The following is a 230,686-nucleotide window of genomic DNA, read 5'->3' on the forward strand; positions in this document are numbered from 1 at the left end:
ACATCCGAACGCACCATCAGCTGCACGCCGGCTGACAGGAACACGTCCTCGTGGGCGAACCCGTGGTGCACGCGATAGGCGATGGCGCGGTCGTTGTACAGGCTGGCGAACACTTCCTTGACCTTGCGCACCACATCGTCCGCGCCGGTCACGTTGAGGAAAGTTTCCTGTTGGCCGGCGAAGCTGGCATCGGGCAGGTCTTCGGCGGTGGCGGAGGAACGTACGGCCACGGCGATGTCGGTGGCTTCGGCATCTGCACACAGTTTTGCGTAGGCCGTGCGGATATCGGCATCCAGTTCGGGCTGCAGCGGGGCATCGATCACCCAACCGCGGATCTCGGCGCCGGCGCGGGTTAGGGCGGGAACGTCCTCCACATCGACCGTGGCCAGCTTGTCGTAGATGCGCGCATGCAGGTCGTTGTGGGCGATGAAGGCCTTGAACGCGTCCGCGGTGGTGGCGAAGCCGCCGGGCACCGAGACGCCCAGCCCTGCCAGTTCACCGATCATCTCGCCGAGCGAGGAATTCTTGCCGCCCACCTGGGTGAGATCGGACAGGCGCAGGTCTTGCAGCCAGAGGACGTTCGGGGTCGAGGCGGGGGCGGTCAAGGCAGGCTCCGTGGGGCTCAGGCAGCGCAGGCGCGCAGAAGTCCGTTATTTTACATCCCCTGCCTAGAGCGATGACTACGATTGCATATGGATGCTGTCCGCCCCGTGTTCTACGTGTCCGACGGTACCGGCATCACCGCCGAAACCATCGGCCACAGCCTGCTGACCCAGTTCAGTGGAGTGCGTTTCCAGACCGACCGCTTGCCGTTCGTGGACAGTCCGGACAAAGCACGCGCCGCAGCAGAGGAAATCCGCCAGGCCGGTGCGGAACACGGCACCCGCCCCATCGTGGTCAATTCCTGCGTGGACAGCGCCTTGACCGCGCTGCTCGCCGAAAGTGGAGCGCTGATGCTGGACGTGTTCGAGCCGTTCATCGAGCCACTGGAACGCGAACTGGGCGAGTCGCGCCAGCAGCGGGTCGGGCAGGCGCACGGCATCGTCGATTTCGAGGCCTACCACCGCCGCATCAACGCGATGAACTACGCGTTGACCCACGACGACGGCATCAGCATGAACTACGACGAGGCCGACTTGATCCTGGTTGGCGTGTCGCGCGCGGGCAAGACGCCGACCTGCGTGTACCTGGCGCTGCACCACGGCATCCGCGCGGCGAACTATCCGCTCACGCCGGATGACCTTGAAGAAGAGCGGTTGCCGGCCAAGTTGCGGCAATACCGCAACAAGCTGTTCGGCTTGACCATCGATCCGATCCGCCTGCACCAGATCCGCGAGGAGCGGCGGGCGAATTCGCGTTACGCGCAGTTGGATACCTGCAAACGGGAAGTGGCACAGGCGGAAGCGATGCTGCGGCGCGAGGGCATCGAGATGCTCAGCACCACGCATGCGTCGATCGAGGAGATATCCAGCAGGGTCCTTGAGCATCTCGGCATCAATCGCGAGATGTATTGAGCGACCGCTGGAACCCCTACGCTAGGCCTGATTCCGCGATCCGTCAATCCTGCCGCGATGCGGCGCGCGCGTGTAGGATCAAGGCCATGAGCCACGTGCTTGCCCGTCGCCTTCCACTGCCGAAACTGAGCCGTTTCAGCTGGCTGATGGGCCTGTATGCCGAAAACCATGTGCGTCTGCAGCGCCTGTTCGAGCCGGCGGATCTCGCATGCGGCACGTATGTGTCCAGCATCGGCGACGGACTTGATCTGCAGATGGTAGTGCTGGAACACCACGCCTACACGGTCGAATTGCGTCTGAGCTATGGGCTGGTCGATCCACAGACCGGCTTGCATGATCCTTCCGCCAACCTGCGCCTGTACCGCGATGCGCGCCAGGTCGAAGCCACGCATTGCTACGCGGGGCGTCGCTGGCAGGACGTGATCGGCATGTTCCCGCCGCCGGAGCGCATCCTCGACCACCGCCTGCGGATGAACACGTTCCTCGGCAAATGGCTGCAATACTTGGCCGAGCAAGGGCATGGCGTGGCGACGTTGCAACCGGTGTCCCCGGAAAAAATCGAAACAGCCGCTTGACGCTTCGGGAAACGTCCCTCAAAATGCGTGTCTTTCCAGCCCAGTGGGGCCATAGCTCAGCTGGGAGAGCGCCTGCATGGCATGCAGGAGGTCGGCGGTTCGATCCCGCCTGGCTCCACCACTTGGTTGGATCGTCCGCAAGGACACGCTAGTAAAAATTTTCGGTTTTGTCCCCATCGTCTAGAGGCCTAGGACATTACCCTTTCACGGTAGCGACCGGGGTTCGAATCCCCGTGGGGACGCCATCCGAAACCGAAAAGCCATCAACCGCCGCAAGGCGGTTTTTTGTTGCTCGCGATACGTGCTGGCGCCTGCTTCAGAACCAGAAGCGCAGGCCTGCAACCCAATGCGTGTCGTGCACGGGTTCACCTGCGATGCGTGCGTAATCCGCCGTGTTGCCGAAGCGGTAGCTGCGTTCGATCCCGATGTAAGGCGCGAATTCGCGGCGGATTTCATAGCGCAGGCGCAGTCCGGCTTCCACATCGCCAAGACCAGCGCCGATTCCGCGAGCGGCGTCGTTGCGCCCATACGCCGTGGCCTCGACGCGCGGCTGCAGGATCAGCTTGTTGGTCAGCAGCAATTCGTATTCGGCTTCGGCCTTCAGCGCGGTCTGCCCACCTTCGCCGAGGTAGGCGGTGGCTTGTACCTCGAACTTGTATGGCGCCAAGCCTTCTACGCCGATGGCGAGCCAGTCCTGCCCATCGTGTCCCGTATCGTGGCGTACACCGGCGACCACATCCCACCAGGCATTGACCGGTTTGCCCCACAAAGCTTCGATGTCGGCTTTGGTGCCGTGGTCTTTTTCGCGATGGCCTTCGCTGCGCAGCCACAGCCGGCCGCGATCATGGCCGAACCACGCGCTGCCTTCCCAGACCAGCGTGTCGCCCTGCTGCCATTCCAGCCGATCCGCGATCAGCATCCACACGAATGGGTCGTCGTCCATGTGCGCGGACTTGTCGTGGCCGTGCAGGTCCGGGAACGCGGCGGCGCGGTCAGCATCGGTGAGGGCAGGGGGGCGATAGTCGCCTGCGTTGCTTTCGCGCGCCTGTTGATCGCGATCTTGTGCGTGTTCGTCCGTCGTGGTGCCCGGTAGCGGTTGCGCCATCGCCGGGTGGTGTTGGTGCTGCGAATGATCCTGCGCGAATGCAGTCTGCACGCACAGCAACAGGCTGATGGCGAATGCGTTGCGCATCACTCCTCCACCCGCACTTCGCGCATCATCCCGGCTTCCATGTGCATCAGCATGTGGCAGTGGAAGGCCCAGCGGCCGAGTGCGTCCGCGGTGACGCGGAAACTGCGCTTGGTACCTGGCGGGATGCTGATGGTGTGCTTGCGCACCAGGAAGTCGCCGTTCTCGCTTTCCAGGTCGCTCCACATGCCGTGCAGGTGCACCGGGTGTTCCATCATCGTGTCGTTGACCAGGGTGAAGCGCACGCGTTCGCCGTACTTCAGTCGCACCGGTTCGGCATCGGAAAATCTGATGCCGTCGAAGCCCCAGGTGAAGCGCTCCATGTGGCCGGTGAGGTGCAGCTCGATCTCGCGCGAAGGCGTGCGCGTGTCTGCGGGCTTCTGCAAGCTGTGCAAGTCCGCATAGCGCAGCACTCGGCGGCCGTTGTCACGCAGGCCGATACCGGGGTCGTCCAATCGCGGCGTCGGCGACATGGTTTGCATGTCAACGAATGGATTGCAGGTTTCGCTGGCAGGGTGCGCTTGCATCGCGGTGCCGTGCGACATGCCTGCCATGCTGGCGCCGCAGCCGCCTTCCATACCCATTGATGCGCCGCAACTCATTTCGCCAGACGCCATCGCATGACCGCCATGTCCCATGTCGTCCATCGTCAGCAGTGCGCGTTTGTCGAGCGCGGGGAGGGCGCGCGCATGCCCATCCGCGGGGCGAGGGTGATGCGTGCATGCCCGCTGCGATCCATCGCCTGCGCGAAGACAACATAGGCTTCATCGCGATCCGGTTGCACGATCACGTCGAAGGTTTCCGCTGGCGCGATGCGGAATTCATCCACTTCGACTGGCTGGATGTTCTGCCCGTCGGCAGCGACCACGGTGAGTTTCAAGCCGGGGATGCGCACATCGAAGAAGGTCATCGCCGCGCCGTTGACGAAGCGCAGACGGATGCGTTCGCCCGGTGCGAACAGGCCGGTCCAGTCGTCATCGGCGCGGCGGCCATTGGCTAGGTAGGTGTACGTGTTGCCGTTGACGTCGGCCAGATCGGTCGGGCTCATCCGCATCGCGCCCCAGGAATTGCGGTCGGCGAGTGCCGCGTAGAATCCTTGTGCGCGTGCGTCGCGGAGGAAATCGCCAACAGTGCGTTTGTAGAGGTTGTCGTAATCGCTGCGTTTCTTCAGCCGCGCAAACAGGCGATGCGGATCCATGTCGGTCCAGTCGGACAGCATCACCACATAGTCGCGGTCGTAGGCGAACGGTTCGGGTTCGATCGGATCGATGATCAACGCGCCGTACACGCCAGCCTGTTCCTGCAGGCTGGAATGGCTGTGGTACCAGTAGGTGCCGCTTTGGTGCACGCGGAAACGGTAGAGATAGTCGCCGCCGGGATCGATGCCGTGGAAGCTAAGGCCTGGCACGCCATCCATGTTGGCCGGCAACAGGATGCCGTGCCAGTGGATGGCACTCACTTCCGGCAAGGTGTTGCGCACACGCAGTGTCACCATGTCGCCTTCGCGCCAGCGCAGGATCGGGCCGGGCAGGGAACCGTTGACGGTGACCGCCTGTGCATCACGTCCCGTGATGTTGACCGGCGTGCGGCCGATGCTGAGGTCGAATGCGTTGCCGGCAATCACACCGGTTTGTCTTGGTGCTTCCAATGCCCAAACCGGTTCGCGCCACAGGCCAAGACTCGCCGTCGCACCGCCCAGTGCCATGCTACGCAACAGCTGGCGCCGCGAGGTAACAAGACCGGGTTGCTTGTCGGGCGTTACCTTGTTCATGGTTTCAATTCGACGCCAAGCAAGCTTTCGATGATCGGGCAGTTGTCCAGTGATCCATGGCCCGAGCAGTGGCTGACCAGGTTCGCCAACGTTGCGCGCATCGCCTCTAGGTTGCGCATCTTGTGTTCGATGTCCGCCAATCGGTGCTGCGCCAGTGCACGTACTTCCGCGCGATCCGCGTCTTCGCTCGCGCTGAGTCGCAGCAGATCCTGGATCTCCTGCAAGCTGAAACCGAGATCCTTTGCCCGACGGATGAAACGCAGCCGCGAGATGTCCTGCTCGCCGTATTGCCTGTAGCCCGATGCACGCCGCTGCGGGGGTGGCAGCAGGCCCTGGCGCTCGTAGTAGCGCACGGTATCGATGGCGACCCCGGTGTGCTGGGCGAGTTGTCCGATTTGCATGGAGGGAGTCTCGGGAAGTCGGTTCGGCAAGTCTGGAGTCTCGAGTCTAGTCCAGAGTCAAGTGTTTCAGTTCAGCCGTTTCCGAGAGCCGAAGGCGGCGTTTCCCGACAGAACTCGCTCGTAATCCGGCAGATAGTTGGCCCGGAGTATTCACATTGGAGCGGCGATGCGATTCCTGGTCTTGCTGATTTGCCTATTCCCTGGACTGGCGAATTCCGGAAGCTTGTACCGTTGTGTAAGTCATAGCGGCCATGTCAGCTACCAGTCTGCCAGCTGCCCGATGGGCCAACGGACGGATCGCACCATCGATTTCATGCCAGAGCCTGATTCGACCGCGCCCAAGCCGTTTTCTGCTGGCGAACGGTCGTCAAAGAACTCTCGGGATTCGCGCAACATCCATTCACGCCAAAGCTACGGCAGGATCAACAAACCGAAGCAGAGTCCATGCGCACGCGCCAAAACCAAGCGAGAACAGCAATTGCAACGACTCGGTTTCAAACGCACCTTCGATGACCTGAGCAGGAACGACGCGGTAGTGCGGGCGGTGTGCAATGGCTACTGAGACAGTGCCTGCACGTTCTATTATTTACATAATATACATTATGCGAAATTAAGGATTAACCAGTCTGGCCCGAGTATCCGACATCCGGGCGGCTCTCCCACCCGGATGTCGGATCAATCCGCTGACTCAGCGACGCTCCCCGCGTCCCAGCCACCACGCCATCGCGCTACCGCTGAGCAGCCAGCCGATGACCTGTTCCAGCAAGTTGCCGATGGTGAAGTCCATTGGGAACTGATACCAGTTCCAGTACGGCACGCTGATCGCGAGCCAGGCGAACAGACCGAGCGTGCCGGCGATCAGCACGCGCTTGCCGAAACCGAATGCGCCCAGCGCGAGTACCCAGGCAGCGATGATCGCGGCCAGCGTGTCCGAGCCGAACTGCTTGATGAGCGCCGGGGTCATGGATTCATTCACCGGATTGCCGCCGGGCTGGTAGATGACGAAGGCGTACGGCTGGCCTTTCGCGGATTCGGCGAAGGCTTTCATCTTGGCTTCGTCCTGCCAGTCCTCCTTGGGCGGACTGGGGTACATGTACACGCCGGCACCTTGCGTGGTCGGTCCAAGCGCGGCGATCGCACTGGCCTGTTCGGCCGGTACGTTCATGCCCATCTCGCCGATCGGCAACATCATGTGCGAGACCGCGCCCCACATGAACATCACCAGCCCTCCGATGATGCCTGCTATCAGGATTCGCATCGTCATTCCCTCCCCCTGCGGCCGGATTGCCGCTGGCGGAGCATGCGCTCGTGTCGGGCGGCTTGCCAACGGGGTGGATCAGTACGCCGGTCGCAGCATCGCCGCGAGTTTCGCGCCGGCCCAGACCAGCACGACGCCGCCGGCCAGGGTACCGCCGAGGTAACCCAGCAGCAGCTCGCTGCGTTGCGAGCGTGCCATCAGCAGGCATTCCAGCATCAGCGCCGAATACGTGGTCAGCGCGCCGAGCACGCCGACGATGAGGAAGGCGCGCCAGTACAGCGCATGCGGGCCGCGGCCTTCCAGCCAGATGGCGAGGAAGCCGACCGCGAACGAACCAATCAGGTTGGCCGCCAGCGTGCCGTACGGGATGCCTTCGCCGAACCGACGCAGCAGTGCGCCGCCCAGCCAGAAACGCCCGGCTGCGCCGAGTGCTCCGCCCAGCATCACCAACACCAATTGTTGCCACCACAGGTTCATGCCCCGCCCCTGCCCTTGCGCGCCTGTTCGCGCGCCGCGCGCAAGGCATCGAGCTTTTCCTTGAGTTTCAGTTCCATTCCGCGCGGCACCGGTTCGTAATACACGCGCTCGCCCATCGCGTCCGGGAAGCCGGTCTGATCCAGCGCGATGCCGCCGTCGGCATCGTGGTCGTATTGGTACTCCTTGCCGTACCCGAGCGACTTCATCAATTTCGTCGGCGCGTTGCGGATGTGCAGCGGCACGTCCTGCGTGCCATGGGCATCGACATCGGCGCGCGCCATGTTGTAGGCCCGATAGGCGGCGTTGGATTTCGCAGTGCTGGCGAGGTAGATGGTGAGTTGTGCGAGCGCGAGTTCGCCTTCGGGCGAGCCCAGGCGGTCGTATGCATTCCACGCCTCGATCGCCATCTGCAGCGCGCGCGGATCGGCCAGGCCGATGTCTTCCACCGCCATCCGGGTCAGGCGGCGTGCCAGGTGGGCAGGATCAGCGCCGCCATCCAGCATTCGCGCCAGCCAATACAGCGCGGCATCCGGGTTGGAGCTGCGCACGCATTTGTGCAGGGCGCTGATCTGGTCGTAGAACTGGTCGCCGCCCTTGTCGAAGCGACGGGTGCGATCGGCCAGCACCTGGTGCAGGGTGGCCTCGCTGATCTCGCCGCCTTCGCCTTCCGCGATGTCTGCGGCGATTTCAAGCAAGGTCAGCCCACGGCGCACATCGCCGTCAGCGGCGCCGGCGATTTCGCGCAAGGCGTCGTCGGACACCGTCAAGCTGCGTGCGCCAAGCCCGCGTTCGCCGTCGTCCAATGCATGCCGCAGCGCGATCATGATGTCATCGGCGGAAACTGCTTCCAGCACGTGCACGCGGCAACGCGACAGCAATGCGGAATTCAATTCGAACGAGGGGTTCTCGGTGGTGGCACCCACGAAAATGATCGTGCCGCGTTCGATGTGCGGCAGGAAAGCATCCTGCTGCGCCTTGTTGAAGCGATGCACCTCATCGACGAACAGCACGGTGCGCCGGCCCGCTTCGAAACGCGCCTGCGCCTCGGCCAACACTTCGCGCACCTGCGGCAGGCCGGACAGCACGGCCGAAATGGCCACGAATTCGGCATCGGCATAGCGCGCCAGCAACAACGCCAGGGTGGTCTTGCCGCAACCGGGCGGCCCCCACAGGATCATCGAATGGACATGCCCGCCTTCCACCGCGCGCCGCAGCGCGGACCTCGGAGCCAGCAGCCGGCGTTGCCCGACCATGTCCTCCAGCGTGCGCGGACGCATGCGCTCGGCGAGCGGACGCATCCCTTCGTTGGCAACGCTCAGGAGATACTGGGTTCGCTTGTTTTTAGTCGATGCCGGCACCTGGACATTCTAGCCCGCGTGCCCATGCGGCTCAGCCTTCGATTAGGGCGTACTGCGGATCCAGCCAGCGTTTGCTTTCGCGGTCGTACAGCGCCTGCAGGGTCACAGCCACCCGTTCCTCGCCATCGAAGCGGGCCACGCCATCGCCCTGCACCACTAGCCGCACGCCGTCGTCGCCGACCACGCGCGCGTCGGCCAGCGAGAAATCGACCTGGTTGGAGGCGTACTCCTCGCCCAATGCGCGATTCATCTGCGCCTGCAAGCCACGCAGCGGCAGGTTGTCCGCCGATTGCGTCGATACCTGCGTCGCGCCCAGCACGATGCTCGGGTTGAGCACGGTTTGCTCGGTGGTGTCGTACAGCGCCTCGAAGCGGATTGGCAACCAGGCCTCGTCCTTGCCCAGGCGAAGGTTGGCTTCGCCATTCAACGCGATGTCGCGCAGGCTCACCCGTTCGCTGCGCATGTCGCCCAACCGGAGTTGCACGTCGTAGCCATCGAAGCGGGATTGCAATGCACCGATCAGCGCCGCGGCAGTGGCCGCATCGATGGCCTGCTGCGCGCGCGCGTCCTCGCTCAAGCCGGCGTTGCCGGCGACCGTTGCGACACCCTTGCCTTCCACCAGTAACGGCTTGTCGCTGGTATGGCCGGCAGTGGCGCCCATGGCGATGGCGGCGAGCAGCAATGCGATCCCGAGGCGGTTCATGGCGTTGATCCCGTTGAGCGTGGGATCACTTTCGCGCCCTGCGCGTGGAGCCTTCGTGAGAGAAAGCGCCGCAGCCTGAATCAACGCGAACCGATGCTCCTCACCCGCCGATCACATCCACGCCCTTGGCCGGCACGTAGACGAAGGTGCCCTTGGCGAAGCTCGGGTTGCGCTTCCAGCCGCTGAAGGAAATCTTCGTGCGCTGGCCCAGTGCATCGACGTATTCCATCTGCGAAAGACCTGCCTTGCTGAAGCCGAGTTTGGCGGTCTTGAACGGCGCCTCGGCCTGTTTCGGGGTCAGCTGCAGCCATTCGATGCCAGCGGTGACGCCCACCTCCTTAACGCTGAAATCCTGATCCAGTTTGGCCGGGTTCAACAGGATCGCCAGCGGACTATTGGCTTCTTCCGCGCCCTGCGGACGCTTGCTGGCCTGCTGCAGGTCAGGGTCGTAAACCCATACGTTCTTGCCATCGGCCACGATCAGCTGCGGATACGGCTTCACGTATTCCCAGCGAAACAGGCGTGGCGCAGACACTGCCACACGGCCGGTCGAACTTTCCTTCTGCTTGCCGCGCGCATCGAACACCTGCTGGGTGAACTGCCCGTCCAGGCCTTTCAGGTTCTTGGTGAAAGTGTTGAGCTGGTCGCGTGCGCCCGCATTGGTGGCACCGGAGGCCAGCAGCAGTGCGGTGGTCAGGATGGATGCGGTGAATTTCATGGGGCTTCTCCTGCAGCGTTGCGATGCAGTGTGTGCGACGAAAGCTGAATGCGGCTGCACGATGGCCGCGCCTGCCTGAACAAAAGATCAGGGGCGCGGCGGTGGCGGTGCCAGCACGGTACGGTCGCCGTTGTGTTCTGGCGTGCTGACGATGCCGGCCGCTTCCATCGCCTCGACCAGCCGCGCGGCGCGGTTGTAGCCGATCTTCAGCCGGCGCTGCACGCCGGAAATCGAGGCACGGCGGGTTTCGGTGACGATCTGCACGGCCTGGTCGTACAGTGGATCGGCTTCCGGATCGTCGCTGGACGTAGCCTCCGGTAGACCGGTCGCGCCGACGCTGCTGCCGTCGTACATCGTCTGCGCTTCTTCCAGGACGCCTTCGATGTAGTCCGGCCCTCCTCCGCTCTGCTTGAGGTGTTCGACCACGCGATGCACTTCCTCGTCGCTGACGAAGGCGCCGTGCACGCGTTCCGGCATTGCGGTGCCTGGCGGCAGGTACAGCATGTCGCCGTGGCCCAGCAGGGTTTCCGCGCCGCTCTGGTCGAGGATGGTGCGGCTGTCGATCTTGCTGCTGACCTGGAACGCAATGCGGGTCGGAATATTGGCCTTGATCAAGCCGGTGATGACATCGACCGATGGCCGCTGCGTGGCAAGAATCAGGTGGATGCCGGCCGCGCGCGCCTTCTGCGCCAGGCGCGCGATGAGTTCTTCGACCTTCTTGCCGACGATCATCATCATGTCGGCGAATTCGTCGATGAAGATGACGATGAACGGCAGCGTTTCCAGCTGGCGCGGCGCTTCGTCCAGTTCCGGGTTCGGCTTGAACAGCGGATCCATCATCGGCTGGCCGGCCTCGATGGCATCACGCACCTTCTTGTTGAAGCCGGCCAGGTTGCGCACGCCCACCGCGCTCATCAGCTTGTAGCGGCGCTCCATCTCCGCCACGCACCAGCGAAGACCATTCGCGGCTTCCTTCATGTCGGTGACGACGGGCGCGAGCAGATGCGGGATGCCCTGGTAGACGGACAGTTCCAGCATCTTCGGATCGATCATCAGCATCCGCAGATCCTTCGCGGAGGCCTTGTACAGCAGGCTCAACACCATCGCGTTGACCGCAACGGACTTGCCCGAACCGGTGGTACCGGCCACCAGCAAATGCGGCATGCGCGCAAGATCCGCCACCGTGGGCCGGCCGGCGATGTCCTTGCCCAGCGCCAGGGTCAGGTGGCTGGCGGACTTGTCGTATTCCTTGGAGCGCAGCAGTTCGCTGAGATAGATCATCTCGCGATGGGTGTTCGGCGTTTCCAGGCCGATCACCGACTTGCCGGGGATGACGTCGACCACGCGCACCGATTTCACGCTCAGGCCGCGCGCGATGTCCTTGTCCAGCGAGGAAATCTGGCTGACTTTTACGCCGGGCGCGGGCTGCACCTCGAAGCGGGTGATCACCGGCCCCGGATAGGCGCCGACCACTTCGGCATCGATGCGGAAATCCTTGAGCTTGAATTCGATCTGCCGCGACAGCGTCTCAAGCGTCTGTTCGTCGTAACCCTTGGGCTGCGGCTTGGGATCGTCGAGCAACGCCAGTGGCGGGATGCCGGAGCTGTCGCCGCCATGGAACAGCGGGATCTGGGTCTCGCGCTTGGCGCGGTCGCTCTTTTCCACCACCGGCGCGGCCGGCGGTTCGATCTTGACGGGCGTGCGCTTCGCACGCAGTTCGGTATCGACCTTGCGCGCTTCCACGCGTTCCTCGCGCAGCGCTCGGGTTTCCTGCCACTCGGTGGCCTGTTGGCTGCCACGGCGGAACAATTTCATCACCGCGGCAGGCGCGGCGAGCACCCATGCACCGATCCGATCCATGACCGCCAGCCACGACAACCCCGTCGCCAGCGTCACCGAAATCAGGAACAGGCTGAGCAGGAACAGGTTGGCGCCGAGTCCGCCAAACAGCATATGCAGCGATTTGCCAACCAATTGCCCCAGCAGCCCGCCACTACCCGCGGACAGATCGTTGGAACCGGCGACGCGCAGGAACAGCAAGCCGCAGCTGGACACCAGGAAGCCGACGATGCCGACCAGCCGCAAGGCCGGGCCCAGGTCGGCTTCGCCATCGCCATCGGTATCCATGCCGAACAGCGCGATCCAGGCGATCGCGCCCAGTACCAGCGGCAGCAGGAAGGCCACGTAGCCGGTCAGCATCAGCAACACGTCAGCGATCCACGCGCCGACGCGGCCACAGGCGTTGTGGATCGGCGCGGTGATGCTGCCGGAATGCGAGAACCCGGGATCCGCCGGCGAATAGGTCACCAGGCAGGCGAGCAGGAACAGCAGCAGCGGCGCGACCGCGATCAACGCAAGGTCACGCCACAGGCGCTGGCGGCGCGGGCTCATCGCGGGTTTGCTGGCCGCGTTCTTCGATGTGGCCTTGCGGCCAGCCTTGCCCACTTCAGGAGCCGTACGTGCCACCTGCGATCAGACCTCAGGAAATTCCCCTAGTGGTTTGATATTACGACATTTGTGCCATATGGCACAGCAGCAGCGCCGGATCACGCGGGCGACAGTGTTGCAGCCATCGCGCCTTGTGTTGGGCCGATCCCGTCGCCAAGCTATGGGGCTACCGCGGCATATCGCCCCAAGACCGACGACTCCATGACCCCGACCAAGCACACCCGTTTGTTGATCCTCGGCTCCGGCCCTGCCGGCTGGACCGCCGCCGTCTATGCCGCGCGCGCGAACCTCAAGCCCGTCGTGGTCACCGGCATGGCCATGGGCGGCCAGCTGATGACCACCACTGAGGTCGACAACTGGCCGGGCGACGCCCACGGCCTGATGGGTCCGGACCTGATGACGCGCATGCAGGCGCATGCCGAACGCTTCGAGACCGAGACGGTCTTCGACCACATCCACACCGCCGACCTCTCGCAGCGCCCGTTCCGGCTCAAGGGCGATTCCGGCGATTACACCGCCGATGCGCTGATCATCGCCACCGGTGCGACTGCCAAGTACCTGGGCATTCCCTCGGAAGAAACCTTCAAGGGCCGCGGTGTGTCCGCCTGCGCCACCTGCGATGGCTTCTTCTACAAGGACCAGGACGTGGCGGTGATCGGCGGCGGCAATACCGCGGTCGAGGAAGCGCTGTACCTGTCCAACATCGCCCGCAAGGTCTACCTGGTGCATCGCCGCGACACCCTGCGCGCGGAGAAGATCATGCAGGACAAGCTGTTCGCAAAGATCGAAGCCGGCAAGATCGAGCCGGTCTGGCACCACACCGTGGACGAAGTGCTGGGCAACGATGCCGGTGTCACCGGCATGCGCCTGAAGTCGGTGCTGGACGGCAGCACCCGCGAGATCCCGGTGCACGGCTTCTTCGTCGCCATAGGCCACAGCCCGAACACCTCCTTGTTCGACGGGCAGCTGGCGATGAAGAACGGCTACCTGACCATCACCACCGGCCTGGAAGGCAATGCCACCCAGACCTCGGTACCCGGCGTGTTCGCCGCGGGCGACGTGGCCGACCAGGTCTATCGCCAGGCGATCACCAGCGCTGGCTTCGGCTGCATGGCCGCGCTTGATGCCGAGAAGTTCCTGGACGAAGGCCACTGATGCCGACGGCGCGCATCCACCGCGCGCTGTCCGAAATCCCCGCTTCGAACTGGGATGCGCTGCACGACGGGCGCAATCCTTTCGTTGCGCATGCCTTCCTGTTCGGTCTTGAAACCACCGGATGCTTGCGCGAGGACTGGGGCTGGACGCCTTGTCATGTCGGTCTGTGGGAGGGCGATGCGCTAATCGCCGCAGCGCCGGGTTATTTGAAGACCAACTCGCATGGCGAATTCGTGTTCGACCACGCCTGGGCGCATGCCTACGCGCAGCACGGACTGGATTACTTTCCAAAGTGGCTGGGCGCGGTGCCCTACTCGCCCGTGACCGGGCCGCGCTTGCTTGGTCACGATGAGGCGACTAAGCGCGCATTGCGGGAAACCATCGAAGATTTCATCCGCCAATCCGCATTGTCGTCCGCGCACATCAATTTCGATGACGAAGCTGACGACTCCGCTTTCGATGACCGCTGGCTGTTGCGCGAGGACATCCAGTACCACTGGCGCAACGATGCTGGCTGGCGGGATTTCGACGGGTTCCTTGCGGCAATGAACCACAAGCATCGCAAGAACATCCGCCAGGAGCGGCGCAAGGTGCGCGATGCCGGGATTACCTTTCGCATCGTGCATGGCTTCGATGCCAGCGATGACGATCTGGTCGCGATGCACGGCTTCTACCTGCAAACCTTCGCCGAATACGGCAATTCGCCTGCGCTGACGCTGGATTTCATCCGCCACCTGGCGCGCACCATGCCGCGGCAATTGGTCATCGTGCTGGCTGAACGCGATGGTCGGGCCATCGCTGGCGCGCTGTGCCTGCGAGGCGGCGACACGCTGTATGGCCGTTATTGGGGCGCGGCGGAGCTGCACCCAGGCCTGCATTTCGAGACTTGCTACTACCAGGGCATCGAATACTGCCTGCGCCAAGGGTTGGCCCGCTTCGAACCCGGCGCGCAGGGCCGCCACAAGATCGACCGCGGTTTCCTGCCCAGCATCGTGCGCAGCCGGCACCTCATCGAAGATCCACGCTTCGCCCGCGCTATCGGTGAGTGGTGCGCCGAGGAACGCCGAGAGGTACGCGGCCATTTGCGGCAGCTGCAGACGCACTCGCCATTCCGGGTGGACGCGGCATGAGCCTGCACATTGTCCAGCTGGATCACGATCCGCAAGCGCCCTTCCCGCCGGTCGAACTCGCGCTTGTCGAACCGGATGGCTTGCTGGCCTACGGTGGCGACCTGTCGCCAACTCGTTTCCTCAATGCCTATCGCGGCGGCATCTTCCCGTGGTTCTCCGAAGGCGAGCCGATCCTGTGGTGGAGCCCGTCGCGGCGCGCGGTGTTCCGTACCGATGGGGTTCGCCTGCCCAGCCGCCTGCGCCGCAAACTGCGCGGTAGTGACTGGGTCGTGCGCGCGGACACCGCGTTCGCGCAGGTTGTCGCCGGTTGCGCCGCGCCGCGTGCCGGCCAATCCGGCGGCACCTGGATCACCGCCGACATGCAGACCGCGTACAACGCACTGCACGCGCTAGGTCACGCGCACAGCATCGAGGTGTTCGATGGCGAGCAGCTGATCGGTGGCGTGTTCGGGTTGTCGTTCGGCCATATGTTCTGTGGCGACAGCATGTATTCGGCCGAATCCGGCGCGTCGAGTCTGGCGTTGGCAGCGCTGGCCATGCGCCTGCGCGACTGGGGCTGGCCGATCATCGATGCGCAGGTACCGAATGCGCATACCCGCAGCCTGGGTGTGGAAACCTGGCGGCGGGAGGATTACCTGCAGGCGCTGGCGGCGGTCAGGGACGCGCCGGCATTGCCCGGGAATTGGACCGGGCGCTTCGGCGATCTTGCGACCACTGCAGTGGTCGCTTCACTGCCGGCTTAACGGGATTTTTGCAAGCCCCGCCCCCACGTGTCAGAATGCCGGGCTTCGGGTCGCGGTCGCGGCCCCGGCTTCATGCCAAGCAACTCCACGCTTCAGACCAGGAATACCAGCCACAGTGGCAAAAGACGACGTCATCGAATTTGAAGGCACGATCTCCGAGACCCTTCCGAACACCATGTTCCGGGTCAAGTTGGAGAACGGCCACGAGATCATCGCGCACATCTCCGGGCGCATGCGCAAGAACTACATCCGCATCCTGACCGGCGACAAGGTCAAGGTCGAGATGACCCCTTACGATCTCACCAAGGGCCGTATCACCTACCGCATGAAGTAAGTGGTTTGCGGCATCAAGAAAAAGGCGGCCATTGGCCGCCTTTTTCGTTATGTCCATCGCCGATGGCGAGGTCACCGGGTATCCGCTACGCGACTCGAAATGTCGCTGCGCGAATACCCGCCGCCCACGCCATCCCGTGGCTTACTCGACGACCGCCGGCAGCAACTTCTCCGGCTCGGCCTGCACGTCCAGCGCCAGTTCGCCATCGATCACGTCCAGGCTGACGCGGCCACCATTGACCAGCTTGCCGAACAACAGTTCGTCGGCCAGCGGGCGCTTGACCTTGTCCTGGATCAGGCGGCCCATTGGACGCGCACCCATCAGCGGGTCGAAGCCGTGCTGGGCCAGCCAGTCGCGTGCGGCCGGGGTGGCCGACAGCGAAACCTGCTTCTCGTGCAACAGCACTTCCAGCTCGATCAGGAACTTGTCCACCACGCGCAGGATGTGGTCGAAGCCCAGCGCCTGGAACTGCACCACCGCATCCAGCCGGTTGCGGAATTCCGGGGTGAAGCCGCGACGGATCGCTTCCATCGAATCGGTGCTGTGGTCCTGGCGGGTGAAACCGATCGTGCGCCGCGCGGCCTGGGTCGCGCCGGCATTGGTGGTCATCACCAGGATCACGTTGCGGAAGTTCGCCTCGCGGCCGTTGGTATCGGTCAGCACGCCGCGATCCATGACCTGCAGCAGGATGTTGAAGATGTCCGGATGCGCCTTCTCGATTTCGTCCAGCAGCAGCACGCAGTGCGGCGTCTTGACGATTTTCTCGGTCAGCAGGCCGCCCTGGTCGAAGCCGACATAGCCCGGCGGCGCACCGATCAGGCGGCTCACCGAATGCGGTTCCATGTATTCGGACATGTCGAAGCGCACCAGCTCGATGCCGAGCTGCATCGCCAGTTGCTTGGTGACCTCGGTCTTGCCGACGCCGGTGGGGCCGGCGAACAGGAAGTTGCCGATCGGCTTGTCCGGGTTGCCCAGGCCGCTGCGCGCCAGCTTGATCGCGGAGGTGAGGCTGGTGATCGCCTCGTCCTGGCCGAAGATCACCATCTTCAGGTTGCGGTCGAGGTGCTGCAGCACGTCCTTGTCGGAGCTGCTGACCTGCTTGGCCGGGATCCGCGCCATCTTGGCGACGATGGTCTCGATTTCCTCGACGTCGATCAGGCTCTTGCGCGCCTCCACCGGCAGCAGGCGCTGGCGTGCGCCGGCCTCGTCGATCACGTCGATCGCCTTGTCCGGCAGCAGGCGATCGCCGATGTGCTTCACCGAAAGATCCACCGCGGCCTTGATCGCTTCGTCGGCGTAGTTCACGCCGTGGTGCGCTTCGTACTTGGGTTTCAGTCCTTGCAGGATCTCGATGGCCTCGCCCACCGTCGGTTCGACGATGTCGATCTTCTGGAAGCGCCGCGCCAACGCGCGGTCCTTCTCGAAGATGCCGCGGTATTCCTGGAAGGTGGTCGAACCGATGCAGCGCAGTTCGCCATTGGCCAGCATCGGCTTGATCAGGTTGCTGGCGTCCATGGTGCCGCCCGAGGCGGAACCGGCACCGATGATGGTGTGGATCTCGTCGATGAACAGGATCGCGTGCGGCAGCTTCTTCAGCGCCGCCAGCACGCCCTTCAGGCGCTTCTCGAAATCGCCGCGGTACTTGGTGCCCGCGACCAATGCGCCCAGATCCAGCGAATAGATCACCGCCTCGGACAGCACCTCCGGCACGTCGCCTTCGACGATGCGCTTGGCCAGCCCTTCCGCCAGCGCGGTCTTGCCCACGCCGGCTTCGCCCACGTACAGCGGGTTGTTCTTGCGCCGGCGGCACAGCACCTGGATGGTGCGCTCCACTTCCTCGGCGCGGCCGACCAGCGGGTCGATCTTGCCGGCGATGGCGGCTTCATTGAGATTGCTGGCGAATTCGGTCAGCGGGTCGCCCTTGCCCTCGCCTTCGCCGCCTTCCGGCTTGGCTTCGCCTTCTTGCGGCTGCGTGGATTCGTCCTCGCCGCTGCGGGCGATGCCGTGCGACATGTAATTGACTACGTCAAGCCGGTGCACATCCTGCTGGTTGAGGAAGTACACGGCATGCGAATCCTTTTCGCCGAAGATCGCCACCAGTACGTTGGCGCCGGTGACCTCCTTTTTGCCGGACGATTGCACGTGGTAGACAGCGCGCTGCAGCACGCGCTGGAAGCCCAGCGTGGGCTGGGTGTCGCGCCCGTCGTCTTCGGCCAGTTTGTTGACCGAGACTTCGATGGCGTCTTCAAGCTCGCCGCGCAGGCGCGGGAAATCGGCACCGACGGCCTTGAGCACGGCTTCTGCCGATGGGTTGTCGAGTAACGCGAGCAGCAGGTGCTCGACGGTCATGAACTCGTGGCGTGCTTCGCGGGCGCGCTTGTAGCACTGGCCGATGCTGTGCTCGAGATCCTTGCTGAACATGGGGGCGGGAACCTCCGAAAAGACTGTTCAAGATGTGGGGTGGAAAACACCCCAGCACAAGTCCTTCTACGCCTTCTCCATCGTGCACAACAGTGGGTGCTGGTTCAGCCTTGCATATTCGTTCACCTGCGCCACCTTGGACTCGGCGATCTCGCGGGTGAACACCCCGCACACCCCGCGTCCGCGGGTATGCACATGCAGCATGATCTGGGTGGCGCTTTCCAGGTTCAACGGGAAAAAGCGCATCAGCACGTCGATCACGAAGTCCATCGGCGTGTAGTCGTCGTTCAGCAGCAGCACGGAGAACAGCGGCGGACGCGCGGTTTCCGGGCGGCTGGGGGCAACGACGACGCCGTGTTCGTGCTCGTGTTGCGGTTTGTCGGGTTTCTGCGGCATGGGTGAATTATACGAAGGTGCTGCGCGTGGACGGCATCGATGCCAACAGGGACAATGCGGGCATGAACCTCGGAACCCAAGCGCCATGAGCTATCGCGAAGGCCGTTTCTGGCAACCGGACGTGACCGTGGCCACCGTGGTGGTGCGCGACGGCCGCCTGCTGTGCGTGGAGGAGCGCGCCAACGGTCGCCTGGTGATCAACCAGCCGGCCGGCCACCTGGAACCCGACGAGAGCCTGCTGGAAGCCGCGGCACGCGAGACCCGCGAGGAAACCGGCTGGAACGTGCGCATCACCCATGTGGTCGGCGCCTACCAGTGGAAGGCGGAAGAGACCGGCCGGCATTACATGCGCTTTGCCTTCGCCGCTGAGCCAATCGACGAGATTCCCGGCGCCAAACTGGACGAAGGTATCGTCCGCGCCCTGTGGCTGACGCCGCAGGAATTGCAGGCCGAAGCCGCGCGGCATCGCAGCCCGCTGGTGTGGCGCACCGTGGCGGACTTCCTTGGCGGCAGCCGGCACCCGCTGTCGTTGGTGCAGCAGTTGGAATGAACGGCGGCAAGATCGTGGTTGGCGTGTCGGGCGGGGTGGATTCGTCGGTCACCGCCCTGCTCCTGCGCGATGCCGGCGCGGACGTCATCGGCGTGTTCATGCAGAACTGGGCCGACGACGATTCCGGCGATTGCCGTGCGGAGGACGACCGCCGCGATGCCGTCGCCGTCTGCGGCAAGCTGGGCCTGCCGATCCGCTTCCGCGATTTTTCCCGCGAATACTGGGACGGTGTGTTCCAGCATTTCCTGTCCGAGTACGCTGTCGGCCGCACGCCGAACCCGGACGTGCTGTGCAACCGCGAGATCAAGTTCAAGCATTTCCTCGATGCCGCGCACGAACTCGGCGCAGGCAGCATCGCCACCGGCCATTACGCCCGCGTCGATTGTGTGGATGGCCGGTACCGCTTGTTGCGGGCGAAGGATCGCAGCAAGGATCAGAGTTATTTCCTGCACCAGCTCGGGCAGCGGCAACTGGCGGCGACCCGTTTCCCGTTGGGCGAGCTGTACAAGGACGAAGTGCGAAAGATCGCGACCGAGCATGGCCTTGCGACCGCCGAGAAGAAGGATTCCACCGGCATCTGCTTCATCGGCGAGCGCGATTTCCGCGAGTTCCTGTCACGTTACCTGCCGGCGAAAACGGGCGAGATCCGGGCACCGGACGGTGATCGCATCGGCGAGCATCCGGGCGTGTTCTATTTCACCCTCGGCCAGCGAGAAGGCCTGAACATCGGCGGCGTGCGCGGCCGGCCACAAGCACCGTGGTTCGTGGTCGGCAAGGACATCGAGCGCAACATCCTCTACGTCGACCAGGGGCATGACAGCTCGTGGTTGCAATCGACCACGCTGCGCAGCGAACCTGCGCACTGGATCGCCGGGCAACCGCATGCAAAGCGTTTCACCTGCACCGCGCAGACGCGCTACCGACAGCCGGAAGAAGCTTGCGAAGTCGAAGTGCAGGACGATGGCTGCCTGCAGGTCGCGTTTTCACGCCCGCAACGTGCGGTCACGCCGGGGCAATCGCTGGTGCTGTACGACGGCGATGTCTGCCTCGGCGGCGCCATCATCCTTTCGACCGATGCGCCCCTGGCCGGTCAAGCCAATGCAAGGAACAACGCCGCATGAGTGGCATGGAAGATCGTGTGCTCGCCCTCGGCGGGATGTTGCAGGCGCTGGCGCAGGTGCGCCGGATCGCCGACACCGGCCAATCGGAATCGACCCGGGTGCAGGTCGCGCTGGACAGCGTGTTCCGCATCGACGCGCCGGATACCGGAGCGGTGTACGGCGACATCGCGTCAGTGCGCGGAGGCCTGCGTCTGCTGCGCGACTACTTGGCCAATACCAATCGCGACGAGGCGCTGGGCAAGCTCGGACTGTCGGTGTTGAACCTGGAGCACCGTTTCAGCAGCGAGGCCGCAGTTGCAGCGAAAGTAGGCGCCGGCATCGAAAGCCTTTCTGCGCAGGCAGAGAGGCTTGGTAGCACACATCCGGACGTGGTCGCGGGCTTGGGCAGCCTGTACGCGGATACGGTGAGCACCCTGCGCCCACGGGTGATGGTGCAAGGCAATCCGCATTACCTGGGCCAGGCGGGGGTGGTGGCCGAGATACGTGCGTTGCTATTGGCAGCATTGCGATCTGCCGTTCTTTGGCGGCAATCGGGCGGCAGCCTGTGGGATTTCCTGTTCCGTCGGCGGGAAATGGCGGCGGCGATCGATTCGATGTTGGGCTGAGTCACGTCGAAGGGCAATCGAAAGCCTTCGAACATGCAAGAAAACGCCTGGCAACGTCGGGTGTTTTCGTTGCAGCGAATAACGCGTTTCAGCGATCGGACAACAATCCGCGGCGACGGAACCACCATTCGACCGGCCAAGTAACGAGGGGCGGAATCGCCGCGAGCAGCGCGACCAGCAAGGCCCACATCGGCCAGCGCAGTCGCGTCGCGACCATCATGGTGGCGACCACGTAGGCAAGGAAGGCCAGGCCGTGCAAACGGCCGAACAACCACACGCCGACGTCGGTGGTCTCGGTCACGTATTTCAGGAACATGCCCAGCAGCAGGCCAGTCCAGGTCAGGGCTTCGATCAAGGCCATCGTAGCGAACAGCTTGCCGGTCTTGTTCATCGGTTGCAGGGGCGTCATCAGGACCTGTCTTCGTGGCGGTTTCAACCGGTCAACGCAACAGCCTGTCGGTAACGCTCAATTGGCGTCTCAAAGTTCAGCGTCTTGCGTGGCCGTTCGTTCAAGCGCCTAGCCACTTCATCGAGCTGGGTCTGGGTGAAGCCTGACACGTCGATTCCCTTCGGGAAGTACTGCCGCAGCAGGCCGTTGGTGTTCTCGTTCGACCCGCGCTGCCAAGGGCTCTGCGGATCGCAGAAGTAGACCTGGATGTCCGTGGCCAAGGTGAAGCGACGATGGTCGGCCAGCTCCTTGCCGCGATCCCACGTGAGCGACTGGTACAGCTGGTTCGGCAGCTGGCGCGCATGTTCGATCAGCGCGTCAACCACCGTCCTCGTGTCCTTACGATCGACCTTCACCAGCATCACGTAGCGCGTGCTGCGCTCAACCAGCGTGGCGATCTGGCTGTTGCCGCTGCCGAACAGCAAGTCGCCTTCCCAGTGCCCGGGAACGGCCCGATCCTCGACGTCGGCGGGCCGCTCGCGGATCGACACGGTGTCGCAGATTCGGCCGTGGTCTGCCGTCTTCTGGGTGTGGTGGCGGGAACGACGCATCGCCCGCGTCCGCCGCAGGTGCTCCAGGAGCTCTTTCTTCAGCGCGCCGCGCGACTGGATGAAGAGCGTGCGGTAGATCGTCTCGTGGGACACCTGGCAGGCCGCATCATTGGGGTAGGTGCGCATCAGCCAACCGGCGATCTGCTGGGGTGACCACTGCTGTTGCAGCTTGTCAGCCACCCGTTTCGCCAGCGCAGGATGCAGCGCCAGCTTACAAGTCTTCGGACGATGCGCCCGGTCCCACGCCGCCTGATCGGCGTGGCTGGCGCGGTACCGCTCGGCGCCGCCATTACGCAGGATCTCGCGGCTGATCGTCGACGGAGCCCGGCCAAGCGTCGTTGCAATCGAGCGGATCGAATGCCCAGCCACCAGCGCCCGCGACACATCTTCGCGCTCGGCTAGGGTTAAGGCGCGGACCGACCGGCAGCGAGCCGGCGGGCGGATACCACCAGTCGCAGCAAGAATCCCGCGCACCGACGTGTGGTGTCTGTCGAACAGCCTAGCGATCTGGTGGAGTGACTCGCCCTTCTGCCAGCGGTCCCACATCAGGCCCTTCTGGGTATCGGTGTATTGAATCCGGGTTCTTCGCTTCAACCGCAACACTCCCGCTGCCTGGGCAGCTAGCCATGTGTTGCATTGATCGTATGAAACCGCCGTGCAATGCGTTCATGGGTTGCAACGGCTGAATAAAACGCCCGGCATCGCCGGGCGTTTTCGTTCCGACGACGGATCGATCAGGCGGCGACGCCGTCGGCGACCTGCTTGTAATCCTCGATCTGGTCGAAGTTCATGTAGCGGTAGATCTCCGCGCCCTGCTCGTTGATCACGCCGATGTCGGCCATGTATTCGGCCTTGGTCGGGATCCGGCCCAGCCGCGAGCAGATCGCCGCCAGTTCCGCCGAGCCCAGGTAGACGTTGGAGTTGCGGCCAAGTCGGTTGGGGAAGTTGCGGGTGCTGGTGGAGAACACGGTAGCGCCTTCGCGTACCTGTGCCTGGTTGCCCATGCACAGCGAGCAGCCGGGCATTTCCATGCGCGCGCCGGCGCTGCCGAAGGTGCCGTAATGGCCTTCCTTGGTCAGTTCCGATGCGTCCATCTTGGTCGGCGGTGCCACCCACAGCCGCGTGGGAATGTCGCGCTTGCCTTCCAGCAGCTTCGCGGCGGCGCGGAAGTGGCCGATATTGGTCATGCACGAGCCGATGAACACTTCGTCGATCTTGGCACCGGCCACATCGGACAGGGTCTTCACATCGTCCGGGTCGTTCGGGCAGGCCAGGATGGGCTCATGCACGTCGGCCAGGTCGATCTCGATGACCGCGGCGTATTCGGCATCGGCATCGCCTTCCAGCAACTGCGGGTCGGCCAGCCAGGCTTCCATCTTCTCGATGCGCCGCTGCAGCGAACGCGGGTCGGCATAGCCTTCGGCAATCATCCACTTCAGCAGGGTGATGTTGCTGGTCAGGTATTCGATGATCGGTGCCTTGTCCAGCTTCACCGTGCAGCCGGCGGCGGAGCGTTCGGCCGATGCGTCGGACAGCTCGAACGCCTGCTCCACCTTCAGCTGCGGCAGGCCTTCGATCTCCAGGATCCGACCGGAGAAGATGTTCTTCTTGCCCTGCTTGGCCACGGTCAGCAGGCCCTGCTTGATCGCGTACAGCGGAATCGCGTTGACCAGGTCGCGCAGGGTCACGCCGGGCTGCATCTCGCCCTTGAAGCGCACCAGCACCGATTCCGGCATGTCCAGCGGCATCACGCCGGTCGCGGCGGCGAATGCGACCAGACCGGAGCCGGCCGGGAAGCTGATGCCCACCGGGAAACGGGTGTGCGAATCTCCACCGGTGCCCACGGTATCCGGCAGCAGCATGCGGTTGAGCCAGCTGTGGATCACGCCATCGCCCGGACGCAGCGAAATGCCACCGCGCGTGGAAATGAATTCCGGCAAGGTGTGGTGGGTTTTCACGTCCACCGGCTTCGGATAGGCGGCGGTGTGGCAGAAGCTCTGCATCACCAGGTCCGCGCTGAAGCCGAGGCAAGCCAAGTCCTTCAACTCGTCGCGGGTCATCGGGCCGGTGGTGTCCTGCGAACCCACCGAGGTCATCTTCGGTTCGCAGTAGGTGCCGGGACGCACGCCCTGCCCTTCGGCCAGGCCGCAGGCGCGGCCGACCATCTTCTGCGCCAGCGAGTAGCCCTTGCCGGTATCGGCCGGGTTCTGCGGCTGGCGGAACAGGGTCGATGCCGGCAAGCCGAGCGCTTCGCGCGCCTTGGCGGTCAGACCACGGCCGACGATCAGCGGGATGCGGCCGCCGGCGCGGACTTCATCGAACAGCACATCGGACTTGACCTGGAATTCGGCGATCACCTCGCCGTTCTTCAGCGCCTTGCCCTCGTACGGACGCAGTTCGACCACATCGCCCATGTCCATCTGCGAGACGTCGAGTTCGATCGGCAGCGCGCCGGCATCTTCCATGGTGTTGTAGAAGATCGGGGCGATCTTGCTGCCCAGGCACACGCCGCCGAAGCGCTTGTTGGGGATGTACGGAATGTCCTCGCCGGTCCACCACAGCACGGAATTGGTGGCGGATTTGCGGCTGGAACCGGTGCCGACCACGTCGCCGACGTAAGCGACCAAGTGCCCCTGGTTCTTGAGATCGGCGATCTGCTGGATCGGGCCGCGCTTGCCGTCTTCTTCAGGCACGAAGGCTGCGCCTTCGCGCTTGTTCTTCAGCATCGCCAGCGCGTGCATCGGGATGTCCGGACGGGTGGTGGCGTCCGGTGCCGGCGACAGGTCGTCGGTATTGGTTTCGCCCGGCACCTTGAACACGGTGATGGTCAGGCTTTCCGGCACTTCCGGCTTGCTGGTGAACCATTCGGCATCGGCCCAGCTCTGCAGCACGGCTTGGGCATTCACGTTGCCCTGCTTCGCCTTGGCCTGCACATCGTGGAAGGCATCGAACATCAGCAGGGTGTGCTTGAGCGCATCGGCGGCGACGGTGCCGACTTCGGCATCGTCCAGCAGCTCGATCAGCGGATGGATGTTGTAGCCGCCCAGCATGGTGCCCAGCAGCTCGGTGGCGCGGGCGCGGCTGATCAGCGCGTTGCGCTCAGTGCCGTGGGCAACGGCGGCAAGGTACGAAGCCTTCACCTTCGCCGCGTCGTCCACGCCGGCGGGCACGCGGTTGCTGATGAGGTCGAGCAGGAAGGTTTCCTCGCCCGGCGGCGGATCTTTCAGCAGTTCGATCAGGTCGGCGGTCTGCTGCGCGGTCAGCGGCAGCGGCGGGATGCCGAGGGCGGCGCGCTCGGCGGCGTGTTGGCGGTAGGCATGCAACATGGGGGAGTCTCCGGGAGAAAACGTGGAACTTGGTCAGAAATCGGGGTCAGGCCTTGGGCACGATCAGCTTCAGGCCCTTGAAGTAGTCGCGATGGAAGGCGGTGTCGTAGGTGATCAGCGCGTCGCATTGCAGCAGTGCGTGTGCGCCGACCAAGAAATCGGTGGTGGGACGGGTGTCGCCGCCACGTTGGCGCTGGCGGCGCTGCATCTCGCCGGCGCGCAGCGCGGATTTGGATTCGAGCACGCTGTAATGCACGCCCATTTCCTCCAGCGCGCCCAGCGCTTCGGCACCGTTGCGCAGGGAGGCGCAGACGATGGCTAGTGCGGCATCGCAGACCACCACACGGCCGCTGCCCAGCGCCTGGCGCAGGCAGGCTTCGGCAGCGTCGGCACGCGGGCCGTCGGTCAGCAGTTCGACCAGCACCGGGGCATCGACGGCGATCATCGGCTCAAGCCTTGTCGCCGCCGGCGGTGGCGTCCAACGCGAACTTGCCGCGCACGCGGGAAATCGCATCGTCCACGTGCTTGCTCAGCACGATGCGGCTGCCGTCCAGCTCCACCTTGAGCACGCTGCCCTTGGTCAGTCCCAGCGCATCGCGCACGGCCTTGGGCAAGGTGATCTGGCCGCGTTCGGCAACGGTGGCTTCCATCGGTACGCCCTCTTGAGTATGCAAGAATTATACATACTTCATCCGGCATACCCCAATTCGTCCAACCGTCACCGCGGCGTGCAGCGGCTGCCCTTAGACTTCAGGGTTTCCCCACGCGCCGCCGCCACCGCAGGAGCCCCTCATGGCCGATTCGTTCTCCACCCGCGCCCGCCTCGACGTCAACGGCAAGTCCTACACCTATTCCAGCCTTGCCAAGCTAGGCGAGCGCTTCGACCTGGCAAAGCTGCCCTACTCCATGAAAATCCTGCTGGAGAACCTGCTGCGCCACGAGGACGGCGGGATGACGGTAGGCCCGGAGCACATCGAGGCCGTCGCCACTTGGGATGCCAAGGCCGAACCCGCCACCGAGATCGCCTTCATGCCGGCACGCGTGGTGCTGCAGGACTTCACCGGCGTGCCCTGCGTGGTCGACCTGGCGGCGATGCGCGATGCCGTGGTCAAGCTGGGCGGCAAGGCCAGCCAGATCAATCCGCTGATTCCCTCGGAACTGGTCATCGACCATTCGGTGCAGGTGGATGTGTTCGGTCGCCCGGATGCGCTGGACCTCAACGGCAAGATCGAGTTCGAGCGTAACGCAGAGCGCTACAGCTTCCTGCGCTGGGGCCAGAAGGCATTCGGCAACTTCAAGGTGGTGCCGCCGAATACCGGCATCGTCCACCAGGTGAACCTGGAGAACCTCGCACGCGTGGTCATGGAACGCAGTGTCGATGGCGAACTGTGGGCGTTTCCGGACACCGTATTCGGCACCGACAGCCACACCACCATGATCAACGGCATCGGCGTGTTGGGCTGGGGCGTGGGTGGCATCGAGGCCGAAGCCGCGATGCTCGGCCAGCCGTCGTCCATGCTGATTCCGCAAGTGGTCGGCTTCAAGCTCACCGGCAAGCTGCCGGAAGGCACCACGGCCACCGACCTGGTGCTCACCGTCACCCAGATGCTGCGCAAGCACGGCGTGGTCGGCAAGTTCGTGGAGTTCTTCGGCGAAGGCCTGCAGCACCTGCCGCTGGCCGACCGCGCCACCATCGCCAACATGGCACCCGAATATGGCGCCACCTGCGGCATCTTCCCGATCGATGCCGAAGCCCTCACCTACCTGCGCCTGTCCGGCCGCAGCGAGGAGCAGATCGCGCTGGTCGAGGCCTATGCCAAGGCGCAGGGCCTGTGGCACGACGCCGATTCCCCGCACGCCACCTACTCCGCCACACTGGAACTGGACCTGGGCAATGTGCAGCCCTCGCTCGCCGGCCCCAAGCGCCCGCAGGATCGCGTGCTGCTGTCCGGCATGAAGGCCAACTTCAACGAGAACCTGGGCCCGATGACCGCCAGCCGCGCTGCCGTGGGCTGCGCGATCAACAAGCTGGACAGCGAGGGCGGCGACCAGGAACAGGCCAATCGATTGGCGGCCAAGCCGATCTCGAAGATCAGCCTGGAAGACGGCGAACACCACCTGACCGATGGCTCGGTGGTGATCGCCGCCATCACCTCCTGCACCAATACCTCCAACCCGGCGGTGATGCTGGGCGCTGGCCTGCTGGCACGCAACGCGGCGGCCAAGGGGTTGAAGGCGGCACCGTGGGTGAAGACTTCGCTCGGGCCGGGCTCGCTGGTGGTCACCGATTACCTGAAGAAAGCCGGCGTGTTGGCTGATCTCGAAAAACTCGGTTTCTACGTGGTCGGCTACGGCTGCACGACTTGCATCGGCAATTCGGGCCCGCTGCCGCAGGCGGTGAGCAAGGGCATCGCCGAGAACGATCTGGTGGTCGCCTCGGTACTGTCCGGAAACCGCAACTTCGAAGGCCGCGTGCATCCCGAAGTGAAGATGAACTACCTGGCCAGCCCGCCGCTGGTGGTGGCCTACGCGATTGCCGGCACCATCGACATCGACCTGGTCAACGAACCGCTCGGTCAGGATCAGGCCGGCAACGACGTCTACCTGCGCGACATTTGGCCGAGCAACAAGGAAATCGGCGACACCATCGCCGCCACCGTGGGCCCGGAGCTGTTCAAGCAGAACTACGCCGATGTGTTCAAGGGCGATTCGCGCTGGAACCAGATTGCCTCGCCGGAAGGTGAGTCATTCGAGTGGGATGCCGCTTCGACCTACATCAAGAACCCGCCCTACTTCGACGGCATGACCATGCAGGTCGGCGGCATCGACGATATCGACGGCATGCGCGTGCTCGGCCTGTTCGGCGATTCGATCACCACCGACCACATCAGCCCGGCCGGCAATATCAAGCAGGACTCGCCTGCCGGCCGCTTCCTGGTCTCGCGCGGCGTGCAGCCGGCCGACTTCAACAGCTACGGCAGCCGTCGCGGCAACGACGACGTGATGGTGCGCGGCACCTTCGCCAATATCCGCATCAAGAACCTGATGTTCAGCGGCGAGGAAGGCGGCAACACGCTGTATTTCGCACCGGGCAGCAGCACCGGCGAGAAGCTGGCGATCTACGATGCCGCGATGAAGTACAACGCCGACGGCGTGCCGCTGATCGTGCTGGCCGGCAAGGAATACGGCACCGGTTCCAGCCGCGACTGGGCGGCCAAGGGCACCAATCTGCTCGGCGTGAAGGCGGTGATCGCCGAGAGCTTCGAGCGCATCCACCGCAGCAACCTGGTGGGCATGGGCGTGCTGCCGTTGCAGTTTCTCAATGGGCAGAATGCGGCCGCGCTGGGGCTGGACGGTTCGGAAGTGTTCGAGATCGCGGGGCTACAGGACGGCGCCGGCAAGATCGCCAAGGTCAGCGCCCGCAAGGCCGATGGCACGGCGACCACGTTCGATGCCAAGGTGCTGCTGCTGACGCCGAAGGAAGTCGAATACTTCCGCAATGGCGGCCTGCTGCAGTACGTGCTGCGGCAGTTGGCCAGCCGCAAGACGGCTTGACGGTCGATGCTGGATCAAACGGAAGGCGGCGAAAGCCGCCTTTCGTGTTTGCGGCTCAGAGATTCGGCGTCCAGCTGGCGTTGAGCAGCTTCCACTCCCCGTCCACCAGCCGCCAACCGGTTTCCACCTGGTAGACCTGCCCGCTGTCCGGCAACAGGCCGCCGGATCCACCGGTGGCGAGCACGCTGAAGCGCGCGATGGCATCGTTGTTGCCGCGCAGTTCCACGTCGACCGGGCCGACTTTCGCCGCGACATCGCGATGGCGCAGGAAAACCGCAGCCGCAAGTTGACGTACGCCGCGCCGATCCATGCCCTCGTTGCCGATGAAATCATCGGCCAGCAATGCGTCGATATCGCCGGCATCGCGCGCATCGATGGCGGTTTGCATCGCCTCGACCTGCTTGCGCACGGCCTGTTCCGGATCGTTTCGTCCGCAACCACCGAGCAGCAACGAAGCTGTGATCACGATGATTGCGGCAGAACGCTGAAACCCGCGAAATTGCTGCATTGCGGCATACCTCCTTTCTTGCCGAATCGCCTTGTCACTGATTGGAGCCTATGCTGAAATCGACTGCAATCCATACGCCGGCGAATATGACGGCGTTCACTCGCAGGGGAGCAGTGCATGAGTTCCGAACGTCCTTGGTTGGCCCACTACCCCGCTGGCGTGCCGGCCGAAATCGACATGGACGAGTTCGCCGCGATCACCGATGTCTTCGATGCGGCACTGCTCAAGTACCGCGACAATCCCGCCTTCTCCAACATGGGCAAGACGATCAGCTATGCCGACCTGGAGCGCTTGAGCCGCGATTTCGCCGGCTACCTGCTCGGCGAGCTGAAATTGAAGAAAGGTGATCGCGTCGCGATCATGATGCCGAACTGCCTGCAATACCCGGTCGCGGTGCTTGGCGTGCTGCGCGCCGGCCTGACCGTGGTCAACACCAATCCGATGTATACCGCGCGCGAGCTGAAGCACCAGCTCGTCGACTCCGGCGCCACCGTGCTGGTGGTGCTCGACAATTTCGGCAACGTCGCGCAGGAAGTGCTGGCGCAGGTGCCGGGCGTGCGTGCGGTGACCACCGGCCTCGGCGACATGCTCGGTTTCCCGAAGGGCATGATCGTCAACTTCGTGCTCAAGCACGTGAAGAAGATGGTGCCCGATTACGACATCCCCGGTGCCGTGCGTTTCCGCGACACCCTCACCCTGGGCCGCATGCACCAATTGCCCGAGGTGAAGAATGCGGCGGAAGACCTTGCCTTCCTGCAATACACCGGCGGCACCACAGGCGTATCCAAGGGCGCGATGCTCACCCACCGCAACCTGGTCGCCAACATGCAGCAGGCGGCGGCGTGGGTGGGCACGAACATCCGGCTTGGCAATGAGCTGATCGTCACCGCGTTGCCGCTGTACCACATCTTCGCATTGACGGCGAACTGCCTGGTGTTCATGAAGTTCGGCGCGCACAACCACTTGATCACCAACCCGCGCGACATGCCCGGCTTCGTCAAGGAGCTGAAGGCGATCCCGTTCACCGCGATCACCGGCGTCAACACGCTGTTCAACGGTTTGCTCAACACTCCGGGTTTTTCCGACATCGATTTTTCCAAGCTGCACCTGACCCTGGGCGGCGGCATGGCCGTGCAACGCGCGGTGGCCGACAAGTGGAAGCAGGTCACTGGTACCACCTTGGCCGAGGCCTATGGCTTGACCGAGACCTCACCCGCAGTCTGCATCAATCCGCTTGACCTGGCGGCTTATAACGGTTCGATCGGCTTGCCGATTTCTTCCACCGATGTCTGCATCAAGGACGACGACGGCAACCTGCTGGGGATCGGCGAGATCGGCGAATTGTGCGTCAAGGGGCCGCAGGTCATGCGCGGCTACTGGCAACGTCCGGAAGAAACCGCGAAGGTCATCGATGCCGATGGCTGGTTGCATACCGGCGACGTGGCGCGGATGGATGAGCAGGGTTATTTCTACATCGTCGACCGCAAGAAGGACATGATCCTAGTGTCCGGCTTCAACGTGTATCCGAACGAGGTCGAGGACGTGATCGCGATGATGCCTGGCGTGTTGGAAGTGGCCGCGATCGGCGTGCCGGACGAGAAGTCCGGCGAAGCGGTGAAAGTCTTCATCGTCAAGAAGGACACGGCCCTTACCGTTGATGCGGTGAAGGCGTTCTGCCGTGAAAACCTCACAGGTTACAAGCAGCCGAAGTTCGTCGAGTTCCGCGATGAGTTGCCGAAGAGCAATGTCGGCAAGATCCTGCGCAAGGAATTGCGGGAGCCGCCCAAGGGCTGAGTCCTTGCCCCCGTAACGGCAAACGAAGCCCCGAGCGGCCATCCGGGGCTATTTTGCTTGCACTTCGCCGTTTTTAGGCGCATAGAGGCCGCACGGGCCTCCTCTCTCGACATCCCCCTGACCCCTGCCGGCCAGGCCCGGGCTGGCATTACTTGTCGGAGCGATCATGTCCACCCTGGAAAAGCTGAACCCCGTCCCGCGTTACTCCACACTGCGCATTACCGAAAGCGCGGATGCAAGCGTGCATTGGTGCCACATGCATGCCGATTTGGCCGACAACCCGGGACGGGCCTGTTTCAAGCCGGCGTTGGTGAACGAGATCATCCAGTACCAATGGTCGCTCGCCGATCGCATGCGCCGTGCGCGCGGCGAGGACGGCGCTGGCCTGCAACATGTCGTGCTGGCTTCGGACTGCGATGCCTTCAACCTGGGCGGTGATCTCCAGTATTTCTGCGACTCGATCAGGCGCCAGGATCGCCATGCCCTGCTCACCTACGCGCGCCAGTGTGTGCGTGGCGTGCATGCGTTCCATACTGGGTTGGATGCCGGCGCGCACAGCATCGCCTTGGTGCAGGGTGATGCGCTCGGTGGCGGGTTCGAAGCGGCGCTCAGCTGCCACACCATCGTGGCGGAGGAAGGCGTGGGCATGGGTTTGCCCGAGGTACTGTTCGACCTGTTCCCCGGCATGGGCGCCTACTCGTTCCTGTGCAAGCGCATCGCCCCGCACCAGGCGGAACGCATGATGCTGTCCGGCGACGTACTCAGCAGCGACGAGTTGTACAAGATGGGGCTGGTCGACATGCTGGTGCCTCGCGGACAGGGCGTGCAGGCCGTCGAAGACGTGATCCGGGCCAATCGCCGGATTCCGCATGCGCGTGCCGCCATGCACCGGGTGCGCGCGATGTCGCAGCCGGTCACCTTGGAGGAAATGATGGCGATCACCGAAGTCTGGGTGGACACCGCCATGCAGCTCGGCGAGAAATCGATGCGTACGATGGAACGTCTCGTCCGTGCACAGTACAAGCGCCATGGAACGCCTGCCGCCGTATCGGCCTGACGATCACGTCGATGCGTCTTCGCCTCGCGCGGGCTGCCACGTCCCGCGCGCCGCTAGCGCTTGTTCGCCTTGGCGCTGGCGTTCGACAAGCGTGGCCACATACTGCCGCCAGTGGCGCGCCAGTTCGAAGCCATTGGTCTTCATGATTTCACCGGCCTGGGCCGCGACCTGAATCAGTCCCAGGTTGCCGGCGATACCCTTGAGCGCATGTGCTTGGTCGCGGAACTCTTCCCATTCGTCGTTTTCGCCGGCCCGGCGCATCCGTGCCAGCGCGACCCGCGCGTCGGCGACGCACTGGCCGACGAAATCTGCCTCGAACGCCGAGCCCATGCCCAGCGCGGACAACTCGTCCAGCACCTCCGGGTCGAGGATGCCGGAGGCGATCACGCTGGGCGGGTTGCGTGGTTCCTCGAGTTTCCCCAGCGTGCCGCCGGAGGCGATCTCCGCGATCGCATCCAGCAGTTTCGATACCGCGAACGGTTTGGGAATATAAGCGCGGGCGCCGGCATTGGTGCAGGCGAGCACGGACTCCGGGGTGGCGTCCGCGCTGAGCACAACGATCGGAGTACGATCGCGCGAGCCGGCTTCCATCACCCGCAATTGGCGCAGCAAATCGATGCCGCTCAGCCTCGGCATGTGCAGGTCGACGATAGCCAGGTCGAAACTGTCCGCGGCCAATGCATCCAGCGCGACTTCGCCATCATCGACCATCAGGATGCGGTGCCCTGCCTTCTGCAGCACGCCCTGCAACACCATGCGGTTGGCGGCATGGTCGTCGGCAATCAGCACGTGCAGCGGCCTGACTCGGGCGCGGTGACGGAGGAAGGGATCGGCGAACGCGATCACATTGTCGCCTGCCCCGCCACGCGCGGCCGATCGCGGCGCTTGCGCGCTGGCAACGGCTGAATCCGCGGTGGCGATGGGTATTTCGAAGGGCAATTCGACCCAGAAGCGACTGCCGATGTTCTCGCTGCTTTCGAAGCCGATCGAACCGCCCATCGCCTCGGTCAGGCCTTTGGCAATGGTGGTGCCCAGCCCGGTGCCGCCGTGCTTGCGCGACAGGCTGTTGTCGGCTTGTTCGAACGCTTCGAACAGTTTCGCGCGTGCCGAAGCGGGTATCCCGATGCCGGTGTCCGATACGGTGAAGCGCAGGCGTTGCCGCGTGGCGCTCGCCGAGTCGGCAAGCGCAACCTGCAGCCGCACTTCGCCCGAAGGCGTGAACTTGATCGCGTTGCTGAGCAGGTTCAACAGCACCTGGCGCAGATGGCCAGGATCGCCGCGCAGGCGGGTGGAAACGTCGCTCGAGATGTCGATGACATAGTCCAGCTGGCGTGCACGCGCATCCGGCTTCAGGATCAGCTCAATCTCGTCAAGCAGGCCGCGCAGCTCGAATTCCTCAAGCTTGACCTTGAGCTTGCCGGCCTCGATCGCCGAGATGTCGAGCACGTCCTCCACCAGCGCCAGCAGCGAACGCGCGGCGGCCTGGATCGTCTCCAGGTAGCCACGCTGTTCGGAATCCAGCCGGGTGCTGGCCAGCAACTCCGACATGCCGGACAAGCCATTGAGCGGCGTGCGGAATTCGTGGCTCATGTTGGCCAGGAAAAGGCTCTTGGCCTGGTTCGCGCGCCGTGCATCGCCGATCGCCGTGGTCAGTGCCTTGAGCAGCGAGGCGAAGTACAACGGTACTGCGACCAGCCCCACCAGCAAACCCCACGACAGATACGGATTATCCAGCCAGTACGGCGTGCTGCGCATCATCAACAGGAACGACAGGGTGGCGAGCCCGGTGGCCGCGAACAGGTACTGCGTGCCGTAACGCATGCCGTTGCCGATCGTCACCCACAGGTACACGGCGTACAGCGGAGATGCGGTTTCCCCCTGCAGATGCATGACGCCGCCCATCGCCGCATAGTCCGCGAGCATGCCGATCCAACGGCGCAGGCTGGAGGGCGCGGGCGACAGCAGGATCGCGACCAGCAGGCCGACCGAAAGCACCCATTCGCCGACCAGGATCCACCAGGTGGCGACCAAGGCAGTGCTGCCACCACCGCGGACTTCCCAGCCCAGGTAGGCGGCGAACAAGCTGGTGATCGCGATGCGCACGAAGACTTGCGCATGCTCGCTGTCCGCACGTCCGTGCAGGCGCGACTGCATCCAGTGCAGTCCCGCACGCATGGTTCAGTGCATCTCCGGCTGTGGCACGACCTGGGAATAGCGTTCGCAGATTTCGTGCAGGCGCGGCAGGTTGTCCATCAATGCGCGTACACAGCGCGGATCCAGCATCTTGCCGCTCTGGCTCTCGATGAATTCCAGGGCTTCGTCGATGCTCCATGCCCGCTTGTAGGGGCGCGGCGAGATCAACGCATCGAAGATGTCGGCCACGGTCACGATCCGCGCCTCGATCGGGATATTGTCGCCCGCCAGGCGATCCGGATAGCCGGTGCCGTCGTAGCGTTCGTGGTGATGCCGGGCGATGGTCGCCCCGACCTGGATGAAACGGTTGTGGCTGTCTTGCAGGAGCTCATAGCCGATGCCGGGATGCAGCTGCATGCGCTTGCGTTCGCCCTCGTCCAGCGGGCCAGGCTTCATCAGCAGTGAATCGGGAATCGCGATCTTGCCGATGTCGTGCAGCGGGGCGGCCAGTTCGATGGTGCGTACCTGCTCCTCCGGCAACCCCATTCCTTCGGCGACCAGCCCGGCGACATGGGCCATTCGCTCGAGATAGGCGCTGGTACCCGTGTCGCGCAGTTCGATCGCACGCGCCAGGCGCGACAGCGTTTCGCGCTCGCGTTCCTCGACTTCATGCATGCTGGCCAGCAACCGCTGCTCCAGCGACAGCGCACGTTGCTTCACGGATTCGGATTGCTGGCGCAGTTGCAGCAGGTTGCGGCAGCGCGCACGCAATTCGCGCGGGCGGATGGGCTTGACCAGGAAATCGATCACCCCGGCATCGAGCGCAGCCTGTCGTACCGGCTCGTCACCAACCACGGTGACCAGCACGATCGGCACATCGCGGTTGCGCAGCGGCTTGCGGAACGCCCTGGCCAGTTCCAGCCCGTCCATGCCCGGCATCCGGTAATCCAGCAACAGGAGATCCGGCAGGTGCTCGTTGCACCATTCGAGCGCGGCGTCCGGTTCGCTGAAATCGTGTACCGCCAACTGCGGACTGATGTCCTGCACGATATGACGCAGCATCGTGCGCGCAGAGGCTTGATCATCGACGATCACGATGTCCATGCAGTGCCCCTTCGTGGCTGAATACGGGATCGCCGTGTGATGGCATCGTCCCCGTAAATTGTTCACATGGCAAGTGATGCAAAAATCATGCCGCCTGCGCATACGCAGGTGTATCGGCGTGGACACGGAAGGACGTAGCGGATCTTCGAGCGATCCGAACCCGCTTCACCCGTGTGTTTGCTCGGGGCGCATGTACGGGAACAGCAGCACGTCACGAATCGAGGACGAACCGGTCAGCAGCATCACCAGCCGGTCGATGCCCACGCCCAGCCCGCCGGTGGGCGGCAGGCCCACTTCGAGCGCACGGATGTAATCGGCGTCGTAGTGCATGGCTTCGTCGTCGCCGCCCTCCTTCGCCTCGACCTGGGCGCGGAAGCGCGCCGCCTGGTCTTCCGGATCGTTGAGCTCGGAGAACCCGTTCGCCAGCTCCTTGCCGCCGATGAACAATTCGAAGCGGTCGGTGATGCCGGGTTCGCTGTCGGACTCGCGCGCCAGCGGGCTGACTTCCACTGGGTAATGGGTGATGAAGGTGGGCTGGATCAGGCCGGTTTCCACCGTCTTCTCGAAGATTTCCAGCAGCAGCTTGCCCCAGCCATAGCCCGGCTTCACGTGCACGCCCAGGCGTGCGCAATGCGCGGCCAGCGCATCGCGGTCGCGGGAGTCGGCAACGGAAATCTCCGGGTTGAGTTCGCGCACCGCCTCTTCCAGCTTCCAGCGACGGAACGCGGGGGCGATGTCGATGCTGTTGCCGTCCCACTCGAACACGGTCTTGCCCATGGCTTCCACGGCGACATCGCGGATCATGCCTTCGGTCAGGTCCATTACCTCGATGTACGAGGCATAGGCTTCGTACAGTTCGAGCATGGTGAATTCCGGGTTGTGGCGGGTACTCACGCCTTCGTTGCGGAAGTTGCGGTTGATCTCGTAGACGCGCTCCAGGCCACCCACGGTCAGCCGCTTGAGATACAGCTCCGGTGCCACGCGCAGGAACAGATCGAGATCCAGCGCGTTGTGGTGGGTGGTGAACGGCTTGGCGGTGGCGCCACCGGCGATGTAATGCATCATCGGCGTTTCCACTTCCAGGAAGCGGCGCGCGTCCAGCCAGCGGCGGATGCCGGAGACGATGCGCGAACGCGCGATGAACACTTCACGCGCCTCAGGCGTAACGATCAAATCGACATAGCGCTGGCGATAGCGTTGTTCCACGTCGGCCAAGCCATGGAACTTGTCAGGTAGCGGGCGCAGCGATTTCACCAGCAGGCGCAACGAATCCGCCTTGACCGACAGTTCGCCGGTCTTGGTGCGCATCAGCCCGCCTTCGGCGGCGACGATGTCGCCGATGTCCCAACCCTTGAACGCGTCGTAGGTCTCGCCCAGCGCCGTGCTCTGCATGAACAGCTGGATGCGCCCGCTCATGTCCTGCACGGTGGCGAACGCGGCCTTGCCCATCACCCGCTTGGCCAACAGGCGGCCGGCGATGGCGACGCGGCGGCCGGTGGCTTCCAGCGCCTCGCCGGTCCATGCCTCGGCGTCCGCGTAATCGTCCTGCAGGTCGCTGGCGTAATCGGCGCGACGGAAGTCGTTGGGGAAGGCGATGCCCTGCCCGCGCAGCGCGGTGAGCTTGGCGCGGCGCTCGGCGATCAGGTGGTTTTCGTCGGCGTGCGGAGCGGTGTTGGTGTCGGTCATTGGGATGCTTCGTCGAATGTGGGGTGGGCGATGCGGATGTTGACGCGGCTCAGGCCGCGTCGATCCGTTTCGACCCGGCCTCCAGCCCGGACTTCAGGCTGGCTTCCACGAATTCGTCGAGGTCGCCGTCCAGCACCTTCTGCGTATCGCTGCGTTCGATGCCGGTGCGCAGGTCCTTGATCCGGCTCTGGTCCAGCACGTAGTTGCGGATCTGGCTGCCCCAGCCGATGTCGGACTTGGTCGCTTCCAGCGCGTCCTTCTCCGCATTGCGCTTCTGGATCTCGAGCTCGTAGAGCTTGGCCGCCAGCATCTTCATCGCGTTGTCGCGGTTCTGGTGCTGGCTGCGCCCGGTCTGGCAGGCGACCACGGTATTGGTCGGGATGTGGGTGATGCGCACCGCCGATTCAGTCTTGTTGACGTGCTGGCCACCGGCGCCGGACGAACGGTACACGTCGGTGCGTAGGTCGGCGGGATTGATGTCGATCTCGATGTCGTCGTCCACTTCCGGCGACACGAACACGCTGGTGAAGCTGGTGTGGCGACGGTTGTCGGAGTCGAACGGCGACTTGCGCACCAGCCGGTGCACGCCGATCTCGGTCTTCAGCCAGCCGTAGGCGTAATCACCTTCGACGCGCACGGTGGCGGACTTGATGCCGGCCACGTCGCCGCCGCTGACTTCCATCAGCTCGGTCTTCCAGCCGCGCGATTCCGCCCAGCGCAGGTACATGCGCAGCAGGATCTCGGCCCAGTCCTGCGCCTCGGTGCCGCCGGCACCAGCCTGGATATCGACGAAGGCATTCGCCGAATCCATCTTGCCGGAGAACATGCGTTGGAATTCGAGCTGTTCAACGCCCTTCTCGAAACGGTCGACGTCGTCCACCACCGCCAGTGCGGTGTCTTCGTCGTCTTCCATCTCGGCGAGTTCCAGCAGCTCGTTGCCGCCGGCCAAGCCTTCCTTCAGCTCGCGCAGGCCGTTGACGGTCTTGTCGAGCATGGAACGCTCGCGCCCCAGTGCCTGCGCCCGTTCCGGGTCGTTCCAGATGTCCGGGTTCTCGAGTTCACGTTCTACTTCTTCCAGGCGTTCGCGCTTGGCGTCGTAGTCAAAGAAACCCCCTCAGCGCATCCAGCCGACCGATGAGGTCAGCGATGCGCTGGCGGATGGGATTGAGTTCGATCATGGGGCTCAAGTACTGCAAAATGGTCGCGGATTTTAACAGCTTGCCGGCACTGCGCCCGCAAATCGGCGGCAATGCCTGTCGATGGCCCAACGCAGGAGACGACCATGCCGCGGTTCAAGATCGGCGACCACGTGACCTGGAACTCCGAGGCGGGTCGGGTCAGCGGCCATGTCGTGAAGTTCCACACCCGCGATTTCGACTACAAGGGGCATACCCATCACGCCTCGCCCGACAGGCCGCAGTACGAGATCAAGATCGACAAAACCGATCATGTCGCGGCCCACTACGGCGAGGCACTGACTCGACTGGCCGACTGAGGCGGTCACGCCGCCCCAGCCGGCCTGCGATCATTTGACCTCGAACTCGCCCACCAGCACGGATTCGTCCTTGCCGGACAGGCGCAAGGTCACGGTCTGGTCCTGCTGCTTGGGCGTGGCCCAGCCGGTGCTCAGTCGCAACGTCAGCGTGGTGGCGCCGGTGACAATCTGCTGGCGGTCGCCGAAGAAATGCGCCTGCACCTTGTACTTGCCGGGCTTGGCGTGATGCAGCACGAATTCCTCGGGGCCGTAGCCGCCGGTGAAGTCGTCGGAGATCAGCCCGCCCTGGTAGGTCAGCGTGTGCGAGTAATAGCATTTCTCGCCATTCGGGTCGGTGACCCACAGGTCCATGTCGCTGTTGTCGCTGTCCCACGACAGGGCCACGCGCAAGTCAAGCGGCATGTTCTTCAGCAGGCGCGCATCGATGAAGCCGGTGTCCAGCGGCTTCGGGCTGGTGGCGATCACCTGGTTCATCTCGTTCAGCGCCACCAGTTCGATTTCCGCGAAACGGCCATCCCACTGCCCCGCCACCACGTTGTACAGGTGGCGGATCGCTTCCTGCCGTTCATCGCTGGCGGCCAGCGCCAGGCCGAGGTCGCGATGGCTCTGCGGCTCCTCGTCGGCCATCGCCAGCACCTGCCGGAACACCTGCACCGCACGCGCGTATTCCTTCGCCTGCATCAGCCGATACCCCAGCACGCGCAGCACGTGGCGATTCTCCAGCTGCAGTTCGGCCAGGTTGGACAGCACGCGCAGGGCGAGGCCGCGCTGGCCGCGCTGCAGCAGCAGGTCGGCCACGTCGAGGTAGAACGCGGTGCTGTCGGCGTGGCTGTCGCGTTCGTCGAGGTAAAGGGTGTAGAGCTGGTCCGCGGATGCGTCGCGCAGGCGTCGCGCGTATGGAGAATCCGGCTCCCAGGGCTGCAGGCGGATCACCGCGCCGCCTGCGGATTCCGGGCCGGCCGCACTGCCTACAACCGTCACCGAATCCAGTGTCGAGGCATTACCAGCGGCCGCGGACGCAGATGCTGAACTTGGGGTATCGACAGCGCGCGGAATATCGAGGACAACCGGCGGCTCCGCCGGTGCCGGCGGCGGAGCCATCGCACGGGATTCATCGCGTTCACGCTCGGCGACAGCGGCAGCAACGGCCACCTTCTGCTTCGCGTCTTCGACCGTTGGCTTGCCCTTCGGGAACTCGTGCTCCCACCAGGCGGCGCGCTCGGCGAATGCCTGCGCGACGTTGTCCAGCCGTTCGCTGCGCGAGGCTTCGCGCGTGCGCAGTTGCTCGATGCGGATCGCCGTCAACTGCGTTTGCAGCGCGGGCGGCGCGGGAATGTCGTAACGGACATAGTCCGCCGGATCGTCCAGCACCAGCAGTGAACTGCCGGCGGTGACCAGGCCGAAGGCATTGCCAAGGCGGGCGATCGCGGCCTGGTTGCGCTCCGGCTCGGCGGACAGCGCTTGCATGCGCCACGCGGCCCACGCCTGCGACACCTGCTCACGCGCTTCGTCGGTGGACGATACCGGCACGTCGACCGTGTGGCGCCCCGCGGCGTCTTCCAGCGTGATCGAGAGCCTGCCCGTCGGTTCACGCAGGCGCCCGGCCACGCGCAGCAGGCCATCGTCGATCCAGCGCGACTGTGCCACCACGTCCTCCACACCGGCGCCGTCCAACGCCAGCACGTGCGCGCCGTCTTCCAGCAGCGCACGCGTTGCAGCAGCCAATCCGTCGCGGCCCTGCCAGGCCACCAGGCGGCCGCCGCGGCTTTCGGCCAGCGCGGACAAGCGCGTGGCATCCGCATCACTGGTGGAGGCCAGCGCATACAGGCGCTGCCCCGGAAGCATGCCGGGCAGCGCGGTCCCGCCGTAGTTCTGCATACCGTCGCTGACCAGCAAGACTTCCGATGCGCTGCGTTCCGGCGTCCAGTCGGCAAGATCGGTCGCGCCGTCGTACACCACCGAGGCCAAAGCCTTGCGCAACTCCGCCCATGCGCCGGCGCGCACCTGGAACGCGCCGGCGTTCACGCCCACGTCGCGCAGCAGGCGCAGGTGGACGCGACCCTCGCCCATCGCCTTGAAGTAGCGATCCAGCAATTCCAGTTCGCCCGCGTGGTCGCGCTTGTGGCCCGATGCCGAGGCATCCCACAGCAACATGACGTCATGCGGGATCGCGCGTGGTTTCGATGTCGATGCCACCGGCACCTCGGCCAGCACGTAATGCGCATCGGCCTGGACGCCGGCATACACCTGCGTCGAAGTCGTGACCGCGAAGCGCAACGCCAAGCCGTGCCGCGCATCGATGCCGGCACGCGGAATGTCGACGGCGAACCCGTCCCCTTCGCGCTTGAGCGCAGCCTTCGCGAACGCCCCCAGCAACTCCGGCGGCTTGCGCCCGCGCACATGCAACGCGAAGCCCGGGGCCTCGGCCAGCAATTGCAGCGGAAGCTGCAGGCGCCAGGCATCGCCGTCGCGACGCATGGCCTCATCGATCACCAGCCGCACCTGGCGGGTGCCGCGCGCCGGGATCGGGTAGATGCGCAGGCGGAAATGGTTGCCGGCCACCTGCTCCAGCAGCGCCGGATCGACATTGCGGCGCTCGATGCTCTCGAACACCTGCCGTCCGCGTTCCTTCGGCACCGGCACCGCGTCGCGCATCGTGCCGTCGATGTCCAGCGCAAAGCCGGTGACCTGCTGGCCAGCCTGCAACGGGAACTCGAGGCTGCCCTCGAGCTGACGATCGTTCGGATTGCGCAGGGTCAGCAGCAGCGTGGTGCGGGCAATGCTGCCGATGGCCTCGACATCGACCGCCGCCCGTTCCAGCCGGACCGGCGTTTTCGCGTCGGGCGCGGCGACCAGCGGCCGTGGCCGCAGCGTCACGTCTGGGTGCGCGCGTTGCGCGGCAGTGTCCACGCTCAAGCCGAACGCAGCCGTCACCGCTGCCAGCATCAGCAGGCGTTTCATCATGTGCATTTCCCCAAGAAAGAATTGGTTGGCATCCCCGCCAACGTGCGACCAGCGTGAACGGGGTTGCATGCCAGGCGCAAGCCTAGCCAGAACGTTGCCGCAAACCGGCGCGATGGGTTCGGCTGCACGGCAGGCGGCTGCCGTCCTTCATGTGCACGCGGGCATCGCCGGTGTCCAGTGGCTCGATCGAGGCCACGTGGTCGAGGTTGACGATGTAGCTGCGCTGGATGCGCACGAAGCGTTCCGGATCGAGCTTGGCCTCGACGCCGGCGATGGTGCTGCGCAGCGGGTAGTCGTGGCCGCGCACGTGCAGGTTCACGTAATTGCCGGAGGCCTGCAGCCATTCGATGTCGTTGGCCGCGACCAGGAATTCGCGGCCGAGCTTGCGGACGAGGAAACGCTCAGGCCGGTCCAGCGGCTCCACGGGTAGCCCCTCGTCGGGAGCCGAAAGCAGGCTGGCCTCGCCCTGCAGGCGGCGCATGACGAAGCGGTAGCCCTCGATGGTCAGCACCACGCCTGCGTATGAGCGCACGTCCTTGAGGTATTCGTAGCCGAATTCCCATAGCCACGGGCTGAAGTCGTAATCCAGGCCCTGGCTGGCGTAGACCGCCTTGCGGATCGCCACCATGCCGGCGACATGCAACGCCGACCAGGCGACGCTGCCCAGCAGGTGCAGCGGCAGCATCCGTTTCCAATTGTCCAGGTGCAGCGGCCAGCGGCGGGTGAACCAGACCATGGCCGGCACCAGGGCCAGCGCCATCAGCGCACTGCTCGCCTCCCACACCGGCGGTTGCCAGACGGCGAAACCGAGGTCCAGCCGGCGTACGTCCATGTTGGCAGTCAGGCTGTTGCCGATCGCGCTGACCAGGTAGCTGAGGACCCAGAACCCGACTTCGACGCTGCGCCGCCACGGCTGGTAACGCTGGTAGAAGGTCGGCTCGGGGGAATCCATCGGCGCATTGTAAGAGCGGCACCCGTCCAACCCGTCCCGGCTCGTCCCTGCGGTCCGCGTCCTGTCACCAAACCGCGTCAAACGGTCACTTCAGGCTGGCAGCAACATCGCCTCGCGCGAACGCTGGCCGCAGTTTTCCATCGGACGACCGCCATGCATCGCCGCCACGACCTCGACTGGGTGCGCATCCTCGCCTTCGCCCTGCTCGTCCCCTACCACGTGGGCATGTACTACGTGAGCTGGGACTGGCACGTCAAAAGCCCGCAACTGGTGCCCGCGCTGGAACCGCTAATGATCCTCAGCGCGCCCTGGCGGTTGTCCCTGCTGTTCCTGGTGTCGGGGGTGGCGACCGCGTTCCTGAAGGCGAAGCTGCCGGCCGGCTTCCTGCGCCAGCGGTCGTGGCGGTTGTTGTTGCCGCTGCTCTTCGGCATGTACGTGGTGGTGCCGCCGCAGGCCTATCTGGAACTGATCGAAAAGGTCCCTGGCGGCTATCACGCGGGCTACCTTGGCTTCATGGGCCAATACCTGCAAGGCGGCGACATCCATTGCATGGCACCGCATGACTGCGTCGATGGCCCAACCTGGAACCACCTGTGGTTCGTCGCCTATCTGTGGGTCTACACACTCGCGCTGTGTGGCTGCCGCCTGCTGCCGCAATCGTGGCGCGACAAGACCGCTCGCTTGGTGCGCCTCTCCAGCAGTGGGCCGGGACTGCTGTGGTGGCCGATGCTGTGGCTGATCGCCGCGCGCGTGCTGGTCTACCCACACTTCCCTTCCACCCACGACCTCACCGACGACGCCTACAACCACCTGCAATACGGCCTGATGTTCGCCCTCGGTTACCTGTTGGCGAAGGTGGAAGCGCCCTGGGAGCAGCTGCGGCACCATCGGCATTGGATGCTGGGCATCGCGCTTGCCAGCTACGTCGCGATGATCGCCGGCTATCTGCAGTTCGATGACCTCGACCACATCCCGGCCGGCCCGCTCGCCGTCCTGCACGCGCTGTGGGGGGCGATGGAATGGTCGGCGATCGCCGCCATCCTCGGTTATGCGCGGGCATGGAATCCGAAGGACAGCCCGTTGCTGCGCTATCTCACGGCCGCGATATTTCCCTTCTACATCCTCCACCAGACCGTGATCGTGGTGCTTGCGCACAACCTGAAGCCGCTGCGCATCGTGCCCGCCATCGAGGGGCCATTACTGATCGTGGCCACGTTCGCCCTGTGCCTGCTCGGCTACGAGGTCATCCGTCGCATCGGCTGGCTGCGCCCGCTGTTCGGACTCAAGCGGGCGTCGAATCCGTCGCCGCTTCCCGATGCACGACCACTAGCTGGATAGCATCGCCACCGCGGTAATCGTCCGGGGCGAGGCGATAGGCGATGCGCACCCGCGACGGCGGCGCATTGCCCTCCCAGCCACCGAAGTGGATGGCGTTCAGCCGCTTCGATCCCGCGCCAAGTTCCAGTTTCAGATGGCGCTCGCCGACGATGCGCCAGCCCAGCACCACGAATTCGCCGTCGAACAACGGTTCGGGATACGCCTGTCCCCAATGGCCGCCATCGCGCAGGGCGATGGCGGTATCGATGGCGAACTCATGCGCATCGAGTTCGCCATCGCTCCACAGCTCGGCCTGCAGCAAGGCGGGGTCGAGCATCGCCGCCGCCGCGACACGTACCGCGGTTTCGAATGCCGGCAGGTTTGCTCGATCCAATGTGAGGCCAGCGGCCATCGCGTGTCCGCCGAAGCGCACGATCAGCCCCGGATGCGTCGTATCCACTGCCGCCAGCAGGTCGCGGATATGCAGGCCGGCGATCGAGCGCGCCGAGCCGCGCAGTTCATCGCTGCCCGGCTGCGCGGGGGCGAACACGAACGCCGGGCGATGCGCGCGTTGCGCAAGCCTTGATGCGACCAGCCCGATCACGCCCGCATGCCAAGCCTCGTCGTGCAGCACCAGCACCGGCGGCGCGGCGTCGAGCGTCGGCAACAGCCGCGCCAGCACCGCCTCGGCGTCGTCGGTGGTCTGTTGCTGCAACTCGCGGCGATCGCGATTGATTGCATCCAGCGTGCCGGCCAATTCGCGCGCGCGTACGGGGTTATCCTCGAGCAGGCATTCGATGCCCAACGCCATGTCCTCCAACCGCCCGGCCGCATTGATGCGCGGCCCGATGGCAAAGCCGATGTCGCTGGTTGTCAGCGTCGCTTCGCGGCGCGTGGCTACCTCGACCAGTGCACGCAAGCCCGCGCAGCCATGCCCTGCGCGCAAGCGCCGCAAGCCCGCGCCGGCCAGCGCGCGGTTGCAGGCATCCAGCGGCACCAGATCGGCGACCGTACCCACCGCGACCAGGTCGAGCAGGCTGGAAAGATCGGGCTCGCCTGCCGCGAAAGCACCTGCATCGCGCAGGTGCCGGCGCAAGGCCAGCAACAGGTAGAACATCACGCCCACGCCGGCCAAGGCGCGGCTTCCGAAGGCGTGGTTCGGCAGGTTCGGATTCACGATGGCATCGGCGGCGGGCAAGGTTTCGCCGGGCAGGTGGTGGTCGGTAACCAGCACCTGCCAGCCACGCGCCTTCGCCGCGGCGATGCCGGCATGGCAAGCGATGCCGTGGTCCACCGTGACCAACAACTCCGGCTGCAATGTCGCGAGTTCGTCGATCAAGCCCGGCGTCAGGCCGTAGCCATGCACCGCGCGATTGGGCACCGCATAGGCGACATCCGTCGCCCCGAGCATCCGCAACCCGCGCACGCCTACCGCGCAGGCGGTGGCGCCATCGCAATCGAAGTCGGCGACGACCACGATGCGGCGTTGCCGCGCGATCGCCTCCTGCAACAGCGCGACGCCCGCTTCGATGCCGGGCATCTCATCCGGCGCCGGCAGGTCGGCCAGTCGCGGCATCGCCTGCGCCGGATTGCCTGCGCCGCGGGCGGCATGCAGGCGTCGCAACAGTGGCGGGTACTCCGCCGGCCAGTCGCCGGCGGTGCCCGGCTCGCGACGGCGGATGCGCGGTGCCGCGTTCACGACTGGAAGGCCTGCGGCTTGCGCCAGAAGCGCCAGCGCTGGTTCGCGCGCAAGGTGAACACCTGCCCATCGGCGAAATCGAGCACGACGTCGCGCCGCGCTGCCGAGCTCGCGGCAGGCGACAGCCAGCGCTCGACCGTCGCGCGCGCATCGCGTGCGTCGCGCAAGTCGACCAGTGCATCGTCGATTTCGGTGTTCGTGCAGGCAGCGAGCGGCATGGCATCGAGCTTGCCGATGCGGGCGATGCCGTGCAGCAGGACATCGTCCGAATACAAGGTCGGGCGATCGCTGGCGATGCTGTCGGGCAACAGCCCGCCGCCCCAGAACCACAGCGAATTGATCGGCGGCTTGCCGGCCGCGATGCGCTCGGCATTGCGCGGATGGTTGTGCAGCGTCACCTGCGCCTCGCTGGACAACACGCGCCAGCGTCGTGCTTCCGGGGCGTCGGGGATGTGTTCGAACACATCGTCGCCCAACGCATCGTCCGGCGAAGTGAACGCCGGCAGCTTCGCCTCGCGCGGCAAACGCAGGTACCAGCGCGAGGGCGTCGGCGCGTCGAGGATGAAGCCGGCGTCGCCGAACAACGAGCGCAGCGCGGGCAGGAAGGCATCGACGTCGGCCTGTTCGATGCCCAGCGCGTCGCCGATGCCGAGCAGGCGCGCACCATTGATGTCGGGACGGATATACGCCGGATCCGCGCGCAGCCAGGCATTCAGGCGCGCATCGCCCTCATCGGTATCCACGACACGCGTCAGCGCCGCATCGCTCCAGCGGTTCGGCAACAGACGGAAGTGGCGCGACAACTGCGCCTGCCTGCCCGCGTCATGCGCGGCGCGATCCGCCTTGCCCAGCGCCTTCGCCAAGTCCGCCGGCAATGGGAGGCCGGCGGACTTCGCGGTGGAGGGCAACAGCAGCGTCAGCCGCGCCACGACTCAGCCCAGGTACTTGACCGAGACGATCTCGTATTCGCGGGTGCCGGCCGGGGCATCGATGCTGATGCTGTCGCCCTCGTGCTTGCCGATCATCGCGCGCGCCACCGGCGAGGAAATCGCGATCAGGCCCTGCTTGATGTCGGCTTCGAGGTCGCCGACGATCTGGTAGGTACGCTCTTCATCGGTGTCGACGTCGGCCAGCTGCACGGTGGCGCCGAACACGATGCGGTCGCCGGCGGTGAGGGTGGCGATATCGATCACCTGCGCATGCGACAGCTCGCCCTCGAGGTGCTTGATGCGGCCCTCGATGAAGCCCTGCTGTTCGCGCGCGGCGTGGTATTCGGCGTTTTCCTTGAGGTCGCCGTGCGCACGCGCTTCGGCGATCGCGGCGATCACCGCCGGGCGCTTCACCGACTTCAGTTCCTCGAGTTCCGCGCGCAGGCGCAGCGCGCCCTTGGCGGTGATGGGGGCACGGCTCATGCAAGTTCCTTGTGCAGTTCCTGCAGCGAGAGCACGTCGCCCTTGCCGCGATAGTCCAGCGAATGCAGCAAGGCGTTCGCACCGGACACGGTGGTGGAGTACGTGACGCGCTGCTGCAGGGCCTCGCGCCGGATCGAGAAGGAGTCGGCGATCGCCGCGCGCCCTTCGGTGGTGTTGACGATGTAGCAGATCTCGCCGTTCTTGATCAGATCGACGATGTGCGGGCGGCCTTCGATGACCTTGTTGACGCGCTCGCAGGCGACGCCATTGGCGGCAAGGTAGTCCGCAGTGCCGCTGGTGGCGACGATGCTGAAGCCGCGCTCCAGCATGTACTTCGCCACCGGCAGGACGCGCGCCTTGTCCGGATCGCGCACGGAGATGAAGGCCTTGCCCGGTTGCGGCGTCTTGATGTTCGCGGCTTCCTCGGCACGCGCGAAGGCGGCTTCGAACGAGCGGCCCACGCCCATGACTTCACCGGTGGAACGCATTTCCGGGCCGAGGATCGGATCCACGCCCTGGAACTTGGCGAATGGGAACACCGCTTCCTTGACCGAGTAATAGTCCGGCACGATTTCCCTGGTCGCGCCCTGCTCCGCAAGCGTCTTGCCGGCCATGCAACGCGCGGCGATCTTGGCCAACGGCTGGCCGATCGCCTTGGACACGAACGGCACGGTGCGCGAGGCGCGCGGGTTCACTTCGAGCAGGAAGATGGTGTCATCGCCCGCTTCGTTGGTCTGCACCGCGAACTGGGTGTTCATCAGGCCGACCACGTTCAGCGCCTTCGCCAGTTGCACGACTTGTTCACGCAGGCGTGCCTGGGTATCCGCGGACAGCGAGTACGGCGGCAGCGAGCAGGACGAATCGCCGGAATGCACGCCGGCTTCCTCGATGTGCTGCATGACGCCACCGACCAGCACGTTGCCCTGGCTGTCGGCGATCACGTCGATATCCACTTCCACTGCGTTGTCGAGGAAGCGGTCCAGCAGTACCGGCGAATCATGACTGACCTTCACCGCCTCGCGCATGTAACGCGCAAGGTCGGCATCGGCATGCACCACTTCCATCGCGCGGCCGCCCAGCACGTAGCTCGGGCGCACCACCAGCGGGTAGCCGATTTCGCGCGCGTGCGACAGCGCTTCCTCGTCGCTGCGCGCGGTGCGGTTCGGCGGCTGCAGCAGACCAAGATCATTGACCAATTGCTGGAAGCGTTCGCGGTCTTCGGCCAGGTCGATGGAATCCGGCGAGGTGCCGATGATCGGCACGCCATTGGCTTCCAGCGCCTTCGCCAGCTTCAGCGGTGTTTGCCCACCGTACTGCACGATCACCCCGCGTGGCTTCTCCAGCTCGACGATCTCCAGCACGTCTTCCAGCGTCAGCGGCTCGAAGTACAGGCGGTCGGAGGTGTCGTAATCGGTCGAAACGGTTTCCGGGTTGCAGTTGACCATGATGGTCTCGTACCCGTCTTCGCGCAGCGCCAGCGCGGCATGCACGCAGCAGTAATCGAACTCGATGCCCTGGCCGATGCGGTTCGGGCCGCCGCCGAGCACCATGATCTTCTGGCGATCGGTTGGCTGTGCTTCGCATTCGTCCTCGTAGGTCGAATACAGGTAGGCAGTGGTCGTCGCAAATTCGGCGGCACAGCTGTCCACGCGCTTGTACACCGGGCGCACATTGAACGCCTTGCGCAATGCGCGCACGGCGGATTCGTTGGTGCCGGTGAGTGCGGCGATACGCGCATCGGAGAAGCCCTTGCGCTTCAGCGCACGCAGGCGCTTGGCGTCAAGCCCATCCAGCCCGCGATGGACGATATCCACTTCGGCATCGATCAACTCCTCGATCTGGTCGAGGAACCACGGATCGACGAACGACAACGCGTGAACGTCTTCGACCGACATGCCGGCGCGGAAGGCATCGCCAAGATGGAACATGCGTTCCGGGCCCGGCTCCTTCAACTCGCGACGCAGACTGGCCAGATCGCCTTCATCGGTCAGATCCAGGCCGGTCGGATCGAGACCGGTCTTGCCGGTTTCCAACCCACGCAGTGCCTTCTGCAGCGACTCCTGGAAGCTGCGACCGATCGCCATCACCTCGCCCACCGACTTCATCTGGGTGGTCAGGCGCGCATCGGCGGCGGGGAATTTCTCGAAAGCGAAACGCGGAATCTTGGTGACCACGTAATCGATGGCCGGCTCGAACGATGCCGGGGTCTTGCCGCCGGTGATCTCGTTCTTGAGTTCGTCCAAGGTGTAGCCGACCGCGAGTTTGGCGGCGACTTTCGCAATCGGGAAACCTGTGGCTTTTGACGCCAATGCAGACGAGCGCGACACGCGCGGATTCATTTCGATGACGACGACGCGACCGTTCTGCGCATTGATGCCGAACTGCACATTGCTGCCACCGGTATCCACGCCGATCTTTCGCAACACCGCGATGCTGGCATCACGCAGGCGCTGGTATTCCTTGTCGGTCAGGGTCTGCGCCGGGGCGACGGTGATGCTGTCGCCGGTGTGCACGCCCATCGCGTCGAAGTTCTCGATGCTGCACACGATGATGCAGTTGTCCGCAGTGTCGCGGACCACTTCCATCTCGAATTCCTTCCAGCCCAATACCGATTCCTCGACCAGCACTTCGGTGGTCGGCGACAGTTCCAGTCCGCGATTGACGATCTCGATCAACTCTTCGCGGTTGTAGGCGATGCCGCCACCGCTGCCGCCCAGGGTGAAACTGGGGCGGATGATGGTCGGGTAGCCGACGCGGGTCTGGATATCGAGCGCTTCCTCCAGCGTGTGCGCGACTTCGGCCTTCGGGCATTCCAGCCCGATCTCCTTCATCGCCACGCGGAACAGCTCGCGGTCCTCGGCCATGCGGATGGCTTCGCGCTTGGCACCGATCAGCTCGACGCCGTACTTTTCCAGCACGCCGTTGTCGGCCAGGTCCAGCGCGCAGTTCAGCGCGGTCTGCCCGCCCATGGTCGGCAACAGTGCGTCGGGCTTTTCCTTGGCGATGATCTTCTCGACCGTCTGCCAGTTGATCGGCTCGATGTAGACGGCATCGGCCATCTCCGGGTCGGTCATGATCGTCGCCGGATTGCTGTTAACCAGCACCACGCGATAGCCCTCGTCGCGCAGTGCCTTGCAGGCCTGTGCGCCGGAATAGTCGAATTCGCAGGCCTGGCCGATGACGATCGGGCCGGCGCCGATGATCAGGATGGTCTTGAGGTCGGTGCGCTTAGGCATTGTTGTGCTTCTCCATGAGCGCAATGAACTTGTCGAACAGCGGTGCCACGTCGTGCGGGCCGGGCGAGGCTTCCGGATGGCCCTGGAAGCTGAAGGCCGGCGCATCGGTCAGTTCGATGCCCTGGTTGCTGCCGTCGAACAGCGAGCGATGCGTCACGCGGGCATTTGCCGGCAGCGTGGCTTCGTCGATGCAGAAGCCGTGGTTCTGCGAGGTGATCATGACTCGGCCGGAATCGATGTCGATCACCGGATGGTTCGCGCCATGGTGGCCGTGCGGCATCTTCATGGTCTGCGCGCCGACCGCGAGGCCGAGCAGCTGGTGGCCGAGGCAGATGCCGTAGGTCGGGATCTTCGTGGCCACGAATTCGCGGATCGCGGCGATCGCGTAATCGCAGGGCGCCGGATCGCCGGGGCCATTGGACAGGAACACGCCATCCGGCTGCATCGCCAGCACGTCGGCCGCAGGAGTTTGCGCCGGCACCACGTGCACGTCGCAGCCGCGTTCGGCCAGCATGCGCAGGATGTTGGCCTTGGCACCAAAGTCGTAGGCGACGACCTTGAACTTCGGTTCGGCACGGACGAATTCGTTGCGGTCGAGATCGAGCTGACCTTCCTGCCACTGGTAGGCAGATGTGGTGCTGACGACCTTGGCCAGGTCCATGCCCTTCAGGCCGGGGAATTTGCGCGCGGCTTCGATCGCCTTGTCGGCATCCAGCACCTCGTTCGGTGCGGAACCAGCCAGCAAGGCGCCGTTCTGCGCGCCCTTGTCTCGCAGGATGCGGGTGAGCTTGCGGGTATCGATATCGGCGATGGCGACGATGCCGCGCTGCTGCAGCCACTCCGGCAGCGCCATCTGGCTGCGCCAGTTGCTGGGCCGGCGTGGCACGTCGCGCACGATCAGGCCGGCGGCCCAGGCCTGCGCGGCTTCATCGTCCCGGTCGGTGCAGCCGGTGTTGCCGATATGCGGATAAGTCAGCGTGACCAACTGCCGTGCGTACGACGGGTCGGTGAGGATTTCCTGGTAGCCGGTCATGGCGGTGTTGAACACCACCTCACCTACGGAGAGGCCGGCTGCGCCCACGGAAATGCCCTCGAAGACAGTACCGTCTTCAAGCGCGAGGATGGCGGGTATGTTCAAGTGCGTCGCCCTGCAGAAAGTTGCACAAAAGACAGGTTGCAAAAAAGCGCCGAAGCGGCGGGGCCGGTCCGGAACTGGGGTGTGTAGGCGAGCGAGAATTGTACGGATTTGCGCCGGCTGGCGCCAGTCTCAGAGCAGGTCTGCGACCCGGTAACGGCCCGGTGGGCGACTGGTGATGGTGCGGGCGACGTGCAACGCGCCGCGGGCGAAGATGTCGCGGTTGGTGGCGCGATGGATCAGTTCGAGGCGCTCACCGGTGGTCGCGAACTGCACCATGTGCTCGCCGACGATGTCGCCGGCGCGGATCGAGGCGTAATGCGGGCTTGCGCCGCCCTCGCCCGCTGCCATGCCCAAGGTCAATGCGGTGCCGGAGGGGGCGTCCAACTTGCGGGTGTGGTGCGCCTCGACGATGTCGCAATCCCAGCCCGGCAAGGCGCGCGCGGCGCGCTCGACCAGGTCGTGCAGCACTGCCACGCCGAGGCTGAAATTGCTGGCCCAGATCAGCGGAATCTTGGTGGCAGCTGCTTCCAGTGAGGCGAGTTGCGCGTCCGACAGTCCGGTGGTGCCTGAAACCAGCGGCTTGCCGCGGGCCATGCACAGGCCAAGGATCGCGTCGAAGCCTCCCGGCAGGCTGAAATCGATGGCGACATCGAATTCCGGCACACCCGCGAGTTCGGACGAAGCAAATTGCGGGATGCCGTCGATCACCCGTGGCCCGACCGTGCGGGACACGGCGGCGACCACGCTGCGACCGGAGTTTTCATCGCACAGTCGTTGCAAGGCCTGGCCCATGCGGCCGTTGGCACCGTGGATCAGCAGTCGGGGGGTGTTTCGCTCATGGTCGCAGGCTAGCCGCACGTGTCTGTGTCGACAAGCAGCACGTGTAAGACGTGGCGGCGCCTCAGCCTTGGTTCGCGGCTTGCTGAAGGCGCCCGGCAACCTGGTACATCGCATCCTCGAACGGCGTTTCGCCGTCGCGCAGCGAAACCTTGCCCAGTTTGGCCATTGCCGCCAGCTCCTCCGCGGAGGCCACCAGCACACGGATGCCACGGCGATTGACCAGCAACAGGCGCCCGGAGATCGGGCTGACCCAGGAGACTTTCGCGGGCTCGATCCTGTCGGCCGACGTCGCCAGCTGGATCCAGCTGCCGACCTGCAATTTGCGCATCCGCTCCAGCCCTGAAGGATCGAAATCCAGCCTGTCCGTGCCTGCTACCACTTCAAGCAGCGGTTCCGGCTCGGTCGATGCGACTGGCTCGGGGGCGACCTGCTGTTCGGGCAGATGCGTCGTGTTGTCTGCCGCGCGTTCACCGCCCGCCATGCGCACCAACGCGTCCTGCAAGGAATCGATAGCGGCGTCGGCGGCTCCACCGAGGCAGCCAGAGCTCGACAGGATTGCCTCGAATCCCTTGCGTGGCAGCGCGGGAATTTCCGCAGCCGGAGTACGCAGTTCCGCATGATCGAAGGCCAACAGCAGGTCATCGACTGCCTGCACGGCTTCCTCATAGCGTGGCGAACCGTGTCCGTCCCGCAGCATCACCTGGATTAGGTGGTGGGAAGCATAGCCTGAGAGGAATTCATTCATCACCGCTGGCAACTCGCGTTCGCCACGATGCTGGGCCAGTAGTGCATTGGTGGCACTGCGCGCGTGCTCCAGGCGCTCGCGCCCGCGCTGGGCTTCCGCCGCGCGCTTCTCCGCCAGTTCGAAGCGTTTGCGGTGTTGCGCCATGTAGGAACGCAACTCCTGCTCCAGGGTTTCGAAGATGGCGACGTCTTCGTTGAACTCGCTCACCAGTCGATCGATGGTGCTATCCACATGCCCCAGCAGTTCCCGTTCCTGCGGCGCCTCGCCATGGTTGCCTTCACAGGCTTCAGCAACGGTATTGAGCAGCTTGCGCGCCGGATGCTCCTTGAACAGGAACATGCGTCGATCCTGTACCGCCACTTTGACGTAGGGCACCAGCATGCGGCCGATCTTGCGACGTATGTCGGCATCGTATTGCGGGCCATCGAGCAACACGTCGAACAGCAACGCAACCAGATCCACCGCATCCTCGTCGAGGCCATCCAGATGCAGGTTGTCGCTTTTGACCCCAAGCTTGCGGGCACCGCCCAGTACCTCGCTGCGCAGTTGTTCAGCCAGCGATTGCCGGGAATCGCGTTTGGTCGGTTCGAATTGCGTGGGCATGTCGCGCTGCATCAGCGACAGGATCGACATCAGTTCGTTGGAACTCAGGGTTTGGGCTGGTCCGGTTCCGCCCTGATTCCCGAGAATGGCCCCCTGGCTGGAGCGCCACCCCTGCAGGAGGCCCAGAAGATTTGCGAATACTGCCTGGTCGGCCGGTGACGGCGGCTGCGACATCGTTTGTGCGGCGCCATCGTCACCTTGTTCGACATGCGCAGGCGGCTTCGGTGCTTCTGCCCTGGCTGTGGCGCGTAGTTGGGGCAGCACCCCCGCGGATACCAGCAGAGTATTGCTGCGCTCATAGCTCTGGCTCAGCGCCGTCGCCAGTTCGCGTTCAAAAAACTTGAACACGACGATGCGCACGCCAGCGTCGAGTTCGACACCTTCCAGCGACCGGCGCAGCAGGCTCGCGATATAGACCGGATTCAACGGATTGTCGAGGCCATCCAGCGATTCGCGGCCAGTCAGGTATGCCAGTCGCTTGCCGAGCAATTCCAGCCCGGGTGCATGCATGCGGGTCAGGCTGTCGGCAAGCTGCTCATTCGCGAGTTGCTCCTCGAGGGCATCCTCGCTGATCAGGGCCAGCCTGTTGCCGGCGATATCCGATGCCGCACTGCGTGGATCGCGCAAGGCCCGGAAACCAGCAATCAGTCCTTGCTCGAAACGCTGCCCGATCTGGCTGCGGGCACGGCGCAGGTCGCGCAGCGCATTCAGCCCGAAGTCGTCCTGGCCGGATTCGCTGCGCTGGAACAGATAATCGTCGACTCGCCCGAGTGTGGCATCCAGGGCCGGCTTCAACTTTTCGAGCGCAATTTTCTGCAAAGCATCAAGCAGCAACGTCGGGTCTTGCCAACGTTGACCAATGGGATCGATGGGGGAGTCGGATGACATCAAGGTGCCTGAACACAATTGACCGCACCTTACACACTAGGTCACTTTCTGTCACAGGTTGTTGACATGCGTCATGTTTTGACGCGCAAAGGCGGGCTGCAAACGTATGCAAGCCAGCCCTACGACACCATTCGATCCCAGAATCCCTTCACTCCGTCCAGGAAGGTCGCGGACTTCGGCGAATGCCGGCGCGCGTCTTCGCCGCCGAAGGTGGATTCGAACTGCTCCAGCAGCGTGCGCTGTTCGGCGGTCAGGTTGACCGGGGTTTCCACCTCGACCTTGCAATACAGGTCGCCCGGGTGGCGGCTGCGCACGGATTTCACCCCGCGGTCGCGCAGGCGGAACACCTTCCCGCTCTGGGTTTCGGCGGGGATGCGCAGTTCGACCTCGCCGCCCAGGGTGGGCACGCGGACGGTGTCGCCGAGCGCCGCCTGCGAGATGCGGATCGGCACTTCGCAGTGCAGGTCGTCGCCGTCGCGGGCGAAGATCGCATGCGGGCGCACCCGCACTTCGACATACAGGTCGCCCGCTGGCGTGCCGGCCGGGCCGGCTTCGCCCTCGCCAGCCAAGCGGATGCGGTCGCCGTTGTCGACGCCGGCCGGAATCTTCACCGACAGGGTCTTGTCTTCTTCCACGCGGCCGGCGCCATCGCATTCCTGGCAGGGATTGGCGATGGTCTTGCCGCTGCCGCCGCAATGCGGGCATGCCGCCTGCATCGCGAACGGACCGCGCTGCATGCGCACCTGGCCGCGTCCATGGCAGGTGCTGCAGGTGTCGATCTTGCCATCCGCAGAACCGCTGCCCTTGCAGGGCTCGCATTCCGCCAATGTCGGGATTTCGATGCGTTTCTCGATGCCAGCGACGGCGTCCTCGAGGTCGAGCTCCATCACGTAGCCGACATCCGCGCCACGGCGCGGGGCCTGGCGCCCGCCGCCGCCACCGAAGATGTTGCCGAAGATGTCGCCGAAGATGTCGCCCACGTCGTGGAAGCCGGGGCCGGCGTTGCCGCCGCCCATGCCGTGCTCGAACGCGGAATGGCCGTGCTGGTCGTACAAGCGGCGCTTGCCGCCGTCGCTCAGCACTTCATAGGCTTCTTTGCACTCCTTGAACGCGGCTTCAGCGGCCTTGTCGCCGGGGTTGCGGTCCGGGTGGTGCTTCATCGCCGCGCGGCGATAGGCCTTCTTCAGGTCTTCATCGGTGGCAGTGCGGGCCACGCCCAGCACTTCGTAGTAGTCGCGCTTGCTCATTCGTACTCAACATCCCTCATGGCAACGGGCAGACCACTGGCCTGCCCGTTGCGTTGACCGCATCGCTGCCGCGATCAGGCCTTGTTGTTGTCGTCGTCCTTGACCTCGGTGAACTCGGCATCGACCACGTCGTCGCTGCCGCCCGGGGCCGGGCCGGCACCGGCGTCGCCGCCCGCCTGTTGCTGGCCAGCGGCGGCCACAGCCGCGAACAGCGCCTGGCCGGCCTCTTCCAGCGCCTTGGCCTTGGCCTCGATCTGGCCCTTGTCGTCGCCCTTGATCGCGGATTCCAGCTCGGCGATCGCACCTTCGGCACGACCGATCAGGTCGCCCGGCACTTTGTCGCCGTTGTCCTTGATCGCGGTGCGGGTGGCGTGGATCAGGCCGTCCGCCTGGTTGCGCGCAGTGACCAGCTCGTGGAAGCGCTTGTCTTCCTCGCGGTTGGCCTCGGCGTCCTGCACCATGCGCTGGATCTCGTCATCCGACAGGCCGGAACCGGCCTTGATCTCGACCTTCTGTTCCTTGCCGGTCTTCTTGTCCTTGGCATTGACGTGGAGGATGCCGTTGGCGTCGATGTCGAAGCTCACTTCCACCTGCGGCATGCCGCGCGGCGCCGGCTCGATGCCGGTCAGGTCGAACTTGGCCAGCGACTTGTTGTAACGGGCCTGCTCGCGCTCGCCCTGCAGCACATGCACGGTGACCGCGGTCTGGTTGTCCTCGGCGGTACTGAAGGTCTGCGAGGCCTTGGTCGGGATGGTGGTGTTCTTCTCGATGATCTTGGTGAACACGCCGCCCATGGTCTCGATGCCCAAGCTCAGCGGGGTCACGTCGAGCAGCAGCACGTCCTTGACGTCGCCCTGCAGCACGCCGCCCTGGATCGCCGCGCCAACCGCCACGGCTTCATCCGGGTTCACGTCCTTCTTCGGCTCCTTGCCGAAGAACTCGGTGACCGCCTGTTGCACCTTCGGCATGCGGGTCTGGCCGCCGACCAGGATCACGTCGCTGATGTCGCTGGCGCGCAGGCCGGCATCGTTCAGCGCGATGCGGCAGGGTTCGATCGTCTTCTTGACCAGGTCATCGACCAGGGCTTCCAGCTTGGCGCGGGTCAGCTTGATGTTGAGGTGCTTCGGACCAGAAGCGTCCGCGGTCACGTACGGCAGGTTGACCTCGGTGCTCATCGCGGTAGACAGCTCGATCTTGGCGCGCTCGGCCGCATCCTTCAGGCGCTGCAACGCCAGCGGATCCTTGCGCAGGTCGATGCCCTGCTCCTTGTTGAACTCGTCGACGAGGTAATCAATGACGCGCTTGTCGAAGTCTTCGCCGCCCAGGAAGGTATCGCCATTGGTGGCCAGCACTTCGAACTGCTTCTCGCCGTCGATGTTGGCGATTTCGATGATCGAGACGTCGAAGGTGCCGCCGCCGAGGTCGTACACCGCGATCTTGCGATCCTTGCTGTCGCCCTTGTCCAGGCCATAGGCCAGCGCGGCCGCGGTCGGCTCGTTGATGATGCGCTTCACTTCAAGGCCGGCGATCTTGCCCGCGTCCTTGGTCGCCTGGCGCTGCGAATCGTTGAAGTAGGCCGGTACGGTGATGACCGCTTCGGTGACCGGCTCGCCCAGGTAGGCTTCGGCGGTCTTCTTCATCTTCTCCAGCACCTTGGCGGAGACTTCCTGCGGCGCCAGCTTCTTGCCGTCGGTCAATGCGACCCAGGCATCGCCATTGTCGTGCGAGGTGATCGCATACGGCACCAGGCCGATGTCCTTCTGCACTTCGGCGTCGGTGAACTTGCGGCCGATCAGGCGCTTCACCGCGTAGAAGGTGTTCTTGGGGTTGGTGACGGCCTGGCGCTTGGCAGACGCGCCGACCAGCACTTCGCCGTCCTTGGTCCAGGCGACGATGGACGGCGTGGTGCGGTCGCCCTCGCTGTTTTCGATGACCTTGGCCTTGCCGCCTTCCATGATGGCGACGCAGGAATTGGTGGTGCCGAGGTCGATGCCGATGATCTTAGCCATGTGTGTTCCCTCTGGAATCTTTGAATGTCTGGGGCGCTACGCGCCGATGACCGTGATGTGGGGTTTTCGCGGGCGGCTTCAAGGGCCGCGCGAAGGATTCGTTCAGTCTTGTTTCGCGACCACGACCAGCGCCGGCCGCAGCAGGCGTTCGTTGAGCAGGTAGCCCTTCTGGAAGGTCTGCGCGACCGCGCCCGGCGGCACGCCCTCGGCATCGATCATGCTCATCGCCTGGTGCTTTTCCGGGTCGAACGCGTCGCCAGCGGCGGGCGCGACTTCGGTCAGGCCGTTCTTGCCGGCGATGATGTGGAGCTGGCGCAGGGTCAACTCCAACCCGGCCCGCAACGGATCATCCGCGGTGGCGTTGGCAAGACCCGCCTCCATGCTGTCGAACAGCGGCAGCAGGTCGCCGAGCAGGCGCTCGTTGGCGAATTTGCGGGCCATTTCGACATCGCGCGCCAGGCGCTTGCGCTGGTTCTCGAGATCGGCGCGCTCGATCAGCGATTGCGCCTTCAGCTGCTCGAGTTCGGCGCGCAGCACCTCGGTTTCGTCGATTTGCGGCGTATCGGTGGCCGCTTCGTTTGCTTCCTGCATGGGGTCTTGGGTCATGGTTGCGGGCTGTTTTGCGGCACCGTGCCGCGTCCAACTAGGGCTATGGGGCCGCCTGCCTAAGGATTCAAGCGTCCGGCGACAGGGCCGCGCCCAAGACCGCCGCGGTGGCCTCCACCACCGGGATCACCCGCTCGTAGGCCATACGGCTGGGCCCGATGACGCCCAGCACGCCCAGCATCCGCCCACCGCTGCCGTAAGGCGCGGTCACCAGCGACATGCCTTCCAGCGGCGCCAGCCCGGTTTCATCGCCAATGAATACGCGCATGCCCGGCGCTTTCGCCGTGCGTTCCAGCAATTGCAGCAGTTCGCGTTTCTCCGCAAAGGCCTCGAACAGGGCGCGCAGGCGTTCCAGGTCGTTGATGTCCTGCAGGCCCATCAGCTTGGTTTGCCCCGCGACCAGCATGTCGTCCCTGCCCGGCGCGAAGGCCTGTTCGGCCAGGTCCATCGAATCCGCCAGCAACCGCTCCATCTCGCCGCGCGCATTGCGCAGGTCGCGCAACAAGGCGGCGCGGATATGCGCCAACGGCTGCCCGGCGAAATGGCTGTTGAGGTAATTCGCCGCCTGCTCCAGCTCGGCGGGATCGAAGGCGCGGCGCACCTGCACCATGCGGTTTTGTACCTCGCCATCGGCGAACACCAGGATCGCCAGCACCTTTTGCGGTTCCAGTGCCACGAACTCGATCTGGCGGAAGGCGAAACTCTCCCGCCCCGGCACGCTGACCATGCCGGCGAAATGGGTCATCGCCGACAGCAATTCCGATGTACTACCCAGCAACGCCTGCGTGCCCGCGCCGGCCGGCAGTTCGCTGCGCATGCGGCTCAGCTCGCCTTCCGGCAAGGGCTTGACCTGCAGCAGCGCGTCCACGAACAAGCGATAGCCTTGCGCGGTCGGGATGCGTCCGGCCGAGCTGTGCGGCGCGGCCAGCAGGCCGGCGTCCTCCATCGAGGACAGGATGTTGCGGATCGTAGCCGGGCTGACGTCCAGCCCGGAATGCCGGGCCAGGGTCTGCGAACCCACCGGCTCGCCGTCGCGGATATGCCGCGACACCAGCGTGCGCAGCAATTGCCGCGCGCGTGGGTCGTTGCTGATGTCGGTGCCCGGGCGTGCCATGCCGATGTTGTAAGCGCCGCCCCGGCCACGCGCAAGCACGGCATGCCGTCGGTCGTCGCGGCCGGCTACCGGAGTGATGCGGTGAACAGGCACAATGCGCGCCGATGCTGAACCGCCTGTCCATCCGCGATTTCGCCGTGGTCGCCCATGCCGAGCTGGCATTCGGCGCGGGCCTGACTGTCATTTCCGGCGAAACCGGCGCCGGCAAGTCGCTGTTGGTGGATGCGCTGGGTTTCCTGTGCGGCGCGCGCGCGGACGCCGGCGCGGTCAGGCAGGGCGCCGAACGCGCTGAACTGGAAGCCGAATTCGCACTGGCCGACAGCCCTGCTGCGCAGGATTGGCTGCGCGAGGCCGAAATGCTTGATGAAGGCCCGGACGATGGCGACGCCTGCCAGCTGCGCCGCACCCTGCGTGCCGATGGCGGCTCCCGCGCCTGGATCAACGGCCGCGCGGCGACGATGGGCCAGCTTGCCGATCTGGCCGCATTGCTGGTGGAAATCCATGGCCAGCACGAACAACAGGCGCTGCTGTCGCGCACGACGCAGATGTCTCTCTTGGATGCCTATGCGCGGCATCCGGATTTGCTGGCGTCCGTGCGCGAATCTGCGCTGCGCTGGCGCACGCTGCGCGCCGAACGCGACGCATTGCTTGCGCGCGGCGACGTGGGCGAGCGCAAGGCCTGGCTGGCCCACCAGTTGGACGAACTGCAGGCGGAAACGCTGGAGCCCGAGGCCTTGGCGGAACTGGATGCCAGCCATCGCCGGCATGCGCATGCGGCATCGCTGATCGCCGCCTGCGAATCTGCGTTGGAACGGCTGGGCGGCGACCACGCCCTCGGCTCGCAGCTGCAACACCTGCGTTCCGGCTTGCAGCGCGAAGCGGGCAACGAGCCGCGCCTCAACGAAGTGGATGCGATGCTGGATTCCGCGGCGATCCAGCTGGATGAGGCACTCGTCCTGCTCGAGCGCATCCGCGACGACCTCGACCTCGATCCTGATGTCTTGCAGCAGATTGAACAGCGCTTGGTGCGCGTGCAAGACCTGGCGCGCAAGCACCGCGTCGCACCGGACAAGCTCGCCGCGCATCGCGACGTATTGGCGGCCGAACTGGAATCGCTGGCCGATGCCGATGTGCGGCTGCAAAGCCTGGACCGCGACATCGCCGGCGCGCAATCGGACTGGCAAGCAGGCGCCAAGCGCCTCACCGCGTCGCGCCGCAAGGCCGGCGATGCGCTCGCGAAGGCCATCGAAAGCCTGATCGGCGAACTCGGGATGGGCGGTGGCCGTTTCGAGGTGGCGCTGGACGCCATCGCCGACCCGCAATCGCCGGATGCCAATGGCGCGGAACGCGCGGATTTCCTGGTCTCCGCGAACGCCGGCCAGTTGCCGCGGCCATTGCGAAAGGTCGCGTCCGGCGGCGAGTTGTCGCGTATCTCGCTGGCGATCGAAGTCGTCACCCTGGGCCTGGATGCGGTGCCGACGATGGTGTTCGACGAAGTCGATTCCGGCATCGGCGGCGCAGTCGCAGCCGCAGTCGGCGCCAAGCTGCGCGCGCTGGGCGATACCCGCCAGGTGCTGTGCGTGACCCACCAGCCGCAAGTCGCTGCGGCCGGCCATGCGCAATACCGCGTCAGCAAGGCCGCGCAGGACGGCATCACCCAGTCGTCGGTGGCGGTGCTGGATGCGAAGGGGCGGATCGATGAGATCGCGCGGATGCTGGGCGGTGCGGAAGTGACCAAGGAAGCGCAGGCCGCGGCGAAGCGGCTGCTGCAGCACTAGCGTTTCTTGCGGACGTACAGCACCAGTGCGTGGTCCTCGATCACGTACCCGTGCTGGGCGGCGATCTTGTGTTGCAGGGCCTCGATCTCGTCGCTGTGGAACTCGATCACCTTGCCGCTGTCGACATCGACCATGTGGTCGTGATGCTCGCCGCGGTCGAGTTCGTACACCGCATGTCCGCCTTCGAAATTGTGCTTGAGCACCAAGCCGGCGGATTCGAATTGGGTCAGCACGCGGTAGATGGTGGCCAGGCCGATTTCCTCGCCCTCGCCCAACAGGTGCTTGTAGATGTCCTCGGCAGTCATGTGCCGCGGGCGGGTCTGCTCCAGCAACTCCAGGATCCGCATCCGCGGATGGGTCACCTTCAGTCCTGCCTTGCGTAGATCCTGCGATTCCATCGGTGCTCCATGCATGGAACGGCACGTGAACGCAGGCCTGAGAGGTGGCTGCCGGTGCCGTGCTGCGAGGGCTTCAGTGTATCATCGGCGCTTCGTTCACTGCCCTTTCCCGCCGATGCGCAAGCTGCTTCCTCTCCTCCTCGCGATCCTGTTCGCCAGCGGCTGCGGCGTGCTGTACCGGCAACCGATCTACCAGGGCAACCTGCTGGACAAGACTGCGGTGGATCAGTTGCAGGAAGGCATGGACAAGCGTCAGGTGATGACCTTGCTGGGCACGCCGTCGATCCGCGACCCGTTCCATCATGACCGTTGGGATTACGTCGCCACCCGCCGCACCGGCCGCAGTGGCCCCACCGTGGTCAAGAACATGACTCTGTATTTCCAGGGCGATGCATTATCCAGGTGGGAAGGCGAATATTTCCCCGAGGAAGATTCTGAACTGGCCAAGACCATGTCCAAGTTCGGCAACTTGGCGAAGGACAAGGACAAGAAGGGCGGCCGCCGCCGCTAAGGCTTGCTTCCCCTGGCGCGTTCGGCACGCAGCCGGCGCGCCTGCTTCGGATCCAGTTGCAGGCTGCGCAACAGTTCGATGCGGTCGCCATCGTGCAGCGCGGTCGTCAGCGCCGCAGCTTGTCCGAAGACGGCCAAGCCGACGAATTCCGCGTCTAGTCCCCAGCCGACGGCCTGCAACGCATCGTCCACGTTCATGCCTGTCGCCAGTTCGACGGCCGTTTCCTCGTGGCGCTGCGGCCACGCGCGGAGCAATTCGACCCGCATCACGCGGGACGCCCGGCCCGATCCGCTTCGCGCACGAAATCGTCCACCATGCGGTCGGCGAGTCCCTGCATGCCCATGGCAAGCGCGGGCCCGAGTAGGCGGTTCTGCGGTTCGAAGTCGAGTTTCAGGGTCACCTTGCAGGCGGATTCATCCAGTGCATGGAATTGCCAGTGGCCCAGTAGGCGCTTGAACGGGCCGTCACGCAGGATCATGTCGATGTGATGCGGTGGCGACAGCGTGTTCTCGGTGGTGAACCAGGTGTGGAAACCACCGATGCCGAGATCCAGTCGTGCAACCACCCGATCCTCGCCCTGCTCCAGCACCTCGGCTTCCCGGCACCAGTCGAAACGGCGTGGGTAGGCGGCGATATCGTTCACCAGCGCGAACATGCGCGCGACGGAATGTTCGACCAGGGCACTGCGGACGATTTCTGGCATCGGGTTTCCATGGCAGTCCGTGTCGCTGCCGACCCGGAATGCATCTTTTCGGCGACAATGCGCACGATGAACAAGAAGGCCGGCAAGGATAAGCCAAACGGCGGCACCATCGCCCTGAACAAGCGGGCCCGCCACGAATACCATTTCGAAGACAGGTTCGAGGCCGGCCTGGCCCTGCAAGGCTGGGAGCTGAAGGCGATCCGCGCCGGGCGCGCGAATATCGTGGATGCCTACGCGGTGGTGCTGGAAGGCGAGATCTTCCTGGTGGGCTCGCAGATCACTCCGTTGATCCAGGCGTCTACCCACGTGGTCGCCAACGACCGCCGCACCCGCAAGCTGCTGCTGCACCGGCGCGAGATCGACGTGCTGGTCGGCCGCGTGCAGCGCGACGGCTTCACCCTGATCCCGACCGCGCTGTACTGGAAGGGCAACAAGGTGAAGATGGAGCTGGCGCTGGCACGTGGCAAGCAGAGCCACGACAAGCGCGAGGCGAGCAAGGAGCGCGACTGGAACCGCGAGAAGCAGCGCGTGATGCGCCGGCACAACAAGGACGCGTGAGCATCCCAGCATCACCGGAATGCTCCCCATGATTCGCTGATGCGAGCCATGCCCCCCACATCAAGTTGCCATCCCCATACGCGCCTGTGGCGCGAATCGCCCCCGAGTCGGGGGCTGAAAGCGCGGCTCTTGCGCAGCGGAGTCAGCCTGTCGTCGTTGCGGGTTCGACCGGTTCGCCCAGCTTGAAGTGGAAGGCGGCACCTTGCCCCGCTGCGCCACTAGCCCGGATCCAGCCGCCGTGGCGTTCGATGATCCGCTTCACCGAGGCCAGGCCGATGCCGTGGCCGGGGAACTGATCCTGGCTGTGCAGGCGCTGGAACGGACGGAACAGCTTGTCGGCATAGGTGGCGTCGAAACCGGCGCCGTTGTCGCGCACGAAGTAGACGGGTTGCCCGTCCGCATCCGCTTCCATGCCGACTTCAACTTGCGGATCCGCTACGTTGCGGGTGAATTTCCATGCATTGCCCATCAGGTTGTCGAGCAATGTCATCAGCAAGGTGCGGTCACCGCATGCGCGCATGCCTGGCTGCACATGCAATCCGACGTTGCGGTTCGGCTCCGTGTCGGCCAGGCCGGCACCGACCTCCTCGGCCAGCGCACTGAAATCGATGTCCGTTACGACGAGTCCACTGCGGCCGATGCGCGAGAGCTTCAGCAGGGCGTCGATCAGTTCGGCCATGCGTGCGGTCGCCTTGCGTACGCGCAGCAGGTAATCGCGGCCGGTCTCGTCGAGTGCCTGGGCGTGGCGTTCGCCAAGGATGCGACTGAAGCCTTCCATCGCCCGCAATGGCGCGCGCAGGTCGTGCGAGACGCTGTAAGCGAACGATTCCAGTTCCTGGTTCGCTTCGCTCAACTCGCGCGTACGCGCCGCGACGCGCACCTCAAGCGTGCGGTTGAGGGCTTGCACCGCCGCCTCGGCACGCACCCTCTCGGTAACATCATCCACCTGCACCAGGCGCACCACGCCTGTGCCCGGGTCTCTCGGAATGGGGGCGAAAACAAGTTGCACGTGGCGCAGTTCGCCGTCCCGCCAGTGCAGCGTGCGCGTGGTGCGCACCACGCCATCCTGCTCATCGAGCACGGCATTCATCTGGGCGGTGCGCAACGGGGTCTCATTGGTGTTGTCGAGCAGGTCGGCGAATGGCTGCCCGATGAGTTCGTCCGCATCACGGCCGACGATGGTGGCGAACGATGGATTGCTTTCGACGACATTGCCTCGCTCATCCAGTAGCGCCTTGCCGATCCCCGAATAGCGCATGGAATTGCGGAAGCGTTGTTCGCTGCGTCGGAACGATTCGGTCATGTCCAGCGCGATGCGCTGCGCGCGCGCTTCGGTCGAGGCCAGCATCCATGCCAACGCGAACAACAGCAGGGAGGCGCAGATACCGGCCACCAGCAGCTTGTTGACCGTGGCAAGCTGCGGCGCCGCGGCCTGTTCCGGCCCGGAAAAGAAATCGAAACGCCAGCGGCGGCCGTAGAACGACAACGGCAGGCTGTGGGTGAACGTGTTGACCTTGCCGATATCCGGGTCTTCGTAGAGCACGACCTGCGCCGGATCGGTGACATCCACCACGCGCATGCGCTCGCTGCTTTTCGCGGGGGCGACCGCCACGCGCAGCATGTCGTCGACATGGATCGGCGCGTACACCCAGCCCTTCATCGCGCGTCGCCGCTGTACCGGATTGTCCGGCGGCAGCGTGGTGTCGTACACAGGTGCGTACAGCAGCAGCCCCGGGCTCATGCGTCCGCCATCCTGTACCAGATGCACCATGCCGCTCATCCGGGTCTGCCCGCTGTCCATGGCCGCGCGCATCGCCGCCTGGCGCACGGGCTCGGAATACATGTCGTAGCCCAGCGCCAGCAGGTTCTCGTGCGTGTGCGGTTCCAGGTAGATGATCGGCCCGTACTGCGGACGCACGCCATGCGGATGCACGCTGAGCCTGCCATTGCCGCTGTCGCGGATCAGCAATTGCAGCCGGGCCAGCTTCGCCGGATCGGCGTAGGCCGCGAATCCCAGCCCGGTCAGCGATGGAAACCGGCTGGGCAACGCCAGGCCATCGGCATAGCTGCGCCAATGTTCTGGCGACGGCCATTTCAACGCAGCAAAGAGCGATGCGCCGCCACGCAGAGTGATCTCGAAACTGGTCAGACGCAGCTGCACCAGCGACGCCAGTTTGCCGACGGTGCTGTGGAACTGCGATTCGGCCAGCTCCAACTCGCGGTTGCGCGCGTTGCTCCATGCGCTGAACACCAGTCCCAACGACACCAGCAACACCAGCACGGCGAACGGATAACCGAAGCGCCAGCGCAGGCCAGCCAGGGCCGTGCGGTTATCGATGGAATTCAGGGCGACCCTGTCCTGCTCTTGCGTCATCGTCGAAGGATAACCGCTGCCTGAGTCCCGGCTTCCAATCATGCCTTGCGGCCTTGTGAAAGCTGTGTCGCCCCCTATACTGGCTTGGTCGGTGAGATCGACGTTCCCGGGGGTGCACTGGCTTCGACGGGGGTCGCGAAATCGTCTGGCGCATGCCGAGGGGGTAGCTTTCCTCGTTAATCCAGCTGCAAAAACCCAGACGCCAACGACGACGTCTACGCTCTCGCCGCTTAAGGCGTAAGCCCCGAACCCACTTGTGCCCGTGCTCGTGGATGTAGGGTCATTATCACGGAACCGGCCCTGGCGGCGACCCGCCAACCAGCGGCTTAACCAAAGCGGGTGTGGATGACGGTGTGCCTCGCACGTTGTGTTGCCGTCATCCGAGATCGAACAACGAGCTAAGCATGTAGTGCCGGGCATGGAGTGCCTTCGGACGCGGGTTCGATTCCCGCCACCTCCACCAATGCAAACGGGCCGCCCAAGGGCGGCCCGTTTTTTTGTGGCGCCGTTGGAGATCAGCCCTGCAGCGGCAGCAGGCGGATCTCCACGCGGCGATTCAGGGAGCGACCCGAATCGGTGTCGTTGCTGGCGACCGGATAACGCTCGCCCATGCCCACGATCTCGAAGCGCTCGCGCACCACGCCCTGCCCGATCAGGTAACTGGCCACGGCATTCGCGCGACGCTCGGACAACGTCTGGTTGGCGGCGTCGGAACCGACGCTGTCGGTATGGCCGCTGACTTCGACGATGGTCTGGTTGTAGTCCTTCAGCGTGCTGGCGATGGTGTTCAACGCCGGGTAGAACTGCGGCTTCAGGTCGTACTTGGCGAAGTCGAAGGTCACGCCGTCAGGCAGGTTGAGTTTGATCACGTCGCCGTCGCGGGTGACGTCGATGCCGGTGCCCGCGGTTTCGCGGCGCAGTTCGGCTTCCTGCTTGTCCTGATAGGCGCCGATGCCGCCACCGGCCAGTGCGCCGATGCCGGCGCCGACCATCGCGCGCTGGCGACGTTCGACGGCATCGTCACCGCTCAACAGACCCGCTGCGGCACCGATCGCGGCACCGATCAGGGCGCCACGCTTGGTACGGTTCGGATCATTCGGATCATTGGTCTGGCCGGTGTAGGTGGCGCAGCCCGCGGTGAACGCGGCGAGTGTTGCGGCAAGCGCGGCAAGCTTGAGGCTGGAATTCATTGCACGACTCCTCGTTCGTGGATGTGTTCAGGCGAGTCCTGAAGACGGACGACAAGGTAGGCGTGTGCATGTGGCCCGAATGTGAACGGGGCGAAGCTTCGTTAAGCCGCGGTTGCGTCTTCAAGCAAGGCCGCCGCGGCCGCCGCATCCAGCGGAGAATCCCAGTTGCCCATCATCGCCAGATAGAGCAGCTTGTCGAACTCCGCGCCGAAGCGCCGGATCACGCCTTCCGGATCCGGGATCAGGCGCGCATCGGAAATGATGCCGAAGTGCACCTGGCCGCGATAACTGAGGATGGACAGGCCCAGTCCGATCGAACCGGTCTGCGGCACCCAGAACATCATGTCGCGCAGGGTGCAGCCGGCCATATACAGCGGCTGCTGCGGGCCCGGGACATTGGTGGCCACGGCGCTCGCCTTGCGGCTGAACATCTCCAGGGCGAGTTCCTGCACCGGTGGTGGTGCGATGCCGAGTGCCGCCAAAAGGCCATATGCAACAATGGCTTGCCTTGAATTTTTCAAGCGATTCATGCAGTCGGCCACGCGCTCCAGGCGACGCAGCGGATTGTCTTCGCCAACCGGCAGTTCCAGGAACACCAAGCCGAAATGGTTGCCCAGCTTGCGGGCATGCTCCAGCGGACGGAGGTTGACGGGCACCGTGGCGCGCAGGGTCATGCCGTCCAGGTTTTCGCCGCGCTCTAGCATGTAGCCGCGCAGTGCGCCGGCCGCGGCGGCCATCAGCACATCGTTGACCGTGCAATCGCAGGCGCGGCCAACGGCTTTCACTTCCTCGAGATCGAGCGGTTCGGCCCAGGCGACGCGCTTGCTAACGCCAAGCCGCCCGCGCAGCAGCGATGGCGGATCGTCCGGCAATGCCAGCGCGGTCACCAGCTCGCGGGCGATCTCGCCGCCCTCCTTCGCGATCAAGCCGGCCAGCGTGGGATCACGGTACATCGCCATCCCCTGCTCGAACGCCTTGCCGCCAAGCTTCATGTAGCGCTCCATCGCACCCACCCGGCGCGCGACGGATGCTCCGTCCTGCTTCAACCAGGCTTTGTCGAGCCGGCTGGCTTTGGACGAATCGCGGTTGGTATCGGTCAGCGACAACAGCACCTGCACCAGCGCGATGCCGTCGGCATAGCAATGGTGGATGCGTGCGACCAGCGCAGAACCACCCTGGTAGCGTTCGACCAGATGGAATTGCCATAGCGGCTTGGTCGGATCCAGCGGACTGGAGGCGAGTTGGCTGGCGAAACGCTCCAGCGCCTTCTTTTCCGCGGCGGGACTGCCTTTGCCCGGCAAACCGGACAGGCGCACATGCCAGTCCAGGTCGAAATGTTCGTCCTCCACCCATTGCGCCCCGGTCGCACCTTCCACCGGCTTCTGCTTGAACCGCGAATAGGCCAGGAAGCGTTGCTGGATCACCTTCTTCAGCTGCGCAAGCGACATCGGCTCGGCGAACATCAACACGCCGGTGATCATCATCGGGTTGGTCGGGCGTTCCATCCGCAGCCACGCGGTGTCCACCCGCGACATCGGTTCGCGCTTCAGGCGCCGCTTGCCCTGACTTTCGGCGGAACGCTTCAAGCGCGGTTTCGACGTAGCCATCTGACCTCCCGGGATTCAGGCGAGTGAATCACGTGCGGCCGCGTACGGTCAACGCGGGACTCAGCCGCCCATGTATTCGCGCGGAATGCGTTCGTTGAGGCCCGTCAGGATTTCGTAGGGGATGGTGCCGGCCAGCTGGGCCAGGTCTTCGGTACGAATGGCTTCGTCGCCCTGGCGGCCGACCAGCACGACCTCGTCCTCGTTGTAGGCGCTGCCGGCCGGGCCCAGGTCGACCATGAACTGATCCATGCACACGCGCCCGACCAGCGGCCGCCGTTGCCCGCGAATCAATACCTGCCCGCGTGAGGACAATGCGCGCGGGAAGCCGTCGCCATAGCCGATCGGGATGGTGACCACGCGGGTGTCGCGGGGGCCGTCCAGGTGGCGCCATAGCTGACCGTGTTGCCTGCCAGCACGACCTTGAAGTACACGACTTGCGAGACCAGCGACAACGCCGGCCGCAGGTTGATGGTCGGTTCCGATGCCGGATCCGGCAACACGCCGTACAGGACAATGCCTGGTCGCACCATGTCTAGCCAGGTCTGAGGGAAATGCAGCACGCCGCCGGAATTGGCCAAGTGGCGTAACGGCATCGGCGCACCGATGCGCTCGAAGTGCGCGCAAGCTTCCTCGAAACGCGCGAGTTGCTGCAGCGTCATCGACGATGCAGGATCGTCCGCGCAGGCTAGGTGCGAGTAGATGCCCTTGAGCACGCACCAGTCCGATGCCGCGGCTGCTTCGATGAACGGGCCGCACGAATAACTGTGCACGCCGATCCGCTCCATCCCGGTGTCGATCTTGAGATGGATGATGGCTTTGCGACCCAGCGATTCGGCCGCGGCCTCGACCTGGCGCAGCTTGTCCAGCGAGGACACGGTGATTTCAAGGTCATGCACGATGAACTGCGCGACCTGCGGGCCGAAGATGCCGCCCAACACCAGGATCGGCTTGCTGATGCCGGCCTTGCGCAGGGCGATGCCCTCTTCCACGAAGGCCACGCCGAGTTGGTCGACACCCTCCGCTTCAAGATGTCGGGCCACCTGCACCAGCCCGTGGCCATAGGCATTGGCCTTGACGATGCCCATTACCGGCACGCGCACCTGCGCGCGGATCGCCTGCAGGTTGTGCGATAGCGCATCCAGGTCGACGCGGATGCGGGAAGGCCGATGGCTGACGGGATCGCTCATCCGTGTATTCGAGCATGCCGATGGCGCGCTGCCTACCCGCGTGTTACCTCACGCCATCGCGTCGGGGCGGCCCATGCGGTCGCGGATGCGGCGCGCCCACGTTTCGGGCGTCTGTGGCTTGACGAAGATGACCAGCACTGCCGGGTAACGTTCGCGCAAGCGATCTTCCATCCGCTCGATCGCCTGCTCGATGTCCGGGGTGGACAGGTCGTCGCGGAATTCGGCGCTGAGTGCGACCGACATTTGCTCCGGTCCCAGGTAGGTGGTGAGTACGCCATTGGCGTGGACGATGGCGGGATCTTCCGCTGCAACGGCGAGCAGTTCATCCACCAGTTGCGGATCCGCAGCCTCACCGACCAGCAGGTCGCGCGAACGCGACCCCAGCGCATAGGCGGCGAACGCCAGCAACAGGCCGATCAGCAGCGAGGCCACGCCATCCAGTTCGGGCATGTCCAGCCACTGCGAGAGCGCCAAACCGATGGTGGCGATGACAAGGCCGATGATCGCAGCGGAGTCCTCGATCAGCACCGCCAGCAGGCTCAGGTCCTTGTTGGTCCACAACGCCTGCCACGGACGCTGGCCCGGGCGCAGGCTGGCGTGGAACTGGCGGAAGCCGATCCGCCACGACAACCCCTCGAACAGCAGCGAGAACCCCAGCACCACGTAATTCACCAGCGGCTTCTGCACGTGCTCCGGCGCGAGGATATGGGTGACGCCCTGGTAGATCGACACCAGCGCGCCCAAGGCGAACACCATGATCGCGACCACGAAGGTCCAGAAATACAGTTCCCGCCCGTAGCCGAACGGGTGCAGCTTGTCCGGACGCCGCGCGGCGCGGCGCTTGCCGTACAGCAACAACACCTGGTTGATCGTGTCCACCAGCGAATGCACGCCTTCGCTGGCCATCGACGCGCTGCCGGTAATCGCGGCAGCGACGAACTTGGTGGCCGCGATCGCTGCGTTGCCCGCCAGTGCCGCAAGAATGGCCTTGTTGTTTCCCGCCATGGAGGTGCCCCCCTGCGTGGCTGGCCCGGACCTGAAGCTGGAGGCTACTCGAAACTGCCCACCGAATCGTGCGCCAAGTTGTCGAAGCGGGTGTACTCGCCGAAGAACTTCAGCTTGAAGCTGCCGGTCGGGCCGTTACGCTGCTTGCCGATGATGATTTCGGCCAGGCCCTTGTCCGGTGAATTTTCCTTGTTGTAGTAATCGTCGCGGTAGATGAACACGATCATGTCCGCGTCCTGCTCGATCGCGCCGGATTCGCGCAGGTCGGCCATCACCGGGCGCTTGTCGGCGCGCTGTTCCAGCGAGCGGTTGAGCTGCGAGAGCGCGATCACCGGCACATTCAGTTCCTTCGCCAATGCCTTCAGCGAACGCGAGATCTCCGAGATCTCGGTCGCGCGGTTCTCGTTGTTGCCGGGTACCGCCATCAGCTGCAGGTAGTCGATCACGATCAGGCCGAGGTCGTGCTCGCGCTTCAGCCGGCGCGACTTCGCGCGCAGGATGTCCGGCGACAGCGCCGGAGTGTCATCGATGAACACTTTCACATCGCGCATCAGCTGGATCGCGCTGGAGACGCGGCTCCAGTCCTCGTCCTCCAGTTGACCTGTGCGCAGGCGGGTGGCGTTGACCCGGCCGACCGAGGAAATCATGCGCAGGGCGAGCTGGCTGGCCGACATTTCCATCGAGAACACCGCCACCGCCTTCTTCGACTTCAGCGCGGCGTATTCGGCGATGTTCAGCGCGAAGGTGGTCTTGCCCATCGCCGGGCGCGCGGCCAGCACCACCAGGTCGGTGGGCTGTAGGCCGGCGGTCATCTCGTCGAATTCGTTGTAGCCGCTGGGCAGGCCGGTGACGCCGCCGCCGTTGGCGTTGCGGGTCTGCAGCACGTCGAAGGCCTCGATCAGCGCCTTGCGCACCGGGGTGAAGTCCTGCTTGCCGCGTGCGCCGGCTTCGGCGATGGCGAACACTTCCTGTTCGGCCTTGGCCAGCAGTTCGGCGGAATCGCGCCCCTCTGGCTGGAAGCCGTCGTTGACGATGCCGGTGCCGACATCGATCAACTGCCGCAGCACCGCCTTGTCGCGGACGATCTCGGCATAGGCCTTGATGTTGGCGGCAGATGGCGTGGTGCTGGCCAGCTCGACCAAGTAGGCGCCGCCGGCTACCTGTTCGCCCAGCCCCTGCGAATCGAACCATTCGCCCAGGGTCACCGCATCGAATGGCCGGTTCTTCTCCGCCAATTCGCGGATCGCGCGGTAGATCAGCTGGTGGTCGCGACGGTAGAAATCGGCATCGTTGAGTTGGTCGGCGATGCGGTCGAAGGCATTCGGATCCAGCATCAGGCCGCCGAGCACGGCTTGTTCTGCATCCACGGACTGCGGTGGCACCCGCAACTGTTCGATCTTGGCGTCGTACTGGTCGCGACGCTGCTGCGGTCGTGCGGTCATCGGAACGGCGAATCCCCTGTACGGCCCGTCGTGGCGGGCCGGTTGTTGTTCTTGTGCGTGGGCATCCATCGTAGTCGTGTCCGCCGGCAAGCGTTGCAGATAACGCTGTGGATAACCGGTGGGCATCTCACGGGCTGCGACGCGCGCCGAGCAGGCTTGCCCGGATCGCCTTGGGACACGCCGCAAGTACGTCCATGTAGGCTAATCGGCGACATCCATGTCGCCGATTGTCCCTGCGCTCGACCCGGGCAAGCCTGCTCGACGCTTCGCAATGCATCGTAAACAAAACGGGCGCCATGCGGCGCCCGTTCGGTACTGCGGGACAGAACGCGCTTACGCGGCGTCCGGCACCACGACCACCTTGACGGTGGATTCGACGTCGGCGTGCAGGTGCACGATGACTTCGTGCTCGCCGGTATGGCGCAGCGGGCCTTCGCCCATCACCACTTCCGACTTGCCGACTTCAACGCCGAGCTGCTTGGTGATGGCCTCGGCGATTTCGCGCGGGCCCACCGAGCCGTACAGCTTGCCTTCGGTTGAGGCGTTGGCGCTGATGGTCACACTGGCATCGGCCAGCTTGGCCTGACGCGCATTGGCGCCGTCCAGCGAGGCCTGAGCCTTGGCTTCGTAATCGGCGCGCTTGGCTTCGAACTCGGCCAGGTTGGCGGCGGTGGCCGGCACGGCCTTGCCCTGCGGGACCAGGAAGTTGCGGCCGTAGCCCGGCTTCACGCTGACCTTGTCGCCAAGGTTGCCGAGGTTCACGACTTTCTGCAGGAGGATCAGTTGCATGGTATTGCTCCGTATTCGTTAGCGACGCGAAACGCCGCAACGGTTGCTGTCCGAATTGGACGGATGGTTCGATCAGGTTGACGCACAGCCTGCGAAGGTGTGGCTAGGAGCGGGAGGGCGCGCGCACCGCAGTTGACGTCTGTCAATGAGGATGCGCGCGACCGACCAGCGACAACGCCACGCCGAGCAGGCGAAGCGTCAGACGTTGTGGTTGTCGGTGTATGGGATCAGGGCCAGGAAGCGCGCGCGCTTGACGGCCGACTGCAGCTGGCGCTGGTACTTCGACTTGGTGCCGGTGATGCGGCTCGGCACGATCTTGCCGGTCTCGGTCAGGTACTGGCGCAGGGTGTTGAGATCCTTGTAGTCGATCTCGGTCACGCCTTCGGCGGTGAACTTGCAGAACTTGCGGCGACGGAAGAACTTGGACATGTGGGTGCTCCTTAGGCGGCTTCGGCGGCGGATTCGGTGTCGCCAGTGCCAACCGCACTGTCGCTCTCGTCGTCACGGCGGCGGCGGTCGCCACGCTCCGGCTTGTCGGCCTTCTCGTCCTTGTTCTTCATGATCAGGGACTGTTCGGTCACCGCGTCGTCGCGGCGCATCACCAGGTGGCGCAGCACGGCGTCGTTGAAGCGGAAGCCATCGACCAGTTCGTCGAGGACAGCCTGCTCGGCTTCCACGTTCATCAGCACGTAGTGGGCCTTCACCAGGTTCTGGATCGGGTACGCCAGCTGGCGGCGGCCCCAGTCTTCCAGGCGGTGGATGGTGCCGTTGCCGGCTTCGATCGAGCTCTTGTAGCGCTCGATCATGGCGGGCACCTGCTCGCTCTGGTCCGGATGGACCAGGAACACGATTTCGTAATGACGCATTGTTGTTTCCTTGTGGATATCAACCGGCTGGACGCCGGCATGGGATAGCCCTCGGCCACCTGTTCCGCGATGCGGTCGGGCGCGTTCGAGCAAGAACTCCCGCGAACGGGAGCCCGATAGTATGGAGGATCAATGACTTGGGCGCAAATCCGGCGCCCCGGCGGATCAGGCGGCCTTGTCGGCGTCCGTGGTGAAGCTCTCGCCGCAGCCGCACTCGCCGGCCACGTTCGGGTTGCGGAACACGAACTGCTCGTTCAGGCCCTGCTTGATGAAGTCGATCTGGGTGCCATCCACCAGCGCCAGGCTGTCGGCATCCACGTAGATGCCGATGCCGTCGGCATCGAACACGGTGTCTGCCGGGCTCATGCCGCGAGCCATGTCTATCTTGTAGCCCCAACCGGAACAGCCGGTGCGGGACACGCCGAAGCGCAGGCCCAGGGCGGTTTCGTCGGCATCCAGATAGGTCTGGATACGGCTGCGGGCGGAATCGGTGAGGGTGATGGCCATTCGGGGATTGTAGCTCCGGTAAACTTCCCCTTCTATTTCGATGCTGCAACGCAGGATTTCAAGATGACGACGATGTCGGTGGCCCAGGTGCTGGCCGGGCACGCGCCCGAGGGCGGACAAGTGACCGTGAAGGGCTGGGTGCGCACTCGCCGCGATTCCAAGGCCGGCCTGAGCTTCGTCAACGTCAGCGACGGTTCCTGCTTCGCGCCGATCCAGGTGGTGGCGCCGGACACCCTGCCCAACTACGAGTCCGAGGTGAAGCACCTCACCACCAGCTGCGCGGTGATCTGCACCGGCACACTGGTGAAATCGCAGGGGCAAGGCCAGAGTTTCGAACTCCAGGCGTCGAACATCGAAGTCACCGGCTGGGTCGAGGACCCCCTCACCTACCCGATGCAGCCCAAGCAGCATTCGCTGGAATACCTGCGCGAATTCGCCCACCTGCGCCCGCGCACCAACCTGTTCGGTGCGGTCACCCGCATCCGCCACTGCCTTGCGCAAGCGGTACACCGCTTCTTCCATGAGCGCGAATTCTTCTGGATTTCCACGCCGATCATCACCACCTCCGATGCCGAGGGCGCCGGCCAGATGTTCCGCGTGTCGACGCTGGACATGGCCAACCTGCCACGCGGCAAGGATGGCCAGGTGGATTTCAGCCGCGATTTCTTCGGCAAGGAAACCTTCCTGACCGTGTCCGGCCAGCTCAATGTCGAGGCCTATTGCCTGGCGCTGAGCAAGGTCTACACCTTCGGGCCAACCTTCCGCGCCGAGAACAGCAACACCACCCGCCACCTGGCCGAGTTCTGGATGATCGAGCCGGAGATCGCGTTCGCCGATCTGAATGACGATGCCGACCTGGCCGAGGCGTTTCTGAAGTACCTGTTCCGCGCCGTGCTTGACGAACGCGGCGACGACATGGCCTTCATCGCCGAACGCGTGCAGAAGGACGCGGTCACCCGCCTGGAAGGCTTCATCAACGCGCCGTTCGAACGCATCGACTACAGCGAGGCGATCAAGCTGCTGCAAGCCAGCGGCAAGAAGTTCGAATTCCCGGTGGAATGGGGCCTGGACCTGCAGACCGAACACGAGCGCTGGCTGACCGAGGAACACGTGGGTCGCCCGGTGGTGGTCATGAACTACCCGGAGCAGATCAAGGCCTTCTACATGCGCCTGAACGACGACGGCAGGACCGTGGCCGCGATGGACGTGCTGGCGCCGGGCATCGGCGAGATCATCGGCGGCAGCCAGCGCGAGGAACGCCTGGACATCCTCGACGCGCGCATGGCGCAGTTCGGCCTGGATACCGAACACTACAGCTGGTACCGCGATTTCCGTCGCTACGGCACCGTGCCGCACGCCGGCTTCGGCCTGGGCTTCGAGCGACTGGTGGTGTACGTCTGCGGGCTGGCCAATATCCGCGACGCCATCGCCTATCCGCGCGCGCCGGGCAGCGCGGAATTCTGACGATGGATGCCGACTTCATCTTGTTCCTCGCACTGACCGCCTTCGCCACCGCGATCGCCGGTGCAACCGCATTCGTGATCTTCTGGCCGCTGGCGCTGGTACACATCCGCGACCGCCACCCTCAGATCACCGCGCAACTCGGCGAAGGCGCGTTCCTCAAGCCGCGTGCGCTGTGGTGGCTGCTGCATGGCGATTACCGCGCCACGCCGGATCGCAATCTTTCTGGCTTGGCCACGCCGTCGCGCGTTTCGCTGCTGGTGATCCTCGGCGGCATCGCGATGGGTGGCGTGTTGTGGATCATCGGACAGGCATTGTCATGAGCAACGCAAGCAACTCAAGCAACGAAAGCTGGTGGCTGGCCACGCTCGGCCGCACCATCGTCTGGGCCCGCCTGCGCGAACGCGAAGCCGGCACCGCCGAGGTCTTTGACAGCGACGGTAATACTCTGTCCTACGACAGCGTCGACACCGCACGCGCGACCTTGATGGATGCCGAGTTCGTCGAATTCGACGGCCTGGACGAGGATGATGCGCTGGAGCGCGGATTCTCGCTGGCCGAAGTTGTGCCGCCAAAGGCGCCGCACGACGACGCCTTGCGCGGACTGATGATGCAGCAGCTCGGCAGGCGCGCCCGATGAAACTCGATCTCGCTGGCAAGCACGCGCTGGTCTGCGGTGGCTCGGAAGGCATCGGCCGCGCCGTTGCCATCGAATTGGCGCAACTCGGTGCCGACGTCACCCTGCTCGCGCGCCGTGAAGATGCGTTGCGCGAAGCGGTCGCCGCGTTGCCGACAAACGACACGCAGCGCCATGGCTACCTCGTCGCCGACGTATCGCAGGCGCAGGCGCTTAACGCTGCCGTGGCCGCACTGGTAGCGACAAAGCCGGTACATATCCTGATCAACAACACCGGCGGCCCGCCTGGTGGTGCCGCGCATACGGCTGGTATCGAGGCTTATCTCGATGCCTTCAACAAGCACCTGATCGCCAACCACACCTTGCTGCAGGCGGTGCTGCCGGGCATGCGCGCCGCGCACTGGGGCCGCATCGTCAACGTGATCTCGACCTCGGTGTACGAACCGATCCCGAACCTGGGCGTGTCCAACACGATCCGTGGCGCGGTGGCGAGCTGGGCCAAGACGCTGTCGCGCGAACTCGGCAGCGACGGCATTACGGTCAACAACGTGCTGCCCGGTTACACCCGTACCCAGCGGCTGGACCAGATCCTGGCCGATCGCAGCAAGGCGAGCGGCAAGTCGCAGAGCGAGATCGCCAGCACCATGCTGTCCAGCGTGCCGGCAGGCCGTTTCGCCGAGGCCGGCGAGATCGGCGGCGTCATCGCCTTCCTGTGCACGGACGCCGCGGCCTACGTCAACGGCCAATCGCTGGCGGTCGATGGCGGCCGCATGCAATCGATCTGAAGTAATCGGTGTTCCGGAGCTTTCGCTCTAAACTAGGCGGATGCAACGCGACCCGCACTGGATCGATGGCAAGCCGGCGATGCCCGCCAACGGGCAATGGCTGGACGTGTTCGACCCCGCCACGCGCGCGGTGGCTTCGCAGGTTGCCGATGGCGATGCACGCGATGTCGATAACGCCGTCGCTGCGGCGCAGGCCGCGTTCCCAGGATGGTCCTCGCTGCCGAACAGCGGCCGCGCACGCTGGATGGAACGACTGGCGGATGCGCTGGAAACGCGCATCGACGAATTCGCCCGTGCCGAGGCCATCGATGCCGGCAAACCGCTCGCACTGGCGCGCGACATCGAAATCCCGCGTGCGATCAGCAACCTGCGCTTCTTCGCGCATGCGGCTACCCAGTTCGCCAGCGAATCGCACCATGGCGAAGCCGGCCTGAACTATACCCTGCGCCTGCCGTTGGGCGTTGTCGGCTGTATCAGCCCATGGAACCTGCCGCTGTACCTGTTCACCTGGAAGATCGCGCCAGCACTCGCCGCGGGTAACACCGTGGTCGCCAAGCCGTCCGAAGTCACCCCGCGCACGGCGACGATGCTGGCTGCGTTGGCAGCAGAGATCGGTTTCCCGGCCGGTGTATTGAATGTCGTCAATGGTCTTGGCCCGAAGGTGGGCGAAGCCATCGTGCAACACCCGGCTACCAAGGCGGTCAGCTTCACCGGCAGCAGCACGGTGGGCCGCCGCATCGCCGGCATCACTGGGCCGATGCTGAAGAAGACCTCACTGGAACTCGGTGGCAAGAACGCCACGCTGGTCTTTGCGGATAGCGATTGGCGCAAACAGCTGGACATGCTGGTGCGCAGCGCCTTCCAGAACAGCGGGCAGATCTGCCTGTGCGGCTCGCGCCTGCTGGTCGAGCGCAGCATTTACGCTGAGTTCCGCGATGCGTTTGTCGAGCGCGTGCAGGCGCTACACATCGGCGATCCGTTGCAGGACGGCGCGCAGATCGGCCCATTGGTCTCGCAAGCGCAGTACGACAAAGTACTGGCCTGCATCGAACGCGCCCGCGCCGAAGGTGGCCGCGTGTTGTGTGGCGGCCAGGCATTGGATCGTTCCGGCTGGTTCATCGCGCCCACCGTGATTGATGGCCTTGGCCCGCAATGCGCGACCAACCGCGAAGAAATTTTCGGCCCGGTGGTCACATTGCAAGCCTTCGATGGTGACGATGATGCCCTGCTGCTCGCCAACGCCAGCGACTACGGCCTGACCGCCTCGATCTTCACCAACGATCTGTCCCGCGCCCACCGCCTGGCTGCAAGCCTGCGAGTGGGCATGGTCTGGATCAACACCTGGCTGATGCGCGACTTGCGCACGCCGTTCGGCGGCAGTGGTGCATCTGGTCTCGGCCGCGAAGGCGGCATGGAGGCGATGCGCTTCTTCACCGAGCCGCGCAACGTCGGCATCGCCCTCTGATACGGATGCACGGATGAACCGACTCGACAACCTCCTCGACAACAACCGCGCCTGGGCCGAACGCATCTCGCGCGAAGATCCCGGCTTCTTCGAGCGCCTGTCGAAACAACAGGCACCGAAATACCTGTGGATCGGCTGTTCGGATTCGCGGGTACCGGCCAACCAGGTGGTGGACCTGACGCCGGGCGAGGTGTTCGTCCATCGCAACATCGCCAATGTCGTCGTACATACCGACCTCAACTGCCTGTCGGTGATCCAGTTCGCGGTGGACTTGCTCAAGGTCGAACACATTTTGGTGGTCGGCCACTATGGCTGCGGCGGCGTGCATGCGGCGCTGACCAATGCGCGCGTGGGCCTGGCCGACAACTGGATCCGCCACGTCGGCGATGTCTCGGCCAAGCATGCGATGTTGCTGGAAGAAGCCGGCGACGAGTCCCTGCAGCACGACCGCCTGTGCGAGCTCAACGCGCTGGAACAGGTGGCGAACGTTTGCCAGACCACCATCGTGCGCGATGCCTGGGCGCGCGGGCAGACGCTGTCCGTGCACGGTTGGGTATACACGCTGCGCGACGGCCGCGTGCACGACCTCGGCCTGAACGTGTCCGCGCCCGAACAGCTGGAACCGCAGTACACCACCGCGCTGGCTGCGATCGGCATGGACAAGGAAGACCGTTGATGAGCGATGCCATCCACGCCGATGCCGCCCCCAAGGCCGTTGGCAGCTATCCACATGCGCGCCGCGTCGGCAACACGCTGTACCTGTCCGGCATCGGCCCACGCAGCCCGGCCGACAACACGATTCCCGGCAATGAATATTTCGCCGATGGCCGCCTGCGCAAATACGACATCGAAGCACAGACCCATGCCGTGTTCGCTAACGTGCGCGCAGTGCTGGATGCCAGCGGCGCGTGTTGGGACGACCTGGTGGACGTGACCGTCTACCTCACCGACATGACGCGCGACTTCAAGGCCTACAACGCGATCTGGGCCGAGCATTTCCCCGATGCCGCCAGCGCGCCCTGTCGCACCACCCTGGGCATCACCGCCCTGCCCACGCCCATCGCGATCGAGCTGAAGTGCGTCGCGCAGCTGAAGGACTAAACCCATGCCCCTGCCCGGACCGATCAACTTGCAGGCCTGGATCGACGAACACCGCCACCTGCTGAAGCCGCCGGTTGGCAACAAGTGCATCGTCGATGACGAGTACATCGTGATGATCGTCGGCGGCCCGAACGCGCGCACCGATTACCACTACGAGGACGGCCCGGAGTGGTTCTACCAGCTCGAGGGCGAGATGGTGCTGCGCATCCAGGAAGATGGCGCCGCGCGTGACATCCCGATCCGCGCCGGCGAAACCTTCTACCTGCCGCCGCATGTGCCGCATTCGCCGCAGCGCATGCCGGGCAGCGTGGGCCTGGTGATCGAGCGCAAGCGCCTGCCGCACGAGGACGATGCGTTGATGTGGTTCTGCGTCAGCTGCAACCACAAGCTGTACGAGGAATCTTTCCACCTGGTCGACATCGAACAGGACTTCTTCCGCGTGTTCGAGCGCTTCTACCGCGACAACGCACTACGCACCTGCACGCAATGCGGCACGTTGAACCCGCGGCCGACGCGCTACGAGATGGACGCGCAGTCGCAGGCGGACATCACCTGACATGCTCAAGATCGACACCCACGCCCATTACCTGCCGCGCGACTGGCCCGACCTTGCCGCGAAGTACGGCGACGCCCGCTTCCCGGTGATCCACCACGGCGACGACGGCCGCCACCGCATCTACAAGGACGGCAAGTTCTTTCGCGAGATCTGGCCGAAGACCTGGGATCCGCAGATCCGCATCGACGACTACTCCGGCTTCGGCGTGCAGGTGCAGGTGCTGAGCACGGTACCGGTGATGTTCAGCGAATGGGCCAAGCCGCACCACGCGCTGGAACTGCACAAGGCGCTGAACGACCACATGGCGCAAACCTGCCGCGACTACCCGCGCCACTACGCGGGGATCGGCACGGTGCCACTGCAAAGCCCGCAGCTGGCGATCCGCGAACTGGAACGCTGCATGGACGAGCTTGGCCTGCAGGGCGTGCAGATCGGATCGCACCTCAACGGCCCGAACGACACGCACTGGAACCTGGACGCGCCGGAACTGTTCGAGTTCTTCCAGGCCGCCAGCGACCTGGGCGCGGCGATCCTGGTGCATCCCTGGGACATGATGGGCACCGACACCATGCCCAAGTACTGGCTGCCGTGGCTGGTCGGGATGCCGGCGGAACAATCGCGCGCGGCCTGCTGCCTGGTGTTCGGCGGCGTGCTGGAACGGCTGCCGAAACTGCGCGTTTGCATGGCCCACGGCGGCGGCAGCTTCCCCTACACCATCGGCCGCATCGAGCACGGTTTCAACATGCGCCCGGATCTTGTCGCCACCGACAATTTCCGCAATCCGCGCGAGTACCTGAAACGTTTGTATTTCGATTCCTGGGTAGCGGATGACGCCGCGCTGCGTTACCTGCTGGAAGTGTGCGGCACAGAACGCGTGATGCTGGGCACCGACTATCCCTTCCCGCTCGGCGAACAGGTGCCCGGTGAAGGCATCGAACGCCTGGCGCTGGACGAAACGCAACGCGCACGCATCTACCACGGCACCGCGCTGGAATGGCTCGGCCTGCCCGCATCGAGGTTTGCATGACCGAACTTTTTTCCGACGCGTACGCGCAGTCGTGTGACGCCGCCGATCCGTTGCGCGCGTTCCGCGACGAGTTCTACCTGCCGCTGCACGACGGCAAGCCGCAGGCTTACTTCGTCGGCAATTCGCTGGGCCTGCAGCCGAAGGGCGCCCGCGCGCATGTCGAGGAAGTGCTGGACAAGTGGGCGACCGAAGCCGTGGAAGGCCACTTCACCGGTCAGGCGCAGTGGATGCCCTACCACGAGCTGGTGCGCGATCCGCTGGCGCGTGTGGTTGGCGCGCTACCGTCCGAAGTGGTGGCGATGAATTCGCTGACCGCCAACCTGCACCTGATGATGGTCAGCTTCTACCAGCCGACCATCGAACGCACCGCGATCCTGGTCGAGGCCGGCAGCTTCCCGTCGGATCGCTACGCGGTGGAATCGCAACTCAAGTATCGCGGCTTGCCGCCGCAGCACACGTTGATCGAAGTCGAACCCGACCAACCCGACGGCACGTTCTCGATGCAAGCGATCGAACGTGCGATCAACGAGAACAGCAAGCGGTTGGCGATGATCCTGTGGCCGGGCGTGCAGTACCGCACCGGCCAGGCCTTCGACCTCAAGGAAATCGCGCGGCTTGGCCATGCGGCCGGCGCCATCGTCGGTTTCGACCTGGCCCATGCCGTCGGCAACCTGCCCTTGCAATTGCATGACAGCGGCGCCGACTTCGCCGTGTGGTGCCACTACAAATACATGAATTCCGGCCCGGGTGCGGTCGCAGGCTGCTTCGTCCATGAGCGCCATGCGCGCACCGCGCGCCCGCGCTTCGCCGGCTGGTGGGGCAACAACAAAGACGTGCGCTTCAAGATGGGCCCGCAGTTCGACCCCACGCCCGGCGCGGATGGCTGGCAGTTGTCGAACCCGCCGATCCTTGGCCTTGCACCGCTGCGCGCGTCGTTGGAATTGTACGACCGCGCGACGATGCCAGCGCTGCGTGCGAAGTCGGAGCAATTGACCGGCTACCTCGAGCAGCTGATCGATGCCGACCTACGCGAGGAGCTGCAGGTGGTCACCCCGCGCGACGTCGCGCAACGCGGCTGCCAGCTCTCGATCCGCGTCATCGGCGGTCGCGAGCGCGGCCGCGAGCTGTTCGATTTCCTCGCATCGCGCGGCGTGCTCGGCGACTGGCGCGAACCCGACGTGATCCGCATCTCGCCGGTGCCACTGTACAACACGCACGCTGATGTCCTGCGTTTCGCCAGCACCGTACAGGAGTGGCGCAATGCAAGGTAATGCGCGCCAATTGAGCGTTGTTGGCGGCGGCCTGGCCGGCGCTCTGCTCGCCACCCTGCTCGCCCAGCGCGGCTGGTCGGTGGACGTGTTCGAGCGTCGCGGCGACCCACGCGTGCATGGCTATGCCGGTGGCCGTTCGATCAACCTGGCGTTGGCCGAACGCGGTCTGCACGCACTGCGCCAGGCCGGCGCCGATGGCGAAGTGATGAAGCAGGCGGTGATGATGCGCGGCCGCTACGTGCATCCGCTGCATGGCGAACCCGGCCTGCAACGCTACGGTCGCGACGATTCCGAGGTGATCTGGTCGATCAATCGTGGCGAACTGAATATCGTGCTGCTCGACATCGCCGAATCGCATGGTGCGCGCCTGCACTTCGACCACGGACTGGAGCGCGTCGATTTCGATGCTGGCCTTGCCGTGTTTCGCCACCACGAGATCGAGGTCGTGCGCCCGTTCCACGCATTGATCGGTGCCGATGGCGCCGGTTCCACCCTGCGCGGCCAGATCGCGAAGGTGCAGCCGTTGAACGAACGCACCGAATGGCTGGATCACGGCTACAAGGAACTCGAGATCCCGCCGGCGACCGACGGCGACTTCCGCATCGAACCCAATGCCTTGCACATCTGGCCACGCGGTCATTACATGTGCATCGCCCTGCCCAACGACGAACGTACCTTCACGGTCACCCTGTTCATGCCGCATACCGGCGAGTACCCGAGTTTCGAACAGGTGCAGGACGCCGACGATGCACAGGCGCTGTTCGAACGTGATTTCCCCGATACCCTGCCGCTGATTCCGGAACTCCGCCAGGACTACGATGCCAATCCGGTCGGCACGCTCGGCACGCTCTACCTCGACCGCTGGCACCTCGATGGCCGTGCGGTGCTGATCGGCGATGCCGCCCATGCGATGGTGCCGTTCCACGGCCAGGGCATGAACTGCGCGTTCGAGGATTGCGTGGCGCTGGCCGACCATCTGGAGGCGAACCCGTCCCTGGCTGATGCCTTCGCCGCGTTCGAAGCCCAGCGCAAGCCGGATGCCGAAGCGATCCAGCAGATGGCGCTGGAAAACTACATCGAAATGCGCGACAAGGTCGACGACGCCAGCTTCCTGCTGCAGCGCCAGCTGGAGCTGGCCCTGCAGGAACGTCATCCTGGCCGCTTCGTGCCGCATTACGCGATGGTCAGCTTCATGCGCGTCCCCTACTCCATGGCCCTGCAGCGCAGCGAGGTGCAGCGCGAAATACTGATCGACGCCACGCGCGGGAAGGATTCGCTCGATGGGATCGATTGGGACGCCGTGGATGCCGAAGTGCTCGCGCAGCTGGAACTACTGTAGCGGCGGCATGCGGGCGACGGCGAGACCGTCGGGTGATCGCGCAGCGGCATTTCGAGCCGCGAAGCGAATGGCCACCGCTGCCTTCGTCGCATCGTGAAATCGCTCCTACAATGCCCGCATGACCGCCAGCTTCCTGTTCTACGACCTCGAGACCTTCGGCGCCAACCCGCGCCGCAGCCGCATCGCCCAGTTCGCGGCGATCCGCACCGACGAGGCATTGAACGAAATCGACGAGCCGATCTCGTTCTTCGTGCAGCCGGCCGACGACCTGCTGCCCTCGCCCATCGCCACCCTGATCACCGGCATCGCCCCGCAGGACGCGCTGCGCGAGGGCGTCAACGAAGCGGTCGCCTTCGCCCGCATCATGGATGAAATGGCGCGGCCGGAGACCTGTAGCGCCGGCTACAACTCGCTGCGTTTCGACGACGAGTTCGTCCGCTACGGCCTGTACCGCAATTTCCACGACGCCTACGAACGCGAATGGAAGGCCGGCAACTCGCGTTGGGATCTGCTGGACGCATTGCGCCTGATGCACGCCTTGCGCCCGGAAGGCATCGCCTGGCGCCAGCGCGAGGATGGGAACGGCACCAGCTTCAAGCTGGAGCACTTGGCCGAGGACAATGGACTGCGCATCGGCGATGCGCATGAAGCCTTGAGCGACGTACGCGCGACCATCGGCCTTGCCCGCCTGTTCCGCCAGCATCAGCCGCGCCTGTGGGAGTACGCGCTGCGCCTGCGCAACAAGCGTTATGCCGCATCGCTGCTGGATACCACCGACATGACACCGCTGCTGCATGTCTCGCAGCGCTATCCTGCCTCGCGCCTGTGCGCGGCGCCGGTGATCCCGCTGGCGCGGCATCCGCAGATCGATTCACGGGTGATCGTGTTCGACCTCGACAGCGAGCCGGATGCTTTGCTCGAGCTGGATGCCGGCGCCATCGTCGAACGTTTGTACATCAGGCAAGCCGACCTGCCGGAAGGCGATGCACGCGTCCCGCTGAAGGAAGTGCATGTCAACAAATGCCCCGCGCTGGTTGCCTGGGATCACCTGCGTGAGGCGGATTTTGCCCGGCTGGGCATCGATCCGGACGTGGTGCAGAAACGCGCCGCGCGCATCCGCGCGTTCGCTCCCGCGATCGCCGAAAAGGTACGGCGCGTCTTCGCGCGCGAACGCCCCGCGGAAACCGTGGATGTCGATGCCGCGCTGTACGACGGTTTCATCGGCGACAGCGACAAGCGCCTGTTCGCGCAGGTGCGCGGCACACCGCCGCATCTGCTGACCAAGGCGCAATACGCCTTCCGGGACGAACGCCTGCCCGAACTGCTGTTCCGCTACCGCGCCCGCAACTGGCCGGACAGCCTGCTGCCGGCCGAACGCGAACTCTGGAACGCGTACCGGCGCGAGCGGCTGGACGTGGACAGCAGTTTGTCGGAATCGACATTCACGGAGTTCAACGACGAGATCGCGCAGCTGCGGATCGAGCATGCGACGGATGGCAACAAGCTGGTATTGCTGGATCGACTGCAGGATTGGGGGCGCGAAATAGACACCAGCCTGCGTTGAAGTTTGTACTTGCCGAGTCCATGTCGATTGCGCACGATATCGGCATCCCAGAGACAGGCGCTCCGATGACGCAAAAGACGAAATGGCTGCTGGCCGGCATCGGCGTATTGCTCCTTGCAATGTTCGCGTTCGCCGCTGCTGGCCCCTACCTGGCGATCAACGGCATTCGCGATGTGGTGGCGAACGGAGAATATGGCGGGCTTCCACGCTACGTCGACTTCGACAAGCTCCGCGAAAGCATCAGGCCGCAGATTCAGCAACGGATCGCGGGAAGCATCGTCGGGCGCATGGGCCGAAGCGATGCATCCAGCATGGTATCGGGGGTCACGGCGGTCATCTCCGAGCCTGCGATCGACGCGATGGTGTCCCCGATTGGAATCGCGACCTTGCTGCGCAGCACGGCCCTCGTAAAACAAGTCAGCGGCAAGGCGGTTCCTGGCAAACGCTTGGAAACATATGATCCGCTCAAAGGTGCCCGGACAGGCTTTGAATCAGCATCCGTATTCACGGCGACCGTCGCGAGTGCGGAGGGCAAGCCCATGGTGTTCGAATTCACGCGCAACGGCCTTTCCTGGAAACTGACCGGTATCCGCTTGCCGGATTGAGCGGCTTACGTACCTGCGTTGGCCACGCCATGCGGCACGTGGCCAGCGGCGACATGGCGGCGCGCCGAATCGATGTTGTGCGGCGAGTCGTCGAAGAAGATGTCGGCGCCGAACGCCTCCAGGAACGGGCCCTTGTCGCGGCCACCTAGGAACAGGGCTTCGTCCAGCCGCACCTCCCACTCGCGCAGGGTGCGGATCACGCGTTCATGCGCGGGTGCGGAGCGCGCGGTGACCAGTGCGGTACGGATCGGTGCATCATCGCGGGCCGGGTAAGCGGCCTGCAGGTCGTGCAAGGCGGCCAGGAAGCCGCGGAACGGCCCGCCCGAAAGCGGCTCGCGCGCGCGTTCGCGCTCGTGGCGGCCGAATGCCTCCACGCCCTGCTCGCGCGAGACGCGTTCGCTCTCGTCGCTGAAGATCACCGCGTCGCCGTCGAAAGCGATGCGCAACTGGTGATGGCGCGATTCGCCGGCACGCGCCGGCAGGATGGTGGCGGCGGCAACGCCGGCCTCCAGCGCATTGCGCACGGACTCCGGATTCGCCGACAGGAACAGCTGCGCGCCGAACGGCTTGATGTAGGGCCAGACCGGGGCGCCTGCGGTGAACGTGGCGCGGCGGATGTCCAAGCCGTGGTGCTGGATCGAATTGAACACGCGCAGGCCGGTATCGGAGGAATTGCGCGACAGCAGGATCACTTCGACCCGCGGCGCATCGGTGGGCACGCCCTGGTTGAGCGCGAGCAGCTTGCGCGCCAACGGGAAGGCGATGCCCGGCTCCAGCAAGTCGTCCTCGTGCCTGCGCTGGTGCTCGGCAAACGCTGCGATGCCTTCGCGCTCGAACACGGCATGGCTGTCCTCCATGTGGAACAACGCACGGGTGGTGATGGCGATGGTGAGGATGGCGACGGGTTCGGACATGCGCGCATTGTCCACGATCCCGGTCGCGCGCATTGCGACCACCCGGTGCGGAGTCAGGAGGTGAATTGTTCCGCGAGGATGCGTTCCTCGAGGTTGTGCTCCGGATCGAACAACAGGGTCACGCTACGCTCGCGCTGTTCGCGCACCAGCACTTCGACCACGTCGCGCACCTCATGCGAATCGGCGGTCGCACTCACCGGGCGCTTGTGCGGATCCAGCACGCGGAAACGCACTTCGGTCCCGGACTTGAGCACCGCTCCGCGCCAGCGTCGCGGGCGGAACGGGGCGATCGGAGTGAGTGCCATCACGTTGGCACCCAGGGGCAGGATCGGCCCGCTGGCGGAGAAGTTGTAGGCAGTGCTGCCAGCCGGGGTGGCGACCATCACGCCATCGCAGATCAGTTCGTCCAGCCGCAGCTGTCCGTTGAGTTCGATGCCGACATGCGCCGCCTGCCGGGTCTGTCGCAACAGCGAGACCTCGTTGTAGGCAAGCGATCCGACCGTAGCACCGGACTCGGTCTGCGCGAGCATTTCAAGCGGGTGCAGCACCGCCGGTTCGGCACTGGCGATGCGCTGCTCTAGGTCTTCGACGCGATGATGGTTCATCAGGAAGCCGACCGTGCCCAGCTTCATGCCGTACACCGGCTTGCCGAGTGCGCCATGCCGGTGCAGGGTCTGCAGCATGAAGCCGTCGCCGCCCAAGGCGACGATCACGTCGGCGTCCTGTGGCGCGACCGTGCCATGCACGGCCGTCAACGCCATCAACGCGGCTTGTGCCTCATCCGCGGGGCTGGCCAACAATGCAAGTCGGGGCATGCTCATGGCCTGAGCATACCCCGAACCCGTCGCCGCTTTCCCCTGCAGGAAAGGGCGATTTCCATCATCCGCGCGAGGCGAGCTGCGCCAGGCGTTGCACCGCCACCGAAGCGGTCGGATAGTCCAACGCCTTCTGCGCGGCGAGCTCGGTCAGCATCGACAGGGTGAAGCGCAGCGTGGAATCGTCGCGCTCCAGCCAGGCTGTGACCTTGGCATCGGCATCCTTGCCCGGCATCGCCAACACCTGGTTGGTCAGGGTGCGCATCTGTGAGGAAAGCTCATCGCGCAACACGCCGCGCGCCACCGCATGCCAGCGGCCATCGACCTTCAGCGCTTCGATTTGTTCGCGCAGCCACGGCTCGCGCAGCGCATCGGCCAGGCGGAAATAGACCTTGGCGACTTCCACCGCGCGCAGCTTGCGCTCGCGCGCGAGCTCGATGATGTTCGGGCTGGCTTCCAGGTAAGGCAGGGCCGCGAGCTGGTCGGCCAACGCCGCCGGCACGCCCTTTTCGCGCCAATCCTTGCGGGTGGCCTCGTAGGTCGGACGCTGCGAGGGCGGCAAGATGCCTTCGCCAGCGCGGATGTCGCGGAAACCGTCGTGGTAGCGCTCCACCGCGGCGGTGATCGCGGGTACCGCGCCTGCACGCGACAGCAGCCAGCGGGTGAAACCGCGCTGCAGTTCCCAGATCACCTGCAAGGCGTCGATCTGCACCGATTCGGCGACCTTGCCGTCCAACGCGTCGATCTGGGTCCACAGCTCGCGCGCGTCCAGCGTTTCGCGGGTGATGGTGTAGGCGCGGGCGATCTCACCGATGCTGCGGCCGCTGTCTTCCTGCATGCGCATCAGGAAGGTGGCGCCCATGCGGTTGATGGTGGAGTTGGTGACCGCGGTGGCGATGATTTCGCGCTTCAGGCGGTGGTGCTGCATCGCCTTGGCGTACTTGGCCTGCAGCGGCTGCGGGAAGTAGCGCTCCAGCTCCTTCGACAGGTACGGGTCTTCCGGCACGTCGGAGGCCAGCAGCTGCGGATACGCGACCAGCTTGGAATACGACAGCAGCACAGACAGTTCAGGACGCGTCAGGCCCATGCCGCGCAGCTTGCGTTCGGCGACTTCGGCATCGGTCGGCAGGAACTCGATCTGCCGATCCAGCAAGCCTTGCGATTCAAGCGTGCTGATGAAGTGCATCTTCGAACCCAACCGACTCGCGCTCATGCGCTCCATCAGGGTCAGGGTCTGGTTCTGCCGGTAATTGTCGTTGAGCACCAGGTCGGCGACCTCGTTGGTCATCGACGCCAGCAGCTTGTTGCGTTCCGGCAGGGTCAGCTTCTTCTTCTGCACTTCGCCATTGAGCAGGATCTTGATGTTCACCTCGTGGTCGGAGGTGTCCACGCCGGCGGAGTTGTCGATGAAGTCGGTATTGAGCAGCACGCCATGCTGGGCCGCTTCGATGCGGCCCAGCTGGGTGAGCCCCAGGTTGCCGCCCTCGCCCACCACCTTGCAACGCAGCTGGCTGCCGTCCACGCGCAATGCGTTGTTGGCGCGATCACCGACGTCCGCATTGGTTTCGCGGCTGGACTTCACATAGGTGCCGATTCCGCCGTTCCACAGCAGGTCGACCGGCGACTTCAGGATCGCGCTCATCAGGTCGGCCGGGCTCATCGAGGCCACGTCGGCATCGATGCCCAGCGCAGCCTTGGCTTCGGCCGACAGCGGGATCGACTTCGCACCACGCGGCCACACGCCGCCACCCTTGCTGATCAGCGCCTTGTTGTAATCCTCCCAGTTCGAGCGCTCCAGCTTGAACATCCGCGCGCGCTCCTTGAAGGACACGGCCGCATCCGGATTCGGATCGATGAAGATGTGGCGATGGTCGAACGCGGCCAGCAGGCGGATGTGCTTGCTCAGCAGCATGCCGTTGCCGAACACGTCGCCCGACATGTCGCCGATGCCGACGCAGGTGAAATCTTCCTTCTGCGAATTGCGGCCCATCGCGCGGAAATGGCGCTTGACCGATTCCCAGGCACCACGCGCGGTGATGCCCATGCCCTTGTGGTCGTAACCGACCGAACCGCCGGAGGCGAACGCATCGTCCAGCCAGAAGCCATGCGCCTGGGCGATGCCGTTGGCGATGTCGGAGAACGTCGCGGTGCCCTTGTCGGCGGCGACCACCAGGTAGGGATCGTCGCCGTCATGGCGCACCACGCCGGCAGGCGGCAAGAGCTTGCCGTCCGCCGCCAGGTTGTCGGTGATGTCCAGCAGGCCGTTGATGAAGCGCTTGTAGCAGGCCACGCCTTCCTTGAACCAGGCGTCGCGATCAACCGAGGCGTCCGGCAACTGCTTCGCGTAGAAGCCGCCCTTGCTGCCCACCGGCACGATCACCGTGTTCTTCACCATCTGCGCCTTGACCAGGCCCAGCACTTCGGTGCGGAAGTCTTCGCGACGATCCGACCAGCGCAGACCACCACGCGCCACCGGGCCGAAGCGCAGGTGGATGCCTTCCACGCGCGGGCCACAGACCCAGATTTCGCGATACGGACGCGGCTTCGGCAGGTCCGGCACCAGCGAAGAATCCAGCTTGTAGCTGACGTAGTCGGCCGGGCCGCCGTCCTTGCGCAAGCCGTCCTTGTAGTCGATGTAGTAGCTGGTGCGCAGGGTGGCATCGATCACGCCGATGAAGCTGCGCAGGATGCGGTCTTCGTCCAGGCTGGAGACGCGATCCATCAGGCCGATCAATGCGTTCCGCGTCGCCTCGACCTGCTGCTCGCGCTTGCCGTTGCGCGCGCCGATCACGGTCTGCAATGCAGCCAATGCGGCTTCATCCGCGCCGGCCAACGCCTTCAGCTGCGCGCCGAAGCGGCTCATGCCGCGCTTGATCTCGGCATCGCTTTCCTTGCCGGTGCAGGGATCGAAGCGCGCCTCGAACAGTTCCACCAGCAGGCGCGACAGCAGCGGATAACGGGCCAGCGTGGCTTCCATGTAGGCCTGCGAGAACGGCACCCCGATCTGCAGCAGGTACTTGCAGTAGCTGCGCAACATCGCAACCTGCTTCCACGACAGGCCGGCCGCTAGGATCAGGCGGTTGAAGCCGTCGTTTTCGGCATCGCCGCGCCACAGGCGGGCGAAGGCCTCCTCGAAGTTTTCGTCGATCGCATCGACGTCCAGTTCGCCCTGCAGCGATTCGACTTCGAAATCCTGGATGAAGGACACGCCGTCGGCGGCATCGACCTTGTACGGATGTTCCGAGAGCACCCGAAGGCCCATGTTCTCCATCATCGGCAGCGCATCGGACAACGGGATGTCGTCCAGCTGGCGATACAGTTTGAAGCGCAGCCCGCCGTCCTTGCGGCGCGAGCGATACAGCGACAGGCGCAGGTCGTCCGGGCCGGTCAGCGCCGCCAGATGGTCGACGTCCGCCGCCGCGATCGCCGGGCTGACCTCCTCGATGTAGCCGGCGGGCAACGCACGGCCGTAGTGATTGGCCAGTTTCAGGCCGGCTTCCTCGCCATGGCGCGAGACCAGCTGCTCGCGCAATTCGTCGCGCCAGTCGCGGACGATCTCCGCCAGCTTGTCTTCCAGCGCGGGCATGTCGACTTCGACCGGCTCGCCGGCCTTGGCCGGGCGCACGATCATGTGCATCTGCGCCAGCGGCGATTCGCCGATCTGCACGGTGGTATCGATGTGCTCACCGTGCAGGGCGCGCTTGAGCATGTTCTCGACGCGATGGCGCAACTGCGTGCTCATGCGGTCGCGCGGCACGTAGACCAGCGCGGAGAAATAGCGGCCGTAGCGGTCGCGGCGCAGGAACAGCTTGCTGCGCACGCGCTCCTGCAGGCCCAGGATGCCCATGGTGGTGCGGGACAGTTCTTCCTCGCTGGACTGGAACAGCTCGTCGCGCGGCAGGGTTTCCAGGATATGGCGCAGCGCCTTGCCGCTGTGGCTGGTCGGGTTGAGGCCCGACTGGCGCATCACGTATTCGTGGCGCTCGCGCACCAGCGGGATTTCCCACGGGCGGCGGTTGTAGGCGCTGGAGGTGTACAGGCCGAGGAAGCGCTGCTCGGCGACCGGCTTGCCGGCCTTGTCGAAGCTGAGCACGCCGATGTAGTCCATGTAACCCGGGCGGTGCACTGTGGCGCGCGCATTGGTCTTGGTCAGGATCAGCGCATCCACCGAACCGCTTTGCGGCATGTAGTGCGCCGCCAGCGAAGCCAGCGCACGCGGCTTGCCCGCATCCTTGCCGCGCAACAGGCCCAGACCGCTGCTTTCGTCGGCCACCAGCATTTCCGCCTTGCCTTGCTTGACCACCTTGTATTCGCGGTAGCCGAGGAAGGTGAAATGGTCGTTGGCGGCCCAGCGCAGGAATTCCTGCGCCTCGCGCTTGCCTTCGTCGGAGACCGGCATGCGCCGTTCGGTCATGCCATCGGCGACCGCAAGCATCTTCGCGTGCATCGGTTCCCAGTCGACCACCATCGCGCGCACGTCTTCCAACACCTTGTCGATGGCGGACTTGATCGCGGCCATCGCGGCCTGCGGCTGGCGGTCGATCTCCAGGTGGATGAAGGATTCCAACGCGCCCTCGCCCACGTTGGTGAGCTTGCCGGCCTTGTCGCGGGTGATCGCCATCACCGGGTGGCCCAGCACGTGCACGCCGATGCCCTGCTCGGCCAGCGCCATGGTCACCGAATCGACCAGGAACGGCATGTCGTCGTTCACCACCTGCACCACGGTGTGCGCGGATTCCCAGCCGTGTTCCTTCAGGGTCGGGTTGAACAGGCGCACATTGGCTTTGCCACGTTTGCGCGCACGCGCGAAATCGAGGATGTCCGCAGCCAGCGCGGCCCAGCCGTCGGCACCGTGCTGCGCGGCCTCGTCGGCGCTCATGCGCTGGTAGAAGGCGTTGGCGAAGGCCTGCGCCTCGGCCTGCTTCGCCTTCGGCAGGCGCTTGGCCAGGGCGGCCAGGATCGGTTTGATGGAAGCGGAATCGCTGTTGTCGGCTTTGCTGTTCATTGCGAGGGTTGCCTTGATGGACGAAAGCCGCGCATGCGCGGCGACGTTGTTCCTGGATCACAGGCCACGCGCTGCGGCCTTCTCGGATGTCACTGCCTGCGCGGATCAGCGCAGGCCGGTTTCATGTCGGGCGATCACAAGCCTCTGGATTTCACTGGTGCCTTCGTAGATTTCGGTGATCTTGGCGTCGCGGAAATAACGCTCGATCGGCATTTCCTTGGAATAGCCCATGCCGCCGTGGATCTGCAGCGCCTGGTGGGTGATCCACATCGCGGCCTCGGAGGCGGTGAGCTTGGCGACCGCGGCTTCGGTGGTGAAGCGCTTGCCCTGCCCCTTCAGCCAGGCCGCGCGCAAGGTCAGCAGCAGCGAGGCGTCGAGCTTGCACTTCATGTCGGCGATCTTGGCCTGGGTCATCTGGAACGCGCCGATCGGCTGCCCGAATGCCTTGCGCTCCTTCACGTAGGCCAGCGTGGCCTCGTAGGCGGCGCGGGCAAGGCCGATGGCCTGGCTGGCGATGCCGATGCGCCCGGCATCCAGCACGCTCATCGCGATCTTGAAGCCGTGGCCTTCATCGCCCAGCACTTCGTCGGGCTGGACCACGTAATCGGTGAATTCGATCTCGCAGGTGGCGCTGGCGCGGATGCCGAGCTTCGGCTCGGTCTTGCCGCGATGGAAGCCCGCGCGGTCGGTATCGATCATGAACGCGGTGATGCCGCGCGCGCCCTTGTCCGGATCGGTCATGGCGAACAGCACGATGTACTTGGCCACCGGGCCGGAGGTGATCCAGCTCTTCTTGCCGTTGACGATGAAGCTGCCGTCCGCCTGCTTGCTGGCCTTGCAGCGCATCGCGGTGGCATCGGAGCCGGATTGCGGCTCGGTCAGCGCGAACGCGCCGATCTCGCGGCCTTCGGCGATGGCGCGCACGTACAACTGTTTCTGCGCCTCGGTGCCGAAGGTCAGGATGCCGTTGCAGAACAGCGAGTTGTTTACCGACACGATCGTGCTGTGGGCAGCGTCGGCGGCGGCGATTTCCACCATCGCCAGCACATAGCTGATCGGGTCCATGCCGGCGCCGCCGTATTCGGCCGGCACTTCGATGCCCATCAGGCCGTTCTCGCCGAGGGTGCGGATGTTGGCCAGCGGGAATTCGCCGGTCTGGTCGTGGTGCTCGGCGCTGGGCGCGATTTTCTCCTGCGCGATGCGCCGGGCCACGTCCTGGATCATCAGCTGCTCTTCGGTGAACCCAAAATCCACGGCCTGCTCCACTCGATTGCAAAGGATTGCAATTGTAGCCCCGAGCTTGCGCAAACCCCACCCCGCGGGCGCCGCCGACTTGACCTGCAGCAAGCAACGGCGGACACTTATCGTTGAATCGCGATGGAAAGATATATATGGATCTGGAAGGCTGGTCGTCACGACTGAAGGTGTTCGCGGACGCGACCCGCGTACGCCTGCTCGCCCTGCTCGAGGGCGAGGAACTGACCGTGGCCGAATTGTCCGCGATCACCCAGCTCGCGCAACCGCGCGTGTCCACGCATCTGGCCAAGTTGAAGGAGGCCGGCATCGTCCGCGACCGTCGCGCCGGGGTGTCCGCCTACTACCGCTTCGATGATGCCGCACTGGATCCGGCGCAACGTGCCCTGTGGCAGTCGATCAGCGCCGGCAGCGATGACCCATTGCTGCGCCAGGATGCCGAACGCGTGCCCGCCGTGCTGGCGATGCGCGCCGCCGACCAGAACTGGGCGGACAGCGTGGCCGGCGACATGGAGCGCCATTACTCGCCGGGCCGCACCTGGGAAGCGCTGGCACGCACCGCCCTGCCGCTGCTGGAGCCGGGCGATGTGCTCGATATCGCCTCCGGCGATGGCGTGCTGGCCGAACTTCTCGCCCCGCATTCCAATCGCTACGTCTGCATCGATTCCAGCCAGCGCGTGGTCGCCGCCGCCGCCGAACGCCTGCGCCGCTTCACCAATGTCGAAGTCCGCGAAGGCGACATGCACGCGCTGCCGTTCAAGGACGGCAGCTTCGACCTGGTGGTGCTGATGCACGCGCTGACCTATGCCGACAAACCCGCGCAGGCCGTGGCCGAAGCCGCGCGCGTGCTGCGCAAGGGCGGTCGCCTGTTGCTGTCCAGCCTGGCCAAGCACGAGCACCGCAATGCGGTGGAAGCCTACGGACACCAGAACCTCGGCTTCACCGAAAAGGAACTGCGCAAGTTCGCCGACAAGGCCGGGCTGAGCATCGCCAGCAGCGAAACCGTGACCCGCGAGAAACGCCCGCCGCATTTCGAGGTGATCTCGCTGATCGGGGTCAAGCCGTGAGCCTGCCGTGGAAACATCCGCAACGTGTCGCAGCGCTGGAAGCCGCGCTGGCACAACGCATCCTGATCATCGACGGTGCGATGGGCACCATGATCCAGCGCCACGAACTGCAGGAAGCCGACTATCGCGGCGAACGCTTTGCCGAAGGCTACGACGCCCTGTTCGCCACCGACGGCCATGCGCATGGCCCCGGCTGCGGTTGCGAGAGCCACGACCAGCGTGGCAACAACGATCTGCTCAGCCTGACCCGCCCCGAGATTATCCGAGACATCCATCGTCAGTATCTGGAAGCGGGCGCGGACTTGCTCGAAACCAATACCTTCAATTCCACCAGCATCTCGCTGGCCGATTACCGCCTGCAGCACCTGGTGCGCGAACTCAATCGCGAAGGTGCGGCGCTGGCGCGTGCCGAATGCGATGCCATCGAGTTGCGCGATCCGTCGAAGCCGCGTTTCGTGATCGGCGTACTCGGCCCGACCTCGCGCACCGCATCGCTCAGCCCCGACGTGAATCGTCCCGGCTTCCGCGCGATCAGCTTCGACGAGTTGGCCGAGGCCTACCGCGAAGCCGCACGTGGCCTGATCGAAGGCGGCGCCGATATCCTGATGGTCGAAACCGTATTCGACACGCTCAACGCCAAGGCCGCGCTGTTCGCCATCGACGATGTGTTCGAGGAGATCGGTGCGCGCCTGCCGGTGATGATCTCCGGCACGATCACCGATGCCTCCGGCCGTACCTTGTCTGGCCAGACCGCCGAAGCCTTCTGGTATTCGCTGCGCCATGCGCAACCAATGGCGATCGGCCTGAACTGCGCGCTGGGTGCGAAAGACCTGCGCCAGCATATCGACGTACTCGCCCAGGTTGCGGATACCAACGTCAGCTGCCACCCGAACGCCGGCCTGCCGAATGCCTTCGGTGGCTACGACGAAACCCCGGAAGACATGGCTGGCGTGCTGCGTGAATTCGCCGATAGCGGCCTGCTTAACCTGGTGGGTGGCTGCTGCGGCACCTCGCCCGAACACATCGCGGCCATTGCGCACGCCGTGGCCGGCATCGCGCCGCGCCCGATTCCGAAGTTGGCCGACGCCGCATGAGTCTCGCCCGCAACACCCGGCTCAGCGGTCTGGAACCGCTGCAGATCACCCCGGAGTCCAACTTCGTCAACGTCGGCGAGCGCACCAATGTCACCGGCAGCGCACAGTTCAAGAAACTGATCCTGGAAGGCCGGCTGGACGAAGCGGTGGTAGTCGCACGCCAGCAGGTCGAGAACGGCGCGCAGGTCATCGACGTCAACATGGACGAGGGCTTGCTCGATTCCGAAAAGGCGATGGTCGAGTACCTCAACCTGATCGCCGCCGAGCCCGACATCGCTCGCATTCCGGTGATGGTGGATTCATCGAAGTGGAGCGTGATCGAGGCTGGTCTGAAGTGCCTGCAGGGCAAGGGCATCGTCAACTCGATCTCGATGAAGGAAGGCGAGGCTGAATTCTTGCGCCAGGCGCGGCTGGTGCGTCGCTATGGCGCCGCCGTGGTGGTCATGGCCTTCGACGAACAGGGTCAAGCCGATACCGTCGAGCGCAAGGTCGAGATCAGTTCACGTGCCTACAAGCTGCTCACCGAAGAGATCGGTTTCCCGCCCGAGGACATCATCTTCGATCCCAACGTATTCGCGATCGCCACCGGCATCGAGGAGCACGATGGCTATGCGGTGGCCTTCATCGAAGCCGCTCGCGAATTGAAGCGGCGCTTCCCGCACAGCCACATTTCCGGTGGTGTGTCGAACGTCAGCTTCAGCTTCCGCGGCAACGAGCCGGTGCGGCAGGCCATCCACGTGGTGTTCCTGTACCACGCGATCCGCGCCGGCATGGACATGGGCATCGTCAACGCCGGCGCCCTGCCCCTGTATGACGATCTTGATCCCGAACTGCGCGAGCGCGTCGAGGATGTGGTGCTCAACCGCCGCAGCGACGGCACCGAACGCCTGCTGGAGATCGCCGACAGGTTCAAGGGCAAGAAAGGCGAGAAGAAGACCGAAGACCTGCGCTGGCGCGACAAGCCGGTGCGCGAGCGCCTGAGCCATGCGCTGGTGCACGGCATCGACGCCTATATCGAAGCCGATACCGAGGAAGCGCGCCTGCAATCCACGCGCCCGCTGGACGTGATCGAAGGCCCGCTGATGGATGGCATGAACGTGGTCGGCGACCTGTTCGGTGCCGGCAAGATGTTCTTGCCACAAGTGGTGAAGTCCGCCCGCGTGATGAAGAAGGCGGTGGCCTGGCTGCTGCCTTTCATCGAAGCGGAAAAGCTACGCACTGGCGATTCCGGCAAGAACAACGGCAAGATCGTGATGGCCACGGTCAAGGGCGATGTGCACGACATCGGCAAAAATATTGTTGGCGTGGTCTTGGCCTGCAACAACTTCGAGGTGATCGACCTCGGCGTGATGGTACCGGCGCAGAAGATCCTCGATACCGCGCGTGAAGTCGGCGCCGATATCGTCGGCCTGTCCGGGCTGATCACGCCTTCGCTGGAAGAAATGAGCCACGTGGCGCGCGAAATGCAGCGCCAGGGCTTCACCATGCCCTTGCTGATCGGCGGTGCGACCACCTCACGCGCGCATACCGCGCTGAAGATCGACCCGCATTACAAGTCGCCGACGATCTGGGTGAAGGATGCCTCGCGCGCGGTGGGCGTAGCGCAGTCGCTGGTCTCGCCGGAGTTGCGCGGTGGTTTCGTGGATGCAGCAGCCAACGACTATGCGGAAATCCGCCAGCGACATCGCAATCGCGGCGATGCCAAGCGGCTGGTCTCGCTGGAAAAGGCGCGTGCGCAACGCTTCAACGGCGACTGGACGAACTACACGCCGCCAGCGCCGAAGCAACCCGGTCAGCATGTATTCGACGACTACCCACTGGCCGAACTGATCCCGCTGATCGACTGGACGCCGTTCTTCAACACATGGGAACTGGCCGGCCGCTATCCGGCAATCCTCAACGACGCCATCGTCGGCGCACAGGCGCGCGAACTGTTCGCGGACGCAAAGGCGATGCTCAAGCGCATCGTGGACGAGAAGTGGTTACGGGCGAAGGCGGTCATCGGCCTGTTCCCGGCGCAGGCCGTCGGTGACGACGTGATCGTCGATGTGGACGGCACTCCCACCACGCTGCACTTCCTGCGCCAGCAAGTGGACAAGCCGGTCGAGCGCCCAGATTTCTGCCTGGCCGATTTCATCGCGCCCAACGATGCCGGCAAGCAGGACTGGATCGGCGCGTTCGCGGTGACCGCAGGACTTGGTATCGACGAACACGTCGCTCGTTTCGAGGCCGACCACGACGATTACAACGCGATCCTGCTGAAGGCGCTGGCCGACCGTCTGGCCGAAACCCTGGCCGAACGCATGCACCAGCGCGTGCGCACCGAATTCTGGGGCTATGCGGAGGACGAGTCGCTGGATGTCGACGCCATCATCGACGAGCAGTACCGAGGCATTCGTCCCGCTCCCGGTTACCCGGCCTGCCCCGAGCACAGCGAAAAGGCGACGCTGTTCCGCATGCTGGACGCCGGGAACAATGCAGGCATGGCGCTGACCGAAAGCTTCGCGATGACCCCGGCATCGTCCGTGTCAGGCTGGTATTTCAGCCATCCACAGAGCCAGTATTTCGTGCTCGGGCGGGTATCGAAGGAACAGGTCGAGGACTACGCGCGACGCAAGGGTGTCAGCCTTGCGCAGGCCGAGCGCTGGCTGGCGGCCAATCTGGATTACGATCCGGAATGAGCCGCGGCCGCGGCGCCGCATCGAACGCATGACGCACTCCAACCACCTGCCTGTGCCGATGTTGCGGCTGGCGAGTTTCTACTTCGCCTACTACGCCGTGCTGGGCGCGTTTACCCCGTACTGGAGCTTGTACCTGCAGTCGCAGGGGATGGGCATCGCCGCGATCAGCGTGCTGATGAGCTTGTGGTACGCAACGCGAATCGTGGCCCCGAGCACGTGGACGATGCTCGCTTCGCGCTCGTCCCGCCCGATCCGTTGGCTGCACCTGGGCTGCGCGTTGACCGTGATCTGCTTCGCTGGCTTCTTGATGCCATGGAAGTTCGCCGGCTTGTTCGCGGTGATGTGCGCGTTCTGCTTCTTCTACAACGCGGTGATGCCGCAGTTCGAGTCAATCACGCAGTCGCACCTGCACGGGCGTACCGACCTGTACGGCCTGATCCGGGTCTGGGGCTCGATCGGTTTCATCCTGGTCGTCGCGGGCTTCGGCGTGCTGATCGATGCGTTCGGCGCGGCCTGGTTGCCTTGGATGATGCTGTCGTTGTTCGTGGTACTGCTGGTCTCCGCCTTCAATAACCAGTATGCGGAGCCGCCGCCAACGATTGAACATGGCGACGAGGCGGGTTTCCGCGCGCGCTTGCGCAGGCCGGAGGTGAGCGCCTTCTTCGCCGCCGCATTCCTGATCCAGGTGTCGTTCGGCCCTTACTACACGTTCTTCTCGATCTACCTGGGCGAGCACGGTTATTCGCCCTCCGTGCAGGGCGTGTTGTGGAGCATCGGCGTGTTGGTCGAGATCGGCCTGCTGTTCCTGTCGCAACGGATCTTCCGTCGCTGGGGCGCGCGTCGCCTGCTGGTGTTCTCCCTTGGAATCACCGTGCTGCGCTGGTGGGTGACCGCGGCATGGCCGGATTCGTTGCCGGTGATGGTGGCGGCGCAAGCCACCCATGCCTTCAGTTTCGCGGCGTTCTTCGCGGCGGCGATGCTGTTGTTGGCCGAATATTTCCCGGGTCGCCACAACGGTCATGGCCAAGGCGTGTTCTACGGTTTGTCGTCGGGCGTGGGCGGTGTGATCGGGGCGCTACTGGCCGGCCAGTTGTGGCGCTTCAGCGGGCAGACCGCGTTCGCGGTGTCGGGGTTCATCGCGCTCGCGGCCTGTAGCGTGGCTTGGTACTGGTTGCTGCGCAAACCCCGCGTAGCACTGGCAGCGGCCTGAACGGCTACCAGGCCAGATCGTCCGGCACCTGATACTGCGGATCGGAATACGGATCGTCCTGTGTCGGCGCATCCGGGTCGACCTTGAGCGCAACAGCGGGGGCGAAGATCGCCTCGGCCTGCGCCAGCACATCAATTTTGACCAATAGATAGCGGCCGTCCTGCTGTACCACGCCGAGTTCACCGGCGTTGAGCGCTTTCAGCTGTTCGGCAGTGACGTGGATACGCTTGATCTTGCCGCCGTACTCGAAGTGGCGGACGTGGTCGGCTTCGGCAGCATTCAACGACTTGTCGACCAGAAAATCCTTCAATTTCGCCTTGGCCTCGCGACGCAGGCGGGCTTCTTCCTGCTTCAGCCGTTCGGCCTCGATGCGCTCGTCTTTTTCCTTCTGCGCGCGGATCGCATAGGCCTTGGCCAGGTCGATGTCCTCGCGAGAGCGCTGCTTGTGCGGCGCAGGCCTGTTGCCGGACTTGCGCGCGTCCTGCGCAGGCTTGCCGCCGGATTTTTTCGCGCCATGCACATGCGCGGGTTTGCCGCCCTGTCCGCCTGGCCTCGAAGGCTGCGGTTTGCGCGGTTCCGGCTTGGGGGCACTGAAGCCGAGCCCCAGCAACTGGTCTTTCAGGGAATTGATCATGGAATGGCGTGGATCAGTAATGCGGGGGTGGCGGTTCGCTGGCGGCATCGCCGGTGATCGGGCTGGCGGCCATCGCGCTGCGCAATTGTCGCAATTCTTCCACCGCACGATGCAACAGCAAGGCGTTGCGGGCTTCGCCGTCGCGGGCGGCTGCCAGCGCGTCGCTGAGTTCCTGCAGCGCCTGTTCCTGGAAGGCGATGCGCATTTCCAGGTCGATCATGCGTTGTTCGAGGTCGCTCATCGCTCAGTTCTTCCGCAACGACCGACCACGGCCGATGCCGTAATACGCCAGTCCCGCCGCTTCGACATCGGCGGGTTCATAAAGGTTGCGACCATCGAACACCACGCCATCGGCCAGCGCGGCTTTCAGGCGCGTGAAGTCCGGGCTGCGGAACTGTTTCCATTCTGTGACCACAACCAGTGCATCGGCACCACGCAGCGCGTCGCTGTCGGAATCACACAGGGTGAAATTGCTGCGCTCGCCGAAGATGCGACGGGTTTCATCCATCGCCTCCGGATCGTAAGCCTGCACCTTGGCACCGGCCTCCCATAGCTGCTGCAACAGGCGGCGGCTGGAAGCTTCGCGCATGTCATCGGTATTCGGCTTGAACGCCAAGCCCCACAGCGCGATGGTCTTGCCACGCAGACCGGCGGCACTGCCGTAATGGCGTTCCATCAGTTCGAACAAGTGGCCTTTCTGCGCATCGTTCACTGCTTCCACCGCGTCCAGCAGGCGCGGCTGCACGCCGTACTGTTGCGCGGTCTTGGCCAAGGCCTGCACGTCCTTGGGGAAACAGGAACCGCCGTAGCCAGCACCCGGATAGATGAAATGCCAGCCGATGCGCGGGTCCGAACCGATGCCCTTGCGCACCATTTCCACGTCTGCACCGACCTGTTCGGCGATGTTGGCGATCTCGTTCATGAAGCTGATCTTGGTCGCCAGCATCGCGTTGGCGGCGTACTTGGTCAGTTCCGCGGAACGCACGTCCATGCTGACGATGCGGTCGTGGTTGCGGTTGAACGGCGCGTACAGCCGCTTCAGCTTCTCGACCGCGGCCGGGTTGTCGGCGCCGATCACGATGCGATCCGGGCGCATGCAGTCCTCGACCGCCGCACCTTCCTTCAGGAATTCGGGGTTCGATACCACGTCGAACGCGATGTTCGCGCCACGCCTATCCAGCACTTCGGCGATTGCCGCGCGTACTTTGTCGGCGGTACCGACCGGCACGGTGGATTTGTCGACGATCACTGCGGGTTCCTGCACGAACTGGCCGATGGTGCGGGCGACCGCAAGGACGTATTTCAGGTCGGCGCTGCCATCCTCGTCCGGTGGGGTGCCGACCGCGATGAAGATGATGTCGCCATGGGCAATGCCCGCAGCGGCATCGGTGGTGAAACACAGGCGGCCGGCGGCGTGGTTGGCCTTGACCATCGGGGTCAGGCCCGGCTCGTAGATCGGGATGATCCCGTTGTTCAAGCCTTCGACCTTGGCCGCGTCGATGTCGACGCAGACTACGTCATGGCCGACTTCCGCCAGGCAGGTGCCGGTGACCAGGCCGACGTAACCGGTGCCGAAGATGCAGACGCGCATGCGATGGATTCCAGAAGGGAGTGCGGGACAAAAGCAAAGGGCGCACCCGCAAGGATGCGCCCCGCCAGTGTCGCTCGGATTACTTCTTCGCGCCCGGCTTGATGATGTCCAGCAGTTCGACTTCGAACACCAGCACCTGGTTCGGGCCGATCATCGGCGGCGCCTGCTCGCCATAGGCCAGCTTGGCCGGGATCCAGAACTTGTACTTGGAGCCCACCGGCATCAGCTGGATGCCTTCCTGCCAGCCCGGGATCACGCCTTCCAGCGGCATCACCGCCGGTTCGCCGCGGTCATAGGAGCTGTCGAAGGTCTTGCCGTCCAGCAAGGTGCCCTTGTAGTGCACCTTCACCCCGTCCTTGGCACCCGGCTTGGCGCCGGTGCCGGCGGTCACGACCTGGTACTGCAGGCCGGAGGCGGTGGTGGTGATGCCCGGCTTCTTGCCGTTCTCAGCCAGGAACTTGTTGCCGTTGTCCAGGTTGTTCTTGGCGTCCGCCATCATCTTGGCGATCTGCTTGGCCTGCATCTTCTGGCCGAAGCCATCGAAGATGGTCTTGGCCTGCTCTTCGGTCAGCAGCACTTTCTCGCCCGCGATCTGCGTGCGCATGGCCTTGACCACGGTATCGAGGTTCACCTCATCCTTGATCTCGGTGAGCTGCTTGCCCATCGCCATGCCGATCGTGTAGCTGATCTGCTCCTTCTCGGTAGGCAGGCCCGGATAAGTCGCCTTGCCGTCGGCGGCGACGTCCTTGCCGGCTTCGGCAGGCTTGGCGGCATCGGCGGGTTTCTGCGCGTTCTTGTCGCAGGCGCCAAGCACAAGCATGGTGGCGATGGCAAGGACGGTGGCACGGACGGCAGGCTTCATTGGTTCGGGACTCCGGGATGCGTGGGAATGCGGGGGAATTTGCGCCTGCTTACAGGACGCCAAGCAGTTCGACATCGAAAGTGAGGGTAGAGTTCGGAGGGATGTCACCGCCCATGCCCTTTTCACCGTAGGCAAGGTTGGCGGGGATCCAGAAGCGGTACTTGCCGCCCGTCGGCATCAGGCCCACGCCTTCGGTCCAGCCGGCGATGACCTGGTTCAGGCCGAACTCGGCCGGCTGGCCGCGCTCGTAGGAACTGTCGAACACGGTGCCGTCCAGCAGTTTGCCTTCGTAGTTCACCCGCACCTTTTCGCCGGGTTTGGCACGCGGGCCATTGCCCTGGCGCAGCACCATGTACTGCAGGCCGCTGGGGGTGGTGAACACGCCCTTGACCGTCTTGTTCTTGGCCAGGAACGCCTCACCCGCCTTCAGGTTGGCTTCCGATTGCGCCGAGGCCGCCGCTTGTTTGGCGGCTTGCAGGCGCGCCGAGAACGCGGTGCGGATCGCATTGGCATCGGCTTGACTGAGCAACGGGTTGCCGGCCGGATCGGAGGCGGCCTTGAAGCCGGCCAGGAACATCGGCATGTCGAATTCGCCCTTGATCTCGGCCAGCGAACGACCGATGTCGGAACCGACCAGCAGGCCGACCTTGCTGCGATCCACGGCGGTGGCAGGCTTGCTGCCGCTCTTGCGCGCATTGATGCTGGCTATCAGCGCCTGCCCGACCTGTTTGCTGGCCGCTTCGTCTAGCAACGGTTTCCCTTTGGCCATGGCGTTGTCAATGGCGTGCTGGAACGCGGCCATGTCCATGTCCGGCACCGCGGGGGCGACCGAATGTGCCACATCCATGCCGATCATGTAGCCGACCTTGTCGCGGTCGCTGGCGGGGGCGGTTTGCGCATTGACGACGCCGGCGGCGAAAAGACCGATCAACAACACGCAGACGGCGCGCAGGGATGCGCTCGGGGAAAGGGACATCAGGGGCTCCTGGGTTTTTGCCACCGTAGCCTAGGCGGCTGCGGCTGAACGCACTATTGTCGGCTGCCGCCGCGGCAACGGCAATCCTTGGCTCAGCGCGCGGTTTTCGCCGGGGGAGCCGGTACGGCCAAGGCGGTTTCGATGGCGGCAACCAAGTCTTTGTCATCGGGTTTCGTGCGGGTACCGAAACTGGTGACGGTGCGTCCGTCGCGGGCGATCAGGTATTTGTGGAAATTCCACTTCGGCGCTTCACCCGTAGCGACCAGCAAATCCTTGTACAACGGCGTGGCCTCATCACCCTTGACGTGAACCTTCTCGAACATCGGGAATTTCACCCCATAGGTCAGCGTGCAGAATTCCTGGATCTGCTTTTCATCGGTGAATTCCTGCTCGCGGAAATCGCCCGAGGGGAAACCCAACACGGCGAAACCCTTGCCTTTGTATTTGGCCTGCAGCGCTTCCAATCCCTCGAATTGCGGAGTGAAACCACATTTGCTGGCGGTATTGACCACCAGCAGCACCTTGCCTGCGTAAGCCTGCTGCAGGTTGATCGGCGTCTTCCCTGCCAGCGGCCGGAAACTGCGATCCAGCAGCCCGCCCTTCGCGCCAACTACCGCCAGCGGGAACAGCAAGGCCAAGGCAAACAGCAGGCGGCGCGGGTGATTCATGGATTTCTTCAGCCGATGGGAGCTTGTGCCGGCGAGTATGCCTTTAGTTGGGGTAGCCAGTGCTTGACGGGGCGAAAACTAGTGTTATAGTTCCCTACAACACCGAACACCCAGAGCAGGACGTTCACCATGAACCGCAAGCTCCACAACACCGTCATGGCCATGATCGCAAGCAGCAGCTTGTTCGTACTTGGCCTGCTGATCGCCTCACCGGCAATCTCGCCTGCCCCAGCCACCGTCGTGGCTGCGGCTTCCTTCGATGCCGATCATGCCGTCGCCGCCGAAGTCGTCGATGGCGAGGTCGAAGCCATCAAGGACGCTCCACGCCGGCACGTCCGCCGCGCTCGCCAGCAATCCGTGGCGATGCCGTTCTTTTCCTTCGCACCCCGGGGCTGAGCCATGACCGCAGTCGAATGGAGCGATGGCGCTCCCATCTACCGCCAGCTGAAGGAACGCGTCGTGGCCATGCTGCTCGACGGCGTCCTCAAGCCCGGCGATGCGCTGCCTTCGGTCCGCCAGGTGGCGGCCGAATACCAGCTCAACCCAATCACCGTCTCGCGCGCCTACCAGGAGCTCGCGGACGACCAACTCGTCGAAAAACGCAGGGGACTTGGCATGTACGTGACCGAAGGCGCACCCGCTCGCTTGAAGACCAGCGAGCGCGACCGCTTCCTGACCGAGGAATGGCCGCTGGTGCTGGAACGCATCCAGCGACTGGGTCTGGATCCACAGGAACTGTTCGATCCGAAGGGCAAGTGGGGTGCCAAATGAGCGCGTCCATGACCAGCAACAACGTGGTCAGCGCCCGCGGCCTGCGCAAGGGCTACAAGAACAAGCTGGCGCTGAACGGCACCGATTTCGATATCCCGGTCGGCCGCATCATGGGCCTGATCGGCCCCAACGGCGCCGGGAAAACCACTGCGCTGAAGGCGATCCTTGGCCTGATCCCGTTCGACGGCGACCTCAAGGTGCTGGGCAAGGATCCACGCACCCAGCGCGATGAACTGATGAACGACGTCTGCTTCATCGCCGACGTGGCCGTGCTGCCGCGCTGGATGAAGGTGAAGGAAGCCATCGAGTTCGTCGCCGGCGTGCATCCGCGCTTCGACGAAGCCAAGTGCAAGCGGTTCCTCGAAGGTACCCAGCTCAAGCCGGACCTGCGCGTGCGCGAGATGTCCAAGGGCATGATCGTGCAGCTGCACCTGGCGCTGGTGATGGCGATCGACGCCAAGCTGCTGGTGCTGGACGAACCCACCCTCGGCCTGGACATCCTCTACCGCAAGCAGTTCTACCAGCGCCTGCTGGAGGACTACTTCGACGAGGAAAAAACCATCCTGGTCACCACCCACCAGGTCGAGGAGATCGAACACATCCTGACCGACGTGATGTTCATCCGCGACGGCAAGATCGTGCTCAATGCGCCGATGGATGCAGTGGGCGAGCGCTACACCGAGGTGCTGGTCAACGCGGACAAGCTGGATGCCGCGCGCGGCCTGAAGCCCATCGATGAACGTGCCCTGCCGTTCGGCAAGACCGTGATGCTGTTCGACGGCGTCGATGCCGGCCAGTTGGCCCAGTTGGGTGAAACCCGCAACCCGGGCCTGGCCGATCTGTTCGTCGCCACCATGAAGGGAACCTACGCATGAACACCTCTGCTCAAGTGATGACGATGGACGAGGAACGCCCACGTGCGGCGCGCCCCGCCCCGCATGCCACGCACAAGTTCAAGCTGCTGCTCAAGCGCGAATTCTGGGAGCACAAGGGCGGCTTCTTCTGGGCGCCGATCTGGGCGGGCGCGATCTCGCTGCTACTGACCCTGATGGCGCTGATCGTCGGCGAAGTCGCCGCGCGCCGCGCGGTGGCCTCCGGGAAGATGAGCTTCGACGGCGACGTCAATATCAACGGCCTCGACCTCAGCGCGCTGACGTCGAAGATGGACGCCACCGACCTGCAGAAACTCGCCGGCGGCATCGACATCAGCACCGTGATGTCCTCGGTGTGGCCGCTGATCGTGCTTGCCTTCGTGGTGTTCTTCTACTGCCTGGGCAGCCTGTACGACGAGCGCAAGGATCGCAGCGTGTTGTTCTGGAAGTCGCTGCCGGTCTCCGACCGCGACACCGTGCTGTCCAAGGCCGCGAGCGCGCTGCTGGTGGCGCCGGCGATCGCGATCGGCGTGGCGATCCTGTGCATGTTCGGCTTCCTGTTGCTGGTCAGTGCCTTCGTGCTGCTGCACAACGGCAACCCGATCGAGCTGGTCTGGGGCCCGGGCAACCCGCTGCAGCTGGCCGGCTCGATGATCGCCGCGATCCCGGTGTACGCGCTGTGGGCGCTGCCCACAGTCGGCTGGTTGCTGTTGTGTTCCGCCTGGTCGAAGAGCAAGCCGTTCCTGTGGGCGATCATGCTGCCCGTGTTCGCCGGCATCTTCATCAGCTGGTTCGACATCATGAACGTGTTCAACCTGGAAAGCGGCTGGTTCTGGCAGAACATTGTCGCCCGCGGCCTGCTCAGCGCGGTGCCGGGCACCTGGTTCGACGTGGTCGACATCAACAACGCGCACATCACCAGTTCCGAAGCCGCGCGCCAGATCGAGTCGGTCCACCAGCTGTTGTCGCTGAAGACCACCTACTCCGTGCTGCTGACCCCGCAGCTGTGGATCGGCGCACTGGCCGGCGCAGCGATGATCTACGGCGCGATCCGCCTGCGCCGCTGGCGGGACGAGGGCTGAGGCCCTCGTTCCAACCCACACTCGAAGGGATGAATCCATGAATCGCATCCGCATTCTCAGCATCGCCCTGCTCGCCTGCACACCGCTGTTCACCGCGCAGGCCACGGACAAGCCAACCGGCATCGGCAGCGAAATCCGCCAGGAAATGGCCGAAGCACGCAAGGAGGTCCGCATCGACCTGGCCAAGGCCAAGCGCGAACTGGAGACCGAAAACCTGCGTGTGGACAACAGCCTGCAGTTCGGCAGCAACAATTCCAAGCGCACCACGAAGGATCTGCCGCAGGCGGAAATCACCCCGCAGGGCGATTTCCTGATCGCGGGCAAGCAGCAGGCCATCGATGCTGGCCAGCGCCGGCAACTGCTGGTCTATCGCGGCCGGGTGATCGAGGTCGCCAAGACCGGCATCGACATCGGCCAGCGCAGTGCGGAAGCCGCGCTGGATGCGATCGGCAATGGCTCCTTGATGGGCCTGATGTTCGGCGCGATGACCGGTAGCCTGGAGCGTCGCGTCGAACGCATCGTCAAGCAGGAAATCGAACCCGCGGTGCGTAGCATCTGCCGGCAACTGCCGGCGCTGAGGGCCTCGCAACAAAGCCTGGCGTCGAGCCTGCCGCAGTTCCGCCCGTATGCCACCCTCGAAGCGGACGACGTCGCCGATTGCGAGAAAGACGTCCGCAACGAATTCGCCTTGCGCTGATCCCGGAGAAACCGCAATGAAGCAGATCCACAGCCTCGCCCTTGCCCTGTTCGTCAGCGCCCCGTTGCTGGCCTGCAGCGAGCCGCCGGCACCGCCTGCGCCACCCGCCGCCCCCGCTCCGCCGGTGGCGATGCAGGACTCGCCGAAGGGCTTCATTGGTCGCCAGGTGGAGAAGGCCATCAGCCAGGCGCGCGAGGAATTGCGCACGCAGAACATCAGCATCAGCGATGGCATCAACATCAACGTCAACGGCCACGAGATCAAGCGCAACGAAGGTTTGCCGAAGGCCGAGATCACCCCGCAGGGCGACCTGTTGATCGAAGGCAAGACCGTGGCGATCACCGCCGAGCAGCGCCAGCAGCTGCTGACCTATCGCGGGCAGATCACGGGGATTGCCGAAGCCGGCATGGCGATCGGCGTGCAGGGCGCAGACATCGCCGGTGAAGCGCTGAGCGGCGCGGTCGGCGCGATCTTCGGCGGCAAGGATAGTGAAAAGGAATTCGAGCAGCGCATGCAGGCGCAGGGCAACAAGATCGAGGCCGAAGCGGTGAAGCTGTGCGCCTACCTGCCCGCCATGCTGTCGCAGCAACAGGCGCTGGCGGCCGCGCTGCCGGCGTTCAAGCCCTATGCGAACATGACCCAGGCCGACATCGAGGACTGCGGCAAGAAGGGCAAGAACAACGGCGTTGCCGTGACCAGCAGCTGACTCGGAGCATGGCGATGAAACTGCCCGCAACCCTCGTCCTGGCCACTGCCTTGGCGGCGACCGCTTCCGCGCAGGCAGCGGACGACCCCACGCTCAACCTGGCGTTCCAGGATCACGTCGCCTTCGTCGCCACGTTCGCCATGCCGGCCCTGTTCGAAAAATGCGAACTGGCCGGCACAGGCTACCTGCAGAAAGCCGCGCCGCTGTACTTTCGTTACGTGAACACGCACCAGGACCAGATCGAGCGCGGGCGCATGCTCACGCTCGCCGAACTCGGCCCGGACGACACCCTGCGCGGCTACCGCGAACGCACCATCGCCAAACGTCTGGGCGTGCTGGACACCGGCACCGCAGAGCAGAAAGCGAAGACCTGCAATGGCGCGCTGGCCTTCCTGGGCGGCATGAACGTCCCCGGGGAGTGGCCGCCGCGCGATTGACGCCGGCCGCTTCCCTCAACCGCTTCCCCCGCCAGCGCCGCCCTTGATCCCGCCTTTCGTCAATTCGGCCGGATCCAGCAAGCGGCGCAGCGTTTTTTCCGGCAGGCCGCTGTCTTCCAGCGCGATCTCGAAGACGGGGCGATTCTCCGCATACGCGCGCTTGGCGATCTTCGCGGCCTTCTCGTAGCCGATCACCGGATTCAGCGCGGTGACCAGGATCGGGTTGCGGTCCAGCGCTTCGGCCACGCGCGCCTTACGCACTTGCACGCCGGCAATCGCCTTGTCGGCCAGAGCGATCATCGCGTTCGACAACAGGTCGATGGCCTCGTCGATATCGCAGGCGATCAACGGCAGCATCACGTTGAGCTGGAAATTGCCGCTCTGCCCGGCAATCGAGATCGCCTGATGCAGGCCCATCACCTGCGCACAGACCATGCACAGCGCTTCGGGAATCACCGGATTGACCTTGCCCGGCATGATCGAGCTGCCCGGCTGCAGCGCAGGCAATTCGATTTCGCCCAGCCCAGCCAGCGGGCCGGAATTCATCCAGCGCAGGTCATTGCCGATCTTCATCAGTGCCACGGCCAGCGCGTTCAACTGGCCCGACAGTTCGACCAGATCGTCCTGTGCGGCCAGCCCCTCGAACTTGTCCGCTGCCGATTCGAACTTCGCGCCGCTGGCAGTCGATAGCGCCTTGGCCATGCGTGCGCCGAACTTCGGATGCGCATTGATCCCGGTGCCAATGGCGGTACCGCCAATGGGCAAGCGTCGCACGCGCTTGAGGCTGTCTTCGATTCGCGCCTGCGCGGACGCCAATTGCGCCGACCACGCACCGAATTCCTGGGCGAAGGTGAGCGGCATCGCGTCCATCAGATGCGTGCGGCCGGTCTTGACGGTCTTGCCGATGGCTTTGGCACGCTTGTCGATGGTCTTGCGCAGATGGGTCAGCGCCGGCAGCAGCTCGCCTTTCGCACCAAGCACCGCCATTACCCGCAGAGAAGTCGGGATCACGTCGTTGCTGCTCTGGCCGAGGTTGACGTGGTCGTTGGGGTGGATCGACAGCTTCGAGGCACGCGCGGCCACGTGCGCGATCACCTCGTTGGCATTCATGTTGCTGGAGGTGCCGGAACCGGTCTGGTAGCGGTCGATCGGAAACTGATCGGCATGCGCACCGCCGGCAATCGCGGTAGCAGCTTCCATGACGGCATCGGCGCGTGCGCGATCCAACAGCCCCAAGTGGCCGTTCACCACCGCGGCAGCGGCCTTGACCAGCGCCAGCGCACGCACGAAGGCCCCCGGCATCGGCCGCCCGGAGAGATGGAAATTGTCCAGCGCCCGCTGGGTCTGCGCGCCCCACAGCGCGTCGGCCGGCACCTTCAGTTCGCCCATGCTGTCGTGTTCGACCCGGAACCCGCCACGCTTCGCCATCGTCCGCTCCTTGCGCTTTGTCGGGAGCTTATACCCGCCACGGTTTAGAATTGGTGTCCCCACCGCCTGCCCTGGTCGCCATGTCCGACGCCCTCACCGCCCTGTCCCCGCTCGATGGCCGCTATGCCGGCAAGGTCGATGCCCTGCGCCCGATCTTCTCCGAGTACGGCCTGATCAAGGCGCGCGTCAAGGTGGAGGTGGAATGGTTGCTCGCACTCGCCAACGATCCCGGCATCGTCGAACTGAAGTCGTTCTCCGAGGCCGCCGCCGCGCGCCTGCGTGCGCTGGCCGACGGCTTCTCGGTCGAGGACGCCGCGCGGGTGAAGGCCATCGAGGCCACCACCAACCACGACGTCAAGGCGGTCGAATACCTGATCAAGGAACGCCTGAAGGACGATGCCGAACTCGGCCCGGCGCTGGAATTCGTGCATTTCGCCTGCACCAGCGAGGACATCAACAACCTCAGCTACGCGCTGATGCTCAACGAAGCGCGGCTTTCGGTGCTGCTGCCGAAGCTGGACGCGCTGATCCAGAAGCTGCGCGCGATGGCGCACGACTATGCAGCGTTGCCGATGCTCTCGCGCACCCACGGCCAGACCGCCTCGCCGACCACGGTGGGCAAGGAACTGGCGAACGTGGTCGCCCGACTGCAGCGCCAAGGCGAAGTGCTGGCCGGCCTGCCGATGCCGGGCAAGATCAATGGCGCGGTGGGCAACTACAACGCGCATGTCGCTTCCTACCCGGACATCGACTGGCCGGTGTTCTCCAAGCACTTCGTCGAATCGCTGGGCCTGGATTGGCAACCGTACACGACGCAGATCGAGCCGCATGACGGCGTCGCCGAACTGTGCGACGTGTCCAAGCGCATCGACACCATCGCGATCGATCTGTGCCGCGACATCTGGGGCTACATCTCGCAGGGCTATTTCAAGCAGGCGGTGAAGGCCGGTGAAGTGGGCAGCAGCACCATGCCGCACAAGGTCAACCCGATCGATTTCGAGAACGCGGAAGGCAACTTCGGCATCGCCAGCGCGTTGTTCGAGCATTTCTCGATCAAGCTGCCGGTCAGCCGCTGGCAGCGCGACCTCACCGACTCCACCGTGCTGCGCGCACTCGGCACCGCCTTCGGCCACATGCTGATCGGCTTCGATGCCCTGCAGCGCGGCTTGAACAAGTTGAGCGTGAATCCGGAACGCCTGGCTGCCGACCTCGATGCCAGCTGGGAAGTGCTGGCCGAAGCCGTGCAGACCGTCATGCGCCGCCATGGTCTGCCGAATCCGTACGAACAGCTGAAGGCGCTGACGCGAGGCCAGGGCATCACCGAAGCCTCGATGCGCGAATTCATCGCAACGCTCGATCTTCCTGCCGCCGACAAGCAGCGCTTGCTCGCGATGACGCCGGGGAGCTACACCGGACTGGCCGAGCAGCTGGCGCGGGAGATCTGAGCATGCGGCTTCGCGCCTCGATCCCGCTGCTCGCAGCCTGCGGCATGCTGGTGGCCTGCGCCGCGCCGAAGTCCATCGACACCGCAACTGTCGCGACACTTGCAACCATCGCGCCAACCGCCTGCGCCGAAGACGCCAGCTGGAGCGATCCGACTTCACCGCGGAAGGTGTTCGGCACTACCTGGTTCGTCGGCACCTGTTCGATCAGCGCGATCCTGATCACCTCGCCCGAGGGCCACATCCTGATCGATGCGGCGACGGAACAAGCTGCGCCTTCCATCGAGGCCAATATTCGCGCCGCCGGTTTCCGCGTCGAAGACATCAAGACCATCCTGGTCACCCACGAGCACAACGATCATGTCGGTGGCGTTGCCCAGCTGCAACGCGACAGCGGCGCAAGAGTCCTTGCACGCACGGCGGCAGCCGACGCATTGAAGACGGGCCGCAGCGACCGCCGCGATCCGCAATTCGAAACCATCGAATCGTTCCCGCCGGTCGCCAACGTAGGCGTACTGGTCGATGGCGACGAGGTGACGCTGGGTACGTTGCGGATGCATCACCTGCCGAATACCGGCCACACCGCCGGCGGTTCCGGCTGGGCGTGGCGCAGTTGCGAGGGCACGACCTGTCGCGACATCGTGTTTCCCGACAGCAACAGCGCGATTTCCGACAAGACATTCCGTTACAGCGACCATCCCGAACACGTCGCGGCCTTCCGCCGCAGCATGGCGCTGATCGCGGCGCAGCCTTGCGACATCCTGATCACCACGCATGTGCAATCGAGCGACCTGTTGCAGCGCCTGGACGGCAAGCGACCGTTGGTCGATGCCGGTGCCTGCAAGGCGTACGCCGCGCAAGGCCTTGCGAACCTCGAGACACGATTGGCCAAGGAAGCCGCCGGAGAACTTCCATGATCGAGATCGATGCCGGCAACGGCCCGCACCCGCTGGGCATGTCGCCGAAAAAATTCCTTGCCGAGTATTGGCAGAAGAAGCCGCTGCTGATCCGCAATGCCTTCCCCGGCTTCGTCTCGCCGGTGCAGCCGGAAGACCTGGCCGGGTTGGCCTGCGAGGACGGCGTGCTGGCGCGGTTGATCGAACACGACCGCGCCAACGACGGCTGGCGCGTGCGCCACGGGCCGTTCGCCGAGAACGACTTCCCCGGTATGCCCGACCACGACTGGACATTGCTGGTGCAGGACATGGACAAATGGGATGCGGACATCCGCGCCCTGCTGGCCAGTTTCAGCTTCCTGCCACGCTGGCGGATCGACGACATCATGATCAGCTTCGCCGCGACCGGCGGTTCGGTGGGCGCGCACGTGGATCAGTACGACGTGTTCCTGCTGCAGGCGCAGGGCAAGCGGCGCTGGCAGATCGACGCTGGCAAGCATCCGCCGCTCGGCTTCCGCGACGATGTCGAGCTCAAGCTACTGCGCGAATTCACTCCCAGCCACGATTGGGTGCTGGAACCTGGCGACATGCTCTACCTGCCGCCCGGCGTGCCGCACAACGGCGTGGCGGTCGATGCCTGCCTGACGTTCTCGCTGGGCATGCGTGCACCGAGTGCGGCGGAACTGCTGGGCGATTTCGTCGACACCCTGGCCGCCGATGCGCCGGAGGAATTGCGCTTCGGCGACGCCGACCTCACCCCGGCGAAGGACACGAACGAAATCGACGCCGCCGCGATGGCGCGCGTGGTGGAAGCGCTGAACCTGCTGCGCATGAACGATGCGGACAAGCTCGGCGATTGGTTCGGCAGCTTCATCACCACCTATCGCAGTGCGGTGGAACCGGCCGCCGGCGAAGCGCAACGGCCACGCATCGAGATCGAATGGGACCTGGCGCATGGCGCGGCCCTGCAACGCCACCCGTGGTCGCGCATGGCCTGGCGCAAGGCTGCCAAGGGTGCACGTTTGTATGTCGGCGGCCGCATGCTCGCGCTGCCCGTGCGCGACGCGCAACGGCTGGCCGCTGCCGAAGCGGTGGACGGCGCGTTGTACGACGGCCTGAGCCAAGCCGGACGCGATGCCGTGTTCGAACTGCTCGATGCCGGCCACTATCGCTTGTCGCTGCCCGACGAGGACGAGTGAGCCGCGACGATCCCGCGTTGCAACCGTTTCGCGTGCAGCTGGTGGATTTCACCACTGCGCTGGCGGAACTGCGCGCGGTACGCGACGAGGTCTTCGTCGGTGAACAGGGCGTGCCGGTCGAACTCGAACATGACGCGCTCGACCCGCTGTGTACGCACGCCCTCGCCCGTCTGCTCGACGGCACGCCCATCGGTACCGCACGGCTCACCCCGGAGCGCCATATCGGCCGCATGGCGGTACGCGCGCCGTGGCGCGGCCGTGGAGTTGGCGACGCCCTGCTGCAGGCGCTGGTCGAAGAAGCCCGCAAGCGCGGCTGGCCGGAGGTGCGGCTGAATTCGCAGGCATCGGCGATCGGCTTCTACGACCGCCACGGCTTCCGGCCCGAGGGCGAACGCTTCATGGAAGCCGGCATCGAGCACCAGACGATGTCGCGCACCTTGTCCGGGCCGCAACGCATCGACACGCGTGAAGCCGCCATCAAGTCGGCCATCCGCGCCATCGACGGTGCCCGCCGCAAGGTCTGGATCCGCAGCTTCGACCTGGAATCCTGGCTGTATGCCGATGCCGGCGTGTTGCAAGCCTTGCGCCACTTCGCCACCGGCGGACGCGGCAATGAGGTCTGTGTGCTCCTGCACGAGGCCGCCGCCCCGCAACGCGCGCATGCGCCGCTGCTGGCGCTGGCACAACGCCTGTCCAGCATTTTCCAATTCCGCGAACTGGTCGATCCGGTGGATCGCAACGACCCGGCCGCGTTCATCGCCGCCGACGGTGGCGGCTATTACCTGCGCAACCTCGGCCAGCGCATCGAAGGCGAGGCGGAACGCCATGCGCCGGCGCGTGTGCGGCAACTGCGCTCGGGCTTCGACGATGCCTGGGAGCGATCGCGTCCGGTCAGCGAGTACCGTGCACTGGGAATCTGAACCCGCTTTTCCATAAACGTCCGGCGAATGGACGTGATGCAGCGCGCAACCGCCTGCGGCTATAATTCCGACTCTTTCGCCCGCCCATTCAGCGGGCACTGGCTGGAAAGTAATTTCCATCCGGATCAACCACTTATCTCCAGGTCGCCCACGACGCCATGGTAGACAGTCTCCTGAAGCAGTTCGCCCAGTCCTCGCAACTCGGCGCGAACGGCGCCTATATCGAAGACCTGTACGAGCAATACCTGGTCGCGCCCGACAGCGTCGGCCCGAAGTGGAAGCAGTATTTCGATGGTCTGAAGGGCCGCGAAGCCGGCGACGTGCCGCATTCGGTGGTGATCGACCAGATCGCCGAAGCCGGCAAGCAGGCCGCGCGCGGCGTGGTCGCCAGCGGCGGTCCCGGCGATGAACGCGAACGCTCGGTCGGCAAGCTGATCACCGCCTATCGCTCGCGCGGCCACCTGGCCGCCAACCTCGACCCACTGGGCATGACCGTGAAGCCGGATGCACCGGACCTGGCGCTGGGTTTTCACCGCCTGTCCGAAAGCGATGCCGGCAGCGAGTTCAGCACCGGCGGCGTGGCCGGCCGCGATCGCATGAAGCTGGGCGAATTGCTCACCCTGCTCAAGGCGACCTATGCCGGCAGCGTCGGTGCCGAGTTCATGCACATCACCGACGCCGAGCAGCGCCGCTGGATGTACGAGCACCTGGAAGCCGCCGCCGGCAACTATCGGCGCACCGCCCAAGACAAGAAGCGCATTCTCGAACGGTTGACCGCCGCCGAAGGACTGGAGCGTTACCTGCACACCAAGTATGTCGGCCAGAAGCGCTTCTCGCTGGAAGGCGGCGACAGCCTGATCCCGCTGCTGGACGTGATGATCCAGCGCGCCGGCGGCGACGGCGTCAAGGACATGGTGATCGGCATGGCCCACCGCGGCCGCCTCAATGTGCTGGTCAACACCCTGGGCAAGCCGCCGCGCAAGCTGTTCGACGAATTCGAAGGCAAGTTCGAGCACGCCCGCGAAGGCGATCACGCGCACACCGGCGATGTGAAGTACCACATGGGCTTCTCCGCCGACATCGCCACGCCCGGCGGCCCGGTGCACCTGGCGTTGGCATTCAATCCGTCGCACCTTGAGATCGTCGATCCGGTGGTCGCAGGCAGCGTGCGTTCGCGCCAGCAGCGCCGTGGCGACGAGCAGCGCAAGCAGGTCATCCCGATCCTGCTGCACGGCGACGCCGCGTTCGCCGGCCAGGGCGTTGTGATGGAACTGTTCCAGATGTCGCAGGCACGCGGCTTCCGCGTCGGCGGCACCGTCCACATCGTGATCAACAACCAGGTCGGCTTCACCACCAGCGCCGCCGAAGACGCGCGCTCGACCCTGTACTGCACCGACGTGGCGAAGATGATCGGTGCGCCGATCCTGCACGTGAATGGCGACGACCCGGAAGCGGTGGCCTTCGTGGCCGAGATGGCCTACGACTTCCGCCAGCGCTTCGGCAAGGACGTGGTCATCGACCTGGTCTGCTACCGCCGCCACGGCCATAACGAAGCCGACGAGCCGGCGGCGACCCAGCCGGTGATGTACAAGAAAATCCGTTCGATGAAGACCACGCGCGAGCTGTACGCCGCGCAGCTCGCAGCGGAAACCACCATCGCCGAAGCCGATGCACAGGCGTTGGTCGACGGCTACCGCAACAAGCTGGATGCCGGCGAAGTCACCACCGAGGTGGTGAAGGTGAAGGCGGACGAATTCACCGTGGACTGGTCGAAGTACCTGGCCGGCAAGTTGTCCGACCCGGTCGACACCAAGGTGCCGCGCAAGACACTGGATGCGCTGGCCAAGCAGATCAACACCATCCCGGACACGGTCACCCTGCACCCGCGCGTGGCCAAGATCTACGACGACCGCCGCAAGATGGCCGCCGGCGAGCAACCGGGCGACTGGGGCTTCGCCGAGAACCTGGCCTACGCCACGCTGGTGAAGGAAGGCTATCGGATGCGCCTGGTCGGCCAGGATTCCGGCCGCGGCACGTTCTTCCATCGCCACGCGATCCTGCACGACCAGGCCACCGACAGCTATTACCTGCCGCTGCGCGAACTGGTGAAGAACCCGGAAGACGTCACCATCATCGACTCGCTGCTCAGCGAGGAAGCGGTGATGGCCTTCGAATACGGCTATTCCACCGCCGATCCGATGACCCTGGATATCTGGGAAGCGCAGTTCGGCGATTTCGCCAACGGCGCGCAGGTCGTCATCGACCAGTTCCTGGCCGCCGGCGAAGCCAAGTGGGATCGCCTGTGCGGGCTCTCGCTGTTCCTGCCACACGGTTACGAAGGCCAAGGCCCGGAACACAGCTCCGCGCGCCTGGAGCGCTTCCTGCAGCTGTGCGCGCTGGACAACATGATCGTCTGCGCGCCGACCACGCCCGCGCAGGATTTCCACATGATCCGCCGGCAGATGCGCATGAGCACGCGCAAGCCGCTGGTGGTGATGACGCCGAAGTCGCTGCTGCGCCACAAGCTGGCGGTGTCCACCCTGGACGAACTGGCAAATGGCGAATTCCAGCGGCTTATCCCGGACAGCACCGCCACCGTGGCTGCGAAGAAGGTGCGCCGCGTGGTGCTGTGCTCCGGCAAGGTCTATTACGACCTGCTCGACGAAGCGCAGAAGCAAGGCGTCACCGATGTCGCCATCGTCCGCGTCGAACAGCTGTATCCGTTCCCGCGTCCGGAACTGGTCGCCGAACTCAAGCGTTTCGCCGCCGCCACTGAAGTCGTCTGGTGCCAGGAAGAGCCGCAGAACCAGGGCGCGTGGTACCAGATCCAGCACCACCTGCGCGCCTGCCTGCAGCCGAAGCAGTCGCTCAGCTATGCCGGCCGCGCCCGTTCGCCCTCGCCCGCCGCCGGCCACCTGGCCGAGCACGTGCAGGAGCAGAACGCGCTGGTCGCCGATGCGCTGGTCAATCCCATTGCCGGCGACATCGTCGTCGACTGATCCCCTTCACTGCTCCATTTTTTGCATTCCCGACAGGACGCCCTCATGGCCATCGAAGTCAAAGTCCCGGTTCTCCCGGAATCCGTTTCCGACGCCACCATCGCCAGCTGGCACAAGAAGGCCGGCGACGCGGTCAAGCGCGACGAGAACCTGCTTGACCTGGAAACCGACAAGGTGGTGCTGGAAGTGCCCTCGCCGGTCGATGGCGTGCTGAAGGAGATCAAGTTCGCCGAAGGCGCGACGGTCACCAGCCAGCAGGTCATTGCGGTGATCGAGGAAGGCGCGGTTGCCGCTGCTCCGGCCGCTGCAGCAGCGCCGGCGCCTGCCGCTGCCGCACCGGTGGCCCCGGCACCGGCCAAGGCCGCCGCCCCGGCACCGGCCGCTGTCGCCGGCGAACTGCCGCCGGGTGCGCGTTTCGCGGCCGCCACCAGCGGCGTGGATCCCGCCGACGTGGCCGGCACCGGTCGTCGCGGCATGGTCACCAAGGAAGACATCGTCAACTACGCCAGCGGCAAGACCGCCGGCGTCGGCGGCGGCGCGCGTCCGGAAGAACGCGTGCCGATGACCCGCATGCGCACCCGCATCGCCGAACGCCTGATGCAGTCGAAGAATTCCATCGCCATGCTGACCTCGTTCAACGAAGTCAACCTGGGCAAGGTGATGGCCATGCGCAAGGAGCTGGGCGAAGCCTTCGAGAAGGCCAACGGCATCAAGCTCGGCTTCATGAGTTTCTTCGCCAAGGCTGCCGCGAATGCGCTGCAGCGCCACCCGATCGTCAACGCCTCGGTCGACGGCAACGACGTGATCTACCACGGCTATGCCGACATCTCGATTGCGGTGTCCACCGACAAGGGCCTGGTCACGCCGGTGCTGCGCAATGTCGAGCGCATGGGCTTCGCCGACATCGAGGGCCAGATCGCCGAGTACGCGAAGAAGGCACGTGACGGAAAGCTCGGCCTGGACGACCTGCAGGGCGGCACCTTCACCATCACCAACGGCGGCACCTTCGGTTCGCTGATGTCCACGCCGATCGTCAATCCGCCGCAGAGCGCGATCCTGGGCATGCACGCGATCAAGGAACGCGCCATCGTCGAGAACGGCCAGGTGATCGCCGCGCCGATGATGTACATCGCGCTCTCCTACGACCACCGCATCATCGACGGCAAGGACGCGGTGCTGTTCCTGGTCGACATCAAGAACCAGCTCGAAAACCCGAGCCGCATGCTGCTGGGCATGTGATCCGTTTCGCTCCCTCTCCCGCGTGCGGGAGAGGGCTGGGGTGAGGGCACGTTCGCCGCGCCGCATCCCGCCACCCTCATCCGGCGCGTTGCGCCACCTTCTCCCGCCAGCGGGAAAAGGGACAAGCAGGAAACGCACATGAGCGAAGTACAGAATTTCGATGTCGTCGTCATCGGTGCCGGCCCGGCCGGTTACCACGCCGCCATCCGCGCCGCGCAGCTGGGCCTGAAGACCGCCTGCATCGACGCCGGGCTGGGCAAGGACGGCAAGCCGGCACTCGGCGGCACCTGCCTGCGCGTGGGCTGCGTGCCGTCCAAGGCGCTGCTGGATTCCAGCCGCCAGTTCTGGAACATGGGCCACATCTTCGACCAGCACGGCATCAGCTTCAGCAAGCCGGCGATCGACGTGAAGACGATGGTCGCGCGCAAGGACGGCATCGTGAAGCAATTCACCGGCGGCGTCGCCATGCTGTTCAAGGCCAACAAGATCGCCACGTTCTACGGCTATGGCCAGCTGCAGCCGGGCAACATCGTCAAGGTCAAGCAGCACGACGGTAGCGAAGTCGAACTGCACGGCACCAATGTGATCATCGCCGCGGGTTCGGACTCGATCGAACTGCCGTTCGCCAAGTTCGGCGAACACATCATCGACAACGTCGGTGCGCTGGACCTGGAAGCCATCCCGAAGCGCCTGGGCGTGATCGGTGCCGGCGTGATCGGCCTGGAGCTGGGCAGCGTGTGGAAGCGCCTGGGCTCCGACGTCACCATCCTCGAAGGCATGCCCGATTTCCTGGCCGCCGCCGACAAGGAAGTGGCCAAGGTCGCCGCCCGCGAGTTCAAGAAGCAGGGCCTGGACATCAAGCTGGGCTGCAAGGTCAGCAACACCGAGGTGAAGAAGGACGGCGTGCACGTCTTCTACACCGATGAAAAGGGTGCCGAGCAGGAACTCGTGGTCGACAAGCTGCTGGTCTCCGTGGGCCGCCGCGCCGCGACCAAGGGGCTATTGGCAGATGGCACCGGCGTGAAGCTCAACGAACGCGGCCAGGTCGAGGTGGATGAGCATTGCCACACCGGCGTGGATGGCGTGTGGGCGGTCGGCGACTGCGTGCGCGGGCCGATGCTCGCCCACAAGGGCTTCGAGGAAGGCATCGCGGTGGCCGAACTGATCGCTGGCCTGCCCGGCCACGTCAATCTCGATACCGTGCCGTGGGTGATCTACACCGAGCCGGAAATCGCCTGGGTCGGCAAGACCGAGGAACAGCTGAAGGCCGAGGGCATCGCCTACAAGTCCGGCAGCTTCCCGTTCGCGGCGGTTGCGCGCGCGGTGGCGATGGCCGAGCCGATCGGCTTCGTCAAGGTGCTGGCCGATGCCGAGACCGATCGCATCCTGGGCATGCACCTGGTCGGCCCGAACGTCTCTGAACTGGTGCACGAAGGCGTGCTGGCGATGGAGTTCAGCGGCAGCGCCGATGACCTCGCGCGTATCTGCCACGCGCATCCCAGCCTGTCCGAAGCCGTGCACGATGCGGCGATGGCGGTCGGCAAGCGGTCGATCCACAAGGCGAACTGAGGTTCGCCTTGATCGATGCGAACGGCGCCTGCGGGCGCCGTTGTCGTCTTTGCGATCTGTGCAATTCCTGCGATGCCGCCATAATCCACGCATGAGCCAAGTCATTCGACACAACCCGCCATGGACGGTGATTGCACCGATCGCGGGCATGCTGGTGCTGTTGCTGGCCGTGCTGGTACCAGGCATTCCCGCGATGCAGGCATTGCTGGTCGCCGGCCTGTTCGGCAGCGTGATCGCCGCCGTCCACCATGCCGAAGTGATCGCGCACAAGGTGGGAGAACCGTACGGCACGCTGGTGTTGGCACTCGCGGTCACTGCCATCGAGGTGGCGCTGATCGTCTCGATGATGCTGAGCGGCGGTGCGGCGACGGCCGGACTACCGCGCGACACCGTGTTCGCCGCCGTGATGTTGATCCTCAACGGCATCGTGGGCCTGAGCCTGCTTGCAGGCAGCCGTCGGCACCGCATCCAGCGCTACCAGATCGACGGCGTGACCGCCGCGCTGGTGACCCTCAGCGCCATCGTCATCCTGACCCTGGTGCTGCCCAACTACACCACCACCAGTAGTGGCCCGACCTACACATCGACCCAGCTGACCTTCATCGCGGTGGTGACCCTGATCCTGTTCGGCGCGTTCACCCTGTTCCAGACGGTGCGCCATCGCGACTATTTCCTGCCGGTCGATGACGGCGATGCCGCTACCGACGACCACGTGGCCCCACCTACCGGCAAGGAGACGCTGGCCAGCGTCGCCCTGTTGCTGATCGCGCTGGTGGCGGTGGTGTTGAGCGCGAAGCTGCTGGCGCCCGCCATGGAAGCGGCGCTGGAGCGCTTCGGCGCGCCGCGGGCGGTGGTCGGCATCATCATCGCCGCCATCGTCTTGCTGCCGGAGGGCGTTGCGGCGGTACGCGCCGCGATCGGCAATCGCGTGCAGACCAGCCTCAACCTGGCCATGGGTTCGGCCATCGCGAGCATCGGCCTGACGATTCCCACCGTGACCGTGGTGGCACTGGTGATGGGATGGCCGCTCGCCCTGGGGCTGGATGACAAGTCCACGGTCCTGCTGTTGCTGACCTTGTTCGTGTCGTCGATTTCGCTGCGGACAGGACGCACCAACCTGCAAATCGGCATCGTCCACGTCGTGCTGCTGGGCGCCTACCTTTTCCTGAGCTTCGTCCCATGAAGACAATTTGCGTCTATTGCGGCTCCAATGCCGGCATCGATCCCGCCTACGCGGCACAGGCGAGAGCACTCGGCGCGCGCTTCGCCGCGGACGGCATCGCACTGGTTTATGGCGGCGGCAATGTCGGGCTGATGGGCATCGTCGCCGATGCCGTGCTCGCGGGCGGCGGCGAGGTGATCGGCGTGATCCCGCAGCAGCTGGTCGATTGGGAAGTCGCGCACAAGGGCGTGACCCGGCTCGAAGTGGTGGATTCCATGCACACGCGCAAGGCGCAGATGTTCGAACTGGCCGACGGCTTCGTCGCCCTGCCCGGCGGTTTCGGCACACTGGACGAGATGTTCGAGATGCTGACCTGGCGCCAGCTCGGCCTGGGCAAGAAGCCTTGCGCATTTCTGGACGTGGGCGATTTCTGGCAGCCGCTGATGGCGATGCTGGACACCATGGTCGCGCAACGTTTCCTGCACCCGGAACAACGCGACGACATGTGGCACGGCCACGACATCGACACCCTGCTCGGCTGGATGCGCGCGTATCAACCGGCGCAAGCGGACAAGTGGATGGACGAAAAACGCCGCAGCCAGTTGAACCTGACGCCGGGGGACATGTGAGCGTTCCCGATCAATTTCGCGCTTTCCGCATCCACAACGATGCCGATGGCTATCGCAGCGGGATCGAAACGATTTCGCTGGACGACTTGAACCCAGGCGAGGTGGTCATCAAGACCGCGTATTCCTCGGTGAACTACAAGGATGCGCTTGCCGGCACCGGCCAAGGCAAGATCCTGCGCCAGTTTCCACTGGTGGGCGGCATCGATGTCGCCGGCCACGTCGTGGCTTCGACCGATCCCGCGTTCAAGGAAGGCGATGCGGTGCTGGTCACCGGCAGCGGCCTGTCGGAAACCCGCGATGGCGGCTACGGCGAGTACGCGCGGCTGGAATCGAAGTGGGTAGTCGCCCTGCCCGCCGGGCTGTCATTGCGTGAATCGATGATCCTGGGCACGGCCGGCTTCACCGCAGCACTCGCGCTGTTGCGCATGAGCGAGAACCGGCAGACGCCCGACCTGGGCCCGCTTGTTGTGACCGGCGCAACCGGCGGCGTGGGTTCATTGGCGGTCGCGATCTTCCACAAGGCCGGTTTCGCAGTGCATGCGGTCAGCGGCAAGCCCGAGCACGCGGATTACCTCAAGTCGCTGGGTGCCAGCGAAGTGCTGGGCCGCGATGCGCTTTCCACCGCCGCACCGATGGCGACCGCGCGCTTCGGCGGCGGCCTGGACAACGTCGGCGGGTCGATCCTGGCCAGCCTGCTGGCGCAGACCGCGCCTTACGGCAACGTGGCCACGGCAGGGCTTGCGGCATCGGCCGAACTGAACGCCACGGTGATGCCCTTCATCATCCGTGGCGTGTCCTTGCTGGGCGTGGCGTCGGCCGGCACCGCGCGCGACATCCGCGACGAGGTGTGGCGGCGGCTGGCCAGCAATTGGAAGCCGTCCAACCTGGACGCGATCTGCACGCGCGAAGCCACGCTGGAAGGGCTGCCGGAGATCTTCACCATGATGTTGGCCGGCGGTTCGCTGGGGCGCAGCGTGGTACGCCTCTAACCCTGCTTCGCAAAACTCGCCCGACCCGCTTGCGGGCATGCTGTCGGTCGCTACAATCGGCTGGCATACACGGGGAAACCAAATGGCACGCATCCTGATCGTCGACGATTCGCCTTCCCAGCTGATGGGCATCCGCCGCATCGTCGAAAAACTCGGCCACGACGCACTGACCGCCGAGGACGGCGCTGCCGGCGTGGATGCCGCCAAGCGCGAAATCCCCGACCTGATCCTGATGGACGTGGTGATGCCGAACCTAAATGGTTTCCAGGCCACCCGTTCGATCACCCGCGAAGCCACCACCAAGCACATCCCGGTGATCCTGGTGACCACCAAGGACCAGGACACGGATCGTATGTGGGGACTGCGCCAGGGCGCGAAGGCCTATATCACCAAGCCGTTCAGCGAGTCCGAATTGTCGGAGCTGATTGCGCAGTACCTGAGTGGCGGCACCAGCGCCGCCTGACCCTGACTCCCTGGCCGCAGCCTAGCCGCGCCGCCAGTCGTCGCCGAAGGCGTCGCGCATACGCGCGTAGGCCTCATGTTGGGCTTCGGTCTGTGCCTTCGGCGCCAGGATTTCCAGTTCGACGATCTGGTCGCCTGACGGCGCGCCGCCGGCGTTCGGCAGTCCACGTCCGCGCAGGCGCAACTTGCGGCCGACTTCGGAATCCGCCGGGATCTTCAGGTCGACCGGGCCACCCAGGGTCGGCACGCTGATCGTCGCGCCCAGCGCCGCTTCCCACGGTGCGACCGGCAACACATGGATCACGTTGCGGCCATCGACCTCGAACTGCGGGTTCGCCGCGTATTCGATCTCAAGCAGCAGGTCGCCACCGCCATTGCCCTGCTTCGCCAGGCGGATCGACTGTCCGGGCTTGATGCCCTTCGGCACGCGGATATCCAGCGTCTTGCCGTTGATCGCGACCCGCACGCTGCCGCCGTTGTAGACCGCGTCCAGCGGCACCGCGAAGCGCGCCCGCGTATCGCCGGGCGGTTGCGGCCGGCGCGGGCCCGCACCGCCACGCCCGCGGCCACGACCAAACATTTCCTCGAAGAAATCCGAGAACCCGCCGCCCGCACCGCCGCCGGCGAAGATTTCGTCGAAATCGAAATCCGGCTGCCCGCCCGGGCCTCCATGGAACCCGCCCGGCGGTGGCCGCACTTCGTCGCCGGGGCGGTAACCACCGGCGCGCAGCTGGTCATAGGCCTGGCGCTTGGCCGGATCGCGCAACGCCTCGTAGGCTTCGTTGACCGCCTTGAATTTCTCCTCGGCGCCCGCTTCCTTGCTCACGTCCGGGTGGTATTTGCGCGCCAGTCGGCGATAGGCGGTCTTGATCTCGCCATCGCCTGCTGTCGGCTCAACGCCCAGGATGCCGTAGTAGTCCTTGAATTCCATGCTTGCTCCGCGTCGCCAGTTTCGGCGCTGACAGATTATCCGATGACCGTGCGCACAAGGTTTAGACTGCGCGAATCCCCACAGAAATAAGGCAATCGCGATGTCGATTCAACCCGGCGAACGCATCCCGGAAGCGATCCTGCAGTACATCCACGACGGCGTGGAGAAGATCGACACCACCACCTTGTTCGAAGGCAACAAACTTGTGCTGTTCGCGGTGCCTGGCGCGTTCACCCCGACCTGCTCGGAGCGGCACCTGCCGGGCTTCGTCGAACACTACGACGAATTCCAGAACAAGGGCATCGGCGTGGCCTGCATGGCGGTCAACGATCCGTTCGTGATGCAGGCCTGGGGCGAAAGCCAGCACGTGCCGCAGGGCCTGCGCATGCTGTCCGACGGCAATGGCGAGTTCACCCGCCTGCTTGGCCTGGAGATGGATGCCAGCGCCTTCGGCATGGGGTCGCGCAGCAAGCGCTTCGCGCTGTATGCGGAAGACGGCATCGTCAAGCAGGTCTTCGTCGAGGCGCCGGGCGAGTTCCGCGTATCGTCGGCGGAACACGTGCTGTCGCAGTTGCAGTAAGCAGGCGACGCAAAAGAAAACGGGCGGCCACATGGGCCGCCCGTTTCGTTTCAGAGGGCCGAAGGATCAGGCCTGATCGGAGGCCTGCGGCTGTTCGGATGCCGCGACAACGACGGCGCCGTCCTCGTCTTCGTCCAGCGAGGCATCCAACCGCTCGATCGCCTGCAAGGTTTCGTCCGCCGCCAGCCGCATCAGGGTCACGCCCTGGGTATTGCGGCCGACCTGGGCGATATCCGACGCCGGCGTGCGCACCAGGGTGCCGCCATCGGAAATCAGCAACACGTCGTGGTGGTCGCTGAGCTGGATCGCACCGACCAACTGACCATTGCGCTCGGTGGTCTTGAGCGCGATCACGCCTTGGGTGCCGCGTCCCTTGACCGGGAATTCCGTCACGCCGGTGCGTTTGCCGAAGCCGCGCTCGCTGGCGGTGAGGATGTCGCCCTCGCCCTCGATCACGATCAGGCTGCGCACCTGCTCACCGGTCGCCAGCTTCATGCCACGCACGCCGGTGGCGGTTCGGCCCATCGAACGCACGCTGCCTTCGTCGAAGCGCACCGCCTTGCCATTGCTGGCGAACAGCATGATGTCGCACTCGCCATCGGTCAGCGCCGCGCCGATCAGCGCATCGCCCTCGTCCAGGTTGATCGCGATCTTGCCGCGCGCCAGGCGGTAGGCGAATTCGGTCAGAGCGGTCTTCTTCACCGTGCCGTTGCCGGTGGCGAAGAACACGTACTTGCCGTCTTCGTACTCGCGTACCGGCAGCACCGCCTGCACCTTCTCGCCTTCGGTCAGCGGGATCCAGTTGATGATCGGGCGACCACGCGCGTTCGGGCCGGCGTCCGGCAGCTGATACACCGGCAGCCAGAACACGCGGCCGGCGCTGGTGAACGTCAACAAGGTGTCGTGGGTATTCACCAGCCACAACTGGTCGATGAAGTCCTCGTCCTTGGTCGATGCCGCATTGCGGCCCTTGCCGCCACGACGCTGCGCGCGATAGGCGGTGGCCGGCTGGCGCTTGGCATAACCGGAGTGCGAGAGCGTCACCACCACGTCTTCCGGCGCGATCAGGTCGAGGATGTCGAGGTCTTCTTCCGATGCACGGATTTCGCTGCGGCGTGCATCGCCGAATTCTTCCTTGACGCTGCGCAACTCGTCGCGGATCACGTCGAGCAGCACCGAAGGTTCTTCGAGGATGCGGATCAGGCCGCGGATTTCCTCCAGCAGTGCCTTGTATTCCTCGGTCAGCTTGTCCTGCTCCAACCCGGTCAGGCGATGCAGGCGCATTTCCAGAATCTGCTGCGCTTGCGTCTCGGTGAGCTGGTAGAAGCCGTCAATCAGGCCTACGCCCTGCGGCAGGTCTTCCGGACGCGAGGCATCCGCGCCCGAGGCCGCCAGCAAGGCGCCGACCAAGCCGGCTTCCCAGGTTCGCGCCAGCATGCGTTCGCGCGCTTCGTTGGGATTCGCCGAGGTCTTGATCAGTTCGATCATCTCGTCGATGTTCGCCAGCGCGACGGTCAGGCCTTCCAGGATATGCGCGCGATTGCGTGCCTTGCGCAGCTCGAAGATCGTGCGGCGCGTCACCACTTCACGGCGGTGGCGGACGAAGGCTTCCAGGATCTCCTTCAGGTTCAGCAGCTTCGGGCGGCCATCGACCAGCGCCACCATGTTGATGCCGAACACCGATTCCATCTGGGTCTGCGAATAGAGGTTGTTGAGCACGACCTCGGCGGATTCGCCGCGCTTGACCTCGATGTAGATGCGCATGCCGTCCTTGTCGGACTCGTCGCGCAGCTCGCTGATGCCTTCCAGCTTCTTCTCTTTCACCAGCTCGGCGATCTTCTCGATCAGCCGCGCCTTGTTGACCTGGTACGGGATCTCGGTGACGGCGATCGCCTCGCGGCCGTTATCGGCGACCTCGATCTCGGCACGCGCACGCATGCGCACGCGGCCGCGGCCGGTGCGGTAGGCCAGGTGGATGCCGCCCACGCCGTTGATGATGCCTGCAGTGGGGAAATCCGGGCCGGGGATGTGCTCCATCAGGCCGTCGATGTCGATTTGCGGATCGTCGATCAGGGCCAGCAGCGCGTTCACCACCTCATTGAGGTTGTGCGGCGGGATGTTGGTAGCCATGCCCACCGCGATGCCTGCGGAACCGTTCACCAGCAGGTTCGGGAACCGGGTCGGCATGACCGTCGGTTCCAGTTCCTTTTCGTCGTAATTGGGCTGGAAATCGACGGTGTCCTTGTCGATGTCTGCCATCAGCTGGTCGGTGAGGCGCGACATGCGCGCTTCGGTGTAACGCATCGCCGCGGCGGAGTCGCCATCGACCGAACCGAAGTTGCCCTGCCCGTCCACCAGCAAGTAGCGCAGCGAGAACGGCTGCGCCATGCGCACCAGGGTGTCGTACACCGACTGGTCGCCATGCGGGTGGTATTTACCGATCACGTCACCGACGATACGCGCGGACTTGTAGTACGGCTTGTTGCTGTGCGCGCCGAGTTCGTTCATCGCGTACAGCACGCGGCGGTGCACCGGCTTCAGGCCATCGCGGACATCCGGGAGTGCGCGCCCCACGATCACGCTCATCGCGTAATCGAGGTAGCTGCGGCGCATCTCGTCTTCCAGGTTGACGGGGATGATTTCCTTGGCGAGATCGGCCATCAGGTGTCCATTTCGATGCGGTATTCGGTGCCCGCGAACGTCCTGCGGAAGACATTCCGCGACGGGCTTTTCGAGGGGGTTTCAGCAACGTGAAATTGTAGCATTTCCGGCATGTTTCCGCACCGTCGATTTCGACGGAGAAACAAGGAGTTACGCGTTGTTTTCAGGCTCGCGAAGCCGGCCATGGCGGGCATTCGCTTCGCGGCTCGAAATGCCGCTGCGCGAACACCCGCCATGGCCAGCTTCGCTATCGGCGTATTACGCGGGGAACGCGGCGCGCATCCGCGCCGCATCGGGGCGTTCGACCACGCCCTTTTCGGTCACGATGGCATCGATCAAGTCGTGCGGGGTGACGTCGAACACCGGGTTCCAGGCGCGCACGCCATCGGCGACGGTGCGTTCGCCACGGAAGGCGAGCAGTTCGGCGGAATCGCGTTCCTCGATTTCGATCAGGTCGCCGCTGGCCGTCGCCATGTCCACCGTGGACGACGGCGCCACCACCATGAACTTCAACCCATGGTGCTTCACGGCGATGGCGAGTTGGTACGTGCCGATCTTGTTGGCGGTGTCGCCATTGGCGCAGATGCGGTCGGCGCCAACCACCACCCACTGCAATTGCCCCGACTTCATCAGGTGCGAGGCAGCGGCATCGGCAATCAGGGTGGCGTCGATGCCATCCTGTTGCAGTTCCCACACGGTCAAGCGCGCACCCTGGTTCCACGGCCGGGTTTCGCCAGCGAACACGCGCTGAATGCGTCCCACTGCCACGCCCGCGCGGATCACACCTAGCGCGGTGCCAAAGCCGGCCGTGGCCAGCGAGCCGGTATTGCAGTGGGTCAGCACGCCGCTACCGGGTGCGATCAGGCCAGCGCCCAGCGCGCCCATGTGGCGGTTGGCGGCGAGGTCTTCGGTCTCGATGGCGCGCGCTTCGCGTGCGATGACATCGCGCCAGTCGGGGCCGGCCTCGCCCAGTACGCGGCGCATCCGCGCCAACGCCCAGGCCAGGTTCACCGCAGTGGGCCGTGCCGCGTTCAGGCGCTGCATCGCCGGCTCCAGCTTGTGCACGGCTTCCGCGCCATCGGGTGCGTCGATGGAATGCGACGCCAGCACCACGCCCCAGGCGGCGGCGATACCGATCGCCGGCGCACCGCGCACGGTCAGCGCATGGATCGCGGCGGCGACATCGTCGCTGCTGCGGCAGGCCACGTACTCGACGACGAAGGGCAACTTGCGTTGATCCAGCAATTCCAGAGCCTCACCCGTCCAGCGGATCGGGCGGACGTGGTCGTAACGGTCGAAGTCGATGGGCGTGTTCATCCGTGCATTATCCGCCATCGCCGCGTTTCCATCGAAAGAAAACCGGCGCCACATGGGCGCCGGCGATGATTCCTTGCGGGAGCGATTGCTTAGTACGTGCGAAATTCCGCGCGGCAGCCATCCGAGACCCAGATGCCATTGCGGCCATAACCCCAGGTGCGCCCCTGGATGCAGGCGGATTTCGACAACTGACGCACCAGCTGCACTCCTGAGCGGGTATTGGCCGCACATTCACGGGTACGGCCGTCATTGGATTCGCAGCGGAATATTTGCCCGCCGTAGCCATAACCGGAATTCCCCCAGTTACCACCGTAGTTGCCGCGGTTGACGGTGAATTCGGCGCGACAGCCCTGCGACACCCACACGCTGCCGGAATCCGAGCCCCAGGTGCGGCCTTCGATGCAGGCCGAGCGCGACAGTTGGCGCGTCAATTGCGCCCGCCCACGGCCATTGATCGCGCAACGATTGGTACGACCATCATTGGATTCGCACCGCACGGTCGAACCGTAGCCATTGCCGTGACCGTTGCCTTGGTTGCCGTAATAGCCGTCGTTGTAGCCACCGCCATAACCGGTGACGCGGAAGTCGGCGCGGCAGCCATCCGACACCCAGATGCCGCCACGGCGGGAGCCCCAGGTACGGCCTTCGATGCAAGCGCTGCGCGATAACTGGCGCTCGATCATCGCCCGTCCGCCATTGGTTGGACATTCACGGGTGCGTCCGTCGTTCGATTCGCAGCGGACGATGTCGCCGCCATAACCGTAATTATTGTTCCCGTAGTACTGGGCGGCAGCCGGCGCAGCTGCGGATGCGGCAAGCGCGGCGACGGCGGTGACGATGAAAGCTCGCATGATGTTGGCTCCTCTCCCTCGGCCCGGGCGGGCCGTACTCAAGGCCTACTGTAGGCGGCGCGCATTAACGAAGGGAAAAGAATCCTGATCGGCGTCGATGTTAGATGGCGCGTATTCAGCCAGTGGAAATCGCCGGTTCAGGCCCGTCCGAAATCGAAGGCCAGCACCTCCGCAATGCGCGGCGTTTCCAGCATCGCCATCAGCAGCCGATCCATGCCAAGCGCGACGCCCGCGCAACCCGGCATGCCGGCTTCGAGTGCGGCCAGCAGGTGCACGTCGGTCGGCGGCACATCATCGTTCCTGCTGCGGCGCACATCGCCATCGCGGGCGAAGCGCACGCCCTGCTCCGCCGCATCCAGCAACTCGTGATAGCCATTGGCCAATTCGATAGAGCCGAGATACAGCTCGAAGCGTTCGGCGACCGCGTGGCCATCGCCATCGTCGCGCAGCTTGGCCAAGGCGCATTGCGATGCCGGATAGTCGATCACCGCGAGCAGTTCGTTGGTTGCGAACGCAGGCTGCAAGCGATGCGTCATCAGCAGGTCGAGCCAATCGTCGCGTGTCAGGCCGGCAGGGTCGATCGCCACATCGCCCAATGCCAAGCGCAATTCGTCCTCACTGGCGGTGAACGGATCGATGCCGAGCGCATCGCGATACAGGTTGCGGTACGTCACCACCCGCAACGCGGCATGGCGCTCGGCCAGCGACAACGCTGCGCGTACCAGCTCAGCGGCCTCATCGATCAACCGGTGCAATCCCCAGCCGATCCGATACCACTCCAGCATGGTGAATTCGGGGTTGTGGCGGCCGCCGGCTTCGCCGTCGCGGAATACCCGGCCGAGTTCGTAACAATCTCCGATGCCGGCCGCCAGCAACCGCTTCAATGCGAATTCCGGCGAGGTGCGCAACCAGCGCGTGCGCGGTGCGCCATCGGTGCGGCCGGAGAATTGCAGATGGAACGAGGCGATGTTCGGATCGGTATTACCGGCCATCGACATGACCGGCGTTTCGACTTCCAGCACGCCGCGTGCGTGGAAGAACTCGCGTGCCAGGCGATTGACCCACGCGCGCAGGCGCAGCGCATCGCGCGTGGCCGATGGCGTCCACGACGCGTCTGCATCGAGGCCATCGCGCCAGCCCGGGCCGGAGTTGAACCGGGTCATGCGTGTTCGGCCAGGAACGCGAGCAGCGCCGCCTCGTCCCAGATCTCGATGCCGAGTTCCTGCGCTTTCGCCAGTTTGCTGCCGGCGGCTTCGCCGGCGACCACAAGCGAGGTCTTCTTCGACACGCTGCCGGCGACCTTGGCACCAAGGGCTTCGAGCTTCGCGCCGGCTTCGTCGCGGCTCATCGCCGACAGCCCGCCGGTCAGCACCACGGTCTTGCCGTCCATCGGCCCCGCGGTCTGTTCGCTGCGTTCCGGCAAGCGTGCGCCCAACGCCGCCTGCGCCTGTGCGCTGCGCAGCAGCAGGGCGGCATTGGCTTCGTCGTCCAGCCAGGCCACCAAGGCATTGGCACTGTCGGCCGGCAGGCCGGCGGTCACCAGGTTGTGCGCGGGCGCGTCGAGCATGGCCTGCGCGTCGGCGAAGGCCATGCCGAGTTGCGCCGCACGCACCGGAGTCACCTTGGGGATTTCCAGATCGGCCAGCAGCGCCGCCAGATCCAGCGCATCGCCCAGCTTCGGATTCGGCGCATGCGTATCGCCGATGCGCACGCCGCGTTCCAGCAGGCGGTCGATGACCTGCTGGTTGCCCGGTTGGTCGAGGAAATGCCCGATCGCACGCGCCACTTCGCCACCGATGTCCGGCACGCGCTTGAACAGCGGCCACGGTAGATGGCGGATCAGCGCGAGGTTGCCGAACCACTGCGCCAGCGCCTTGGCCGTGCTCTCGCCGACATGCTCGATGCCGAGCGCGTACAGGAAGCGCGCCAGCGTGGTGTCGCGGCTGGCGTCGATGGCGGTGATCAGGTTGTCCGCCCACTTGGTCGCCACCTTGCCGGCCTTGACGGTCTCCGGGGTGGAGCCGTCGCGCTCATCCGCTCTCCGCTTCATTTCGAGCAGATCGTCGACGCCGAGGCGATACAGATCCGACACATCGCGCAGCCCGCCGAACTCGGCCAGCGATTCGATGTAACGCTCGCCCAATCCATCGATGTCCATCGCGCGCCGCGATGCGAAATGGAACACGGACTGCACCAACTGCGCCGGGCAACTCAGTTCACCCGAGCAGCGCCAGACCGCCGCGCCTTCCTCGCGCACCACTTCCGAATCGCAGACCGGGCAGCGCATGGGCATCGTCCATGGGTGCGTGCCCGGTGGACGCTGTTCCAGCACGACCTGCACCACTTCCGGGATCACGTCGCCGGCGCGGCGCACGATCACCGTGTCGCCAGCGCGCACATCCAACCGGGCCACGTGATCCGCGTTGTGCAGGGTGGCGCGAGTGACGGTGACGCCTCCGACATGCACCGGCCGCATCAATGCCCACGGCGTGACCGCACCGGTGCGACCGACATTGACCTCGATGGATTCCAGCACCGTCGCCTGTTCCTGCGCCGGGAACTTGTGGGCGATGGCCCAGCGTGGCGCACGTGAAACGAAGCCCATCTCGCGCTGGCCGGCGATGTCGTCCAGCTTGTAGACCACGCCGTCGATGTCGAAGGCCAATCCGTCGCGTGCCTCGCCGATGCGCTGGTAATAATCCAGCAAGCCATCCAGGTCATGCACCACGGTGGCGAGGTCGCTGACCGGGAAGCCCCACTCGCGCAACTTCGCAAGCGTGGCCGAATGCGTGGGCGGCAGCGCGCCGCCCTCCACCTGGCCGATGCCATAGGCGAAGAAGCTCAGCGGGCGTTGCGCAGTCTGCTGCGCATCGATCTGCCGCAACGAGCCGGCTGCGCCGTTGCGCGGATTCGCCAGCACCTTGCTGCCGTGCAAACGGGCGTGTTCGTTCCAGCGTTCGAAGTCGGCGCGCGCCATGTAGACCTCGCCGCGCACCTCCAGCACCCGTGGCCAACCCTCGCCCGTGAGCTGCGCGGGAATCACCTTGATCGTGCGCAGGTTGGCGGTCACGTCCTCGCCGGTGGCGCCATCGCCGCGCGTCGCGCCCTGCACGAACGCACCGTCCTCGTAGCGCAGGCTGATCGCCAGGCCATCCAGCTTGGGTTCGGCGGAGAACACCAGGTCATCGCGATCCAGCCGTTCACGGATACGGCGGACGAAATCGGCCACCTCCTCGTCGCTGAAGGCGTTGCCCAGCGACAGCATCGGTACCGCATGCTCGACCGAGGCGAAACGCCCGGATGGCGCAGCACCGACCCGGCGCGTGGGCGAATCCGCCGTGGCCAGTTGCGGATGCTCGCGTTCCAGCGCTTCCAGCTCGCGCACCAATGCGTCGTACTGCGCGTCGGTGATGTCCGGCGCATCCAGCTGGTGGTAACGCCGGTTGGCGTCTTCGATCCGGCGCCGGAGTTCGGCGATGCGGGTGGCAATGTCGGTCATGGCTGCGATTGTCGCCTGCCCGACCGTTCGCCCCAAGCCCTCAGCGAGGGCGCGGGCTTACCAACGTGTCGGCTTACTCAGCGGCGGCGCCGAATGCTGGCGGTCGTAGGCACGCAGTTCGTCGCGGATGTGCTGGATGCGCTGGCGGCCGAGCGCATTGCGCTCCTCGTCCAGCACCACGCCATCCAGAAGATCCGCCATGCGCTGCGCGGCCGGCTCCATGGTTTCCCACGCGTCGAGCGCGGCCACTGGTGCCGGCAACGTGAGGAAGAAGGCGATCGCCGGGGTTTCGATCTCGGCGATGCGCGACATCTCGAAACTGCCCGGCTTGATGATGTTGGCGACGCTGAAGATCGGCCCCATCTCGGGCTTGCCGTCGACCATGCGGTGGAACACGTCCATGTGGCCGAAGGTCAGGCCGGCTTTTTCCGCCGCGACCACGATGTCCTGGCCGCGCAACTTGTTGCCAGCCTTGGCCGCAACATACAGCGAGACGATGCGGTCGAACTGCTCGGAGACGCGCTTGCCCAGGTCGCTCTGCGCGGGGCTGCCGTCCAATTCCAGTTCTTCCTGTTGTGCGGGCGCTTCGCCCCAGCTGTCGGCGAGCTGTTCGCCCAGCGAGGGCTCGACGCGGCCATCGGCACCGACGGAGGGCTCGCGCTGCACGCGCCGCCCCTGCCCGGACTTGCGGCCGCGGCCGAAGAAGATGATCGCGCCGAACAGCAGCGACAGCGCCACCGCGATACCGATACGCAACAGGACCGTGTCCGACATCAGCTACGTCTCCTCAGGTTGTTAGGCCGCACCGGCAAGACGCGCGGCTTCGGCCAGGTCGACGGATACCAAGCGCGACACGCCCGGTTCGCGCATCGTCACGCCCGAGAGCTGCTGCGCGGCTTCCATCGTGGCCTTGTTGTGGGTCACGAACAGGAACTGTACCTGCTCGCTCATCTCGCTGACCATCGCGGTGAAACGGCCGACGTTGGCTTCGTCGAGCGGCGCGTCCACTTCGTCCAGCAGGCAGAACGGCGCGGGATTCAGCCGGAAGATCGCGAACACCAGCGCCACCGCGGTCATCGCCTTCTCGCCACCGGACAACAGCGAGATGTTGGACACGCGCTTGCCCGGCGGGCGCGCCATGATGGTCACGCCGGTATCCAGCATGTCCTCGCCGGTCAGTTCCAGGTAGGCATGGCCGCCGCCGAACAGGCGCGGATACAGCTCCTGCACGCCGGAATTGACCCGGTCGAAGGTGTCCTTGAAGCGGCCGCGGGTTTCCTTGTCGATCTTGCGGATCGCATCTTCCAGCGTATCCAGCGCGGAGGTGAGGTCGGCGTCCTGCGCGTCGAGGTACTCCTTGCGCTGCGCGGCTTCGGCATGCTCGGCGATGGCGGCCAGGTTGACGGGTTCGAGGCGACGCAGCTTGGCATCGAATTCGACCACGGCCCGTTCCCACTGCGACGCGTCCGCATCCTCGGCCAGGGTGTTGATCACCTCGTCCATCACGAAGCCGGCTTCGACCACGGCGGACGAGAACTGCTCGGCCTTCAGTGCCAGCGCCTGTTGATCCAGTTTGCGCTGGCCGATGGCTTCGCGCTGTTCCAGCGATTGCGCATCGCGCTGCTGGCGGGTCTGTTCGAACGTGCGCAGTTCGTGATCAACGCTTTCCAGTGCGGAGCGCGCGGCGGCGAGGTCGCGTTCGGTGCGCACGCGCTCGCTGAGGGCGAGTTGGCGTTCGTCTTCCAGCACCTTGACCGGCGCGTCGCCGTCGGCGAGCTGCGCGGCCAGGTCGCCCAGGCGCGTATCCAACTGCCCGCGCTGGCCACCCATGCGATCCAGCGCCTGCGCCAGCGCGACGATCTGCGCACGCTGCGATTCCACGATCAGCGCCAGCGCATGCGCGGTATCGCGGGATTCGCGTGCGACGTTGCGGGCGGTGTCGCGGGCCTCGGTCAGGCTGCGGCGTTCGCTGTCCAGCTGCTGGCGCGTGGTTTCGAGGTCGCCCATCGCGGTGATGGCGTCCTCCACGCGCTGGCGTGCTTCGCGAGCCTGGTCGTTGCCGCTTTCCAGCGTGGCTGCGAGTTGGCCCAGGTCGGCGTCGATGCGTTCGATGCGGTTGCGCGCCGACTCCAGCTTGCCCTGCTGGCTCTGCAACTGGCCGGCCAATTCGGAGACGCCGCGATGCGCCAGGTACAGCGCGCGCTGCGCGTCCTCGCGCTGCTGTTCGGCCGCCAACATCTGGTCGCGCAACCGGGTCAGGTCGCTTTCCAGTTCGCGTTCGCGGGCGACATGCGCCTCGATGTCCGCGCGCAGCGATTGGATCTCTTTCTCGCGCAGCAAGGCGCCCTGCTTGGCGGCACCGGAGCGCAGCACACGCACCCAGCCTTCGCCCAAGCGTTCGCCGGCGCGGGTGATGACGGACTCGCCATCGCCGAGTCGCGCTTGCAGGCTGCGCGCATCGGCCAGCGATTCTGCAGCGTGCAGGCGCGACAGCAGGCGACGAATCGCGCGCGGGCCTTGCACTTTCGCTGCGAGCGAGGTCGCGGCGTATTGCTCGTTGTCGGCCGCAGCGGAGACCAGCGCCAGCCGGCCTTCGCCGAGCTCGCCCAATGCATCGACCAGTTGCTCCGGCGCATCGACGATGACCGCTTCGATCAGCTGGCCGAGTGCGGCTTCCACCGCGTTTTCCCAGCCGGTTTCGACCGTGATGCGTTCGCCAACGCGGGCCGCGCTGTCGAGGCCTTGCGCCTGCAACCACTGCGTGGCCGCGCCCTGCTCCTGCCCGAGTGCCGCGTGCTGCAGGGTTTCCAGCGAAGACAGGCGGCCGCGTGCGGCCTGCGCCTGCTTGCGCAGTTCGGCGAGTTCCGACTGCTGGCCGCGTTGCTGTTCCTGCAACGATGCCAGCGACTGCTTGCGGGTTTCGACCTCGTCGCCCAGCGTGTCCAGCGAGGTTTTCTGCTCCTCGTGCTGGATCTGCAGGCCTTCGAAGGCATCGGCCAGCGCGATCACGTCCAGCGCGGCGCGTTCCAGGCTCAGCTGTTCGCGGCGACGGTCGGCGTCGAGGATCTGCCTGTCGAGATGTTCGATACGGGTGCGTTCCACGTCGCCGGCGCGCGCGGCTTCGGCGGAGGCGCGGCTGTGCGCGTCCCAGCGCTGCTGCCAGTCGGCCAGTTTCGTCTCGGCATCGCGCCAGGCGTTTTGCCGCTCGTCGTCGTCGATCTGCAGTTGTTCGAGTTTCGGTTCGGCTTCGGCCACCGATTCGCGCAGCACATCGAGCTTCTGCTGGTCGCCGCTGATATGCGTGCCGAGTTCGGCCAGTGCGGTCTGCGCTTCCTCGCGGGCGCGCTGCAGGCGGGTGGACAGTTCCTGTTGGTGGGCAATCTGCTGCTCGACACGGGCCAGCGTGCTGCCAACCTGGTAGACCGCGGCCTGCGCGGCATTCAACGCATCGCTGGTGGTTTCGCGGCGGACGCGGCCGGTTTCAAGCTCGCGCTCGGCTTCGCGTTGTTCGGCGATCAGTTGTTCAAGGCGGGTTTCTTCCTGCGCCAGTTTCTCGCGCAGGCGCTGCAGCTTGCCGTCCAGTGCGCGGAATTCCAGCGCCTTCCATTCGGCATCCTTGACCCGGCGCTCGGCCTGGATCGCGGTGTACTGCTCGGCCTGTTTCGCTTGCCGCGCGAGATGCTGCAGCTGCTTGCCGACTTCCTCGCGCAGGTCGTTGAGGCGGTCGAGGTTTTCGCGGGTGTGGCGGATGCGGGTTTCGGTTTCCTTGCGGCGTTCCTTGTACTTGGAGATGCCGGCGGCCTCTTCCAGGTAGACGCGCAATTCCTCGGGCTTGGCATCGATGACCTGGCTGATCATGCCCTGCTCGATGATCGAGTAGCTGCGCGGGCCAAGGCCGGTGCCGAGGAACAAGTCGGTGATGTCGCGGCGACGGCATTTGCCGCCATTGAGGTAGTAGCTGCTCTGGCCATCGCGACTGACCTGGCGCTTGACCGAGATCTCGTTGAACGCCGCGTATTCGCCAGTGATGGTGTGGTCGCTGTTGTCGAAGATCAGTTCGACCGTGGCCTGGCTGACCGGCTTGCGCGCCGAGCTGCCGGAGAAGATCACGTCGGTCAGCGAATCGCCGCGCAGGCGGCTGGCGGCGGACTCGCCCATCACCCAGCGGATGGCGTCGATGATGTTGGACTTGCCGCAACCGTTCGGCCCGACCACGCCGGTCATGTTGGTCGGCAGGTGCAGCGTGGTCGGATCGACGAAGGACTTGAAACCGGACAGCTTGATGGTGGAAAGGCGCATGCGGCGTTGGCAACCGAAGCTGCGGCAGGGCCGCAGGCTAAATAGAGATCAGATTAAACAAATCCCCTAAATAATTGTTTTTATTAGGGGCGTTAAGCTGTTCAACACAGCCCGATTGGCGAGTATAACGAGGCTAGACGGCCTCGTCCGGGGTGCGCGCACGGATCGACAGCGCATGGATATCGGTCTGCATCATCTCGCCCAATGCCGCGTACACAAGCCGATGGCGGGCCAGCGGCAACTTGCCGGCAAAGGCTTCGCTGACGATGTCCACGCCGAAATGTCCCTGCCCGCCGCGCGCACCGGCGTGACCGGCGTGCTTGTGGCTGTCGTCGGCCACCTCGAGCGAAACCGGGTTCAATGCTTCAGTCAGCAGGCTGCGGATACGCTCGACCCGCTGCGGGTTCAGGCGCGGAATATCGGCCTCCGTCCAATCGCTGCTCACGGCAGCACCCGCTTGAAGGGGCGGACATCAACGCGCACATAGACGCCGGCCGCAACATAAGGATCGGAATCGGCCCAGCTACGCGCGTCTTCCAGCGAGGCGAACTCGGCGATCACGATGCTGCCGGAGAAGCCCGCCGGGCCCGGGTCTTCGGCATCGATCGCCGGGCATGGGCCTGCCAGCAATAGGCGGCCCTCATCGCGCAAGGCCGTCAACCGGGCCAGGTGTTCGGCACGTGCGGCCAAGCGTTTGGCCAATACATCTGGGCCGTCGAAGCCCTCGATCGCGTACCACATGGGTTTGACACTCCGTGAACCGTTGCAGGCATTGTAGGCGGCCGCAGTGGACAGCCGCGCCGGCAGCCCGTACCCTTTGCCTATCGCTTTCGGCCTGATCCTGCGGCCCCGCGCGACTTCCGGCTCCCCACGCCGCACCGCGCCCGCCGATCAGACCTGTCCCGCCACCCGTTACCGACGCGACCTGCAACCGGCGCGTGCGCATCGGCATGGCGAATGCAACATGCAGCACCACCCGGCCGCTTGCGGTCATAGCGACATGCGTGGCCCGGAGGGGGCCGCCAACCGATGACATCTGAAACGAGCAACGGCCAAACAGCCGACGCAACGCCCAATCCGAACGCGCGTCCGCAGCAGCAGGAAATCGCGCTGGCGACCGTGCTTGGCCAGCCGGTGCTGGAAATCCCGAAAGACCTGTACATCCCGCCGGATGCGCTGGAAGTCATCCTCGACGCCTTCGAAGGCCCGCTCGACCTGCTGCTATACCTGATCCGCCGGCAGAACCTGGACATCCTCGACATCCCGGTGGCGGAAATCACCCGTCAGTACGTCGACTACATCCAGGCCATGCACCAGATGCGCTTCGAGCTGGCCGCCGAATACCTGGTGATGGCCGCGATCCTGGCCGAGATCAAGTCGCGCATGCTGCTGCCGCGGCCGCCGAGCGAAGAAGGCCTGGAGGACGATCCACGCGCCGACCTGGTCCGCCGCCTGCAGGAATACGAGCGTTTCAAGCAGGCCGCCGAGGACATCGACGCCCTGCCCCGGCAGGATCGCGATACCACCCCGGTCAACGCCTTCGTGCCGGATCGTGCCGAAATCCGCCTGCCGCCGCCGGTCGACCTCAAGGAAATGCTGCTGGCCCTGCACGACGTGTTCAAGCGCGCCGAGCTGTTCACCCAGCACGCGATCAAGCGCGATGCGCTCAGCGTCCGCCAGCGCATGGGCGAACTGCTGGAACGCATGGCCGATGGTGCCTTCCATCGCTTCGAGTCGCTGTTCACCGTGGAGGAAGGCAAGCTCGGCGTGGTGGTGACCTTCCTCGGCCTGCTGACCCTGGCCAAGGAGCAACTGGTCGATATCGTCCAGGAAGCGCCGCTGGCGCCGATTTACGTGAAGTCCCTCGCTTCGGCTGAGGACGCCCCGGCCACGCTGGAACTGTCGAGCGAATTCGACGATGACGGCGCGGCGAACGATTCCAACGAATGAACCACATGGATCAAACCCTCGTTACCCGCATCGTCGAAGCCGCCCTGCTTGCGGCCAACCAGCCACTGACCGTCGTGCAACTGCACGCACTGTTCCCGCTGGATGAACCCGCACCGGAGGGCAGCGTGGAAACCGCGCTGACCGATCTGCAAACCGCCTGCGCCGACCGTGGCGTGGAACTGGTGGAGCTGGCCTCCGGCTGGCGCTTCCAGGTCAAGGCCGATGTGCACCCGTGGGTCGCGCGGCTGTGGACCGAACGCCAGACCAAGTACACCCGCGCCACCCTGGAAACGCTGGCGCTGATCGCCTACCGGCAGCCGATCACCCGCGGCGAGATCGAGCAGGTGCGCGGCGTGACGGTGAACAGCAACATCATCAAGGCACTGGAAGAGCGCGAATGGATCCGCGTGGTCGGTCATCGCGACGTACCCGGCAAGCCGGAACTGCTGGCGACGACCAAGACCTTCCTCGACTACTTCGGCCTGAAGCGGCTGGATGAACTGCCGCCGCTGTCCGAATTGAAGGACATCGGCGAACTGGAACCGCAGCTGCCGTTCACCCCCGCAGTACCGGCGGGGATCGCCAGCGAAATGGTGCCAGGGATCATTTCCGGTGAAGGTGCCGATACTGAAGAGAGCAATCAGGAAATGGTCCCTGACACCATTTCCCCCACTCCAACCGAAGCCGATGCCGACAATTCCGTCGCGGACATCGCGCACGAAGACAACAACGACAGAGACGACGCCACGGCATCGTCGGAGCAAAACCCATGAGCAAGAACGAACAAGAATCCACCCGCCGTCCGCTGAGCCTGAAAGCGAAGACCGCGCCTGTCGCTGAAGCACCGCGCATCGAGGAACGCCTGCACAAGGTGCTGGCGCAGGCCGGCCTGGGCTCGCGCCGCGCGCTGGAGCAGCGCATCGCCGATGGCCTGATCAAGGTCAACGGCGAAACCGCGCGCACCGGCATGAGCGTCACCGGCGGCGACAAGATCGAGATCGACGGCAAGACGTTTGTCGCAAGCGCCTTGACCGACCCCTCCCGCGTGCTGATGTACAACAAGCCGGAAGGCGAAGTGACCAGCCGCGAAGACACCGAGGGCCGCCCGACCATCTTCGACGCCCTGCCCTCGCTGAAGGGCGCGCGCTGGATCGCGATCGGCCGCCTCGACATCAACACCACCGGCCTGCTGCTGCTCACCACCGACGGCGAGCTGGCCAACGCGATGATGCATCCGAGTTTCGAAGTCGCCCGCGAATACGTCTGTCGCGTGCGCGCGCCGGAAGGCGAAGACGTGGTCAGCGACAAGATCGTCGATCGCCTCGCCCGCGGCGTGGCACTGGACGACGGTCCGGCCAAGTTCGACGAGATCGAGCGCATCGGCGGCACCGATTCGCACGACTGGTTCCGCGTACTGCTGAAGGAAGGCCGCAACCGCGAAGTGCGCCGCCTGTGGGAATCGCAGGGTTGCCAGGTCAGCCGCCTGAAGCGCGTCCGCTACGGCGACGTGCGCCTGCCGCAGCCGCTGCTGCGCGGCCAGTCGCAGGAATTGCCTCAGGCCGAAGTCGAGGCGCTGCGCAAGACGCTGGGCCTGGAAGACGGCACGCCTTCCGCATTGACGCTGATGCCGGTGCTCGGCCAGCGCAAGGCCAGCAAGACCGTGGTCACCGGCAATGCACGCAGCCACGGCTACGTGGGCGGCCACAGTACCGCCGACGAAGGCCGCGAACTGCGCCGCTTCGACAACATGCGCGAGGATCGCGGCCGCGGTCGCGGTGGTCCGCGCAAGCCCGGTGGCCTGACCGTCAGTGGCGAAGCCGCGGCCAAGCAGGCGCACAAGACCTTCAAGCCCAAGGGTGGCCCGCGCCCGCAGGGCCAGCGCATGCGCCCGGGCGAACAACGCGGCGAAAATCCGACCGAGATGCGCACCTGGTACGTGCCGGATGGCGTGGATACCGGCCCCAGCGGCCATCGCAATCCGGATGGCCCGCGCGGCCCACGCAAGCCGTATGGCAACAATCCTGGCGGAAACCGGCCAGCCGGCGGCCGTGGCCCGGGCGGTCCGCGCCCAGGCAGTCCGTATGGCGGCGGTGACAACCGTGGCCCGCGCCCGCAAGGTGAGCGTGGTCCCGGTGGCCCGCGTCGCGAGGGTGCCGGCGAAGGCCGTCCGCAACGTTCGGCCAAGCCTTACGGGCATCCCGGCAATGCACCGAGCTTCCCGTCCGACCACGCCAATCCGGGCGGCTTCAACCCGTATGCGGATCGCCCACGCGGCCCGCGCCCGGGTGGACCGCGTCCCGGTGGCAACCGACCGAACAACAATGGCAATGGCCCGCGTGGCCCCAAGCCGGGTGGCAACCGCGGCCCGCGTGGTGGCGGTGGCGGACACCACGGCGGCAATCGCTGAGCCGCATCGCACATGACGCACTGGATTGGGCACCTTCGGGTGCCCTTTCCATTTACGGCAGTGGCAGCAGGCGCGCTGATCGATTGATCTTATAAATGGAACAATACGATATCAATTCACCCACTAGATACATCGGTGGACGTAATTTAACGTGCATACCCATGAACCCGGCAGTCCGCCGGCGTGAGTTTGGAGAGCACCATGAAGAAGGTCTTGAACGTTTCCAGCGCCCCGGCCGGCATTGGGTCGGCGACGGCTTTCCGGTGCACGGCATGTTCGGCTACAGCGGCCCGGACGTCCCCACCCGCAGCCCGTTCCTTTTGCTGGACTATGCGGCACCCACCAGTTTCGAGCCCACCACCCATCGCCGCGGCGTCGGCCAGCATCCGCATCGCGGTTTCGAGACCGTCACCATCGTCTATGACGGCGAAGTCGAGCATAGCGATTCCACCGGCCAAGGCGGCGTGATCGGCCGCGGCGACGTGCAGTGGATGACCGCCGGCAGCGGCATCCTCCACGAGGAATTCCATTCGACCGAATTCGCCAAGCGCGGCGGCCCGTTCGAGATGGTGCAGCTGTGGGTCAACTTGCCGGCCAAGGACAAGATGGCGGCACCGGGTTACCAGGGCATCACCGATGCGCAAATCCCCTCGGTGCCACTGGCGCACGATGCCGGGCGCGTGCGGGTGATCGCCGGCAATTTCGAAGGCTTCGAAGGCCCCGCCAACACCTTCAGCCCGATGAATGTCTGGGATCTGCGGCTTGATGCCGGCAAGACCATCGAGCTGCCGCAACCGGATGGCTGGACCGCACAGGTCGTGGTGCTGGCCGGAACGGTGATGGTCAACGGCGAGACCTTGCTGCGCGAAAAGCAGATGGCGACGCTCTCCACCGAGGGCAACAACATCGTCATCGAGGCCAATAGTGACGCCAAGCTGCTGCTGCTGGCCGGCGAACCGATCGACGAGCCGGTGGTCGGCTACGGGCCGTTCGTGATGAACAGCCAGCAGCAGATCGTCGAAGCCATCGCCGATTTCAACGGCGGCAAGTTCGGCCGCATGGCCAGTTAAAGCAAACGCCACAAGACCTTGCCCCTGCGGTGGGGTCTTGTGCTGTACTTCAACACGTTCGCCAACGCAGGAAGTGCCGCATGGCAATCCCGATCGTCCACGCCAGCATCGGCACCACGCCTTACACCGTCGAGCTGCAAGACGACCTCGGCCACCACTGGCTGGGCGATGAGCCTGAAGACGCGGGCGGCGCCAATGCCGGCCCCAGCCCCGGACGTCTGCTGCTGTCGGCACTCGGCACCTGCACTGCGGTGACGGTGACGATGTACGCACAACGCAAACAGTGGCCTTTGACCGGCGTGCGCATCGAATTGGCCCTCAATCCCGACGGTACCGCTGCGGCGGGCACCGATATCCGCCGCACCATCGAACTACTGGGCGATCTGGACGATACCCAGCGCAAGCGCCTGCTGATGGCGGCCAACGCCTGCCCGATCCACAAGATACTGACCGGCGAAGTGCGCATCGATAGCGCATTGACCGCGACCACAACCGCATGACCGGCATCGCCGGCACGATGCACGACTGAAACAGGAAGACAGGCAATGGCAGCGGTCATCACTTCCACCCCTACTCACTACACCCACACGATCACCGTCAACGGCCACCAGCTCATCGCGGACGAACCCGAACGACTGGGTGGCAAGAACGCCGGCCCCGCGCCCTTCGACCTCTACCTGGCCTCGCTGGCCGCCTGCACCGCGATCACCTTGCGCATGTATGCCGAGCGCAAGGGCTGGGACTTGGGCACGTTTCGCGCCGTGCTGCGCCTGAGCTTCGGTGAAGACGGCAAGCCGCACGTGCATCGCAGCCTGCATGCGGACGGCCCGTTGGACGATGCGCAATGGGCGCGCCTGCTCGAAGTCGTCGCCAACACCCCGGTAACCAAGGCAATGCGCGATGGTGCGCTGATCACCAGCGAACGCGGCACAGGCCCCTGAAGGAGATCGCATGACCCGTATCCTCGGTATTTCCGGCAGCCTGCGCGCTGGCTCGTTCAACACCGCGCTGCTGCGCGCCGCGCAGCAAGTGGCGGGCGACGACATCGACCTCGAGATCGCCACCCTGCACGGCATTCCGCTGTACGACGGCGATGCCGAAGCGCGCGACGGCGAACCCGATGCCGTGGCCGCGCTCAAGCGCAAGGTCATGGCGGCCGATGGCGTGCTGCTATCCACGCCCGAATACAACAACGGCATGCCCGGCGTGTTCAAGAACGGCATCGACTGGCTGTCGCGCAGCTCGCCTGTCGGCAATATTCCCAGCGTGTTCGGTGGTCGTCCGTTCGCCCTGATCGGCGCATCGCCTGGCGGCTTCGGCACCATCCTGGCGCAGAACCATTGGCTGCCCGTGCTGAAGACGCTGGGCGTGCAGCTCTGGGCCGGCAACCGGTTGATGGTCTCGCGCGCAGGCGGCGTGTTCGACACGAACGGCGAGCTGGTCGACACCAGGGTGCGTGACCAGCTCGCCGACTTCCTGCAAGGCTTCGCGGGCTTCGCCTCGAAGTAGAACCACGCGCTATTGGTCGAAGCGCAACTCCAGGCTCCAGGTCCGCTGGTTGTAGGGATGGAAATTCCAGTAAGTGCGGTTGCTCAGGTTGTCCACGCCGAGTGCCGCACTCCATCGCGCATCGTGCCGGTAACGCAGGCGTGCATCTGCCACCAGGAACGGGCTGGTGCCGGTGTAGGCATCACTGTGCGTATCGCTGTTGTCCAGCGTGTTGAACTGCTGGCCGCTGTAACGCAGGCCGCCAGTAAGATCCCAGCGCTCGCCTGCATGCCAGGTCGCCAACAGATTGGCGCGCCAGCGCGGCACCCGCGGCTGCCAGCGGCCAATGCTGGCCGGGAAGTTGGCGTTCTCGCGGATGATGGAATCGGCGAAAGTCACGCTGGCGTCGAGATCAAGTTCATCGCGCAGCACGCCGGCGAAGCGGCCCGCCACTTCAATGCCGCTGGTACGGATGGCTCCCACGTTCTGGATATTGGTCACGCTGGGGGTCACCGTCGCATTGGTCTGTGAATACAACGCATCGCGCGTGCGTTCGTGAAAGAGCGTCGCACGCAAGTTGCCGCCCCGCACATTGCCGACCCAGGACAGTTCCGAAGTGGTCGTGCGCTCCGGCTTCAAGCCGGGATCGTTGTTGACCACCGCATCGGACGCGATCGAACCCTGGTACAGCTCGCTGACCGTGGGATAACGGATTGCGCGTCCAGCCGCCAGCTTCAGCGCCCACGCGTCGTTGGCCACGTATTCGATGGCACCCTTCGGCGACAGCGAGTTTTCACGCCGTTGCGGGAAAGCGAATTCGCGCACGGCGTTCGCCAACAGGCCATCGCGTGCCGTCCACTGTTCGCCGCGTAGCCCGAGCACGCTGTTCCAGCGTGGCGACCAATGCCGGCTATGTTGCACGAAGGCACTGCGCAACCCGGTACGGCCGGCGAAGGCGGAGAATCGCGATTGCGGCGCGCCATGCAGCCAGTCGGTCGTCGAAGACACTTCGGTGCGAAGCTGGTAACGATCATGCTGGATACCGAATTCCAGCGTATCGCGCGGGCCCGGCCGCCACGTCGCACTGGCGTTGGCACTGGTCCAGCCCGTGCCATCGCCATTGGCAATACGTCCTGCTCCGCCATCTCGCGCCATCGGCAAGGCGAGCGTGGGCGAACGCACGCCATCGCGCGCGTAGTCGTAGCGGCTGAAGTCCAGTGCGTAATCCCAGCGCCCGCCACGATTGCGGCGCAGCGAAAGCCCCTGCATCGCATGGCGCAACTCCGCACGTTGCATGGAAAGCGCCGTGGGTGAAACGACATAACGCCTGCCGTCGATCAACACTGGCCCGCTGTAGATGGAAGCACCAGCGGCATCACGCAAATAACTCTGCGCATCGCGGTCGGCATTGTTGCGCCATACGCCCAGCAGCAAACTCAGGCGGGTATCGGGCGCGATGTCCCAGGCAAGTTTCAGCTTGGCGAGATCCTGCACCGTATCGGTCTGCCCACTGGCGCCGAGCAGGTACCAAGGCTGTCCTTTCGGATTATCCCCGGCCACCGCGCCGGTGACTGCAACGCCCGTGCCCGCGGTGCCCGCGGACGCCAGGACATTGGCGAATGCGATCGGATGCGCGGAACTGTCGAGCCGGTTGAGCGATAGCCAGGCCGCGAATTTTCCCCAGCGATTGCCGATGGAAATTTGCGCACCACGCGCGGTATCGTCGGCTTCGTCGCGATCCAGATCGAATTCGCCATGGCTGTACGACAGCGCGGCGTGCGCCTCGAAGCGCTCCGGCATGCGGGTAACGTAATCGACGACCGCACCAACCGAATTTCCCGGATACGCGGCGGAAAACGGGCCATACAACACATCCACGCGCTCGATTTCCGCCGGCGAGACAAACCCCCAGCGCGGGGTAAACGAAGCGCCATTGCCCAACAGGTTGGAAAGCAGGATGCCGTCCGCATACACAAGCGAACGTGCACTGTTGCCGGTGCCCGATGCGCGCGTGGCGAGCACGGCATGGTCGTAGTCGCCGATGAAGCGCTTGCGCACCAGCAGGCTGGGGAAATACTTCAACGCATCCTCGGCATCGGTGGCGTTGATCTTCTCGCGTACGACATCGCCACTGATGCCTTCGACGGTGGCTGGAATGTGCACGGGCAAGCTGGTGGGCTGCGTGCCGCGTACCAGCACCTGGTCGAGCGTACGGATCGTATCGGCCGGATCGCCTTCGCCAGCATGGGCGCAAGACAGGGGAATCAGGGCCGCAGCAATGGCCGCGGCCACGCGCGATGCACGCGGCATCGCGATCGGGAAAATCGTCATTAGGAACTCCTGGAAATCGCGGTGACGCCCGGCGCTGCCGGACGCAGGTCAGAGGGCGATGACGGAGTTCGAAGGCGGCCCGCGCGACCCAAGGCCGGAAGGATGCAGCCACGCGCGGACAGGCGCGCCATGCTGCAACGGCAAGGCAACTGGCGCGAATGCCAGCAAACCCAATACCAAGGCAACGATGGCCGCAGTCAACGTGCCCAGCAATGGGCAATAAGCGCAATCCGCGCCCATTTTGCCGTCATCGGGCACGGGCGCATCCGGCTGGGTGGGTGCGAATGGCAACTTGACCACCTTCAGGCCAGCCATGGTGCACATCTGCGTCCACGCACCGTCGGCATCGCCCTGCCCGGCCTGGGCAAGACGCCCAAACGTCGGCAACAGTGCCAGCAGCAAGATCGCCGCCAGCGCCAGCAGGTTCATCCGGGATTGGAAGCTGCGGTTTCGCATTCGCCGCGAATTCTAAGCGATGCGCACGTCATGATCTTGATGCGGATCAATCCTCGAGACGAAACCTGTCGCCATCGAGCAACGCCGGGAATTTCGCGCGCCACTCTACCAACGGCGCGGCCTGCAACAGCATGGTCGACACCAGCTCCTCGTCGGTCGCCTCACTCAGCGGATGGCCAAGGAAATCGATGACCGCGCTGTCGCCACTGTAGTGCAGGCCGTTGCCGTCGGTACCAACGCGGTTCACGCCCGCCACGTAGCAGAGATTCTCGATGGCGCGGGCGCGTAGCAGGGTCTTCCATGGATAGCTGCGCACCGCCGGCCAATTGGCCACGTACAACGCAAGATCGTAATTCGGCAGTCCATCGCGCGCGGCATCGATGAAATTGCGCGAGAACACCGGGAAGCGCAGGTCGTAGCAGACTTGCAGCAGGATGTTCCAACCCTTCCATTCGACCACGACGCGCTCGTCGCCCGCCGCATAACGTTCGTGCTCCTTCGCGAAGGAAAACAGATGGCGCTTGTCGTAATGGCTGAGCCCGCCGTCCGGCGTGGCGAACAACATCCGGTTGAACACGCCCTGCTCCGTGCGCAGCTGCACACTACCGGTCACCGCGGCATCGAGCTTCACGGCCTGTTCGCGAATCCACGCGACCGTCGGCCCGTCCATGGTCTCGGCATTGCCGATGGCATCGTTGGAGAAACCGCTGGTGAAGGTTTCCGGCAACACGACGAGGTCGGTGGTGCCGTGCAACGGCGCGATCAGATGCCCGTAATGCTCGCGATTGCCGGCCGGATCGTGCCAGCGGGTGTCGCCCTGGACGATGGACACGCGCAGGTTGTGGAGGACGTGGCTCATAGCTTCTGCAACCGTTCGATCGCGGCATCGAGCGTGGCTTCGTTCTTGGCGAAGCACAGCCGCGCCAGGCGTTGGCCGGCCGGCGGAGTTTCGTAGAACGGCGACAGCGGGATCGCGGTGACGCCATGCTCGATGGTCAGCCAGCGACAGAATTCGACGTCGTCGAGATCGCTGATCGCGCTGTAATCGACCAGCTGGAAATAGCCACCCGGCACCGGCAGCGGCTTCAGCTTGGTGGTCAGGAGTTGTTCGCGGAAGCGGTCGCGCTTGGCTTCGTAGAACGCGCTCAATTCCTCGTAATGTTCTGGTTCCTGCTCGATCATCTCGGCGAAGGCGTGCTGCGCCGGGTTGAAAGTGCAGAAGGTGTTGTACTGGTGCACCTTGCGGAATTCGGCGGACAGCACCGGCGGCGCGATGCAGTAGCCGACCTTCCAGCCGGTGCAGTGATAGGTCTTGCCGAAGCTGGAAATCACGAACGCACGCTCGCGCAGCTCCGGATAACGCAGCGCCGATTCGTGGTGCGCGCCATCGAACACGATGTGCTCGTAGACCTCATCGCTGAGCAGGATGATGTCGGTGCCGTCGAGGATCGCGGTCAGCTCGCGCATGTCGGCTTCCGACAACATCGCCCCGGACGGGTTATGCGGGCTGTTGATCATCAACATCCGCGTCTTGGGCGTGATCGCTGCGCGCACCGCATTCCAGTCCGGGGCGAAGGTCACCGGATCCAGCGCCACGTGCACGGCTTTCGCACCGGCAAGATCGATCGCCGGTTCGTAGCAGTCGTAGCAAGGGTCGAGGACGATGACTTCCTCGCCCGCACGCACCACCGCGTGGATGGCATCGAAGATCGCCTCCGATGCGCCACTGGTGACAGTGACTTCGCTATCCGCATTCGGCCGCCAGCCGTAGCAGCGCTCGGTCTTGCCAGCGATGGCCTGCCGCAGCGCCGGGATGCCGGTCATCATCGAATACTGGTTGTGGCCGGCGCGCATCGCCCGGTCCAGCGCGTCGATCAAGCGTTCCGGCACCGGGAAATCCGGGAAGCCCTGGCCCAGGTTGACCGCGCCGTGTTCGGCGGCCAGCTGCGACATCACGGTGAAGATGGTGGTGCCGACCTTCGGCAATTTGGTGGCGATCTGCATCGATGCGGGACTCGTGGGGATGTGCCGAGTTTACGGAATCCGGCAGGGCTGGCATGTGACCGTTGGCCATGCCGGTAGAATCCACCGCGCATGTCCGACGAACCTATCGAAGCCAGCCCCCTGCTCGCCGTACGCGGGCTGACGTTTTCCCGCGACGAGACGCCGATCTTCGGCCCGCTGGATTTTTCCGTGGACGCGAACGAAGCCTTGCTGGTGCAGGGCGGCAACGGCGCCGGCAAGACCACCTTGCTGCGCGTGCTGGCCGGGCTGTTGCGTGCGGACGCCGGCCAGATGCAGATCGACGGTCTGCCCGCACGGGCCGAGTCGCGGGCACGACACATCGCCTATCTCGGCCATTTGCCCGGACTGAAGGCCGATCTCAGCGCATTGGACAACCTCGACTTCCTCTGCGGCCTGCATGGTCGACGCAAGGCGCAGACGCCGGAGGCGGCGATGGGCATCGTCGGCCTGGGTGGTTTCGAGGACGCGGCGGTGCGTACGCTGTCGGCCGGCCAGAAAAAGCGGCTCGGGCTGGCGCGACTGTGGTTGTCGCCCGCGCCGCTGTGGCTGCTGGACGAGCCCTACGCCAACCTCGACCTGGACGGCATCAACCTGGTCAACCGCATGGTGCAGGCGCACCTGCGCAGCGGCGGTGCGGCCCTGATCACTACCCACGGCGCTTATGCGGCGCCGCCGGTGCGAACGCGGCTACTCGAGCTTGGAACGGCCGCATGATGCTGCAAGCCGCCAACGCGTTGATCCGCCGCGACCTGCAACTGCTGTGGGCACGACGCGGCGATGCATTGCAGCCGGCGCTGTTCGCCCTGCTGACCGTGGTGTTGTTCGCGCTGGCGCTGGGTGGCGATGCACGCTCGCTGGCGCCGGTCGCGAGTGCCGTGCTGTGGCTGGCAGTCCTGCTGGCCGGCCTGCTGTCGCTGGACAGCCTGTTCCGCGGCGATGCCGAGGATGGTTCGCTGGAGCAATGGATGCTGGCGCCAGTGCCGTTGTGGTGGCTGGTGCTGGTGCGCACCGCGATGCACTGGGTGACCACTGCCTTGCCGGTGATCGTTGCAGTGCCGGTGCTGGGCGAGTTGCTGCATCTACCGCGCGCGCAATTGCCGGTACTGATGATCAGCCTGCTGCTGGGCACGCCGATTCTGAGCCTACTGGGCGCGGTGGTGGCCGCACTGACCGTGGGCATGCGCCGCGCCGGCGTGTTGGTCGCCCTGCTCGCGTTGCCCCTGTACGTGCCGGTGCTGGTGTTCGGTGCCGGTGCCGTGGCGGCATCGGCACAGGGGCTGGATGCCGTCGGTGCCTTGCTGTTGCTGGGTGCCGGGCTGGTGCTGTCGCTGCTGTTCGCGCCGATCGTGACGGCGGCGGCACTGCGCATCGCCCACAATTGAGTTGGATCAAGGCATTCGCATCGACACGGGGCGATCATGCTTGCGTGCAGCCATGCGCTTTCGATTCTTCCCCCTTACAGGAGCAACATGATGATGACCCGTTCCATTTTCGCCGTCAGCGCGCTGGCCCTGGCGCTTGCTGCCTGCAGCAAGTCCCCGGCACCGGAAGCACCTGCGGCGGCGCCCGCGGAGACTGCCACGGCGGCAGCCCCGGCAACCACGACCGCTGCTGAGGCCGCACCCGCCCCCGAAGCGGCCCCGGCACCCGAACCTGCACCTGCGGCCGGCACCATGCCCGCCACGGTGACCGATTGCGCGACGACGATCGAAGCCAACGATTCGATGAAGTACAACGCCGATTCGATCACGGTGCCCGCCAGCTGCACGCAGTTCACCATCAACCTCAAGCATGTCGGCAAGATGCCGATCACCGCGATGGGCCATAACGTGGTGATCGCCAAGCAGGCCGACATGGCCAGGATCGCGGCCGACGGCATGTCGGTTTCGCCCGAACACATCAAGGCAGGCGACGCACGCGTGATCGCGCACACCAGGATGATCGGAGGCGGCGAATCCGCGTCGGTCAGCTTCGATGTCGCCAAGATCAAGGGTGATGGCCCGTACGAGTTCTTCTGCAGCTTCCCGGGCCACCTGGCCTTGATGAAGGGCAGCATTGCGGTGCAGTGAGTCATCGACGCCTCGCCCTGGATGGGATACACATCCATCCAGGGCGCTCGATGCAGGCGGCGCTCAGACTCACCCGCGTACGCTTGCCCGCATTGCGTTCTAGACACTTGGTTGCCCGTGAAGTCTCCGTCATCCAACCGGCGCTACCCAATCCGTGCCGAAGCCTCGGATCGGGCCGAACTGCGGATCGAGAAATTCATCCAGGCCGCCACCGCGGTCTTCCTGGAAAAGGGTTACCGCAACGCACGCCTGAATGATGTGGTGGCGCGTTCGGGCGGCTCGCTGTCGACGCTCTACGGCGTTTTCGGCGACAAGCAGGGCCTCGCGCTCGAGATCATGCAGCGCAGCATCGTCAGCTTTGGCGAAGGCCTCGAGTTGTTGTACCAGTCCGAACTCCCGCCCGAGCAAGCCCTGCAACAAGCGGCCGCGCGCATGATCGATGAAATCCTGTCGCCGGGCCGGATCGTGGCGCATCGCATCGCGGTGGGCGAAGGCCTGTGCGTACCGGAACTGCGCGACTGGTTCATGGAGCACGGCGTGGCCCCGGCCGAACACCTGCTGACCCTGTATTTCCAGCGCGAGAAAGACAACGGGCGGCTGGTCCTGGATCACCCTGCGGTGGTCGCCAACCGTTTCTACATGATGGTATTCGGCAGCGTGATCCTGCGTTCGGTCATGGGCATCATCGGGCAGGAACATGCGGAACAGGCCAAACTGGATGCGCGTGAAGCCGTGTCCATCTTCATCGACGGTGTGTTGCCCCGGCCATGAAGTGTTGCGTCGCGGCTTGACCCGGCAGGCGAATGCGCGCATGTTCTGACGTAATACTTGTTACACGCCTGCGACGGGGAGTCAGGGCCAGTCAGGCGCAAGGGAGTGGAAGATGCGGCGCATCTTGCTTTGTCTGGTCTTTATCCTTGCTGGTGCCGTGATGCTTGGCGCGAGTTGGCTGGCGCCGGTCATGGCCCAAAGCGCGGACAGCAGATCCAGCCACGTCAAGTTGCCACCCACCCATTTCGGCAACCCGGATGGCACCGCGCACGGCTTCGCCGACGCACCCGGTTTCGCCTTCGCCAGCGTGGCGAGCAACCCGTTGCAACCGACGGCGAAACCGGTCGGTGAGGCCGTCTGTACCGCCTGCCACACCAAGGAACAACAGAATTTCGCCCATAGCATCCATGCACTCGGCATGCAGGTGGCGCACCAGGCCAACCCGGAAACACCCACCTGCGAAGCCTGCCACGGACCAGGTTCGGCGCATGCGCAGAATCCCTCGGTCAAGGGCAACATCATCGCCTTCACCCACGACGGCGGTACGCCCGTCGCCGCCCAGACCGCCAGTTGCTTGGGCTGCCATGCCGGCGGCCCGCGCGACAGCTGGATGGGCTCCGTGCATCAACGCAACGAGTTGTCCTGCAGCGACTGCCACAACCCGATGACGCGCCTCGCTGCCGAAGGCCTGACCGCCAAACAGTCGGTGAACGAAACCTGCGCAACTTGCCACAAGGACATCCGCCAGCAGTTCAACCGCCGCTCGCACATGCCATTGCCGGAAGGCGCGGTGACCTGCGTGGATTGCCACAACCCGCACGGCACCTTGAATGCCTCGCTGCTGAAGACCGATACGGTCAATGAAACCTGCTACCAGTGCCATGCCGAGAAGCGTGGACCGATGCTGTTCGAACATGCGCCGGTGCGCGAAAGCTGCTTGAACTGCCACACCCCGCATGGTTCCAACCAGCATGCGCTGCTGGTGGCGCCGGTGCCGATGCTCTGCCAGCAATGCCATTCGCACACGCGCCATCCGAACGACATGTTCACCGAAGGTGCGTTGGCCAACGGCACGGCGCCGGATGAACGCTTGATGGGACGCGGCTGCCTGACCTGCCATGCCCAGATCCACGGTTCCAACAACCCGTCCGGACCACGACTCCACAAGTAGCGGAGGGAGCATGACCGCCCTGATGCCACGCCCGACCCGCCCGCTGCGCCTGGCCGCATTGGCGGCCGCATTGTCGATCGCAGCCACTGCACACGCGCAAGACAGCGGGCTGGGTATCGACCTGCAATTCGGCAACGCCCTCGACACCAACGGCATGGGCAGCTTCGGCTGCGAGAAGGACGGCATGAGTTGGCTGCATGCCGGCTCGCGTCGCACGCCGACTGGCTTCCTGTCTCCATGCGCGGTCGATTGGCCCACGTTCAAGCCCACCAGCGGCGATGAGTGGAGCTACGAAGGCAGTGTTGGCCTAGGCTACATGTCGCTCAGCGGAGACGCCGCCGCCACCCAATGGCGGCGCTTCAACGACTTCGACAACGGCGTGCTGTTCGACGGACGCCTGCGCATGCAACGCACGGTGGACGGCAGCTATTTCGATTTCCGCGCCAGCCGCATCAATGAGCACAACCAGTTCTACCGTGCCGTGTTCGGCCGCGCCGGCAAGTACCGCGTGCAGGCGTTCATCCGCAGCACGCCGAACGTGACCAGCGGCAATGCGCGCTCGATCTGGGACGGCGTGGGCGGCCAGCACCTCACCTTGAAGGACGGCCTCACCCCGGCTGCCAGCACTCCTACGGAAGTTGCGGCGGTCTCCGCCGCGCAGCCGGAAAGCATCCTGCGTGTGGTGCGCGACAAGCAGGGACTGGGCATCACCTACTTCGTCAACCAGCGCTGGTCGGCATATTTCAATGCCAGCCACGAGAAGCGCGAAGGCGCGCGTCCGTTCGGCGGCCCGTTCTTCTTCAACTATCCCTTCCCGGCCAACGGCGGCATCTACGAGATCCCGCGCCCGATCGACGACAGCACCGTCAACATCAACGGTGGCGCACGTTTCGTTGGCAACCTGTGGCGGATGGACTTCAGCTACAGCGGTTCGTTCTTCCGCAATTCGTTCAACGGCTTCGATTACGAAGTGCCATTCGGCCTGTACCCGGTGGTACCGGGCACGACAACGCCGGCATTGACCAAGGGCGAGTTTTCCTACGAACCCGACAACACCTCCCACCAGCTGCGCGCCACGTTGACCCGCAAGCTGCCGTGGAACGGCCAGTTCACGGTGAATACCTCGCTGGGCACTACGCGCCAGGACGACAACCTGCTGGCGCCGATGAACTGCCAGGGGCAATTCGGCATCACGATGCCGGTACCCGGGTTCCTGTTCGATTGCGCCGACTGGAACACCACCGACGCGCTTTCGCGCACGACCGCCGATCTCAGGATCAATACCCAGCGCCTGGATGCGCGGGCCGTGTTCCAGCCCAGCAACGCGGTCACCGTGCGTGCGCAGGCAAAGTACTACCGCGAGGACTATGCCGGCACCTACTTCGCCTACAACCCGCTGACCGGACAATGGGGTTACATCGCCGAAAACGGCGCGCAAGGCAGCGTGGTGCCGGGCGAGGTCGGCATCTGGGATGGCGTCTCTGCGGTGACCCGTGTCCGCAACTTGCCGCTGGACAAGGAAACGCGCGAGATCTCGATGGGCGCGGACTGGCGGCCGGACAACCGCAACACGCTCGGTGCTTCGTTCACCCATACGGCGATCAAGCGCGCACATCGGGAAGTCGCCACCACCCGCGACAACAGCCTGGGGCTGACCTGGAACAACCGCGCGCTCGATTGGCTGACCCTGCGAGCCAACTACTTGTACCTGGATCGCAGTGGCAGCGATTACTACTACGACCCCTACGAGTTCACCTTCTCCACCGATCTTCCCGGCTTCGTCGAACCCGCCGCCGGCTTGTCGCCGCATACGGTCGCCGCACTGCGCAAGTACGACGTGGCCAGCCGCACCCAGCACAAGCTGGATCTGATGGCCACTTTCGTGCTGCCGCGCGAGATGACGGTGTATGCCTCGCTGCGCGCAGACCGCAACGATTACGACGCAGAAATCGGGCGGCAAAAGTACAACACCCTGGGCGCCAGCCTGCAGTGGGAATGGCAACCGAACACCTCGACCACCGCCAGCGCCTGGTATGGCTATGACCGTTCCGAACTCGGCTTCGCCAACGTCAACGACGCGGCGGGTTCCGACCCGGCACTCGGCGGTGTCACCTATCCCGAAGCGAACCGCTGGTGGATGAACGACAACCAGCGCAACAACTATGCCGGCGCCAACCTCAGGCAAGCGATCGGCCGCACCATGCTCGATGCGGCGTGGAACCTCACCGATTCGCGCGGCATCACCAGCTACCGTTTCAACAGCCCGGGCGCACTGGTCAGCCCCGCCCTCGCGGCGACGGCGAACGGCCGCTTCCCGTCGATGACCTATCGCACCAACACGCTCTCGCTGGGCCTGACCATTCCGGTCAACCAGCGCGTGCGGATGCGCGTGTTCGATACCTATGAACGCGGCCGCATCTCCGATTGGCACTACCTGGGCTTCGACGACACTCAGGTGTTCGACCATCGCGTCTACACCGACGGCGGCCCGGGCGATTACCGCGTCAACATGGTCGGCATGACCGTGGAGGTGGCGCTATGAAACGCCTTCGCTCCGGGGTGTTCACCGCCACGGCATTCGCACTTGCCGCGGGCGTGCTTGCGGGCGTGGCGCTGGCGCAGGATCCGACACCAGCAACCGCCGCCACCGATGCGCCAACCGATGCCAGCGCAGCACCCACTGCCGCCCCGGCATTCCGCGACCTGCGCCGCATCCGCCCGATCCAGGGCGATGCCGCCGCCGGCCTAGCCAAGTCCGAGCTCTGCGCCGCCTGCCACGGCGCCAACGGCGTGGCGATCGCGCCGATCTTTCCCAACCTGGCCGGCCAGCACGCGGACTACCTGTACTGGGAACTGATGGAATACCACAGCGGCGCGATGCCGGATTCGCCGATGGCGCCGCTTGCGGCAAGCCTGAGCGAAGCCGACATGCGCGATCTGGCGCTGTACTACGCCAGCCTTCCAACAGGCCGTATCCCCGCGGAAGAAGGTGCCGCACCACCGGATCCCGCGCTGATGGCGCGTGGGAAGCAACTGTTCACCGAAGGCGATCCTTCCAAGGGTATTCCTCCCTGCCAGGGCTGCCATGGTGCCGATGCCAAGGGCTTCCCGAACGCGAACCAACCCGATCGCGATGGCGATACGCCATGGGCGGTCTATCCGATGCTGCGTGGGCAGAACGCCGCTTACCTGCAGTCGCGTCTTGCAACCTTCCACGGGCAACAGCTGCACAGCTCCACCGCCGACCACGTGATGAACGGCGTCGGCCAACGCCTGGACGACAACGACATCGCCGCGGTTTCCACGTGGCTATCCGAGTTGGCGCCCTGATCCACCCTCCCCCTCCCTACCCCACGTCTGGAGTCACACCATGCAACATCGCCTTATCGCCATTGCAGTCCTGCTGATCGCTTCCGTCTTGCCGCTTGCGGGCAAAGCCGCCACCTGCTCGGTCGACCTGACCGGCAGCGATGCGATGAAATACAACATGACCAACATCGACGTCAGCAAGAGCTGCAAGACGTTCACCATCAACCTCAAACACATCGGCAAGATGGCCCGCAACGTGATGGGCCATAACGTCGTCATCGCCAAGACAGCCGACATGGCCGGCATCGACAAGGACGGCATGACCGCCGGCCTGGCCACGGACTACATCAAGGCCGGCGATGCACGGGCCATCGCCCATAGCAAGGTCGTCGGCGGCGGCGAGTCGACCTCGATCCAGGTCCCGGTCGCCAAGCTCGTTGCTGCCGGTGCGCCGCTGTCGTTCTTCTGCAGCTTCCCCGGTCATTCCACCCTGATGAAGGGCACCATCACCCTCAAGCCCTGAACGGGCGCGGCTTCGCTGCCGCGCGATTGGCGCGGCAGCCGCAAGTCTGGGAAAATGGCGCGGTAATTTAGGAACCTGGCCGCGGGCGCGCAATGTCGCGCCCCCTTCGACGCGAGCGATGAAACACCCCACATGAATCCGCTCGTCCGCTGGTTACACCAACTCGGCTCGCCCCCCTATTTCGACCGCTTCGCCACCCGCTGGGCGCCTTGGGCCTATTTGTCGGGCCTGATCGCGATGGCCGTGGGCCTGTACGGCGCATTGTTCGTGGTGCCGGCCGATTACCAGCAGGGCGACAGCTTCCGCATCCTCTACATCCACGTGCCTGCCGCGTGGATGAGCATGGCGATCTTCGGATTGATGGCACTGTACGCCGCCATCGCGCTGATCTGGCGAATCAAGTTGTGCGAAATCCTGGCGATGGCCTGTGCCCCCAGCGGCGCGGCATTCACCCTGATCACGTTGCTCACCGGTTCGATCTGGGGCAAGCCGATGTGGGGCACTTGGTGGGATTGGGATCCACGCCTCACCACCGAATTGATCCTGCTGTTCCTGTACCTGGGCGTGATGGGCCTGTACGCGGCCATCGATGACCGCCGCAATGCCGCGCGCGCCGCCGGCTTCCTGGCCATCGTCGGCGTGGCCCTGCTGCCGGTGATCCGCTGGTCAGTGGTGTGGTGGAACTCGTTGCACCAGGGCCAGACCATCAACCTGTTTGGCAAGTCGCACATGGATCCCAGCATGTTGTGGCCGCTGTGGTGGATGATCGTCGGCACCAAGCTGTGGTTCGTCGGTTCGTTGCTGAGCCGCGCGCGCGCCGACAACTTGCGCCGCGAAGCGGGCAAGGACTGGGTGGCGAAACTCGCCATGGGAGGCACCCGATGAGTTATCGCGACTACGTGATTGCCGCCTATGCGGTGTTCGCCATCATCCTGCTGTGGGATTACGTCGTGCCGAAGCTGCAAGTCCGCTCCGCGCTGCGGGCCGCGCACCTGCGCACAACGCGTGCAAGCGCGCGCAACACACCCACGGAGCTCGAACGATGAACCCCACCCGCAAGCGCCGGCTGTGGCTGGTGCTGGCCGTAGTGGCCGCCGCCGCGATCGCCACCACGCTGATCGCGATGGCATTGCAGCGCAACGTCGCCTATCTGTACACGCCCAGCGAGGTGCTGCGCGGTGAAGCCGGCCAGCATGCGCGCTTCCGCCTTGGCGGCATGGTCGAGAAAGGCTCGTTCAGGCGTGCGCCCGGTTCGCTGGAAGCGCATTTCCGGGTGACCGACGGCGATGCGCAACTGCCGGTGGTGTACAACAAGATCCTGCCGGATCTGTTCCGCGAGGATCAGGCCGTCGTCGCGACCGGCACGATGCGGGACGGCGTGTTCGTGGCCGAGGATGTCCTCGCCAAACACGACGAAACCTACATGCCCAAGGAAGTGGCGGACAAGATGGGCATGGCGCACAAGAAACACGATGTACAGACGCCGCCCGCGACCGGGGCCACGAATTGACCACGATCCGCGTTGCGTGCACCGCAGCCACTGTTGCCGGCATCCACCACTTCCATGCTCGCGGGGCGCGCTGAACGATGTTGCCTGAACTCGGCCAAATCACCCTGATCCTGGCGCTGCTGGTCAGCATTGTGCAGGCCGTGCTGCCGCTGGCCGGTGCGCAACGTGGCAAGGGCGCATGGATGGCCGTGGCAAGACCCGCCGCATACGCGCAGCTTGTGCTGGTGCTGGCTTCGTTCGTCGTCCTCACCATCGCGTTCGTCGTGCAGGACTTCTCGGTGCGCTACGTGGCCGAGAATTCCAACACCCTGCTGCCGATGATGTACCGCTATTCCGCCGTTTGGGGCGCGCACGAGGGCTCGCTGCTGTTGTGGGCGCTGGTGCTGGCGGTATGGACGGCGGCGGTCGCCGAGTTCTCCCGCCACCTGCCGGCACGGGTGGTCGCCCGCGTGCTGGGCGTGATGGGACTGGTCAGCGTCGGCTTCCTCGCCTTCCTGATCTTCACCTCCAATCCGTTCGCGCGGTTGCTGCCGATGCCGGTGGAAGGCCGCGACCTCAATCCGCTGCTGCAGGATCCGGGGCTGATCTTCCATCCGCCGATGCTGTACATCGGCTACGTCGGCTTCTCGGTGCCGTTCGCCTTCGCCATCGCCGCGTTGCTGGAAGGCCGCATCGACGCGCAATGGCTGCGCTGGACACGACCTTGGACCAATGTGGCCTGGGCCTTCCTGACCTTGGGCATCGCGTTGGGCAGTTGGTGGGCGTATTACGAGCTCGGCTGGGGCGGCTGGTGGTTCTGGGATCCGGTGGAAAACGCCAGCTTCATGCCATGGCTGGCCGGCACCGCGCTGCTGCATTCGCAGGCGGTGACCGAAAAACGTGGCAGCTTCGGCGGTTGGACGTTGCTGTTGGCCATCACCGCGTTCTCGCTATCGTTGCTGGGCACCTTCCTGGTGCGCTCCGGCGTGCTGACCAGCGTGCATGCGTTCGCCGCCGATCCGTCACGCGGCCTGTTCATCCTGATTTTCCTAGCGACTGTCATTGGTGGCTCGCTGCTGCTCTACGTGCTGCGCGCACCACGCATCGCAGGCAAGCCGTTCGCACCCAGCTCGCGCGAGACCTTGCTGCTGCTGAACAACCTGCTGCTGGCCGCCGCCTGCGGCATGGTGCTACTGGGCACGCTGTATCCGCTGCTGGCCGATGCGCTGGAACTGGGCAAGATTTCGGTGGGCCCACCCTACTTCGGCATGATGTTCGTGGTGCTGATGACGCCGATGATCCTGCTGCTGCCATTCGGCCCGCTGACCCGCTGGCAGAACGAGGAACCGCGCAAACCGCTGGCTTTGCTGCTGCCGTGGCTGGTACTGGCGTTGGCGCTAGGCGTGCTCGCCTATTTCATGGCATCGCAAGGGCCGCTGAAGACGGCGGCAGGCGTCGCTGCCAGTGCGTGGATCGTCTTCGGCACGTTGCGCTTCGCCTGGCAGCGCCTGCACGGCAACGGTCGAATGACGCCGGAGATGTTGGGCATGGTGCTGGCACACCTCGGTGTTGCAGTCTTCCTGGTCGGCGCCCTGCTGGTCGAAGCGCAAAGCAGCCAGCGCGAACTGGCGATGAAGCCGGGCGAGACCGTCGAGATCGGCGGCTACGGCTTCCGCTTCCAGGGCGTTGATGAAACCCGCGGCCCCAACTACACCTCCGACGTCGGCCATGTGCAGGTGTTGCGCGATGGCCAACTGCTGCTGCGCCTCGATCCGGAAAAAACGGGCCTACGTGGCCGGCGGCCAGGTGATGACCGAAGCCGGCATCCGCCCCAGCCTGTTCGGTGACCTGTACGTCGCATTGGGCGAGCCGCTGGGTGATGGTGCCTGGGCGGTGCGCGTGCATATCAAGCCGTTCGTGCGCTGGATCTGGCTGGGCGCGCTGCTGATGGCACTGGGCGGCTTCGTGACCGCCATCGACAAGCGTTTCCGCCGACAAAACGAGATGCGACCGGCATGAACGCACCCGCTCCCGCCCCAAGCTCGACCGGCGGTTCGCGCAAGTCCGCGGCCATCGTCATCGGCGTGTTTTTCATCGCCCTGATGGGCCTGCTGCTGTATGGCGTGCGCAAGTCCGGCGACGCAGACCGCGAAGCCCTGCCATCGCCATTGATCGGCAAACCGGCGCCAGCCTTCGACCTGCCGCTGCTGCACGAACCCGGCACCCGCATCAAGAACAAAGACCTGGCAGGCGCACCCTATGTGGTGAACGTCTGGGCCAGCTGGTGCCCGGAATGCCGGGTGGAACACCCGGTGCTGAGCAAGTTCGCGCTGACCAAGCGCGTGCGTTTCGTCGGCTACAACCTCAAGGACGGCCGCAGCGAAGCCCTGCGCTGGCTGGAACAATTCGGCAATCCGTACATGCTGGTGATTGCCGATGAAGACGGCCGCGCGGCGATCGACTGGGGCATCTATGGCGCACCGGAAACCTTCCTGGTCGATGCCAAGGGCATCGTGCGCTGGAAGCGCGTGGGCGCAGTGACTGACGAAGTGCTGCAGCAACAACTGATCCCGGCGCTGGAAAAACTGGAGGCTGGCCGATGACCCGCTGCTTCGCCATCGCCCGCACGCTATTGCTCGGCGTGCTGCTGGCGTTCACCGGCATCGCCATCGCCCAGACCAGCGACCCCACGCCGCTGCAGTTCAAGGACAGCACCGAAGAAACACGCTTCCACCAACTCACCTCCGAATTGCGCTGCGTGATGTGCCAGAACCAGTCGCTGGCCGATTCCAATGCACAGATCGCCCACGACCTGCGCCGCGAAGTGCTGGACCTGATGCGCGAGGGCAAGTCCGACCGCGAAGTGAAGCAATTCCTGGTGGATCGCTACGGCGAATTCGTGCTGTACAAGCCCGATGTCACACCGGGTACCTGGCTACTCTGGTTCGGCCCGTTGCTGCTGGTGCTGGCAGGCGGCGTGGTGGTGTGGCGCCTCCTGCGGCGCGGCAATGCCAGTCGTGGCAGCGTGGGCAACGACGACAACCAGGAGTGGTAATGACCGTCTTCATCGGCATCGCTACGGTGCTCACCCTGTTGGTGCTGGTCGGCGTGCTGTGGCCGCTGTGGCATTCCTCGCGCCGCCTGTTTCTGGCCCTTCTGACCACCATGGGCATCGGCACCGCGCTGCTCTACCAATGGGTGGGCACGCCGGCTGCCATCAACGTCGCGCCTCCTTCGCGGGAAGCGGCTGCGGCAAACGCGATGCCGGCCAACCTGGACGAGGCCGTAGGCCAGCTTGAAACCGAACTCAAGCAACACCCCGACCAACCAGAGGGCTGGCGCTTGCTGGGCCGTTCCTACATGAGCATGGGACGCTACCTGGACGCACGGCGCGCATTCGAAACCGCGTTGAACCTTCAAGCCGACGATCCCGACCTGTTGGTCGAAACCGTGCAGGCGCGGATGTACACCGACCCGCAGCGACGCATGGATGCAGATGCAGTGAAACTGCTGCAGCGTGCACTGCAACTGCAGCCGCAGCACCAGCGCGCACGCTGGTTCCTGGGCGTCTCGCAACGCCAGCAGGGCCAGGCGGCCGAGGCTGCGAAGACCTGGGAGCCGCTACTGGCACAAGTGGATGCCGCCACCGCCGCCAGCCTGCGCAAGGAAATCGACGCCGCCCGCATCGAAGCCGGCATGCCCGCCCTGCCTGCCGTCGCCGATGCCGCACCGGCCGTCGCCAGCGCCAACGCGCTGCAGGTCAAGGTGAGCCTGGACCCAGCCTTCGCTGCCAAGGTGCGGCTGGACGGCAATGCACAAGTGTTCGTGATCGCACGCCAGCCCGCCGGCCCGCCGATGCCGGTCGCGGTGGAAAAGCGCAGCGTCACCGAACTGCCATTCACCGCCACCCTGGACGATGCCGACAGCCCGATGCCCACGCTCAAGCTGTCGCAGATGCCCGAAGTCGAACTGGTCGCACGGCTGTCCAGCAGCGGCATCGCCAACAAGCAGGATGGCGATATCGAGTCCAAGCCAGTGCGGGTTGCGCTGCCCGCCAAGGGGCCGGTGGAATTGGTGATCGGCACGGAGTGATGCCGACATCGCGTCATGCGCCGTCGTTATCGGCGCATGCCCGTCCCTGCCGAAACAGGTCGCGCGCTGCCGCTACACTTTGCGCATGACCGAATTCATCCCGCCCGGCACCCGCTGGTTCGACCTGGCCTCGCCGTTTCCGATGAAGCGTGGCGGCGCGCTGCACGGCGCGCGCATCGCTTATGAAACCTGGGGCGAACTCGACGCCTCGCACAGCAATGCGATCCTGATCGTCACCGGCTTGTCGCCGGATGCGCATGCCGCCGCGAATGCGGGCGATCCGGAGCCGGGCTGGTGGGAATGGATGATCGGGCCGGGCAAACCGATCGATACCGACCGCTGGTTCGTGGCCTGCGTGAATTCGCTGGGCAGTTGCAAGGGCAGCACCGGTCCGGCATCGATCAATCCCGATACCGGTGCGCTGTATCGCCTGGATTTCCCTGAACTCTCGATTGAAGACGGCGCCGATGCAGCGGCTGCGGTCGTGCGCGGGCTCGGCATCCAGCGGCTGGCCTGCATGATCGGCAATTCGATGGGCGGCATGACCGCACTGGCGCTGCTGCAACGCCAACCCGGCATCGCCCGCAGCCACATCAATATTTCCGGCGCGGCGCGCGCGCTGCCGTTTTCCATCGCCATCCGTTCGCTGCAGCGCGAGGCGATCCGGTTGGATCCGAACTGGGACGATGGAAATTACAGCGACGAGCGCTATCCCGAATCCGGCATGCGCATGGCGCGCAAGTTGGGCGTGATCACTTATCGTTCCGCGCTGGAGTGGGACGGCCGCTTCGGCCGCGTGCGGCTGGATTCCGATCGCCGCGACGATGATGCCTTCGGCCTGGAATTCGAGGTCGAAAGTTACCTCGAAGGCCACGCGCGCCGCTTCGTACGCCATTTCGACCCGAACTGCTATCTCTATCTCAGCCGTTCGATGGACTGGTACGACCTCGGCGAGAGCTGCGGCGGCACCACCTTGCAGGGACTGGCCGCGCTCCGCATCGACAAGGCGCTGGCCATCGGCGTGCGCACCGACATCCTGTTCCCGCTGCAGCAGCAGGAAGAAATCGCCGAGGGCCTGCGCGCTGGCGGTTGCGACGCGGCCTTCCTGCCGCTGGAGTCGCCGCAGGGCCACGATGCCTTCCTGGTGGATGCCGAACGCTTCGGCCCGGCGGTGCGTGGTTTCCTCGACGAGCTATAGCCGTCCGCCAGCACATGCCCTGAAGGCATAAGCACATAACGTCAGGTTTGGTAAACTCAAACCATGGACGAATCCTGCTGCGAACCCGTCGACTTCCCCGGCCAAGCCAAGTTCATAGCTGCGGTCGATGCCGCCGTGACCAGCGGCGACAAGCACGCCGTCACCGCCGCCCTGCGCAATGCGCTGTGCGCGTTGATCCGCGACAACGAGGTGCAACTACCCTGCTGCGTGCAGGACGCCATCGTCGACCACTACGCCCGCCGCGAGCTCTACCGCAGCCCGCAGCATGGTTACAGCGTGGTGGCGATGACCTGGGGGCCGGGCCAGGGCACTCCGCTGCACGACCATTCCGGCCTTTGGTGCGTGGAAGGCGTGTGGCATGGCGAGCTGGAAATCACCCAGTACGAACTGCTCGAGACCAATGGCGACCGTTTCCGTTTCCGCGCCGCGGGCGGGATGATCGCCGGCCCCGGCAGCGCCGGCAGCCTGATCCCGCCGCACGAGTACCACACCATCCGCAACATCAGCGCGGACAAGATCGCGGTCTCCCTGCACATCTACCAGGCCGAGATGGCCTGCTGCGCCAAGTTCCAGCCGCTGGTGCCCGACCAGACGGGCGAATGGTTCGTGCGCGAAGCGGCCACATTGGCGACCGACAAGGCCGCATAACGCCCGCTCTCGGCTATACTTCGCATCCCGCGCCGGTGTGGCGGAATGGTAGACGCAGCGGATTCAAAATCCGCCGGCAGCGATGTCGTGAAGGTTCGAGTCCTTTCACCGGTACCAGGTCAACGAAAGCCACGCATCGCGTGGCTTTTTCGTATGCGCGTTTTGCCGTTGCGCAAAAGGGAAGACCCGATCTCGCGGGCCGCTAAGTGCCTGGAGGGGATCGGGTCTTCTGTGGCCGGAGCGATTTTCCGCAGCTTCTTGACGATACCGCGAAGTTTTTCTCCGGCAGGTGGAAATTACGCCGGCCTCCGTTAGGAAAAAGCTAAGCGCGACGCATTCATTCGACCGTTCGTCGGAACGTCCAGCACGACCCCGAATTCACGGTTTCGGCCAGGGCCACCAACCGCGTCCGGACAGTGCGTAACGATCCGCCGCGCGCTCGAAGCGATTGCGAACGCCGATGCCGCCGAACAGGAAATACAGCGGCAGGAAAAGCGGGCCCAGCAGCATGTATTGGTAGACGTGCGCGCGTTCGTGGTCGCCAAGGATGATGCGTGGTTCCTGGCGATGGCCGGCACGATGCGCATAGGTCACACAGGGCGAATCCAGCGTATCGCCGGTATGCAGGATCACATTGCCCAGGGTCAGCGCCCCACCCGGGCCCCATGGCACGCTGTGGAAAACGATGGCGAATTCGCGCGCACTCACGTGCGCATGCGCGCCCGCCGCCATGCTGAATGCCCCTGCGAGCAGTCCAAGCACGGTGTTCGGCAAAGTCCAGGCAACGCCTATCACCTGCACTGCGCGCAACAGCCAGCGTGGCATCGCTTGCGCGTTCAACGCGAACGCTTCGCCAGCCAGTTGTGGATCGTGTCCGGCACTTCCTTCTGCGCACGGCCGGACACGTAGATGCCGATGTGACCGCCCTTGAACGATAGCTCGGTGTAATCGTCCGTCCCCGCCAAATCCTTCAGCACGCGCGAGGCATCCGGCGGCACCAGGTGATCCTGCTCGGCGTAGATGTTCAGCATCGGCATCTCGACCATGCCCAGGTGGACTTCCTCATCGCCAATGCGCACGCCGCCATTGACGAAGCCGTTGCGCTGGAAGAACTGCGTATTGAATTCGCGGAAGGCTTCACCGGCCTGGTCGGGCGAATCGAATATCCACTTCTCCATGCGCAGGAAATCCTCCATCGCCTTCTTGTTGTCGAGGATGTCCACCATGCCCACGTACTTCTGCGCGAACAGCCGCCACGGCTTCAGCATCAGGTAGGTCAGGTTCATCATGTCCGCCGGGATGTTGCCCAGCGTGTCGACCAGCAGGTCGACGTCGATCTCGCGGTTCCAGTTGGACAGCATGTTGTCGGCGGTGTGGAAATCCACCGGCGTGACCATGGTGATCAGGTTGCGCACCTTGCCGGGGTTCAACGCGGCATAGCACAGCGAAAACACACCGCCCTGGCAGATGCCGAGCAGGTTCACCGATTCCTGCTGATGCGCCTTGCGCAGATGGTCGATGGCACCGCCGATGAAGCGCTGGATGTAGTCCTCGAGCGTCAGGAACTTGTCGCTGCGATCCGGATAGCCCCAGTCGATGATGTAGACGTCCTGGCCGCGTTCCAGCAGGCCTTTCACCAGCGAGCGGTCGGCCTGCAGGTCGACCATGTAGGGGCGGTTGACCAGCGCGTAGCTGACCAGCAACGGCACCTTTGATGTCGCCGGCTTTTCGCCTCGGAAGCGGTACAGCACGGTCTTGCCGTCGCGCCAGACTTCCTCGCGTTCGGTGACGCCGAAATGCACTTCGTCCATTCCACGCAGGGTGCCGATGCCGGCTTCCAGCTTGCGCTGAAATTTGGCGGCTTCTTCGGCCAGTGCCTCGGCGGTGATGTTGATTGGCCCGAATGCATCCATGTCAGCGCTTCCTCGCTACCGGCTTGCGCGCGGCAGACTTCTTCATCGCCTTCTTGGCGGCTTTCTTCGCGACGGGTTTTATTGCCTTCCTAGCCACGGGCTTCGCGGCTTTTTTCGCGGCGGGTTTCGCCACTTTCTTCGCGGCCTTTTTCACTGGTTTCGATGCCGACGCAGGTTTCGATGCCGGCTTTGGCGCAACCGCATCGCTCGTCTCGGCCCTGCGCTGAATGCGACGCAATTGACGTTCCAGTTCAGCGATCTTGCGGTGCGCACTGTCGAGTTCGGTGCGGCTTGGCATACCCAGCAGGTTCGCATTCTGTTCGACGATGGCCTGCACGCCTGCGCGCAACTGCATCTGCGCGTTGACCAGTTCGCCATATGCCTTGCGGTAGTCGGACGACAGGGCGACCTGCGCATACGCTTCTTCGGCAGCATCGACCCAAAGATCGAACAGCGCACGCACGCTGCCCAGCTGGCGGCCCGGCTCCTCGCGCTCGGCCAGCTTCGATTCGAAACGCGAATACGCATCCTGCGAAGTCTTCGCCATCAGTGCGTTGTAGTTGGCCAGCGCGTCCTGCCAGCGCAGTTGCGCCTGGGCTAGCGCCTGCAGCCGTTCCTGGTGTTCGCGAGCGAAACCAAACGCCGGCATCCCCAGCGTGCTCGCCGTTTCATTGCGCAGGTTCTGCAGCCACGGCGCGGCGGCTTCGTTCCATTGTTCGAGGCCTTCCAAACCGGGGCCACGCATGCCTTGGAACAGTCCCTGGAACGGATTGCCGCCCAGCAGTTGCTGCCACGCCTTGGTCACGTCCTGCGCGCTGTGCTCGCGGCCGCTGAACTGCGCGGCCAGCTGCTGCATCTGCGCGAACCAGTCGCCGCTCTGGCGGTTGAAATGCCCGAGTACATTGTCGAAGCCGCCCTGCCCGCCGCCCGCCGCCTGCGTCCATGCGCCCAGTGCATCGCGAAACCCCTGCATGCCGGCATCGGCACCCTGCTGCGGCATCGCGCCGCGCATGGCATCGCCCCATGCGCCCCAGTACTGGCGCGCCAGTGCTTCAAAATCGTTTGAACCCTGAGCCATATGACCTCCGCTGTTACCCGCATGCTAGCAATGCGGGTGTTGCGTCGCCATTGCAAGAGGCTCAGGGTTTCGGAATCCGCAGGGTCTTGCTGATCATCAGCGAGCCGGACAGCGCGAACACCAAGACCAGCGGATGCAGCTGCCACGGGCCGAGTTGCAGCACACCGAACGGCAACGCGGCACCAATCCAATCATTCCACGCCAGCCACGCCAGCAGACCGACGATGACTACGCTGGTCGGGATCGGCGTGCCTTCGAAATACTTCACTTTGTCGCCGCCGTCCGCCAGCGTTTCGGCAGTGACGTTGTAGCGCGCCAGCCGGCTCACGCCGCAGCCAACGAAGTAACTCAGCACGACCCAGTCCCAACCGCCTTGCAGGCCACAGGCGTAGCCCAGTGCCGCCGGCGCCACGCCGAAGCTGATGATGTCGGCCAGCGAATCCAGTTCGCGGCCCAGGGTCGATGACACCTTGCGCCAGCGGGCGATGCGGCCGTCCAGCGCGTCGAAGACGAAGGCCAGCGGGATCATCGCCATGCCGATGTACAGGTAGCGCAGATCGCCGTCCTGCAGGTAACGCATCGCCGCGAAGATCGCGCTGGTGCCGCAGAAGGCGTTGGCCAGGGTGAACCAGTCGGCGAGATGGAAATCCCGCAACATCGAAAAATGGCGTTGTTTCATGACGGCTCCCCGCTGGAGTCGACAGACTGCCAAAGCCGGCGTGAAGCCGGCAAGAGGCAGGTCAGCGTGGCATCGCCAGGTTGTCGGTGGCCAGTGGCTTGCCGGCACGCGGAACGGTGGCGATCACCGCATCGGCCGGCAACGCACTCTTGCCATCGAGATGCGCATCGACGCGATCCAATGCTGCATACACATACGGCAGCAGCGGCAGGTACACCGCGCCGTATTGCGGGAAGCCGAGGAAGGCATCGAAGTGCTGCGCGTTGCGCACCTGCCAGTAGCGCACGTCGCGGCCCGCGGCCTGCGCCATCGCCACGTACGGCGCGCTGCTGAATGCTTGCGGCACCAGGCCATCATCGGTGCCGTGGATGACCACCACCGACAGGCCTTTGCGCGGCAAGCCTGCACGGGTTTCTTCGATGCCCTTGCGCACGCGCTGCGCATCCGCGCCATCACCCGTCCACAACGCGCGCAGGCATTGCAGGCCTGTAAGGCCAAGATCGGTCGATGGTTGCGGATCGGCGATGCCAACGCCCGCGCCCGGTGGAATACCACTGCCATCGGCGATCCACGCCGCGCGTTCGGCGGTGGTGGCCGCGCGCGTGCTGAAATCCGGATTCATTGCCGAGTAGCGATAGCCGCAGGGATGCGCATCGTGCGAATAGCGCCCGTAGGCACTGGCATAGCCCACGCCGATCGCGCGCCACAGGTCGAAGGCGACGCTGATCGAACCGGCACGCAGGGCCGCATCCGTCCAGCCGGCGGCATGCAGTTTGTCCAATGCATCCTGCTGCCGTGCCTTGAGATCGTTGCCGGACAGCACTCCTTTGCCGGCCAGTACGGCGCATTTCGCCTCGCTGCCCGGCATCGCCGGGATGCCCAGCGCCGGCAACGCGCAGGGCATGAGCAGCGCGGCTTCGGTGGTGTAGTCGTACAGGGTGCGTGCGCCGTGGCCTTCGGCCAGCACGTTCGGTTCGGCGGCGACCACGGCATCCAGCCAGTCGTCGCCATCTTCCGCCGCGCGCAGCACAGCGCCGCCGCCATTGGAAATGCCGACCGCGATCACCCGCGTGTTGGCGAAGGTGAACGGCGCCTGCTGCGGCAATTGTTCGTTGAGCGTGGCCAGCGCGAACTGCGCAGCCTGCTTCACGTGGCGGCCCCAGTCGGCTTCCGGGTTGTCCTGCGAATGCGCGTGCTTGTAGGCCACGCCACTGCCGGCGACGGGCGATGGCTTGAATGCGAGTGCGGCATCCGTTGCTGCCACCGTGCCGTCAGCGGCGATGCCCTGCCCGGCATCCAGGTCGAAATAATCGGTGCCTGCGCCCTTGTCGGTATAGGCCACCGCGCAGCCCTTCGGCAGGCCCCAGGCGCCGGCCACGGCGATCGCGCCGTAGATCCCACGCGAGCCGGAGGAAGCGGTCACCACGATGCAGCGCTTGCCGGCATCGAACGCATCCGGCAGCTGCAGCAACACGCGATGCGGCTGCGACGCACCCGGCAATTGCGCGAATGCGCTGAACTCGCGGCCCGCCACGCTGGCGACGCTGCCGTACAACTCGGCATAGCCACCACCCGGCGCGAGATCGGCGATGCCGCGCCAATTGCTCCACAGGGCGCGACGGCGCAGTTCCGCGGGCGTCGGGTGTTCGGCATCGGCGAATGCGGGCGGCACCATCGCGCGCAAACCGGCCAGGCCAAGGCCTGCGGTCAGCAGGTCGTCTGTGCCCCGATGGTCGCTGGCGCGTTGCTGGCTGAACATGGGGGATGTTCCTTTGGCTGCGGGCAGGCCCGCACAGGCGGTCAACAGGGCAAAGCTTGCTGCGATCGTGGCGGCGCGGGCGCAATGACGGAGTCTGTTCATGCCCCGACCATACGACGTCATCGCCCGCGCCGCATCGTACCTTCGTACCAGTGCGTGCCCTGACATCGCCGCGCCCGGCCTGCTAGCGTATGCAGTCACTGATGCGACGCAACACGGATCACTCATGAGCGACAACTTCCTGCAAGGCCGCACCGCGCTGGTGACCGGCAGCACTTCCGGCATCGGCCTCGCCATCGCCTCCGCATTGGCGGCCGCAGGCGCCAAGGTGGCGATCAATGGGCTGGGCACGCCAGAGCAGATCGCGGCGGCGATCGCCGAGGTGGACATCGCTGGCAGCGGCAACAGCAGCGACACTCGCCATTTCGGTGCCGACCTGCGCGACCCGGACGCCATCGAGGCGATGATGATCGAACTGGCGGCGTGGTCGGAAGGCGGCATCGATATCCTGGTCAACAACGCCGGCATCCAGCATGCAGTGCCGCTGCACGAGATGCCGGTGCAAAAGTGGAACGACATCATCGCGATCAACCTGTCGTCCGCCTTCCACACCATGCGTGCGGCGATGCCGGCGATGGCGGCGCGCGGCTACGGCCGTGTGGTGAATGTCGCCTCGGTGCACGGGCTGGTGGCGTCCAAGGACAAGGCACCGTACGTGGCCAGCAAGTTCGGCATCGTCGGCCTGAGCAAAGTCGCCGCGCTCGAATACGCGGCGCAGGGTTCGCGCGATTCCGGTGGCATCACCGTCAACTGCATCTGCCCGGGCTGGGTGGAAACGCCATTGATCGAGCCGCAGATCGAAGCGCGCATGAATGGCGGTTCCCGCGATGACGGCGTGCGTGCATTGCTGGCCGAGAAACAGCCCAGCCTGCGCATGACCCTGCCCGCCGAAATCGCTGCACTGGCGGTGTTCCTGTGCCGGCGCGAAGCGCACAACATCACCGGCGCGGCGATGCCGGTGGATGGTGGTTGGACTGCGCAGTAGACGATCCGATGCCTTCGCTGCTCATCGCCGACGATCACCCGCTGTTCCGCGCCGCGCTGCGGCAGGCGGCACGCGATGCGCTGGGCGATGTGGAATTGTTCGAAGCAGGCAGCCTTGAAACCGTGCTGGCAACGCTGGATGCGCAACCGCAGGTCGATCTCGTGCTGCTCGACCTGCACATGCCCGGCAACCATGGGCTTGCCGGTTTAGCGGCGGTGCGTGCGCAGCATCCGGGCGTGGCGGTGATCGTGGTCTCCGCCAACGATGATCCCCGTGTGATCCGGCGCGCGCTCGACCATGGCGCTGCCGGTTACTTGCCGAAAAGCGCCGGTCTCGACGACCTGCGCGACGCGATCCGCAGCGTGCTGGCCTGCGACACCTGGTTGCCGCCTGCCTTGCGCGCATCAGTCACCCGCGCGCAGAGCTCACCGAACGATGCAGCGCTGGCCGCGCGCCTGGCCAGCCTGTCTCCACAGCAGTTCCGGGTGCTTGCACTGGTTGCCGAAGGTCTGCTCAACAAGCAGATCGCCGATCGCCTCGACGTGCAAGAACGCACGGTGAAGGCGCACTTGACTGCGATCTTCGAACGTTTGGGAGTGCGCAACCGCACGCAGGCGGGCGTTGTGTTGCGGGAACTGGAGCTTTCGGATCCAGCGCGACAGATGGAGGCTTAACCCGCAGCTCGCGCCGCCAGCATGCGGTCCAGCACCGATTTCAACGCAAGCGGCCGCAACGGCTTCATCAACAGAGGCAGTCCTGCCTCCTGTGCGGCAACACGCACGGCGCCGGTCTGGTCGGCACTGAGGATCATGCACGGCACCTGGCCGAAACGCCCTGCAAGGCGTGCATGCAAGGCGACGCCATCGTCGCCGGCATCGAGGTGGTAGTCGAATATCCACAGTGCGCAAGCCGATACTTCGAGCACAGCCGCCGCGGCGTCGCCATCACCTACAGCAAACACTTCGCAACCCCAACCACGCAACACGCCGGCAAGTGCATCCAGCGACTGCGTTTCGTTGTCGACAATCAGCACGCGCAGGCCGGCCACCCCACGTTGCGATGACGACAGCGGCTGGGCCGCACTGACGCGTGCCACCTCGATGGCGAACATGCTGCCGCGTCCCGGTTGGCTGCGTAGCTGGATGGCGGAACCGAGCAGGTTCGCAATGCGCTTGGCGATGGCAAGCCCCAGGCCGAGTCCCTGCCCGGGCGCATCGTCGCCACGGCGGAACTCTTCGAAGATCGCCTCGCGTTGACCGTCGTCGATACCGGGGCCGGTGTCGTGCACTTCGATGCGCAAGGTATCGCCATGCCGGCGCGCGCCCAGCAACACGCTGCCGGATTCTGTGTAGCGCAACGCATTCGCCAGGAAATTCTGCAGCACCCGCCGCAGCAGCTGTGGATCGCTGCGCACCCATGCACGGGTCGGCACGAAACGCAGGCGCAGCCCGCGCTCGGCGGCAATCACGCCGAATTGTGCGACCAGCGGCTCCAGCACGTCGCCCAGCGGGAATGCGCGCGGCTCCGGCACCAACCCGCCTGCTTCCAGCCGCGACATGTCCAGCAACGTCGTCAACAGGTCTGTCGTGGAATCCAGTGCACCTCCGATTTGCATCGCAAGCTCGCGCTGCTCGCCTTCGCCACGCTGCTGCAGAGTGGCGGCGAACAGGTGCGCGGCATGCAGCGGCTGCAGCAGGTCATGGCCGATGGCGGCAAGGAAGCGGCTTTTCGCATCGTTGGCGTGTTCGGCTTCACGCTTGGCGGATTCCAATAACGCGGTGCGTTCTTCGACGCGCTGCTCCAGCGTTTCGTTGATGCGCTTCAGCCCGGTTTCCGCTTCGCGGAATGCGGTGACATCGGTGAAGGTGGCGACGAAGCCGCCACCGGGCATCGGGTTGCCGCGGATTTCGATGATGCTGCCGTCCGGGAACACGCGCTCGGACAGGTGCGAGGTGCCGGTGCGCATGTGTTCGAGACGACGGTGCAGCGCGTCGTCCTGGCGGTCGATCCCGGCCACTTCGCGCAAGGCCCATGCCGAAGCCTCGGCGATGGGCAGGCCCACCCGCAGCATGCCCGGTGGGAAACCGAACAGCTCCGCGTAGCGGCGGTTCCACGCAACCAGCCGCAGTTCGGCATCGACCACGCTGATGCCCTGCGACATGTTCTCCAGCGCCGCTTCCAGCAGCCGCTGGTTGAAGCGGAGGTCCTGGCTGGCCTCATCGACGATCGCCGCCACGGTTTCCAGATCCGCACCACGCCGGTCGGCATCCACGGTGTCGCGCCGCGCGGCATCCAGCAACAGGCGCGCGGATGCACTGCCGAGGATCGCCGCCAATTCGTGTTCCAGCCGCGATTCGATTGCCGCAGGCACCGGCCCGTTCGCCGGCGCGTTGCGCAACAGCTCATCCACGCGTTGCTGCGGCAGGAAGCGCCGCCCCGCGCTGCGCAGGGTCTGCAGGTCGGAGCCACGCGCCTCGCGGCGGCGCGGCGCGCTGTGGATTCCCGCAACCAACAGCGTGACCACGCTGCCGACGAACAGGCTCACGCCCACTGCGCGCCCCAACCGGCTCCATCCGGTGAGGCCAAACAAGGCCTCCGGCGCCAACCAATGCTGGCCGAACGGACCGGCGTGCAACCACGCGGGATCGGTGCCCGTGGTTGCCGCGATCATCGGCACCAGCATCACCCACGACCACGCGGCGAAGCCGGCCAGCACGCCCAGCGTGGCCGCGCTGGCCGGCGTCTGCGGGCGCCACACGGCGAATGCGAGTGCGGGCGCCAGGGTTGCCAGTGCGGAAAACGACACCGCCCCGACATCGGCCAAGGCTTCATTGCCGCTGACCAATCGACTGTAGGCCCAGCCCAGCAGCATGATCGCGACGATGCCCACGCGGCGCAGCAGCAGCAGGTCACCGCGGTGGTCGCCGCGCTCGTCGCCACTGACGCTGCGCGCCCACGCGCCACGCAGCAGGCCCGGCGCGAACCAGTGGTTGCCGATCATCAGGCTCAATGCCAGGGTACCGACAATGACCATGCCGGTGGCCGCACTCAGCCCGCCGAGGAAGACCAGCAAGGCGATGCCCTGGTTGTTCTGCGCCAGCGGCAGCGCGAGCGCATACATGTCCGAGGGCACGCGATCGCCGAACATCGCCATGCCCGCGCGCGCCAGCGGCAACGCCGGCAATGCGATCAGCAACAGGTACAGTGGGAACTGCCAGCGCGCGGTGCGCACGTCGGCCTCGTCGCGGCACTCGACCACGCCGACGTGGAACTGGTGCGGCATCAGGAACATCGCCAACGCGCCCAGGATCACCAGTGGCACGAAGCCACCCGAGGGCTGCGCGGGCAACGTGCGCATCGCCGCCTCGGGCAGTTCCTGCAGGCCGAACCAGACGAAGCCGCCCAGTGCCAGCATGGCCAGCAGCTTGAACATCGATTCGAACGCGATCGCCAGCACCAGTCCGCGGTTGTGTTCGGCGGCGCTGGCGCGGCGGGTACCGAACACGATCGCGAACAAGGCCATTGCCAGCGCGACATACAGCGCACCATCGCGCCAGACCGGCGGTGCGCCATCGGTGGCGACATCCGGCCCCGCCGTCAGGGTCGAGAAACTCATGGTGATCGCCTGCAACTGCAGCGCGATATACGGGATCAGGCCCAGCACGGTCACCAGGGTCACCGTGGCGGCCAACCATGCGTCCTTGCCCAGCCGGGTGGCGATCAGGTCGGCCAGCGAGGTCGCATTGCTTTCGCGCGCCAGCCGCACCAGCCGGATCATGAAGAACACGGCGAGCGCGTAGAACAGGATCGCGCCGATGAAGGTCGGCGGCAGCGGCCAGCCGTAACGCGCCGCCTGGGTCACCGTGCCGTAGAAGGTCCACGAGGTGCAATGCACCGCCAACGACAGCGCGTAGATGTGCCGCCAGTGTTTGGCGAACACGCCCGGATGGCGTTCTGCGTACAGGCCGGTGCCGAACAACAAGCCGAGCCACAGCAACGCAGCGGCAACGACCGCGGCGACGCTCAACATCGCGTCACCTTCAAACACGTGGGCAACTGTTGTTGTTCATCAGGCTGCATGCGCGGCGAGCATAACGCGACGGCGGGCCGAAGCCCGCCGTCGTCCGATCTGCGTGGTACCGCGAAGATCAGAAGTCGTACTTGACGGTGAGGCTGTATTGGCGCGGCGGACCGTAGAAGCCGGTATGCACGCCAAGCGCGGCGTACAAGTTGTAACCGGTGGTGCGGTACGCCTTGTCGGCCAGGTTGCTGCCCTGCAGGGACACCGTCCACGCATCTGCCGGCTTCCAGATCACGCCGGCATTGACCAAGCCGTACCCGTCCTGGGTGATCGGCTGCACGGTGGCCAGCGTCACCGGATCCCTGACTACTTCGGTCGTGGCCACCACGTCGCTCTGGTAGGCGTAGCTCACCCGCGCCGACAAGCTGCCGGCAGCGCCCAGGTCGGCACGGTATTCCAGGTTCACCGCGCCGGAGAAGTCCGGTGCGTTGGTGAATTCCTGCTGGTCGGCGATGTTGACGTTCTTGAACATGTACGTATCGAACTTCGCATCCAACCAGGCCAGGTTGCCCGACACGGTGAAGTTGTCGGTCGCCAGCCACTGGTACTCGGCCTCGAAGCCGTTGACCGTGCCCGCGCCGGCGTTGGTGAAGTCGCCGAAGAACGCCTTGGTGTTCTGCGGCGTGGTGTACTCGGTGAAGATCGAGAGCTGGATGTCCTTGTACTTGTTGTGGAACGCGGACAGGTTCAGGAACAGGCGCTGGTCGAGCAGGCCCATCTTGGTGCCGACTTCGTAGCTGTCGACCTGCTCGTCCTGGAACGGTTCGGCCGAACGCGGCACCGCGGTGGCCTGCGCACGGATGTTGTAGCCGCCCGATTTGAAGCCGCGCGTGGCCAGGCCGTAGACCATCACGTCCGGGGTGAGCTGGTAGTCCAGCGAGATCTTCGGCGACAGGTTCTTGAAGTTGATGGTCTTGTCGAAGTTCGCCGCCACCACGCCATTGGGCGTGGTGAAGGTGCCATCTTTGTAGCCGATGTTCCTGACCACCGCGTGCTTGTCTTCGCTGGTCCAGCGGGCGCCCAGGTCGACGCTGAATTTGTCGCTGACGTCGAACGTCCAGTCGGCGTAGGCGGCGATGCTTTCGGTATAGACCGTGCCCTGCGTGTCACCGAAGCTGATGTTGAAGAAGTTGTTCAGCACCTGGCCGCCGGCTTCGCCATCGAACTTGTAGAAGCCGATCACGCCACGCGAACGCCCGCCGCCGTCGTAATTGGCCTGCAGTTCGTGGGTGACCTGTTCGTCGCGATAGAACGCCTTGACGTCGGCGATCTTGTCCTGGGTGGTGTCGAAGTCGATATTGGTTTCGGTATCCGACTCGCGCTTGGCGAGGACGTACTTGAACGCCCAGTTGTCGCTGCCGCGCACGTTGATGGTCGCGGAGGCGCCGCTCAGCGTGGTGTCGTTGACGTTGGGCATGCCGTTGCGGACGTCGTAGCGGCTTTCCATCGGCGGCTTGGGCCCGGTTCCGCCGTACAACGGGATCGAATTGAACGGATTGGCCCGCAGCATCTGCGCGCCGCGCACGCCGGAGCTGTCGTCGACATGGTCGAACGCGAACTGCAGGTCCACCGCATCGGTGACGTAGGCGCCCAGGTTGGCGCGGAACGCACGGATCTTCTTGTCGCTAACCTGCGCGCCGGTGATCACGTTCTCGCCGAAGCCGTCGCGATGCAGGTCTGCGATGGAAATGCGTCCGCGCAGGTATTCGCTGCCACCGAAACCGCCGCCCACCGCCGCCTTGAGGTCGCGCTGGCCGTAATTGCCGACGGTGACCGAGCCGTAGCCGTTGAAGTCTGAGCGCAAGCCCTTGGAGATGTACTTGATCGCGCCGCCGATGGTGTTCTTGCCATACAGCGTGCCCTGCGGACCGCGCAGCACCTCGATGCGGTCGACGTCGAACACGTCGAGCAAGGCACCCTGCGGGCGCGCGATATAGACGTCGTCCATGTAGATGCCGACGCCCGGGTCCACGCCCCACAGCGGATCGGACTGGCCGACGCCGCGGATGTAGGCGGTGAGCGTGCTGCTGGAACCGCGCGCCGCGTAGATGGTGAGGTTGGGCACCTGCGCATCGAGGTCGGACAGGTCCTCGACATTAAGTTTGTCCAGCGCATCCGCGGTGAACGCAGTGACCGCGACCGGGACATCCTGCAGGGTTTCCTCGCGCTTGCGCGCGGTGACCTTCACCGCCTCCAGCGTGGTTGCCTTCTTGCCGCCTTCAGCGGATGCCGCCGCATCCTGTGCGGATGCCGGCATCGCGATGGCCAGCAACGACACCGCCAGCACGCCATGGATCGCCAGACTCAATTGCTTGCGCTTCATCGTTCCCCTCCTGAGGGTACGTGGACACGGGCGGGCCCATGCCGCCGACGGAGGCAAGTTAGTTGTTAAGCGTCCTTCACGGCATTGGACGTTAGGACAATGGGCCGGGACGGCAATGCCGCCGACACTCGCAGCCCTGACCGATGCCCACGGGGGCGCAATGGCATTCCTGATCGTGCTGGCCGCGTTGTGCTTCCTGATGTTCGTGGCCTACCGCGGCTACAGCGTGATCCTGTTCGCACCGGTTGCGGCGCTGGGCGCGGTGCTGCTGACCGATCCGCAACTGGTCGCACCGATGTTCACCGGCCTGTTCATGGACAAGATGGTCGGCTTCCTCAAGCTGTATTTCCCGGTGTTCCTGCTTGGTGCGCTGTTCGGCAAGGTGATCGAGCTGTCCGGCTTCTCGAAATCCATCGTCGCCGCCACCATCAAGCTGGTCGGCGCGCAACGCGCGATGCTGGCCATCGTCGCGGTCTGCGCCTTGCTCACCTACGGCGGCGTGTCGCTGTTCGTGGTGGTGTTCGCGGTGTATCCGTTCGCGGCCGAACTGTTCCGCCAGAGCGACATCCCCAAGCGGCTGATCCCCGGCACCATCGCGCTGGGTGCGTTCACCTTCACCATGGACGCGCTGCCGGGCACCCCGCAGATCCAGAACATCATCCCGACCACCTTCTTCGGCACCGATACCTGGGCCGCGCCGGTGCTGGGCACCTTGGGCGGCGTCTTCATCCTGATCCTGGGCATGCTCTATCTCGACTGGCGCCGCCGCGCCGCGTTGAAGGCCGGCGAAGGCTACGGCGATGCCGCCACCCTGTTGAACGAACCCGCCGCTTTCACCGGCGGCAAGCTGGCCAATCCGCTGATCGCGATCGCGCCGCTGCTGGTGGTAGGCATCGTCAACAAATTGATGACCGTGTGGATTCCGGGCTACTACGGCGAAAGCACCAGCTTCGATCCCGCAGTAATCGGCAGCGCTGCGCCTGTAGTCCAGGAAGTCTCGAAGGTCGCCGCGATCTGGGCAGTGGAAGGCGCGTTGCTGGCCGGCATCGCCTGCGTGCTGCTGTTCGCGTGGAAGCCGGTGACGAAGAGTTTCGCCGAAGGCAGCAAGTCAGCCATCGGCGGCGCGTTGCTGGCAGGCATGAACACCGCTTCCGAATATGGTTTTGGCGCGGTGATCGCCGCCCTGCCCGGCTTCCTGGTAGTCGCCAATGCACTGGGGTCGATCCCGAATCCACTGGTCAACGAGGCGGTCACCGTCACCGCACTGGCCGGCATCACCGGCAGCGCCTCCGGCGGCATGAGCATCGCGTTGGCTGCGATGTCGGAAACTTTCATCGCCAACGCCAATGCCGCCGGTATCCCGATGGAGGTGCTGCACCGCGTAGCCGCGATGGCCTCCGGCGGCATGGATACCCTGCCGCACAACGGTGCAGTGATCACCCTGCTCGCGGTCACCGGCCTGAGCCATCGACAGGCCTACAAGGACATTTTCGCCGTCACCATCATCAAGACGCTGGCGGTGTTCGTTGTGATCGGGCTGTATTACGCCTTCGGCATCGTCTGAGGCTTGCCAGCCTTGGCCATGGCCCGCACCATGCGGGCCATGAGCGACACCGACACGCCCCACACACTCCCGAACCGCACCACTCCCACTTGGGAAGTGGAACTGCTGATTTCCGGTATTGCAGTATTCGCCATGCTGCAGTTGCCCAGCCTGCTGGACAACGTCATGTTCGCGCTGGAGCCCAGGCTCGACAACGATTGGCAGCAGCCCCTTGTCCTCGCCTACCTCTATGGCAAGGGCATGGCGGTGATCCTGGCGATCACTTTCGTGCTGCACCTCCTGTTGCGCGCGCGCTGGATCGCGCTGGTCGGCATGTATTCGGTCTATCCCGACGGCATTCGCTGGGACAAGCTGCGGATCGGCCCGATTCAGGGCGAAGTCGAGCGCGAACGTGCATTGCCGTTCCCGACCATCATCGACCGCGCCGACAACCTGGCGACGACGGTGTTCGCGGTCGGCGTGATGCTCGGGATACTGGTGGTAGTGATCGCCGTGGTCGCGCTCTTCATCTCCGTGTTCGGGATACTGCTGTCGACGCTCTCCGACCGGAGGATCGATGGCTACAAAGTGATTCTCGCGGTGTTCGCGACCGTGATGGTGCCGTTCTCCCTGATCGTCCTGTACGACCGAAAGCGCGGCGCGCGCCTTGCGCCCGACAGCCGGGTGCGCCACATCATCCGCCGCCTGTTCGGCTGGTACGCCAGAATCGGCCTCAGCCGAATGAATAATCCGATCATGAGCCTGCTCGGTAGCCATGGCAGCGACTACAAGGTGGTGGCCTTCACCACCACCTTGCTCATGCTGGTGCTGTTCGCCGTCGGTGCATCCTTCGCGGTGATGCAATCGCCCCAATGGCTGGGCAACTACGGGTTGTTCCCTTCGGACAAAGGGACGACTGCAATCGATGCCGCGCATTACGATGATCAGCGCGATCCCGCGCGCGACCCGGCTTTACCCTACATCCAATCCATGGCCGTGACCGCCGCGCCCTACCTTCGCCTGGTCGTTCCATACCGCCCGATGCGCGACGAGCCGGCCATGAGACGCATCTGCGCGCAAGCACAGGCCCTCCCCAATCCGCGACAGGCGGAAGTGCGGTTGGCTTGCCTGTCGACACTGCATGGCGTGACGCTCGATGGCGAGCCATTGGCCGACATGCGCTATGAAATCGCCAGCGATCCTCGCACCGATCGTCCTGCGCTGCTGGCGATGATCGACGTGCGTGGCCTGCCACGTGGCCGCCACGAACTGCGCATCGCACGGCCGTCAACGGACGATGAGGATAACGACGCCAAGGACGATCCTGGCTACGACCAGATCCTGTTCTGGCGCTGAACCTGCGGCCACACACCCGTAAAATCAGCGGGTGAGCGAATCCCCGCAACGCAAGATCATCCACGTCGACATGGATGCGTTCTACGCATCGGTGGAGCAGCGCGACGATCCTTTGCTGCGCGGCAAGCCGGTGGTGGTGGCCTGGCGCGGGGCGCGTTCGGTAGTGTGCGCGGCCAGTTACGAGGCGCGCGTGTTCGGCGTGCGCTCGGCGATGCCTGCGGTGCGCGCGGAACGGCTGTGTCCTGACGCGATCTTCGTGCCGCCGGATTTCGTGCGCTACAAGGCGGTTTCGAAGCAGGTGCGCGAAATCTTCGAGCGGCACACCGACCTGATCGAGCCGCTCTCGCTGGACGAGGCCTATCTCGACGTGACGCAACCCAGGCAGGATCTCGGCAGCGCCACCGCTATCGCGATGCATATTCGCGATGCGATCCGCGAGGAAACCCAACTCACCGCATCGGCCGGCATCGCGCCGAACAAGTTCCTGGCCAAGATCGCCAGCGACTGGAACAAGCCGGACGGCCAATTCGTGCTCAAGCCGGCGATGGTCGATGCCTTCCTCGCCCCGCTCGCCGTTGGCAAGCTGCCGGGTGTCGGCAAAGTCATGGAAACCAAGCTGGCCGAACTCGGCATCGCTACCTGTAGCGACCTGCGTACGTTTGGCGAGACGGCGCTGGAACACCGCTTCGGCCGCTGGGGCCGACGCCTGCATGAGTTGTCGCTGGGCATCGACGAACGCGAAGTGCAGAGCGAACGCGCCACGCTGCAGGTCTCCGCCGAAGATACCTTCGAGCACGATCTGTTGTTGGACGAACTGGAGCCGCATATCCGGCGCATGGCCGCAAAAGCCTGGGCCGGCTACCTGCGCGAACGCCAGCAGCACCCCGATCGCATCGCGCGCACGGTGGTGCTGAAGCTGAAAACAAGCGATTTCCGCACGCTTACCCGCAGCCTGACCGCAGCGGAGCCGCCGACCTCCGAACAAGCGTTCGCCGATATCGCCTGCGCGCTGCGCGAACGCGTGGCCCTGCCGGCGCGCACACGCTACCGCCTTGTCGGCGCCGGGCTTGCGGGCTTCGCGGAGCCGGACGGCTCCGCAGCGCAGGACGACTTGTTCGCTTGAGCGGTGGCCCTGGTCGATCAGGGCAACGAGCCGGACACTACCGGCAGTTCGATGGCACTGCCTTCCCAGATCCGTTGCGTCGCCTTGCGGTAATCGCCAGGCTTCGCGAAGAAGATGTTATCGACATAGGTCTGCGGGTTGCGGTCGTACAGCGGGAACAGGCTGGATTGCACCTGCACCATCAGCCGGTGGCCGGGCTTGAGCACGTGGTTCACGTTGGGCAGCTCGAAGCGATAGGCCAGCGCGGCATCCGCCTGTAGCGGCTTGGGCGCGGAAAAACTTTCGCGATAGCGCCCGCGGAAGATGGTCAACGCGATCGGCAACTGGTAGCCGGCCATCTTCGGATCGTCCGGGTATTGATCCGGATAGACATCGATCAGCTTCACCACCCAGTCGCTGTCGGTGCCGGAGGTCGATGCCGACAGGTTCACTACCGGTGTTCCGGCCAGCGCCAGCGGTGCGGTGAGCGGCGCGCTGGTGTAACTGAGCACATCGGTACGGCCGTCGACGAAACGCTGGTCGCGCACCAGCCACGGCCCCCACACGCCGCGGTCGCCCATGTCCACCGGACGCGGCACGAACGGCACCGGCTTGGCCGGATCGGACACGTACTCGGCGTACTGCGCAGCATTCGCCGTGCCTTTGCTGGTGCCCAGAGTCTCGTCCGCGCGCAGGTACATCGGCACGCTGGTGCGCGCGCAGCCCTGCGCGCAACTCTGCGGCCACTGCTGGTAGCTGTCCCAGCGATTGCTGCCGGCATCGTAGATCCACACTGGCGGCGTCTTGGCCACCGGCGCGCCGGGCTTCAGGTATTGATCGAAAAACGGCTTGAGCACGTCGCGCCGCCATTGCAGCGCGGTATCGCCCTCGAACTTCAAGTCGCCCAGGCTGCTGCCATCGTAATTGGCCTGGCTATGCCGCCACGGCCCCATCACCAGATAGTTGCGGGTGTTGTCGGTGTCCTTCGGTTCCAGCGCAGCCCAGGCGTGGTTGCCGCCGTACATGTCCTCCTGATCCCACAACCCCTGCTCCCACATCGTGGGCACCTGGATCTCCGGCAGCTTCGCCAGCAGCTTCTCCAGCGCCTGCTGTTGCCAGAACGCATCGTAGGCCGGGTGTTCGCTGACCTTGTGCCAGGCCGGGATCTGCTCGAGTCCGGCCGCGCGCGCATAGGCGCCCACCGAGCCAGCACGCAGGAAGTTGGTGTAGTCGTCGTTGGTAGCACGGGCGATGTCGCTGCCTGCGCCGCGCACGGTCATCTGCCCTGTGAAATAGCCCAGGTTTATCTGCCGATACGCGCCATTCTGGAACCAGTCGTCGCCGATCCAGCCATCGACCATCGGGCTTTCCGGCGCCGCGACCTTCAATGCAGGATGCGGATCCAGTAGCGCCATCACCACGGTGAAGCCCTCGTACGAGGAACCCAACATGCCGACCCGACCGTTGCTTTCGGGCACGTGCTTGACCAGCCACTCGATGCTGTCCCAGGCGTCGGTGCTGTGGTCGATGCCGGTCTTGTTCAGCGGCCCGCGCGGCGGCCGCGTCATCACGTACTCGCCTTGCGAACCGTATTTGCCGCGCACGTCCTGGAACACGCGGATATAGCCGTCCTCGATGAAATCGGTGTCGCCCTGCGGCAGCAGGTCAACCATGCGGGTCGCGTTGGGTACGCGATCGGCGCGCTTGGCGGCGTTGTACGGCGTGCGGGTGAACAGGATCGGCGCGTCCTTTGCACCCTTGGGAATGACGATGACGGTGTAGAGCTTGACCCCGTCGCGCATCGGGATCATCTCGACGCGCTTGATGAAGTCACGCTGCGGCTCCGGCGCCTTGAACGCCTTGCCGGTGATGTCGGGCGCCATCGGCGCGGTTTGCGCCAACGCGCCAGTTGAAACCGCAAGCGTCGCCGCCAGCATCGTCATCCTCGCCAGTCCCCGCATCGCCCTGCTCCCCGATTCCAGCCAATCACCGAGTCTTGCATGCGGCGGCAGCCCGTCCGTGTGCCATCCGTACTACGCCGGCATCGCCGCTTGGCATACGCTAGCACCATGACCCACCACGATGCCCCCGGGCTCAGCCGCCAGCAGGTCAAGACCCTCTCGCTCGCCGCACTCGGTGGCGCGCTGGAGTTCTACGACTTCGTGATCTTCGTGTTCTTCGCAGCCACGATGGGCGCGCTGTTCTTCCCCGCCGACATGCCCGAATGGCTGAAGCTGGTGCAGACCTTCGGCATCTTCGCCGCCGGTTACCTGGCGCGGCCGCTGGGTGGCATCGTGATGGCGCACTTCGGCGATCTGTCCGGGCGCAAGCGGATGTTCATGCTGAGCATCCTGCTGATGGCAATCCCCACCCTGCTGATGGGCTTGTTGCCGACCTATGCGCAGGTCGGCGTGCTGGCGCCGATCCTGCTGCTGTTGCTGCGGATCATGCAGGGCGCGGCGATCGGCGGCGAAGCACCCGGCGCGTGGGTATTCGTCAGCGAGCATGTGTCGCCGCGGCATCGCGTGCTCGCCTGTGGCGCGCTGTCGGCCGGGCTGTGCAGCGGCATCCTGCTCGGCTCGCTGGTGGCGCGCGCGATCAATGCGTCGTTCGATGAAAAGGAATTGCTGGCCTGGAGCTGGCGGCTGCCGTTCGTGATTGGCGGCGTGCTGGGCCTGCTGGCGATGTTCCTGCGCCGCAAGCTGCATGAAACCCCGGTATTCGCCGAGATGAAGGAACGGCGTTCGCTCGACGCCGGCCTGCCGCTGAAAACCGTGCTGCGCGAACACGGCGGTGCAGTACTTCTGGCGATGCTGCTGACTTGGCTGCTCACGGCCTCGGTGGTGGTGACGTTGTTGATGATGCCGACGCTGCTGCAGGGCCTGGGTGTCTCGCGCGCCGATGCACTGTCCGGCAACACGCTGGCGATCTTCGCTACGGTGATCGCGAACTTGGTTGCCGGCTATCTGGCGGATCGCTTCGGCCCCGGCCGCGTGCTGGTGTTGTGGAGCGCGCTGCTCGGCATCGCGTTCTGGGTGTTCTACAGCGCGGCCCTGGCAGGCGCGTATTCGCCATGGCTGTACATGCTCGCCGGCTGCGCGGTGGGAATCACCGCATTGGTGCCGGGCATCGCGGTGGGCGGCTTCCCGCCACAGGTGCGCTTCTCCGGCTTGTCGTTCTCGTACAACGTGGCCTATGCGATCGCCGGCGGACTGACGCCGATCTTGCTGAGCCTGGCGATCAAGGACAATCCTGCCGCGCCGATGCACTACATCGCGATGATGGCGGTGCTCGGCATCGGGCTGGGATTGTTCGTATCGATGCGACGACCGCGCTTCCAGCTCGCCTGACGGCAGATATTTCCCAGGGACTGTCAAGCTTACGCAGGCGGGACGCGGCAGCGACAATTGCGGATCTGTTCCGCTGTCGAAGCCCCGCACTCCATGACCCAATTGTCCGCCGCACTCGCACGCAAGATCGCCCAGACCATCGCCGAGGAAATCGGCGCGCAGACCGCGCAGGTCAACGCCGCCGTCGGCCTGCTCGACGAAGGCGCCACCGTGCCCTTCATCGCCCGCTACCGCAAAGAAGTCACCGGCGGTCTGGACGATACGCAGTTGCGCAATCTGGAAGTGCGTTTGAGTTATCTGCGCGAAATGGAAGAACGCCGCGCCGCGATCCTCTCCAGCATCGACGAACAGGGCAAGCTCAGCGACGAACTGCGCGGCGAGATCGAAGCTGCCGACAGCAAGTCGCGGCTGGAAGACCTCTACCTGCCGTACAAGCCCAAGCGTCGTACCCGCGCACAGATCGCCCGCGAGGCGGGTCTTGAGCCGCTGGCCGATGGCCTGCTTGCCGATCCATCGCTCACGCCGGAAACATTCGCCGCCAGCTTCGTGGATGCCGACAAGGGCGTGGCCGATGCCAAGGCCGCGCTGGAAGGCGCGCGCGCAATCCTGATGGAACGTTGGGGCGAGGACGCGGCCCTGCTCGGCGAGTTGCGCGGCTGGCTGGAAAACAATGGTCTGATCCGCTCGAAAGTGGTCGAAGGCAAGGAAGCAGCCGGCGAGAAATACCGCGACTACTTCGACCACACCGAAGCCCTGGCGAAGATTCCCTCGCATCGCCTGCTCGCCCTGTTCCGCGGCCGTCGCGAGGAATTCCTGTTCCTCGAACTGGATCCCGGCGCGGATGCCGAAGCCGGCAACCTGTATGCCGAAGGCCGCATCGCGCGGCATGCCGGCATCGAGGATCACGGCCGCCCCGCCGATGCCTGGCTGCGCAACGCGGTGCGCCTGACCTGGCGCGCGAAGATCCACCTGCACCTGCTGCTCGACTTGTTCAACCAGGCACGCGAAAAGGCCGAGGCCGAGGCTATCGCCGTTTTCGGCGACAACCTCAAGGATCTGTTGCTGGCCGCGCCCGCCGGCCCGAAAGCCGTGCTCGGCCTCGATCCCGGCCTGCGTACCGGCGTCAAGGTCGCGGTAGTCGATGCCACCGGCAAGCTGGTCGCCACCGACACCATCTACCCGCACGAGCCGCGCAGGCAATGGGACCAGTCGCTGGCATCGCTGCGCAAGCTGTGCATCGCGCATGGCGTGCAGCTGGTCGCCATCGGCAACGGCACTGCTTCGCGCGAGACCGACAAGCTGGCCGGCGACCTGCTCAAGCTGGTGCCGGAACTGAAGGCACAGAAAGTCGTGGTCAGCGAGGCCGGTGCCTCGGTGTATTCGGCATCAGAACTCGCGGCGAAGGAATTCCCCAACCTCGATGTATCGATTCGTGGCGCGGTCTCCATTGCGCGCCGCCTGCAAGATCCGCTGGCGGAACTGGTCAAGATCGAACCGAAGGCGATTGGTGTTGGCCAATACCAGCACGACGTGGACCAATACCGCCTCGCGCGTGCGCTGGATGCGCGCGTGGAGGACTGCGTGAACGCGGTCGGCGTGGACGTGAACACCGCATCTGCAGCGCTGCTGACCCGCGTGTCCGGCCTGTCTTCCACGGTGGCTGAAAACATCGTGGTGTATCGCGACCAGAACGGCGCGTTCGCCTCGCGCAAGGCGCTGCTGAAGGTGCCGCGTCTGGGCGACAAGACCTTCGAGCAATGCGCCGGCTTCCTGCGCATCGCCGATGGCGAGCAACCGCTGGATGCCTCCTCCGTGCATCCGGAAGCCTATCCGGTGGTCGAACGCATCCTGGCCGGCAGTGGCAAGCAGGTGAAACAGATCATCGGCGATGCCGCTTTCCTGCGTGGCCTGAAGCCCGCGCAGTTCACCGATGAACGCTTCGGCGAACCCACCGTGCGCGACATTCTGAAAGAGCTGGAGAAGCCCGGCCGCGACCCGCGCCCGGAGTTCAAGGCGGCGACCTTCGCCGAGGGCATCGAGGACATCAAGGACCTGCGCCCCGGCATGGTGCTGGAAGGCGTGGTCAGCAACGTGGCTGCGTTCGGCGCCTTCGTCGACATCGGCGTGCACCAGGACGGACTGGTGCACATCTCGGCGCTGTCCGATACCTACGTGAAAGACCCGCGCGAGTTGGTGAAGGCCGGCGATATCGTCAAGGTCAAGGTGCTGGAGGTCGACGTGGTGCGCAAGCGCATTGCGCTGACCCGGCGCATGAGCGATGAACCCGGCCAGTCCACGTCACGCCCATCGGCGGATCGCGATGTGCGACGCGATGGGAGCCGAGGCAATGATCGCGGTCGCGGCAATGCACCGAAACCGCAACAACAGGCCACGCCGTTCAACAGCGCAATGGCGGACGCGCTGAAGGGCTTGAAACGCGGTTAAGCGCCGGCAGATGCCACTGCACACGCATCATGCGGAGCAGTGGCGGTCGTCCACTTCCTGTACGGGTTCGCGCGCGCGTGCGCCGGTGCGCGATGCCCACAGCAGCAGCGCCACGCCAATCAGTGCCGACAGGGTGGACGCAGCAAATACCGCGATCTTGGCGGCGGCGAAATCCGCCTCCACCGGAAACGCCTGCCCGGCGATGAAGAGCGACATGGTGAAACCGATGCCGGCCAGCGCGCCGGCTGCCAACAGTTGCGTCCACGAATACGCTTCGGGCTTCACCGCCATGCCCGTTCGCACTGCGAGCCATGACGCCAAGAACAAGCCCAACGGCTTGCCCACCACCAGTCCCAGCATGACCCCCATCATCAACGTGTCGTGCCCTTGCAACTGACCCAGGCTCAGGACGACGCCTGCATTCGCAAGCGCGAACACCGGCAGCACGAAATAACTCGACCACGGCTCAAGATGGCGCAAGGTGCGATCCGCCGGCGATTCCAGCCGATCGTGGATCGCATCGAGCTGGCGTAGCGTAGGCAACGATGGACCATGTCGCAGTTGTTCATCGCCATGCAGCGCTTCCTCGGCGATCAACTGATCGGCCTGCGTCATCAGCGAACGCAGGTTCGCCGGTGGACGAGTCGGGATCACCAACGCCAGCAACACGCCGGCAAGCGTGGCATGCAGGCCGCCCTTGTACACGCAGAACCACAGCACCACACCCAGTGCCGCGTACGGCAACGCGCGATAGACACCCGAGCGATTCACGCCGACCAGCAGCACGAAACACGCCGAGGCCGCGCCAAGCCAACCCCAATCGATCTTGCTCGAATAGAACAGCGCCACCACCACGATCGCGCCGATGTCGTCGACGATCGCCGCGGCGGTGAGGAAGATGCGCAGCTCCACCGGCACCCGGCTGCCCAACATCGCGATCAGGGCGATGGCGAATGCGGTGTCGGTCGCCATCGGCACGCCCCAGCCCTGCCCCCACGGCACCGCAGGCACCACCGCAAGGTAGAGCAGCGCCGGTATCGTCATCCCGCCGATCGCCGCAGCGATCGGCAGGGCCGCCGATCGCCGGCTGGCCAGGTGGCCCACGGTGAACTCGCGCTTGATCTCCAGCCCGACCACCAGGAAAAACACGCTCAACAATCCGTCGTTGACCCAATGATGCAGCGACATGCGGAAGCCGGCATCGCCGAGCACCAGGCCGACATCGGTTTCCCAGAAATGGCGGAAGGCCTCGCCGGTAGCGAGGTTGGTCAGCAGCACCGCCAGCACCGAGGCCAGCAGCAACAACACGCCAGTGGAGGGCGCCCAACTGGCGAAATCCAGTGCGGCCGAACGCACGCGGTGGCCGAGCGAACCGAGCATGGCATCGGTGAACGAACTTTCATCCCACGGTCCGTCATAACGGCGACCGTTGATGAAGAACGTGGGCACCACCCGCACGCCGCTTGCCGCGGCGCTGTCCACGTCGACCAGTACGCGCTCGATGCCGCGATGTCCGGCAACTTCGGCCTGCTCCGGCGGCAACCGATCAAGCCCCAACGTGTCGCGTACCGCGCATAGGTCGTCCTCTGTCAACGCGACCGAACGCGTCATCAATTCGACATGCGTCTGCCAGAACTGCTCGCGATCCGCCGATTCTGCCAACTGCGCCGCACGCAGGGCCAGGTCATTGCCGGCCAGCGGGCGCTGCCGGAACACGTAGCGGACGCGGTCGCCCAACTCATTGCGCACCTGGGCCACGCGTTCATTGGCGGCGCGGCAATGCGGACAGGCGTAACTGCCGTATTCGACCAGGGTGATCGCCGCATCGTCCGGCCCCAGCACATGGTCGTAGGCAGGATCGACCGGACGATCCAGGCGATTGGAAGTTGCCGCGACCTCGTTCATGCCCCCTCCAATTCAGTGGTTCTACATGCAGTCATCGTCAGACGTCGAACGCCAGCAGATCCAGTCCTGTGCTCGCGCGAACAATGCGCCTGTACAGCAAGTTGCCGTTGGCGGCATTGGTCAACAACACGATCGCACGCTGACGCGTGGCATCGCCCAATGCGAAGGCCTTGAACACGCCCGCATTGCTGCCCGAGTGGTACAGCACTGGGCCGGCAGGCGTGGCTTCGATGTTCCAACCCAGCCCTTTCTCCGTCCATCGGTCGGGCAACGCGATCTGCGGAGTGAGCATCGCCGTGCGCGTCTGCGGCCGCAGCTCCCACGCCGCGGGGTGCGCATGCACCATCAGCGACATGAAGCGCGCGTAGTCGGCCGCCGTGCAGCGCAGGCTGGCGGCGGCATTGGCCAGGATGTCGCTTGGCCAGTTCAGCACGCCAGGCTTAACGTTCGCGCGAGCCAGCGGCAACGCACGTTCGGCATCGGCATAGCGCCATGTGGAGAGCGGTTTGCGCCAGCGCTCGGCAATCGGCAATGCCGCATCCCAGGCGTCGCGCAATCCCTGCTGCGGCATGCCCGGCTGCAGATCATCCACCGCGCGGTGGCCATACACGGAGCGCGCGGCCATCGCGGCATCCCAGCCATAGCTGCTGTCGTGCATAGCAGCAGACTCGAACAGCAACCGGTGCATCGTTTGATCGAGGCTTTCGCCGGTCACCGCTTCAACCACCAGTTGCAGCCAGACGATGGCCTCGCCCGAATAGTCGATGCGCGTGCCCGGTGCCACTGCAGGCACCAGTTTTTCGTTGGCGGGATCCTTGCGCCAGTTCGGCAAGCCGGTGGTGTGGCGCAGCACGTCGCGCACGGTGATGCGTTCCAGCCACGGCGAGTCGCCGAGGTAATCGGGCCTGGCGTATTGCACCAAGGGCGTATCCAAGGCCAGCTCGCCGCGATCGACCAGTTGCAGCACCGTGTAGGCGAACACCGGTTTGCTCAGCGATGCCGCTTCCCACAAGGTTCGCTCATCAACCTGCGCGCCGCCTTCGGCACGGGTCACGCCGAAGCTGCGCGACCAGGCCAGCCTGCCTTCATTCACCACCGCGATAGCGATGCCGGGCACGCCCAGCGCCTGCATCTGCCGCGGCAGGTCTTGCAGAAAGGCCTCGGAAGGCATCCAGTCGTCGACGGTGCAGCGGGCCGCTGCGCGCGCATTCGGCGGCAAGGCCGCCAACGCCATCAGGCCGAAACCGCCGGCCAGCAGACCGCGGCGAGACACTCCAGAGGCATGCGAAGTCATGCCCCATTGGAGCGTTTCACGCGCGATGCCGCAAGCGCTGCCACGGATCCGCGCAGGCTGGGATAATCGGCCTGTCACCATGCCTGATTCGTCGATGTCCAATCCCCTGTCCAGCGCAAACGCCGATCCGCGGCCGATCGCGCCCGAACGCCCCCTGCCCTCGGATTGCTGCGACAGCGGCTGCCCGGTCTGCGTGCATGACCTGTATGCCGAGGAGCTTGAGGCCTACGCGAAGGCACTGGCCGCATGGAAGCTGCGGCACCCCGATGTGGACACCGCAGCAGCCACACCGTAGCGATCCGCGTCAGAACGCGTGGTCGAAGCCGACCTCGCCCTGCACCCCAACCTGGTAGGCCGAGACGCGGCGTTCGAAGAAATTGGTCAGCTCCTGCACGTCCTGCAGGTCCATGAACGGGAACGGATTGCGCGAGCCGAAGTGCTTGGCGAAGCCCAGCTGCGCCAATCGCTGGTCGGCGCAGTACTGCAGGTATTCGCGCATGTCCTTCAGCGACAGCCCCGCCACGCCGCCGGACAGGGTGTCTTCGGCGAACGCGTATTCGCATTCGACCGCTTCTTCCAGCATCGCCACCACCTCGCGGCGGAATTCGTCATCGACCAGGTCGGGCTCTTCCTCGCGCGCGGTGCGGATCACCTCGAAGGCGAAGGCCATGTGCGCGCTCTCGTCGCGGAACACCCAGTTGGTACCGCTGGCCAACCCGTGCAGCAGCCCGCGCGAACGCAGGTAGTACACATAGGCGAAGGCCGCGAAGAAGAACAGGCCTTCGATGCAACCGGCGAAGCAGACCATGTTGAGCAGGAAACGGCGGCGCTGCTCGCGGGTCTCGATACGGCGCAGGTCCTGGATCGAGTCGATCCACTTGAAGCAGAACTCGGCCTTGCGCCGGATCGACGGGATGTTGTCGACCGCGGCGAAGGCCTTGGCACGCTCGTTCGGATCCGGCAGATAGGTATCCAGCAGGGTCAGGTAGAACTGCACGTGCAGCGCTTCCTCGTACAGCTGGCGCGACAGGTACATGCGCGCTTCCGGCGCATTGATGTGCTGGTACAGGTTCAGCACCAGGTTGTTGGAGACGATGGAATCGCCGGTAGCGAAGAACGCCACCAAGCGTTCGATCAAATGCCGCTCCGCCGGCCCGAACTTGTTCTTCAGGTCATTGGTGTCCAGCGAGAAATCCACTTCCTCCACCGTCCAGGTATTGCGGATCGCGTCGCGGTACATCTCGTAGAACTGCGGGTAGCGCATCGGCCGCAGGGTGAGTTCGAAGCCGGGATCCAGCAGCAGTTGGCGGTGCGCGCTCATTGACAGGCCTCGCAGGCTTCCGGGTTTTCCAGCGAACAGGCGACCGCATCCACCGGCGCGTATTCCGTCTTCGGCGCGGTTGCCGCCGCGCTGGCCACCGTGGTCTTGGCGATCTTCGTCGCCGGCCGCGAACGCAGGTAGTACGTGGTCTTGATGCCGCGCTTCCACGCATACATGTACATCGACGACAGCGCGCCGATATTCGGGCTTTCCATGAACAGGTTGAGCGAGGCCGATTGGTCGATGAAGGCACCACGCTCGGCGGCCATGTCGATCAGCGAACGCATCGGCAGTTCCCACGCCGTGCGGTAGATGCTGCGCAGCGTCTCCGGCACCTGCGCCACGTTCTGGATCGAGCCTTCGGCCTGCTTGATCGCATCGCGCACTTCCGGCGTCCACAAGCCGAGCTTCTTCAGCTCCTCGACCAGGTAGCGGTTCACCTGCAGGAAGTCGCCGGACAGTGTTTCGCGCTTGAACAGGTTGGAGACTTGCGGCTCCACGCATTCGTAGCAGCCGGCGATGGAGGCGATGGTCGCGGTCGGGGCGATGGCGACCAGCAATGAGTTGCGCAGGCCATGCAGCTTGATGCGCTCGCGCAGCGCATTCCAGCGCTCGAAATCTTCCGGAACCACGGCCCAGGCATCGAACTGCAATTCGCCGCTGGCGGCACGCGTGTCCGCGAACGATGGGTGTCGGCCGCGTTCCTCTGCCAGTTCGCACGACGTCTCCAACGCGTGGAAATAGATGGTCTCGGCGATCTTCGCCGACAGCACGCGCGCTTCCTCGCTGTCGAACGACAGCCGCAGGCGGAAGAACACGTCCTGCAGGCCCATGCAGCCCAGCCCCACAGGCCGCCAGCGCAGGTTGCCGCGGCGCGCGGATTCGATCGGATAGAAATTCAGGTCGATCACCCGATCCAGTTGGCGCACCGCCAGCTGCACGGTTTCGGCCAACTTGTCGAAATCGAAGAACCCGTCCTCATCGAAATGACGCGCCAGGTTGATCGAGCCAAGATTGCAGACGGCGGTTTCCTCAGTCGATGTGACTTCGAGGATCTCCGTACACAGGTTGGACAGGTGGATCACGTTGCCCGCGCGCAGCGTCTGGTTGCTCGCCCGGTTGCACTTGTCCTTGAAGGTCATCCAGCCGTTGCCGGTCTGCGCCAGCGTGCGCATCATCCGCGCGTACAGCTCGCGCGCCTTGATCGTCTTGACCGCCTTGCCCTGCGCTTCCGCCTGCTCGTAGGCGCGATCGAAGGCGTTGCCGAACAGGTCGGTGAATTCCGGGACGATACGCGGATCGAACAGCGACCAATCGGCATCGGCCTCGACCCGGCGCATGAACAGATCCGGCACCCAGTTGGCCAGGTTGAGGTTGTGGGTGCGCCGGGCTTCGTCGCCGGTGTTCTCGCGCAGTTCCAGGAACTCCTCGACATCGGCATGCCAGGGTTCCAGGTACACGCAGGCCGCGCCCTTGCGCTTGCCGCCCTGGTTCACCGCCGCCACCGAGGAATCCAGCGTCTTCAGCCACGGCACGATGCCGTTGGAATGCCCGTTGGTGGACTTGATCAGCGAGCCGCGCGAACGCACGCGCGTGTAGCTCACGCCGATGCCGCCGCTGAATTTGCTCAACTGCGCGATGTCGCCGTACTTCGCGTAGATCGATTCCAGCGTGTCCTGCGGCGAATCCAGCAGGAAGCAGGACGATAGCTGTTCGTGGGTGGTGCCGCTGTTGAACAGCGTCGGCGAGCTCGGCAGGTAATCGAGTTCGGCCATGCGCCGGTACAACGCCAGCGCTTCCGGCACGTCCTCGCTCAGCGCGCAGGCGATGCGCAGGAAGAACTGCTGCGGGGTCTCGATCGCCTTGCGCGTGCGCGGGTGGCGCAGCAGGTAGCGGTCGTACAGGGTGCGCAGGCCGAAGTAGTCGAAGCCGCGGTCAAGGGACGCGTCCAGCGCGTCGTTGAGCTTGCGCGAATTGGCCTGCACGAAGCCGAGCAGGCGATCGTTGATTAGCCCCAGTTCGTGTCCGCGCGCGACCGATTGCGAGAACGCATGGATCTCCTGCCCCGCCACTTCCTTGGCGATCACGCTCGACAGCAAGCGCGCGGCCAGCCTGCCGTATTCGGGTTCCTCGCCGGTGAGTAGCGCGGCGGTGCGGATCGACAGTTCGTCGAGCTCGGCGGTGGTCGCGCCGTCGTACAGGCCGGAGATCGTGCGGGTGGCCACGCGCATCGGCTCCACCGCGTGCAGGCCTTCGGCGGCGCGGGTCACCGCGCGCACGATCTTGTTGAGGTCGACCGCCTCGCCGGTGCCGTTGCGCTTGGTCACGCGCATCGTGGTCGCGGTCGGCGGCGAAGTCAGGTCGAAGGACGGCGCGACGGGCGCCTCGGCCACGGTGGCCAGTGTCTCGGACATAGCGGTGTCTCCATGCAGGATGCACGGGCCCAAGCCTGTCCCTCGCAGGCATGGATGGCATCGGAGACACAGGGTGGAAGCGCGGTGTCGCAGGAACCGCGACGCATCGGGAAGCTCGGGATGCGGCCGTGCCTGCTGCACCAGCCATCTCCCCCGGAGATTCCGCGGCCGGCACCGCGCGGCGTGCATCGCGCGGCTGTCGGCAGGTCTTCGGACTCGTGGATCCGGCCGGGATCTTCATCCCGACCACCTCGGTCGCTGCTTCCCAGGGCCACCGCCCCAGTGCGTAACGCGACCTCGTGTCCACCTACCGCTGCGGGGCAGTGCCGGGATGGGCCCGATGTCCGAGGACACGGGCCGAACCGGCTTCCCTTTTCATCCGCAGCCTTGCGACCGCGAAACCGACAGCCACAACATAGTGTGGTCGGCCGATATCGTCAATCCCATATGTTCGGATTCCACGTAAACAAAAAGCGGGCCGAAGCCCGCTTTTCGATGCAGCGACAGCGATTCGACGGCTTATTCGGCCGCGACGCCCTCGCCTTCGGCCACGGCCTTCATCGACAGGCGGATGCGGCCCTGCTTGTCGACTTCCAGCACCTTGACCTTGACCATGTCGCCTTCCTTGAGCACGTCGGAGACCTTCTCGACGCGGTCGTTGGAGATCTGCGAGACGTGCACCAGGCCGTCCTTGCCGGGGGAAATGGTGACGAACGCGCCGAAGTCCATCAGCTTGGCGACCTTGCCCTCGTAGATGCGGCCCGGCTCGACGTCGGAGGTGATCTGCTCGATGCGCGACTTGGCGGCCTGGCCGGCAGCGGCGTTCACCGATGCGATGGTGATGGTGCCGTCATCCTGGATGTCGATCTGGGTGCCGGTTTCCTTGGTGATCGCCTGGATCACCGAACCGCCCTTGCCGATCACTTCGCGGATCTTGTCCGGGTGGATCTTGATGGTCAGCAGGCGCGGCGCGAACTCGGACAGCTCGCCACGCGGCGCGGTCAGCGCATTGGCCATCTCGCCCAAGATGTGCAGGCGGCCAGCCTTGGCCTGGGCCAGCGCGACCTTCATGATCTCCTCGGTGATGCCCTGGATCTTGATGTCCATCTGCAGCGCGGAGATGCCGTTGCTGGTGCCGGCCACCTTGAAGTCCATGTCGCCGAGGTGATCTTCGTCGCCCAGGATGTCGGACAGCACGACGAAGTTGTCGCCTTCCTTGACCAGGCCCATCGCGATACCCGCGACCGGTGCCTTGACCGGTACGCCGGCATCCATCAGCGCCAGCGAGGAACCACAGACCGAGGCCATCGACGAGGAACCGTTCGACTCGGTGATCTCGGAGACCACGCGGATCGTGTACGGGAAGGCTTCCATGGTCGGCATCACCGCCAGCACGCCGCGCTTGGCGAGGCGGCCGTGGCCGATTTCACGGCGCTTCGGGCCCATCATGCGGCCGGCTTCGCCCACCGAGTACGGGGGGAAGTTGTAGTGGAACAGGAAGTGTTCCTTGTACTCGCCACCGACGGCGTCGATGACCTGGCCGTCACGCGCGGTGCCGAGGGTCACGGCGACGATCGCCTGGGTCTCGCCACGGGTGAACAGCGAGGAGCCGTGCACGCGCGGCAGCACGCCGACCTTGGAGGTGATCGGGCGCACGGTGTCCAGCGCACGGCCGTCGATGCGGACCTTGGTGTCCAGCACCGAACCGCGCATGGTCTGGTATTCCAGCTCGCCGAATTCCTTGCCCAGGTCGGCCGGGTTCCAGCCTTCGCCCTCGGCACGCGGTGCCAGCGCACCGACCACATCCTTCTTGATCGCGGAAATCGCATCCTTGCGCTGCAGCTTGTCGCGCACCTGGAAGGCTTCAGCCAGCTGGCCGCCCACGGCTTCCTTGACGGCGGCAATCAGCGATTCATTCTTCGCCGGGGCCTTCCAGTCCCAGGTCTTGGTGCCGGCTTCGGTGACCAGTTCGTTGATCGCGTTGATCGCGACCTGCATGTGCTTGTGGCCGAACATCACCGCGCCCAGCATCACGTCTTCGGACAGCTCTGCGGCTTCGGATTCCACCATCAGCACGGCTTCGCTGGTACCGGCGACGACCAGCTCAAGCTGCGATTCCTTCAGCTCGCTGACGGTCGGGTTGAGCAGGTACTTGCCGTCCTTGTAACCGACCTTGGCGGCACCGATCGGGCCCTGGAACGGGGCACCGGTCAGCGACACGGCGGCGGAGCAGCCGATCAGCGCCAGGATGTCGCCATCGATTTCCGGGTTCAGCGACATGACGGTCGCGATGACCTGCACTTCGTTCTTGAACTCTTCCGGGAACAGCGGGCGGATCGGGCGATCGATCAGGCGGCTGGTCAGGGTTTCCTTTTCGGTCGCGCGGCCTTCGCGCTTGAAGAAGCCACCCGGGATGCGACCGCCGGCGTAGAACTTCTCCTGGTAATCCACGGTCAGCGGGAAGAAGTCCTGGCCTTCGCGCTGGGTCTTCGCCGCCACCGCGGTGCACAGCACCATGGTGCCGTCGCAGGAGACCATGACCGCGCCGCCGGCCTGGCGTGCGATCTCGCCGGTTTCGAGGGTGATGGTCTTGTCGCCGTACTGGAAGCTCTTGCTGATCTTCGCCACTTGGGAATCCTTGATGTCTTTATCGTCGACGCAACGGAGCCCCGCTCCGTGCGCTGCATCGCGGTGCGATGCGGGAATGCGGCATGGCCGCGAGGGTGTGCAATTCGTGTAACGCGAAAATTCGGTACCGCAAAAACGAACCGCGGCGCATCACTGCGCCGCGGTAGGTGTTTCGATCAGCGACGCAGGCCGAGTTTGCCGATCAGCGCCTTGTAACGATCTGCATCCTTGCGGTGCAGATAGTCGAGCAGGCTGCGACGACGGTTGACCATCATCAGCAGGCCACGACGGCTGTGGTGATCCTGCTTGTGGGTCTTGAAGTGCTCGGTCAGCAGCTCGATGCGGGCGGTCAGCAGGGCGACCTGCACTTCCGGCGAACCGGTGTCGTTGTCGCCGCGCTTGTGTTCGTTGATGACTTTCTGTGAATCGATGGACATGATTTTTACCTTGTGATGCGTGACCAGCAGGAACGGGTGAACGGCTCTGGTGAACCTGTCCTCCGCACCGCACGGCTCGCCGTGAACGGAATGAAACAAAAGAGCGAAAGTGCACGTCAGGGTAATCGCCCCGAAATAGCAGCGGAATTATAGCCCGTGCTTGCGGCCCGGGCAATTCAGGAAGCGGGCGAATCCAGCAATGCCCCGGTCGCGGAGGCCCAGCGGAACAGCCGCGACGGGCGCAACCCGCCCTCGGCATCGACCTCGCCCAGGCCCAGGCCACGACCGTGCTCGTCCAGCAGGGCCACCTGCCCCTGCGGCTGGTACGGCCCGCGCAAGCCTTGCCCGCGACCCAGCCGCTGCGCCTGCGGCTCGCTGACCCTGACCTGCGGCCAGGACGTCATCCCGGCCTCGATCGGCAGCAGGCAAGCCTCCAGCACGCGCTCGCCGGCCTGCGCACGCAGGTTTTCCAGCGCTTCAAGCGTCCACATCCGCGGCTCGCGGAACGGATCCACCCACAGGCGGCGCAATTCGGCCACGTGCGCGCCGCAACCGAGCAGCTCGCCAAGGTCGCGCACCAGGCTGCGCACATAGGTACCGGAACCGCATTCGACATGCAGGCGCAACAAAGGCTCGTCGCCATCCAGCAAGTCAGCGGCGTTCAGCAGTTCGAAGGCGTGGACGTCGATCTCGCGCTCGTCGATTTCGATGGTCTCGCCGCGTCGCGCCTTGGCGTAGAGCGGCTCGCCGCCGCGCTTGAGCGCCGAATAGATCGGTGGGCGCTGGCGGATGCGACCAGTCAGCTGCTTCAGCGCTGCGTCGATGGTGTCGATGGTGATCGCCGGCACCGGACGTTCGCGCAGCGGCTGGCCTTCGGCATCGTCGGTGTCAGTGGTGATGCCGAGCCGGGCCACGGTTTCGTAGGCCTTGCGCGCGCCCAGCAGGCCGCCAGCGATCTTGGTGGCCTCACCGAAACACACCGGCAGCAAGCCGGTGGCCAACGGATCGAGGCTGCCGGTATGTCCGCCCTTCTCGGCACGGAACAGATGCCGCACGCGCTGCAACGCCTGGTTGCTCGACAGGCCCTGCGGCTTGTCCAGCAGCAGGATGCCGTCGAGCCGGCGGAACACCGTGCGTTCGCGCTTGGGGCGCGGCGGCGGTGCCGATGGATTATTCGGCGTCGTCGTCACTGGTGCGCAGGTCGCGCAGCAGGTTGTCGATGCGCTCGCCGCGATCCATCGACTCGTCGTAGTGGAAATGCAGCTCCGGCACGTGCCGCAGCTTCATCGCATGCGCCAGCTTGTAGCGGATTTCCGGCGCCAGTTCCTTCAGCGCCTTCATGGTTTCCTGCGCGCGCTCCTGGATGAGCACGGTGACGAACACCTTGGCATGCGCCATGTCGCGGGTGAGTTCGACGTCGGAGACACTGGACGATGCCAAGCCGTGCTCACGCACGGCTTCGTGCACCAGCGTGCCCAGCTCGCGGCGGAGCTGGGCCGAGACGCGGTCGGTGCGATGGAAGGACTTCTGTGCCATGTGGGTTGTGCGCACGCCTTACAGCGTGCGCTGCACCTCGATGCGCTCGAAGCATTCGATCTGGTCGCCCGGCTTGACGTCGTTGTACGCCTTCACGCCGATGCCGCATTCGGTGTTGACGCGAACTTCGTCCACGTTCTCCTTGAAGCGGCGCAGCGATTCCAGTTCGCCTTCGAAGATGACCACGCTGTCGCGCAGCACGCGGATCGGCTTGCCGCGCTTGACCACGCCTTCCACCACCATGCAGCCGGCAACCGCGCCGAACTTGGAGCTGCGGAACACGTCGCGCACGTCGGCGGTGCCGATGATCTCCTCGCGGATTTCCTTGCCCAGCACGTTCGAGGCGACCTGCTTCACCTGGTCGATGACGTCGTAGATGATCGAGAAGTAACGCAGGTCGACGCCGTTGCCTTCGATCACCTTGCGCGCCGAGGCATCGGCACGCACGTTGAAGCCGATCACGGTGGCCTTGGAGGTCGCCGCCAGTTGCGCATCGGACTCGGTGATGCCGCCCACGCCGGAACCGATCACATTGATGCGGATCTGATCATTGGACAGGCCGGTCAGCGCTTCGCGCAGGGCCTGCATCGAACCGTGCACGTCGGCCTTGACCACCAGGTTGAGGGTCTGCTGCGCAGCGCCCTCGCCCATCTGCGCCATGATGTCTTCCATGCGGTTGCCGGCAGCGGCGACCAGGCGCGTTTCACGGCGCTTGGCGTCACGCTGCTGGGCCACGTCCTTGGCCAGGCGTTCGTCGGCCACGACCACGAAATCGTCGCCCGCTTCCGGTACGCCGGACAGGCCGAGGATCTGCACCGGAATCGACGGGCCGGCCTGTGGCACCTGCGATCCGGTTTCGTCGAACAACGCACGCACGCGGCCGTACTGGATGCCGCAGACCAGGTAATCGCCCTTGGCGAGCGTGCCCTGCTGCACCAGCACCGTCGCGACCGGGCCACGGCCCTTGTCCAGCGAGGATTCGATCACCACGCCACTGGCGCGTCCTTCGAACACGGCCTTGAGGTCGAGCACTTCGGCCTGCAGCGACACCGCATCGAGCAGGTCGTCCACGCCCTGGCCGGTCTTCGCCGACAGCTCCACCATCTGGGTGTCGCCACCGAATTCTTCCGCCACCACGTCGTGCGCCAACAAGTCGTTCTTGACCCGCGACGGATCGGCGTCGGACTTGTCGATCTTGTTGATCGCCACGATCAGCGGCACCTTCGCCGACTTCGCGTGCTGGATCGCCTCGATCGTCTGGGGCATCACGCCATCGTCCGCCGCGACCACCAGGATCACGATGTCGGTCAGCTTGGCGCCGCGCTGGCGCATGTGCGTGAACGCGGCATGGCCCGGGGTGTCGAGGAAACTGATCACGCCCTTCGGCGTTTCCACGTGGTACGCGCCGATGTGCTGGGTGATGCCGCCGGCTTCGCCGGAGGCGACCTTGGTGCGGCGGATATAGTCCAGCAACGAGGTCTTGCCGTGGTCGACGTGGCCCATGATGGTGACCACCGGCGGCCGCTGCTGCTGATCGCCCTGCACCTGCTCGACGTGCGCCAGCAATTCGCTCTCGGCATCGCCCGCATCGGCGTGCACGGCCTTGTGGCCGAGTTCCTCGGTCACCAGCACCGCGGTGTCATGGTCGATGGTCTGGGTGATGGTGGCCATCACGCCCATCTTGAACAGTTGCTTGACCACGTCGCCGCCCTTCAACGCCAGTTTCTGGGCGAGGTCGGACACGGTGATCGCATCGCCGATGGCGATCTCGCGCACGATCGGCGCAGTCGGCTTGTTGAAGCCGGTGCCGGTACGCGACTGATCTTGGCCGCGCTTCTGCGGCCGGGCCTTGCCGCGCACGCTGGTGGTGCGGCGCGCGCGTTCCGATGCGGACAGGTGCAACTGGCCGGCGAAACGCTGGGCGTTGTCGTCATCCTCGACGCCGGCGACCATCGCGTGCGAACCACGCTGAGCCTTGCCCTTGTGCGCAGCAGCGTTCTTGTCGTCGCTGCGCGGGGCAGCGGGCTTCGGGTGATGTGCGTGGCCGTGGTGACCGGCCTTGGGCTTGCCGGCCTCTTCGAGCACGGCCGCTTCCGCGGCGGCGGTCGCTTCGATGCGCGCGCGCTCGGCCTCTTCTTCCTCGACGCGCTTGCGCTCGGCCAGTTCCTCGGCACGCTTGCGATCGCCTTCGGCCAGGCGCTGCTGTTCCGTCAGGTTGCGCTGGCGGGATTCTTCCAGCTTGCGCAGGATCTCAGCACGCTCGGCATCCTGTTCCTCGGCGGCGGTCAGTGCAGGCGTGGCACCCGGCTTGCTCAAGGTGACTTTCTTGCGCACCACGACATCGATGGTGCTGGCACTGCCACGGCCAGCCTTGCCGCTGCCGCCAACGGTGATTTCCTGCTTGCGGCTGCGGTTGAGGGTGATCTTGCCGGGCGCGACGACCTCGTCCGCGGCGGCATCGGTCTTGCCGTGCGAACGCTTGAGGAAGCCCAGCAGCTTCACTTTCTCCATGCTTGTCACGACCTGGTCGGGGCCGCTGAAGCTCATGCCGGCCTCGGCCAGCTGCTCCAGCAGTTTCTCGACCGGCGTGTTCACCAGTTCGGCAAGCTTGCGGATTGTGGTTTGTTGCGACATTCGGATTCCGGTGTCTTTGGCCGCACGCATGCGGCCGAATCGGGGGATTGTAGGACGGGCCCGAGCCCATCGGCCAATCAAGCGTGGCGGGCCTGGACCCGCCCCAAGGTGCTGCTTACTCGAACCAGTGCTTGCGGGCTTCCATGATCAGGGCCGCCGCGCGTTCCTCGCCCACATCCTCGATGTCGGCGATTTCGTCGGTGGCCATCTCGGCCAGGTCCTCGCGGGTCCGCACGCCACGCTCGGCGAGCGCGTATGCGGTGGCTTCGTCCATGCCTTCCAGCGACAGCAGGTCTTCGGCCGGCTGGTGTTCCTCCAGGCCTTCCTCGACCGCCAAAGCGTCGTTGAGCAATGCGTCGCGGGCGCGCGAGCGCAATTCCTCGACGATGTCCTCGTCGAAGCCCTCGACCGCCAGCAGCTCGCCGACCGGCACGTAGGCGATTTCCTCGACCGTGCTGAAGCCCTCGGCCACCAGGATGCCGGCGATCTCTTCGTCGACCTCGAGCTTGTCCATGAACAGCTGGCGCGCGGTGGCCTGTTCGGCCTCGGACTTGGCCTGCACCTGGTCGGCAGTCATCACGTTGAGCTGCCAGCCCGACAGGCGGCTGGCCAGGCGCACGTTCTGGCCGCCCCGACCGATCGCCTGCGCCAACTTGTCCTCGGCAACGGCCAGGTCCATCGAGTGCTTGTCTTCATCGACGATGATCGACTGCACTTCGGCTGGCGCCATCGCGTTGATCACGAACTGAGCGGCGTTGTCGCTCCACAGCACGATGTCGACGCGCTCGCCGTTCAATTCGTTGGTCACCGCCTGCACGCGCGAACCGCGCATGCCGATGCAGGCGCCGATCGGATCGGTGCGGTTGTCGTGCGCCAGTACCGCGATCTTGGCGCGGTCGCCCGGGTCGCGTGCGCAGGCCATGATCGAGACCAGGCCCTGGCCGACTTCCGGCACTTCCAGCTTGAACAGCTCCATCATGAATTCCGGGGCGGCGCGGCTGATGAACAGCTGTGGGCCACGCGGCTCGGAACGCACGTCGAACAGGTAGCCGCGGACGCGGTCGCCGGTGCGCAGCACGTCGCGCGGGATGCCCTTGTCCTTGGGGATGATCGCCTCGGCATTGCCGCCCAGGTCGACGTAGATGTTGCCGCGCTCCACGCGCTTGACCACGCCGGTCACCAGCTCGCCGACGCGATCCTTCCATGCATCCACGACTTGAGCGCGCTCGGCTTCGCGCACGCGCTGCACGATCACCTGCTTGGCGGCCTGCGCGGCGATGCGGCCAAAATCCGGGTTCTCGATCTGTTCTTCGATGTAGTCGCCGACTTCGGCGTCATCGCTCTCGTCCACGGCGTCCATCAGGCGCACCTGGCGGTGCGGCGATTCCATCACCACGTCGTCGGCGACCACTTCCCAGCGGCGGTAAGTCTCGTAACTGCCGTCCTTCGGGTCGATCTGCACGCGCACCAGCACATCCTCTTCGGCGTAACGCTTCTTCGCCGCCGAGGCCAGCGCCGCTTCGATCGCTTCCAGGATCACCGATTCCGGCACGCCCTTTTCGGCCGCGACCGCATCGACGACGAGAAGAAGTTCCTTGCTCATTTCCGCTTACTCCGCACTGGACGGCTCGCTGGCCGCCGGCTTGTTGGTGAGGTTTTTGTCAGGGGTGTTCTTGTTCGCCGGTTTCTTGCCGGCCGGTTTTTTCTGCTTGCCCGGTCGCGCATCGCGCCCGGATTTGTCCACGGCCGGCGCCAAGCCCAAGGCCACCCAATCGGGCACCAGCTTGGCCTTGTCGATGTTCGCCGCGTCGATTTCGAATTCGGCGTTATCGACTGCGAAGACGATCGTAGTGCCGTCCACGCGGACGATCTTGCCCACGAAGCGGCGACGCCCGTCCTGCGGCAGCTTCAGCGTGACCTTGGCGGATTCGCCGACGAAGCGCGCGAACTGCGCGGCACCGAACAGCGGGCGATCCAGGCCTGGCGACGACACTTCCAGCGTGTAATTACCGGTGATCGGATCCTCGACGTCGAGCTGCGCGGACACTTCGCGGCTGACCGCTTCGCAATCCTCGATGCCCACGCTGCGGGTATCGCTATCCGCCTGCGGCACGTCGATGTACAGGCGCACGGTGGCGCCACCCGGTGCGGGCAGGTATTCGATGCCGAGCAACTCCAACCCCAGCGATTCCACCGTGGGTGAGAGCAACGCGGCGATTTCGTCGGCCTTGTCGGTCACGTTGTATCCAGATCTCGATGCAGGAACGAAAAACAAAAATCCCGGAAACGAAAAAGGGCCCACTGGGCCCTTGTCCGATGACGCTGGAGTGTGAAACCCGGAAGCAACGGATCTCACGAGCCCAAGCCCCGGCGATGAATCGAATCAAGCATTCATCGCAGATAAGCATGGTAGCGGGGCAGGATTTGAACCTGCGACCTTCGGGTTATGAGCCCGACGAGCTGCCAGACTGCTCCACCCCGCAGCAGAAGCGGAATTATGGTGCGTTGCGCGATTCTTTGCAAGCCTTTGCGTGCAAAAACCGATAGACAGTGTTCAGGCGAACGCGCGCTGGCACCACGCCATCAGCGGGCTCCAGAACAGGCCGAACGCCAGCAGGCTCAACGCATTGACGCCGAACACGATGTTGAGCAAACGATCATCGCGAGGGCCGACGGCTTCGCCGACGGGTTCGTCGAAGTACATCGCCTTGATCACGCGCAGGTAGTAGAACGCACCGATCACCGCGCACACGATGCCGACGATCGCCAGCCACAACATGCCGCCTTCCAGCGCGGCACGCAGCACCGCCAACTTCGACCAGAAGCCGAGGAACGGCGGCACGCCGGCCAGCGAGGCCATCACGCACAGCACCAGGCCAGCCGTCCAAGGGTCGCGGGCATTCAGACCCTTGAAATCGGAAATGTTCTCGGCCTCGAAACCACGGCGCGAGAGCACGATGATCGCGCCGAACGCGGCAGTGGCCATGATCGCGTAGCTGATCGTATAGAACATCGCCGCCGCATAACCCTGCGCACCGCCGCCGGCCAGTCCCATGAACAGGAAGCCGACGTGCGAGATCGTGGAATACGCCAGCATGCGCTTGAGGTTGGTCTGCGCCAATGCGATCAGGTTGCCGATCACCAGCGACAACGCGGCCAGGCCGGCCAGCATCGGATGCCAGTAATCGCCCAGCGGCGCGGCACCGACTTCCAGCAGGCGCATCGCCATCGCGAACGCGGCCAGCTTGGGCGCGGAGCCGATGAACAGCGTGATCGCCGTCGGCGCGCCCTGGTAGACGTCCGGCACCCACATGTGGAACGGTGCGGCACCGAATTTGAAGGCGATGCCGGCGACCATGAAGGCCACGCCGGTCAACAGCATCGCGGGCTGTGCAACCGTCGAGGCGTTGGCATTGATCGACGCAAGGTCGATGCTGCCGGTCGCGCCATACACCAGCGACATGCCGTACAGCAGCATGCCGGAGGCGAGCGCGCCCAGCACGAAGTACTTCATCGCCGCTTCGGAGGCCAGCTTGCTGTCGCGATCGATCGCCACCAGCGCGTACGAGCACAGCGCCAGCAGTTCCAGGCCCAGGTAGACCATGACCAGGCTGCCTGCGGAAATCAGCAGCATCATGCCGGCCACGGCGAACATGACCAGCACCGGCACTTCACCCTTGTACAGGCCACGTTCGCGCAGGTACGACCAGGCATAGACCAGCGAAATCGCGGAGACGAAACACACGCCGATCTTCAGCACGTCGGCCATGTTGTCGCGGATGAACATGCCGGACAGAACGGTGCCCTGCCCGCCGATACCCGCGATCACCAGCACGCCAACCAGCACCAGGCTGGCGATGGCCAATGCATGGGTGATCACACGCTGCTTCTCGCTGAGGAACAGGTCGAGCATCAGCAGCGCGAACGCGGCACCGAGCAGGACCAGCTCCGGGATCAACGGAAGCAGTTCGGCGGCGGATGGCATCGGGAGGGTGGCCTGCATGGGATCGATCACCTTAAAGCTTGGTCGCGGCGAGCTGGCCCGCCAGTTGCGCGATGGAGGGTTCCATCAGGTCGGTCAGCGGTTTCGGGTACACGCCCAGCACGATGACGCCGATGGCGAACACGCCCAGCACGATCCATTCGCGCATGTTGATGTCTTCGAGTTCGGCGACGTGGGCATTGCCGACATCGCCCCAGATCACCCGCTTGGTCAGCCACAAGGTGTAACCGGCGCCGATGATCAGGGTGAAGGCCGCGGCGAACGCGATCAGCGGGTTGGCCTGGAACGCAGCCAGGATCACCATGAATTCACCGACGAAACCACTGGTGCCTGGCAGGCCGGAGTTGGCCATCGCGAACAGCACCCAGAACGCAGCGAACCACGGCATCGCGTTGGCGACTCCGCCGTAGTCCTTGATCATGCGGCTATGCATGCGGTCGTACAGCACGCCGACGCAGGAGAACATCGCGCCGGAGATGAAGCCGTGGCTGATCATCTGCACCATCGCGCCTTGCAGGCCCAGCTGCGCCGCATCGACGCCACCCGGACTGCCGTTACGCACCAGGGCGAAGGCGATGAAGGTGCCGAGGGTGACGAAGCCCATGTGCGAGACCGACGAATAGGCGATCAGCTTCTTCATGTCCTCCTGCACAAGCGCCACCAGGCCGACATAGACCACCGCGATCAGCGACAGCGTGATCACCAGCCAGGCGTAGTGGTGGCCAGCATCCGGCACGATCGGCAGCACGAAGCGCAGGAAGCCGTAGCCGCCGATCTTCAGCATGATCGCGGCCAGGATCACCGAGCCCCCGGTAGGCGCCTCGACGTGCGCATCCGGCAACCAGGTGTGCACCGGGAACATCGGTACCTTGACCGCGAACGCGACCAGGAAGGCGAAGAACAGCCAGGTTTGCTCCGCCATGGTCAACGGCAGCGCGGCCATGTCCGCCAGCTGCCAGCTGCCGCCCTTCAGGTACAGGTAGATCAGCCCGACCAGCATGAACACCGAACCGAGGAAGGTGTACAGGAAGAACTTGACCGAGGCATACACCCGGCGCGGGCCACCCCACACGCCGATGATGATGAACATCGGGATCAGCATGCCTTCGAAGAACACGTAGAACAGCAGCGCATCGAGCGCGCTGAACACGCCGATCATCAGGCCTTCTAGGATCAGGAACGCGGCGTAGTACTGGCTGACGCGCTTGTCGATCGCGCCCCAGGCACCGATCAGCACCAGCACCGTGGTCAGCGTGGTCAGGCCGATCAGCGCCAGCGAGATGCCGTCCGCGCCGAGGTGGTACTGGATGTCGTAGGCGGCGATCCAGGTCTTCTGCTCGACGAACTGCATGGCCGCGTTGCCGAGGTCGAACCCGGTGAACAGCGGGATGCTGAGCAGGAAGGTGGCGAAGGCGAAGGCCAGCGCGATCCAGCGCGCCGCCTGCGGACGGGTGTTGCCCGCCATCATGGTGAACACGCCACCGAGGATCGGCAGCCAGATCAACAAACTGAGTAGAGGCAATTGCATCACGCTTGGGATTCCGTCCAGTCGATCTGGCTTACAGCCAGTAGTGGTTGGCCAGCGCCAGCAGCGCGACCAGGCCCAGGATCATGGCGAAGGCGTAGTCGTACAGGTAGCCGGACTGCAGCTTGCGCAGCACCCCGGCCGCCAATCCGACGATGCTGGCGCTGCCGTTCACCGCCACGCCGTCGATCACTTTGGTGTCGAACAGGCGCGAGAGCTTGCCCAGCTTGACGCCACCGCCGGCGAACCCGTTGATCCACAGGTCGTCCATCCAGTACTTGTTCTCGAGCACCTTGATCGGCCACGCCAGCGTGCGATTGATGCCCACGCGCCATTCCGGCTTGACCAGATACAGCAAGGTTGCCAGCGCAAAACCCGCTAGCGCCAGCCAGAACGCAGGTGCCATGAAGCCGTGCAGCGCGAACGCGACAGGGCCGTGGAACTCTTCGGCCAACTTCGCAACCACGTCGTTTTCCTTGAGCACTTCGATCGCGCCGAGGAAGAACGGCAGCTGCTGGTGATGCCCCATCACGTCGGTGCCGAACAGCATGGGCCCCACCGTGAAGAAACCGATCAGCACCGACGGGATCGCCAGCAGGATCAGCGGCAAGGTCACCACCCACGGACTTTCATGCGGTTCATGCGCGCCATGATGGCCATGGTCGTCATGGTGATCATCGTGCGCGTGGTGCGCATCGCCATGGTGCGCGTCGTGCGCATGCGCATCGCGGAAGCGCTCTTCGCCGAAGAAGGTCAGGTACAGCAGGCGGAAGCTGTAGAAGCTGGTCACGAAGGCACCCAGCAGCACTGCCCAATTGGCGTACAGCGCCACCCAGTTGGCATGCTCGTGTGCGTGCTCCGCGGCGGCCTCGATGATGGTGTCCTTCGAATAGAAGCCACTGAAGAACGGCGTGCCGACCAGCGCCAGCGTGCCCAGCAGGCTGGTGACGAAGGTGATCGGCATGTACTTGCGCAGGCCGCCCATCTTGCGCATGTCCTGCTCGTGGTGCATGCCGATGATCACGCTGCCCGCGGCCAGGAACAGCAGGGCCTTGAAGAAGGCGTGGGTCATCAGGTGGTAGACCGCCGCGGAATACGCGGACAGACCCAGCGCCACCGTCATGTAACCGAGCTGCGACAGGGTCGAATACGCGACCACGCGCTTGATGTCGTTCTGCACCATGCCGATCAGGCCGGTCCAGAACGCGGTGGTGGCGCCGATGAACAGGATGAAGTTCAGCGCGGCCGGCGACATCTCGAACAGCGGCGACATGCGCGCCACCATGAAGATGCCGGCGGTGACCATCGTCGCCGCGTGGATCAGCGCGGAAATCGGGGTCGGGCCTTCCATCGAATCCGGCAGCCAGACGTGCAGCGGCACCTGCGCCGACTTGCCCATCGCGCCGATGAACAGGCTGATGCAGATGATGGTGGGCACCGACCATTCATGACCGGCGAAGATCGAGACCGTCGCATCGCGGACCAGCGGCGCATTGGCGAACGCGGTGGCGTAATCCAGCGTGCCGATCCAGTACAGCACGCCTGCGATGCCGAGCAAGAAGCCGAAATCGCCGACGCGATTGACCAGGAACGCCTTGAGGTTGGCGAAGATCGCGCTGGGCCGCTTGAACCAGAAGCCGATCAGCAGGTACGAGACCAGGCCCACCGCTTCCCAGCCGAAGAACAGCTGCAGGAAGTTGTTGCTCATCACCAGCATCAGCATGCTGAAGGTGAACAGCGAGATGTAGCTGAAGAAGCGCTGGTAACCGTCGTCCTCGGCCATGTAGCCGATGGTGTAGATATGCACCAGCAGCGACACGAAGGTGACCACCATCATCATCATCGCGGTCAGCTTGTCGACCATGAAGCCGACGTTGGCCTGGATGTCGCCAACCTGGAAGAAGGTGTAGACGTTCTCGTTGAAGGGCGCCGCGCCCTGCATCAGCTGCCACAGCACATGGCAGGACATGGCACAGCTGGCGGCCACGCCGAGGATGGTCACGCTGTGCGCGCCGACGCGGCCGATCTTGCGACCGAACAGGCCCGCCAGCACCGCCCCCAGCAGGGGCAGCAGCACGATCAGCAGCAGATGGGTCTTCGAAATGATCATTCCTCAGCCCTTCAAGCTGTCGATGTCCGCCACGTCGATGGTGCGGCGGTTGCGGAACAGGGTGACCAGGATGGCGAGGCCGATCGCCGCTTCGGCGGCAGCCACGGTCAGGATGAAGAACACGAACACCTGGCCGGCGGCATCGCCCAGCGAGCGCGAGAACGCGACGAAGTTGATGTTCACCGCCAGCAGCATCAGCTCCAGCGACATCAGCAACATGATCACGTTCTTGCGATTGAGGAAGATGCCGGCCACGCTGATGCAGAACAGCACCGCGCCGAGCGCGAGGTAGTGGCCCAGGGTCAGGGCACCGAACAGATTCGACATGTCGTTCATGGCGCAGCCTCCCCTTCCGCTGCAGAAGGCGGCTCAGGCTTGACGGCGTCCATCTTGATGATGCGCACGCGATCGGAAGCCTTCACTCGCGCCTGTGCCGACGGATCCTGGTGCTTGGTGCCGCCACGACGACGCAGGGTCAGCATCACCGCAGCCACCACGGCCACGGTCAGGATCACCGCGGCGACTTCGAACGGCAACATGAATTCCGTGAACAACGCACGCGCCAACCAGGTGGTGTTCGGCACGTCCGTCGCGACGGCCGCATTATCCGCCAGCGGCGCCTGCATCGCAGCCTTGACCCCGATCAGCGCCACGATCTGCGCCAGCATCACCAGCGCGACGACCAGGCCCACCGGCAAGTAGCGCACATAGCCTTCGCGTAGCGGTGCAAGGTCGACGTCCAGCATCATCACTACGAACAGGAACAGCACCATCACCGCGCCGACATAGACCAGCACCAGCGCGATGCCGAGGAACTCGGCCCCGCCGACGATCCAGGTACAGGCCACCGAGAAGAAGGTCAGCACCAGCCACAGCGCGGCGTGCACCGGGTTGCGCGAGCTGATCGTCGCCAATGCCGCGATGGCGGCGGTGGCGGCGAAGCCGAGGAAGACAAGGGTCGTGAAATCAAGGCTCATGCGTGTCTCAACCTCAGCGGAACGGCGCGTCGGCGGCGCGGCGTTCGGCGATTTCCGCCTCGAGCCTGTCGCCAATGGCCAACAGCTGCGGCTTGGTCATGATGTTCTGGCCGCGCTTGTCGAAGTGGTATTCGTGGATATGCGTCTCGACGATCGAGTCCACCGGGCAGGATTCCTCGCAAAAGCCGCAGAAGATGCACTTGAACAGGTCGATGTCGTAGCGCGTCGTGCGGCGGGTGCCGTCGGCGCGCTGCTCGGAATCGATGGTGATCGCAAGCGCCGGACACACCGCCTCGCACAGCTTGCAGGCGATGCAACGCTCTTCGCCGTTCGGATAACGGCGCAGCGCGTGCAGGCCACGGAAACGCGGCGACTGCGGGGTCTTTTCCATCGGGTACATCAGCGTGTACTTCGGACGGAACAGGTATTTCAGGGTCAGCCACAGGCCGCCGGCGAGCTCCAGCAGCAGCAGGCTCTTGAAATAGGAAACGATCTTGCCCATGCCTTACTGCCCCGCCTGGATGACGCCGAAATACACCATCAGCGCGGTCACGAAGATCCAGGCGATGGTGATCGGGATGAAGACCTTCCAGCCCAACCGCATGATCTGGTCGTAGCGGTAACGCGGGAACGAGGCGCGGAACCAGATGAAGCAACTGGCGAAGAAGAACACCTTCGCGAGCAGCCACCACCAGCCATCCACGCTCAAGAGCGGAATGCCCATGCCCTGGAACGGGCTGAGCCAGCCGCCGAGGAAGAAGATCGAGGTCAGGAAGCTGATCAGGATCATGTTGGCGTATTCGGCCAGGAAGAACAGCGCGAACTGCGAGCCGGAATACTCCACCATGTGGCCGGCCACGATTTCCGATTCGCCTTCCACCACGTCGAACGGTGCGCGGTTGGTTTCGGCAACGCCAGAGATGAAATACACCACGAACAGCGGCAGCAACGGCACCCAGAACCATTCCAGGAAACCGGCATTGCCGGACTGCGCCATCACGATGTCGGTCAGGTTCAGGCTGCCGGCGGCGATCAGCACGCCGACCAGGGCGAAGCCCATCGCGATTTCGTAGCTCACCACCTGCGAGGCGGCGCGCATCGCGCCGAGGAAGGCGTACTTCGAGTTCGATGCCCAACCGGCCAGGATCACGCCGTACACGCCCAGCGAGGTCATCGCCAGCAAGTACAACAAGCCGGCATTGGCGTTGGACAGCACCACCTGCGCGTCGAACGGCACGACTGCCCAAGCGGCGAAGGCCGGCACCAACGCGATCAGCGGGGCCAGGCGGAACAGGAACGGGCTGGCCACGGTCGGCTGCACCACTTCCTTGAACAGCAGCTTGAACACGTCGGCGAAGGCCTGCAGGATGCCCTTGCCGATGTACATCGGCCCGTGGCGGACATGCATCCAGCCGATCAACTTGCGCTCCCACACCACGTAGAACGCCACGCTCACGATCACCGGCACCGCGATGGCGAGGACCTTCAACACGATCCACACCAGCATGCCGAAGGTGCCGAACGACAGCAGACCGTCGCGCAGCGGTTCGATCACGGTGGTCATCAATGGATTGCTCATGCGCGCACGACCTCCACCTTGGCCGAGGCCGCCAGCGGCGCGGTCGCACCGTAGCCGGACTCGATCCACGCACAGCCCGGTCCGACGCGGTCATCGATCGCGACCTGCAGGGTCGCGGTACCCACACGGTTGGCCAACTTCGCCATCGCGCCATCGGCAAGGCCCGTTGCTGCGGCATCGGCGGCATTCAGCACCACGCGAGCGCCGAACGTGAGCGGATGTTCCTGCAGTGCCTGCGCACGACGAACCACGCCGTCGACGCGGTAGATCGCCTGCGAGACTGCGACTTCGAATCCGTTGCCGCCCTGCTCCACCGCTTTGCCAGCTGCTGCCTTGACCGCCTTCGGCGCGATGCCGGCACGCAAGCCGGCCAAATCGGTGAACTCGAAACCCGGCAGCGACAACTCGGTGGCGAGCGCGCGCAGCACGCGCCAACCCGGACGCGCCTGACCCGGCAGCTTGCCGGCTACCGCAGTGACCTGCGCCTTGCCTTCCAGGTTGGTCAGTGTCGCTTCGATTTCCGGCAGCGCGCCGATCGGCAGGATCACATCGGCGACGCGGCGAGTGCTCTGGCAAGCGAACTGGCTGAACGCCACCACCTGCGCGTCGCCCAGCGCTTTGAGCGCGGCGTGCTGGTCGGCGAAATCCAGGCCCGGTTCGATGCCGTAGATCACATAGGCGCTGCGCTGGTCGCGCAGCATCGACTGCGCATCGTGCGCAGTCGGCAGCACGCCATGCTGCGACAGGCCCAGTGCATTCGCGCCCTGCGGGATGCGGCACAAATTTGCATTCTTCGCCGAAGCGAAATCGGCGGCGGCCTTGCGGATCGCCGACGCATGCACGGAGTTTTCGGCCACGCCGCCGACGATCACCGCGACATGCGCGGCATCGCCGAGTTCGAGCTTGCCCAACGCCGCGGCCAGCTGCGACGGCGGCACGATGCTGCGCGATGCGATGGGGAACGCGAAATCGAAATCGACCGGGTTGACCACATGCACCTTGGCACCGCGCAACGTGGCCCGGCGCACGCGATGGTGCAGCAGCGGCACTTCGAAGCGCAGGTTGGAGCCGACGATGACGATGGCATCGGCTTTCTCAAGCTCCGCCACCGGCATCGCGAAAGCTTCGGCGGTCGCGCCATCGGACAGGTCGAGCTGGCCGATGCGGTGGTCGAGGTTGCCGGTGCCCAGTGCATCGGCCAGGCGAGCAAGCAAGGCGCCCTCCTCGTTCGAGGTGGACGGATGCACCAGCATGCCGAGGTCACCGGCAGCGTTGTCGCGCAGGACCTTCGCGGCCTTGGCCAGCGCTTCTTCCCACGAGGCTTCGCGGAAACCGTCGCCGTCACGGATCAGCGGCACTTGCGCGCGGTCTTCGGCGTACAGGCCTTCATGCGCGTAACGGTCGCGATCCGAGATCCAGCACTCGTTCACCGGCTCGTTGTCACGCGGCACGCTGCGCAGGATCTCGCCGCGGCGCACGTGGTGGAACAGGTTGCTGCCCAGCGCATCGTGGTAGCCCAGCGACGGCTTGGCGGTCAGTTCCCACGGACGCGCCTTGAAGCGGAACACCTTGTTGGTCAGCGCGCCGACCGGGCAGACATCGATCACGTTGCCGGACAGTTCGGTGGTCAGCGGCTTGCCGTCGAAGGTGCCGATCTGCAGCTTCTCGCCGCGCTGCATGCCGCCGAGCTCGTAGGTGCCGGCGATGTCCGCGGTGAAGCGCACGCAGCGCGTGCACTGGATGCAGCGGGTCATGTCGCTGGCGACCAGCGGGCCCATGTCCTCATCGGCGACGACGCGCTTACGCTCAACGAAGCGACTGACAGAACGGCCATAACCCAGCGAAAGATCCTGCAATTCGCATTCGCCGCCCTGGTCGCAGATCGGGCAGTCCAGCGGATGGTTGATCAGCAGGAATTCCATCACGTTGCGCTGCGACTTCAACGCCTTGTCGCTGCGCGTCGCGATCTTCATGCCGTCCATCACCGGCGTGGCGCAAGCCGGCGCCGGCTTCGGCATCTTCTCGACCTCGACCAGGCACATGCGGCAGTTGGCCGCGATCGGCAACTTGTCGTGGTAGCAGAAACGCGGGATCGGGATGCCGGCCTTGTCGGCGGCCTGGATGATCATCGAGCCCTTGGGCGCGGCCAGTTCGTTGCCGTCGATGAAGACGGTGACGTGGTCGGGCGGCAGGTTCGGATTGACCGGGGACGGAGGCGTGCTCATGCCGCGACCTCCACGGTCTTGATCAAGGTGCCTGCGCGTTCGTCGTCGACGTAGAAACGTCCGTTCACGATGGCGTATTCGAATTCGTGCCAGAAGTGGCGCAGGAAGCCCTGCACCGGCCACGCCGCGGCTTCGCCGAAGGCGCAGATGGTGTGGCCTTCGATCTGCCCGGCGGCAGCGCGCAGCATCTGCAGGTCGTCGATGGTCGCTTCGAAATCGGCGATGCGGGTCAGCATGCGGTACATCCAGCCGGTACCTTCGCGGCACGGGGTGCACTGACCGCAGGACTCGGCGTAGTAGAAGCGCGCGATGCGTTGGCAGGCGCGCACCATGCAAGTGGTCTCGTCCATCACGATGACCGCGCCCGAGCCCAGGCCGGAACCGGCCTTCTGGATGCTGTCGTAGTCCATCGTGCAGGCCATCATCACGTCCGCCGGCAATACCGGCATCGACGAACCGCCGGGAATCACACCCTTCAGTTTGTGGCCATTGCGCACGCCGCCGGCCATCGCCAGCAGGTCGGCGAATGGGGTGCCGAGGCGGATTTCGTAGTTGCCCGGCTTGTTGACGTGGCCTGACACCGAGAAGATCTTCGGGCCACCGTTGTTCGGCTTGCCCAAGTTCGCGAACCACTCCGCGCCGTTGCGCACGATGGCCGGGACCGAGGCATAGGTCTCGGTGTTGTTGATGGTGGTCGGCTTGCCGTACAGGCCGAAATTGGCCGGGAACGGCGGCTTGTAGCGCGGCTGGCCCTTCTTGCCTTCCAGCGATTCCATCAGCGCGGTTTCTTCGCCGCAGATGTAGGCGCCGGCGCCGAGTGCGTTGTACAGGTCGATGTCGATGCCGGAGCCCAGGATATTCTTGCCCAGCCAGCCGTTCGCGTAAGCCTCGCGGGTGGCTTCTTCCAGGTGCTCGAACGGCTCGTGGTGGAATTCGCCGCGAAGGTAGTTGTAGGCAACCGTCGAACCGGTGGCGTAGCAGGCGATCGCCATGCCCTCGATCACCGCATGCGGGTTGTAGCGCAGGATGTCGCGATCCTTGGCCGTGCCCGGTTCGGATTCGTCCGAGTTGCACAGGATGTACTTCTGCCCCGGGCCCTTCGGCATGAAGCTCCACTTCAGGCCGGTCGGGAAACCCGCGCCGCCGCGGCCGCGCAGGCCGGAGGCCTTGACCATCTCGATGACGGCGGCCGGCTCGATCTTCTCCTCGAGGATCTTGCGCAGCGCGCTGTAACCACCGGTCTTCAGGTAGTTCTCGTACGACCACGGCTTGTCGAAATGCAGCGTGGTGTAGACCACGCTGTGTTCCGACGGCGCCGGGCCGACCGGGCCGTAGCCCTCGGAATTGTGCGAATGACCGCCCATTACTTCAGCCCGTCCAGCAGCTCGTCCACCTTCGCGGTGTCGAGCTTCTCGTGGTAATGCCCGTTGATCACCACCACCGGCGCGCCGCAGCACGCGGCCACGCATTCTTCCTCACGCTTGAGGTAGACGCGACCATCGGCGGTGGAACCGCCCAGCTTGCAGCCCAGCTTCTTCTCGGCGTGCGCGACCAGGTCTTCGGCGCCGTTCAACCAGCAGCTGATGTTGGTGCAGAAAGCCACGTTGTTGCGGCCGACTTTTTCGGTCTCGAACATCGAGTAGAAAGTCGCTACTTCATAGGCCCACACCGGCGGCAGGTCCAGGTACTTGGCCACCGCGGCGATGAGCTCATCGCTCAGCCAGCCGCCGTTCTGTTCCTGTGCCGCGAACAAGCCCTGCAGCACCGCGGAACGCTTGCGGTCGGCCGGGAATTTTTCCAGCCAGTGGTCGATATGCGCGCGCGTCTCGCCCGACAGTGCCACCATCGGGTCGACGTTGCGGCAGGCCTCGAAATTGCCCGTCGCCTTCATCGATCAACCTCACCAAACACGATGTCATAGGTGCCGATCATGGCCACCACGTCGGCCAGCATGTGGCCCTTCACGATCTCGTCCATCGACGACAAGTGGGCGAAGCCCGGCGCACGCAAGTGGCAGCGGAACGGCTTGTTGGCGCCGTCGCTGACCAGGTAGCAGCCGAATTCGCCCTTCGGCGCTTCCACCGCGGCATAGGTCTCGCCAGCGGGAACGGAATAGCCTTCGGAAAACAGCTTGAAGTGATGGATGAGGGCTTCCATGTCGTCCTTCATCGCTTCACGCGACGGCGGCGACACCTTGTAGTTGTCCAGCATCACCGGACCCGGGTTGGCCTTCAGCCACGCCACGCATTGCTTGATGATGCGGGTGGACTGGCGCATCTCGGCGATGCGCACCAGGTAGCGGTCGTAACAGTCGCCCTTGACGCCGACCGGGATGTCGAAATCGACTTCCGCGTACTTCGCGTACGGCTGCTTCTTGCGCAGGTCCCAGGCCACGCCGGAGCCGCGCAGCATCGGGCCGGTCATGCCCCAGGCCATCGCCTGTTCCGGCGGGATCACGCCGATGCCGACCGTGCGCTGCTTCCAGATGCGATTGTCGGTGAGCAGGGTTTCGTACTCGTCGACGCGCTTCGGGAAGTCTTCGCAGAAATGCTCGATGTAATCCAGCAGCGAGCCTTCGCGCCACTCGTTGAAGCGCTTGAGCTTGGCGCCCTTGCGCCACGGCGATTCCTTGTACTTCGGCATCGTCGCCGGCAGATCGCGGTAAACGCCACCCGGACGGTAATAGGTCGCGTGCATGCGCGCGCCGCTGACCGCCTCGTAGCAGTCCATCAGCTCTTCGCGTTCGCGGAAGGCGTACAGGAACACCGCCATCGCGCCGAGGTCGAGCGCGTTGCTACCCACCCACATCAGGTGGTTCAGGATGCGGGTGATCTCGTCGAACATGGTGCGGATCCACTGCGCGCGTTCCGGCGCCTCGATCCCCATCAGTCGTTCGATCGCAAGCACGTAGGCGTGCTCGTTGCACATCATCGACACGTAATCCAGGCGATCCATGTAGCCGATCGACTGGTTGAACGGCTTGGACTCGGCCAGCTTCTCGGTACCGCGATGCAACAGGCCGATATGCGGATCGGCGCGGCGGATCACTTCGCCGTCCATTTCCAGGATCAGGCGCAGCACGCCATGCGCGGCCGGATGCTGCGGGCCGAAGTTCAGCGTGTAGTTGCGGATTTCCTGGCGGGCTTCCGCCGGATTGCTGGCGAACAGCTCGGAATTCGGGACAGCGTTCATCGACGGCCCTCCCGATCAAGGATCTTGGCGCCACTTTCGCCGCTGGCCGTTGCGAAACGGGCGTCATCGCGCACTACGCGCGGCACGCCGACACGCGGCTCGACCGAGGTCACCGGTTCATACACCACGCGCTTCTTCTCGGCGTCGTAGCGGACTTCGACATTGCCGATCAGCGGGAAATCCTTGCGGAACGGATGGCCGACGAAACCGTAGTCGGTCAGGATCCGGCGCAAATCCGGATGCCCTTCGAAGATGATGCCGAACAGGTCGAAGGTCTCGCGTTCGAACCAGTTCACGCCCGGCCACACGTGCACCAGCGAAGGCACGACCGGCAGGCTGTTGTCGGTGGCGAAACAGCGCACGCGCACGCGTCGGTTGTGCTTGACCGAGAGCAGTTGCAGCACGGCGGCATAGCGCTTGCCCTGGATATCGGCGTCCGGTGCATCGGTGCCGGGCTGGGCGACTTCGTGGCTGGGCTGCTCGCCCCACTTGAAGCGGCCCGGGCCCTGGCCTTCCACGCCACGGCTGAAGCCTTCGTTGGAGACGCCTTTGGTCTCCCACTCGTCATCGCCATAACCCATGTAATCGACGCCACACAGGTCGATGAAGGTGTCGAAACCGAATTCATCGCGCAGCGCGGTGCAGGTTGCCAGCCAATTGCTGGCCGCAACGTCCAACCCCACTTCGCCGCGCGGCTGCGCGACCTGTACCGCGGCCTCGCCGAAGCGCGCCGCCAATTCCTTCGCCAATGCGCTCATGCGCGCGCACCCTCGGGGCGCTCGCCACCCGCGAACGGGTTCTGCTCGAGCCGGCGGATTTTCTTCTGCAGCTGCAGGATGCCGTAGACCAGCGCTTCGGCGGTCGGCGGGCAGCCCGGCACGTACACGTCCACCGGCACGATGCGGTCGCAGCCGCGCACGACGGAATAGGAATAGTGGTAGTAGCCGCCGCCATTGGCGCAGCTGCCCATCGAGATCACCCACTTCGGGTCGGGCATCTGGTCGTAGACCTTGCGCAGCGCCGGGGCCATCTTGTTGCACAGGGTGCCGGCCACGATCATCACGTCGGACTGGCGCGGCGACGGGCGGAACACCACGCCGTAGCGGTCCAGGTCCAGGCGCGCGGCGCCGGCGTGCATCATTTCAACGGCACAGCAGGCCAGGCCGAAGGTCATCGGCCACATCGAGCCGGTGCGCGCCCAGTTCCACAGCGCGTCCATGCTGGTGGTGACGAAACCGTGCTGCAGCAGCGGGTTGTCGTCGCCCGGGCGCAGGATGTCGTCAAGCCGGCCTTCCGGCACCGGGTTGTGCATCAGCCCGGAGAGGGTCTCGCTCACTCCCATTCCAGGGCTCCCTTCTTCCACACGTAGATGAAACCGATCAGCAGCAGGCTCAGGAACACGCCCATCTCGACCAGGCCGAACACGCCCAATTCGCGGAATACCAGCGCCCACGGGAAGACGAAGGCGATTTCCAGGTCGAACACGATGAACAGGATCGCGACCAGGTAATAGCGCACGTCGAACTGGCCACGTGCGTTCTCGAACGCACTGAAGCCACATTCGTACGGGGAGAGTTTCTCCGCACTCGGGCGCTTGGGGCCCAAGACGTTGCCAACGATGATCAGGGCAATCCCGATTCCGGTGGCAACGATCAGGAACAGCAAAGTCGGCAGGTATTCGGCCAGCACGCGCGCCTCTGTCTTCTTATGGGGCTAGCTGGCACAAGGCCGCTCGCTTTATCCGCAATAGTGTAGCCGGCCCGGGTCAGGCACGGCCAGACCCGGACGCATTTGCCCGGATGAAATCGTGATCAACTGCCTTCCAGCTCTTCCCAGCGTGCGTAAGCGGCATCCAGCTCGGCCTGTGCAGCAGCCAAGGCCGCATTGTCCGCCGTGACCGCCACGGCATCGCGCTGGTAATAGCCGGCTTCGCCCATCCGCGAGGTGAAAGCGGCCACCTGCGTTTCCAGCGCCTCGATCCGCGCCGGCAGCGCCTCCAGCTCGCGCTGCACCTTGAAGCTCAGCTTGGGTTTCGCTGCCGGCGGCGGCACGGAGGCGGTCGGCGGCACGTTTTGCAAAGCCTGCGGCCTGGCCGACTCCGCGACAGCGGCGACGTCCCGCTGCCGGAGCCAATCGCTGTAGCCACCGACGTATTCGCCAATGCGGCCATCGCCCTCCATGACGATGGTGGACGTCACCACATTGTCGAGGAAGTCGCGGTCGTGGCTGACCAGCAGCAGGGTGCCGGGGTAGTCGGCCAGCAACTCTTCCAGCAACTCCAGCGTTTCGACGTCGAGGTCGTTGGTTGGTTCGTCCATCACCAGCAGGTTGGACGGCTGGGCGAACAGCCGCGCCAGCAGCAACCGATTGCGTTCGCCGCCGGACAGGCGGGTGATCGGCGCGCGCGCGCTTTCCGGGGTGAACAGGAAGTCCTGCAGGTAGCCGACGATGTGCTTCTGCTTGCCCCCCACCTCGATGAACTCGCGGCCTTCGGCCACGTTCTCGATGGCGTTCCAGTCCTCGCGCAGGGTGGCGCGGTACTGGTCGAAATAGGCCACCTGCAACTGGGTGCCCTGGCGGATTTCGCCAGTCTGCGGCTGCAACTGGCCCAGCAGCAGCTTCAGCAAGGTGGTCTTGCCGCTGCCGTTGGGGCCGACCAGACCAATGCGGTCGCCGCGCAGGATCGTGGTCGAGAAATCGCGTACCAGCGCATTGCTGCCGTGGGCGAAGCCCACCTCCTTCGCTTCGATCACCTTCTTGCCGGATTCACCGGCCTGCGCGGTGGCCATCTTCACGTTGCCGGTCTGCGCGCGGCGTTCGGCGCGTTCGTTGCGCATCGCCTTCAGGCGGCGCACGCGGCCTTCATCGCGCGTCCTGCGGGCCTTGATGCCCTGCCGGATCCACACTTCCTCCTGCGCCAGCAGCTTGTCGAAACGCGCGTTTTCCTGCGCTTCGGCGTTCAGGCGCTCTTCCTTGCGCCGAACATAGTTGTCCCAATCACCAGGCCAGCTGGTGACCTGGCCGCGATCGATTTCGACGATGCGGGTCGCCAGCGCGCGCAGGAAGCGGCGGTCGTGGGTGACGAACAGCAGCGCCCCGCTCCACTGCTTGAGGAAACCTTCCAGCCAGTCGATGGCGGCGATGTCCAGGTGATTGGTTGGTTCGTCCAGCAGCAGCAGGTCCGGCTGCGAGACCAACGCGCGCGCCAGCAGCACGCGGCGCTTCATGCCGCCAGACAACGCCCCGAAATCGGCATCGCCATCCAGTCCGAGTCGTTCCAGAGTCTCGATCACCCGCTGGTCCAGCGACCAGCCGTTCGCGGCTTCGATCTTGGCCTGCACCTCGGCCAGTGCGTCCATGTCGATGTGCTCGGCATGGATCAGATGGTGGTAGTGGGCGAGCTGCGCGCCGAGTTCACCCAGCCCGGCGGCGACCACGTCGAACACGCTGCCCGCTGCATCCAGCGGGACTTCCTGCTCCAGCCTGGCGACGCGGCGCCCGCCTTCGACCCGGATCTCGCCGTCGTCGGGCTTGAGCTCGCCAGCCAGCAGTTTCATCAAGGTCGACTTGCCGGCACCGTTACGGCCGATCAGGGCGATGCGCTCGCCGGGTTCGATGGCAAGGTCGACGTGTTGCAGCAGCAAGGGACCGCCGACGCTGTAGTCGACGCCCTGCAAAGTGATCAAAGGCATCCGTACATTGTACGTGCAGGCGCCGCCGCAAACCCGGCGGCGCGGCCGTTCCCGTCCGCGCGTGGTCGCGGTAGGCTTGCGCCCAGCACACCCCAACCACCCGACCGGAGAGCACCATGAGCAAGGGCATGGACCAGAAGAAAAGCGAGAAAAAGAAGCCGGAAAAGTCGCTGAAAGAGAAGCGCGCGGCCAAGAAGGAAAAGAAGGGCAAGTAAGCCCAGACCGACGCCGGGGTCGAAACCCGGCGTCAGGAACTGCAGGACAGCATCGAGCAGCCGGCCTTGTCCTTCGCCCAATCGGGGCGTTTCCCGGCGTAGCGTTCATTGCCCGGTTGTTCGTCATACGGGCGACGCATTACTTCCAGCAATTCGCCGACGCCGGCCATGTCGCCGCCATGCGCGCGGTCGATCGCTTCCTGCGCCAGCCAGTTGCGCAGCACGTACTTCGGATTCGCGGCGTTCATTCGTGTGCGGCGCTGTTCGTCGCTGAACGCGTCATCGCACAGGCGCGCTGCGTAGCGCGCCAGCCATTCATTGAACGCGCCCTTGCCGGCTTCGCGCTTGGCGGCGTCATAGAACGCATCGTCGAACACGCTAAGTGAAGGTGCGACGGGATCGAGATCAGCCAACGCACGGAACCAGATCGTCATATCGACCTCATGCGCATGCAGCAGGCCGTGCAGGTCGCGGATCAGTTCGACGTCGGCATCACGGCATTCGGCCAGACCGAGCTTGCGCGCGGTGATCTCGCGATCCGCCGCCGCATACGCGCTGGCGAAGCGTTCCAGCCCGGCCTGCAGTGGCGCAGGATCGGCGAACAGCGGCGACAACGCCCGTGCCAGCTGGCCCAGGTTCCAGTACGCCACCCGCGGCTGCCAGCCGAAACGGTAGCGGCGACCGGTCGCGTCGGTGGTGTTCGGCGTCCAATCCGGGTCGTAGGCGTCGATCCAGCCGTAGGGGCCGTAATCGATGGTCAGGCCGATGATCGACAGGTTGTCGGTATTCAGTACGCCATGCACGAAGCCGACCCGCATCCACTCGGCGACCAGCCGTGCGGTGCGTTCGCAGATTTCGCCGAACCACGCGGCGTACAGCGCCTCGCCCTCGCCCGCCAGCTGCGGGAAATCGCGGACGATGCAGAACTCGACCAACGTGCGCAGCAATTCGACATCGCCGCGCGATGACGGCAGTTCGAAGTGACCAAAGCGCAGGAACGACGGCGCAATCCGGCACACGATGGCGCCCGGCTCCACTTCGGGATGACCGTCGTAGAACATGTCGCGCACCACGCCTTCGCCGCTGCCGATCAGGCTCAACGCACGCGTGGTCGGGATGCCGAGGTGATGCATCGCCTCGCTGCACAGGAATTCGCGGATGGACGAACGCAGCACGGCGCGGCCATCGGCGCTGCGCGAATACGGCGTCGGCCCGGCGCCTTTCAGTTGCAGCTCGCGACGCTGCCCATCCGCCAACACTGCCTCGCCCAGCGAAATCGCCCGCCCATCGCCCAGCTGCCCGGCCCAATGGCCGAACTGGTGGCCGCCGTAATTGGTCGCGAACGGCTGCATGCCGGGCAGCAGCGCATTGCCGGCGAATACTTGTGCGAATTCGGGCGATGCCACATCGATCTCGCTCAAACCCAGCTCTGCGGCCACTTCGCGCGAATGCGCGAGCAACTGCGGCGCGACGACCGGCGTGGGAGCCACCGCCGACCACAGCGCGCCCTGCACCTGGCGCGGGAACACGCGCGGCTCGGGATCGCCGGGTAGCGTGTCGATCAACGCGTTGTCGAAGCGCAGCGGGGTCATCGCGTCACGCCCAGCACGGCGGGGATCACGATTTCCTCTTCGTCCTCGATATGCCGGCGCGCCACCCGAGCAACGCGTTCGCCGGCCTTCGCGACCTCATCCCAGGCCGAGGCCGGCGCATCGGCCGCGGGCAGGTTCGCCAACGCGCGCTCGAACGGCCCCAGCACCGCATTGAGCACGATATGGTCGGCCTCCAGCAGGTTCAGCGGGCGTGCGAGCGACGGTGCCGCGCGCAGCAGCTGTGGGAACATGCTCTGGTCCTCCAGCCGGTGATGACCGTGGAGGTGATCGACCGACTGCCTGGCGATCGGCGCGATCTCACCCGCCAGCCGCCTGCGGTCGGCATCGGACAGACGATCCTCGGCCAACGTGCGCAGGGTACGTTCGACGATGCCGAGGTTGTGCACCATCGCCCGATGGATGTCCTGCCAATGGCTGGCAAGACCATTGGCATAGTCGGGATGCTCCGCCCAGCGCTCGGGCGGCCACTGCGCCAAGCCACTCAGCGCAGCGCGCAACTCGGCTTGCAGGCAGGGGCGTTCCAGCACGTTATGGGCCGGCGTGCGGTAGTCGGGGAAGCGGGACGCAGCGGCGTCTAAGACGGTATAAGCCATGGCCCTTAGATGGGGACGCAGGCGGCCTGTCGCAAGCGCTGGAGCCTTCGCTCTGGGCCGGGCGCGTACACTGTGCAACCGATTACGGCGACACGCCGCGAGACGCCCATGAGCGCCGACACCCCAACCACCACCTTTGCCGATCTCGGCCTGCCGGATTCCCTGCTGGCGGCCCTGCGCGAAGTGGGCTACGAAACCCCCAGCCCGATCCAGGCCGCCACCATCCCCGCCCTGCTGGCCGGCCGCGACATGATCGGCCAGGCGCAGACCGGCACCGGCAAGACCGCTGCGTTCGCCCTGCCCGCGCTGGCGCGGCTGGAAGCGGCCGCCAACAAGCCGCAGGTGCTGGTGCTGGCACCCACCCGCGAACTGGCGATCCAGGTCGCCGAGGCCTTCCAGAAGTACGCGCACCACATCCCCGGCTTCCACGTGCTGCCGATCTACGGCGGCCAGAGCTACCAACCGCAGTTGAGCGCGTTGAAGCGCGGCGTGCATGTGGTGGTGGGTACGCCCGGCCGCGTCATCGACCACCTCGAACGCGGCTCGCTCGACCTCTCCCAACTGCGCATGCTGGTGCTGGACGAAGCCGACGAAATGCTGCGGATGGGCTTCATCGACGATGTCGAAGCCGTCCTCAAGAAAACCCCGGAAACCCGCCAGGTCGCGCTGTTCTCGGCGACGATGCCGGCGCAGATCAAGCGCATCGCCCAGACCTATCTGAAGGATCCGGTGGAGATCGCGATCAAGTCGCAGACCTCCACCGCCGAGAACATCCGTCAGCGCTTCTGGATGGTCAGCGGCGTCAACAAACTGGATGCGCTGACCCGGATCATGGAAGCCGAGCCGTTCGACGCGATGATCATCTTCGCGCGCACCAAGCTGGGCACCGATGAGCTCGCCGAAAAACTCGCTGCGCGCGGCTTCAGCGCGGCGGCGATCAATGGCGACGTGGAGCAGAAGACCCGCGAGCGCACCATCCAGCGGCTGAAGGACGGCCAGATCGACGTGCTGGTGGCCACCGACGTGGCCGCGCGCGGGCTGGATGTGGATCGCATCAGCCACGTGCTGAACTACGACATCCCGTACGACACCGAAAGCTACGTGCACCGCATCGGCCGCACTGGCCGCGCGGGCCGCAAGGGCGAGGCGATCCTGTTCGTGGCCCCGCGCGAGCGCGGCATGCTGGGCGCGATCGAACGCGCCACCCGGCAGAAGATCGAGCAGATGAACCTGCCCAGCGTGGACGCCGTCAACGAGCGCCGCGTGGCCAAGTTCCTGGACAAGATCGAAGGCGCGTTGGCCAGCGACGATCTCTCGGTGTTCCGCGATCTGGTGGAACGTTACGAGCGCGAAAAGAACGTGCCGGCGGTGGAAATCGCCGCTGCCCTCGCCGCGCTGGTACAGGGCAAGACCCCGCTGCTGCTGGCAAAGCCGGCGGCGCCGGAACGCACCTTCGAGGTGTGCGAGCGCCCGGAACGCGCCGAGCGTCCGCAGCGCGAACCCCGCGAGCGCACCCCGCGCGACCCGAGCGCACCGGAAGTCGGCATGCAGACCTTCCGCATCGATGTCGGTTACCAGCACGGCGTGCAACCGGGCAACATCGTCGGCGCCATCGCCAACGAAGCTGACCTCGAAGCGCGCTTCATCGGCCGTATCGACATCCGCGACGATTTCACCCTGGTCGACCTGCCCGAAGGCATGCCGCCGGAGCTGCTGCAGCACATGCAGACCGTGCGCGTGGCCAGCCGGCCGCTGCGCATGCGCCCGGCCGAAGCCGCCGATATCGACGCACCCAAGGCCAAGCGCAGCTTCGGCCCGCCGCGTGGCGATCGCCCCGGCGGCCCGCGCAAGCCAGGCGGGTTCAAGAAGCCCGGTGGTTTCAAACCACGCGGTCCGCGCTCCTGATCGGGTGCGATAAGCGCATGACGGCTGGCGATTGGCGATAACGCGACGGCTTTTGGCATAGTCGCTGCATGTCGCGCCTCCTCGTCTTCCAACACGTCGCCGCCGAACCGCTGGGCACGCTCGACCCGCTGATTCGTCGTCGCGGGCACCGGATCCGCTTCAAGAATTTCGAGCGGCATCCGGACGCCCAGCTCAATACGGACCGCTACCGCGGGCTGATCGTGCTGGGCGGACCGATGAACGTGGAAGACCACCCGCAACGCGCGCACCTGATGAACGAGATGCGCGCCATCGAACGCATGCTGGAACAGGGCAAGCCAGTGCTGGGTATTTGCCTGGGCGCGCAGCTGCTGGCGCATGTGCTGGGTGCACCGGTGCAGCGCAACGATCAGCCTGAAATCGGCTGGTATCCGTTGCAGAAAACCACTGATGGCCTGACCGATCCGGTGCTGGCGCCGCTGCAAGCGGAAACGCCTGTGTTCCAGTGGCACGGCTGCCGCTTCGATATCCCGAAGGATGCCGTGCACCTCGCGCGCAGCCCACAATGCGAACAGCAGGCCTTCCGCTACGGCGACAATGCCTACGGTTTCCAGTTCCATCTGGAAATGGACGAACGCCTGGTCGAGCGCTGGCTGGCGAATCCGGCCTATCGCGAGGAACTGGCGGATTCCGGCCTGCCGCATGACGAGCACGCAATCCGCGAACAGACCCGGCAACACATCGCGACCATGCAGCAGCAGGCCGATGCCGTGTTCAACAATTTCCTCGACCTGGTCGGCCGCCCCGAACGCCGCTACACCTTGCCCTCGCGCGAGTGGGCGTGAACGCATGAGCGAGCGACACTACGACGCCATCGTGATCGGCGCCGGCGCCGCCGGCCTGATGTGCGCGATCACCGCCGGCCAACGCGGCCTGCGCGTGCTGGTGCTCGACCATGCCAACAAGGTGGGCAAGAAGATCCTGATGTCCGGCGGCGGGCGCTGCAATTTCACCAATACCGGCACAACGCCCGCTCAGTACCTGTCGGCCAATCCGCATTTCTGCAAATCGGCGCTGGCGCGGTACACACCCTGGCAGTTCATCGAGCTGGTCGAACGCCACGGCATCAAGTACCACGAGAAGGAACTCGGCCAGCTGTTCTGCGACGAATCCTCCAAGCTGATCGTCAAGTTGCTGCTGGACGAATGCGCGGCGGCTGGCGTCGAAGTGCGCACGCTGTGCAGCATCGAACAGGTCGTGCATGGCGATGGCGGGGATTTCCGACTGCGTACGTCGCAAGGATCGTTTTCGGCAAAGGCGCTTGTCGTCGCCAGCGGCGGCCTGTCGATCCCGAGCATGGGCGCCAGTGGCTTCGGCTACCAGCTTGCGAAACAGTTCGGCCACGAGGTGCTGCCGACGCGCGCCGGCCTGGTGCCGCTCACGCTGACCGGCAAGCATGCCGAGCGCCTGCAGGAGCTCGCCGGTGTGTCGCTGCCGGTGGAAGCGCGCTGCAACGGCGCGAGCTTCCGCAATTTCATGCTGGTCACCCATCGCGGCATCAGCGGGCCATCGATCCTGCAGATTTCCAGCTACTGGCAACCCGGCGATGACCTGCGCCTGAATCTGTTGCCCGGCATCGACATCGACACTCTGTTCCGCGAATGGCAAGCCACCCGCCGCGATGCCGAACTGAAAACCCTGCTCGGCGAAGTGCTGCCCAAGCGTTTCGCCCAGCGCCTGTGCGAACACTGGATCGTCAGCAAGCCGTTGCGCCAATACAACGCGCCGGAGCTGCGCGGCATCGCCGAACTGTTGGCGTCATGGCCGCTGGTCGCCAGCGGCACCGAGGGCTACCGCACCGCCGAAGTCACGCTGGGCGGTGTGGATACCGATGGACTGTCATCCAGCACGATGATGTCGCGCCATGTGCCGGGCCTGTATTTCATCGGCGAGGTCGTCGATGTCACCGGCTGGCTGGGCGGCTACAACTTCCAGTGGGCCTGGGCCAGCGGCCATGCAGCCGGAGCCGCGATCGCGTCCTGATTCAGAACGGACTGAACGGCACGCCCAAATAGGGGGCGATGAACCACCAGGCGGCCAATGCGACCACCAGCCACAGCAACAACTTGAAGAACACGCCGGCGACCTTGAGCGCCAGCCAGATGCCGATGATGACGATGACGATGCCGAGCCAGCTCATGTGTCGTTCCCCGTTGGAGTTGCGTGCAGCTTAGGCGACCGGCTCGCCGTCGGCCAGCGGCTTGAGCTGCGGATCCAGCGCGACGCGCTCATCGAACACGAAGCAGCGACCGTCGTAACCGGCACCGCCAACCTGCTCGAAATAACCCAGGATCCCACCGTCGAGTTGCAGCAAGTTGTCCATGCCGTCGTGCCGCAGCCACAGCGCGGCCTTTTCGCAGCGGATGCCGCCGGTGCAGAAACTGACCACGGTGGCGTCGCGCAGTGCGTCGCGATGCGGTGCCAGTGCTTCGGGCAGTTCGGTGAAATTGTCGATGGACAGGGTCAACGCATCCTTGAACGTGCCGAAGCCGAACTCTTCGCGGTTGCGGGTATCCAGCAGCACCAGCCGCTTGCCGGAATCATCCCGATAGCCCTGCGCGATCCAGCGTTGCAGTGTCGCGGGTTCCACTGCCGGCGCGCGTTCGCCGGTGTCGAGCGGCGAAGCATGCTCGCGGCGGAACGCGATGACCTCGTCCTTGCGCTTCACCTTCAGCTTCGCGAACGGCAGCGTTTCGCTCCAACTTTCCTTGGCGTACAGCGATGCGAAGCGCGGGTCTTCGCGCAGCCAGTCGAGGAAGCCGCGCAGCGGCGTTTCCGCGCCCGCCAAAAACAGGTTGAGGCCTTCGGGCGTGACCAGCACGCTGCCGCGCAGGGCATCCGCTTCGGCGCGTTCGCGAATGAGTGCAGCCAGCGCATCGGCATCGTCGATGGCCACGAACAGGTAGGCGGCGATATTGAGGATCATGCCGCGCCCTCGGTGCGGAACAACACGCTGCAACAGGTCACCGCGCCTTCGGCTTTCTGCAATTCGGATACATCGACCGTGGTGACGGCAATACCGGCTTCGCGCAGGCGTTCCAGCGTGCGCGGGAAACAGTCCGGATACAGCAACGCCTCGCCGATGCGCACCGCATTGGCGGCATGTCCCTCGACGGAATCGACTTCGATCCGTCGATAGTCGGCAAACGATGCGGCATCCACCAACCACTTCGGATTCACCAGCACTGCGTCCTCGGCCACTTGGGTCACCGCCGATTTCAGGTGCAGGCAGTTGCGAGTCGCTATGCCTTCGACCGTGTAGCCATAGGGCGCCAACAACGTGCGCAACTGTGCTCTGCCCGCTTCGTTGCTGCGCGCGGAGATGCCGACGAACACCCGCTTGCCGATGCGCAATACATCACCGCCGTCCAGCGTGCCGGGCGCTTCGATCCGCAGCACCGGGCGGAAACGGCTCAGCGCGTCCAGCACTGCCGCGCCTTCATCCCGGCGCGATGCCGCGCCCGGACGAGTGGCAATGGAAACTTCATCGAAGGCCAGCGCCACGTCTTCCACGAATACCGAATCCGGGTAGGCCGGCTCTGCAGGCAAGCGGATCACCTTGCAGCCAAGCGACTCCAGCGCATGGCAATACGCTTCGTGTTGCGCCTGTGCGCGGGCAACGTTGATGGGGGTGCGGTCGACGAACGAGAGTTCGCAATCGGCCAGCGCCGGGCTGACGTCACGGGTAATGGCGGTCCACATCGCGTCATTGTAAGCGGGCCATCACACGTAGCCGCGCATGGGATCATGTGCGCATGTCCACGCCTGCCTGCCCCCAACCTCGCCTCGCCGTGATCGGCGGCGGCCCTGCCGGCCTGATGGCTGCGGAAGTTGCATGCGCGGCGGGGATCGAAGTGCATCTGTTCGAGGCCAAGGGCTCGGTGGGCCGCAAGTTCCTGATCGCCGGCAAGGGCGGGCTCAACCTCACCCACTCCGAGCCGCGGCCCGCGTTCGATGCGCGCTTCCGCGAGCGTGCACGCGAAGTCGGCGCCTGGCTGGATGCGTTGGATGCCGACGGGTTGCGCGACTGGGCGCGCGGTTTCGGCATCGAAACCTATGTCGGCAGCTCGGGCCGCGTGTTCCCGATGGATCGCAAGGCCGCGCCGTTGCTGCGCGCCTGGGTGCACCGGCTGCGCGATGCCGGTGTGCACTTCCACGTCCATCACCGTTGGCTGGGCTGGGATGAGGCCGGCGCGCTGCGCTTTTCCACGGAGGATGGCGAAACCGCGTTCGTCGCGGATGCGGTGGTGCTCGCAGTGGGTGGCGGCAGCTGGCCGCAGCTGGGCTCCGATGGTGCGTGGGTGGAAACGTTGGTCACGCGCGGCATCGACATCGCCCCGCTGCAGCCGGCCAATTGCGGTTTCGACATCGGCTGGAGCGAATTCCTTTCGAAAAAGCACGCCGGTGCGCCGCTGAAGCCGGTGGTCGCGTATTGGCGCGATGCGCATGGCATTGAACAGGCATTGCAAGGCGAGTGCGTGCTGACCGAAGGCGGCATCGAGGGCAGCCTCATCTACGCCATCGCCGCCGACCTACGCGATGCGATCACACGCGATCGTGAAACCACATTGCACCTCGACCTCGTGCCTGGCCGCGTGTTCGAAAGGTTGCAGCGCGACCTCGAAAACCCGCGCAAAGGTCGCAGCCTGGGCGAACACCTGCGCCGGCAGGCCAGCATCGATGGTGCCAAGGTTGCGCTGCTGCACGAAGTGCTCGACAAGCCCGCGCT

General features: G+C 65.0%; 198 protein-coding genes, 4 tRNA genes, 1 other RNA gene, 5 pseudogenes and 1 riboswitch (2 of these 209 cut by a window edge). Of the genes and pseudogenes, 94 read left to right on the plus strand and 114 right to left on the minus strand.

The window, feature by feature from the left end:
- A protein-coding gene (ppsA, locus tag G7079_RS07655) for a phosphoenolpyruvate synthase (RefSeq protein WP_166056745.1) crosses the window boundary here: on the minus strand, nt 1-605 show its start. 1,783 nt of this gene lie to the left of the window's left edge; the window shows 605 of its 2,388 coding nt (coding positions 1-605); it begins with the start codon at nt 603-605; its stop codon lies beyond the left edge, outside the window.
- Nucleotides 606-692: 87 nt separating this feature from the next.
- On the opposite strand from ppsA, the gene G7079_RS07660 reads away from it, so the two are divergent.
- From G7079_RS07660 to G7079_RS07675, 4 genes are all read left to right on the plus strand, one after another.
- Nucleotides 693-1,514 (plus strand): pyruvate, water dikinase regulatory protein, encoded by an 822-nt coding sequence (locus tag G7079_RS07660; RefSeq protein ID WP_166056746.1) that lies wholly within the window; start codon nt 693-695, stop codon nt 1,512-1,514.
- A gap of 86 nt (nt 1,515-1,600) precedes the next feature.
- Nucleotides 1,601-2,089: a DUF1249 domain-containing protein gene (locus G7079_RS07665; RefSeq protein WP_166056747.1), complete on the plus strand. Its 489-nt coding sequence runs from the start codon at nt 1,601-1,603 to the stop codon at nt 2,087-2,089.
- A 45-nt stretch (nt 2,090-2,134) separates the two neighbouring features.
- A tRNA-Ala gene (locus G7079_RS07670) sits at nt 2,135-2,210 on the plus strand.
- A gap of 48 nt (nt 2,211-2,258) precedes the next feature.
- Nucleotides 2,259-2,334: transfer RNA gene (locus G7079_RS07675), tRNA-Glu, on the plus strand.
- Nucleotides 2,335-2,405: 71 nt separating this feature from the next.
- On the opposite strand, the gene G7079_RS07680 is transcribed toward G7079_RS07675, so the two are convergent.
- The 3 genes and pseudogenes from G7079_RS07680 to G7079_RS07690 all read right to left on the minus strand — a co-directional run bounded on the left by G7079_RS07680 (nt 2,406) and on the right by G7079_RS07690 (nt 5,450).
- Entirely contained in the window at nt 2,406-3,281 is an 876-nt protein-coding gene (locus tag G7079_RS07680) for a copper resistance protein B (RefSeq protein WP_166056748.1), read from the minus strand.
- Nucleotides 3,281-5,049, minus strand: a pseudogene (locus tag G7079_RS07685) (copper resistance system multicopper oxidase). Before G7079_RS07685 ends, G7079_RS07680 begins: the two are co-directional and overlap by 1 nt.
- Entirely contained in the window at nt 5,046-5,450 is a 405-nt protein-coding gene (locus G7079_RS07690; protein ID WP_166056749.1) for a heavy metal-responsive transcriptional regulator, read from the minus strand. The pseudogene G7079_RS07685 and the gene G7079_RS07690 overlap by 4 nt, the downstream one beginning before the upstream one ends.
- 313 nt (nt 5,451-5,763) lie before the next feature.
- Here G7079_RS07690 and G7079_RS07695 point away from each other — a divergent pair, with 313 nt between their 5' ends.
- Nucleotides 5,764-6,012: a hypothetical protein gene (locus tag G7079_RS07695; protein ID WP_166056750.1), complete on the plus strand. Its 249-nt coding sequence runs from the start codon at nt 5,764-5,766 to the stop codon at nt 6,010-6,012.
- Between the two features lie 126 nt (nt 6,013-6,138).
- Here the strand turns inward: G7079_RS07695 and G7079_RS07700 are convergent, their stop codons facing one another.
- From G7079_RS07700 to G7079_RS07725, 6 genes are all read right to left on the minus strand, one after another.
- A complete protein-coding gene (locus G7079_RS07700; RefSeq protein WP_166056751.1) occupies nt 6,139-6,714 on the minus strand; it encodes a hypothetical protein in 576 nt (191 codons plus the stop codon).
- Between the two features lie 72 nt (nt 6,715-6,786).
- A complete protein-coding gene (gene crcB, locus G7079_RS07705) occupies nt 6,787-7,185 on the minus strand; it encodes a fluoride efflux transporter CrcB (RefSeq protein WP_166056752.1) in 399 nt (132 codons plus the stop codon).
- The gene (locus G7079_RS07710) at nt 7,182-8,483 is read right to left on the minus strand and encodes a replication-associated recombination protein A (protein WP_166056753.1); all 1,302 of its coding nucleotides are present in this window, start codon (nt 8,481-8,483) and stop codon (nt 7,182-7,184) included. Before G7079_RS07710 ends, crcB begins: the two co-directional genes overlap by 4 nt.
- 91 nt (nt 8,484-8,574) lie before the next feature.
- Nucleotides 8,575-9,246: a hypothetical protein gene (locus tag G7079_RS07715; protein WP_166056754.1), complete on the minus strand. Its 672-nt coding sequence runs from the start codon at nt 9,244-9,246 to the stop codon at nt 8,575-8,577.
- 100 nt (nt 9,247-9,346) lie between these two features.
- Nucleotides 9,347-9,964, minus strand: a complete 618-nt coding sequence (gene lolA / locus G7079_RS07720) for an outer membrane lipoprotein chaperone LolA (RefSeq protein ID WP_166056755.1) — start codon at nt 9,962-9,964, stop codon at nt 9,347-9,349.
- Nucleotides 9,965-10,051: 87 nt separating this feature from the next.
- Nucleotides 10,052-12,430, minus strand: coding sequence for a DNA translocase FtsK (locus G7079_RS07725; protein ID WP_166056756.1), 2,379 nt, complete (start codon nt 12,428-12,430; stop codon nt 10,052-10,054).
- Nucleotides 12,431-12,613: 183 nt separating this feature from the next.
- Between G7079_RS07725 and trxB the strand changes: the two genes are divergently transcribed.
- The 4 genes from trxB to infA all read left to right on the plus strand — a co-directional run bounded on the left by trxB (nt 12,614) and on the right by infA (nt 15,774).
- On the plus strand, nt 12,614-13,567 hold the full coding sequence (gene trxB, locus G7079_RS07730) for a thioredoxin-disulfide reductase (protein ID WP_166056757.1): 954 nt from the start codon (nt 12,614-12,616) through the stop codon (nt 13,565-13,567).
- Nucleotides 13,564-14,697 carry a GNAT family N-acetyltransferase gene (locus G7079_RS07735; RefSeq protein WP_206203269.1) on the plus strand — a complete coding sequence of 378 codons (1,134 nt, stop codon included), beginning with the start codon at nt 13,564-13,566 and terminating at the stop codon, nt 14,695-14,697. The genes trxB and G7079_RS07735 overlap by 4 nt, the downstream gene beginning before the upstream one ends.
- Nucleotides 14,694-15,440 carry a leucyl/phenylalanyl-tRNA--protein transferase gene (gene aat, locus G7079_RS07740; protein WP_166056759.1) on the plus strand — a complete coding sequence of 249 codons (747 nt, stop codon included), beginning with the start codon at nt 14,694-14,696 and terminating at the stop codon, nt 15,438-15,440. Before G7079_RS07735 ends, aat begins: the two co-directional genes overlap by 4 nt.
- A 115-nt stretch (nt 15,441-15,555) precedes the next feature.
- Nucleotides 15,556-15,774, plus strand: coding sequence for a translation initiation factor IF-1 (gene infA / locus G7079_RS07745; RefSeq protein ID WP_112926214.1), 219 nt, complete (start codon nt 15,556-15,558; stop codon nt 15,772-15,774).
- A 141-nt stretch (nt 15,775-15,915) separates the two neighbouring features.
- Here infA and clpA read toward each other — a convergent pair whose 3' ends face one another.
- Nucleotides 15,916-18,195 carry an ATP-dependent Clp protease ATP-binding subunit ClpA gene (clpA, locus tag G7079_RS07750; protein WP_166056760.1) on the minus strand — a complete coding sequence of 760 codons (2,280 nt, stop codon included), beginning with the start codon at nt 18,193-18,195 and terminating at the stop codon, nt 15,916-15,918.
- 66 nt (nt 18,196-18,261) lie between these two features.
- The gene (gene clpS, locus G7079_RS07755; protein WP_166056761.1) at nt 18,262-18,591 is read right to left on the minus strand and encodes an ATP-dependent Clp protease adapter ClpS; all 330 of its coding nucleotides are present in this window, start codon (nt 18,589-18,591) and stop codon (nt 18,262-18,264) included.
- A gap of 85 nt (nt 18,592-18,676) precedes the next feature.
- Here clpS and G7079_RS07760 point away from each other — a divergent pair, with 85 nt between their 5' ends.
- Genes G7079_RS07760 through hflD form a run of 3 tightly spaced genes read left to right on the plus strand, consistent with a single transcriptional unit; the run spans nt 18,677 to nt 20,867 of the window.
- Nucleotides 18,677-19,141, plus strand: coding sequence for an NUDIX hydrolase (locus tag G7079_RS07760; RefSeq protein WP_166056762.1), 465 nt, complete (start codon nt 18,677-18,679; stop codon nt 19,139-19,141).
- Nucleotides 19,138-20,262, plus strand: coding sequence for a tRNA 2-thiouridine(34) synthase MnmA (gene mnmA, locus G7079_RS07765; RefSeq protein ID WP_166056763.1), 1,125 nt, complete (start codon nt 19,138-19,140; stop codon nt 20,260-20,262). The genes G7079_RS07760 and mnmA overlap by 4 nt, the downstream gene beginning before the upstream one ends.
- Nucleotides 20,259-20,867 (plus strand): high frequency lysogenization protein HflD, encoded by a 609-nt coding sequence (hflD, locus tag G7079_RS07770; protein ID WP_166056764.1) that lies wholly within the window; start codon nt 20,259-20,261, stop codon nt 20,865-20,867. The genes mnmA and hflD overlap by 4 nt, the downstream gene beginning before the upstream one ends.
- Before the next feature lie 88 nt (nt 20,868-20,955).
- On the opposite strand, the gene G7079_RS07775 is transcribed toward hflD, so the two are convergent.
- The 5 genes from G7079_RS07775 to G7079_RS07795 form a co-directional block, all read right to left on the minus strand.
- Nucleotides 20,956-21,276, minus strand: a complete 321-nt coding sequence (locus G7079_RS07775) for a DUF3817 domain-containing protein (RefSeq protein WP_240906142.1) — start codon at nt 21,274-21,276, stop codon at nt 20,956-20,958.
- Nucleotides 21,277-21,299: 23 nt separating this feature from the next.
- Nucleotides 21,300-22,460 carry an IS30 family transposase gene (locus G7079_RS07780; protein WP_166054920.1) on the minus strand — a complete coding sequence of 387 codons (1,161 nt, stop codon included), beginning with the start codon at nt 22,458-22,460 and terminating at the stop codon, nt 21,300-21,302.
- 140 nt (nt 22,461-22,600) lie between these two features.
- Nucleotides 22,601-25,192: a bifunctional aconitate hydratase 2/2-methylisocitrate dehydratase gene (locus G7079_RS07785; protein ID WP_166056765.1), complete on the minus strand. Its 2,592-nt coding sequence runs from the start codon at nt 25,190-25,192 to the stop codon at nt 22,601-22,603.
- 46 nt (nt 25,193-25,238) lie between these two features.
- Nucleotides 25,239-25,637: a type II toxin-antitoxin system VapC family toxin gene (locus G7079_RS07790; RefSeq protein ID WP_166056766.1), complete on the minus strand. Its 399-nt coding sequence runs from the start codon at nt 25,635-25,637 to the stop codon at nt 25,239-25,241.
- Nucleotides 25,638-25,641: 4 nt separating this feature from the next.
- A complete protein-coding gene (locus G7079_RS07795; protein WP_166056767.1) occupies nt 25,642-25,842 on the minus strand; it encodes an AbrB/MazE/SpoVT family DNA-binding domain-containing protein in 201 nt (66 codons plus the stop codon).
- A gap of 142 nt (nt 25,843-25,984) precedes the next feature.
- Between G7079_RS07795 and acnA the strand changes: the two genes are divergently transcribed.
- Nucleotides 25,985-28,747: an aconitate hydratase AcnA gene (gene acnA, locus G7079_RS07800; RefSeq protein WP_166056768.1), complete on the plus strand. Its 2,763-nt coding sequence runs from the start codon at nt 25,985-25,987 to the stop codon at nt 28,745-28,747.
- A 55-nt stretch (nt 28,748-28,802) separates the two neighbouring features.
- Here the strand turns inward: acnA and G7079_RS07805 are convergent, their stop codons facing one another.
- The gene (locus G7079_RS07805) at nt 28,803-29,213 is read right to left on the minus strand and encodes a nuclear transport factor 2 family protein (protein WP_240906143.1); all 411 of its coding nucleotides are present in this window, start codon (nt 29,211-29,213) and stop codon (nt 28,803-28,805) included.
- A gap of 159 nt (nt 29,214-29,372) precedes the next feature.
- Between G7079_RS07805 and G7079_RS07810 the strand changes: the two genes are divergently transcribed.
- The gene (locus G7079_RS07810; protein ID WP_166056770.1) at nt 29,373-31,049 is read left to right on the plus strand and encodes an AMP-binding protein; all 1,677 of its coding nucleotides are present in this window, start codon (nt 29,373-29,375) and stop codon (nt 31,047-31,049) included.
- Nucleotides 31,050-31,215: 166 nt separating this feature from the next.
- Entirely contained in the window at nt 31,216-32,106 is an 891-nt protein-coding gene (locus G7079_RS07815) for a crotonase/enoyl-CoA hydratase family protein (protein ID WP_166056771.1), read from the plus strand.
- A gap of 3 nt (nt 32,107-32,109) precedes the next feature.
- Here G7079_RS07815 and G7079_RS07820 read toward each other — a convergent pair whose 3' ends face one another.
- The 4 genes from G7079_RS07820 to prfB all read right to left on the minus strand — a co-directional run bounded on the left by G7079_RS07820 (nt 32,110) and on the right by prfB (nt 38,207).
- On the minus strand, nt 32,110-34,281 hold the full coding sequence (locus G7079_RS07820; RefSeq protein WP_166056772.1) for an ATP-binding protein: 2,172 nt from the start codon (nt 34,279-34,281) through the stop codon (nt 32,110-32,112).
- Between the two features lie 3 nt (nt 34,282-34,284).
- Nucleotides 34,285-35,343 carry a two-component system response regulator gene (locus G7079_RS07825; protein WP_166056773.1) on the minus strand — a complete coding sequence of 353 codons (1,059 nt, stop codon included), beginning with the start codon at nt 35,341-35,343 and terminating at the stop codon, nt 34,285-34,287.
- A gap of 165 nt (nt 35,344-35,508) precedes the next feature.
- Nucleotides 35,509-37,029: a lysine--tRNA ligase gene (lysS, locus tag G7079_RS07830; RefSeq protein ID WP_166056774.1), complete on the minus strand. Its 1,521-nt coding sequence runs from the start codon at nt 37,027-37,029 to the stop codon at nt 35,509-35,511.
- A 49-nt stretch (nt 37,030-37,078) separates the two neighbouring features.
- Nucleotides 37,079-38,207, minus strand: a protein-coding gene (prfB, locus tag G7079_RS07835) for a peptide chain release factor 2 (protein WP_166056775.1) whose coding sequence is annotated in 2 segments (ribosomal slippage) — nt 37,079-38,131 and nt 38,133-38,207 — 1,128 coding nt in all. Because the reading frame shifts where the segments join, the coding sequence is not laid out codon by codon here.
- Nucleotides 38,208-38,311: 104 nt separating this feature from the next.
- Here prfB and G7079_RS07840 point away from each other — a divergent pair.
- Nucleotides 38,312-38,524, plus strand: a complete 213-nt coding sequence (locus tag G7079_RS07840; RefSeq protein ID WP_166056776.1) for a DUF2945 domain-containing protein — start codon at nt 38,312-38,314, stop codon at nt 38,522-38,524.
- Nucleotides 38,525-38,554: 30 nt separating this feature from the next.
- Here G7079_RS07840 and G7079_RS07845 read toward each other — a convergent pair whose 3' ends face one another.
- Together G7079_RS07845 and G7079_RS07850 are read right to left on the minus strand one after the other, a co-directional pair.
- Nucleotides 38,555-41,488: a VIT domain-containing protein gene (locus G7079_RS07845; protein WP_240906144.1), complete on the minus strand. Its 2,934-nt coding sequence runs from the start codon at nt 41,486-41,488 to the stop codon at nt 38,555-38,557.
- An 82-nt stretch (nt 41,489-41,570) separates the two neighbouring features.
- Nucleotides 41,571-42,440 carry a LytTR family DNA-binding domain-containing protein gene (locus G7079_RS07850; protein ID WP_166056777.1) on the minus strand — a complete coding sequence of 290 codons (870 nt, stop codon included), beginning with the start codon at nt 42,438-42,440 and terminating at the stop codon, nt 41,571-41,573.
- A gap of 153 nt (nt 42,441-42,593) precedes the next feature.
- Here G7079_RS07850 and G7079_RS07855 point away from each other — a divergent pair, with 153 nt between their 5' ends.
- Nucleotides 42,594-43,778, plus strand: coding sequence for an acyltransferase family protein (locus G7079_RS07855; RefSeq protein ID WP_166056778.1), 1,185 nt, complete (start codon nt 42,594-42,596; stop codon nt 43,776-43,778).
- Here G7079_RS07855 and recJ read toward each other — a convergent pair.
- From recJ to hrcA, 11 genes are all read right to left on the minus strand, one after another.
- Nucleotides 43,723-45,456 carry a single-stranded-DNA-specific exonuclease RecJ gene (gene recJ / locus G7079_RS07860; protein ID WP_206203189.1) on the minus strand — a complete coding sequence of 578 codons (1,734 nt, stop codon included), beginning with the start codon at nt 45,454-45,456 and terminating at the stop codon, nt 43,723-43,725. The genes G7079_RS07855 and recJ overlap by 56 nt on opposite strands.
- On the minus strand, nt 45,453-46,385 hold the full coding sequence (locus tag G7079_RS07865) for a phosphoglycerate mutase (protein ID WP_166056779.1): 933 nt from the start codon (nt 46,383-46,385) through the stop codon (nt 45,453-45,455). Before G7079_RS07865 ends, recJ begins: the two co-directional genes overlap by 4 nt.
- A 3-nt stretch (nt 46,386-46,388) precedes the next feature.
- Complete coding sequence (greA, locus tag G7079_RS07870) at nt 46,389-46,868, minus strand: transcription elongation factor GreA (RefSeq protein WP_166056781.1); 480 nt, start codon at nt 46,866-46,868, stop codon at nt 46,389-46,391.
- Entirely contained in the window at nt 46,865-50,104 is a 3,240-nt protein-coding gene (gene carB / locus G7079_RS07875) for a carbamoyl-phosphate synthase large subunit (RefSeq protein WP_166056782.1), read from the minus strand. The genes greA and carB overlap by 4 nt, the downstream gene beginning before the upstream one ends.
- The gene (gene carA / locus G7079_RS07880; protein ID WP_166056783.1) at nt 50,097-51,242 is read right to left on the minus strand and encodes a glutamine-hydrolyzing carbamoyl-phosphate synthase small subunit; all 1,146 of its coding nucleotides are present in this window, start codon (nt 51,240-51,242) and stop codon (nt 50,097-50,099) included. The genes carB and carA overlap by 8 nt, the downstream gene beginning before the upstream one ends.
- 129 nt (nt 51,243-51,371) lie before the next feature.
- Nucleotides 51,372-52,100: a 4-hydroxy-tetrahydrodipicolinate reductase gene (locus tag G7079_RS07885; RefSeq protein ID WP_255453140.1), complete on the minus strand. Its 729-nt coding sequence runs from the start codon at nt 52,098-52,100 to the stop codon at nt 51,372-51,374.
- 43 nt (nt 52,101-52,143) lie between these two features.
- Nucleotides 52,144-54,336 (minus strand): DUF1631 family protein, encoded by a 2,193-nt coding sequence (locus G7079_RS07890; protein ID WP_166056785.1) that lies wholly within the window; start codon nt 54,334-54,336, stop codon nt 52,144-52,146.
- Nucleotides 54,337-54,437: 101 nt separating this feature from the next.
- The gene (gene dnaJ / locus G7079_RS07895) at nt 54,438-55,565 is read right to left on the minus strand and encodes a molecular chaperone DnaJ (protein WP_166056786.1); all 1,128 of its coding nucleotides are present in this window, start codon (nt 55,563-55,565) and stop codon (nt 54,438-54,440) included.
- A 74-nt stretch (nt 55,566-55,639) separates the two neighbouring features.
- Nucleotides 55,640-57,574: a molecular chaperone DnaK gene (dnaK, locus tag G7079_RS07900; RefSeq protein WP_166056787.1), complete on the minus strand. Its 1,935-nt coding sequence runs from the start codon at nt 57,572-57,574 to the stop codon at nt 55,640-55,642.
- 102 nt (nt 57,575-57,676) lie between these two features.
- Nucleotides 57,677-58,180 carry a nucleotide exchange factor GrpE gene (gene grpE / locus G7079_RS07905; RefSeq protein WP_166056788.1) on the minus strand — a complete coding sequence of 168 codons (504 nt, stop codon included), beginning with the start codon at nt 58,178-58,180 and terminating at the stop codon, nt 57,677-57,679.
- A gap of 67 nt (nt 58,181-58,247) precedes the next feature.
- Entirely contained in the window at nt 58,248-59,294 is a 1,047-nt protein-coding gene (gene hrcA, locus G7079_RS07910; protein WP_166056789.1) for a heat-inducible transcriptional repressor HrcA, read from the minus strand.
- A gap of 104 nt (nt 59,295-59,398) precedes the next feature.
- Between hrcA and recN the strand changes: the two genes are divergently transcribed.
- Entirely contained in the window at nt 59,399-61,072 is a 1,674-nt protein-coding gene (gene recN / locus G7079_RS07915) for a DNA repair protein RecN (protein WP_166056790.1), read from the plus strand.
- Here the strand turns inward: recN and fur are convergent.
- Complete coding sequence (gene fur / locus G7079_RS07920) at nt 61,069-61,470, minus strand: ferric iron uptake transcriptional regulator (protein ID WP_166056791.1); 402 nt, start codon at nt 61,468-61,470, stop codon at nt 61,069-61,071. The genes recN and fur overlap by 4 nt on opposite strands.
- A 115-nt stretch (nt 61,471-61,585) precedes the next feature.
- Between fur and bamE the strand changes: the two genes are divergently transcribed.
- Nucleotides 61,586-61,981 (plus strand): outer membrane protein assembly factor BamE, encoded by a 396-nt coding sequence (gene bamE, locus G7079_RS07925; protein WP_166056792.1) that lies wholly within the window; start codon nt 61,586-61,588, stop codon nt 61,979-61,981.
- Here bamE and G7079_RS07930 read toward each other — a convergent pair.
- Together G7079_RS07930 and G7079_RS07935 are read right to left on the minus strand one after the other, a co-directional pair.
- Nucleotides 61,978-62,247 (minus strand): RnfH family protein, encoded by a 270-nt coding sequence (locus tag G7079_RS07930; RefSeq protein ID WP_166056793.1) that lies wholly within the window; start codon nt 62,245-62,247, stop codon nt 61,978-61,980. The genes bamE and G7079_RS07930 overlap by 4 nt on opposite strands.
- Complete coding sequence (locus G7079_RS07935; RefSeq protein ID WP_166056794.1) at nt 62,247-62,684, minus strand: type II toxin-antitoxin system RatA family toxin; 438 nt, start codon at nt 62,682-62,684, stop codon at nt 62,247-62,249. Before G7079_RS07935 ends, G7079_RS07930 begins: the two co-directional genes overlap by 1 nt.
- 66 nt (nt 62,685-62,750) lie before the next feature.
- On the opposite strand from G7079_RS07935, the gene smpB reads away from it, so the two are divergent.
- Nucleotides 62,751-63,242 carry an SsrA-binding protein SmpB gene (gene smpB, locus G7079_RS07940; RefSeq protein ID WP_166056795.1) on the plus strand — a complete coding sequence of 164 codons (492 nt, stop codon included), beginning with the start codon at nt 62,751-62,753 and terminating at the stop codon, nt 63,240-63,242.
- 142 nt (nt 63,243-63,384) lie between these two features.
- Here smpB and G7079_RS07945 read toward each other — a convergent pair whose 3' ends face one another.
- Nucleotides 63,385-65,616 carry a CHASE domain-containing protein gene (locus tag G7079_RS07945; RefSeq protein WP_166056796.1) on the minus strand — a complete coding sequence of 744 codons (2,232 nt, stop codon included), beginning with the start codon at nt 65,614-65,616 and terminating at the stop codon, nt 63,385-63,387.
- Nucleotides 65,617-65,724: 108 nt separating this feature from the next.
- On the opposite strand from G7079_RS07945, the gene ssrA reads away from it, so the two are divergent.
- Nucleotides 65,725-66,079, plus strand: a transfer-messenger RNA (tmRNA) gene (ssrA, locus tag G7079_RS07950).
- A gap of 52 nt (nt 66,080-66,131) precedes the next feature.
- On the opposite strand, the pseudogene G7079_RS07955 reads toward ssrA, so the two are convergent.
- From G7079_RS07955 to G7079_RS07995, 10 genes and pseudogenes are all read right to left on the minus strand, one after another.
- Nucleotides 66,132-66,704 (minus strand): annotated as a pseudogene (locus tag G7079_RS07955) (OmpA family protein); the annotation flags it as partial.
- 203 nt (nt 66,705-66,907) lie between these two features.
- Nucleotides 66,908-68,392 carry a wax ester/triacylglycerol synthase family O-acyltransferase gene (locus G7079_RS07960; RefSeq protein WP_240906146.1) on the minus strand — a complete coding sequence of 495 codons (1,485 nt, stop codon included), beginning with the start codon at nt 68,390-68,392 and terminating at the stop codon, nt 66,908-66,910.
- 81 nt (nt 68,393-68,473) lie between these two features.
- Complete coding sequence (locus G7079_RS13355) at nt 68,474-68,770, minus strand: alanine racemase C-terminal domain-containing protein (protein WP_206203190.1); 297 nt, start codon at nt 68,768-68,770, stop codon at nt 68,474-68,476.
- Nucleotides 68,701-69,600, minus strand: coding sequence for an alanine racemase (gene alr / locus G7079_RS07965; protein ID WP_206203191.1), 900 nt, complete (start codon nt 69,598-69,600; stop codon nt 68,701-68,703). Before alr ends, G7079_RS13355 begins: the two co-directional genes overlap by 70 nt.
- 48 nt (nt 69,601-69,648) lie before the next feature.
- Nucleotides 69,649-70,605, minus strand: a complete 957-nt coding sequence (locus tag G7079_RS07970; protein ID WP_166056799.1) for a cation diffusion facilitator family transporter — start codon at nt 70,603-70,605, stop codon at nt 69,649-69,651.
- A gap of 44 nt (nt 70,606-70,649) precedes the next feature.
- On the minus strand, nt 70,650-72,047 hold the full coding sequence (locus tag G7079_RS07975) for a replicative DNA helicase (protein WP_166056800.1): 1,398 nt from the start codon (nt 72,045-72,047) through the stop codon (nt 70,650-70,652).
- A 333-nt stretch (nt 72,048-72,380) separates the two neighbouring features.
- The gene (rplI, locus tag G7079_RS07980) at nt 72,381-72,836 is read right to left on the minus strand and encodes a 50S ribosomal protein L9 (RefSeq protein ID WP_166056801.1); all 456 of its coding nucleotides are present in this window, start codon (nt 72,834-72,836) and stop codon (nt 72,381-72,383) included.
- A 198-nt stretch (nt 72,837-73,034) separates the two neighbouring features.
- A complete protein-coding gene (gene rpsR, locus G7079_RS07985; RefSeq protein WP_139714952.1) occupies nt 73,035-73,265 on the minus strand; it encodes a 30S ribosomal protein S18 in 231 nt (76 codons plus the stop codon).
- An 11-nt stretch (nt 73,266-73,276) separates the two neighbouring features.
- Entirely contained in the window at nt 73,277-73,702 is a 426-nt protein-coding gene (gene rpsF / locus G7079_RS07990; RefSeq protein ID WP_166056802.1) for a 30S ribosomal protein S6, read from the minus strand.
- A 165-nt stretch (nt 73,703-73,867) separates the two neighbouring features.
- Nucleotides 73,868-74,209 carry an iron-sulfur cluster assembly accessory protein gene (locus G7079_RS07995; RefSeq protein ID WP_166056803.1) on the minus strand — a complete coding sequence of 114 codons (342 nt, stop codon included), beginning with the start codon at nt 74,207-74,209 and terminating at the stop codon, nt 73,868-73,870.
- A 63-nt stretch (nt 74,210-74,272) separates the two neighbouring features.
- Between G7079_RS07995 and asnS the strand changes: the two genes are divergently transcribed.
- From asnS to G7079_RS08060, 13 genes are all read left to right on the plus strand, one after another.
- Entirely contained in the window at nt 74,273-75,673 is a 1,401-nt protein-coding gene (asnS, locus tag G7079_RS08000) for an asparagine--tRNA ligase (RefSeq protein WP_166056804.1), read from the plus strand.
- Between the two features lie 2 nt (nt 75,674-75,675).
- On the plus strand, nt 75,676-75,993 hold the full coding sequence (locus tag G7079_RS08005; RefSeq protein WP_166056805.1) for a hypothetical protein: 318 nt from the start codon (nt 75,676-75,678) through the stop codon (nt 75,991-75,993).
- Entirely contained in the window at nt 75,990-76,310 is a 321-nt protein-coding gene (locus tag G7079_RS08010; RefSeq protein ID WP_166056806.1) for a hypothetical protein, read from the plus strand. Before G7079_RS08005 ends, G7079_RS08010 begins: the two co-directional genes overlap by 4 nt.
- The gene (locus G7079_RS08015; RefSeq protein WP_166056807.1) at nt 76,307-77,092 is read left to right on the plus strand and encodes an SDR family oxidoreductase; all 786 of its coding nucleotides are present in this window, start codon (nt 76,307-76,309) and stop codon (nt 77,090-77,092) included. Before G7079_RS08010 ends, G7079_RS08015 begins: the two co-directional genes overlap by 4 nt.
- Before the next feature lie 40 nt (nt 77,093-77,132).
- Nucleotides 77,133-78,557: an aldehyde dehydrogenase gene (locus tag G7079_RS08020; RefSeq protein ID WP_166056808.1), complete on the plus strand. Its 1,425-nt coding sequence runs from the start codon at nt 77,133-77,135 to the stop codon at nt 78,555-78,557.
- A gap of 13 nt (nt 78,558-78,570) precedes the next feature.
- Complete coding sequence (gene can / locus G7079_RS08025; RefSeq protein WP_166056809.1) at nt 78,571-79,233, plus strand: carbonate dehydratase; 663 nt, start codon at nt 78,571-78,573, stop codon at nt 79,231-79,233.
- Nucleotides 79,233-79,658 (plus strand): RidA family protein, encoded by a 426-nt coding sequence (locus G7079_RS08030; RefSeq protein WP_240906147.1) that lies wholly within the window; start codon nt 79,233-79,235, stop codon nt 79,656-79,658. The genes can and G7079_RS08030 overlap by 1 nt, the downstream gene beginning before the upstream one ends.
- Nucleotides 79,659-79,662: 4 nt before the next feature.
- A complete protein-coding gene (locus G7079_RS08035; RefSeq protein WP_166056811.1) occupies nt 79,663-80,214 on the plus strand; it encodes a 3-hydroxyanthranilate 3,4-dioxygenase in 552 nt (183 codons plus the stop codon).
- A 1-nt stretch (nt 80,215) separates the two neighbouring features.
- A complete protein-coding gene (locus G7079_RS08040; protein ID WP_166056812.1) occupies nt 80,216-81,241 on the plus strand; it encodes an amidohydrolase family protein in 1,026 nt (341 codons plus the stop codon).
- Nucleotides 81,238-82,512 carry a kynureninase gene (gene kynU / locus G7079_RS08045; RefSeq protein WP_166056813.1) on the plus strand — a complete coding sequence of 425 codons (1,275 nt, stop codon included), beginning with the start codon at nt 81,238-81,240 and terminating at the stop codon, nt 82,510-82,512. The genes G7079_RS08040 and kynU overlap by 4 nt, the downstream gene beginning before the upstream one ends.
- Nucleotides 82,502-83,851 (plus strand): NAD(P)/FAD-dependent oxidoreductase, encoded by a 1,350-nt coding sequence (locus tag G7079_RS08050; protein ID WP_166056814.1) that lies wholly within the window; start codon nt 82,502-82,504, stop codon nt 83,849-83,851. The genes kynU and G7079_RS08050 overlap by 11 nt, the downstream gene beginning before the upstream one ends.
- A gap of 118 nt (nt 83,852-83,969) precedes the next feature.
- Entirely contained in the window at nt 83,970-85,415 is a 1,446-nt protein-coding gene (gene sbcB, locus G7079_RS08055; protein WP_166056815.1) for an exodeoxyribonuclease I, read from the plus strand.
- A 20-nt stretch (nt 85,416-85,435) separates the two neighbouring features.
- The gene (locus G7079_RS08060) at nt 85,436-86,020 is read left to right on the plus strand and encodes a DUF2939 domain-containing protein (RefSeq protein WP_166056816.1); all 585 of its coding nucleotides are present in this window, start codon (nt 85,436-85,438) and stop codon (nt 86,018-86,020) included.
- Between the two features lie 5 nt (nt 86,021-86,025).
- On the opposite strand, the gene G7079_RS08065 is transcribed toward G7079_RS08060, so the two are convergent.
- The 4 genes and pseudogenes from G7079_RS08065 to G7079_RS08080 all read right to left on the minus strand — a co-directional run bounded on the left by G7079_RS08065 (nt 86,026) and on the right by G7079_RS08080 (nt 94,008).
- Nucleotides 86,026-86,934 (minus strand): 5'-nucleotidase, encoded by a 909-nt coding sequence (locus tag G7079_RS08065; RefSeq protein ID WP_166056818.1) that lies wholly within the window; start codon nt 86,932-86,934, stop codon nt 86,026-86,028.
- A gap of 53 nt (nt 86,935-86,987) precedes the next feature.
- A complete protein-coding gene (locus tag G7079_RS08070; RefSeq protein ID WP_166056819.1) occupies nt 86,988-87,755 on the minus strand; it encodes an NAD kinase in 768 nt (255 codons plus the stop codon).
- Nucleotides 87,756-87,813: 58 nt separating this feature from the next.
- Nucleotides 87,814-92,727: pseudogene (locus G7079_RS08075) on the minus strand (NAD-glutamate dehydrogenase domain-containing protein); the annotation flags it as partial.
- Between the two features lie 132 nt (nt 92,728-92,859).
- A complete protein-coding gene (locus G7079_RS08080) occupies nt 92,860-94,008 on the minus strand; it encodes an acyl-CoA dehydrogenase family protein (protein ID WP_166056821.1) in 1,149 nt (382 codons plus the stop codon).
- Between the two features lie 137 nt (nt 94,009-94,145).
- Here G7079_RS08080 and G7079_RS08085 point away from each other — a divergent pair, with 137 nt between their 5' ends.
- From G7079_RS08085 to G7079_RS08100, 4 genes are read left to right on the plus strand one after another with little or no spacing between them, the layout of a single operon-like run.
- Nucleotides 94,146-95,075: a metalloregulator ArsR/SmtB family transcription factor gene (locus tag G7079_RS08085; protein ID WP_166056822.1), complete on the plus strand. Its 930-nt coding sequence runs from the start codon at nt 94,146-94,148 to the stop codon at nt 95,073-95,075.
- Nucleotides 95,072-96,169, plus strand: coding sequence for a homocysteine S-methyltransferase family protein (locus tag G7079_RS08090; protein WP_240906148.1), 1,098 nt, complete (start codon nt 95,072-95,074; stop codon nt 96,167-96,169). The genes G7079_RS08085 and G7079_RS08090 overlap by 4 nt, the downstream gene beginning before the upstream one ends.
- A complete protein-coding gene (gene metH / locus G7079_RS08095) occupies nt 96,166-98,850 on the plus strand; it encodes a methionine synthase (protein WP_166056823.1) in 2,685 nt (894 codons plus the stop codon). Before G7079_RS08090 ends, metH begins: the two co-directional genes overlap by 4 nt.
- Nucleotides 98,851-98,896: 46 nt before the next feature.
- On the plus strand, nt 98,897-100,060 hold the full coding sequence (locus G7079_RS08100) for an MFS transporter (RefSeq protein WP_166057882.1): 1,164 nt from the start codon (nt 98,897-98,899) through the stop codon (nt 100,058-100,060).
- Nucleotides 100,061-100,064: 4 nt separating this feature from the next.
- Here G7079_RS08100 and G7079_RS08105 read toward each other — a convergent pair whose 3' ends face one another.
- The 6 genes from G7079_RS08105 to G7079_RS08130 all read right to left on the minus strand — a co-directional run bounded on the left by G7079_RS08105 (nt 100,065) and on the right by G7079_RS08130 (nt 104,791).
- Nucleotides 100,065-100,694, minus strand: a complete 630-nt coding sequence (locus G7079_RS08105; protein WP_166056824.1) for a DUF2058 family protein — start codon at nt 100,692-100,694, stop codon at nt 100,065-100,067.
- Nucleotides 100,695-100,707: 13 nt separating this feature from the next.
- On the minus strand, nt 100,708-100,935 hold the full coding sequence (locus G7079_RS08110) for a SlyX family protein (protein ID WP_166056825.1): 228 nt from the start codon (nt 100,933-100,935) through the stop codon (nt 100,708-100,710).
- 3 nt (nt 100,936-100,938) lie between these two features.
- Nucleotides 100,939-102,285: a UDP-glucose/GDP-mannose dehydrogenase family protein gene (locus G7079_RS08115; protein WP_166056826.1), complete on the minus strand. Its 1,347-nt coding sequence runs from the start codon at nt 102,283-102,285 to the stop codon at nt 100,939-100,941.
- Nucleotides 102,286-102,364: 79 nt separating this feature from the next.
- The gene (locus tag G7079_RS08120; RefSeq protein WP_166056827.1) at nt 102,365-103,147 is read right to left on the minus strand and encodes an FKBP-type peptidyl-prolyl cis-trans isomerase; all 783 of its coding nucleotides are present in this window, start codon (nt 103,145-103,147) and stop codon (nt 102,365-102,367) included.
- 49 nt (nt 103,148-103,196) lie between these two features.
- Nucleotides 103,197-104,123 carry an FKBP-type peptidyl-prolyl cis-trans isomerase gene (locus G7079_RS08125; RefSeq protein ID WP_166056828.1) on the minus strand — a complete coding sequence of 309 codons (927 nt, stop codon included), beginning with the start codon at nt 104,121-104,123 and terminating at the stop codon, nt 103,197-103,199.
- 92 nt (nt 104,124-104,215) lie between these two features.
- Nucleotides 104,216-104,791 (minus strand): glutathione peroxidase, encoded by a 576-nt coding sequence (locus G7079_RS08130; RefSeq protein ID WP_166056829.1) that lies wholly within the window; start codon nt 104,789-104,791, stop codon nt 104,216-104,218.
- Between the two features lie 129 nt (nt 104,792-104,920).
- Here G7079_RS08130 and G7079_RS08135 point away from each other — a divergent pair, with 129 nt between their 5' ends.
- Genes G7079_RS08135 through G7079_RS08165 form a run of 7 tightly spaced genes read left to right on the plus strand, consistent with a single transcriptional unit; the run spans nt 104,921 to nt 109,356 of the window.
- Nucleotides 104,921-105,187 carry a hypothetical protein gene (locus tag G7079_RS08135; protein WP_166056830.1) on the plus strand — a complete coding sequence of 89 codons (267 nt, stop codon included), beginning with the start codon at nt 104,921-104,923 and terminating at the stop codon, nt 105,185-105,187.
- A gap of 3 nt (nt 105,188-105,190) precedes the next feature.
- Nucleotides 105,191-105,562 (plus strand): GntR family transcriptional regulator, encoded by a 372-nt coding sequence (locus tag G7079_RS08140; RefSeq protein WP_166056831.1) that lies wholly within the window; start codon nt 105,191-105,193, stop codon nt 105,560-105,562.
- Complete coding sequence (locus tag G7079_RS08145) at nt 105,559-106,437, plus strand: ABC transporter ATP-binding protein (protein ID WP_166056832.1); 879 nt, start codon at nt 105,559-105,561, stop codon at nt 106,435-106,437. Before G7079_RS08140 ends, G7079_RS08145 begins: the two co-directional genes overlap by 4 nt.
- 23 nt (nt 106,438-106,460) lie before the next feature.
- Nucleotides 106,461-107,516: a hypothetical protein gene (locus G7079_RS08150; RefSeq protein WP_166057883.1), complete on the plus strand. Its 1,056-nt coding sequence runs from the start codon at nt 106,461-106,463 to the stop codon at nt 107,514-107,516.
- A gap of 37 nt (nt 107,517-107,553) precedes the next feature.
- Nucleotides 107,554-108,213: a hypothetical protein gene (locus G7079_RS08155; protein ID WP_166056833.1), complete on the plus strand. Its 660-nt coding sequence runs from the start codon at nt 107,554-107,556 to the stop codon at nt 108,211-108,213.
- Between the two features lie 16 nt (nt 108,214-108,229).
- Nucleotides 108,230-108,919 (plus strand): DUF2884 family protein, encoded by a 690-nt coding sequence (locus tag G7079_RS08160; protein WP_166056834.1) that lies wholly within the window; start codon nt 108,230-108,232, stop codon nt 108,917-108,919.
- 14 nt (nt 108,920-108,933) lie between these two features.
- Entirely contained in the window at nt 108,934-109,356 is a 423-nt protein-coding gene (locus G7079_RS08165) for a hypothetical protein (protein WP_166056835.1), read from the plus strand.
- 15 nt (nt 109,357-109,371) lie between these two features.
- On the opposite strand, the gene G7079_RS08170 is transcribed toward G7079_RS08165, so the two are convergent.
- On the minus strand, nt 109,372-110,784 hold the full coding sequence (locus G7079_RS08170) for a class II fumarate hydratase (RefSeq protein WP_166056836.1): 1,413 nt from the start codon (nt 110,782-110,784) through the stop codon (nt 109,372-109,374).
- Between the two features lie 80 nt (nt 110,785-110,864).
- Here G7079_RS08170 and purB point away from each other — a divergent pair, with 80 nt between their 5' ends.
- From purB to G7079_RS08225, 11 genes are all read left to right on the plus strand, one after another.
- On the plus strand, nt 110,865-112,229 hold the full coding sequence (purB, locus tag G7079_RS08175) for an adenylosuccinate lyase (RefSeq protein WP_166056837.1): 1,365 nt from the start codon (nt 110,865-110,867) through the stop codon (nt 112,227-112,229).
- A gap of 2 nt (nt 112,230-112,231) precedes the next feature.
- Nucleotides 112,232-113,143 (plus strand): subclass B3 metallo-beta-lactamase, encoded by a 912-nt coding sequence (gene bla, locus G7079_RS08180; RefSeq protein ID WP_166056838.1) that lies wholly within the window; start codon nt 112,232-112,234, stop codon nt 113,141-113,143.
- Complete coding sequence (locus G7079_RS08185) at nt 113,140-114,321, plus strand: cupin domain-containing protein (RefSeq protein WP_166056839.1); 1,182 nt, start codon at nt 113,140-113,142, stop codon at nt 114,319-114,321. The genes bla and G7079_RS08185 overlap by 4 nt, the downstream gene beginning before the upstream one ends.
- Nucleotides 114,318-115,241 (plus strand): GNAT family N-acetyltransferase, encoded by a 924-nt coding sequence (locus G7079_RS08190; protein ID WP_240906149.1) that lies wholly within the window; start codon nt 114,318-114,320, stop codon nt 115,239-115,241. The genes G7079_RS08185 and G7079_RS08190 overlap by 4 nt, the downstream gene beginning before the upstream one ends.
- Nucleotides 115,242-115,399: 158 nt before the next feature.
- Nucleotides 115,400-118,240 (plus strand): 2-oxoglutarate dehydrogenase E1 component, encoded by a 2,841-nt coding sequence (locus G7079_RS08195; protein WP_166056840.1) that lies wholly within the window; start codon nt 115,400-115,402, stop codon nt 118,238-118,240.
- Nucleotides 118,241-118,285: 45 nt separating this feature from the next.
- Nucleotides 118,286-119,479, plus strand: a complete 1,194-nt coding sequence (gene sucB / locus G7079_RS08200; RefSeq protein ID WP_166056841.1) for a dihydrolipoyllysine-residue succinyltransferase — start codon at nt 118,286-118,288, stop codon at nt 119,477-119,479.
- A gap of 138 nt (nt 119,480-119,617) precedes the next feature.
- A complete protein-coding gene (gene lpdA / locus G7079_RS08205) occupies nt 119,618-121,048 on the plus strand; it encodes a dihydrolipoyl dehydrogenase (protein ID WP_166056842.1) in 1,431 nt (476 codons plus the stop codon).
- 91 nt (nt 121,049-121,139) lie between these two features.
- Nucleotides 121,140-122,231, plus strand: a complete 1,092-nt coding sequence (locus G7079_RS08210; RefSeq protein WP_166056843.1) for an ionic transporter y4hA — start codon at nt 121,140-121,142, stop codon at nt 122,229-122,231.
- Nucleotides 122,228-122,839: a TIGR00730 family Rossman fold protein gene (locus tag G7079_RS08215; protein ID WP_166056844.1), complete on the plus strand. Its 612-nt coding sequence runs from the start codon at nt 122,228-122,230 to the stop codon at nt 122,837-122,839. The genes G7079_RS08210 and G7079_RS08215 overlap by 4 nt, the downstream gene beginning before the upstream one ends.
- A complete protein-coding gene (locus tag G7079_RS08220; protein ID WP_166056845.1) occupies nt 122,836-123,828 on the plus strand; it encodes a YhdH/YhfP family quinone oxidoreductase in 993 nt (330 codons plus the stop codon). Before G7079_RS08215 ends, G7079_RS08220 begins: the two co-directional genes overlap by 4 nt.
- Nucleotides 123,829-123,910: 82 nt before the next feature.
- Nucleotides 123,911-124,291 carry a response regulator gene (locus tag G7079_RS08225; protein ID WP_166056846.1) on the plus strand — a complete coding sequence of 127 codons (381 nt, stop codon included), beginning with the start codon at nt 123,911-123,913 and terminating at the stop codon, nt 124,289-124,291.
- Nucleotides 124,292-124,312: 21 nt separating this feature from the next.
- Here the strand turns inward: G7079_RS08225 and G7079_RS08230 are convergent, their stop codons facing one another.
- The gene (locus tag G7079_RS08230; protein ID WP_166056847.1) at nt 124,313-125,221 is read right to left on the minus strand and encodes a DnaJ C-terminal domain-containing protein; all 909 of its coding nucleotides are present in this window, start codon (nt 125,219-125,221) and stop codon (nt 124,313-124,315) included.
- Between the two features lie 100 nt (nt 125,222-125,321).
- Between G7079_RS08230 and G7079_RS08235 the strand changes: the two genes are divergently transcribed.
- Nucleotides 125,322-125,801 (plus strand): peroxiredoxin, encoded by a 480-nt coding sequence (locus G7079_RS08235; RefSeq protein ID WP_166056848.1) that lies wholly within the window; start codon nt 125,322-125,324, stop codon nt 125,799-125,801.
- A gap of 66 nt (nt 125,802-125,867) precedes the next feature.
- Here G7079_RS08235 and gyrA read toward each other — a convergent pair whose 3' ends face one another.
- The 9 genes from gyrA to G7079_RS08280 all read right to left on the minus strand — a co-directional run bounded on the left by gyrA (nt 125,868) and on the right by G7079_RS08280 (nt 139,169).
- Nucleotides 125,868-128,462 (minus strand): DNA gyrase subunit A, encoded by a 2,595-nt coding sequence (gene gyrA, locus G7079_RS08240; RefSeq protein ID WP_166056849.1) that lies wholly within the window; start codon nt 128,460-128,462, stop codon nt 125,868-125,870.
- 258 nt (nt 128,463-128,720) lie between these two features.
- Entirely contained in the window at nt 128,721-129,797 is a 1,077-nt protein-coding gene (mtnA, locus tag G7079_RS08245) for an S-methyl-5-thioribose-1-phosphate isomerase (protein WP_206203192.1), read from the minus strand.
- A 71-nt stretch (nt 129,798-129,868) separates the two neighbouring features.
- Complete coding sequence (locus G7079_RS13475; protein WP_166056851.1) at nt 129,869-130,630, minus strand: DUF3011 domain-containing protein; 762 nt, start codon at nt 130,628-130,630, stop codon at nt 129,869-129,871.
- A 137-nt stretch (nt 130,631-130,767) separates the two neighbouring features.
- On the minus strand, nt 130,768-131,793 hold the full coding sequence (gene epmA / locus G7079_RS08255) for an EF-P lysine aminoacylase EpmA (RefSeq protein WP_166056852.1): 1,026 nt from the start codon (nt 131,791-131,793) through the stop codon (nt 130,768-130,770).
- The gene (gene ligA, locus G7079_RS08260) at nt 131,790-134,138 is read right to left on the minus strand and encodes an NAD-dependent DNA ligase LigA (RefSeq protein ID WP_166057885.1); all 2,349 of its coding nucleotides are present in this window, start codon (nt 134,136-134,138) and stop codon (nt 131,790-131,792) included. The genes epmA and ligA overlap by 4 nt, the downstream gene beginning before the upstream one ends.
- 48 nt (nt 134,139-134,186) lie before the next feature.
- Nucleotides 134,187-134,903, minus strand: coding sequence for a cell division protein ZipA (gene zipA, locus G7079_RS08265; RefSeq protein ID WP_166056853.1), 717 nt, complete (start codon nt 134,901-134,903; stop codon nt 134,187-134,189).
- A gap of 21 nt (nt 134,904-134,924) precedes the next feature.
- Nucleotides 134,925-138,428, minus strand: coding sequence for a chromosome segregation protein SMC (smc, locus tag G7079_RS08270; protein WP_166056854.1), 3,504 nt, complete (start codon nt 138,426-138,428; stop codon nt 134,925-134,927).
- A 133-nt stretch (nt 138,429-138,561) separates the two neighbouring features.
- The gene (locus tag G7079_RS08275) at nt 138,562-138,837 is read right to left on the minus strand and encodes a BolA family protein (RefSeq protein WP_206203271.1); all 276 of its coding nucleotides are present in this window, start codon (nt 138,835-138,837) and stop codon (nt 138,562-138,564) included.
- Nucleotides 138,838-138,869: 32 nt separating this feature from the next.
- Nucleotides 138,870-139,169, minus strand: coding sequence for a YciI family protein (locus G7079_RS08280; protein ID WP_166056855.1), 300 nt, complete (start codon nt 139,167-139,169; stop codon nt 138,870-138,872).
- Nucleotides 139,170-139,457: 288 nt separating this feature from the next.
- Between G7079_RS08280 and G7079_RS08285 the strand changes: the two genes are divergently transcribed.
- From G7079_RS08285 to G7079_RS08315, 7 genes and pseudogenes are all read left to right on the plus strand, one after another.
- Nucleotides 139,458-140,378 (plus strand): ScpA family protein, encoded by a 921-nt coding sequence (locus G7079_RS08285; RefSeq protein WP_166056856.1) that lies wholly within the window; start codon nt 139,458-139,460, stop codon nt 140,376-140,378.
- A 5-nt stretch (nt 140,379-140,383) separates the two neighbouring features.
- Nucleotides 140,384-141,112: pseudogene (scpB, locus tag G7079_RS08290) on the plus strand (SMC-Scp complex subunit ScpB); the annotation flags it as partial.
- 35 nt (nt 141,113-141,147) lie between these two features.
- The gene (locus G7079_RS08295; RefSeq protein ID WP_166056857.1) at nt 141,148-142,785 is read left to right on the plus strand and encodes a pseudouridine synthase; all 1,638 of its coding nucleotides are present in this window, start codon (nt 141,148-141,150) and stop codon (nt 142,783-142,785) included.
- 161 nt (nt 142,786-142,946) lie between these two features.
- Nucleotides 142,947-143,855 (plus strand): pirin family protein, encoded by a 909-nt coding sequence (locus G7079_RS08300; RefSeq protein WP_166056858.1) that lies wholly within the window; start codon nt 142,947-142,949, stop codon nt 143,853-143,855.
- Between the two features lie 80 nt (nt 143,856-143,935).
- The gene (locus G7079_RS08305) at nt 143,936-144,355 is read left to right on the plus strand and encodes an OsmC family protein (RefSeq protein WP_166056859.1); all 420 of its coding nucleotides are present in this window, start codon (nt 143,936-143,938) and stop codon (nt 144,353-144,355) included.
- 45 nt (nt 144,356-144,400) lie between these two features.
- A complete protein-coding gene (locus G7079_RS08310; RefSeq protein ID WP_166056860.1) occupies nt 144,401-144,796 on the plus strand; it encodes an OsmC family protein in 396 nt (131 codons plus the stop codon).
- A gap of 10 nt (nt 144,797-144,806) precedes the next feature.
- Nucleotides 144,807-145,364, plus strand: coding sequence for an NADPH-dependent FMN reductase (locus G7079_RS08315; protein ID WP_166056861.1), 558 nt, complete (start codon nt 144,807-144,809; stop codon nt 145,362-145,364).
- A 9-nt stretch (nt 145,365-145,373) separates the two neighbouring features.
- Here G7079_RS08315 and G7079_RS08320 read toward each other — a convergent pair whose 3' ends face one another.
- Genes G7079_RS08320 through G7079_RS08335 form a run of 4 tightly spaced genes read right to left on the minus strand, consistent with a single transcriptional unit; the run spans nt 145,374 to nt 150,134 of the window.
- On the minus strand, nt 145,374-147,674 hold the full coding sequence (locus G7079_RS08320) for a TonB-dependent receptor (protein WP_206203193.1): 2,301 nt from the start codon (nt 147,672-147,674) through the stop codon (nt 145,374-145,376).
- Between the two features lie 48 nt (nt 147,675-147,722).
- On the minus strand, nt 147,723-148,130 hold the full coding sequence (locus tag G7079_RS08325; RefSeq protein WP_166056862.1) for a DUF2946 family protein: 408 nt from the start codon (nt 148,128-148,130) through the stop codon (nt 147,723-147,725).
- A gap of 46 nt (nt 148,131-148,176) precedes the next feature.
- Nucleotides 148,177-148,989: an amidohydrolase gene (locus G7079_RS08330; RefSeq protein ID WP_166056863.1), complete on the minus strand. Its 813-nt coding sequence runs from the start codon at nt 148,987-148,989 to the stop codon at nt 148,177-148,179.
- Entirely contained in the window at nt 148,986-150,134 is a 1,149-nt protein-coding gene (locus G7079_RS08335; RefSeq protein ID WP_166056864.1) for a pyridoxal phosphate-dependent aminotransferase, read from the minus strand. The genes G7079_RS08330 and G7079_RS08335 overlap by 4 nt, the downstream gene beginning before the upstream one ends.
- 90 nt (nt 150,135-150,224) lie before the next feature.
- On the opposite strand from G7079_RS08335, the gene ccmA reads away from it, so the two are divergent.
- The 18 genes and pseudogenes from ccmA (at nt 150,225) to G7079_RS08425 (ending at nt 165,563) form a co-directional block, all read left to right on the plus strand.
- A complete protein-coding gene (ccmA, locus tag G7079_RS08340; RefSeq protein WP_166056865.1) occupies nt 150,225-150,869 on the plus strand; it encodes a heme ABC exporter ATP-binding protein CcmA in 645 nt (214 codons plus the stop codon).
- Nucleotides 150,866-151,537 carry a heme exporter protein CcmB gene (gene ccmB, locus G7079_RS08345; RefSeq protein ID WP_166056866.1) on the plus strand — a complete coding sequence of 224 codons (672 nt, stop codon included), beginning with the start codon at nt 150,866-150,868 and terminating at the stop codon, nt 151,535-151,537. The genes ccmA and ccmB overlap by 4 nt, the downstream gene beginning before the upstream one ends.
- 93 nt (nt 151,538-151,630) lie before the next feature.
- Nucleotides 151,631-152,224: an azurin gene (gene azu, locus G7079_RS08350; protein WP_166056867.1), complete on the plus strand. Its 594-nt coding sequence runs from the start codon at nt 151,631-151,633 to the stop codon at nt 152,222-152,224.
- A 117-nt stretch (nt 152,225-152,341) separates the two neighbouring features.
- The gene (locus G7079_RS08355; RefSeq protein WP_166056868.1) at nt 152,342-152,995 is read left to right on the plus strand and encodes a TetR/AcrR family transcriptional regulator; all 654 of its coding nucleotides are present in this window, start codon (nt 152,342-152,344) and stop codon (nt 152,993-152,995) included.
- Nucleotides 152,996-153,107: 112 nt separating this feature from the next.
- Nucleotides 153,108-154,166, plus strand: coding sequence for a DmsE family decaheme c-type cytochrome (locus tag G7079_RS08360; RefSeq protein WP_166056869.1), 1,059 nt, complete (start codon nt 153,108-153,110; stop codon nt 154,164-154,166).
- 10 nt (nt 154,167-154,176) lie between these two features.
- Nucleotides 154,177-156,708 (plus strand): MtrB/PioB family outer membrane beta-barrel protein, encoded by a 2,532-nt coding sequence (locus G7079_RS08365; RefSeq protein ID WP_166056870.1) that lies wholly within the window; start codon nt 154,177-154,179, stop codon nt 156,706-156,708.
- The gene (locus tag G7079_RS08370; protein WP_166056871.1) at nt 156,705-157,496 is read left to right on the plus strand and encodes a c-type cytochrome; all 792 of its coding nucleotides are present in this window, start codon (nt 156,705-156,707) and stop codon (nt 157,494-157,496) included. The genes G7079_RS08365 and G7079_RS08370 overlap by 4 nt, the downstream gene beginning before the upstream one ends.
- A 40-nt stretch (nt 157,497-157,536) precedes the next feature.
- Nucleotides 157,537-157,998 (plus strand): azurin, encoded by a 462-nt coding sequence (gene azu / locus G7079_RS08375; protein WP_166056872.1) that lies wholly within the window; start codon nt 157,537-157,539, stop codon nt 157,996-157,998.
- Nucleotides 157,999-158,130: 132 nt separating this feature from the next.
- Nucleotides 158,131-158,883 (plus strand): heme ABC transporter permease, encoded by a 753-nt coding sequence (locus G7079_RS08380; protein WP_166056874.1) that lies wholly within the window; start codon nt 158,131-158,133, stop codon nt 158,881-158,883.
- The gene (locus tag G7079_RS08385) at nt 158,880-159,044 is read left to right on the plus strand and encodes a heme exporter protein CcmD (RefSeq protein ID WP_166056875.1); all 165 of its coding nucleotides are present in this window, start codon (nt 158,880-158,882) and stop codon (nt 159,042-159,044) included. The genes G7079_RS08380 and G7079_RS08385 overlap by 4 nt, the downstream gene beginning before the upstream one ends.
- Entirely contained in the window at nt 159,041-159,508 is a 468-nt protein-coding gene (gene ccmE, locus G7079_RS08390) for a cytochrome c maturation protein CcmE (protein ID WP_166056876.1), read from the plus strand. Before G7079_RS08385 ends, ccmE begins: the two co-directional genes overlap by 4 nt.
- A 77-nt stretch (nt 159,509-159,585) precedes the next feature.
- Nucleotides 159,586-161,506, plus strand: a pseudogene (locus G7079_RS08395) (heme lyase CcmF/NrfE family subunit).
- Nucleotides 161,503-162,090, plus strand: coding sequence for a DsbE family thiol:disulfide interchange protein (locus tag G7079_RS08400; protein WP_166056877.1), 588 nt, complete (start codon nt 161,503-161,505; stop codon nt 162,088-162,090). The pseudogene G7079_RS08395 and the gene G7079_RS08400 overlap by 4 nt, the downstream one beginning before the upstream one ends.
- Nucleotides 162,087-162,542: a cytochrome c-type biogenesis protein gene (locus tag G7079_RS08405; RefSeq protein WP_166056878.1), complete on the plus strand. Its 456-nt coding sequence runs from the start codon at nt 162,087-162,089 to the stop codon at nt 162,540-162,542. Before G7079_RS08400 ends, G7079_RS08405 begins: the two co-directional genes overlap by 4 nt.
- Nucleotides 162,542-163,579: a tetratricopeptide repeat protein gene (locus tag G7079_RS08410; RefSeq protein ID WP_166056879.1), complete on the plus strand. Its 1,038-nt coding sequence runs from the start codon at nt 162,542-162,544 to the stop codon at nt 163,577-163,579. Before G7079_RS08405 ends, G7079_RS08410 begins: the two co-directional genes overlap by 1 nt.
- Before the next feature lie 85 nt (nt 163,580-163,664).
- The gene (locus tag G7079_RS08415; protein WP_166056880.1) at nt 163,665-164,777 is read left to right on the plus strand and encodes a homoserine O-acetyltransferase; all 1,113 of its coding nucleotides are present in this window, start codon (nt 163,665-163,667) and stop codon (nt 164,775-164,777) included.
- 63 nt (nt 164,778-164,840) lie between these two features.
- Complete coding sequence (locus G7079_RS08420; RefSeq protein WP_166056881.1) at nt 164,841-165,446, plus strand: cysteine dioxygenase family protein; 606 nt, start codon at nt 164,841-164,843, stop codon at nt 165,444-165,446.
- A 31-nt stretch (nt 165,447-165,477) separates the two neighbouring features.
- Nucleotides 165,478-165,563, plus strand: a tRNA-Leu gene (locus tag G7079_RS08425).
- A gap of 261 nt (nt 165,564-165,824) precedes the next feature.
- Here G7079_RS08425 and G7079_RS08430 read toward each other — a convergent pair.
- From G7079_RS08430 to G7079_RS08450, 5 genes are all read right to left on the minus strand, one after another.
- Nucleotides 165,825-166,271 (minus strand): hypothetical protein, encoded by a 447-nt coding sequence (locus tag G7079_RS08430; RefSeq protein ID WP_166057888.1) that lies wholly within the window; start codon nt 166,269-166,271, stop codon nt 165,825-165,827.
- An 11-nt stretch (nt 166,272-166,282) separates the two neighbouring features.
- Nucleotides 166,283-167,359, minus strand: coding sequence for a class III poly(R)-hydroxyalkanoic acid synthase subunit PhaC (phaC, locus tag G7079_RS08435; RefSeq protein WP_166056882.1), 1,077 nt, complete (start codon nt 167,357-167,359; stop codon nt 166,283-166,285).
- 1 nt (nt 167,360) lies between these two features.
- The gene (gene phaE / locus G7079_RS08440) at nt 167,361-168,437 is read right to left on the minus strand and encodes a class III poly(R)-hydroxyalkanoic acid synthase subunit PhaE (protein ID WP_166056883.1); all 1,077 of its coding nucleotides are present in this window, start codon (nt 168,435-168,437) and stop codon (nt 167,361-167,363) included.
- A gap of 61 nt (nt 168,438-168,498) precedes the next feature.
- Nucleotides 168,499-169,116, minus strand: a complete 618-nt coding sequence (locus tag G7079_RS08445; RefSeq protein ID WP_240906150.1) for a phosphatidylcholine/phosphatidylserine synthase — start codon at nt 169,114-169,116, stop codon at nt 168,499-168,501.
- 61 nt (nt 169,117-169,177) lie between these two features.
- On the minus strand, nt 169,178-170,875 hold the full coding sequence (locus G7079_RS08450) for a 3-hydroxybutyrate oligomer hydrolase family protein (RefSeq protein WP_166056884.1): 1,698 nt from the start codon (nt 170,873-170,875) through the stop codon (nt 169,178-169,180).
- Nucleotides 170,876-171,101: 226 nt separating this feature from the next.
- Between G7079_RS08450 and G7079_RS08455 the strand changes: the two genes are divergently transcribed.
- The gene (locus tag G7079_RS08455; protein WP_166056885.1) at nt 171,102-171,920 is read left to right on the plus strand and encodes a 3-hydroxybutyrate dehydrogenase; all 819 of its coding nucleotides are present in this window, start codon (nt 171,102-171,104) and stop codon (nt 171,918-171,920) included.
- Between the two features lie 8 nt (nt 171,921-171,928).
- Nucleotides 171,929-172,594, plus strand: a complete 666-nt coding sequence (locus tag G7079_RS08460) for a response regulator transcription factor (protein WP_166056886.1) — start codon at nt 171,929-171,931, stop codon at nt 172,592-172,594.
- Here the strand turns inward: G7079_RS08460 and G7079_RS08465 are convergent.
- Together G7079_RS08465 and G7079_RS08470 are read right to left on the minus strand one after the other, a co-directional pair.
- A complete protein-coding gene (locus G7079_RS08465) occupies nt 172,591-175,950 on the minus strand; it encodes a PAS-domain containing protein (protein WP_166056887.1) in 3,360 nt (1,119 codons plus the stop codon). The genes G7079_RS08460 and G7079_RS08465 overlap by 4 nt on opposite strands.
- Before the next feature lie 118 nt (nt 175,951-176,068).
- Nucleotides 176,069-178,324, minus strand: a complete 2,256-nt coding sequence (locus G7079_RS08470; protein WP_166056889.1) for a TonB-dependent receptor — start codon at nt 178,322-178,324, stop codon at nt 176,069-176,071.
- A 160-nt stretch (nt 178,325-178,484) separates the two neighbouring features.
- On the opposite strand from G7079_RS08470, the gene G7079_RS08475 reads away from it, so the two are divergent.
- Genes G7079_RS08475 through dinB form a run of 3 tightly spaced genes read left to right on the plus strand, consistent with a single transcriptional unit; the run spans nt 178,485 to nt 182,346 of the window.
- Nucleotides 178,485-179,888, plus strand: a complete 1,404-nt coding sequence (locus G7079_RS08475) for a GntP family permease (protein ID WP_166056890.1) — start codon at nt 178,485-178,487, stop codon at nt 179,886-179,888.
- 39 nt (nt 179,889-179,927) lie between these two features.
- Nucleotides 179,928-181,223: a hypothetical protein gene (locus tag G7079_RS08480; RefSeq protein WP_166056891.1), complete on the plus strand. Its 1,296-nt coding sequence runs from the start codon at nt 179,928-179,930 to the stop codon at nt 181,221-181,223.
- A 31-nt stretch (nt 181,224-181,254) separates the two neighbouring features.
- The gene (gene dinB, locus G7079_RS08485) at nt 181,255-182,346 is read left to right on the plus strand and encodes a DNA polymerase IV (RefSeq protein WP_255453145.1); all 1,092 of its coding nucleotides are present in this window, start codon (nt 181,255-181,257) and stop codon (nt 182,344-182,346) included.
- Between the two features lie 17 nt (nt 182,347-182,363).
- Here the strand turns inward: dinB and G7079_RS08490 are convergent, their stop codons facing one another.
- Nucleotides 182,364-184,286, minus strand: coding sequence for a CocE/NonD family hydrolase (locus G7079_RS08490; protein WP_166056892.1), 1,923 nt, complete (start codon nt 184,284-184,286; stop codon nt 182,364-182,366).
- A 108-nt stretch (nt 184,287-184,394) separates the two neighbouring features.
- Here G7079_RS08490 and G7079_RS08495 point away from each other — a divergent pair, with 108 nt between their 5' ends.
- Nucleotides 184,395-185,675: an MFS transporter gene (locus G7079_RS08495; RefSeq protein WP_166056893.1), complete on the plus strand. Its 1,281-nt coding sequence runs from the start codon at nt 184,395-184,397 to the stop codon at nt 185,673-185,675.
- A gap of 93 nt (nt 185,676-185,768) precedes the next feature.
- A complete protein-coding gene (locus tag G7079_RS08500; protein WP_166056894.1) occupies nt 185,769-188,120 on the plus strand; it encodes a Tex family protein in 2,352 nt (783 codons plus the stop codon).
- Nucleotides 188,121-188,147: 27 nt separating this feature from the next.
- Here G7079_RS08500 and nhaA read toward each other — a convergent pair whose 3' ends face one another.
- Complete coding sequence (gene nhaA, locus G7079_RS08505) at nt 188,148-190,025, minus strand: Na+/H+ antiporter NhaA (protein WP_166056895.1); 1,878 nt, start codon at nt 190,023-190,025, stop codon at nt 188,148-188,150.
- Nucleotides 190,026-190,062: 37 nt separating this feature from the next.
- A complete protein-coding gene (locus tag G7079_RS08510; protein ID WP_206203194.1) occupies nt 190,063-191,319 on the minus strand; it encodes a serine hydrolase in 1,257 nt (418 codons plus the stop codon).
- 79 nt (nt 191,320-191,398) lie between these two features.
- Here G7079_RS08510 and G7079_RS08515 point away from each other — a divergent pair, with 79 nt between their 5' ends.
- Nucleotides 191,399-191,614 carry an oxidoreductase-like domain-containing protein gene (locus G7079_RS08515; RefSeq protein ID WP_206203195.1) on the plus strand — a complete coding sequence of 72 codons (216 nt, stop codon included), beginning with the start codon at nt 191,399-191,401 and terminating at the stop codon, nt 191,612-191,614.
- Between the two features lie 9 nt (nt 191,615-191,623).
- Here the strand turns inward: G7079_RS08515 and G7079_RS08520 are convergent, their stop codons facing one another.
- The 27 genes from G7079_RS08520 to G7079_RS08650 all read right to left on the minus strand — a co-directional run bounded on the left by G7079_RS08520 (nt 191,624) and on the right by G7079_RS08650 (nt 224,013).
- On the minus strand, nt 191,624-192,640 hold the full coding sequence (locus G7079_RS08520) for a ribonucleotide-diphosphate reductase subunit beta (protein ID WP_166056897.1): 1,017 nt from the start codon (nt 192,638-192,640) through the stop codon (nt 191,624-191,626).
- Nucleotides 192,637-195,054 carry a ribonucleoside-diphosphate reductase subunit alpha gene (locus G7079_RS08525; RefSeq protein ID WP_166056898.1) on the minus strand — a complete coding sequence of 806 codons (2,418 nt, stop codon included), beginning with the start codon at nt 195,052-195,054 and terminating at the stop codon, nt 192,637-192,639. The genes G7079_RS08520 and G7079_RS08525 overlap by 4 nt, the downstream gene beginning before the upstream one ends.
- Before the next feature lie 183 nt (nt 195,055-195,237).
- Nucleotides 195,238-195,475: riboswitch (cobalamin riboswitch) on the minus strand.
- Between the two features lie 98 nt (nt 195,476-195,573).
- Nucleotides 195,574-197,682 (minus strand): polyribonucleotide nucleotidyltransferase, encoded by a 2,109-nt coding sequence (pnp, locus tag G7079_RS08530; RefSeq protein ID WP_166056899.1) that lies wholly within the window; start codon nt 197,680-197,682, stop codon nt 195,574-195,576.
- 176 nt (nt 197,683-197,858) lie between these two features.
- Entirely contained in the window at nt 197,859-198,119 is a 261-nt protein-coding gene (gene rpsO / locus G7079_RS08535) for a 30S ribosomal protein S15 (RefSeq protein ID WP_166056900.1), read from the minus strand.
- Between the two features lie 176 nt (nt 198,120-198,295).
- A complete protein-coding gene (gene truB / locus G7079_RS08540; RefSeq protein ID WP_166057892.1) occupies nt 198,296-199,249 on the minus strand; it encodes a tRNA pseudouridine(55) synthase TruB in 954 nt (317 codons plus the stop codon).
- Nucleotides 199,250-199,289: 40 nt separating this feature from the next.
- On the minus strand, nt 199,290-199,655 hold the full coding sequence (gene rbfA, locus G7079_RS08545; RefSeq protein ID WP_166056901.1) for a 30S ribosome-binding factor RbfA: 366 nt from the start codon (nt 199,653-199,655) through the stop codon (nt 199,290-199,292).
- A gap of 18 nt (nt 199,656-199,673) precedes the next feature.
- Nucleotides 199,674-202,289 carry a translation initiation factor IF-2 gene (infB, locus tag G7079_RS08550; protein WP_166056902.1) on the minus strand — a complete coding sequence of 872 codons (2,616 nt, stop codon included), beginning with the start codon at nt 202,287-202,289 and terminating at the stop codon, nt 199,674-199,676.
- A gap of 115 nt (nt 202,290-202,404) precedes the next feature.
- Nucleotides 202,405-203,892, minus strand: a complete 1,488-nt coding sequence (nusA, locus tag G7079_RS08555; RefSeq protein WP_166056903.1) for a transcription termination factor NusA — start codon at nt 203,890-203,892, stop codon at nt 202,405-202,407.
- Nucleotides 203,893-203,898: 6 nt separating this feature from the next.
- The gene (gene rimP, locus G7079_RS08560; RefSeq protein ID WP_166056904.1) at nt 203,899-204,528 is read right to left on the minus strand and encodes a ribosome maturation factor RimP; all 630 of its coding nucleotides are present in this window, start codon (nt 204,526-204,528) and stop codon (nt 203,899-203,901) included.
- Between the two features lie 168 nt (nt 204,529-204,696).
- Nucleotides 204,697-204,772: transfer RNA gene (locus G7079_RS08565), tRNA-Met, on the minus strand.
- 71 nt (nt 204,773-204,843) lie between these two features.
- Nucleotides 204,844-206,292 (minus strand): NADH-quinone oxidoreductase subunit NuoN, encoded by a 1,449-nt coding sequence (gene nuoN, locus G7079_RS08570; protein WP_166056905.1) that lies wholly within the window; start codon nt 206,290-206,292, stop codon nt 204,844-204,846.
- A 13-nt stretch (nt 206,293-206,305) separates the two neighbouring features.
- Nucleotides 206,306-207,823: an NADH-quinone oxidoreductase subunit M gene (locus G7079_RS08575; protein ID WP_166056906.1), complete on the minus strand. Its 1,518-nt coding sequence runs from the start codon at nt 207,821-207,823 to the stop codon at nt 206,306-206,308.
- A gap of 28 nt (nt 207,824-207,851) precedes the next feature.
- Nucleotides 207,852-209,927, minus strand: a complete 2,076-nt coding sequence (nuoL, locus tag G7079_RS08580; RefSeq protein WP_166056907.1) for an NADH-quinone oxidoreductase subunit L — start codon at nt 209,925-209,927, stop codon at nt 207,852-207,854.
- Nucleotides 209,928-209,930: 3 nt separating this feature from the next.
- Entirely contained in the window at nt 209,931-210,254 is a 324-nt protein-coding gene (gene nuoK / locus G7079_RS08585) for an NADH-quinone oxidoreductase subunit NuoK (RefSeq protein ID WP_166057893.1), read from the minus strand.
- 5 nt (nt 210,255-210,259) lie between these two features.
- Nucleotides 210,260-210,904, minus strand: a complete 645-nt coding sequence (locus G7079_RS08590) for an NADH-quinone oxidoreductase subunit J (protein ID WP_166056908.1) — start codon at nt 210,902-210,904, stop codon at nt 210,260-210,262.
- 13 nt (nt 210,905-210,917) lie between these two features.
- Complete coding sequence (gene nuoI, locus G7079_RS08595) at nt 210,918-211,406, minus strand: NADH-quinone oxidoreductase subunit NuoI (protein WP_166056909.1); 489 nt, start codon at nt 211,404-211,406, stop codon at nt 210,918-210,920.
- Between the two features lie 3 nt (nt 211,407-211,409).
- Nucleotides 211,410-212,468 (minus strand): NADH-quinone oxidoreductase subunit NuoH, encoded by a 1,059-nt coding sequence (gene nuoH, locus G7079_RS08600; protein WP_166057894.1) that lies wholly within the window; start codon nt 212,466-212,468, stop codon nt 211,410-211,412.
- An 11-nt stretch (nt 212,469-212,479) separates the two neighbouring features.
- Nucleotides 212,480-214,708 (minus strand): NADH-quinone oxidoreductase subunit NuoG, encoded by a 2,229-nt coding sequence (gene nuoG / locus G7079_RS08605; RefSeq protein ID WP_166056910.1) that lies wholly within the window; start codon nt 214,706-214,708, stop codon nt 212,480-212,482.
- Nucleotides 214,705-216,072 carry an NADH-quinone oxidoreductase subunit NuoF gene (gene nuoF, locus G7079_RS08610; protein ID WP_166056911.1) on the minus strand — a complete coding sequence of 456 codons (1,368 nt, stop codon included), beginning with the start codon at nt 216,070-216,072 and terminating at the stop codon, nt 214,705-214,707. The genes nuoG and nuoF overlap by 4 nt, the downstream gene beginning before the upstream one ends.
- A complete protein-coding gene (gene nuoE / locus G7079_RS08615) occupies nt 216,072-216,599 on the minus strand; it encodes an NADH-quinone oxidoreductase subunit NuoE (protein WP_166056912.1) in 528 nt (175 codons plus the stop codon). The genes nuoF and nuoE overlap by 1 nt, the downstream gene beginning before the upstream one ends.
- Nucleotides 216,596-217,900, minus strand: a complete 1,305-nt coding sequence (locus G7079_RS08620) for an NADH-quinone oxidoreductase subunit D (protein ID WP_166056913.1) — start codon at nt 217,898-217,900, stop codon at nt 216,596-216,598. The genes nuoE and G7079_RS08620 overlap by 4 nt, the downstream gene beginning before the upstream one ends.
- Nucleotides 217,897-218,658, minus strand: coding sequence for an NADH-quinone oxidoreductase subunit C (locus tag G7079_RS08625; protein WP_166056914.1), 762 nt, complete (start codon nt 218,656-218,658; stop codon nt 217,897-217,899). The genes G7079_RS08620 and G7079_RS08625 overlap by 4 nt, the downstream gene beginning before the upstream one ends.
- Nucleotides 218,655-219,242 (minus strand): NADH-quinone oxidoreductase subunit B, encoded by a 588-nt coding sequence (locus G7079_RS08630; protein ID WP_166056915.1) that lies wholly within the window; start codon nt 219,240-219,242, stop codon nt 218,655-218,657. Before G7079_RS08630 ends, G7079_RS08625 begins: the two co-directional genes overlap by 4 nt.
- Nucleotides 219,233-219,589: an NADH-quinone oxidoreductase subunit A gene (locus G7079_RS08635; RefSeq protein WP_166056916.1), complete on the minus strand. Its 357-nt coding sequence runs from the start codon at nt 219,587-219,589 to the stop codon at nt 219,233-219,235. Before G7079_RS08635 ends, G7079_RS08630 begins: the two co-directional genes overlap by 10 nt.
- 122 nt (nt 219,590-219,711) lie before the next feature.
- Complete coding sequence (locus G7079_RS08640; RefSeq protein ID WP_166056917.1) at nt 219,712-221,592, minus strand: ATP-binding cassette domain-containing protein; 1,881 nt, start codon at nt 221,590-221,592, stop codon at nt 219,712-219,714.
- A gap of 247 nt (nt 221,593-221,839) precedes the next feature.
- Nucleotides 221,840-223,399, minus strand: coding sequence for a YdiU family protein (locus G7079_RS08645; RefSeq protein WP_166056918.1), 1,560 nt, complete (start codon nt 223,397-223,399; stop codon nt 221,840-221,842).
- Nucleotides 223,396-224,013 carry a hemerythrin domain-containing protein gene (locus G7079_RS08650; protein WP_166056919.1) on the minus strand — a complete coding sequence of 206 codons (618 nt, stop codon included), beginning with the start codon at nt 224,011-224,013 and terminating at the stop codon, nt 223,396-223,398. The genes G7079_RS08645 and G7079_RS08650 overlap by 4 nt, the downstream gene beginning before the upstream one ends.
- A gap of 108 nt (nt 224,014-224,121) precedes the next feature.
- Here G7079_RS08650 and G7079_RS08655 point away from each other — a divergent pair, with 108 nt between their 5' ends.
- From G7079_RS08655 to G7079_RS08665, 3 genes are all read left to right on the plus strand, one after another.
- On the plus strand, nt 224,122-225,918 hold the full coding sequence (locus G7079_RS08655) for a DEAD/DEAH box helicase (RefSeq protein ID WP_166056920.1): 1,797 nt from the start codon (nt 224,122-224,124) through the stop codon (nt 225,916-225,918).
- A gap of 68 nt (nt 225,919-225,986) precedes the next feature.
- Nucleotides 225,987-226,742 carry a gamma-glutamyl-gamma-aminobutyrate hydrolase family protein gene (locus G7079_RS08660; protein ID WP_166056921.1) on the plus strand — a complete coding sequence of 252 codons (756 nt, stop codon included), beginning with the start codon at nt 225,987-225,989 and terminating at the stop codon, nt 226,740-226,742.
- 4 nt (nt 226,743-226,746) lie between these two features.
- Nucleotides 226,747-227,940 (plus strand): NAD(P)/FAD-dependent oxidoreductase, encoded by a 1,194-nt coding sequence (locus G7079_RS08665; RefSeq protein ID WP_166056922.1) that lies wholly within the window; start codon nt 226,747-226,749, stop codon nt 227,938-227,940.
- Between the two features lies 1 nt (nt 227,941).
- On the opposite strand, the gene G7079_RS08670 is transcribed toward G7079_RS08665, so the two are convergent.
- From G7079_RS08670 to G7079_RS08680, 3 genes are read right to left on the minus strand one after another with little or no spacing between them, the layout of a single operon-like run.
- Nucleotides 227,942-228,097: a hypothetical protein gene (locus G7079_RS08670; RefSeq protein WP_166056923.1), complete on the minus strand. Its 156-nt coding sequence runs from the start codon at nt 228,095-228,097 to the stop codon at nt 227,942-227,944.
- A gap of 30 nt (nt 228,098-228,127) precedes the next feature.
- Nucleotides 228,128-228,883, minus strand: a complete 756-nt coding sequence (locus G7079_RS08675) for a sulfurtransferase (protein ID WP_166056924.1) — start codon at nt 228,881-228,883, stop codon at nt 228,128-228,130.
- Nucleotides 228,880-229,659: a dimethylargininase gene (locus G7079_RS08680; RefSeq protein ID WP_166056926.1), complete on the minus strand. Its 780-nt coding sequence runs from the start codon at nt 229,657-229,659 to the stop codon at nt 228,880-228,882. Before G7079_RS08680 ends, G7079_RS08675 begins: the two co-directional genes overlap by 4 nt.
- Nucleotides 229,660-229,712: 53 nt before the next feature.
- On the opposite strand from G7079_RS08680, the gene G7079_RS08685 reads away from it, so the two are divergent.
- Nucleotides 229,713-230,686, plus strand: the 5' portion of a protein-coding gene (locus tag G7079_RS08685) for a TIGR03862 family flavoprotein (RefSeq protein WP_166056927.1). 274 nt of this gene lie beyond the right edge of the window; only the first 974 of its 1,248 coding nucleotides appear in the window; the start codon lies at nt 229,713-229,715; the stop codon falls past the right edge of the window.

It is taken from the genome of Thermomonas sp. HDW16, from assembly GCF_011302915.1.
GTDB lineage: Bacteria > Pseudomonadota > Gammaproteobacteria > Xanthomonadales > Xanthomonadaceae > Thermomonas.

Coding starts and splice junctions, on each gene's coding strand:
- G7079_RS08005 (WP_166056805.1), top strand. CDS start 75,676: ATGGATGCCGACTTCATCTTGTTCCTCGCACTGACCGCCTTCGCCACC.
- G7079_RS08415 (WP_166056880.1), top strand. CDS start 163,665: ATGACCGAATTCATCCCGCCCGGCACCCGCTGGTTCGACCTGGCCTCG.
- G7079_RS08195 (WP_166056840.1), top strand. CDS start 115,400: ATGGTAGACAGTCTCCTGAAGCAGTTCGCCCAGTCCTCGCAACTCGGC.
- G7079_RS08155 (WP_166056833.1), top strand. CDS start 107,554: ATGAATCGCATCCGCATTCTCAGCATCGCCCTGCTCGCCTGCACACCG.
- epmA (WP_166056852.1), bottom strand. CDS start 131,793: ATGACCCGGTTCAACTCCGGCCCGGGCTGGCGCGATGGCCTCGATGCA.
- G7079_RS08170 (WP_166056836.1), bottom strand. CDS start 110,784: ATGGCGAAGCGTGGCGGGTTCCGGGTCGAACACGACAGCATGGGCGAA.
- G7079_RS07660 (WP_166056746.1), top strand. CDS start 693: ATGGATGCTGTCCGCCCCGTGTTCTACGTGTCCGACGGTACCGGCATC.
- G7079_RS08495 (WP_166056893.1), top strand. CDS start 184,395: ATGACCCACCACGATGCCCCCGGGCTCAGCCGCCAGCAGGTCAAGACC.
- dnaJ (WP_166056786.1), bottom strand. CDS start 55,565: ATGAGCAAGCGCGACTACTACGAAGTGCTGGGCGTGGCCCGCACTGCC.
- G7079_RS08450 (WP_166056884.1), bottom strand. CDS start 170,875: ATGTTCAGCCAGCAACGCGCCAGCGACCATCGGGGCACAGACGACCTG.
- G7079_RS08670 (WP_166056923.1), bottom strand. CDS start 228,097: ATGAGCTGGCTCGGCATCGTCATCGTCATCATCGGCATCTGGCTGGCG.
- G7079_RS07680 (WP_166056748.1), bottom strand. CDS start 3,281: ATGCGCAACGCATTCGCCATCAGCCTGTTGCTGTGCGTGCAGACTGCA.
- G7079_RS08470 (WP_166056889.1), bottom strand. CDS start 178,324: ATGAAGCGCAAGCAATTGAGTCTGGCGATCCATGGCGTGCTGGCGGTG.
- G7079_RS08280 (WP_166056855.1), bottom strand. CDS start 139,169: ATGTGGTACGCGATCGAGGGCTTCGACGGCCCAGATGTATTGGCCAAA.
- G7079_RS07810 (WP_166056770.1), top strand. CDS start 29,373: ATGAGTTCCGAACGTCCTTGGTTGGCCCACTACCCCGCTGGCGTGCCG.
- alr (WP_206203191.1), bottom strand. CDS start 69,600: ATGAGCGATCCCGTCAGCCATCGGCCTTCCCGCATCCGCGTCGACCTG.
- G7079_RS08120 (WP_166056827.1), bottom strand. CDS start 103,147: ATGAAGCCTGCCGTCCGTGCCACCGTCCTTGCCATCGCCACCATGCTT.
- nuoK (WP_166057893.1), bottom strand. CDS start 210,254: ATGTCGAATCTGTTCGGTGCCCTGACCCTGGGCCACTACCTCGCGCTC.
- phaE (WP_166056883.1), bottom strand. CDS start 168,437: ATGGCTCAGGGTTCAAACGATTTTGAAGCACTGGCGCGCCAGTACTGG.
- G7079_RS07775 (WP_240906142.1), bottom strand. CDS start 21,276: ATGACGCCCCTGCAACCGATGAACAAGACCGGCAAGCTGTTCGCTACG.
- G7079_RS08475 (WP_166056890.1), top strand. CDS start 178,485: ATGGCATTCCTGATCGTGCTGGCCGCGTTGTGCTTCCTGATGTTCGTG.
- G7079_RS07975 (WP_166056800.1), bottom strand. CDS start 72,047: ATGACCGCACGACCGCAGCAGCGTCGCGACCAGTACGACGCCAAGATC.
- nuoI (WP_166056909.1), bottom strand. CDS start 211,406: ATGGGCAAGATCGTTTCCTATTTCAAGAGCCTGCTGCTGCTGGAGCTC.
- carB (WP_166056782.1), bottom strand. CDS start 50,104: ATGCCTAAGCGCACCGACCTCAAGACCATCCTGATCATCGGCGCCGGC.
- G7079_RS08135 (WP_166056830.1), top strand. CDS start 104,921: ATGAACCGCAAGCTCCACAACACCGTCATGGCCATGATCGCAAGCAGC.
- G7079_RS08140 (WP_166056831.1), top strand. CDS start 105,191: ATGACCGCAGTCGAATGGAGCGATGGCGCTCCCATCTACCGCCAGCTG.
- G7079_RS07945 (WP_166056796.1), bottom strand. CDS start 65,616: ATGACGCAAGAGCAGGACAGGGTCGCCCTGAATTCCATCGATAACCGC.
- rpsO (WP_166056900.1), bottom strand. CDS start 198,119: ATGTCCATCGATTCACAGAAAGTCATCAACGAACACAAGCGCGGCGAC.
- can (WP_166056809.1), top strand. CDS start 78,571: ATGAACCGACTCGACAACCTCCTCGACAACAACCGCGCCTGGGCCGAA.
- G7079_RS08030 (WP_240906147.1), top strand. CDS start 79,233: ATGAGCGATGCCATCCACGCCGATGCCGCCCCCAAGGCCGTTGGCAGC.
- G7079_RS08360 (WP_166056869.1), top strand. CDS start 153,108: ATGCGGCGCATCTTGCTTTGTCTGGTCTTTATCCTTGCTGGTGCCGTG.
- G7079_RS08510 (WP_206203194.1), bottom strand. CDS start 191,319: ATGACTTCGCATGCCTCTGGAGTGTCTCGCCGCGGTCTGCTGGCCGGC.
- G7079_RS08150 (WP_166057883.1), top strand. CDS start 106,461: ATGGACGAGGAACGCCCACGTGCGGCGCGCCCCGCCCCGCATGCCACG.
- hflD (WP_166056764.1), top strand. CDS start 20,259: ATGAGTGGCATGGAAGATCGTGTGCTCGCCCTCGGCGGGATGTTGCAG.
- rbfA (WP_166056901.1), bottom strand. CDS start 199,655: ATGGCACAGAAGTCCTTCCATCGCACCGACCGCGTCTCGGCCCAGCTC.
- nuoL (WP_166056907.1), bottom strand. CDS start 209,927: ATGATCATTTCGAAGACCCATCTGCTGCTGATCGTGCTGCTGCCCCTG.
- G7079_RS08010 (WP_166056806.1), top strand. CDS start 75,990: ATGAGCAACGCAAGCAACTCAAGCAACGAAAGCTGGTGGCTGGCCACG.
- G7079_RS08455 (WP_166056885.1), top strand. CDS start 171,102: ATGAGCGACAACTTCCTGCAAGGCCGCACCGCGCTGGTGACCGGCAGC.
- G7079_RS08460 (WP_166056886.1), top strand. CDS start 171,929: ATGCCTTCGCTGCTCATCGCCGACGATCACCCGCTGTTCCGCGCCGCG.
- phaC (WP_166056882.1), bottom strand. CDS start 167,359: ATGGATGCATTCGGGCCAATCAACATCACCGCCGAGGCACTGGCCGAA.
- G7079_RS08400 (WP_166056877.1), top strand. CDS start 161,503: ATGAACGCACCCGCTCCCGCCCCAAGCTCGACCGGCGGTTCGCGCAAG.
- ccmB (WP_166056866.1), top strand. CDS start 150,866: ATGATGCTGCAAGCCGCCAACGCGTTGATCCGCCGCGACCTGCAACTG.
- G7079_RS08630 (WP_166056915.1), bottom strand. CDS start 219,242: ATGGGAGTGAGCGAGACCCTCTCCGGGCTGATGCACAACCCGGTGCCG.
- G7079_RS08050 (WP_166056814.1), top strand. CDS start 82,502: ATGCAAGGTAATGCGCGCCAATTGAGCGTTGTTGGCGGCGGCCTGGCC.
- asnS (WP_166056804.1), top strand. CDS start 74,273: ATGACGACGATGTCGGTGGCCCAGGTGCTGGCCGGGCACGCGCCCGAG.
- mtnA (WP_206203192.1), bottom strand. CDS start 129,797: ATGGCGGATAATGCACGGATGAACACGCCCATCGACTTCGACCGTTAC.
- G7079_RS08110 (WP_166056825.1), bottom strand. CDS start 100,935: ATGAGCGACCTCGAACAACGCATGATCGACCTGGAAATGCGCATCGCC.
- smpB (WP_166056795.1), top strand. CDS start 62,751: ATGAACAAGAAGGCCGGCAAGGATAAGCCAAACGGCGGCACCATCGCC.
- G7079_RS08590 (WP_166056908.1), bottom strand. CDS start 210,904: ATGAGCCTTGATTTCACGACCCTTGTCTTCCTCGGCTTCGCCGCCACC.
- G7079_RS07790 (WP_166056766.1), bottom strand. CDS start 25,637: ATGATCGCCGTCGATGCCCCGGTGCTGGTCGAACTGCTGACCGACGGC.
- G7079_RS08310 (WP_166056860.1), top strand. CDS start 144,401: ATGGCAGCGGTCATCACTTCCACCCCTACTCACTACACCCACACGATC.
- greA (WP_166056781.1), bottom strand. CDS start 46,868: ATGAGCCGTGCCCCCATCACCGCCAAGGGCGCGCTGCGCCTGCGCGCG.
- G7079_RS08330 (WP_166056863.1), bottom strand. CDS start 148,989: ATGAGCCACGTCCTCCACAACCTGCGCGTGTCCATCGTCCAGGGCGAC.
- G7079_RS07665 (WP_166056747.1), top strand. CDS start 1,601: ATGAGCCACGTGCTTGCCCGTCGCCTTCCACTGCCGAAACTGAGCCGT.
- nuoE (WP_166056912.1), bottom strand. CDS start 216,599: ATGAAGGCGACGGGCAATTTCGAGGCCTGCCGCAACGTCGACCCGATG.
- G7079_RS07760 (WP_166056762.1), top strand. CDS start 18,677: ATGAGCTATCGCGAAGGCCGTTTCTGGCAACCGGACGTGACCGTGGCC.
- bamE (WP_166056792.1), top strand. CDS start 61,586: ATGCGCAAGCTGCTTCCTCTCCTCCTCGCGATCCTGTTCGCCAGCGGC.
- G7079_RS07710 (WP_166056753.1), bottom strand. CDS start 8,483: ATGCGTCCGCTCGCCGAGCGCATGCGTCCGCGCACGCTGGAGGACATG.
- G7079_RS08165 (WP_166056835.1), top strand. CDS start 108,934: ATGAAACTGCCCGCAACCCTCGTCCTGGCCACTGCCTTGGCGGCGACC.
- G7079_RS07845 (WP_240906144.1), bottom strand. CDS start 41,488: ATGATGAAACGCCTGCTGATGCTGGCAGCGGTGACGGCTGCGTTCGGC.
- smc (WP_166056854.1), bottom strand. CDS start 138,428: ATGCGCCTTTCCACCATCAAGCTGTCCGGTTTCAAGTCCTTCGTCGAT.
- G7079_RS08320 (WP_206203193.1), bottom strand. CDS start 147,674: ATGACGATTTTCCCGATCGCGATGCCGCGTGCATCGCGCGTGGCCGCG.
- G7079_RS08065 (WP_166056818.1), bottom strand. CDS start 86,934: ATGTCCGAACCCGTCGCCATCCTCACCATCGCCATCACCACCCGTGCG.
- G7079_RS08225 (WP_166056846.1), top strand. CDS start 123,911: ATGGCACGCATCCTGATCGTCGACGATTCGCCTTCCCAGCTGATGGGC.
- trxB (WP_166056757.1), top strand. CDS start 12,614: ATGACCCCGACCAAGCACACCCGTTTGTTGATCCTCGGCTCCGGCCCT.
- G7079_RS07840 (WP_166056776.1), top strand. CDS start 38,312: ATGCCGCGGTTCAAGATCGGCGACCACGTGACCTGGAACTCCGAGGCG.
- G7079_RS08465 (WP_166056887.1), bottom strand. CDS start 175,950: ATGTTGAGCGTCGCCGCGGTCGTTGCCGCTGCGTTGCTGTGGCTCGGC.
- G7079_RS08210 (WP_166056843.1), top strand. CDS start 121,140: ATGAGCCAAGTCATTCGACACAACCCGCCATGGACGGTGATTGCACCG.
- hrcA (WP_166056789.1), bottom strand. CDS start 59,294: ATGGCACGCCCGGGCACCGACATCAGCAACGACCCACGCGCGCGGCAA.
- G7079_RS08420 (WP_166056881.1), top strand. CDS start 164,841: ATGGACGAATCCTGCTGCGAACCCGTCGACTTCCCCGGCCAAGCCAAG.
- G7079_RS07795 (WP_166056767.1), bottom strand. CDS start 25,842: ATGGAAGCCACCGTTGCCGAACGCGGCCAGATCACCTTGCCCAAGGCC.
- rplI (WP_166056801.1), bottom strand. CDS start 72,836: ATGCAACTGATCCTCCTGCAGAAAGTCGTGAACCTCGGCAACCTTGGC.
- nuoG (WP_166056910.1), bottom strand. CDS start 214,708: ATGAGCACGCCTCCGTCCCCGGTCAATCCGAACCTGCCGCCCGACCAC.
- G7079_RS07855 (WP_166056778.1), top strand. CDS start 42,594: ATGCATCGCCGCCACGACCTCGACTGGGTGCGCATCCTCGCCTTCGCC.
- G7079_RS08385 (WP_166056875.1), top strand. CDS start 158,880: ATGAGTTATCGCGACTACGTGATTGCCGCCTATGCGGTGTTCGCCATC.
- bla (WP_166056838.1), top strand. CDS start 112,232: ATGCGGCTTCGCGCCTCGATCCCGCTGCTCGCAGCCTGCGGCATGCTG.
- G7079_RS08675 (WP_166056924.1), bottom strand. CDS start 228,883: ATGATCCTCAATATCGCCGCCTACCTGTTCGTGGCCATCGACGATGCC.
- rpsF (WP_166056802.1), bottom strand. CDS start 73,702: ATGCGTCATTACGAAATCGTGTTCCTGGTCCATCCGGACCAGAGCGAG.
- lpdA (WP_166056842.1), top strand. CDS start 119,618: ATGAGCGAAGTACAGAATTTCGATGTCGTCGTCATCGGTGCCGGCCCG.
- G7079_RS07715 (WP_166056754.1), bottom strand. CDS start 9,246: ATGAACCGCCTCGGGATCGCATTGCTGCTCGCCGCCATCGCCATGGGC.
- sbcB (WP_166056815.1), top strand. CDS start 83,970: ATGACCGCCAGCTTCCTGTTCTACGACCTCGAGACCTTCGGCGCCAAC.
- G7079_RS08665 (WP_166056922.1), top strand. CDS start 226,747: ATGAGCGAGCGACACTACGACGCCATCGTGATCGGCGCCGGCGCCGCC.
- G7079_RS08105 (WP_166056824.1), bottom strand. CDS start 100,694: ATGATCAATTCCCTGAAAGACCAGTTGCTGGGGCTCGGCTTCAGTGCC.
- G7079_RS08490 (WP_166056892.1), bottom strand. CDS start 184,286: ATGCGGGGACTGGCGAGGATGACGATGCTGGCGGCGACGCTTGCGGTT.
- G7079_RS08335 (WP_166056864.1), bottom strand. CDS start 150,134: ATGCAGATCGCCACCAAATTGCCGAAGGTCGGCACCACCATCTTCACC.
- fur (WP_166056791.1), bottom strand. CDS start 61,470: ATGGAATCGCAGGATCTACGCAAGGCAGGACTGAAGGTGACCCATCCG.
- G7079_RS08680 (WP_166056926.1), bottom strand. CDS start 229,659: ATGTGGACCGCCATTACCCGTGACGTCAGCCCGGCGCTGGCCGATTGC.
- G7079_RS08070 (WP_166056819.1), bottom strand. CDS start 87,755: ATGAGCATGCCCCGACTTGCATTGTTGGCCAGCCCCGCGGATGAGGCA.
- G7079_RS08620 (WP_166056913.1), bottom strand. CDS start 217,900: ATGAACGCTGTCCCGAATTCCGAGCTGTTCGCCAGCAATCCGGCGGAA.
- G7079_RS08215 (WP_166056844.1), top strand. CDS start 122,228: ATGAAGACAATTTGCGTCTATTGCGGCTCCAATGCCGGCATCGATCCC.
- G7079_RS08480 (WP_166056891.1), top strand. CDS start 179,928: ATGAGCGACACCGACACGCCCCACACACTCCCGAACCGCACCACTCCC.
- nuoN (WP_166056905.1), bottom strand. CDS start 206,292: ATGCAGGCCACCCTCCCGATGCCATCCGCCGCCGAACTGCTTCCGTTG.
- G7079_RS08285 (WP_166056856.1), top strand. CDS start 139,458: ATGACATCTGAAACGAGCAACGGCCAAACAGCCGACGCAACGCCCAAT.
- G7079_RS08125 (WP_166056828.1), bottom strand. CDS start 104,123: ATGTCCCTTTCCCCGAGCGCATCCCTGCGCGCCGTCTGCGTGTTGTTG.
- G7079_RS08145 (WP_166056832.1), top strand. CDS start 105,559: ATGAGCGCGTCCATGACCAGCAACAACGTGGTCAGCGCCCGCGGCCTG.
- G7079_RS08625 (WP_166056914.1), bottom strand. CDS start 218,658: ATGAGCGCATTGGCGAAGGAATTGGCGGCGCGCTTCGGCGAGGCCGCG.
- G7079_RS07825 (WP_166056773.1), bottom strand. CDS start 35,343: ATGGACATCGTGATCGTCGATGATCAAGCCTCTGCGCGCACGATGCTG.
- G7079_RS08035 (WP_166056811.1), top strand. CDS start 79,663: ATGCCCCTGCCCGGACCGATCAACTTGCAGGCCTGGATCGACGAACAC.
- G7079_RS07995 (WP_166056803.1), bottom strand. CDS start 74,209: ATGGCCATCACCCTCACCGATTCCGCCCGCAGCCGTATCCAGACCTAT.
- G7079_RS08295 (WP_166056857.1), top strand. CDS start 141,148: ATGAGCAAGAACGAACAAGAATCCACCCGCCGTCCGCTGAGCCTGAAA.
- mnmA (WP_166056763.1), top strand. CDS start 19,138: ATGAACGGCGGCAAGATCGTGGTTGGCGTGTCGGGCGGGGTGGATTCG.
- G7079_RS08520 (WP_166056897.1), bottom strand. CDS start 192,640: ATGAGCGCGCACCGCCAACTGCTGCTGGATCCCGGCTTCGAACTCACC.
- G7079_RS07935 (WP_166056794.1), bottom strand. CDS start 62,684: ATGCCAGAAATCGTCCGCAGTGCCCTGGTCGAACATTCCGTCGCGCGC.
- G7079_RS08130 (WP_166056829.1), bottom strand. CDS start 104,791: ATGAATCACCCGCGCCGCCTGCTGTTTGCCTTGGCCTTGCTGTTCCCG.
- dnaK (WP_166056787.1), bottom strand. CDS start 57,574: ATGGCTAAGATCATCGGCATCGACCTCGGCACCACCAATTCCTGCGTC.
- purB (WP_166056837.1), top strand. CDS start 110,865: ATGTCCGACGCCCTCACCGCCCTGTCCCCGCTCGATGGCCGCTATGCC.
- azu (WP_166056867.1), top strand. CDS start 151,631: ATGACCCGTTCCATTTTCGCCGTCAGCGCGCTGGCCCTGGCGCTTGCT.
- G7079_RS08325 (WP_166056862.1), bottom strand. CDS start 148,130: ATGCGAAACCGCAGCTTCCAATCCCGGATGAACCTGCTGGCGCTGGCG.
- G7079_RS08405 (WP_166056878.1), top strand. CDS start 162,087: ATGACCCGCTGCTTCGCCATCGCCCGCACGCTATTGCTCGGCGTGCTG.
- G7079_RS08040 (WP_166056812.1), top strand. CDS start 80,216: ATGCTCAAGATCGACACCCACGCCCATTACCTGCCGCGCGACTGGCCC.
- G7079_RS08445 (WP_240906150.1), bottom strand. CDS start 169,116: ATGAAACAACGCCATTTTTCGATGTTGCGGGATTTCCATCTCGCCGAC.
- G7079_RS08645 (WP_166056918.1), bottom strand. CDS start 223,399: ATGACCCCGCTGCGCTTCGACAACGCGTTGATCGACACGCTACCCGGC.
- nuoH (WP_166057894.1), bottom strand. CDS start 212,468: ATGACCACCGTGATCGAACCGCTGCGCGACGGTCTGCTGTCGTTCGGC.
- sucB (WP_166056841.1), top strand. CDS start 118,286: ATGGCCATCGAAGTCAAAGTCCCGGTTCTCCCGGAATCCGTTTCCGAC.
- G7079_RS08305 (WP_166056859.1), top strand. CDS start 143,936: ATGGCAATCCCGATCGTCCACGCCAGCATCGGCACCACGCCTTACACC.
- G7079_RS07695 (WP_166056750.1), top strand. CDS start 5,764: ATGCCAGAGCCTGATTCGACCGCGCCCAAGCCGTTTTCTGCTGGCGAA.
- G7079_RS08235 (WP_166056848.1), top strand. CDS start 125,322: ATGTCGATTCAACCCGGCGAACGCATCCCGGAAGCGATCCTGCAGTAC.
- rpsR (WP_139714952.1), bottom strand. CDS start 73,265: ATGTCCAAGTTCTTCCGTCGCCGCAAGTTCTGCAAGTTCACCGCCGAA.
- nhaA (WP_166056895.1), bottom strand. CDS start 190,025: ATGAACGAGGTCGCGGCAACTTCCAATCGCCTGGATCGTCCGGTCGAT.
- kynU (WP_166056813.1), top strand. CDS start 81,238: ATGACCGAACTTTTTTCCGACGCGTACGCGCAGTCGTGTGACGCCGCC.
- G7079_RS08640 (WP_166056917.1), bottom strand. CDS start 221,592: ATGCCTTTGATCACTTTGCAGGGCGTCGACTACAGCGTCGGCGGTCCC.
- G7079_RS08515 (WP_206203195.1), top strand. CDS start 191,399: ATGCCTGATTCGTCGATGTCCAATCCCCTGTCCAGCGCAAACGCCGAT.
- G7079_RS08085 (WP_166056822.1), top strand. CDS start 94,146: ATGGATCTGGAAGGCTGGTCGTCACGACTGAAGGTGTTCGCGGACGCG.
- ccmA (WP_166056865.1), top strand. CDS start 150,225: ATGTCCGACGAACCTATCGAAGCCAGCCCCCTGCTCGCCGTACGCGGG.
- G7079_RS08020 (WP_166056808.1), top strand. CDS start 77,133: ATGCAACGCGACCCGCACTGGATCGATGGCAAGCCGGCGATGCCCGCC.
- G7079_RS08430 (WP_166057888.1), bottom strand. CDS start 166,271: ATGCCACGCTGGCTGTTGCGCGCAGTGCAGGTGATAGGCGTTGCCTGG.
- G7079_RS13475 (WP_166056851.1), bottom strand. CDS start 130,630: ATGCGAGCTTTCATCGTCACCGCCGTCGCCGCGCTTGCCGCATCCGCA.
- G7079_RS08650 (WP_166056919.1), bottom strand. CDS start 224,013: ATGGCTTATACCGTCTTAGACGCCGCTGCGTCCCGCTTCCCCGACTAC.
- azu (WP_166056872.1), top strand. CDS start 157,537: ATGCAACATCGCCTTATCGCCATTGCAGTCCTGCTGATCGCTTCCGTC.
- G7079_RS07700 (WP_166056751.1), bottom strand. CDS start 6,714: ATGACGATGCGAATCCTGATAGCAGGCATCATCGGAGGGCTGGTGATG.
- nusA (WP_166056903.1), bottom strand. CDS start 203,892: ATGAGCAAGGAACTTCTTCTCGTCGTCGATGCGGTCGCGGCCGAAAAG.
- clpA (WP_166056760.1), bottom strand. CDS start 18,195: ATGTTCAGCAAGGATCTCGAGCACAGCATCGGCCAGTGCTACAAGCGC.
- lysS (WP_166056774.1), bottom strand. CDS start 37,029: ATGACCGACACCAACACCGCTCCGCACGCCGACGAAAACCACCTGATC.
- G7079_RS08365 (WP_166056870.1), top strand. CDS start 154,177: ATGACCGCCCTGATGCCACGCCCGACCCGCCCGCTGCGCCTGGCCGCA.
- infB (WP_166056902.1), bottom strand. CDS start 202,289: ATGTCGCAACAAACCACAATCCGCAAGCTTGCCGAACTGGTGAACACG.
- G7079_RS07815 (WP_166056771.1), top strand. CDS start 31,216: ATGTCCACCCTGGAAAAGCTGAACCCCGTCCCGCGTTACTCCACACTG.
- G7079_RS08660 (WP_166056921.1), top strand. CDS start 225,987: ATGTCGCGCCTCCTCGTCTTCCAACACGTCGCCGCCGAACCGCTGGGC.
- gyrA (WP_166056849.1), bottom strand. CDS start 128,462: ATGGCCGATCTCGCCAAGGAAATCATCCCCGTCAACCTGGAAGACGAG.
- lolA (WP_166056755.1), bottom strand. CDS start 9,964: ATGAAATTCACCGCATCCATCCTGACCACCGCACTGCTGCTGGCCTCC.
- G7079_RS07820 (WP_166056772.1), bottom strand. CDS start 34,281: ATGCGTGCGGGACTGCACTGGATGCAGTCGCGCCTGCACGGACGTGCG.
- G7079_RS08500 (WP_166056894.1), top strand. CDS start 185,769: ATGACCCAATTGTCCGCCGCACTCGCACGCAAGATCGCCCAGACCATC.
- G7079_RS07785 (WP_166056765.1), bottom strand. CDS start 25,192: ATGTTGCATGCCTACCGCCAACACGCCGCCGAGCGCGCCGCCCTCGGC.
- nuoF (WP_166056911.1), bottom strand. CDS start 216,072: ATGGGCGGTCATTCGCACAATTCCGAGGGCTACGGCCCGGTCGGCCCG.
- G7079_RS08300 (WP_166056858.1), top strand. CDS start 142,947: ATGAACCCGGCAGTCCGCCGGCGTGAGTTTGGAGAGCACCATGAAGAA.
- aat (WP_166056759.1), top strand. CDS start 14,694: ATGAGCCTGCACATTGTCCAGCTGGATCACGATCCGCAAGCGCCCTTC.
- G7079_RS07850 (WP_166056777.1), bottom strand. CDS start 42,440: ATGGATTCCCCCGAGCCGACCTTCTACCAGCGTTACCAGCCGTGGCGG.
- G7079_RS08315 (WP_166056861.1), top strand. CDS start 144,807: ATGACCCGTATCCTCGGTATTTCCGGCAGCCTGCGCGCTGGCTCGTTC.
- G7079_RS07930 (WP_166056793.1), bottom strand. CDS start 62,247: ATGCGGGTCGAATTGCTCCGCGCGTGGCCGCAGCGCCACGAGGAAACG.
- G7079_RS08115 (WP_166056826.1), bottom strand. CDS start 102,285: ATGCGCGTCTGCATCTTCGGCACCGGTTACGTCGGCCTGGTCACCGGC.
- crcB (WP_166056752.1), bottom strand. CDS start 7,185: ATGAACCTGTGGTGGCAACAATTGGTGTTGGTGATGCTGGGCGGAGCA.
- G7079_RS07970 (WP_166056799.1), bottom strand. CDS start 70,605: ATGGCGGGAAACAACAAGGCCATTCTTGCGGCACTGGCGGGCAACGCA.
- G7079_RS08185 (WP_166056839.1), top strand. CDS start 113,140: ATGATCGAGATCGATGCCGGCAACGGCCCGCACCCGCTGGGCATGTCG.
- acnA (WP_166056768.1), top strand. CDS start 25,985: ATGGCCGATTCGTTCTCCACCCGCGCCCGCCTCGACGTCAACGGCAAG.
- recN (WP_166056790.1), top strand. CDS start 59,399: ATGCTGAACCGCCTGTCCATCCGCGATTTCGCCGTGGTCGCCCATGCC.
- clpS (WP_166056761.1), bottom strand. CDS start 18,591: ATGCCGCAGAAACCCGACAAACCGCAACACGAGCACGAACACGGCGTC.
- G7079_RS08370 (WP_166056871.1), top strand. CDS start 156,705: ATGAAACGCCTTCGCTCCGGGGTGTTCACCGCCACGGCATTCGCACTT.
- zipA (WP_166056853.1), bottom strand. CDS start 134,903: ATGTCGGACACGGTCCTGTTGCGTATCGGTATCGCGGTGGCGCTGTCG.
- G7079_RS08525 (WP_166056898.1), bottom strand. CDS start 195,054: ATGTCCGAGACACTGGCCACCGTGGCCGAGGCGCCCGTCGCGCCGTCC.
- G7079_RS08160 (WP_166056834.1), top strand. CDS start 108,230: ATGAAGCAGATCCACAGCCTCGCCCTTGCCCTGTTCGTCAGCGCCCCG.
- G7079_RS08230 (WP_166056847.1), bottom strand. CDS start 125,221: ATGGAATTCAAGGACTACTACGGCATCCTGGGCGTTGAGCCGACAGCA.
- grpE (WP_166056788.1), bottom strand. CDS start 58,180: ATGACCCAAGACCCCATGCAGGAAGCAAACGAAGCGGCCACCGATACG.
- G7079_RS08060 (WP_166056816.1), top strand. CDS start 85,436: ATGTCGATTGCGCACGATATCGGCATCCCAGAGACAGGCGCTCCGATG.
- G7079_RS08015 (WP_166056807.1), top strand. CDS start 76,307: ATGAAACTCGATCTCGCTGGCAAGCACGCGCTGGTCTGCGGTGGCTCG.
- G7079_RS08380 (WP_166056874.1), top strand. CDS start 158,131: ATGAATCCGCTCGTCCGCTGGTTACACCAACTCGGCTCGCCCCCCTAT.
- G7079_RS08655 (WP_166056920.1), top strand. CDS start 224,122: ATGAGCGCCGACACCCCAACCACCACCTTTGCCGATCTCGGCCTGCCG.
- ccmE (WP_166056876.1), top strand. CDS start 159,041: ATGAACCCCACCCGCAAGCGCCGGCTGTGGCTGGTGCTGGCCGTAGTG.
- metH (WP_166056823.1), top strand. CDS start 96,166: ATGAGTCTCGCCCGCAACACCCGGCTCAGCGGTCTGGAACCGCTGCAG.
- G7079_RS07690 (WP_166056749.1), bottom strand. CDS start 5,450: ATGCAAATCGGACAACTCGCCCAGCACACCGGGGTCGCCATCGATACC.
- G7079_RS08410 (WP_166056879.1), top strand. CDS start 162,542: ATGACCGTCTTCATCGGCATCGCTACGGTGCTCACCCTGTTGGTGCTG.